We start from the raw sequence: 225,969 nt of genomic DNA, 5'->3' as shown, positions 1-225,969 counted from the left end.
GACTCCGTCAACGGCAAGAAGAACGACGGCCAGGCCAAGGAAACCGTCCAGGTCGTCGACGTCGCCCAACTCCTCCTCGACTCCGTCAAGACGCCGCCGGCCGACCCGGCGCCGTCGGAGGAACCGGAGGGCGCTCCGGAACCGGAGCCCGTGAAGTAACCGTCTTCGTACGCGACCAAAAAGAACGGCCGGACCTGCCTCGGGGGCAGGACCGGCCGTTCTTGCGTGAGTCATGTGGGTGCCACACCGGCCCCGGAAATTTATTGCTGCCCCATACAACCCTTGGGCCACGTCGCAGGTCTCCTGTTCGCCGACCGACTCGTTGCATCATGAACAACTTCCGGTGAACGGGGAGGAACGCCCCCCATTGTCTGCGGATGCCCGTCCGGCATTCCGCATGCTGCAGGAGAACCTCGCATGCAGAAGCACTTCCGCATCGCCCTGGCCACGGCCACCGCGGCGACGCTCACGACCGGCCTGCTCGCCACGACGGCCGGCCTCCGCACCATCTCGCCCGGCACCTCCGGCGTCCCGGCGGCCGGCGCCCCCCTTTTCGGCGCCAACTTCGCCAACTGACACCCGGCCCCATCCGATCGGCCGACCGGTGCCGTACGCCCCCGTCGTACGGCACCGCGGCCTGGACACCTGCGGAGTCCCATGCGTACGCGCGCGCTTCTCGTGACCACCGCCCTTGCCGCGGGCCTGCTCACCGTCACGGCCGGCACCGCCCCGGCCGCCCCCTCCGGGCTGCAGGACGACTTCAACGGCGACGGCTACCGCGATCTGGCGATCGGCGCCCCCATCGCCAACATCGACGGCCATCCGGGCGCCGGACTCGTGGCCGTCGTCCACGGCGGCCCGAACGGCCTCGACAAGTCCAAGCGGACCCTCATCAGCCAGGCCACGGCCGGCATCCCGGGCGTCCCCGAGGTCAACGACCACTTCGGCTCCGCGCTCACCACCGGCGACCTCGACGGCGACGGCTACACCGACCTCGTCGTCGGCGTGCCCGGCGAGCGGACCGGCAGCACCTCCACATACGGCGTGATCACCGTCGCCTGGGGCGGCCCGAAGGGGCTCACCTCCGCCACAGAGTTGGCGACACCGCTGCCCACCCCGCGTCCCGAGCTGGGCCGGTCCCTCGCCGTCGGCGACTTCGACGGCGACGGCGGCACCGACCTGGCCACCGTCAACGGCGGCGACATCGGAGGACTGCACATCTTCGAAGGCCCTTTCACCAGGACCGGCAAGGCCACCGCGCGCACCGACGTCAACCTCTCCGATGCAGGCATCGGCGTCGACAGGGTCGTCGCGGGGAACGTCGACGGTGACGGGGCGAGCGACCTGGTCGTCCTGGGCAGGGACGAGGCCGTCGACGGTCTCACCGGCCGCAGCGTCCTCTACCGGGGCGGGAAGACGGGCCTCACGATGTCCGGCGCGGTCGCGGGCGGCCCGGCGGCGGTCATCGCCGACGTCGACAAGGACGGCTTCGGCGACATCGTCACCGGCAACCCCGCGGAGAAGTCCGCCTACAACCCGGACGGCGGCCTCGGCGGCGCTGTCACGGTGGCCTACGGCAGCGCCTTCGGCCTCAGCGGCCGTGCCCCGGTCCGCATCACGCAGGACACCGCCGGCGTACCCGGCACCGGCGAGAGCCACGACGGGTTCGGCACGAGCCTGTCCTCCGGCGACACCGACGGCGACGGCTACGCGGACATCGCCGTCGGCGTCAGGGACGAAGCCCTCGGCAGCACGCCCGAGTCAGGACAGGTCGTCGTCCTGCGCGGCTCCGCCACAGGCCTGACCGGCACCGGCGCCAAGGCCTTCACCCAGGACACCGCGGGTGTGCCCGGCACCGCCGAGCCCTTCGACCACTTCGGCTCCTCGGTGCGGCTCCTGGACAGCAACAAGGACCGCCGCGCCGAACTCGCCGTCGGCGCCCCCACGGAGAACAGCTACGCCGGTTCCGTCTGGCTCCTCAAGGCCGGCGCGAGCGGCATCACCGCGACCGGCTCGACGTCGTTCGGCTCCACCACGCTCGGCGGCCCGTCCGGCCTCACGTACTTCGGCGACGTACTCGCCAACTGACCTGCTCATTCAGTCGATTCAGGAGAAACCAGCGTGCGCAAGCACCTCCGCATCACCCTGGCCGCAGCGGCCGCCGCCGCCCTCACCGGCTCTCTGCTCGCCGCGACCGCCACCACCGCGTCGGCCGCCCCCTCCGGGCTGCAGGGCGACTTCAACGGCGACGGCTACCGGGACCTGGCGATAGCCGCGCCCATCGCCAAGGTCGCCGGCAAGTCCGGCGCCGGGTATGTGGCCGTCGTCTACGGCACCAAGAACGGCCTCGACAAGTCGAAGCGGACGCTCATCAGCCAGGACACCGCCGGTATCCCGGGTGTCCCCGAGGCCGGCGACTACTTCGGCGACCGGCTCACCGCAGGGGACCTCGACGGCGACGGATACACGGACCTGGTCGTCGGCGTGCACGGCGAGCGGATCGGCAGCACCGACGACTTCGGCGTGCTCACCGTCGTGTGGGGCGGCGCGGACGGCCTGAAGACCGCCACCGACATCACCTCGCCGCTGCCCGAGTCCCGCTACGAGCTGGGCTGGGACGTCGCCACCGGCGACTTCGACGGCGACGGCAGCGCCGACCTGGCCGCCGTCAACATCTCCTCGCCCGAGCTGAACATCTTCAAGGGCCCCATCTCCAGGACCGGCAAGGCCGCTGCCCTGGTGGGCATCGACACCCTGGAGGAGACCGGCATCAACTCCGACAAGCTCGTCGCGGGCGACGTCAACGGCGACGCCGCTACCGATCTGCTGGTCATGGGCCAGGAGTTGAGTGGCGACAACTACCGCACCCGCAGCGTCCTCTACAAGGGCGGGGCGAGCGGGCTCACGCCTGCGGGCAAGGTCGCGGGCGGCTACGCGGGCGCCATCGGCGACGTGAACAAGGACGGCTACGGGGACATCGTCACCGGCAACTTCATGGAGAAGTCCACCACGGAGCCCCATGGCGGCCTCGGCGGTGCCGTCACCGTGACGTACGGCAGCGCCACCGGTCTCAGCACCCGTACCCCGGTCCGTATCAACCAGGACACCACCGGTGTCCCCGGTACGGCGGAGAAGGGCGACAGCTTCGGCTGGAGCCTGTCCGCCGGTGACACCAACGGCGACGGCTACGCGGACATCGCCGTCGGCTCCATGGGCGAGGCCCTCGGCAGCAAGACGGGCGCGGGCTCCTTCTACGTGCTGCGCGGCTCCGCCTCGGGCCTCACCGGGTCCGGCGCCAAGTCCTTCTCGCAGGACACCGCGGGCGTGCCCGGGAGCGCCGAGGCGCGTGACTACTTCGGCGCCTCGGTACGGCTCGTGGACAGCAACGCGGACGGCCGCGCGGAGCTCGCCGCGGGCGCCTACGCGGAGAACGCGGGCGCCGGTTCGCTCTGGCTGTTCAAGACCGGAGCGAGCGGCATCACGGCGACCGGCTCGACGTCGTTCGGCTCCACCTCGCTCGGCGGGCCCTCCGGCCTCGCGTACTTCGGCGACGAACTCGCCCACTGACACCCTCCCTCAGCTCTGTGCAGGAGAACGCAGCGTGAAGATGAACCTCCGCATCACCCTGGCGACGGCCGCCGCGGCCGCCCTCACCGGCGGCCTGCTGGCCGCGACCTCCGGCACCGCCTCGGCCGCCCCTTCGGGGCTGCAGGGCGACTTCAACGGCGACGGCTACCGCGACGTGGCCGTGTCGGCTGCGAGCGCCACCGTGAACGGCTACAAGAACGCGGGCGCCGTCAGCGTTCTGTACGGCTCGGCCGGCGGCGCGGGCGCCGAGAAGATCCAGACCCTCACCCAGAACAGCGCCGGTGTCCCCGGAACCGCCGAGACGGGCGACGCGTTCGGCGGCCATCTCGCGGCAGGCGACTACAACGGCGACGGATACGCCGATCTCGCCGTGGGCTCCCAGAGGGAGGACGTCGGCTCGGACACGGACGGCGGCGCGGTCACCATCGTGTGGGGCTCCGCGACCGGGCTCTTCGGCGGTACGGGGGTCGCCGACCCGTCCCCCTCCAGCCACGACCAGTTCGGCGCTGTCGTCGCGGCAGGCGACTACAACGGCGACGGCAAGGCCGACCTCGCCATCAGCGCCGACAACCAGAAGATCGACATCTACCGCGGCGGCTTCACCAAGTCCGGTGGAACCGGTGGCCGTTACTCGCTCACCGCCCCGGTCCTGGCGGTGCCCGGATTCGACATCTTCTACCTCGCCCCGGGCGACGTGAACAAGGACGGCCGCACCGACCTGGTCGTCGACGGCTACGAGGGCGACAGCCCGAGCGAGTACTCGTACAACGCCAACTACTACCTGCCGGGCTCGGCCTCCGGCCTGACCACCGCCGGCAAGGTGAAGCTGCCCGCGGGTGTCATCTCCGACATCGGCGACGCCAACGGCGACGGTTACGGCGACATCGTCATCGGCAACAGCTGGGACAGCGGCGCGGACAGCGCCGGTGTGGCCAAGGGCGGCGCCATCAAGGTTGTCTACGGCACCTCCAGCGGTCCGAACGGCGGCGAGATCACCGTTCACCAGGACACCCTCGGTGTCCCCGGCACGGCAGAGTCGAAGGACAACTTCGGCTATGAGGTGAGCTTCGGCGACATCAACGGCGACGGCAGGTCCGACCTGGCCATCGGCTCCCCCAACGAGGACGTGAACGGCGTCGCGAACGCCGGCATGGTCACCGTCCTGTACGCCACGGAGACAGGCTTCGCCGAGACCGGCAACCAGGGCCTGGACCAGGACGTCCCGGGCGTGCCCGGCGCCGGCGAGGCGGAGGACGCCTTCGGCGGCGAGGTCTTCCTCTCCGACACGAACAACGACGGCAAGGCCGACCTGACCGTCGGCGTCCCGTGGGAGAACGCACGGGACGGCCAGATCGTGGCCTTCCGCTCCAACGGCACGCAGATCGACCCGGCGGGCCGGAGCATCGGGCTGGGCGCCACGGGCATCTCGGCCGTCGGCACCCCGATCTTCGGCTGGCTCATCACCGGCTGACGTCAACTCCCGTCCAGCGATGGCCGGTTCCGCGCACCCGGCGCGGGACCGGCCGTCGGGCGCTCCAACCGGCCCATGGCCACGCCCCGTTGCCCATCCTGACCGACGCACCGAACCATCCCTGACCAGGAGCACGCTCATGCCCCGCCATCCCCGCTTCCGCCGCACCCTCCTGTGCGCGGCAACCGCGGCCGCACTGACCGGCGGCCTGCTCACCGCTGCCGCCGGGACCGCCTCGGCCGCCCCCTCCGGGCTCGCCGGCGACTTCAACGGCGACGGCTACCGCGACCTCGCGATCTCCGCCCCGGCCGCGACCGTCGGCGGCAAGGAGTGGGCGGGTCATGTCGCCGTCGTCCACGGCTCCGCGACCGGCCTCGCCCCCGCGAGGCGCACCGTCATCAGCCAGAACAGCCCAGGGATCCCCGGCTCGGCCGAGACCGACGACCAGTTCGGCCACAAGGTTGCCGCGGCGGACCTCAACCGCGACGGCTACTCGGACCTGATCGTCACCGCCCCCAATGAGGACACCGAGCAGGGCGACGACGCCGGCACCGTGGTCGTCGTCTGGGGCAGCGCATCCGGCCTCAGCGGCGGCACCACCATCAAGAACCCGCTGGCGCTGCACGGCAGTTACTTCGGTCTGAGTCTTGCGGCCGGCGACTTCACCGGCGACGGAAAGCCGGACCTGGCGATCGGCGCCCAGGGCGACTCCGGCAACCCGCCCTTCAAGATCCGTCTGATCCGCGGCCCGTTCGCCAAGTCCGGCACGACCGGCTCCGTGACCTCGTACGCGTCACCGCTCGAATGGCCCGGCCTCACCGCAGGAAGGATCAACGGCGACGGCAAGGCCGACCTGGTCGTCACCGGCAACAAGCCGGAGAGCGACGACCTCGGCCCGGCCGTCTACTACCAGGGCACCAGCAGCGGCCTCAGCAAGGGCGCCGCGCTGCGTCCCGGCTCGGTCGCGGCCATCGGTGACCTGGACGGCGACGGATACGGCGACATCGCGCTCGGCAACGCCGAGGAGCCGGAGCACGAGCCGTCCGGCTCCACCGGCGGCGAGGTCAGCGTCGTCCACGGCACGAGCACCGGCCCCAGCGCCACCCGCCGTACGACGCTGACACAGAACTCCGCCGGCGTGCCGGGCGTGAGCGAGCACGGCGACGCGTTCGGCGCCGCGGTTGCGATCGGCGACCTGGACAAGGACGGCCGCGCCGACCTGTCCGTCGGCGTCCCCGGCGAGACGATCGGCGGCGAGCCCGACGGGCTCTACGGCGCCGGCACGATCACCGTGCTGCGCGGCTCCACCACCGGACTCAGCACGAGCGGCGCGCTGCTGCTCAGCCAGGACAGCCCGGGTGTCCCCGGCAGCGCGGAGAGCATCGACGGCTTCGGCTCCCAGCTGTTCGCCTCCGACGTCGACCGTGACGGCCGGGCCGACCTCAGCGCCGTCGCCTCCCAGGAGAACGACGATGCGGGCGGCCTGTGGCATCTGCCGGGCGCGGCCGGGACCCTCTACTCGACGACCGGCTCGACCAGCTTCGGACCGGGGGCGCTCGGCCTCTCCACCGCGTACTCGGCCTTCGGCTCGGAGCTCGCGGGCTGAGCCCCTGTCGCAGTCAACAGCGGCCGGACCCGCCGCGGGGCGGGTCCGGCGGCGCTGCTGTCACCGCCGCCGGCCGGACCCTGCCCGGCCTGCGATCCCGGCGCACGGCACCGCCGGGCGCCGCACGGGACGACGCGCGGCACCGCATCGGATAACCATTGGCCTGCGATTGCGCGCAAACCATTGCGTGGCAGGGGCATCCGGACGAGCATCATGGGGCGACCGCGCACAGACGAGACCGACGGGCAGGGTGGGACGTGCGGATACGAACGGCTGGCGTGGGCGCTCTCTGCGTCGCTGCGGCGCTGCTGACCGCCTGCAGCACCGCGGCAGAGCCGGATCCCCGGTCCGCCCCCAAGAACGGCGACACGGCCCCGCTCGCCGGCAAGGCAGGCACAGCGGGAAAGCAGAGCATGCCCGTACCGCACGGCAAGGGCAGCCGCCTCCCCTTCGACTTCAATGGCGACGGCCACCGCGATCTCGTCCTGAACGACCTGGTCAAGGCCCCCGGCGACAGTCTCGGCGACGACGCGGGCATCGGCATCGTCTACGGCACCGCGGGCCCGCGCACCCTGGATCCGGCGGTACGGCAGCTCCTCACCCCTCGTACGCACGCCACCGAGGTCGAGGGCGTCCTGCCCGCCGCGTTCGACGCCGAGGCCTCCTGCGACCTCGATCAGGACGGCTTCGCCGACCTCGTCGTGACCACCGACCCGCCGTACGACGGCATCGGCCGCCCGCCCGTGCCCCTGCAGCTGCTCTTCGGCTCCCCCGCCGGACTCACCGGCAAGGCGGTCGTGCTGCACATGCCCGGCCAGGCCCGTTACGGCAACGACTGGCCCGACCACCCGGTCTGCGGCGACTTCGACGGCGACGGCTCCCCCGATCTCGCACTCACCGCGTCCGCCGGCCGCGTCAGCTTCCTGCGCGGCCCCTTCACCCGGGCCGGCGCCCCGCGCGCCGCCACCGCCCCGCTTCCCGGCGGCGGCCCTGCGCTGGCCGCGCCCGAGGCCGCTGCGGACACCAACGGCGACGGCGCCGACGACCTGGTCGCGCTGCCCCGTACGCATACGCCCGGAACGGCCGCCAAGGGCAAGCTTCTGCTGGGCGGACCCACGGGACCGGGCCGACCGGGCGGCGGCTACGCGTTCGACGCCGTCAAGGTCCCGCCGGCCCCGGCGCTCGGAACAGGCGGAGGCGAGAAGAAGCCCGTCACGGACGTACTCGCGTACGCGGACTTCGACGGCGACAAGCGCCCGGACATCGTGACGCGGACCCACCGGGGCGAGCGGGCGGACATCGTCGCCGTCCAGCCGGCCCGTCCCGCGTCGCCCCGTACGCCCCCGCTGATCACGTTCAGCACGTCCCTCTTCCTGCCCTGAAATCAGCCGGACCTGGCCCCTGACCTGCCCTGATGTGCAATCGGGCAGGCCCCCCAGGGTTCCCCTAGGGGATGTCACAGGTCGGCAGCAAAGGCCTCCTGTTCCCGGGACCGACCCCACCCCAAGTGCGCGGACCGGGTACGTTCGATTACGTGGCTGGATTCAGGATCGGACGCGGCCGGGCCAATCGCCCCCCGCAGCAGCAGCAACCGCAGCAGGCTCCGCCCCCCTATCAGGGCGGTGGCCATGCGGCACCTCCGCACGGGCAGCAGCCGCCGCAGTGGCCGCAGACGGCCGGAGGCAGACAGCAGTATCAGCAGCACCCCCAGGGCCCGTACGGCGAGCCGGAGTACTTCGGCGACCCGTACCAGCAGCCCGCGGGCCACGACCCGTACGCGGCCAACAACCCTGGTCACACCCAGGCGTTCAGCGTGCACGACGACCCGTACGGCGCCGGCTCCACCTACCAGGCGGGCGGGCCCCCGGCCGCACCCGCGGGCCCGCGGCTGCACTGGAAGCAGCTGCTGAGCGGCATCGTGCTGCGCCCGGGAGCGACGTTCTGGCAGATGCGGGACTACCCGGTGTGGGGCCCGGCACTGATCGTCACGTTCCTCTACGGCCTGCTCGCGCTCTTCGGCCTGGACGAGGCGCGCGAGGAGACGATCAACGCGACGCTCTCCACCGCGATCCCGTCGGTGCTCACCACGGCGGTGGCGTTCGTCATCGGCGCTCTGATCCTGGGCGCGGTCACCCACACCCTCGCCCGCCAGCTGGGCGGCGACGGCGCCTGGCAGCCGACGGTCGGACTCTCCATGCTGATCATGTCCATCACGGACGCCCCGCGCCTGCTCTTCGCCATCTTCCTGGGCGGCGAGAACTCCCTGGTCCAGGTGATCGGCTGGGCGACCTGGCTGGCGGCGGGCGCGCTGTTCACCTCGATGGTGAGCAAGTCGCACGACCTGCCGTGGCCGAAGGCTCTGGGAGCGTCGGCGATCCAGCTGATCGCGCTGCTGTCGCTGATCAAGCTCGGCACGATCTGAGCCGTACCCGTGCAAGGCCCCCGTCGCGTGACGGGGGCCTCTTTCATGGCGTCACGTCGATGACGCCACCCTCTACGACGTCACTGGGCCGGTCAGGACGTCACTGGGCCGGGTGTGCATGGCCCTGAGGGACCAAGGCCCCGGTTCCGGGAAGGCGTAGTGCCGCCAGACGTGCCGTGCCGAGCACGAGCAGGGCCGTGGCGGCGATCGTCCCGTACTCCCGGTCGCGCCACCACATCACGGGGAGGCCGACGGACGGGATTCGCAGCCGGCCGAAGCCCAGGAGCTGCGAGGACGGGACGGGGGTCGAGTCGGGCCGGCGGTTGGCGTCACCCGCGGTGATGACCCTCCCGTCGGGCAGGACCTTCCGCACGCGGTGGGACAGCAGTCGGGAGGGGTGCGCGGGGTCCCGGACCAGGACGACCTGGCCGCGCAGGGGTGCACGACCCTCCAGTGGCTGGTACAGCACGACGTCCCCGGGGGTGATGCGCGGGCGCATCGACGCGCTCACCACGAGGGTCGGCTGCCAGTCCAGGACGAGCGGGGGCACGTGCGCCCAGATGAGCAGCCCGGCCGCCGCGGCGAGCGTGACCCGTGCCGAGGTCAGCGTCAGAAGGGAGATCCAGAGCCGGGCCCCGCCGCTCTCCTGCGAGGGGGCCCGACCGAACAGTGGGGTCATCTAGGCGGTTTGGGCTTCCCAGTTGAAGCTGACATTGGGGGTGCTGCCGCCCTGGGTGCTGTCGGGTGCGGTGGCGCTGAAGGTCCAGGAGACGCGGTAGGTGACGATGTGTGGCGGAGGGCTGCCCGCCACTGCCCACGGACCCACGCCGTTGGCGTAGTTGGTGCGAGTGCTGGTGAAGTTCTCCAGGGTGCCGCTGTAGTCCACCCCACCGTTGGGCGTGAATCCGGTGCAGCTGCTGAAGGAGCCACCCGTGCCGTCCTCGACCGTGAGGGTGATGTGGGGGCTGATGTCGTTGGCCGGGGTGGCCGCATGGGAGCTGTAGAGCTTGATGCTGGACGGGAGAGAAGAGTTCGAGGTGATCGCGATGCAACGCGACCCCGAGGCGCCAGGCGTCAGGTTGGAGACCTGGAACATCGGCACGCCGCCGCTGTCATTTGTCAGATTGACCGATCCCGCGGACCAGTTGTTGCCGGAGTTGGTCGTAGCCCCGGCGAAGGCCGCATGGGACGCCCGCCAGACCAGCGCGCCGCTGAGCGCCAGGCCCAGCGGCACCGGCAGGGCGTAGGCCACCACTCGTGTCCACGGCAGTCCCGCCGCGGCCCAACGCAAGTTCCTCATGCCCTGCATCTTTTCCGTTCGATGACGAACATGCAGTTCGAAAGGGGTGCAACAGGCCCATAACCCCTCAATCGGCGCACATTCATGAGATCGAGAGCACGCTGGACGAGGTCGGGCCTGTCACCAGCGGCCGGCCGAGGAAGCCCGGGACCTGGACCGGTGACGTGCGGTTGGTGGTGTCGCCCATCCCCAGCTGGCCCTCGGTGTTGTCCCCCCAGCACCACACTGTCCGCCCGCTGCGCATGGCACAGGCGTGCGCGAGGCCTGCCGTCACCGACGCCCAGGTGGTGGCGGTGCCGACCTGGACCGGGGAGGTGCGACTGGTGGTGTCCCCCAGGCCGAGCTGACCGGAGCCGTTGTACCCCCAGCACCACAACGTGCCATTGGTCCGGGTGGCGCAGGTGTGTGCGAAACCCGCCGTCACCGACGCCCAGGTGACGCCCGTACCGACCTGCACCGGCGACGTACGGCCGGCCGTGTCCCCCAGCCCCAGCTGACCCGAGCCATTGCTCCCCCAGCACCACAACGTGCCATTGGTCCGGGTGGCGCAGGTGTGTGCGAAACCCGCCGTCACCGACGCCCAGGTGACGCCCGTACCGACCTGCACCGGCGACGTACGGCCGGCCGTGTCCCCCAGCCCCAGCTGACCCGAGCCATTGCTCCCCCAGCACCACAGCGTCCCGTTGCTCCGGGTGGCGCAGGTGTGCTCGTACCCTGCGGCCGGCATGGCCCAGACGGCGGCGGCGCCGACCTGGACCGGGACGGTGCGGTTGGTGCTGTCGGCCAGGCCGAGCTGACCGGCGTTGTTCCTGCCCCAGCAGTACAGCCCTCCCGTGGTGCGGGTCGCGCAGGTGTGGAGATCCCCGGCGCCCACCTGCGACCACGTGGTGGCAGTGCCCACCTGGGTGTGCACGCTGTGGTCAGTCGTGTTGCCCAGCCCGAGCTGCCCGTAGGTGTTGTCTCCCGAACACCACAGCGTGCCGCTCGTCTGACGTGCGCACGTGTGTTCCCTGCCGACGGCCAGGCGGGTCCAGGTCGTCGCCGTACCCACCTGCGTGGGGCTGCGGCGATCGGAGCTGTTCCCCAGACCGAGCTGCCCTTCGGTGTTGTCACCCCACCCGAAGAGCCTGCCGACACCGAAGTTGGCTGCCGCGGCCCAGCTCGCGGTCGACGAGGTGCGGCCGGAAAGGGCGGCGAAGGCCATCGGAGCCGTCAGCAGCCCCGCAGTGACCGCGACGGCCGCCAGGACCACGGCCATGCATCTGCGCCACGACTTCTGCCGGCGTTCTGCCCGGACGATCACCCTCACAGCGCCCACACTTAGCCGGGTGCCCGATCGACGGTCCGGAGCGGCGCGCCCCGAGCGGCCACCCACCACTCAAAAGAGTGAATCAGCAGGTCAGGCAGCGCCTAGAGCGCCTCGCGCGACGGAGTGACAGGGATGCCGGACTTACGCACGGGAGGCAGCACCGACCACGGGAAGTTGATCCACTCGTCGGTGCGCTTCCAGACGTACTCGCACTTCACGAGCGAGTGGGACTTCTCGTAGATGACGGCACTGCGGACCTCGGCGACATGGTCGACGCAGAAGTCGTGCACGAGCTTGAGCGTCTTGCCGGTGTCGGCGACGTCGTCGGCGATGAGGACCTTCTTGTCCGAGAGGTCGATCGCATTGGGGACCGGCGCCAGCATCACGGGCATCTCGAGCGTCGTCCCCACGCCGGTGTAGAACTCCACATTCACCAGGTGGATGTTCTTGCAGTCCAGCGCGTACGCGAGACCGCCCGCCACGAAGACGCCGCCGCGCGCGATGGAGAGCACGATGTCGGGCTCGTACCCGTCGTCGGCGATGGTCTGCGCGAGTTCCTGGACGGCGTCGCCGAACCTCTCGTACGTCAGGTTCTCCCGTACGTCACTCATTGCCGTCCCCTACACCTGCGTCCGGTGGAAGTTCACGAAGGACCGGGAGGCGGTGGGCCCGCGCTGCCCCTGATAGCGGGAGCCGTACTTCTCGGAGCCGTACGGATGCTCCGCCGGCGAGCTCAGCCGGAACATGCACAGCTGCCCGATCTTCATTCCCGGCCACAGCTTGATCGGCAGGGTGGCCAGGTTCGACAGCTCCAGCGTGACGTGCCCGGAGAATCCGGGGTCGATGAAGCCGGCCGTCGAGTGCGTGACCAGCCCGAGCCGTCCGAGGGAGCTCTTGCCCTCCAGCCGGGAGGCGAGGTCGTCCGGCAGCGAGATGACCTCGTACGTCGATGCGAGCACGAACTCGCCGGGGTGCAGGATGAATGCCTCGTCACCCTCCGGCTCGACCAGCCGGGTCAGATCGGCCTGCTCGACGGCGGGGTCGATGTGGGGATAGCGGTGGTTCTCGAACACCCGGAAGTAGCGGTCCAGCCGCACATCGATGCTCGAGGGCTGCACCATCGAATCGTCGAACGGGTCGATGCGTACACGCCCGGCGTCGATCTCGGTTCGGATGTCCTTGTCTGAGAGAAGCACCCCCCGAGGATACGCAGAGCGCGCGGGCCCGCCTCCATCGGACGGGACCGCGCGCCCGGACCGCCTCCGTTACCGCTTGTCCTGCGCCTCCACGGGCACGGCATGCCTCAGCCGCGCACAGCGTGGGCACCGGATGAGCCGCCCGGGTCCGAGCCGGTCGGCACCGAGCTGCTGCATCGGAAACGAAGCGGTACTGAACACATGCCCTTCGGCACAGCGGACGACGGTGCGCTCCATCAGGTCCATCGGGCCCCTTCCCCTGCGAATGTGGACGAAAGCACACATTAGGGGATGCCACGGACACCGCTCCACGCGGCACTCCGCACGACCACGGTACGCCCCAACTCCCGCGCCTCGCAGCCACATCGAGCCCCTCAAGAGCACGAAAGCCCCGCGGCGAATACCACCGTGGGGCGTGCAATGAGGTAGAGTATGCGGCGCTGCAGGATCGATCACGGATCCGCTGCGCGGGTGTAGTTTAATGGTAGAACATGAGCTTCCCAAGCTCAGAGCGCGGGTTCGATTCCCGTCACCCGCTCCACGAGAAAGCCCCAGGCCAGCGGCCCGGGGCTTCTTTGTTGTCTGGACCGGATCAGGCTTCGCGTGCCCGTTCCGTGCCCGATGCCTGGTCATCGGGCACGCTGTCGGCCTTCTCACGCTCGGCGCGGACACGGGCGTCGATCCCGTCAGCCACCTCACGCTGACGCTCCAGGTTCGAGTGCTGATAGATCAGCGCGGCCCGCTCGGAGGACTGCCCGGTGCGGACCATCGTGTCCTTGAGCGTGGCACCCGACTGCGTCGAGAGCGTGTGGCCGGTGTGACGAAGGTCGTAGAAGCGGAAGTTCTCCGGCAGTCCGACCGCCGCGCGAGCCCTCCGCCACTTCCGCCCGAACGTGGAGCGCCGGAACGGCTTGCCCCGCTCCCCCACGAACAGCAGTCCGTCCGGCTGCTTCTCCGCGTACCAAGCGAGATGCCGCTTGAGGTCCTTTTCCAGAAAGGCCGGCAGGACGAGGAACCGCTTGCCCGCATCGGACTTGGTGTCGCCAGGTGCCCGCCGACCGGTGGTGAGTTCAGGCTCAGCAGTCCGGACCCAGATGCCGACGTTCTCCAGGTCGACGTCCCGGCGGCGCATCGCGGACTGCTCCTCCGGCCGGGCCGGACCGTAGGCAGCGATGTAGACCATCAGCCGCCAGCGGGGCCGAGGGCGTCGGCGAGCGCGTCGACCTGGGCGACGGTGGCGGTCGGACGCTCCTCGGCGGTCTCCTTGCCCGCGCCCCTGATACGGCAGGGATTGCGCCGGATCAGCTCGTCGTCAGAGGCGGTCTCCACGATGGCTTTTAGCAGCCGGTACGCCTTGGCGACGGTGGTTTCCGCCCCGGTGGTGTCGAGGCGTTCCGAGCGCCAGGAGCGGACACGGGGCGGCGTGATCTCGTCGAGGTCCAGGTCCTCGAAGGCGGGAAGGATGTGCAGGCGGAGCAGCCGCCGATACAGCTCGTCCGTGGTGGGCGAGAGACGACGCTCTTGGACCCACTGCAGCGCGTAGTCCTTGAAGTTGACCGCTCCGACGTCGGGATCCGCCCAGTCACCGCGCCGGATCTCCGTCTGCTGCTCGGCAAGCCAGTCGTCAGCATCCCGCGCAGTCTCGAAGGTCCGCGGCGCCGGACGGTCGACGCCGTCAGGGCCGAGGTAGCGAGCCTGATACCGGCCGGAAGGCAGCTTTCGGATGCGACCGAAGCGCCGCTTATTCTTCTGCTTCTTCGCCATCAAGCAGCCCTCCCGTACCGGGCACGGCGACGCCGGATGGGCTGAACGGTGTTGCCGTCGATGTAGGCGTCCAACGCGCTTTCCGCGATCCGCACATGGCGGCCGACCTTGACGAAGGCGATCCGCCGAGCCGACAACGGAACGTGGGAGCTCCCAGGCGGCGTACTCGAACTCACCGAGGCCCCCGAAGACGGCGTAGCCCGCGAAGTCTGGGAAGAGACCGGCATCCGCGTCGAGGTCGACGAACTCACCGGGGTCTACAAGAACACGACGCGCGGCATCGTCGCCCTGGTGTTCCGCTGCAAGCCGTCAGGCGGCACTGAGCGAACCTCCGCCGAGTCGACGGCAGTTGACTGGCTCACGCCCGAAGAGGTCGCCGAGCGAATGGCCGAGGTCTACGCGGTGCGCCTGCTCGATGCACTGGACGGGCACGGGCCCCATGTCCGGAGCCATGACGGCAAGCAGCTGATCCAAGCGCGGTAAGAGTTTCTCTACTTCATCAAGGCGGCTCGCTCCGCTCGCCGCGCGCGGCCCCGGCTCGCCGCCGGGCCCGACGCTCTTGTCTCCGCCCCGCTCCGGGCCCGGCTACGCCGGCCGCGCGGCTGTAGCGAGCACACCCGAGCGGTGGACGGTAGCCCGCGGTGGCTGGGCCCGGTCGGCTCCACGGCTTTAGGCAGCCACCATGGGGCGAGCCTCGAAGATCGGGGCCCACATCGGGCTATTGCGGGCAGGTCCAGAGACTGCCCGATTCGCGACCAGCGTACGGGCCCCGATCTCTCGCCCCATGGCAGCTCCAGCCCAAAGCCGCTCCCGCCGACCTCATCGGGCCCGCGTGCGATCGTCACGCCTCCCAGGTACGTTGAGCCGTCAGCCGAGGGGGAACGCTCGCGAGGGAGCGCCCCGCAACGCGTGGCTGCGGGGCGCCGATCCACTTTCACAACGGGCCCTAGTGGGGTTTAGTCGACCGTCTGCCCGTCGTACATACCGCCCCTGCAGGTCGGGAGCACGGGCGTCGACCGATCGATCGTTCCGCCGCCGTCCGTGCACTCACCCGGGGTGACGCTGGCCGGGGTGACGCTGACGGCGGTGGCGGTGGCGGTGGCGGCGCCTGTGAGGCCGAGTCCGGCGAGGGCTGCCGTGGCGAAGACTGCAGCGAGGATTCGTCGAATGCGCATTTGGTTCGCCTTTCACAGATTGCGTCGGTTGGGGCACTAGCCAGCTTGATCTTCACCCATATGGGTGGCACGTCATGTTGGGCCATTCGGGTGACAGTGTTGTCGGGTGCGGGGTCGGTGACGCGACCCGTCAGAGCGGATGGAAGCCCGTGCCACATCCGTGCCAGAAAGAGCGGATCCCAGCGGTCAAGAGCAGTCAAGCGCGACGCCTCGCGATTAATCACCAGAGGCCGTTTGCGCTGGTCAGCGTCAACCCCCTCCGTGACGGCCCGGTGATTCCCAAGCCCAGAGCGCGGGTTCGATTCCCGTCACCCGCTCCAAAGATGAAGGCCCAGGCCAGGGACATGATCCCCGACCCGGGCCTTTGTGTTGTCCAGACCCTTCTAGGCTCTGCGCATCACCTGGCAGCGCGCGCATCTGCATGCCGCAGACAGCTGCTGCAGTCTGCCCTCCGGGCCAGCCGGGTACCCGCGGCGTCCGCGGAATCGATCGGCCGGGTACGGCCAGCGCGTTCACCTGCCCGGCCGGGACCCCTCAGAAGCCTCGGGTATCTGAGTGTCCGTCACGCGATCTTGTCTCTTCGCCCGGCGGGGCCACTCGGCCCCGCCGGCGTCATCGGATCACTGTCTTGCACGATTCTGCGGACCCGTCCAGGTGCCGTTGTTGTCATGGGGTGTTGTCGGCGCAGACGGCGTAGGGGGTGACGGTGATGTCCTGTGTGGTGGGGTTGGTGAAGGAGACCTGCCAGGTGTCGTTGACCGGTTTGCTGGTGAGGTTGCTGGGTGCGGGGCCGGTGAGTTCGAATCCGCCGCCGGTGATGACGCTGCCGGCGGGGCAGGCAGCCGTCGAAGCCGGGACTACTGCGACAGCCACCCCGAAGGGGGCGGTGCCGACGGGGACGGTGGCGGTGACCGTGTTCGTGCCCGTGTCGATCACCGACACACTGTCCGAGAAGAAGTTGGTGACGTAGGCGAAGGTGCCGGCCGGGTTCACCGCCACCCCCTGGGGGTTGGTGCCGACGGGGACGGTGGCGGTGACCGTGTTCGTGCCCGTGTCGATCACCGACACGTCGTTCGAATTGCGGTTGGTGACGTAGGCGCGGGTGCCGGCCGGGTTCACCGCCACCCCGAAGGGGAAGGCCCCGACGGGGACGGTGGCGGTGACCGTGTTCGTGCCCGTGTCGATCACCGACACACTGTTCGCGCCTTGGTTGGTGACGTAGGCGAAGGTGCCGGCCGGATTCACCGCCACACCGACGGGCACGGCGCCGACGGGGACAGTGGCGGTGACCGTGTTCGTGCCCGTGTCGATCACCGACACACTGTTCGCGGCTGGGTTGGGGACGTAGACGAAGGTGCCGGCCGGGTTCACCGCCACCCCCTGGGGGTTGATGCCGACGGGGATGGTGGCGGTGACCGAGTTCGTGCCCGTATCGATCACCGACACATTGTTCGAAGCGCTGTTGGTGACGTAGGCGAAGGTGCCGGCCGGGTTCACCGCCACCCCGAAGGGGGCGGTGCCGACGGGGACGGTGGCGGTGACCGTGTTCGTGCCCGTGTCGATCACCGACACATCGTTCGAATTGCGGTTGGCGACGTAGGCGCGGGTGCCGGCCGGGTTCACCGCCACCCCGAAGGGGACGGCGCCGACGGGGACGGTGGCGATGACCGTGTTCGTGCCCGTGTCGATCACCGACACATCGTTCGAATTGGCGTTGGCGACGTAGGCGAAGGTGCCGGGATCGGCTGCTGCGGGCGTGGCCGCTGCGACCGGGAGGGCCAGGCCGGCCAGCACCACAGCCACCGCGGCAACGCGGGCCCGTACACGTACCCACCACAGACCGTCACGCCTGCGGCGCGGGACCGCGGGCGACTTCCGCGGCACCTCGGCGACGGCAACAGCCGACATCAAGACCTCCTCAGCACACCGCACCGCAGTGCTCGACCTGACCCTGACAGGAATCTCCGACAGGAAAGGGCACAACAATCCGTAACCGAACGGCACAGCTCACCCACACCACGGCATCGGCGAACCGTGCCGACGCTAACCCCGGCGAACAGCAGCAGCCACGCTCAACCGCGCGACACCCCCCGCATTCCGCCAGATGGTGCCCCGCCAGGCGACGCAGACATCCCGAGCGGCGCGGAAACACGACCGTCGAGGCCCGACGCCGGAGCCGGAACCGCGCGCGGCGAACGGCTCCGAAGCGGAGTTCCGCGCCGCAGGTTGCGTCAGAAGTGGAAGACGCCGAGATCGCGCACCGTGTCGGCCAGAGCGCGGATGAGGTCGTTCTCGACTTCGGTCCGCCATACCAGGGCGAAGTTGAGGCTCTTCATTTCAGGGACGGGAAGGAATCGGATGTGCGGCATGCCCCAGTACCTGGTGACATGGCCAGGGAAGGTGTGGATGATCTCGTGCATGCCGACCATGCTGATCAGCTCATCGGCGTTGTCCGCGCCCCCGATGCGCTCGATCTTCCGGCCTCCTGGGGTGTAGAAGGGCAGGTAGCTGTCCTCCCAGTAGTCCGGCGGCCGCAGGTCGCGGGCCATGGCGTGCGGGAACTCGGCGAGCAGCTCGATCGGCACGGAATCCCGTTGCACGAACGGGTGGTCGGCGGCCACGGCAAGGATCCGGGTGTCGGTGCACAACGACGGACCGACGGTGAAGTCCGGTTCTTCCACCGGCAGCCAGGCGACAAGGACGTCCGTGGCGCCGGAACGGAGCTGGCCGAACACGTCGTTGAAGGTCGCAAGACGGATCTGCAGTTCCCATTGCGGGTACCGCGCGCGGAAGGCCTTCCAGTAGGGGTGCAGATCGGCCATGTTGAAGGGCATCAGGCTGACGCGGAGCTGTGCGGTGATGCCGCGGGCCGCCAGCCGGGCCCGCTCCAACGATTCGTGCAGGCCCGAGTAGACCGGCTGCAGATCGTCGCGGAACTGTCGGCCGACCTCGGTCAGGAACACCGTGCGGCTGGTGCGGGTGAACAGCTCGGCGCCGATGCGCCGCTCCTGCTTCTTGATGGCCTGGCTGACGCGCGCTTGGGAGACGTGCAGCCGCTGTGCCGTCCGGCCGAAATGCAACTCCTCCGCCAGCACCAGGAATATCTCGATGTCCCGCAGTTCCACAGGCTCCCCAGCCCCCGTCGATAACCCAGCGGTTATCGAACCGCGCGGAAGTTTACATTGATCACGATTGCGACCCGCAGGAAGGTTGAGGGCATGCAATCACGCGTGAAGGACCCGGCGCTCGTCCTGCCGGACGCGCTCACGAGCATCGGCAGCTTCTTCAAGTCGGTCAACCAGGGCGCCCTCTCCGACCAGCTGCCCGAGATCGTGGCTCTGCGCGCCAGCCAGGTCAACGGCTGCGGTGGCTGCATGCACACTCACGTGCGGAACCTGCGCGAGGCGGGCGAGAGCGACGAGCGGGTGACGGCGGTGGCCGCCTGGCGGGAGGCACCGTTCTTCACCGATGCCGAGCGGGCCGCGCTGGAGCTGGCCGAGGAGGTCACGCGGCTGGCCGACCTCGCCCCGGACGCCGTACCCGACGCGGTGCAGAACGCCGTGCCGGACGAGCTGTGGGAGCAGTTGTCCGCGCACTTCGACGAGCAGCAGCTGTCCGCGCTGATCCTGTCGATCGGCGTGACCAATATGTTCAACTGCCGCACCACCGCGGTCTGTGAACCGGGCCGCGTGTCCTGGAGCCGACGCCGGCCATGAGCGATGCCGTCGACCTGACCGCGATGCACGCGATGCACGACGCCCTGCGCCGGGAGCTGGCCCATCTGGACCGGATGACCACCGACGGGGACCGTGACCCCGGGCAGTTGCCGGCCACCGCCGGATGGACGCTGTTCAAGAAGGCTCTCTACGCCCACCACACGGCCGAGGACGACGTCCTGTGGCCGGTGCTGCGCGGACGTCTGGCCGGCCGCCCGAAGGACCTGGCTCTTCTGGAGGCGATGGAGGCCGAACACGCCGCCATCGTCCCGCTGATCAAGGCCATCGACGCGGCGCTCGCCGCTCCCGAGGTCGACCAGCTGGGGTTGGGCATCCTGACCGACGCACTGGCCACCGGCCTGGCAGGGCACCTCAAGCACGAGGAGGACGCAGCCCTGCCGCTGGTCCGGCGGGCGTTGACGGCCGAGCAGTGGGGCCGCTTCCGTCAGGTCCAGGCCCAGCTGATCTGCCCGGACGCACCGCTGATGCTGCCATGGCTGCTGGACGGCGCCGACGAGTGGACGGTGGCGAAGCTGCTCGCTCCCCTGCCCGCATCCGTTCGCGCCGCCTACACCACCGAGTGGGTCCCGGCTTACACCACCCTGGACCGCTGGAGTCCTGGCACCGCCCCGACGCACTGACACCGGCTGCCGCGCCCCGCAGAGCGTCGCGTCGGCCGATGTCGCAGGGGCCCGACGCCACCCGTGGGGTGGTTCACCGGCCCCACAATCGTGCGCATGGCATGCGTGCGCAACGTCCGGAACCCGGACTTACGTTCCCCCGGAAGAATCCCTGGAGTCATCCCCTTGTCTGAGCACATCCGCCTCACCCCGCTCCACGACATCTCGCCCGCCGACGCCACGGCCTGGCACCAGGTTGTCGCCGCCTCGATGGCCCATGACCTGCCCGGAGTACCGCCTCCCGGCCCCGAGCAGATCCACGCCCAGCTCACCAAGCCCGCGCTGAACAGTCACCGGTTGGCCTGGCTGGCCGTAGGGGCGGACGGCAGCGCGATCGGAGTCGCGGGCCTGCGGCTGTTCACCTCCCCGGGGCGGGATCACCTGGCCGAACTGGAGCTGCTCGTCGACCCCGCGCAACGGCGCCTGGGCACCGGCTCCCGCCTGCTGTCGGCGGTCGTGGCGGCCTGCCGCGCCGAGGACAGGCGTAGCCTGGTCGTCGAAGCGGCGGCCGACAGCCCGGGCGAAGCCTTCTGCGAAAAGCGGAGCTTCCGCCAGGCACTGGCCCTGGACCATCTGATTCTGCGCTTGGACCAGTTGGACGAGGCCGCCGTTCTCCAGGTCGCCGAGGCCGAGCACCCCGGCTACCGGCTGACGGGCTGGACCGGCACGGTGCCCGACGGCCTCGCCGCCGCCTTCGCCACCGCCAAGAACGCGATGAACGACATGCCTGTCGGAGACCTGGACTACGGCACGGTGGACTGGGACGCCGACCGCGTACGGGCCATGGCCCAGGTGATCGCCGACCGCGGCGACACTCTGCTGACCGTCGCCGCCGTCCACGACGACGGCGCCATGGCCGGATATACCGAGATCCTGCTCCCGCGGGGCGCGGCGGCCCGGGCGCAGCAGTACGACACCGCGGTCGTGCCCGCGCACCGCGGCCATGGCCTCGGGCTGTGGCTCAAGGCCGCAATGGTGCGCCGGCTGCGCGCCGAGCACCCCGGTGTCGTCGAGATCGAGACCGACAACGCCGAGGACAACGTCCACATGCTGGCTGTCAACCACCGGTTGGGGTTCCGCTCCTACCGGCGCACGCGAGAGTTCCAGCTCGACGTGCCCGCGGCCTGATCCCGTACCGCCCCCACTCACCACAGCGCACACCTTTCCAGGAGCTGTCATGCACGTGTCTGCCTCCACCCTTTCCCTGACCGTCGCCGACGTCGACGCCTCCCGTGACTTCCTCTGCACCCACCTCGGCTACGAAGTGGCCATGGCCCAGGACGGCTTCGCCTCTCTGACCCGCGAGGGCGCCGCCGCCGACATCGTCCTGCTCCGCAAGGGCACCGAGGTCCTGCCCGCCGAGCAGCGGGACCGGGAGGCGGGCGGCCTGATCCTCGCGCTCACGGTCACCGGCCTCGACGCCGAGGAGGCCCGGCTGCGTGCGGCAGGCGCCCCCATCACCATGCCGCTGCGCGAAGAGCCATGGGGCGAGCGCCTGTTCCAGATGACCGACCCCAACGGGGTCGTCGTCCAGCTCGTCGAATGGGCTGTCCCCGACCACCCCGCCGAACCGAACGAGAACACCGCCCTGCACGTGATCACCCCCGCGAGCGAGAGCGTCACCGTCTCTCCGAACGCCGCCATGACCGGCCTGGCGGCCCCCAGTCGCGGCAGCGCCGAACTCAGCACCTGGACGGTCGCGATGGAGGCCGGGGCGACGGGTCCCGAGCACTCCATCAGCCGTGAACAGGTCTGGACGGTCACCGCGGGCGCGCTGGAGGTGACGTGCGACGGTCGTACCGAGAAGGTGTCGGCCGGCCAGACCCTGATCCTGCCGGCGGACCGGATCCGCCGGATCCACGCACCCGAGCAGGCCGAAGCCCACATCTCGATGCGTTCCGACAGAGTCGCCTCCGTACCCGGTACCGAGGGCAGCCGTGAGCTGCCCTGGGCTCGGTGACCGCCGCAGCTCCGCACCCGAGGTCCCCCAGGGGCTTCCGGCAAGGCCCCGGTCTTGCCGCACAATCACCGGTCGAGGCCGGCATCCATGGAAATGAGAGTCGCTGAATGCGTGTGTTGTTGATGGCGTACGGGTCGCGTGGAGACGTCGAGCCGATGGTGGGACTCGCAGTGAGTTTGCGGGCGCTCGGCGCGGAGGTGCGCGTGTGCGCGCCGCCGGACTTCGCGGAGCTGCTGGAGAGCCTGGACCTCCCGCCGGCACCGATCGGCCAGCCGTTGCGGCCGGTCGTGAAGGCGGTGGTGACCGGGACTGCGCCGACGGCGGCGGAGGGCCTGGCCGAGCGCACGGCAGCGTTGCTCACCTCCACGTACGATGCGGTCGCCGCGGCCGCCGAGGGCTGTGACGTGGTGGTGGCGACCGGCCTCATCCCGGCCATGGCCGCCGCGCGGTCGGTGGCCGAGCAGCTGGGCATCCTCTACATGTCCGTGGCCTACTATCCGGCCTTCCTGCCGTCGCCGCACCACCCGCCGCTGGCGTGGCCGGGCCGGCCGGTCCCACCGGAGGTGACCGACAACCGGTTGCTGTGGGAGCTGAACGCGGAGAACCTGAACGCGCTGTTCGGCGAGGCGATCAACACGCACCGGGCATCGATCGGCCTGCCCCCGGTGGACAGCGTCCGCGACCACGTCCTCACCGACCGGCCGTTGCTGGCAGCCGACCCGGTCCTGAGTCCGTGGCTGGAGCCTGCGGACCTCGACGTGGTGCAGACCGGCGCGTGGATCCGACCGGACGAACGCCCGCTCCCGGCTGATCTGGAGGCGTTCCTGAACGCCGGCACACCACCGGTGTACGTGGGCTTCGGCAGCATTCCCGTGCGCGACGCGCAGGACGTCACCCGGGCTGCTGTCGAGGCCATCCGCGCGCAGGGCCGTCGGGTACTGCTCTCCCGTGGCTGGGCCGACCTGGAACCGGCCGACGACAAGGACGACTGCTTCGCCGTCGGCGAGGTCAACCATCAGGCCCTCTTCCGCCGGGTGGCCGCCGTCGTGCACCACGGCGGCGCGGGCACCACGACGACGGCCGCCCGGGCCGGCGCGCCCCAGGTCGTGGTACCCCAGATGGCGGACCAGCCCTATTGGGCCGGCCGTGTGGCCGAGCTGGGCATCGGCGCGGCACACGACGGTCCCACCCCGACCTTCGAGTCCCTGTCAGCCGCGCTCGAAACGACCCTGACCCCCGAGACGGCAGCACGGGCGAAGGCCGTCGCCGACATGATCCGCACCGACGGGACGGCGGTGGCCGCGAAGCTGCTCCTCGAAGGAGGAGACGCTGCGCCGGTGAGCCGCGAACAGATCTCCAGCATTGCGCACGCCGACCACCCGATTAAGTCTCCGCTCGACGACGACTCGGTCAGTCGGCTGCTCGAACGCGGCCTCCCGCGGGGCGACGAGCGGGTGCTCGATCTGGGATGCGGCACAGCGGAATGGCTTCTGCGCGCCCTGGCGATGCGCCCGCACCTGCACGCCGAGGGCGTCGACACCTCCGAAGTCGCCCTGACGCAGGCCCGCCAGGCAGCGAGCCGACAGGGCGTCCAGCAGCGCCTCGTCCTCCACCACCAGGCAGCCGCGGACTTCGTCTCCGCGCAGTCGTTCGACCTGGTGATCAGCGTCGGCGCCACGCATGCCTTCGGCGGCCTTCTCCCCGCCCTCGCGGCGGCCCGCAAGCACCTGGCCCCCGGCGGCCGCGTCCTGATCGGTGAGTCGTTCTGGGACCGCGCCCCTTCACCGGAGGCCATCGAGATGTTCGGTGACCTCGACGACCTGGCGACCACCGTGGACCGCGTCGTCGCCGACGGGTGGACCCCTGTCCACGGCCATGTCAGCACCCGCAGTGAGCTGGACGCCTACGAGTGGGCCTGCTGGGGCTCGCTGGCCTCATGGGCTCTTGACCACCCTGCCGATCCGGCCGCCGCACAGGTGCTGGAGGCGGCCACCGCTCAGCGTTCGCAGTGGCTGCACGGGTACCGGGACAGCTTCGGCTTCCTCTGCCTGGTCCTGCGTCAGACACCCGTGGCGGCCGGAAAGTGAGTACACAGATGCAACCGACGTTCGTACTGGTCCACGGAGCCTTCGCGAACTCCTTCTCCTTCGCGCCCCTCCAGGCGGAACTCGGCCTCCTCGGGCACCGTTCGGTCGCCGTCGACCTGCCCGGCCACGGGTTCCAGGCGACCTTCACCCGCGCCTACCAGTCGCCTCAGGACCCCGAGGGGCTCGCGACCGCGCCCGGCTCGATCAAGGGCGTCACGCTCGCCGACAACGCCGCGCACCTGATCGGGATCCTCGAACGGGCCAAGCGGAACGGCCCCGTGATCCTCGTCGCCCACAGCCGCGGGGGTGTCACGGTCACGGCCGCGGCCAACGTCCGCCCGGATCTGATCGACCGCATCGTCTACGTCTCGGCCTGGTGCCCGGTCGACCTCGACGTCAACGACTACTACGCCGAGCCGGAGATGGCCACGGTCGACCCCGCCGCCTTCGCTTCGGCGCTGGCCGGAAACCCTGCCGAGCTCGGCCTCCTCCGCGTCAACTTCCGCACCGCGAACCCGGACTCGCTCGCGGCGTTCAAGGCGGCCTTCTTCGCCGACGGCACCGACGAGCAGTTCCTCGCCTTCCTCAACACCTTCCAGCCCGACGAGAACCTGCACGTCGGCGGCTCCGCCGACCGGGCGCAAGCCGCGACCTGGGGCCGCATACCCAAGACCTACATCCGACTGGCCGACGACACGAGCCTGCCTCTCGCCCTACAGGACCGGCTGATCCGCGAGGGCAACGAGCTGACGCCGGACAACCCGTACGACGTCCGCACACTGGAGGGCAGCCACCTGAAGTGGCTGGTCGACCCGGCGCCGGCGGCCCGCATCCTGGGCGAACTCGCCACGCTCCCGGACCCGTCCGCTCCGGCGTGACCGGACTGGCGCGAGCGGATCGGTGGTGGAGGGACGAGGAGCGATCCCGCCCGTGCGGGGCGCACCCACGACCGCCCCGGCGCTGAGAGCGGACGCCGCTACTGGGTGACGGCCTTCGCCGAGGCCGTCACCCGCCCCCGTGCAGGTCCACGGGTGGTCGGAGCCGGCCCGGGCAGCACGTCGGCCACGCCTCGATCCCTTCCCGAGCGGCGGCGCTCACGCCCGGCTCGGCTCGCGGGAGAGTCCTACCGAGGGGCCGGGTTCCGGGTACGCCGGGGTGGGCGGGCAGGTGCCGGTGTTGTTATGGAGTGTTGTCGGCGCAGACGGCGTAGGGGGTGACGGTGATGTCCTGTGTGGTGGGGTTGGTGAAGGAGACCAGCCAGGTGTCGTTGACCGGTTTGCTGCTGAGGTTGCTGGGTGCGGGGCCGGTGAGTTCGAATCCGCCGCCGGTGATGACGCTGCCGGCGGGGCAGGCAGCCGTCGAAGCCGGGACTACTGCGACAGCCACCCCGAAGGGGGCGGTGCCGACGGGGACGGTGGCGGTGACCGTGTTCGTGCCCGTGTCGATCACCGACACAGTGTTCGAAGAGCGGTTGGTGACGTAGGCGAAGGTGCCGGCCGGGTTGGAGCGCCGGAACGGCTTGCCCTTCTCCCCCACGAACAGGAGTCCGTCCGGGCCCTTCTCCGCGTACGGGTCGAGATGCCGCCGAAGGTCGGTCCGCAGAAACTCCGGCAGGACCACAAGCCGCTTCCCAGCCTCGGACTTGGTCGGCCCCGCGGCCCGCTTGCCGGATCTCGGTCCGCTTCTGGGCGAGCCTCGCCCCATGGCAACTCCCGCTCAAAGCCGCTCCACCGACCACGTGGCCCGCCCCCTGGGCCGCCGCCGGGTCGGCCACTATCGTGAGGCTGAGCAGCCACAGCGGGGGGGTTTCTGTGATCGAGCTCGGCATCACATTCGGAGTCATGGTTGCCATCGCGGTTGTCCTGATCGTCAAGCTCCTGCGTCGCAGCAGCACGGAGAATGTCGACGGACTCCTCATCGAGCAATCACGGCGGGTACAGGCGTACAACGACCGGGTGTCCTACAACTCCAACGCGGTGCACAACTCCCCGCCAACCATGAGCGACCTTTTTTACCGCCCCTAGCCCAGCGGGCCCTCGGGGCGCCGGAAGCCGAGGGCGCCGCCCGTGCCCTCGCCGTGGCATCCGTTCGTCCTGATCAGAGTGCCGCGAGCCCAGGGAGGTTCGGTGACTCCCAAGCTCAGAGCGCGGGTTCGATTCCCGTCGCCCGCTCCAAAAATGAAGGCCCAGGCCAGGGACATGATCCCCGACCCGGGCCGTTGTGTTGTTCAGCCCCTTCCAGGTTCCGCGCACCACTTCCGCATCACCTGGGCCCTCTCCGGGCTGGTCAGCCGCCGTGCACCCGTTCAAGGCGATTCGAGCAGTCCGAGCCGGTCGGCAACGTATTGGTGGAACTGCCACAGCGGGCGTTCGAGGTGGGACAGCCGTCCGGGGGTGGCTTGCGCGGAGCGCAGACCCCGCATGACGCCCTTGTTGGCGTGGGCGTCCTCAGCCTGTACGACATTGAGTGTCCCGGTGAGGAGGTCGACCCTGTCCTGGAAGTCGGCCAGTTCGAACGCCTCGGGCGGCACCAGAATGTGCACCTCGAGTTCGTGGCTCTCCGGCCCGGTGGGGCGCCAGTCGAACCATGTGGCCATGTCGGGCGAGGCGGAGAAGAAGAACATCGGGAAGACGCCGGTGACGAGGCTGGACGAGCGCTGCAGTTCGGTCGCCCCTTCGGGAACCGGGAAGAGGGTCGGCATGATGGGCTGCCCGTCGGGGCCGACCCCCGCCGCGGCTTCCTTGCTGATCACCATCGGGTAGCTGAACCAGTCGTCCTCGTGCGCCCCGCCAGGGACGATCGTCGACGTGGGCCACAGCGGCTGGAGAGTCTCCCGGTGCGTGCCCATGTGGTGGTACGCCTCCGAGGCGTTCTCCACGGCGATCTTCCAGTTCACGGGCTGCTCCCCCCAGGGCAGGGAAGCGGCCAGCCGCCATGTGCCGAGGTCGAGCGGCGCCAGGGCGGCTTCCACCGCACCCATGCGCGGTGCCAGAGGCTCCGCCTGGGGGTCGAGGTTGACGAAGACGAAGCCGTGCCAGGTCTCGATCGGGAACCGCGGTAGCGACACGTCCTTCTTGTCGAAGCCCTGTGCCTCGTGCATCAGAGGTGCGCCCACCAGTCCCCCGTCGAGCCGGTAAGTCCACAGGTGATAGGGGCACATGAGGCGTTTGGTGGTTCCGCACCGGGATTCGGCGTCGTTCAGGAGATCCATCGAGCGGTGCCGGCACACCCTGGAGAGGGCGTTCAGCCGTCCCTCCTCGTCACGGGTGATGACCAGGGCTTCACCGGCGAGCTCGACGGCGAGCCAGTCACCGGCCTCGGGGATCTGCTCTTCGCGGGCGACGCACATCCACTCCCTGCGGAAGATGCGTTCGACTTCCAGCTCGTAGAGCTCCGGCGACCGGTACGCCTCGGGCGGCAAGGCCGTCGCCCGGGCGAGCGGCAACCGCGCCACAGCGGCAATGGCGTCGAGCAGGGCTTGAGTACCCATGCGGGCAGGGGCGGTCGGAACGTGCACGTGAGTGTCGGCCATGCCATTAAGATAACACTCGTTATGTAAAAATGGCAGCGCAAAGCGCTCGGACTCCTGTGGGGTCTGCTCTGCACCGCGATGCCGCGTCTGCGCTGCACCGCGATGCCGGAGGGCTCCGGCGACGGATCGGCGGCGAACCATCCCTGCCGACTCAGTAAAGTGACGACTCATGGGCCGTAAGCCGAATCCTGACCGTAAGCCCGAGCTACTCGCGGAGATCGTGCAGCAGCTCGTCCGCACAGGCGTCGGCGATCTGTCGCTCCGTCCGCTGGCCACCGCGCTCGGCGTCAGCACCTACACGCTCACCTACCACTTCGGCTCCCGGGAGCAGCTGATCAGCGAGGTGGTCCAGCACATCGAGGCCGAGCAGCACCGGCTGACCACAGCCAGGTTCACCGGTGATCCGGCGCAGGCGGTGCGCGAGTACTGGGCATGGCTCGAGGAGCCCGAGAACCTCGCCCAGATGCGGCTGGTACTCGAAGTCACCGCGCTGCCCGCAGAGAGCCAGCCGATCCCGGCCACGGTCCGCTCCGGCCTGGTCACCGCGTGGGTGGAAGCGCTGGCGGAAGCTCTCACGGAGCGCGGCGAGGACCCGGGCACGGCCCGCGTACGCGCCTCTGTTGCGGCTGCGGCGCTGGCCGGGCTGGCCCTGGACCTGCTCGCGACAGGCGATCACGAGCGCACCCGCGCGGCGGCCCACCTGATCGCGGATCAGGTGAGCGTACCGGCTGTGCCGCGCTGACCACGGCTGCGGTCAGTGGTGCCCTTCGGAGATGTCGAGGTGTTTCGGGGTGAGCGCCCATACGGCGAGGGCGGCAAGGAGCATCAGGCCCGCGCCGCTGAGGCCGACCACGCCGAGCGAGTCGGTGAAGGACTGCCGAGCGCGGTGGGCCAGCTCCCCTGCGGCCGGACCGGCGTGCCGGGCGAAGGCGAGCGCCCCGGCGAGTGACTCGCGCACCGTCTGCGCCGCCGCGCCGGTGACCCCGTCGGCGGCCAGGTCGGTGAGTGACAGGCCGCCCCGGTAGGTGGCGGCTGCGATGCTCCCGAGCACGGACACCCCGAGCACGCTGCCCAGCTCATAGCCGGTCTCCTCGATCGCGGCGGCACTTCCGGACTTCTCTGCCGGCGCGCCGGCCATGATGACTGCGGAGGCGATCGCCAGTGATCCCATGCCCGCTCCGATCAGCAGCAGGGACAGCGCCACCCACGGGTAGGTCGTCGGGGCGAGCGCGATCAGCAGGAATCCCCCGCCGGAGACCGCCAGGCCGCCGGCCAGCACCGGGCGGGCACCCCAACGCGCAGCCAGCTGCGGAGCAAGCGGCGAGACCACACCGGCGCCGAGCGCGGCGGGCAGCAGCCGCAAGCCGGCCTGGAGCGGCGAGAAGCCTTCGACCAGCTGCATCCACTGCGCGATCAGGAGCATCATCGCGGCCATCGCCATAGCGGTGGTGACAGCCACGACGGCGCCGGCGGTGAAGGGCCGGCTGCGGAACAGCCGAATCTCCAGCAGCGGGTCCGGCCGGTTGAGGCAGCGCTGTACGAGCCAGACCAGTGCAAGGACGGCCAGCGCGAAGGTCGCGAGCGTGTCGGTGTCGGTGAGGCCCTCCTTGGCGAAGTGCTTGATGCTGTGGACGAACGCGACCATGCCGACCATCGAGAGCAGCGCGGCGAGCAGGTCCCAGCGACCGGGACGGGGGTTGCCCGACTCCGGGAGGAGCAGCAGCCCCGCGATGATCGCGACGGCCATCACGGGCACGTTGACCAGGAACGCGGCGTGCCAACTGAAATGCGCCAGCAGGACGCCGCCGAGGATCGGCCCGAGCGCTCCACCGAGCGCGGCCATCGCGGCCCAGATACCGAGTGCGGTGGCCCGCTCCCTCGGGTCGGTGAAGAGGGCTCGGATCATCGACAGTGTGGCCGGCATGATCATCGCGCCGCCGACACCGAGCAGGGCCCGCACCGCGATCACCTCGCCGGCGCTGTCCGCCCAGAGCGCGGACGTGGAGGCGAGACCGAACACAGCGAAGCCGCTGATCAGGGTCCTTTTACGGCCCCAACGGTCACCGAGGGCGCTGACGGTGACGAGCAGTCCGGACAGGACCAAGGCGTAGACATCGACCATCCACAGCAGCTGGACCGAGTCGGGCCGCAGGTCCGCGGAGATCGCGGGCAGCGCGATATTGAGGATCGTCATGTCCATGAGCACCAGCAACAGGCTCACGGAAAGCACCGCCAGCCCCGCCCAGCGGCGGGGGTGAGGACGCACGGCGGGGGTCGGGGGTTCGACGGACGCGGCGAGCGTCATGAGCTCCTCCAAAGGGTGGCGGGGGTCTGGACCTGCCCTCCGCAATTAACATCACGTTCGTTATTATAACGTTCGTCTTGTTGAACCTTCTCTGACAGGAGCCACCCACCATGGCCGCACTCCTCTACCGGCTCGGCCGGTTCTGCTTCCGCCGGCGGTGGACGATCACCGCCCTCTGGGTCGCACTGCTGATCGCCGTCGGCGTAGGCGGCGCTGCCCTGTCCGGGCCGACCTCCAACTCGTTCACCATCCCGGGCACCCAGGCCCAGAAGGCCATGGACCTCATGGAGCAGCGCTTCCCGGACACTCACGCGGGCGGCGCCACCGCCGTGGTCGTGTTCGCCGCACCCGATGGCCGCACGCTGAACGACCCCGACGCCACCGCCGCCGTACGCCAGTCGCTCGACCGGCTCCGCCGCGACGCCGAGGTCGCCGACGTCCTCGACCCCTTCGACGCGATGGCCGTATCCCCGGACGGCCGTTACGCGCTGGCACAGGTCACCTACAAGGTGCCGATGGGCGACATCCCCAAGGGCGCCCGAGCGACCTTGGAATCCGCCGCCTCGATAGGCCGCTCGGCAGGCCTCACCGTGGAGAGCGGCGGCGATGCCCTCCAGGAGCCATCCGCGTCCAGCACCGGCGAGATCATCGGCCTCGCGGTGGCCGCCCTCGTACTCGTCATCACCTTCGGTTCGGTCCTCGCGGCCGGACTACCGCTCGTGAGCGCCCTGATAGGCGTCGGAATCGGCGTGTCCGCCATTACCGCCACCACCGGATTCGTCGACCTGAGCTCCAACACCTCGGTACTGGCCACGATGCTGGGCCTGGCCGTCGCCATCGACTACGCGCTGCTGATCGTCTCCCGCCACCGCGAGGAACTCGCGGCCGGCCGCTCGGCCCAGGAGGCGGCAGGGCTGGCGGTCGGCACCGCCGGATCGGCCGTCGTCTTCGCCGGGCTGACCGTGGTGATCGCACTCGCCGGACTCTCCGTCGCAGGCTTGCCGATCCTCACCCAGATGGGGCTCGCCGCCGCGGCCACCGTCGCTGTCGCCGTCCTGATCGCCCTCACCCTGCTGCCCGCATGTCTCGGCTTCGCCGGACAGCGGCTCCAGCCCCGGCGTCGTGCCCACAGCCTCGACACCTCTGCCGGCCGCCGCTGGGCCGGTCTGGTCACCCGTCGACCGCTCACCGTCCTGCTGACCGCCGCCGTCGCGCTGGCCGCACTCGCCATCCCCGCCCTGGATCTGCGCCTGGGCATGCCCGACGACGGCAGCGCCGCCCCCGCAACCACCCAGCGCAAGGCCTACGACCTCGTCACCAAGGGATTCGGCCCCGGCCACAACGGGCCGCTGCTCGTCGTCGTCGACACCAAGGGGACAGGGAGCGCCGAGGGCCCGGGCCGGCGGACCGCCGAACGACTCGCCCCGCTGAGCGGCGTCGCCGCAGTGACTCCCGCCGTCCTCAACCAGGCCGGGGACACGGCCCTGCTGACCGTGATCCCCAGCACCGCCCCGGACAGCACGGCAACCGGCAGGCTCGTCTCCACCATCCGCGACCTGCCCGCCCCCGCGGGGGCCACGGTCTCCGTCACCGGCCGTACGGCCATCAACCTCGACATGTCGACCAAGCTCGGCAAGGCGCTCGTCCCCTACCTCACGCTGATCGTCGTCCTCGCGTTTCTGCTGCTCGTTCTCGCCTTCCGCTCGATCCTGGTCCCCCTCAAAGCGGCCCTGGGCTTTCTGCTCACCCTCGGGGCCACCTTCGGAGCCGTCGTCGCGGTCTTCCAGTGGGGCTGGCTGAGCACTGCGCTCGGGGTTCAGACGACCGGACCCATCGTCAGCGTGATGCCGGTCTTCCTGGTCGGGGTCCTCTTCGGTCTCGCCATGGACTACCAGGTCTTCCTCGCCACCCGGGTCCGCGAGGAGTTCGTCCACGGGGCCTCGCCCACTCAGGCCGTCGTCGCCGGCGTCGGCCATGGCGCCCGGGTCGTGACCGCCGCCGCGATCATCATGATCAGCGTGTTCGCGGGGTTCGTCCCGTCGACCGACCCCATGATCAAGATGATGGGCTTCGCCCTGGCGGTCGGAGTGGCCCTGGACGCCTTCGTCGTCCGAATGGCCGTCATACCCGCCCTGCTCGCCCTGCTCGGCCGCAGCGCCTGGTGGCTGCCCCGGTGGATCGACCGGGTTCTGCCTGATGTGGACATCGAGGGTGCACGGCTCGTCACTCATGCACCGGAGGCCACCGACGCTCCACCGGCCGAACTCGTCCGCAACTGACCGCACCGGGTCCCGGCCCCATCAACCGGCCGGGACCCACCGCACGCCGTCGGCCCCGGGCACGGCAAAGCGCTGCGGGGAACAGGGATGTGAGGAGGCGGCGGTACGTGGCCAGAGACTTACCCCCTCCGTGGTGCCGTCGTCCGACACGACCATCGTGACCCGTGTCCCACCCTCCCCCCAGGTGTTCCACAGGCCCAGCCCTCCGAGCGAAGCCCCACAACTGAGAGGCCCACGGAGATGATCCGGGGCCTCTTTGCATGGGACGAGGCGTCGCCGGCCGATGGCAGGGCCGGCCGTCCGGGCCGTCGGCGACGCCCACGGCATCCGAGCCGGCGTCGACTGGTCGATCCCCCTGCTGGGCTTCGTGGCAGGTGGACTTCGCCCGCCTACGGGTCTTCCGTGGCGATCGGGTGCGCTCGGCCGGTGTCGATGAGGATCTGATCGGCCTGGCTGACGTTGTCGGCCCGCACGGCCCTGGCCATCGCCGCGCGTGCCGCGTCAGGCGTCGCATCCGGTGGAACCACCAGCAGGGAGAAGTGATCCCGGTCGCCTCGGGTGATGAGGACGGTGTCGTCACCGACCGGGAAGGAGTCGATGTGCACGACCCGGTCGTCGACAATCAGTCGCATGGGCAGTTCTTCCCAGGCGGCGGTGTCGAGGCCGACGCGGGTGACCGGTCCGAGGTGCTCGGTCAGTGCGGTGATCAGGCCCGGAAGCTCGGCGCCGATGTCGCGGGACCGCGGCCACCACGCGCCGTCGAGAATTCCCTGACGGGCATGCGTGGTCTCCAGCCGTAGGAGGGCTGTTCCAGGTTTCACGACCGTGTGGATCGCGTCCGGCAGAAGCTTCGATTCACGCGGGGTGTCGGCGTCGGACATGGTGTACTCACCCGTCTGCGGGGGTCGGCACGCGTTCACTGATCGCCTGGGAGGTCCCCGGACGGCTGCCGGTTTCACCGTACTCCGTGAGGCGATCCCCAGGCTCGCCCACGCGTCGCCGACCCAGATCCGGGTTCCTGATGAAATGGCTGGTCACGCGCGGGTTCACCGGACCGTTCCCGGAGTACAGTGAAACCACCGGGAGTACTTCGCGCACCGGCTCCCACGCCGGTGTCGTTCTCGGCGAGCAACAACACCGGGACGTCGAAGACAAGCCCCGGGGACAGGTCCGCGCCATGAACGCGACCATCGACCGTACGCTTTTCAATGAGCGCGTGACCTCACCGCCGGCTCGCCTGTCCCTGACCCCGGCGGGGTCGGTTCCAGGTCTGCTGGACGGCGCCTGGTGGCCTCGCTCCCGCGATCTTTCCCGTGAACTCCCCGCCCTGCTGGACGTGCTGGACGCACGCTGGGGCCGGATCACGCGTGTCACGGTGAACCCGGCCCACTGGCCCGTGATCCCGCACAAGGTGCCCGTGGCCGGGCGCATGGTGCACGTGGGCTGGTTCGCCGACGAGCAGGACCCGCACAAGCTGATCCTCCTCTCCTACACCGCAGGCCGCTGGGACCTGCTGGTGATCCCGCCGGAGACCGGTGCAGTTGCCGCCGCCCGGCTGATGTCCGCCGCAGCCACCCGCAGCAGCCTCCTCACCGCCAGCGCTCTGTTGGCGCGCGAGGACATCACCCGTGACGCGAGGGAGACGCTGAACCGGGAAGAGGAGTGGGAGACCGAAGGCGGGCACGCCTCAGCGACGGCCGGGAACCTGGACCCGGCCGGCTGCCTGAGTTCCGCCCGAGGGAGGTGAGGACATGGAGATCGCCATCACCGTCTCCGTGATCATCGCCATGATCATCATTGGAATGCTGTGGATCCATCTGCTCAACGGGCAGCACGACGAACGGATCGCCGCGTACCGCTACGGCGATGTCATGCCGGGAGTCAGGCGACGGAGCCGGAAGGGCCGACGGCCGGCAGAGCATGCCGGATCGCCCGTCGTCACCGCCCAGCAGCCACGCGAACACCGCGACGGGGCCGCAGATGACGCATGACCTTTTCCTGACCTGCGCGGTGGGTGGGGCGCTACGGCGCCCGCCCACCGGCACATCGCACCGATGAACGAGGTCACGATGAAGCCACCGGAACCACCTTCGGGCGGACGTACCGAGGTACGCATCGTCGCCGCGTCTCCCGAGGCCGCCCGTCGGGTCGCAACGGTGCTCCGCCGTTGCTTCGCCGCCACCGAACAGCGCAGCTACCCCGCCGGCAGCGACGGCGGAACCCGCCTCCACCTCACTGTGGACACCACGCAGACGGCAGAGCCGGCGCGGTCCTGGCTGGAAGCCAGTCAGCCCTCCGAGCAGGACCTCGCACAGACGGACGAGGTCTGAGACGCGGGCCCTCGACGGCGCCCCCCACGAGTCGGCGGTCATCATGGCGACACTCCACGAGCGGAAGCACTACCGCGAAGCAATCATGAATGCCCTGTACGAGACCACGGAAGGCAACCGCCTCCTCGGCGTCACCGGGGCGAAGCTGCACGACGACCTCCAGGTCCCCGAGCAGGATCTGGCCGCCGCTTGCGCCTATCTGGTCGGCGAGGGACTCATCACCGTCGACTGGGCACAGGGAAACACACCCGCGATGGTCACACTGACACATCAGGGAATCCGGCTCATGGAGGCCGAAGAGGAGGAACGCGGCTGATGCGGCGCTGAGCCCGTTCCGACCAAGGACCGCAACACCCGCAGAATCCCTTCTGCCGGAAATGCCGCACAGGCATAGCATGGTGAGTGGGTCGGTGCACTCTCACGTGCAACCGACCCGGAAGGGCGGCCTCGGTGTGTATACACCGGGGCCGTTGCACGCTGTCGGCGCGACGGCAGAGAGCGGATCCCGGCGCGTACAGCGGCCGAGCAAGCCACCGAAGGGGTGAAATCAGGCTGGTTGGGTGAAAGGGCACGGCTATGGCGGAGGGTGATCAGCAGTCCCGCAAGGGCCGGGTGGACCGGTCGGAGGGGTTCGGTGAGCGGCTGCTGGGGGTGCTGCTGGACCGGGCACACGAGATGCCGCCGCAGCTGATCGCCCCGCTGATCGCGGAAGAGGTGGCCAGGGTCGGCGGCCGGGACATCTCGGTTCTCCTGCAGGACTACGCACAACTCCTGCTCGTGCCGCTGCCGGGCAGGGGGCTGACCGTCAGTGACCCCGAGCCGATCGGTGACTCCCATGCCGGCGCGGCCTTCCTGTACGCGACCACTGTCGAGGTACCGCGGGCCGACGGCGTCCGGATGTATCTGCCGTTGCTGGACGGCAGCGACCAGGTGGGAGTGCTGGCCGTCACTCTGGGGACCGTCGATGATGACGACCGGCGCCTGCTGCGCAGGCTGGCCGGACTGATCGCCGACATGCTGGTCACCAAGCACAGCTACACCGACCAGTTCTTCCTCGCCCGGCGCCGCGAACCCATGAGCGTGGCCGCGGAGATCCAGTGGGCCCTGCTACCGCCGCTGGCGATGTCCGTCCCGCAGGTCGCGGTGGCCGGAATCCTGGAGCCCGCCTACAACGTCGCCGGCGACAGCTTCGACTACGCACTCAACGACGACATCCTGCACGTGGCCGTGGTTGATGCGATGGGTCACGGCCTGAACGCCGCCACGATGGCGACTGTCGCCGTCGGCGCCTACCGGCATTCCAGACGTGCCGGTATCGGCCTGTCCGAGATCTACGCGTTCATGGACCGGGCCATCGCCGGGCAGTTCGGGCCTGAACACTTCGTCACCGCGCAGATGATGCGCCTGAACATCACAACGGGCCATCTGCAGTGGGTCAACGCGGGCCACCCCGCACCGCTGCTGATCCGCAACCGCCAGGTCCTGCAGCACCTGGAGAGCCCGACCACTTTGCCGGTCGGCTTCGGCGGTGAAGAGCCCCGGGTCAGCGAGCTGACGCTCCAGCGCGGCGACCGGGTGCTGTGCTTCACCGACGGCCTGATCGAGGAGCACGAAGCCGGCGAAGAGCAGTTCGGCGAGGAACAACTCATCCACTGGGTCAACCGCATCGAGCAGAGAGAGAAGGGCGTGCGGGCGGTGGTGCGCTCGCTCTCCCACACCCTGAAGCAGGAACGGGGCGGGAGCACGAGCGACGACGCGACACTCTTCCTGATCGAGTGGCGCGGGGGCGCCGCCGACCACCTCGCCGTCCTGGAGTGAGCCGGCCTCAGGGCACCGCCGACCTGCTCCGAACGGCAGGACGAACGTCGGGAAGCGATTCCCGTCACCCGCTCCAAAGATGAAGGCCCAGGCCAGGGTCATGACCCCTGCCCCGGGCCCATGTGTTGTCCTGACCTTTGAGTGATCGGCCCCGAGTGCCTGCTGTGGGGCCCTCGTTGTCCGGTCAGACCAGGGTGCCGGAGGCCGTCGCGCACTTGCCGCGGTCGGCCTTCATCGGGCCGGCGGCGGAGGGCCGGACGTCGAAGTCGAACATGGCGGTGGGTACGTACAGCGAGCAGCAGGCGTTGGGGATGTCGACGATGCCGCTGATACGTCCCTCTATGGGGGAGGAGCCGAGCAGCAGGTAGGCCTGCTCTCCGCTGTAGCCGAACTTCTTGAAGTACTCGACGGCATTGAGGCAGGCCCGGCGGTAGGCCAGCGTGGCGTCGAGGTAGTAGTTCGTGTCGGTGTCGTGGTCGACGGAGATCCCGATGAAGGTCATGAACTCCGTGTACCTCGGCTCGACGTTGCCCGGAATGAACACCGGGTTGGTGGAGATGCCGTACGTCTCCATGCCGCCCTTGATCAGGTCGACGTGGAAGTCGATGAAGCCGCCCATCTCGATGGCGCCACAGAAGGTGATCTCTCCGTCGCCCTGGCTGAAGTGCAGGTCGCCTCCGGAGAGCTTGGCGTCCTTGACGTGTACGGGGTAGAAGACCCGCGAACCGCGCGTGAAGTTCTTGATGTCGTGGTTGCCTCCGTTCTCGCGCGCCGGCACCGTACGTGCGCCTTCCGCGGCGATGCGCTTGGCGACGTCTCCGGTGGCCGTGCCGGCGAGTGCATTGGTGCTGTCCGGCGGTACGGCGAGTGGCGGGACCCGGTTCGGGTCGGTGTCGATCAGCGCCTGCTCGCGGGTGTTCCAGCGGGCGAGCATCTCGGCGGACGGGGCTGTTCCGAACAGCCCCGGGTGGGTGATCCCGGTGAAGCGGATCCCCGGAAGGTGACGGGAGACCGCCTGCTGTCCGTGGAAGTCCCATATCGCCTTGTAGGCGTCCGGGAAATAGTCGGTCAGGAAGCCGCCGCCGTTGGCCTTGGCGAAGATGCCGGTGTAACCCCAGCCCTGGCCCGCAAAGTCGCCGGTCTGCTGCGGCACGGGGCCGAGGTCGAGTATGTCGACGACGAGCAGGTCGCCGGGTTCGGCACCCTCCACGCCTATCGGACCGCTGAGCATATGAGGGATGGTCAGGTCGATGTCGCGTACGTCGTCGGCGGTGTCGTTGTTGCCGACCTGGCAGTCGGTCCAGTCGCGGCATTCCATACGGAACTCCGCTCCCGGCTTCACCATGGCGACGGTGGGGACGTCCGGGTGCCACCTGTTGTGTCCGGGAACGTCCTGGTCACGCATCGACTTGCTGTGGTCCACATGGAAGATTTCTTCGGGCATAACAGCTCCTCATTTCGGATCAGGTCACGTTGGTGCGCCCACGCTTCCGGCCGGCGGGGCCACTGGGGCCGGCTGCCGCGAATTCCGGGTGAGCGGCCACAACGCCGCGAAGACCACCACGCCGAACACCGCCAGCGCGATGGCGGTTGCGTTGGGGTTCACCCAGTAACCGGAGAGCAGCAGCGCCGCGGGAATCACGCCGGTGACCCAGCCCTGGATCGCCGTGACCCAGCCCGTATAGATCCTGAGGCGGTCCAACTTGAGACCGAGCAGGAGGAAGAACAGGAACCACAGGAATGCCCAGTAGAGCCAGATGACCCCGAACGCGTTGTCCCGGAAGAGCCGGAAATTGACGAACGAGTATCCAAGGGCCGCAACCGCTACGAACAGCGAGTAGTAGCCGACGCCGGTGCTGTCGAGACCGGCGAGCAGGCCCACGCCTACATACAAGTAGGTGAAGCCGAACAGATAGATGCCGGATGCCGCCAGGATCGCTCCGGGATCGCCGACGGCGGCAAAGATGAGGTAAGTCGGCGTCAGCACCTGCAGTGCGCCCACGAAAAGGTTGAACACCGCCGCCGCCTTGGCGTCGACCTTCCCGAGCAGCAGCATTCCGTTGATGAAGAGCACCGCACCGACAAAGAGCAGTCCCACGTTGCCCACGGGGACGCACCTCCTCAACCCGCGTGGGGGACGGAATCGTCGTAACCGCCTGAGACGTTCAGCCTTGTCGACCACCGCCCTCAGGGTCGCGGCAAACGCGAGAGCGCGGGGTGCGGGCGCGGTGGCACCGCGCTGCGTGGCGGCACTTCGGAAACCACCGCCGGGGCATCACGGGACTGCTCCTCCTGTTCATGGAGGGCAGCGACCGTGTGCGAGGTCAGCGTGAACCCGGGCGAGGTGTACACACGTCTCGCAGTACCTGCGCAAACAGGGCAGCCGTGAAGGGTGGGCGCCGTTCCGATGGCCAACTTCACATCGAAAGGTCCACAACGGCCGCATAGATATTCATAGGTTGCCATTAGCAGCCTCCGGATGCCGGTGGACGCTGGCCAACCCGAGAATGTGCGACGCGCCCCGATCGGCGCACGCCACAGTGCATTTCCTCTCTCAAGGAGACGTCTCGGACATCCACGTGTCAAGTGCCGGACGGTCCGATCCGGCCCCTGCCGGAGCCCTTGCCGATGCGCTTGCGGGGGCCCTTATCCGAACGACCCGACGGCGAGCCCCGCCGCTGCCGCCGCCAGACCGACCACGAGGCTCGACGCGGCGTACAGCACGGCTTTCCCGGTCTGCCCTTTCTGGCCCAGGAGGGTCACCTCGTAACTGAACGTGGAAAACGTGGTATAGGCGCCGCAGAAACCGATGCCGGCAATGGTCACGACCTGTTCCGGCAGCCCGTGCTGGGCGCCGAGGCCCACGAGAAGCCCGAGCACGAACGAGCCGGTGATGTTGATCAGCCACGTGCCGCGCGGGAAGCCGCCGGGGCTTCGGTACTGCACGTACTGGGCGAGCACGTAGCGCGCAACTGCCCCGACCGCGGCCGCCGCACCGACGGCGAGCAGGGTGATCACCGGACCCACCAGCCGTACCGGCGGGCGTGGCCGCGTCGCGTGGCGAGCCGTGCCCGCCGCGCCGCCGCCCGCCTGCCGACGGCCAGGCCGAGCGTGGTGGCGGCCAGTCCGGCCAGGAGACTGCCGAAGACGTTGAACGCCGCGGTCGCACAGTGGCCGTGACCCAGAAGGCGGTCGGTGTCGAGCATCCAGGTCGAGAAGGTGGTGAAGGAGCCGAGAAACCCGACGGCGGCGAAGGGTTGCACGTACCGGGTCGGCGGCCAGATGTCGAACACGTACACGAGCAGCAGCGCGAGCAGGAACGAACCGGACACGTTGACGGCGAACGTCGTCCATGGAAACGTCGCGTCGGACGTGGGAAAGGCCAGTCCCAGTGCGTAGCGGGCCGATCCGCCCAGGAGGCCGCCGAGCGCGATCGCGGCCAGGGCATCCCGGTGCAGACGCACGTGAAACGGCTCGCTCGACGGTTCGGGGTCGGCACCGGAGTTGTACGCGGGTTCTCGGGATTCCCTGTCGGGCCCGGATTCGTCGGCCCGCATCAGAAGCCTCCGTACGCACTGATCGTCTGAACTCCTGCCGTATGGATCATCGAACTGACCGCATCCCTATCCGATACCCCACCTCCCCCATTATTGCCGGGGTTTGCAGCACCGACGCATGCTCGACTAAAATTCAAGATCATCGGCGCCTGACCGGTTTACCGGTGCAATGGCCTGACCGATGGAGGACGGCCATGGCAAAGATCCTTGCGGTGCTCTATCCGGACCCCGTGGAGGGGTATCCCCCCGACTACGCACGTGACGAGATTCCGGTCATCACCGGCTATCCGGGCGGTCAGACCGCCCCCACCCCGCAAGCCATAGATTTCACCCCCGGGCAGCTCCTCGGCAGTGTCTCGGGAGAACTGGGGCTGCGCCGGTTCCTGGAGGACCGAGGCCACACCTATGTCGTCACGAGCGACAAGGAAGGGCCTGGCTCCACCCTGGACCGCGAACTGCCCGACGCCGACGTGCTGATCTCACAGCCCTTCTGGCCCGCCTATCTGACCCCTGAGCGGATCGCCGCGGCTCCCCGTCTCAAACTCGCGATCACCGCGGGGATCGGGTCGGACCACGTCGACCTGCCGAGCGCCATCGCCCACGGCATGACGGTGGCGGAGGTGACCTACAGCAACAGCATCAGCGTGTCCGAGCACGCCGTCATGCAGATCCTCACGCTGGTGCACAACTACATGCCCGCCCACGAGTGGGTGACCGCCAAGGCGGGCTGGAACATCGCGGACAGCGTCTCGCGCGCCTACGACCTCGAAGGCATGGACGTCGGCGTCCTCGGGTCGGGCCGTATCGGCCAGGCGGTACTGCGCCGCCTCAAGCCGTTCGACGTCAAGCTGCACTACCACGACGTGCACCGGCTGCCCGGAGACGTCGAGGAGGAGCTGGGGCTGACCTGGCATCCCGACGCGCGTGCGCTCGCCTCCTCGGTCGACGTGCTGTCCATCCACACTCCGCTGCATCCGCAGACGCAGAACCTCTTCGACGACGAACTGATCGGGGTCATGAAGCGCGGTTCGTACATCGTCAACACCGCACGCGCGCTCATCGTCGACCGGGATGCGGTGGTGCGGGCCCTCAACAGCGGCCAACTGGCCGGTTACGCCGGCGACGTCTGGTACCCGCAGCCGCCGCCGCCCGACCACCCCTGGCGCACCATGCCGTACGAGGCGATGACGCCCCACGTGTCCGGTACGACTCTCTCGGCGCAGGCCCGCTACGCGGCCGGTACCCGGGAGATCCTGGAGTGCTGGTTCGACGAGCGCCCGGTCCGTCCGGAGTACCTGATCGTCGACGGTGGTGGGCTTGCCGGGACGGGAGCGCGCTCCTACACGGTCGCCTGATATCGAATAACAGCCGGTGGACAAGAAATCAGCAGAAGATCCACCACATGAATAGGCAATCGGCATTCTGGCGTTATGCCTGCTCCGAGACCTTGCGTGCTGTGAGCCGACTCACTCCGAATCCGCTGGCGGAGTGAGGCGGAGAGCCTTAGCGTGCGTAAATAGATGGATTTTTCCTTATGCGGAGGCACTGGCGCCGCGCATACTGTTTCGCAGGAAAACCAAGGTGAACACCGGGAAGGTGGATCAGTGAGCAGCATGGACGCCGTGTGGGTGCGGGGCGTGAACGGCATTCAGATGCATCACGTGACCGATCTTCAGGATGCCGGCAGGTTTTTGGGCAACGCAGTGATGGCACTGCGGGCCGCACATGTAAGGACCGGCGCGGACCGGTACTCCAGCATCTCCGCCGAGCTCAAGAGCCTGGTGGAGCGCGTGCGGGAGCTGGAGGACGAGGCGCGGTCGAGCATGCACGACCTGCACTCCACCGATCCCGACCGGTTCGTCCGCTGCCGTGACGGACACGAGCCGTGGCCCGGCGAGATCCCGGCGGGCTTCATTCCGCGCCACACCTGCAAGGACGAGTGCCTTTACCACGACCGCGAGGTCCTCGAGGCGATCATGCAGTGCACCTGCGGCCGGCCGCCGTGCCAGGCGTGCGAGATCGGCGGAAAGCTCTGACAGGCCCGGGCGAGTAGCCGAGCGAGTGCGGAGGGAGCCGCCCTGACCGGCGGCTCCCGGCACGTCCATCGGGCGAGGAGCTCAACAGTGCCGATCCGGCGGCCAAGCGCAGTGGTCAGCCCGGCTCCCTCACCGTAGCCACTCTGCGTGACGTCCGGTCGAACCTCGCGGTCGGAAGCTCCCGGCGACCCACGATGTGCCCGTTTGACGGCGCTCGATCCTTGTCAGGACGTGGGGAGTTACTCGCCACGTCCTGACCGTTGAAAGGCACGATCCGCCGCTCAGGCAGCCGGTCGGGTCCGGACGACGGTAGAGCCCCGGGCCTCTGGCCTGGAGCTTTCCCTTGGAGCGGGTGACGGGCGCCGCTGGAGCGGGTGACGGGCGCCGCCGGCCCGAGCGCCGACGAGAAGGCTCGGGCGCCCTCGTCCTACGCCGCCTGTCGGCGTTTTTCTGTACTGCGTTCGGGTGCCCAGCGGGTGCGGTCCTGACCATTGGAATGTTGGGTGAGGGGGACCCAAGCCTCCGGCATAGGGGGTCGCCACCCGAAGGGACACCTGATGTCAGGGCTGATACCGAGGCGCCGAGGCAGTCTGGCGTGGTGCGTCACAGCACTGCTGCCGTATCTCCTTCTCTCCCCCGCTGCGGCCGCACCGCAGCCTGTTCGTGGAGGGGCCGCCGGTACGTCGACCCTGAAGTGGCGGCCGTGCGAGGACCCGGCGCAGCAGGGATTCGAGTGCGCGACGCTCGACGTCCCGCTCGACTACGACCGGCCGGCGGGTGACGCCATCCATCTCGCCGTGATCCGGCGAAGAGCCACCGACCCGTCCCGCAGAATCGGTTCGCTGTTCTTCAACCCCGGTGGCCCGGGCGGCGCCGGCACGGCTGCTCTGCCGGCCTGGTACGAGCGCTACTTCCCGACCGGGCTGCGCGAGCGTTTCGACATCGTCAGTTGGGATCCTCGGGGTGTGGGCCGCAGCACGGCGGTGCGCTGCTTCAGCGACGCCGTGGAAGCGATGGCCTGGTGGGCGCGGCAGCCGGCGGGATTCCCGGTGGGCGCGAAGGAACGGCAAGCCTGGTACGCCGGGAGGGCGGAACTGGCCAACGGATGCCGGCAGCGGGCCTCGAAGCTGCTGCCGCATGTCTCCACCCCTGACAGCGCCCGCGATCTGGACCGCTTGCGCGAGGCCGTGGGAGATCGGCAACTGAACTACTGGGGCATCTCGTACGGCACATTCCTCGGTGCCGTCTACGCGAACCTCTTCCCTGACAAGGTGCGCGGCCTGCTCCTGGACGGGAACGTCCACCCTCGTGGCTACGCGGACGGTGCCATGAACGGCGAACCGCGGCTGACCACGTCCCTGCGTATGGGCTCGGACCTCGGGTCTGCCGCCACTCTGGGGCAGTTCCTCGAGCTGTGCGGTCGGGCCCCGGCATCCCGCTGCGCGTTCTCCGCGGGCAGCCCCCGGGCCACCCGCACCAAACTGGCCACCCTGATGGAACGGCTCCGACGCCGACCGGTCGGGGAGTGGACCTACGCCAGGACCGTGGACACCTTGCGGTCCTCGCTCTACTTCGTCACACCGGGTTGGACCGACGCTGCCGAGATGCTGCAGGAGCTGTGGCAAGGGCGCGGCCCGGCCATGCCCGCACCCCCTTCGAGCCGGACCTACCCCGGGTTCGAGCAAGAGGCCGCCATCGTCTGTTCCGAGAGCCCCAACCCCCGTGTCCTCAACCGCTACGCCGAGCTCGACACCTTCAGCGCCGCACGCGCGGGGGACCTCGGCCGTCGCTGGGTGTGGGACTACGAGTGGTGCGGACAGTGGCCGGCCACAGCCGCGCACCGCTACACCGGTCCGTGGAACCGGCCCACCGCCAACCCGGTCCTGGTCGTCAACCCCACCTACGACCCGGCCACTTCCTATCAGGCCGCCGAGGCCATGACCCGCGCACTGGCAGACGCACGCCTGCTGACCCTCCACGGCTACGGCCACACCGCCCTGGTCAATCCCAGCACCTGCGTGAACCAGCACGCCGTGCACTACTTCACCTCCGGCGCCCTGCCGCCTGTCGGGGCGTCCTGCCGACAGGACACCCTGCCCTTCGCCCCGGCCAAGCCGACCGGCGGCATCGCGACGGGCGGTGGTGGACTCGCCGACGCTCACCACGTTCCCTGAGAACCTTCGGCAGCCTGTCGACCTGATCGCCGTCCACGCCACGTCAGACCGGTGGCCCCACCCCGAACTCGAGGAAACGGGCCTGGTCGTTCCCGCCCGGCCCTGGTGGCCACCCGCTGACACCCTCCGCCAGAACATTGCGCAGGGACGCTCCCTCGAACCGGGCACCGGTGACGTCGGTCAGGCCGAAGGGGGGCATGCCGGTGTTCACGCTTGCGAGCCTGGCGTCGGTCAGATCGGTGTCGCGCAGGTCAGCACCCCGGAGATCGCATCCGGCCAGGCTGACCTCGCGCAGTGAAGCCCCGCGCAGGTCTGCGCCGCTGAAGTCACAGAACTTGAACGAACACCCGTCCAGGGTGGCGTGGCGCAGATCGGCCCCGGTGAACGAGCAACGGGTGAACCGCAGCGGTGACGTGCGAGCGGAAGCCAGGTTCTGGCCGGTGAAGTCCTCACCGTTCACGGCCGCACCGCTGTGGAGCGCGGCAAGTCGTTGTCTGGCGGTCCGTGGGGTGGTCATGTGCGCCAGCGTGTCAGCCGGATCGGTGGCCGTCGCCCGGATGTGCGACAGTTCGCCGAGCCGGTCCGGGAAACGGGTGCGGCCACCAGTGGTCGTCATCCTTGCCCCCCGGCCGTCTGCCGAAGGGCAAGGCCCCCAGAAGGCTCACCCCGTTCCGATGCTGTGGGCGGTGCCCTCGGCGACGGCCCGGAGTTTCTCCGGGTTTGCCACGTTGTGGATGGCGGTGATGCGGCCGTCGGCATCGAAGTCGAAGGTGACCGTGGCGATCACGCGTCCTGCTCCTGCGAACACCACGCCCGGTCCGCCGTTGATCTCGGCGAGTACGGCCGTCATCTCCGCCGGCGCGATGCCCTGGTAGGTGACGGTGCCGATGGCGGCGAACCAGGCGGCCACCGTCGCTGCGCCCACGACCGGACGCAGGGCCTGGCGTACCTTGCCACCGCCGTCGGTCCACAGGGTGACGTCCGGGGAGAGCAGCTCCATCAGGGAGTTGACGTCCCCACCGGACGCGGCGGCGAGGAAGTGCTCGGTGATCTCGCGCTGCCTTGATCGGTCCACCGTGAAGCGCGGCCGTCGGGCCCGCACATGCTCGCGGGCCCGGTGCGCTGCCTGCCGTACCGCGACCTCCGAGCGCTCCACCGCCTGCGCGATCTCGGCGTGGCTGAAGTCGAAGACCTCCTTCAGGACGAACACCGCGCGCTCCAGCGGGCTGAGCGTCTCCAGCACCACCAGCATCGCGATCGACACCGATTCGGCGTCGGTGACGGCGTCGGCCGCGGCGTCGCCACCGGTGAGAATGGGCTCCGGAAGCCACGGCCCCACATATGTCTCCCGCTTGTGGCGGGTGGAGCGCAGCCGTTCGAGGGCCAGGTTCGACACGATCCTGGCCAGGTACGCCTTGGGGTCCGCCACGTGCGAGCGGTCGGCGGACGACCATTTGATCCAGGCGTCCTGGACCGTGTCCTCGGCGTCGGCCGCGGAGCCCAGGACACGGTAGGCCACCGAGAACAGCAGGGAGCGGTGCCGATGGAACAGCTGCTGGTCCAGGTCCACCTCCGAAGACAGGTGGGTCACCGTGCCTCCCGAATGCGGGTGAAGCGGCCGCCGCGGGGCCACCACACTCCCGAGACGGGCATTCTCTTCATACGGGCCCAGGTGGGCCAAGGGGAAGCAGTCACCGTCTCCTTGTACCGCGCCGCCGCACGGCCCGTCAGGTACACCCTGCGCGGGCCGGCGTCGGGGCGGGTGAACTGCACCACCGCATCGTTACGGCCCAGGCTCACCGGCGTGTGGTAGTAGCCGAAGCGGAACGGCTTGGGCTGCTTGCCCTTCAGCACGCGGACGATCGACACCGCGGCGTGCACACCGGTCGGCATGCCGCTTTGGCAGGTACCGTGCATGACTCCGTAACCCTGGCGGATCGCCGCCGCATCGCCCAGGGCGTACACATCCGGGTGCGACACCGACCGCAGCATGGCGTCGGTGACGATACGGCCGCGGTCGTCCACGCGCAGCCCGGCGGTGGCCGCCAGCGGCGAGACGCGCGTACCACTCGTCCACACCACCACGTCGGCGGCGACGCTCTCCCCGCCTGCCAGTTCCACCGCACCGGGCAGCACCTTCACCACATCGACCCCGCCGCGCACCGTCACGCCGAGCCGCTGCAGCGCGGACCGCAGATACGCCCCGGCCTTGGGGTGCATGGCCGCACCGGGTTCCTCCCGGCCCAGCAGCACCACGCTCAGCTCCGGGTACCGCTCGGCGATCTCCGCGGCCGACTCGATGCCGGTCAGCCCGCTGCCGGCGACCGCCACCGTGCCGCTGCCCAGCCGCGCCAGCCGGCCCGCCAGCACCTCGGCGTCCTGCGCGCCGGACAGGGTGCAGGCGTGCTCCTCCGCCCCCGGCACCGTCACCGTGTCGGCCACGCTGCCCAGCCCGTACACCAGCGTGTCGTAGTGCAGGACCCTGTCGTCGTCGATCCGCACGGTCTTCGCGTCCGTGTCCACCGCCGTCACCCAGCCGCGTACGAACCGCGCGCCGGTGCCTTCCAGCAGCTCCGGGATGCTCAGCTCGGAGAGCTGTTGCCCGGTCGCCGCCTGGTGCAGCCGCAGTCGCTCGGTGAAGTGCTCCTGCCCGTTCACCAGGGTCAACTGCACGTCCTTGCCCTGCTCGACGCGTCCGGCGAGCTGGACCGCCGCGGACAGGCCCGCATATCCCGCCCCCAGGATCACCACGCGGTGTGCGGCCGTCGTACCACCTTCGTGCTGTGCGCTCATCGCCTCCGCCTTCCCTCCACCCGCTGCTGACGACCACCAGACGCAAGGTGCCCGCCCGTCCGTGACATGGAGGCGATGTGATGCGCGGCACAGGCACGGTCCTGGTCGAGGCTGAACTTCCGAACAGCGGAAGGGCACTTGTCGTTCGACCCTCTCCTTGTTCGAGATCCATGCTGCCCCGGCTCCCTGACCAGGGGGTTCACCAGCACTTGGGGATGAGTGAAGAAGGTTCTCGGCGTCGCGGGGGCGAGCTGCGCGCTCGTTCCCGGCCTGAACGGCCCGGCGCCGGCCGCGGACCACACGATGCACACCGGCGACCCGTTCCTCACACGGCAAGGACAACAGGGTCACCGTCGTCTACGGCACGTCGACCGGCCCCGGCACGCGCGTCCAGACCCCACTGACCAGATGGGTTCGTTCCATGCGGTCGACGGCCGGTCCTGCCTCGTGGCGGGACCGGCCGCTCGTGTGACGCCGACGGCTTCCCCGGCGCCCCATCGGCACCCGTTTCACTGGTCAGCGGGTGATTCCACATCTGATGACGGCGGGTTCGCCTCCCACACCCGCTCCGGCGGAACCAGGCCCCGGGTCACCGCGTCACAGCGGCGGTACGGCCGCCACCCCTCACCGCACAGCCTCCACTCGCCACCATCAGTCCCCGGGGGGACCCATGCGTACGAACACCGCACGCGCCGTCGATCTGCTCGTCGTACTCGCCTTGCTCACCGCCGTAACCGGTGCCGTCGCCGGCTGCGGCAGCGAGAAGGCCGGCGGCCACGGCGCGCGGGTCGGCGACGGCGACCCGGCGCCGGAGTCGGAGGCCCGCGCGCGCCAGGTCGCCGACGCCTGGGACGGCTCCAAGGCCGCCGAGACGTGGCGCAAGGGCTACTACCCGTTGGGGGAGACGGTCCAGCTGCCCGAGAACGCCTTCCGCAACGGAGCCGACAAACTCGCCTACGGGACCCGGAACTTCGTCCTTCGCGGCGGACTTCCCGCCACCCCGCAGAAGGACGGCAAGGTGAAATGGGAGAGCGGAGGCTCGCTCACGCTGCCGCTGATGGGGGCGCGGAAGGCGTACGAGACCGTGGCCCGCGGCAGCAACGACGGACCGCACCTCACCGTGACCGGGGCGAAGCTGGGCGAGATGACGCTGGCCACCAGCCGCGGCCCGGCGACGGTCCCGGCCTGGCTGTTCACCCTGGAGGGCTACGACACCCCGCTCAAGCGGGTCGCCCTCAGCCCGTCGAAGCTCCCCCGGCCGCCGATCAAGCCGGTCGGGGAGGTGCCCACCGACGAGCTGGCGCCGCTCGGCCGGCTGGTCGGGATGGCCGCGGACGGCCGGTCCGTCACCGTGATGGCCACCCACGGAGCCTGTGACGACGGCCCTGCCGTGGACGTGCTGGAGACGGGCGGCAGCGTGGTGCTGTCCGCATCTGTCGTCGGGACGAAGGACGGTCCCTGCACCAGCCAGCTGCTCGGCGAGGAGGTGACGGTGACGCTGGACCGGCCGGTCGGCGACCGTCTCCTGCTGGACGCGTTCACGGGCCGACCGGTGCCGAACGAGGAGAACGGGCCCTCGCCGAGCCAGTAGGGCTCTGTCAGGTGTCTGCTCCGGTCGCGATCGGGTTCGACCAGAGGGAACCGGTCTCCGGAGCCCGACCGTGCGGCCGTCACGCGGCCTGCGGAGGAAGTGGTCAGTCGTGGGGCGGGAGTTGGCCGAGCTGGTGGTCGGCGACGCTGAGGGCCTCCTCCACCAAGCGGCGCAAGTGCCCGTGGCGCAGGGCGTAGATGACGCGTCGGCCCTCCTTGCGTGTGGTGACAAGACCGGCCAGCCGGAGTCTGCTCAGGTGCTGGCTGACCGCGGGCCGCGCCGCCCCGCACGCCTGGGTCAGGGTGGTCACATCCGCCTCGCCCTCGCCGAGCCGTTGCAGCAGGGCCAGGCGGGTTCGGTCGGCCAGCAGTCCCAGCACCTCCACCGCCACCGCCAGTCGTGTGCCGTCGTCCGGCTCCTGCGCATCGTGCGCACCTGACAGGTGCAAGCGTGCGTTCATACGCACATACTGAGGGCGTGCGCGGCCGGTGTGCAACGGCCCGCCCTGCCCACCCGCGACCCGGAAGGACCGAGCTGCCGTGAGCGAGAAGAGCGCACCCCACCGGCCGCACCGCCACGACCACGGCGCGGGCCATCACGGGCACGCGCCCCACAGACAGGCGCCCGACGGCCACGACGGCCACAGCCACGCGCACAACAACCCGGCCGGCCGGTGGGCACGGATCAGGCACCGGATCGCGCACCTGGTCACCCCGCACTCGCATGAGGCCGCCGACAAGGTCGACTCCGCCATGGAGACCTCCGCCGAGGGCATGCGCACCCTGTGGATCTCGCTCGGGATCCTGGCCGTCACCGCCGCGCTGCAGGCCGTTGTCGTGGTGCTCTCCGGGTCGGTGGCGCTGCTGGGCGACACCGTCCACAACGCCGCCGACGCGCTCACCGCCCTGCCGCTGGGCATCGCCTTCGTCCTCGGCCGCAGGGCGGCCAGCCGACGGTTCACCTACGGCTTCGGCCGCGCCGAGGACCTGGCCGGCATCGCCATCGTCGCCACCATCGCCGCCTCCTGCGCCGTGGCCGCGTACACCGCCGTCGGCCGACTGCTCGACCCGCGGGAGATCACCCACCTCCCGGCCGTCGCCGCCGCCGCGGCGGTCGGCTTCGCCGGCAACGAGTGGGTGGCCCGCTACCGCATCCGTACCGGCCGCAGGATCGGCTCCGCCGCACTGGTCGCCGACGGGCTGCACGCCCGCACGGACGCCTTCACCTCCCTGGCCGTCCTGTTCGGCGCAGGCGGTGCCGCGCTCGGCTGGAGACTGGCGGACCCGATCGTCGGCCTGCTCATCACCGCGGCCATCGCCCTCGTCCTCAAGGATGCCGCCCGGGAGGTCTTCCGCCGCCTCATGGACGCCGTCGATCCCGCCCTGGTCGACTCCGCCGAGGCCGCCCTGCGGAACGTGCCGGGCGTGGAAGAGGTGGGCGAGCTGCGGATGCGATGGATCGGGCACCAGCTGCGGGCCGAGGTCGCCATCGTCGTGGACGGTCACCTGAACCTCCGCGAGGCCCACCGGGTCGCCGTCGACGCCGAGCACGCGCTGCTGCACGCCGTGCCCCGTCTCACCGCCGCCCTCGTCCACGCCGATCCGGCCGCCGGCAGCGGCGAGGCGGACCCGCACGCGGCTCTGGCCCACCATGCCGCCGTCTGACCCGGCGGACGTGGCGCAGGCGCCCCGATGCCCATGCCATCGTCCGGCGTTCGCCCCCGAGGGTTACCCTGCACTGTGGACCAGCCCCGTGCGTGCGAAGGCAGGTGAGACCGCGATGCGTGGTGAACCTCCCAGTCGCGCGCCGCTGGACGCCGGGCCGACCGGACCCTAGCCGGATCCGAAGGCGGCGTCCGCGGCGTGTCCTTGTCCTTGGCCGCCTTCTCTTCCTGCCTGCGGAAGGACTCCGTCATGTCCGAGCGTCGTCTGCGTGCCCTGCGCCCGTTCAAGAAGGCGGCCAGGCCCCCCGCCGCGCCCCGCCCCACCGATGAGCAGCCCGGCACGGCCGCACCGGCCGAGCAGCCGCCGGTCCGCCGGCCCAGCATGATCACCGCCGCGCTGTACCAGGAGGGGCACCGGATCAGCACCCATGACTCGCTCGCCGAGACCTTCGTGAAGCTCCGCGAGGCGCCCGGCAGCATGGCATGGATCGGCATGCACCGGCCGACCGAGGCCGAGCTGCTGTCCGTTGCCGACGAGTTCGACCTGCACAAGCTCTCCGTCGAGGACGCGATGGAGGCGCACCAGCGGCCCAAGCTGGAACGCTACGGCGACACCCTCTTCGTGGTGCTGCGCGCCGCCCGCTACATGGATGACGCCGAGGAAGTCGATTTCGCCGAGCTGCACATCTTCGTCGGACCCGATTTCGTCATCACTGTCCGCCACGGGGCAGCCCCGGACCTGGTCGCCGTCCGGCGCCGGATGGAGAACTCCCCGGATCTGCTCAAGCGCGGCCCCGAGGCGGTGCTGTACGCGATCCTCGACACGGTCGTCGACGGCTACGCGCCCGTGGTGGCCGGCGTGGAGAACGATGTCGACGAGATCGAGACAGAGGTCTTCGGCGGCGACCCGAAGGTGTCCCGCCGTATCTACGAGCTCTCCCGGGAAGTGGTCGAGTTCCAGCGTGCGACCCGTCCCCTGAACAGGATCCTGGACGGCCTGTCCGCCGGATTCGAGAAGTACGGGATCGACGAGGAACTGCGGCGGTACCTGCGCGACGTGGCCGACCACGCCACGCATGTCACCGAACGGGTCGACGGCTTCCGCATGGCGCTGCAGGACATCCTCACCGTCAACGCCACCCTGGTCAGTCAGCAGCAGAACGAGGAGATGAAGCAGCTGGCCCAGGGCAGCCACGCACAGAACGAGGAGATCAAGAAGATCTCGTCCTGGGCCGCCATTCTGTTCGCCCCGACACTGGTCGGCACCATCTACGGCATGAACTTCGACCACATGCCCGAGCTCCGCTGGCTCCTCGGGTACCCCTTCGCACTCGCGCTCATGGCTGTCGTGTGCCTCTCGCTGTACGTGGTCTTCAAGCGCCGGAACTGGCTCTGAGCCGGGTCGTGCACCGTCCCGCCGCGACGGGGGCCGCACTTCCGTGCAACTGTCGTAAGGGGTAGTCCGCGCGCCACGCCGTGCCCGCACCTGTGCGTCGAGGAGAGGCCCATGGCGGATCACAGCACGACTGAGCATCCGCGTTCGGTGGTGGACTGCGCCCTGTACGAGGACGGGCGGCGCCGTCCCGGCCTGCTGCCTCTCTCACAAGCCATGGAAGCCGCCCAGGCCAAGCCCGGCAGCTTCGTGTGGATCGGGCTTCACGAGCCGTCCGTCGATCAGCTCCAGGTGGTCGCCGACGCCTTCGCCCTGCACCCGCTGGCCGTCGAGGACGCGGTGAAGGCCCATCAGCGCCCCAAGCTCGAGATGTACGACGAGACGCTCTTCCTGGTCCTGAAGACGACCGTCTACGTCGAGCACGACCGGCTCACCCCGACCAGCGACGTCGTCGACACCGGCGAGATCATGGCCTTCATGGGGGCGAACTTCGTCGTCGTGGTCCGCCATGGGCCCTCCCGGCGGCTCACCGGGGTGCGCGCCCGCCTGGAAGTCCATCCGGAGCTGCTCGTCCATGGACCCGCCGCCGTCCTTCACGCCGTCACCGACGCCGTGGTCGACCAGTACCTCGAGGTCGTGCAGGCCGTCGAGACGGATGTGGAGGAGGTGGAGGCACAGGCTTTCTCACCCGAGCCGACGCACGATGTGGCCCGCATCTACCAGCTCAAGCGCGAACTGCTCGAACTGCGCCGCGCCGTGGCCCCGCTCTCCCAGCCCCTGTACCGGCTCTCCGAGGGCCGGCTGCCCGGCATCGACACCGATATCGCCGCCTACCTGCGCGATGTCCACGACCATCTGGGCCAGGCCTGCGAGCGCATCGCGACCCTGATGGAACTGGTGGACACCTCACTGACTCTCACGCTCGCCCAGACGAGCGTCCGGCAGAGCCACGACGTGCGGCGCATCAGCGCCATCGCCGCGATCATCGCCGTCCCCATCATGATCTTCGGCGTGTACGGGATGAACTTCGACCACATGCCCGAGCTGGTCCGGCCGCTCGGCTACCCCATCGCGCTTCTGGTCACCGCGGCGGTCTGCGCGGTGGTCTACTGGGCCTTCCACCGCAAGCACTGGCTGTGAGTACACCGGTGCCGCGGTCCTGGGAGCCCGCGCCGCTCCGGCCCCGAGACGGAGCAGGAGCAGCGGGTCGGTGAGGACGCCCCGGGGCGCCGGCTCGCCGGCCGGGCTGCCGTACGCGTCGCACAGGACCGGACGGGGCGCAGTGCCGCCGCACCACTCGATCGTCACCAGGTGGTCCGTCCGCACCCGGCCCCCGCGTCCCAGGCTCCGTGCCGCCGGCCGGCAGACGGCTCTCCGAGCGACTTGCGCCGGGCCTTGGCGCGTCCTTGACGACTCGCACCGCACCCGTGCGGACACACTGTCCCCGGACAGCCCCCGCACCCTGCACCGCGAGGTTCCCCATGGCGTACGGTCTGGCCCGCCGCGAACTGCGGCCGAAGGTTCCGCTCCATCACGGGGAAGGCGACAAGCGCCACCTGACCAGCCTCGAGGGGCTCGCCGCCCTGTCGCTGGACGCGCTGAGCTCGGTCGCGTACGGACCGGAGGCGATCGTGCTCGTCCTGGTCACCGCCGGCACCGCGGCGGTGGCCGCCACGCTGCCGGTGACGCTCGCCATCGCCCTGCTGCTTGCGGTGCTGGTGGTCTCGTACGGCCAGGTGATCGCCGTACACCCGGAGGGCGGTGGCGCCTACGCGGTGGCGAAGAAGGAGCTCGGCCCGCGGACGAGTCTGCTGGCGGCGGCGAGCCTCGTCGTCGACTACGTGCTGACCGTGACCGTCAGTCTGGCCGCCGGAGCCGCGAGTCTCGCCTCCGCCTTCCCCTGGCTCGGCGAGCACCTGCTCGAGGTCTGTCTCATCGGACTGGCCCTGCTCACCGCCGTGAACCTGCGAGGGGTGGCGGAGAGCGCCCGGGTGCTGATGCTGCCCACCCTGCTGTTCGTGACAAGCATGATCGGCATCATCGTTCTGGGACTGCTGCGCGCGCACCCGGTGGCCGTCGTCGGCAGCGCCCAACCCGTCCATGCCACGGAGGCATTGGGACTGCTGCTGCTCCTGAAGGCGTTCTCCTCGGGCTGCTCCGCGCTCACCGGGGTGGAGGCCATCTCCAACGGCGTACCCGCGTTCCGCCCGCCGCGCGTGAGGCGGGCACAGCGCACCGAGTTGATGCTGGGCGCGCTGCTGGGACTGATGCTGATCGGCCTCGCGGTGCTGATCCACCGTGACCATGTGATTCCGCGAGAGGGGGTGACCCTGCTCGCGCAACTGATCGCGGGCTCGTACGGGACGGGCTGGCCGTACTACGCGACCAACCTCATCGTCACCCTGGCTCTCCTGTTCGCCGCCAACACCAGCTTCGGCGGGCTGCCCGTCCTGATGAGCCTGCTCGCCAAGGACCACCGGCTGCCCCATCTCTTCGGGCTGCGCACGGAACGTCCCGTGTACCGCTGGGGTGTGGTGGCCCTTGCACTGCTCGCGGCGCTGCTGCTCATCGCGGTGAACGCCGACACCCACCGGATGATCCCGCTGTTCGCGATCGGCGTGTTCATCGGCTTCACCATCAGCCAGATCGGGCTCGTACGGCACTGGGCGGGATTGCGGCCGCCCGGATGGCTGCCGCGCGCGGTGCTCAACGGCTTCGGCGCGGTGCTGACCCTGGTGGCGGGGCTGGTCCTGCTGACGACCAAGTTCCTCGAGGGCGCCTGGGTGGTGGTCGTCGCGGTGCCGCTGCTGATGCTGCTGTTCGCCCGCATCGCGCGTTACTACACGGCGGTCGGCCGGGAACTGGGACTCGGCCGGGTCCCGCCGCCGGTGCGGCGTACCGATTCCCTGGTCATCGTGCCGGTCGGCGAGGTCAGCAAGCTCGCCCAGCACGCGCTGACGGCCGCCGGCTCCCTCGGCCGTGAGGTCGTGGCGGTCGCGGTGCACGACGACCCCGCCAAGGCCCGGAATCTCCAGGAGAGTTGGGACAGCTGGAATCCGGGGATCCGTCTCGACATCATCGACAGCCCGCACCGCTCGCTGGTGGAGCCCATCGTCGCCTATGTCCGGCGCGAGGCGGCGACGGGGCGGCAGATCGCCGTCCTCATCACCGAGGTCGAGCCGCGCCACCGCCGTTACCAGATCCTGCAGAACCAGCGCGGCCTCCTGCTGGCCGCGGCGTTGAGGGCACGTACCGACGTGATCGTCTGTATCCTCCCCTACCGCCTGAACCTGTGACGAGACGGGTGTGGCGAGGAGGTAAAGGTTCCAGGGGTCCCGGGCCGCGTGTTCCGGCCGGCGCCTATGCTGCCGCGGGATTACAAGATCACCTTGCGGAACGCTACGCACCGATGCCCGACAGGGCGGAACAACGGGGACATGAACAAGTACACAGTGATGGCCGCAGGCCTCGTTCTGTCGCTCGGACTGGTCGCAGGCTGCGACTCCTCCGGCGGCGCGGACACCAACGGACAGGACAAGGCGGGCAGTTCAGAAGGTGCCAAGGGCGGCGCCAAGCCCACCGGGCCGGTCTACGACGGCCCGGCCGTACCCGGCCTCGCCGAGAAGCAGGCATGGAGCCTGCCGTCCTCCGAAGCCATCGACCTCGGTGAGACCTTCCTGTTCATCAAGGACGCGAACGGCGATTACAGCACCGGAGGGCTGTACGAGAACGAGCCCATCGACGGCACGACGGGAACCCTCCACGCCGGCGACGAACCGGAGCCCCTCACCCTGGAGTTCCGCGATGTGAAGACCGGCGCCGTACGCAAGAGCCTGAAGGTGACGGCCGACCGTGTCGCCGCCACCACCTGGCACGACGGCGTACCGGCGCTCGAGGTGCGCACCAGCAGTACCGCGGAGTCCGACGGGCTGAGCGCGGAGAAGACCACCGTCACGGTCACCGTCTACGGAGGCGACGGCGCGCAGCTGGGGAAGGCCGAGCACGCCGAGGGCACCTTCCACGTCCACGAAGGCCACATCGTCGAGCAGGCCGACGACGCGAGCCTGCAGCTCACCCCCATCGACGGCGGGAAGCCCCGCAAGGTCACCTGCACCGGCCAACTGGCGAGCTGCTCCTTCGATCCGCGCAACAAGGACATCGACGGCGGTTCGGCGCACGCCCCGCTGATCACCGGCACGTACGCCTTCCACGTGGAGAACGCGACCACGTACGAGGACGAGCAGGAGCAGCTCGTCATGTCCGACCTCACCACCGGAAAGAAGGTGTGGAGCACCGCGGACGTCACCCCGCCCAAGGGCGTGGAGCTGAACGAGGACAAGGAGCGGACCTCTGGTGCCGTCCGCGTGCTCGACGTCCGCGACGGCCGGATCCTCACCGCGTGGGGTGCCGGTGCCTTCTCCCCTGACACCTGGGTCACGGCGACGTACGACCTCAGCAGCGGCGAGCAGATCGGCGGGTCCACCACGTACGCCTACGCCGACAACCCGAGCGACACGGTCAACACGGAGGGTTCATCCGTCCTCTCCCCCGACCACCGGCTGGCCGCGGCCGCGACCGAGACCGGCACCGCCGTGTGGCAGCTCGCCGACGGCAAGGCGGTCTGGGCTCAGCAGGACGGCGAGAACCTGATGACACCGCTGCGCTTCTCGCCGAGCGGCGTGCTGTACGGCACCGCGGAGGGGGACGGGGACGGGGAGACTGTGCTCGCAGTCGACGGCCGCACGAAGAAGGTGCTCACCAAGAGTCTGCCTGAGGAGAACGTCCCGCTGTTCTCCCAGCCGTCGGGTTACGGCTACTTCAGCACGGAGGACGGCTTCTTCGTCTTCCCGTCACAGGCCTAGTCCGGGCCCCGAGGTCGTCGGCCCACCGCCGCCCGGGCAAGGGAACCAGAGCCGCGTGGCCCTTGCCCACCGTGACCACTGGACGACCCACGGGCCCGGAGAGGTGCGCTCGCCGGCTGCGCACTGCTCCTTCCGCTCGACCGCGACGGGAGGAGCGAGCAGCCGGCCTCGGCGCGTCACGGACGAGCCGGTCCGCCCGCCGGGGAGACTCTCGCCATGACCAACGCAGCGAAGGCAGTCCTGGAGGGCGGCCCCGACGAGCTTCCTGAGCGGATCGTTCCCGTCACGACGCCCGGGGAGGACCTCAAGATCCCGTTCCGTGGCGGGTACGAGCACTTCAGGGCCACGGCGCGCCAACAGGAAACCGGCGAGGGCGCATTGCCCGTCTACGAATGGTGGGAGCGCACGGAACTCCCCGGGTAGGCGCCGACCGGGTCAGGCCGGCCGCCAAGGCAGCAGCGCGGCCTGACCGCATCCTCACCGGGTGATCCATCATGGGGACATGAGGTGGCACGGTGAACCAGCAGTAGTGGACAGGGCGTTGCTGCTGAACGAGCTCCGGTTCGACCCGGACGCGGTCTGCGAGCTCGACCGCCCCTTGCTCCTCGCCCCGGGCGACCATGTCCACCTCCAGGACCGGCAGGTGGTCATCGAGCGCGCGGCCGGGTGCACGGAGAGTCCCGCCGGCCGCTGGTCGCCGTGGTGCTGGAAGTGGCGTCCCGTCCGAGACGGCCGTGCCGGAAGAGTGCGGCGCAGCGCCCCGAACAGGTGCTCCGTGCGGGGACGCGTGCATCAGCGCGCACACGCGGCCCGCATCGGCACTACCGTGGAAGTACGCCCACAAGGAAAGAGCGGCAAGAGGTGGCACCATGGCCAGCCTGAGCGAGCGGAAGTCCCTGCGCAGACAGATCCTCCGTGAAATCTACGATCGGTCCGGCGGGACGTCGGCTCTGATCGATGCCAAGGTTCTGCAGGTGGATCTCGGCGTGAGCGATCACGAAATGGCCGCCGCTTGCGAGTACCTGGCAGGGGAAGGCCTGGCCCTCCTCGAGGCCGACACCTTCGGCACCGCCGCGACGCCGAGCCTGATCGCGCTGACGCACAAGGGAGTCGTCGAGGCCGAGGATGCGGCGGGCGACTGACCCGGCCCGGTCTGATGAAACGCCAGGTTCCGCGCCGGGCCGCCGTCCGGCTGCGGCGCGCGGCGCGGCCCGCGGTGGGATCAAAGGAATAAACCGCGATGACCGGCGTCCGCCACGCCCTCCCGGGAATTCGCCCTGGAAATCCGACATCGTGGACGAGTCCGTGCTACCTTGGCTTGCAGTTGCAGTTTTGGTACCCATGAACTTGTGTGCACCTGACGAGACGTTCAGGTGTGTTTTTGTTTTTCCGGTCTCTCCGGGTGGGTCATTGCGGCGACGGGAAATTCGCACACGGCGGATTTCCAGAACTGCCCCTATTTGAGGAGATCTCCATGGCTACTGGCACTGTGAAGTGGTTCAACGCCGAAAAGGGCTTCGGCTTCATCGCGCAGGACGGCGGCGGCGCCGACGTCTTCGCCCACTACTCGAACATCGCCACTCAGGGCTTCCGTGAGCTGCAGGAAGGCCAGAAGGTGAACTTCGACGTCACGCAGGGCCCGAAGGGCCCGCAGGCCGAGAACATCGTCCCGGCCTGACGCCGGCACGCACCGCACAGCAGGGCCCGTACCCCCTCGGAGGGGGGTACGGGCCCTCGCTTGTGCCGGCCGTGAACCCGGCCATCGATGGTCGGGCTCCCGTGCCGCGCCGGAATACTCCCTGCCGCACCGAGAGAATTCCGTACCTTCGCGGCCTCGGCTGTGCCGTTCCCGGCGCGCGACCCCCGGGACGGAATTTCCGGCCAGCGGGCTGGACGGCATGATTCCGACATTTGTCGGACCTCATTGTCGAACATACGTTGCCACATATACCGGATCTGCAAACCCGGTCCGGAAATAGCCGCTCCGGCTGACCCCACTCGCCCCGCCCGGATCCGGCCGCCGTTGTCGCCGCGGGGCTCGGCCCGCCTGCCCGGCCGACGTCGGCCCGGCACCCGGCCCGTGCGGCGTCCGCAGCCGATCCGCAGCCGATCCGCCGTCGCCGCGCAGTCGCATGCTGCTTGAACTGAAGCCGCCAGCATGCCGTACACATAACGGCGGCCCCATTCTTTCGAGTGGTCCGCCATGCCTCACCGCGCCTCGCACGGAAGGACCTTCGGGTGTCGCTTTGGACGCGCTCTCGTCAACTGCTCCATACGGACAACGCAACAACGGAGGAAGGCCCCGCACCGGCCGGGTCCGGATCCCCTGACGGCACCGCCGAAGCCGGTGCCGACGGGGCCGAACCGGATGAGGCCGTCGCCGATAGCGGGCGGGGCAAGCACCCGGTCGTGGCGCGAGTGATCACTGCACTCGCCGCCGTACTCGTGCTCTTCGCCCTCCTCGTGCCGAACGAACTCGGCCGCATCACACCCGGCACGTTCGCGCGCATCCCGGTGGAGGGGATCTTCGGCGCCGCGGTGCTGCTCGTCCTGCCGCCGAAGGCAAGGCGGATGGGAGCGCTGCTGGCCGGGGCGATCCTGGGCCTGCTCACCATCCTGAAGTTCCTCGACATGGGCTTCTACTCGGTTCTCGACCGGCCGTTCGACCTGGTCCTCGACTGGATCCTGCTCGACGACGCGCAGTCCTTCCTCACGGACACCGTCGGCCGGGCAGGCGCGATCGGTGCCGTGATCGGGGTCGTGGTCGTCGTCCTCGCCCTGCTCGTTCTCATGGCCCTGGCCGTCGTCCGGCTGAGCCATGTCGTGGCCCGGCACAGCGCCGTGGCGACCCGCAGCCTTCTGGTGGCCGGGACCGTCTGGACCCTCTGCACGGCGCTCGGCCTGCAGATAGCCGGCGTCCCGGTCGCGTCCAGGACCACGGCCGGGTTCGTCGAGAACCGTGCCGAGCAGGTGCAGGCGGGCCTGAAGGACAGGGAGACGTTCGCCAAGGAGTCCGCCGTGGACGCCTACCGCGACACCCCGCCCGACCAACTGCTGACCGGACTGCGTGGCAAGAACGTCATCTTCGCCTTCATCGAGAGCTACGGCCGCAGCGCGATCGAGGACCCGGAGATGGCTCCCCAGGTCGGTGCGGTACTCGCGGACGGGACGAGCAGGCTGCGTGCGGCCGGTTTCTCCACCCGCAGCGCGTTTCTCACCTCGCCGACGACGGGCGCGGGCAGCTGGCTGGCCCACTCCACGTTCATGTCAGGCCTGTGGATCAAGAACCAGCAGCGCTACCGCACCCTGACCTCGAGCGACCGCTTCACCCTCACCCGCGCCTTCCAGCGCGCGGGCGCCTGGCGGACGGTCGGCATCATGCCTGGCGTCACCCGGTCCTGGCCCGAGGGGAAGTTCTACGGTCTCGACCACGTCTACGACTCCCGGCAACTCGGTTACAAGGGGCCGAAGTTCAGCTGGACACCCGTACCTGACCAGTACAGCCTGTCGGCCTTCGAACGCCTGGAACACGGCAAGGCGGGCCACAAGCCGATGATGACGGAGATCATTCTCGCGTCCAGCCACAATCCCTGGGCGCCCATACCCAAGATGATCGGCTGGGACGAGGTCGGTGACGGCTCGGTCTACCACGCCATCAAGAAGGCGGGCAAAGACCCCAAGGACGTGTGGAAGGACCCCGATCAGGTGCGCACCGAGTACCGGCGTGCCATCGAGTACTCGCTGAACAGCCTCATCTCCTACGTGGAGAAGTACGGCGACGACGACACCGTGCTCGTCTTCCTCGGCGATCACCAGCCCGTCCGGACGGTCACCGAAGGCAACCTCGGCCGGGACGTACCGATCGCGATCGTCGCGCGCGACCCTGCCGTGATGGACCGGATCTCCGGCTGGGACTGGCAGGAGGGCCTGAAGCCCGGACCTGAGGCTCCGATCTGGCGGATGGACACCTTCCGCGACCGCTTCCTGAACGCCTACGGCCCGCAGCCCGGCAAGGTCCCCTCTCCGTAGCGGGGAGCACGACCAGGAGCCGGCGAACGTGCCGGACCCGTACAGCAGGAAGGTCCGGTCGGCGGTGCCGACCGGACCTTCCTGCCTCTCGGCCGGCCATGTCCCGCGCGAGGCGGGGGCCGCTCAGACCCTCTCGTGCATCGTGTCCCGGACCACCGGGGCGCACTCACGGACCCTGACGCGCCACAGCCACCTGATGTCCCGCCCGAAGGACCAGACGAGCAGCACCAGCGCCACCAGGACCGCCGTGTGGGCGGCCAGGAGCGGGAGGACGTCCGCGGCGGCAACGAGCAGGACGATCCCCTGCATCGCGGCCACCGTCTTACGGGCCATGCTCGGCGGCAGCGGGCCGTTCAGCCACGGCAGTGCCCGGGCGGCCGCGACGAAGACGTAGCGCATGACGCCGATCAACAGCACCCATGCGCCCAGCGACATGGCGACGTAGACGCTGAGCACCAGGATGAGGAAGGCGTCGACCTCCATGTCGAAGCGCGCCCCCAAGGGGGATTCCGTACCTGTGCGCCGCGCGACCTGGCCGTCGACCGCGTCCAGCGCCAGCGCCACCACGGTGAGGGCGACCAGCACCGCGACCGGCGGCGGGCTCACGAAGGAGTCCGCGACCAGCGCGGTCACCCCTCCGACGAGCATCGTCCGGGCCAGGGTGACACCGTTGGCCGGTCCGAACGGCCTGTGCCACGACCGGCGCAGGGCTCGCGTGAGCAGGGCACAGGTGCCGACCGTGAAGGCCAGGCCCGTCAGCCATCCCGCGGGACCCAGTCCGATCACCGCGCCGAGAAGGCCGAGCAGGACCGACTGCACGGCCGCACCGGCGGCCGCCGCCGGGCACAGCACCCTTGTGTCGTATGTGTGGCTCAGAGCCAACGCGCACCACCCTCCGGCTGTGTGACAGAGTCGATGAGTGCCGCGTACCGTGTGCGCCGCCTCATGATTACCAGAACGGATTCCGTTACCCGAGCGTTCAGCAGGAGGACGTCGATGGAGCGCGCCGCACGCGCCTTCTGGCTCCGCTCCCCCGGCCAGGGCGAGATACGGGATGTCTCCCTGCCCGAGCCGGGCGGCGACGACGTCGTGGTGCGCACGCTGTGTTCCGGGGTGAGCCGTGGCACGGAGAGCCTCGTCTTCCGCGGCGGTGTGCCCCGAAGCCAGCACACCGCGATGCGGGCGCCGTTCCAGGACGGCGAGTTCCCCGGGCCCGTCAAGTACGGCTACCTCAATGTCGGCCTCGTCGAGGAAGGGCCGCACCACCTCGTCGGACGCACGGTCTTCTGCCTCTATCCGCACCAGAGCCGGTACGTCGTCCCGGCGAGTGCCGTGACCCCCGTACCGGACACCGTGCCCGCCGGGCGCGCGGTGCTGGCCGGGACCGTGGAGACCGCGGTGAACGCCCTGTGGGACGCCGCACCGATGGTCGGCGACCGGATCGCTGTCGTGGGAGCCGGCATGATCGGCTGCTCCGTGGCCGCTCTTGCCGCCCGGTACCCCGGCGTCCGCGTCCAGCTGATCGATTCCGACCCTGCCCGGGCCGCCGTGGCCGAGGCGCTGGGCGTCGACTTCGCCCTCCCCGAAGACGCACTGGACGCGTGCGACCTCGCTGTCCACGCCAGCGCCACCGAGGCCGGACTGGCTCGCTCACTGGAGCTCCTCGCCCCTGAGGGAACGGTGCTGGAGCTGAGCTGGTACGGCGACCGCCGGATCAGCGTGCCGCTGGGAGAGGCCTTCCACTCCGGCCGGCTGGTCCTGCGCGGCAGCCAGGTCGGCCGGGTGTCCGAGGCGCGGCGCTCCCGCCGGACCTTCGCAGACCGGCTCGCGCTCTCGCTCGAGCTGCTCGCCGACCCCGCTTTCGACGCACTGGTCACGGGAGAGTGCGCGTTCGAGGAGTTGCCGTCGGTCATGTCCCGGATCGCCGCCGGCAACCTTCCCGGACTGTGCCACCGCGTCGTGTACGACACGGCCGCACCGCCGGCTTCGGCCTGAATCTCCGGTCCGGATCTCCGAACGACCTGGGCGTTTGAACACGCAGTACGCTCCGGCCGTACTGAAAGGCAGGGGCCGTCAGCGGCCGCATGCTTCCGACCGGGAGGTCACAGCCGTTGTTCAGTGTCACCGTCCGCGAGCACCTCATGATCGCTCACAGCTTCCGCGGAGAGGTCTTCGGACCCGCACAGCGTCTGCACGGAGCGACGTTCCTTGTGGACGCCACCTTCCGGCGTCCCGAGTTGGATGCCGACAACATCGTCGTCGACATCGGCCTGGCCACCAGTGAACTGGGGTCAGTGGTGGGTGAGTTCAACTACCGCAATCTCGACGACGAGGCCCAGTTCGAGGGCATCAACACCTCCACGGAGTTCCTGGCCAAGGTGATCGCCGACCGGCTGGCCGACCGGGTGGAGGCCGGCGCGCTGGGCGAGGGCGCCCGCGGTCTGACCGGCATCACGGTCACCCTGCACGAGTCGCACATCGCGTGGGCGAGTTACGAGCGGTCTCTGTGAACCTCGCAGCCGCCGCCCTGCCCGAGCGCTCGGTGCGGGTCGTGATGCCCGGGGGCGTCGACGATCCGGCGGCGCCGAGCGGCGGCAACACCTACGACCGCCGGGTGTGCCGGGACCTGCCCCAGGTCGGCTGGCAGGTCCACGAGCACCTCGTCGCCGGCGACTGGCCTCGGCCCGGGGCCACCGCGCGTGCGGAACTGGCCCGGATCCTGCGGGAGTCGGCGGACGGCACCGTCGTCCTCCTCGACGGACTCGTCGCCTGCGGCGTCCCCGACGTCATCGTTCCCGAGGCCGAGCGGCTGCGTCTGGCGGTGCTGGTGCATCTGCCGCTGGGCGACGAGACGGGACTCGCCCCGGACACGGCGGCGGCTCTGGACGCCGCGGAGCGCAGGACGCTGCGGGCCGTGGCAGCGGTCGTGGCGACCAGTGACTGGGCGGCCGACCGGCTCGTGGTGCACCACGAGCTCGAGGCCGGCCGGGTCCATGTCGCCGCCCCCGGAGCCGACATAGCTCCGCTGGCTGCCGGCACGGCATCCGGCACCGACAGCGCGCCACGCCTGCTGTGCGTCGCCTCGGTGACTCCGCGCAAGGGGCAGCTCGAGTTGGTGGAGGCCCTCGGAGCCGTCGCCGGCCTGCCGTGGAGCTGCACCTTCGTCGGCGGACTCACCCACGACGCCGGCTACGTCGCCCGGCTCAGGAAACTGATCGGTCGGTACGGCCTCGACGAGAGGGTGCACCTCGTCGGCCCCCGGACCGGCGCCGGGCTGAACGCGAGCTACGCCGCCGCCGACCTTCTGGTGCTCGCCTCCCGTGCCGAGACGTACGGCATGGCCGTGACCGAGGCGCTCGCGCGGGGCGTTCCCGTACTGGCGACGGCCGTCGGCGGAGTCCCGGAAGCGGTCGGGCACGCGCCCGGCGGCGGCGTGCCGGGCGCCCTCGTACCGCCGGCGGATCCGGCGGCACTCACTGCGGCGTTGCGCCACTGGCTCAGCGAGCCCGGCGAGCGCCATCGTTCGAAGGTGGCCGCGCGAGGCCGGCGCACGGCGCTGGCGGGCTGGGAGACGACCTCGCGAAGCCTTGCCAAGGCGCTTGAGCAGCTCCGGCTGGAGCCTCGGAGGAGCATATGAACGCGACCGACCGACCTCGTTACGCGCCGGAGTGGCTGGCACTGCGGGAGGGCGCCGACGCCGCCGCCCGCGCACCCGAACTCCTCGGCCCGCTGCGGCAGCACCTGGAGAACGCCGAGCGAGGGGCTGCGGGACTGGTGGTACGCGACCTCGGCTGCGGCACCGGTTCCATGGGGCGCTGGCTCGCCCCCCGGCTGAACGGTCCACAGCACTGGATCCTGCACGACCACGACCCGGAGCTGCTCGAACTGGCCGCCGCGCAGATGCCCCGTACCGCCGCCGACGGCAGCCCCGTCACGGTCACGACGGAACCCGGTGACATCGCGCGCCTGACCGCCGAACGCCTCGCCGGCACCTCGCTGGTGACGGCCTCCGCACTGCTGGACCTGCTCACCCGCGACGAACTGGACGCGCTCGCCGCGGCCTGCGCCGGGGCCCGCTGCCCGGCCCTGCTGGCGCTGTCCGTGGTGGGGCGGGTCGACCTCACCCCGGCCGACCCGCTGGACGCCGCGATCACCGACGCGTTCAACGCCCATCAGCGCCGCGTCGATGACGGCCGCCGGCTCCTCGGGCCCGACGCCGTGGCGGCGGCCTCCGTGGCCTTCGCACACCACGGTCTGACCGTACGGGCGCAGCCCAGCCAGTGGCAGCTCGGTCCTGCCTCCCGGCTCCCGGCGGCCTCCGCGCACCCGGGCGCCGGCTCCGACGGGTCCGCGCTGGCGGCGGAGTGGCTGCGGGGCTGGGTGAGCGCCGCCTGTGAGCAGCAGCCGGATCTCGCGCCGCGTGCCGACACGTATCTGCAGAGCCGCCTGGCAGCGTGCGAGGCAGGTGAGTTGCGGGTGGTGGTGCATCACAGCGATGTGCTGGCCGTGCCCAGGCCGACCGGTGGTACCTCGTGATCCCGCAGGCGCTCCGGGCCCGGCTGGGCATGCTCGTGGGAGCGGCCGTCCTGGCGGCGATGCTGTGGTGGCAGGGCACCGGCGCCTTCCTCGACGGCCTGCGGGGGATCGACGGCCCCACCCTCCTGGCCGCTCTGGGCCTGGGCCTGTTCACCACCGTGCTCAGCGCGTGGCGCTGGCGCCTGGTGGCCCGCGGTCTGCGCATCGAGCTGCCGCTGGGCCGGGCCGTCGCCGACTACTACCGCGCCCTGTTCCTGAACGCGGCGCTGCCCGGCGGCGTCCTCGGCGATGTGCACCGCGCGGTACGGCACGGGCAGAGCTCCGGTGACGTCGGCCGGGGCGTCCGCGCGGTCGTCCTCGAACGGGTCGCGGGCCAAGTGGTCCTGGTCGCCGTCGGCGTGGCGCTCCTGGTCACGCAGCCTTCCCCGGCCCTGGCGGAAGCCGGGCGCACCGCCCGCCGCTACGCCACGTCGCCGGGCGCCGTGGCGGTCCTCGCCGTCGTGTGCGCTCTTGTGACGGTCGCCGCCGTCCGGCGCCGCCGGAAGCCGGACACCTCACATCGCGGGAAGCCGGACACATCGCGCTGGCGCCGCACGGTGCGCGCCACGTTCGCCGAGGTGCGGCTCGGGCTGCTCGCCCGCGCCAGCTGGCCGGGCGTGCTGCTCTCGTCCCTCGCGGTACTGGCGGGGTATCTCGGCATGTTCCTGCTCGCGGCCCGAGCAGCCGGATCAACGGCGCCGGCCGCCGAGTTGCTGCCCTTGATGGTCCTGGCCCTGCTCGCCATGGCACTGCCGCTCAACGTCGGCGGCTGGGGGCCCAGGGAAGGAGTCACCGCCTGGGCCTTCGGAGCCGCGGGGATGGGCGCGGGCCAGGGGCTGACCGTTGCCGTGGTGTACGGACTACTCTCCTTCGCCGCGAGCCTGCCCGGTGTCGGCGTGCTCGTCCTCCACTGGTTCGCCGGGATGCGGCGTCGGCAGGTCGAGTTCGAAGAGGGTGTCCTCGCCGAGGGCCGCGCGCCGCACCGGCGGCCGGAGCGCGTCCCGCATCAGCTCAGGACCGGGGAAGCGGAGCCCCGGGACGCCGTCGCCGATCAGGACCGGCGCCACGGTGACGTAGAGCCGGTGCAGCGCGCCCTCGTGGAGAAAGCGCGACACGGTCACGCCACCGCCCTCGACGAGGACGCGGCCCAGGCCGCGTCGCGCGAGCTCCCGCACCAGGCGCCCGGGGGTGAACGCAGCGCTGTCGGGCAGGGTCAGCACATCGACGCCCTTGAGGTCCGCAGCGGCCTGTTCGCACTCACGGCCGGCGCCCACCACCCACAGGGTCGGGGCGGCTCCGTCGCTGAACACCTGGCTGTGCAGCGGTACTCGGCCGTGCGGATCGAGGACGACGCGCACCGGGTGGGCCCCCGCGCAGGCGCGGACCGTCAGCCGGGGGTCGTCCGCGACGGCGGTACCGGCCCCGACGACCACCGCGTCGGCGAGCGCGCGCAGCCGGTGCAGATGCTCGCGGTCCTCCTCGCCGGTGACGTAGTCGGCATCGCCGGTCCGGGTCGCGATGAAACCGTCCAGGCTCTGCCCCAGCTGCGCGAAGGTGAAGCGCGGTCCGGCCAGACACAGCGACAGATAGCGGTCGGCGAGGACATCCGCCTCGGGCGAAGCGTTTCGCCACCGGCGCCGGCCGTCCGCGCCCGGGAACAGCCCGGCGGCTTCGGCGTCCACCTCGGTCCGGATGCCGAGCAGCAGCTCCCAGGCCCCCGACGCGTCGAGCGTGCCGCCCCGGTGGGCGGCGGTGGGGCCGGTCACCGGGACTCCTCCGGAGTCAGGAGGGAGATGTACGCGGCGAAGCATTCGACGAGACCTGCCAGCAATTCCTTACCCTTCTCGGCCGACGCCAGTGACGGACGGCCGACCACACCGGACTCCGTGTAGGCCCGCAGCCCGAGAGTGAGCATATGTTCCCGGTCATCGGCGAGAAAATCAGAGGTCTCATAACCGGGCCGGACCAATTCAGGATGGTCGTGCAGCAGGATGGACGTCTCGACTTCGCCCGCGTGCATATCGCTGGCCGACGGCGTACGCACACCGGCCCGTTCCCGCGCTGCATTCCAGTCGGCCGGTCCGGGAAAGAGCGCCATGCGAGTGCCGGTTCCGGCGGACTCCTGAACCACGTTGCGCAGTACGTAGTTTCCGCCGTGACCGTTGATCAGTACCAGGTTGTCGATACCCGACCGGCGGAGGGATTCGGCTATGTCCTGCACCACCGAATGGAGGGTCGCGGCAGAAATACTGACGGTCCCCGGCCAGGCGGCGTGTTCGTGCGAGCAGGAGATGGTCAGCGGCGGCAGGCAGTGCACCGAGTAGGCGGAGGCGACCTCCCGGGCTATGGCGCAGGCAATGACCGTGTCGGTCATCAGCGGGAGAAACGGGCCATGTTGTTCGAAACTGCCGATGGGGAGGACGGCGACATCGGCCTGACCGGCCCTCACATCGTCGGTCGTCGTGTCCAGCGGCAGCAGACCAAGCACCGGCGGTCGCACATGCGGGCCACTCATGTTCCCGACCCTTTCTCTCTTCGTTCCACGAGATACGGCCGCCGGGCGGCCAGATCGTCGAAATTGTCGAATACCTCGTACCAGCAGGCCAGTTGACCCGCTCGTCGATTTCGAACCCAAACCGAAGGCTACCCGATAGGATCTTGCCATGATAGAACCCGATGACGCATACCGCGACAATGTTCGTGCTGCGGGCGTCCAGCGCGTGGCACATGTCCGGCTTTCCACCGAGCACGGTGTTTTTCTCGCGGTCGGCTATCTGGACCGCGTTCGCGGGGACGAGCAAATAGCGTTGGTATACGGGGACATCGAGGGAGAAGGAGCCCTTACGCGCGTTCATTCGGAGTGCCTGACCGGAGACGCCTTCGGGTCCAGGCACTGCGAATGCGGGGACCAGCTGTCCGCGTCCTTGCGTGCCATCGTCGACGAGGGGCGCGGCGTCCTGCTCTACCTCAAGGGTCACGAGGGGCGGGGAATCGGCCTGTTGGCGAAACTGCAGGCGATGCAGCTGCAGGCGGAGGGGATGGACACCGTCGAGGCCAACCTCGCGCTCGGACTCCCGGCCGACGCCCGCGACTTCCGCGTGGCGGCGGACATGCTCCACGACCTGGGTGTGCGCTCCGTACGGCTGTTGTCGAACAACCCGCGCAAGCGTGAGTCCCTCCTCCAGCACGGCATCAAGGTGAGCGAGCAGGTTCCGCTGCTGACGCAGCCGCGCGAGGAGAACATCTTCTATCTGCGGACCAAGCGGGAGCGGTTCGGCCACCTCCTTCCCCACCTGGACCGCACGGCCGACCGGTCCTGAGCCCGGGGACGGGGATGGGCGTGCGCCACGGCTCCGCCCGTCTCCCCGGTCCGGGTCCCGGGCAGGACACCGGCGCAGCCGCATGGCCGACCCGGCGGTAGCGTGCACCTGGAGGTCGTTCGGGAGCGTGTCCGGGGGACCGTGGGAACCGCCGGTGCCGAGGGCCGCGCTCGTTCAGCGGTAAGGCCGCAGCGTGTGGCCGGTGCCGGGCTGCTGCTGACCGCCGCAGCCCTCCTCGGACGCTGGGACACCGTCGGTGCCGGCCGTCCGTGCGTGCTGTGTCATGCGTCGTCTGCATCGACCGTCCGACGTACACCGCGCTTGCCCTCGTGCCGGCCGCGGGCGCGGTCCCGGTCATCGGCGGACGCCTCGTCCCGCGCGGGAAGCCGGGAAGCACGGTCCTGCCCGGCGCCTGCCTGATGGCGGTGGTCGCCCTGCCCGGGCCGGCGGACACAGTGGACGCCCGCGAGAAGCCGAAGCGGCGAAGAACGCGGCCCAGCGGCGCGCCGGCCCCGCAGCCCGCCGGGGGCAGAAGCGGATGCGGAACCGCAGCCGCCCGCCCCGGGGCGCCTGTGACCATGTGCCTCGGCTCCACGCCTCCGCACCGGGCCGGCTCTCCTGGTGAAACAGCGCCGAAGCCGCCCGCTCGGCTCGCTAGCTCGACCGCTTCGCACTACACCTGAAGAGAGGTCCCTGGAGGGACCGCCCGGGAGCTTCGCGGCGCGGGTCTGCCGACGGAGGTGGTTTTCGGTGGCACAAGGCGGTTCCGCGGTGCCGGCGGGTGATGCGGAGGCAGCACTGCTCGATGCCCTCTTCACCCAGTCGCCCGTAGGCCTGCACGTGCTCGACACCGACCTCCGGGTGGTACGGATCAACACCGCCACTCAGGGCATGCAAGGCGTGCACGCGGAGGCGCTGATCGGGCGCCACTTCGCCGATGCCTACGGTGTCGCCGAACCGGAGGAGACCGAAGCCCTCCTCCGCGGGGTGTTGGCCACCGGCATCCCTGTACGGGAGCGCATCGTGCGGGCCCGCCACCCCATCACTCAGGTGGAGCACTACTACGCGGTCTCCGTGTTCCGGCTGCAGGACTCTCGCGAGACCATTCTCGGTGTCGCGCTGGCGGTGGTCGATGTCACCGAACGGGAGAAGGCGCGTGCCCGTGTGCGTGTGCTCGGAGCGGTGCGCGAGCGGGTGGGCCGGACGCTCGATGTGGTGGTGGCGTCCGAAGAGCTCGTGAGGGCCCTCGTCCCCGAGTTCGCCGATGTCGCGATCGTGGAAGTGGTGGACGCCGTGGTACGGGGCGACGACCCGCCGCTGTCCCCCCTCCCCCGGGGCACACCGCTGCGCCGCGCCGGATTCCGCAGCGCGGACCCTCACCTGCCCCAGACACACCCGGTCGGGGACGTCCGCAGCCTCCCCGACCCCACCCCGTTCACGCAGGCCCTGTCCGACCTGCGCCCCCGTGTGCTCGCCGTGCACCCCGGCCTGCCCTGGCTGGCGGCCGACCCGGATCGCGCCAAGGTGATCCGGGCGTCCGGCGCCCAGTCGCTCCTCATCGCCCCGCTGACCCTGCGCGGCACCGTACTGGGCCTGATCAGCCTCTACCGCACCCGGCAGACCGAGCCGTACGACGACGACGATCTCGACTTCGCGCTGCAACTGGCCGAGCACACAGCGCTGTGCATCGACAACGCGCGCCGCTACACCCGGGAGCACACCGTCGCCTCGACGGTGCAACGCCAGCTGCTTCCCCGTCGCCCCGCCGCACACACCGCCCTGGAAACCGCGTACGTCTCCACGCCCTCCGACGGGGCAGGCGCGTGGTACGACACCATTTCCCTGTCCAGCGCCCGCACCGCGCTGGTCGTCGGGGAGGTCGCGGGCCAGGGGATCCATACCACCGCAGCCATGGGGCAGCTGCGCACCGTGATCCGCTCGCTCGCCGGTTTCGACCTCGAGTCCGACGAACTTCTCGCGCGCCTGAACGACACCGCGGCGCAGCTCGCGGCCGAACGCGCGTCCCTGCCGCCCGGCGACCCCCTGCACCGCGAGGCGCTGACCGCCAGTTGCGTGTACGCCGTCTACGACCCGCTGACCCGCACCTGCACGGTCGCCAGCGCCGGCCACCTGGCGCCCGTCGTCGTGCATCCCGACGGCAGCACCGTGATCCCCGATGTGCCGACCGGGCCGACGCTGGGCAATGTCGGGGGAACTCCGTTCGCCACGACCCAGTTCGAGATCCCGGACGGCAGCGTCCTGGCCTTCTCCAGCTCCCCGGTCCTCACCCAGTACCTGGCCGGCCGCTCCGGACTTCTCCACGGCGCGTCGGCAGGCGACGGCCGTCCCCTTCAGGACGTGTGCGACGACATCCTCTACTCGCTGCCGAACGGCATCGGCGTGCATGCCACCGCGCTCCTGCTCGCCCGCACCCACCCGTTCCCCGCCGACCGCGTCGCCTCATGGCCCCTCGACGCCGACCCCGCAGCCGTCGCCGTCGCCCGGCACCATGTCTGCGCCCAGCTCACTGCCTGGGACGTGGACGACGAGACGGCCTTCAACACCGAACTCATGGTCAGCGAACTGGTCACCAACGCCATCCGGTACGGGAGCCCTCCGCTGGAACTCCGCCTGATCAATGACCGGGGGCTGACCTGCGAGGTCCGTGACACCAGCCCGGCCATGCCGCGCCTGCGCCATGCCCGCACGGTCGACGAGGGTGGGCGCGGCCTGTTCATCGTCGCCCAGCTCGCCCATGCGTGGGGAACGCGATACACGGCAGAGGGCAAGACCATCTGGGCCGAACAGGTACTCCCGGCGTTGTCCGGCGCAGCTGTGCGCAGCGCCTGATCCCGTCCGCCGCGATTTCTTGTGCGCGGCGGGCCGATGCGGTCGCCGCGGGTGCACTCTGGCAGTAGAGGCCCGGCCCCTCCATGGGTCCGCGGCCCGAGCCTGCTCCGTACCGCGCTGCCCGGACGGGCGGCGGGGCAGCCCCAGGCAGGTTACGCTCCGTACGCGAACACGTACCGAAGGTGAGGGAATGTCATGAGCGAGTACGCCGAGTACACCACCCCCTCGCAGGCCGAGGGCGAAGATCCCGAGTCGACCGAGGAAGTGCACCCCGACACCATGAGGACCACTCCGTCCCAGGCCGAGGGTGAGCGCGTGGCGGACGACGAAGCCTGAGACCACGGCGCTGTCCGTCAGGCCCTGTGCGCACACCCCGGGGCAGTGGACATCCCGGGACCCCGGGGCGTCAGAAGGACGACTCGCGCACGCTCCACCGGTCCACCGGGACCGTCGTCGCCGTGATTTCCGAGCGGTGACTGTCGGCGCTGAAGGTCACCGTCAGCGTTTGCGCGTCGGTCTGCGCCGTGCTGACCGTGAAGCCGGAGTTCGGGATGGCCGACACCAGACACACCGCGTCACTTCCGTAGCGCACCGTGACCTTTCCGCCTGTCGAGGGGACGGTGTGCACGCCGGAGCCGCCCTCGTCGCAGCCCTGGCCAGGTTTCGGGCCGGATGCCGGCTGGGCGGGCGGAGTCGGCCGGGGTGCGGGAGGTGGGGCCGAGGTGCGGGGGTTCGCCGGCTTCGGCGTCGGCTTCGCAGTGGTCGTGCGCTTCGGCGAGCGGCTCGGGGAGGGCCTGGGGTTCGGGGAGCGGCCGGCAGTCACCGAGGGGGACGAGGACAGGAACACCGTCGGCGCCGACTGCCCGACCGTCGGCGTCGGTCTGGTCGAACCCACCACGAAATGGACCGAGACCATCACGGCCGTGACGCTGGTCGTCGTACACGACAGCCATATGAGCAAGTAGCGCAGGAGGCGGGGCACGACACCATAGTGGCGGACCGGCTAACGTGCCTGCCCATGGCCTCCGTCCTCGTCGTCGAAGACGACCCCGTGATCCGAGGCGCGCTGATAGAGATACTCACCGCGCACGGCTACGGGGTGCGTACCGCTTCCCAGGGTTTCGAGGCACTGCGCGAAATCACCCAGTGCCCGCCCGATGTCGTCGTGCTCGACCTCGGGCTGCCCGATCTCGACGGACTCGACGTGCTGCGGATGATCCGGGGCATCTCACGGGTGCCGGTGCTGGTCGCCACGGCACGCGACGACGACACGGAGATCATCAAGCTGCTCAACGCCGGTGCGGACGACTACATGGTCAAGCCGTTCTCGGGCGGTCAGCTCGACGCCCGGCTCCAGGCGGTGCTGCGACGGGCGGGCCCGGCGGACGAGCGGGCCCGGCAGCCGGTGGTGCACGTGGGCGACCTGCGCATCGATCCGCTGGCCCGTACCGCCCAGCTCGCCGGGCGCGAGCTGACCCTCACCCGGCGGGAGTTCGACCTGCTCGCCTATCTCGCGGCCAACGCCGATCAGGTCGTCTCACGGCGGCGCATACTCGCCGACGTGTGGCAGCAGCCGTACCTGGAGGACCAGACGGTCGACGTCCATCTGTCGGCGCTGCGCCGCAAGCTCGGCGAACGGGCGGCGCGGCCCCGCTATCTGCACACCGTGCGGGGCATCGGGATCAAACTGGTCTCCTCGGCATGAGACGTGCACTCGCGGGGATCGCCCTCGCCGTGACGACGATGGTCGCGCTGTCCTTTCTCATTCCGCTCGCCCTGCTCGTGCGCGACCAGGCCCGCGACCGGGCCACCACCGCCGCCGTGCAGCGCGCCGCGGCCCTCTCGCCGGTCCTCGCGCTCACCACCCGGCCGGCCGATGTGCAGCAGGCGGTGTCGGGCCTCGACTCGCCCGATCAGCTGGCCGTACGGCTGCCGGACGGCCGGCTGATCGGCTCGCTGCACGCGCCGTCCGACGCGCTGCAGCGCGCGGTGCGCAAGCGGGAGACGCTGGCCATGGACACGGCCGGGGGCTGGGTCTACCTCCAGCCCGTCGTCCTCGCCCAGGACCGGGTCGCGGTCGTCGAGGCGTACGTGCCCGGCTCAGACCTGACCCGCGGGGTGTGGGTCTCCTGGGGCGTCATGTCGCTGCTGGCGCTGGGGCTGGTGGGCGGTTCGGTGCTGGTCGCCGACCGGCTGGGGGCCCGGGTCGTGCGGTCCTCCCGCAGCCTGTCGCGGGCGTCTCTGGCACTGGGCACGGGGGACCTCGAGGTACGGGTGGAGCCGGCCGGCCCGCCGGAACTGAAAGAGGCGGGCGCCGCGTTCAACACGATGGCCGACCGGGTGGTGCAACTGCTCGCGATCGAACGGGAGATGGTGGCCGACCTCTCCCACCGGCTGCGGACCCCGCTGACCGCGCTGCACCTGGAGGCGGAGCTCATGGGCACCTCGCCCGGTGCACGGCGGATCAACGACGCCGTGGTGCAGCTGGAGACCGAGCTGGACTCGATCATCACCGCCGCCCGGACCCCGCTGGCCGCGGGCCCGGCCGCCGGCGCCGCCGGGACGGGGTCCTGCGAGGTGGCGGAGGTGGTGGCGCTGCGGCTGGACTTCTGGTCGGTGCTCGCCGCCCAGCAGGAGCGGCCGTACGAACGGTCCTTCACGCCGAGGCCGACGCCGGTGCGGTTCCCGGAGGACGAGCTGGCCGCCGTCATCGACGCCCTGATAGGCAACGTCTTCCGGCACACCCCGCAGGGCACGGCCTTCGCCGTACGGGTGGAGCGCACCGACCGGCATGTGCTGCTGACGGTGGACGACGCGGGCCCGGGGATCGCCGACCCCGACAGCGCGCCCACCCGCAGGTCGGGCGTGGTCGGCTCCACCGGGCTCGGCCTGGACATCGTGGCGCGGGCCGCCCGTACCGCCGACGGAGACCTGGAGATCGGCCGCGCGCCCATGGGAGGCGCACGGGTAAGGGTCGCGCTCGCGCTGACCGAGTCCCGTTGACCCGGTCCCGCCGACGCAGCCCCGCGGGCGGAGTTCTGTGGACGGCGTCGGGGCGGAAGCGGGCCGTCCGGTGTAGCTTCCTGGCATGGACACGTCTGACAGAGCCTGCGTGGGCCCCCGCATCACCCTGCCCCGCGCACGATGGCTGCTTCTGGCGCTCTGCCTCCTTCTGGCCTGCACCCCGCTGACGGCCGCCGCCGCGGACAACTCCGGCTCGCACACAGCCCGGACGGCCGCGCAGGCGCGCTGGGGCGACAAGCGGCTCGACGAGGTGACCATGCTGGCCACCCACAACTCGTTCACCAACTACGAGGACGCGCGGTGGTCGTCGGTCAGCCAGGCCGAGTCGGTGCGAGGCCAGCTCGACCGCGGCGTACGCGGCCTGCTGCTGGACACGCACTGGTACGAGCGCAGCACCTGGCTGTGCGTCATCAGCTTCGGCAGCGACTGCTATCCGAGTGACGTGTATCTGTGCCACGGCGGATGCAAGACCTTCGCCGGGATCACCTACGCCCTGCCGCGCCAGTCGTTCCACCAGGCGATGCAGACGGTCGTGGACTTCCTGAACGCCCATCCGCAAGAAGTGGTGACGATCTTCCTCGAGGACTACACGAGCGCCGGACAGCTCGGGCAGTCACTGAACAAGGTCCGCGGTCTGCAGGAACTGCTCTTCCGGCCCGACCTCACGGGCGTCCGCGAGCACGGCTGGCCGAAGGTTGCCGACATGGTGACGGCGAACAAACGACTGCTGCTCTTCTCCGGCGGCTCAGGCCGGGAGAGCTTCGGCGTGATGAACGAACGGGACTGGACGGTGTCGAACTACTGGAGCCTCGGCGACCTCGGCAACGACGTGGCCTGCACCAGCAGATGGGGCGACATCCCCCTCGACCGGAAGGAACCGGGCTTCAACAGGCTGTTCGTGATGAGCCACTTCCGCAATGTGCCGACGATCCTGACCGCGGCGGCGGACAACGGCGCCAAGCTGCGCGACCGGATCGCCCAGCAGTGCCGGCCGGCGGCGGGCGGACGGAATCCGAACGTCGTGGCCGTCGACTTCCACCAGCGGTCCGACGGCAGCGGTCACACCCCGCGCTCCATCGTCGAGGAGCTCAACTCCCGCTGAACTCTCAGCGGGACGCTCCGAAGTTCTGGGTCCACCACGGGCCGCCGTCCCCGGAGTGCAGGCCGACGCCTATCTCCTTGAAGGAGCAGTTGAGTATGTTCGCGCGGTGGCCGGGGCTGTTCATCCACGCGTCCATGACGGCGGCCGCGTCGGACTGGCCCCGGGCGATGTTCTCGCCGAGCGTGGACCAGGCGTAGCCGGCCGCCTCCACCCGGCTGGTCATGGTGGAGCCGTCCGGACCGGTGTGGGACATCACGCCACTGCGGGCCATGACGTCGCTGTAGTCCTCGGCGGCCCGGGTGAGCCTCGCGTTCGCGGTCAGCGGCGAGCATCCGGCCGCCGCGCGCTCCTTGTTGACCAGCGCGATCACCTCGGCGGTCACGCTGTCCGAGGCGCCACCGGATCCGCTGTCCGAGCCCCCGCCGGAAGCCGGCTCCGGCTTGTCGGCACCGCCGCCGGGCTTCGACCCCGTACCGGTACCGGCCTTCTGCTGCACCTTCTGGGCAGGAGTCGGGCTCGCCGTCCGCCTCGGCTCGGCGGGTTCGGAGGCGGACTTGCTCGGCTTGGCACTCGCGCTGGGGCTCGCCGAGGCGGAGGGAGAGGGGGAGTCGCTGCTCGCCCCCGCGTCGGGGAGCTCGACCGCCGGGACGTCGGCGGCATTCGTCTCCACCCGGTCCCCACGGCCGTCCGCGTCATCGCCGTCGACGGCGAGAGTGAACCCGAGACCCGCGACCACCGAGAGCGCTCCGGCTCCCAGTACGACGTTGCGCAGCCGCATCGTGCCCTTGCGGCGGGCGTGCGAGCGGGACGTTCGACGGGTGGCTCGGTGGGAACTCATGCGTGCGGCACCTCGGGAGAGACAGAAGCGGGCGATCCCGGGGGGCGCGCGAAGCGCCCACCGGGATCACGTGGGGGTAACGAAAGCCTATGCCGGGACGGGGCGGTACAGGCCTTCCCGGCCGTTTCTTCAAGAAGCCATAAGAAACGCTTCAAGCGCAGGGCAGACAGCCCGCGCGGTTCTGGGTCACGCTCCTGCCGCGAGAGAAAGTTCACTTCACGGAATCCGGTATGAAACGGTACGTAACATTGCTGAACGGGCCCGGTGGAAACCGAGTTCGGTGGCGTCCCAGCAGGCTCCGGCGCAGGCCGGACAGCTGACGGGGTGCCATATTCATGACGCAGGCGGCGACTTGAGATTTCCGGTGCCCCGCTCGACGAGGCGGCCTGCCTTGCCTTTCCCTGCGACGGCTCCGCCGGCTGCGGGGTGCGGGACGCGCGGCGGCACCGAAGGCTTCCGCCGGGTGGCACCCTCGCTTCCTTCCGGCGATCGCACGGCGGTGGAGCTCGCGGGGCCTCACAATGGGGTGTGGGGCACGCCTGTCGCCGTGGAGAGGCGGGACGAACGCATGCCGTACGCAGCCGTGACCGCCCTGAGCCATATCGGCCTGGTGCGCGAGCACAACGAGGACAGCCTTGTCGTCGGGCCGTGGACGCTGTGCGGCACCGTGACCGAGAGTCCGCAGACGCTGCTGTTCCCCCTGGGCACACCGCTCGTCGTGGCCGTCGCCGACGGGCTCGGCGGGCAGCCGGCCGGCGAGGTGGCCAGCGCGCTGGTGGTGCGCCAGCTCTCCGCCCTCGGCCCGTCCCTGGAAGACGAGCAAGCCGTCCAGGACGTGCTGAAGCTGTGCAACCACTCGGTGTACGCGGCCGCCGGTGACGATCCGCAACTGGTCACCATGGGGACCACCGTCGCCGGGACCGTCCTGCTGCCGGAGTCGGTGATGATCTTCAACGTTGGCGACAGCAAGGTGTACGAGGCGGCTCGGGACGGGCTCCGGCAGGTGAGCGTGGACGACAGTCCCCCGCCGGAGCCAGGTCACCGCACCACATCGGCCGTCACCCAGACGCTCGGCGGCACCCATGCGTTCGCCGCCGTCACACCGCATGTGTCGACCGTGGCGCTGTCCGTGGGTGACCGCTATCTGGTCTGCACCGACGGACTGACCGACCCGGTACCGGACGAGGAACTGGAAGGCCTGCTGCGGGTGCACGACGACGGCAAGGCCGCCTTCGAGCTGTGGAGGGCCGCGATCGAGGCCGGGGGCCCGGACAACATCACGCTCGCGGTGGTGCGCATCGGCGAGTGAGGGAGGGCCGGCCCGGACTCGGCAGACCGGCCCTGATTCAGCAGAGGTGAATACTGGCGCCGAGCAGCCCGAGCCCCGCCTCCGCCGCCTGCTGCCAGCAGCGCAGCGGACCGTCCAGGACCGACTCGTCCTCCGGACCTTCGTCGAGCCATATCCGCGCCTCGGCCGCGGCCCGCTCCTGCGGCGTGAAGGTGAGCGCCCGCTCGACGGCCGGCAGGCTCCGTCGCACATCCTGCGCGTCGAGTGCGAAGTCCCCGCACCAGCCGGGCAGCAGGGCGGCGCGGCGCGGGCCGATCGCGTGGAACAGCGCGCTCACGGCGTACTCCTTGCGGTGGATGCCGAACCAGGGACGGACCTCGTCCGCCGCCTGCTCCCACACGTCGTACAGATCGAAGGTGCAGTCGTCACCGCTGTGCAGCTCGTCCAGGGGCGCCGCGGACGTCAGCCGCAGGTACCCCATGAGAGCTCTGCCCTTCTCGGGGTCGCGCCACAGCGGGTCCCACTGCCGGTGGTCCGGGAGCGGATCCGTGCACCAGGCACGCCATTCGCGCTGGGTGTCCTCCAGCAGCTGCTGCCGCGCGATCAGCGGCCGGACCCGCGGCAGCAGCTCCGCCATGACCTCGTCCGTGTGCGCTGTGACCGCCCACGCCGAACTGAACCCCATCGCCGGTCCTTCCCCCCGTAGCGACTCGGATTCACGACGCTACGGGGTGGGTCCGACAACGCGGGGCGGGCGAGGCAGCAGGGGACAGGGGCGACGGGTGGGTCTCAGTCGTCGATCGCGCTCATGACGTGCCCGAGGTCCACGAACTTGAAGCCGGTAGTGTCACGGTCGGCGTCCGCAGGGGTGTCGTGGCCGTCCTGGACGACCAGGAGGCCGTTCGGATACTTCCGGCCCAGCGGGGCGTTGAGCACCGCCGCGCCGTCGCACTCCTCGGAGCCGTCCAGGGCCGCGGAGGACGCGGTGACACGGAAACCGGCCTCGTACTCGTTGTGGTCCGCGAGCTCGCGGTCGTACACGGCGAAGGTGTTGTCGCCCTGGCTGGAGGCGAGGACGTACCCGTCGCCGTCCGGCTCGGTGAGCAGCGTCAGGCCTTCGACGTCCGCGGCGAGGCGGGTGCCGCCGAAGCCGGGGTCGGCGCCGGGGACGCACTCGTCGCTCGGCTCGTCGTACGTGGCGGGGACGCCGTACTCGCGCACCGTGTCGACGAGCTTCGGGGCGCCGGTCAGGTCGGCACGCATCCGCCAGATGCCGACATCCTCCTGGCCCGCATAGAGCATGCCGCTCGCGGGGTCCACCACCATGCCCTCGACCTGGGGAAGCGCACCGGGCTCGGCGCACGGGGTCCAGGAGGTGCCGTTCGGGAGCCGGAAGGAGTCCGGCAGGTCCAGGGTGCGGATCTTTCGGTAGGTGACCTTGCCGCCGGTGGTGGGGGTCAGTTCCAGCAGCGCGACGCTCGTCCGCTCGCGACGGCTGACCAGGGCGTACGAGCGGCCCGTCGCCCGGTCGGTCCAGGTGGCCAGGCCGTACGCGGTGCGCTGGTCGTTGATCTCGTCCTGGTTCGCCGAGAACACCGCCGGAGCCGCGGGGTCGGTGATGTCGGTGAGCGGGCCACCGGATCGGGAGCGCTCGATGCGGTACACGCGAAGCCGGTCGTGGCCGCGGTCGGTGGTCACGGCGAGATCGGCCCGTCCGGACGGGAGGCGCAGGCCGTTGACCAGGTCGACGTTGTTGAACCGTCCGGGGGCGTCGTCCGGCGCCGCGGGCGGCGGTGCCGGGATCGACTGGACCGGGCGGGCGTCGAGGTCGTAGACGCGCAGCCCACCTTCCTTCGCCGTGGCGATCACCAGGGAGCGGCCGGGGTCCGCCGCGTTGCGCCAGATCGCCGGGTCGTCGGCGTCGGCGTTGCCGCCCGCCTCGTCGTCGTGGAGCGCGGGCGTCTCCGCCCGGGCGGTGACCGCGGGCAGCTCGCGCGCCCCGGAAGCGGAGACGGGCGCGGAGGTGGAGGTGGAGGCCGATGCCGGGGCGATGGCGACCATCGCCGTCAGTGCCGTGGCCAGTGCGGCTGTGCGAGCAGTCACGAGGAAGCTCCTCATGTCGGGACATGGCAATTGTCGCGCGTAGCCTCGGACCTCGGGATGACGGCCAGGCATCCACCGGGCGATGACGACATGTGCACGTCATGAACTCGGCGACGACCCGGGCCGGCCACCCGGATGCCGTAGCCGGACGGGCACGCGGACCGCCCCGCACGTTGACTGAGGCCGGAAGTCGACTACGGGAGGCGTCATCATGGCAAGCGGGTGGATACGCGGCGTACCGGGAGCCGTGCTGGCGGCGCTCGTCGCCACAGGCAGTGCGGGCTGCACGAATGACGGCAGCCCGTCCGACACCGCGTCGAAGGCGGCCTCGGCACTGGAATCGGCCGCGTCCGCGGCGGAGTCCGCGGGTTCGGCGATCGCGTCGGCCGCCTCTCAGGCACCGGAGGTGCTCGCCTCCGCAACCGCCGAGGCCAGTAAGCAGCTCGACGCGATCAAGGGCGGCATCGACGCCAAGGACGAAGTGACACTCGGCAAGCCCTCGACGGACAGTGAGGGACACGGCACCGTCCAGGTCTCCGCCCGGAACACCGACACCTCCGCCCGGTCCTTCGCCGTCCAGGTCGACTTCCAGGACAGCAACGGCAAACTCCTGGACACGGTCGTGGTCACGCTCAGCGACGTGGCCGCCGGCAAGACGGGGCAGGGCACCGCACGCAGCACACGCGAGATGTCGGGTGCGATCACGGCGAAGGTCGGCAGGGCCCTGCGGTACTGACCCGCCGGCACCGAAGAAGCGGTACGGCCCCCGGGGCATGACCGCGCTCCGGCCGGACTCGAGGTCTCGGCCGAAGCGCGGTGTCCGGTGGGAAACGGTCCGGCGGGGATCAGGGCGGCGGGACCGGCGCGGTGGGACCGGCGGCGGGGACGGGACAGTGGGCCCGGGCACCGTGCGCCGTCGCGCACCCGCGGGCCAGGGCGGCCCGCACCTCGGGCATCAGGGCGGCGGCCGTGCGCCCCGCGCGTCGTTCGCCGAGCATCTCCATGCGTCACCTGCCGCACCGTGTCGTCGCTCTTCGAGGCCTCGATCCGGTCGCCATGCCGTCCCAGCGTCCGCCGCGCCGCCGCCCGGGGCATCCGGTGACAGCCGTTCGGGTGACGTCCCCTGTGCATGGAGTGACCCGCACGGGCGGCAGACCCGAGGACGGCGGACCCTTGACATGTACCGGGCGTGACGATGGAATATGGTCGTTTTCGTTCGTCCCCGTTCATTTGTGTGCGACATTCACCCCACGGAGCCGCACGTGCCCATCGAACGAACCACGCCGGGAAAACGAACCACGCCGGGAAGGCGACTCGCTGTCGTCGCAGCCGCTCTCGCCCTCCTCACCGGCGGGGCGGCCCTCACCGCGCCCCCTTCGGCCGCCGCGCAAGCCCCGCCGCAGGCCGCCGCGCCCGCGGCCGGGGGCGGGGGCGGTCTCGCCCTCACCCCGCCCATGGGCTTCAACAACTGGAACTCCACCCACTGCCGCGCCGAGTTCAACGAGGCAATGGTCAAGGGCATCGCCGACGTCTTCGTCTCCCAGGGCCTCAAGGACGCCGGGTACGAGTACGTCAACATCGACGACTGCTGGGCCCTGCCCGACCGGGACACAGCCGGCAATCTGGTCCCCGACCCGGTCCGCTTCCCCAACGGGATCAAGGCCGTTGCCGACTATGTGCACTCCAAAGGACTCAAGTTCGGGATCTACTCCAGCGCCGGTACCAAGACCTGTGACGTCAAAGGGTTTCCCGGCGGACTCGGGCACGAGCGGCAGGACGCCGAGCTGTGGGCCTCCTGGGGAGTCGACTACCTGAAGTACGACAACTGCAACAACAGCGGTGTCGACGCCAGGCAGCGGTACAAGGCCATGGCCGACGCGCTCGAGGCCACCGGGCGGCCGATCGTCTACAGCATCTGCGAGTGGGGCGAGAACCAGCCCTGGAAGTGGGCCGGTGAGTACGGCCATGCCTGGCGCACCACCGGGGACATCAGCGACACCTGGTCCAGCATGATCAATATCGCCCGTGCGAACCAGTCGCTCGCGCCCTACGCCGGGCCCGGGGCCTGGAACGACCCCGACATGCTCGAGGTCGGCAACGGCGGAATGACGGACACCGAGTACCGGACACACTTCAGCCTCTGGGCACAGATGGCGGCGCCCCTGCTGATCGGCAGCGATCTGCGCACCGCCTCGCCCGCCACCCTCGAGATCCTGAGGAACACCGATGTCATCGCCGTCGACCAGGACAGCCTGGGCCGACAGGGCACGGTGGTCTCCCGCTCCGGCGGTCTGCTGGTGATGTCCAAGCCCCTGGCGGACGGCAGCCGTTCGGTGACGCTCACCAACGAGAACATCTCGGCGCGGACGATCACCACGACCGTCGACGCGATCGGGCTCGGCGGTGCTTCCTCCTACACGCTCAAGGACCTGTGGTCCCGGCAGACCCGCACCACCACGGGCACCATCAGCGCCTCGGTCCCCCCGCACGGCACGGTGATGTACCGGGTGACACCGGGCAGCCCGGTGCCACCCCCGGCGGGCATCCACCAGCTGGGCGATCTGCCCTGGACCTCGGCCGCAAACGGCTGGGGACCGGTCGAGCGTCACCGCAGCAACGGCGAGCAGGCCGCGGGAGACGGCCGCACGCTCACCATCGGCGGCACCACCTACGCCAAAGGGCTCGGCACCCACGCCGCGAGCGACATCACGTACCACCTGGGCGGCATCTGCCGGTCGGTGAGCGTCGAGGTCGGTGTGGACGACGAGTCCACGGCCGGCGGATCGGCCGTCTTCCGGATCTACCGGGACGCGGCGCTGGTCGCCGACAGCGGCGTACGCACAGCGAGCGATCCGCCGGTCCGCCTGACCGCCGACCTGACCGGCGGCCAGAAGCTGCGACTCGTCGTCACCGACGCCGGTGACGGCATCGACCACGACCACGCCGACTGGGCGGCTCCTGAGCTCGTCTGCACCTGACCCGTGTGTGACCTGCACGGCACCGCGGCACTCCCCGGCAGCGGCGGGTGGCACACTGTGCGCCCGTCGCTGTTGAAAGGAGCCCGCCGTGCCGATGATCCGCAGCCTGCGCCGCGTGGTCCGCCGTACCTACCGCCGCACCGTGGACTTGAGCCACCCGGCCAGGTCGCCGCTGGGCAGCGCGGTGGTGAACTGCGTGACGTACGAGGACGGGGTGCGCCGTCCCGGCCCGTACGCCGTGGACGAGGCGCTGCGTCTGGTGCGCAAGGCGGGCCGCGGCTTCGTGTGGATCGGGCTGCACGAGCCCACCGAGGCCGAATTCGCCGGTATCGCCGAGCTGTTCGAGCTGCATCCGCTCGCCGTCGAGGACGCCGTGCAGCCGCATCAGCGCCCCAAGGTGCAGCGCTACGACGACACGCACGGCGCGGGCACCCTGTTCGCCGTGTTCAAGACCTGCCGCTATGTCGAGCACGAGGAACTCACCGCCGCCAGCGAGGTGGTGGACACCGGCGAACTGATGGTCTTCACCGGATCCGACTTCGTGATCACCGTCCGGCACGGCAGACACGGTTCACTCGGCCCGCTGCGCGAGGCGCTGGAGTCCGCGCCCGAGCAGCTGGCCAAGGGACCGGCCGCCGTCCTGCATGCGATAGCCGACCATGTCGTCGACGAGCACCTGGCGGTCGCGGACGCGGTGCAGCACGACATCGACGCGGTGGAGACCGCCGTCTTCAGCGAACAGGCCGGCCGGGGCGACGCCGGGCGGATCTACCAGCTCAAGCGCGAACTGCTGGAGCTCAAGCGGGCCGTGGCCCCCCTGGAGCGCCCCCTGCGGACGCTGGCCACCACCCCCCTGCCGCCGGTCGGCCCGGACATACAGCCGTACTTCCGCGACGTCGTCGACCATCTGGCCCGGATCAACGAGCAGATCGCCGCGTTCGACGGGCTGCTGGACTCGATCCTGCAGGCCCATCTCGCCCAGGTGACCGTCACCCAGAACGAGGACATGCGCAAGATCACCGCGTGGGCGGCCATCGTCGCCGTACCGACGATGGTGTGCGGGGTCTACGGCATGAACTTCGAGCACATGCCCGAGCTGCACTGGACGTACGGCTATCCCCTCGTCCTCGGTGTGATGGCGACCGCCTGTCTGCTCATCCACCGCAGCTTCCGCCGCAACGGCTGGCTCTGAACTCCCTCCTGCCGGGTCAGGTCAGGCCGATGAACAGGCCGAGGGTCAGCAGGGCGACCATGCCGCCGTAGAGGCCGAGTTCCACGGAGCGGGCCTCGATGGACGGGTCGGTGCCGCCCGCCCTGACGAAGCCGAGGGCGGACCGGACCAGCAGGGTGAGCGCTGCGGCGCAGCAGGCCGCGATCAGGGTGTCCGTCGCGATGTCGTTCACGTCGTGACCGTCTCACGGGGCGTCAGGTGCCGCATCCCGGTGGGGCCTGTCAGGGGATACGGACAGCTCCTTCAGCGTGTCCGTCAGCCACTTCGTCCAGAACGTCTCCAGTTCGATCCCGCCCCGCAGCACCACATGCCGCAGCCGGTCCTGTCTGGTCACCCGGCGCTCGGGCGGGAAGTCGCGCTTCTCGATCGCCTCGTACTCGGCCAACTGGGCACTGTGCAGCTCCAGATGGCGTACGAGTTCCTCCTCCAGACCCACGCCGCCCGCCACCGCCGCCGCGCGCAGACGCAGCAGCAGCGGATCGCGGCCCGGCCTCGGGTCCTCCGGCCGCCCCACCCACGCGGCCAGCTCCGCGCGGCCCGCGGGCAGCACCTCGTACTCCTTCTTCTGCCCGCGGGTCGGCTGAGCGGAGGGCAGGGCACGGATGTGCCCTGCCTGCTCGAGTTTGCCCAGCTCCCGGTAGATCTGCTGATGGGTGGCCGACCAGAAGTAGCCGATCGACCTGTCGAAACGGCGGGTCAGCTCCAGGCCCGACGAGGGCTTTTCGAGCAGGGCCGTGAGGATCGCATGCGGGAGGGACATGGCCCGCATCCTATGGACGCGGGCTCGTGCCCGGACGCGGGGTCACAGCGCCGCGGCCAGCCGCGTGCCCTGGTCGATGGCCCGCTTGGCGTCCAGCTCGGCAGCCACGTCGGCGCCGCCGATCAGGTGCACCGAGCGGCCGGCCGCGGACAGCTCCTCGTACAGCGAGCGCTGCGGCTCCTGGCCGGTGCACAGGACCACCGTGTCGACGGGGAGCACGGAGGTGGTGCCGTCGACGGTCACGTGCAGGCCCTCGTCGTCGATCCGCTCGTACGTCGCTCCCGCGGTCATGGTGACGCCGCGGTGCTTGAGCTCGGTGCGGTGGATCCAGCCCGTGGTCTTGCCGAGGCCCGCGCCGACCTTGCTGGTCTTGCGCTGCAGCAGGTGCACGGACCGCGGCGGGGCGGAGCGCTCCGGCCGGGTCAGTCCGCCGGGGGCTGCGTACTCGGTGTCGACGCCCCACTGGCGGAAGTACGTCTCGGGGTCCAGGCTCGCGCCCTCGCCCGCGTCGGTGAGGAACTCGGCCACGTCGAAGCCGATGCCGCCCGCGCCGATGACGGCGACGCGCTCGCCGACCGGTGCCCCGTCGCGCAGCACATCGAGGTAGCTGAGCACGCTGCTGTGGTCGACGCCCTCGATCTCGGGGGTCCGGGGGCTGACGCCGGTGGCGACGACCACCTCGTCGTAGTCGGCCGCGGACAGGTCGCCGGCCTCGACCCGGGTGCCGAGTCGCAGCTGGACGCCGTGCAGGTCGAGCTGGGTGCGGAAGTAGCGCAGTGTCTCGTTGAACTCCTCCTTGCCCGGGATCCGCTTGGCGATGTTGAGCTGGCCGCCGATCTCGTCCGCGGCGTCGAACAGGGTCACGTCGTGGCCGCGCTCGGCTGCGGAGACGGCGCAGGCGAGCCCGGCCGGTCCGGCGCCGACGACGGCGATGCGCTTGCGGAGCCTGGTCGGGGAGAGGACGAGTTCGGTCTCGTGGCAGGCACGCGGGTTGACCAGGCAGGAGGTGAGCTTGCCGCTGAAGGTGTGGTCGAGGCAGGCCTGGTTGCAGCCGATGCAGGTGTTGATGGTGTCGGCGCGGCCGGCCCCGGCCTTGGCGACGAACTGAGGGTCGGCGAGGAAGGGCCGGGCCAGCGACACCATGTCGGCACGCCCGTCGGCGAGCAGCTGCTCGGCGACCTCGGGGGTGTTGATGCGGTTGCTGGTGATCAGCGGGACGGACACCGCGCCCATCAGCTTCTTGGTCACCCAGCTGAAGGCGCCGCGCGGAACGGAGGTGGCGATGGTGGGGATACGGGCCTCGTGCCAGCCGATGCCGGTGTTGATGATCGTCGCTCCGGCCGCCTCGATCTCCTTGGCGAGGGTGATCACCTCGTCGAGCGAGGAGCCACCGGGTACCAGGTCCAGCATGGAGAGGCGGTAGATGAGGATGAACTCCTCGCCGACCTCGGCCCGGATACGGCGGATGATCTCCAGCGGAAGCCGGATGCGGTTCTCGTACGAGCCGCCCCAGCGGTCGGTGCGCCGGTTGGTGGCGCTCGCGATGAACTCGTTGATGAAGTAGCCCTCGGAGCCCATCACCTCGACACCGTCGTATCCGGCGGACTTGGCGAGGCGCGCCGCGCGGACGAAGTCGTCGATGGTCTCCTCGACCTCGTCGTCGGTCAGGGCGTGCGGGACGAACGGGCTGATGGGGGCCTGGATCGCGCTCGGGGCGACCAGATCGGCGTGGTACGCGTACCGCCCGAAGTGCAGGATCTGCATGGCGATCCGGCCGCCCTCGGCGTGCACGGCGTCGGTGACGATCCGGTGCTTCGCGGCCTCTTCCTCGGTGGTGAGCTTGGCCCCGCCCTCGTAGGGGCGGCCGCGGTCGTTCGGGGAGATGCCGCCGGTGACGATGAGGGCCACGCCGCCGCGGGCGCGCTCGGCGTAGAACGCCGCCATACGCTCGAAGCCGCGCTCGGCCTCTTCGAGGCCGATGTGCATGGACCCCATCAGGACCCGGTTGGGCAGGGTCGTGAACCCGAGGTCGAGCGGGCTCAGCAGATGCGGGTACGGCGTACCAAGGTCGCTCATCGGGCGTCTCCTCACGCAGGTGTCGTCCCTTTCAGTTCTAGCGGCGCCCCCGCGATTATGCAACAAAGTGCAAAAGCATTTCGGTGCGGCGTACAGCACACTCCGCCCGCCCGTCGGGCGGGCGGAATACCGACCCCGGGGTCACGGTTGGAGGGTATAGTTCAATCTTCAACCACTAACCCGAGAGGTGAGCTCCATGCAGTTCGGCATCTTCACGGTCGGCGACGTCACCACCGACCCGACCACCGGCCGCACGCCGAGCGAGCACGAGCGGATCAAGGGGACGGTCGCCATCGCACGCAAGGCGGAGGAGGTCGGCCTGGACGTCTTCGCGACCGGCGAGCACCACAACCCGCCGTTCGTCCCCTCGTCACCGACCACCCTTCTCGGGCACATCGCGGCCCGGACGGACCGCATCGTCCTGTCCACCTCCACCACGCTGATCACCACCAACGACCCGGTGAAGATCGCCGAGGACTACGCATACCTCCAGCACCTGGCCGACGGCCGGGTCGATCTGATGATGGGGCGGGGCAACACCGGACCGGTCTATCCGTGGTTCGGCCAGGACATCCGCCAGGGCATCCCGCTCGCCATCGAGAACTACGCACTGCTCCACAGGCTGTGGAGGCAGGACGTGGTCGACTGGGAAGGCCGGTTCCGCACGCCGCTGCAGGGCTTCACCTCCACGCCGCGCCCGCTGGACGGCGTCCCGCCGTTCGTCTGGCACGGCTCGATCCGCTCCCCGGAGATCGCCGAGCAGGCCGCGTACTACGGCGACGGCTTCTTCGCGAACAACATCTTCTGGCCCAAGGAGCACTTCCAGAAGCTGATCAGGCTCTACCGCGAGCGCTACGCCCACCACGAGCACGGCACGCCGGAGCAGGCGATCGTCGGCCTCGGAGGTCAGGTCTTCATGCGCCGGAACTCGCAGGACGCGGTACGGGAGTTCCGCCCCTACTTCGACAACGCTCCGGTCTACGGACACGGGCCGTCGCTGGAGGACTTCACCGAGCAGACGCCGCTGACCGTCGGCTCCCCGCAGCAGGTCATCGACAAGACGCTGACCTTCCGCGAGACCTTCGGTGACTACCAGCGCCAGTTGTTCCTGATGGACCACGCGGGGCTGCCGCTCAAGACGGTGCTGGAACAGCTCGACCTGCTGGGCGAAGAGGTCGTGCCCGTCCTGCGCAAGGAGTTCGCGAACCTGCGGCCGGCCGGGGTTCCGCAGACCGCGCCGCTGCACCCCGCCGTACTGGCCGCGAGGGCCGAAGAGACGAAGGAGTCGTAACAGATGCAGCACACCACCGAACCGCTGAACCTGGTCGTGGTCTCCGCCGGGCTGGGCGTGCCCTCGTCGACCCGGCTGCTGGGCGACCGGATCACCGAGTCCGTACGGCGTGAGCTGGCCGGCACCGACCTGGCCGTTCAGGTACGCGTCGTCGAACTGCGCGATCTGGCCGTGATGATCGCCAACAACTTCGTCACCGGCTTCCCCGCGCCCGCCCTGGCCGAGGCGATCGAGGCGGTGACCGGCGCCGATGGACTCATCGCGGTCACACCCGTCTTCACCGCCTCCTACAGCGGGCTGTTCAAGTCCTTCTTCGACCTGATCGAGCCCGGCGCGCTCAGCGGCAAGCCCGTGCTCATCGCCGCGACCGGCGGGACCGCCCGGCATTCGCTGGTCCTGGACCACGCGCTGCGTCCCCTCTTCGCGTATCTGCGGGCGCAGATCGCCCCGACGGCCGTGTACGCGGCATCGGAGGACTGGGGCGGCACGGGCGACGCACTGACCGAGACGCTTCCCGACCGGATCGCGCGAGCGGGGCGCGAGCTGGCCCTGCTGATGGCGGCGCGCCCGGCCGACCGGGCGCGCGGCACGGACACCGCTGCCTTGTTTGCGTAGTTTTACGTAGGCTTGCAACAACAGGGGGTCACGGGTCGCGTGGGGCTACGGAGGTGGCGGGTATGGCAGCCGCAGGCAGGATCGTCGTCGGCGTGGACGGATCGCCGCCGTCCGTGCGGGCGCTGCACTGGGCCGTACGGCAGGCCGGACTGACCGGCGACTCCGTCGAAGCCGTCATCAGCTGGGAGTACCCGGCGGCGGGCTGGGCCTCGATGGTCCCCTCCATCCCGGCCGACTTCGACCCCGAAGCCCTGTCCGCCAAGATCCTCGACGACACCCTGACCCAGGAACTCGGCGCCGAGGCGGCCGCCGCCGTCACCCAGACGGTCATGATCGGCAATGCGGCGCAGGCCCTGATGGACCGGGCGGAAGGCGCGTCGCTGCTGGTCGTGGGCGACCGCGGCTACAGCGGCTTCAAGGCGACGCTGCTCGGGTCCGTCGGGCTCCATGTCACCCAGCACGCGCCGTGCCCGGTCGTCGTGGTGCGGGGCAGGGCCGCGGACTGACCCGCCCGTGCGGCCCGGGGGGCCGGGATCCCTGGTAATGCTGATGGCCGATGTCAGTGACGCCTCCTATGGTTTCGGCATGAGCCGTGCACTCATCGGGCGTGACCACCCCGCAGGCGTCCTCCGGGCCGAGATCGGCCGGGCGACGGACAGCCACGGGGGCCTGGTGCTGGTCACCGGCGAAGCCGGCATCGGCAAGACGACCCTCGTCACCGACGCGGCCGACGACGCACGGCAGCGGGGTGCGCTGGTGCTCGGCGGGACCTGCTGGGACTCCGAGAGCGCGCCCGGGTACTGGCCGTGGGTGCAGGTGGTGCGCGGACTGCGGCGCGGGGCGGGCGCCGAGGCATGGGCCGAGGCCGAGCGGGCGGCGGCCGGGCGGCTCGCGGTGCTGCTCGGGGAGGCCCCCGGCGAGGTGGAGAGCGGCGGCGAGGCCTTCCCGGTGTACGACGCGGTGACGACCGCGCTGGTCACCGTCTCGCAGCAGCGGCCGCTGGTGGTGGTGCTGGACGACCTGCACTGGGCGGACCCGGCCTCGCTCCGGCTCCTCGAATTCGCCGCGCAGCACGCCTGGTTCGAACGGCTGCTGCTCATCGGTACCTACCGGGACGCGGAGGTGGAGTCGGCCGACCACCCGCTGCAGGGGCTGATCCTGCCGCTCGCCGCACGGGCCACGACGACCGTGACGCTGACGGGGCTCGAGCGCGACGAGGTCGGGGCCCTGATCGAGCTGACGGCCGGGGCCGCACCGGAGCCGGACCTCGTCGACGAGGTGCACCGCCGCACCGGCGGCAATCCCTTCTTCGTCGAGCAGACCGCCCGGATCTGGCACAGCGGCAGTCCCGTCACCACGGTCGCGCCGGGCGTGCGAGAGGCGGTGCGCCGGCGGCTCGCGATGCTGCCCGAGGCGGTGAGCGAGCTGCTGGTGACAGCCGCCGTGCTGGGCCGGGAGTTCCACCGGCAGGTGCTCGCGACGGTGGCCGGCGCGCCCGTGCCCCATGTGGACCGGCTGCTGGAACGGGCGGTCGCGGCCCGCCTGGTGGCCGGGCGCTCCGGGGGCCGGTTCGCCTTCGCCCACGATCTCGTACGGGAAACGCTCTACGAAGCACTGGAGGAGCAGGAGGCGCGCAGCCGGCACGCGGGCGTCGTACAGGCCCTGGACAGCTCGCCCGCCCTGCGGGAGAAGGTCCTTCCCGCCGATCTCGCCCGGCACGCACACCTGGCGGGCGAGGAGCTGGCGCGCGACCGCCGAGTGGATCTGCTGCTCGCCGCGGCCCGCGACGCCTCGGGCAGGCTGGCCACCGAGGAGGCGGTCGGCCACTACCGGCGCGCCCTGGAGGTCGCGGCACCCGATGCGCGCCGGGCCGCACTGGTCGCCCTCGACCTGGGCGGCGAACTGCGTCACGGCGGCGAGGACGGCGAGAGCCGCCGCGCCTTCGAACAGGCGGCGGACCTGGCCGAGGAGCTGGGCGATCCCGAGCTGCTGGCCCGTGTGGCGATCACCCTGCACCAGCACCAGGACGCACAGGACCGGCGGCACCGGCCCCGGGAGCTGCTGCACACGGCGTATCTGGCGCTCATCGGCGGCGACCCGGCCGATCTGGAAGGGGTGTCGGCCGACCGGATCGCCCAGGATCTGGCGGTGCGCTGCACGGCGCTGGCGCGCGACGCGGAGGACGACGAGGCGCTGTCCTTCGCCCTGTGGGCGCGGCACGACTCCATCTGGGGCCTCGGCACCTCGGCGGAGCGGCTCGCGCTCACCGACGAGATGGCCGAAGTCGCCCGCCGCACGGGCAACCGGGACATGGAGCTGCTCGCCACATCGATGCGCTGGGTGTCCCTGCTGGAGCTCGGCGACCCGCTCTATCTGAACCAGCTGCGCACCTTCGTGGCGCTGGCCGAGCGGTCGGCCCTGCGCCGGTTCGAACTGGGCAGGAGCGTCGACCAGTCCCTGATCGCGGCCCTGGGAGGCCGCTTCGAGGAGGCCGGCCGGCTCCTGGCCGAGGTCCAGGAGTACAGCCACGCGCATCCGGCGTTCACCTTCATGATCGCGCACATGGACTGGGCACTGAAGCTGCTCAGGGGCCGGATCGGCGAGGCGGCCGCGGTGGTCGACGGACTCGAGGAGATGGGCCATCCCTATCCGCGGCTGCTGGAAGGGATCACGGCGACCGAGCAGGGCGACGCGGCACGAGCGCTGCGGCTGGTCGAGGACCTCGAGGCCGCGGCCGAGCCGTTCCCCAAGTACTTCGTCCCGCTGTGGATGCGGCTGCGGGCGCAGACCGCGGCCGCACTGCGCGACGAGGGCCGCATCGATGCGGCCCGTGCGGAGCTCTCGCCGTACGCGGGGCAGTGGGTCGTCTCGCTGTTCGGGTGCGACATCAGTGGTCCCGTCGACCTGTGGCTGGGTCTGCTGGACGCGGCCCAGGGGCGTACAGCGGACGCGGTCGCGGCGCTGACGGCGGCGTACGAATCGGCCGACCGGCTGCGGGCGCGGCCCTGGTCGGTCCGCGCCAGGGCCGCGCTGATCGGGGCACTGGGGCCGGACGCGGACGCGAAGCTGGTGGCGCGGACGGCGAAGGAGGCCCAGGAGCTCGGCCTGACACATCTGCTGCCGGACGGCGGAGCCGGCGAGCCCGCACCCGCCGCAGCCAAGGAGAGCCCCACCCGGGCGGAGTTCCGGCGCAACGGCGCCGTGTGGGCTCTCGCCTTCGGCGGCCGGGCCGTGCACATGCCGGACGCCAAGGGGCTGCGGGATCTGCACACGCTGCTCACCCACCCCGGCGACGATCTGCCCGCCGTCGTGCTGCTCGACCCCGAGGGCGGCGAGGCCGCGGTCGCCGCGCGCCGGTTCGGCGGCGACCCGGTCCTCGACGAGGAGGCCAAGAGCCGCTACCGCCGGCGGCTCGCGCAGCTGGACGACGAGATAGACCGGGCGGGCGCCCGGGGCGACGACGACCGGGCCGCCGCGCACGACCGCGAACGGAGCGCACTGCTGGAGGAGTTGCGTACGGCCGCGGGACTCGGCGGCCGTACGCGACGCCTGGGCGACGAGGCGGAGCGGGCCCGTAAGACGGTCACCGCCCGCATCCGCGACACCCTGCGCAAACTGGACGCCCTCCACCCCGAACTGGCCGCGCATCTGCGGGAGTCCGTGGCCACGGGGGCGACCTGTTCCTACCGCCCGCCGCGCCCGGTCGACTGGCGGCTGTGAACGGTCACGACCTGCGGAGGGGGCACAGCGGCCGGGTCACAGCGGCACCACGTCGGCCACGACGCAGGCGATGTTGTCGGGACCGCCCGCGCCGTGGGCGAGCGCGACCAGTTCGTCGACCGCCGCCTCCGGATCGGCAACCGTGCTCAGGATCTGCAGGATCGCCGCGTCCGGCACGATGGTGAACAGGCCGTCCGAGCACAGGAGATAGCGGTCGCCGGGCCGTGCCTCGTGCAGCCGCAGATCCGGGCGCGCGTGGTCCTCGTTCCCGTCCAGCGCCCGCAGCAGCATCGCCCGTCGGGGATGGGAGACGGCCTCCTCGGCGGTCAGCGTGCCCTCGTCGATCATCGACTGCACGACGGTGTGGTCATGCGTGATCCGGAACAGCTCGCCCCCGCGCAGCAGATGCGCGCGGGTGTCGCCGATGTGCACCAGCGCCAGCCGGGAACCCGTCCACAGCAGCGCGGTCAGTGTGGTCCCTGAGCCGTCCAGGCCCGTCACCGCGGTGTTGGCGCGGCGGACGGCGTCCTCCAGGGCGTTCAGCAGATCCCCGGCCTGCGACGACACCGCGTCCCCCGGTTCGTCCAGCGGCCTGAGGGCCTCGATCGCGGCGGTGCCGGCCCGTGCGCCATCGCCCCCGTAGCCGTCGGCGACCGCAAGCAGCCGGGATCCGGCGTACACGGCATCCTGGTTGGTCTCCCGGACGAGACCCCGGTCCGAGCGGGCGGCATAGCGGAACCCCAGGTCCATGGTGTGGTGCGACATCGTGTCGGTGTCCTTCCCTGACAGCTGGTCCACGAGGAACAACGCCAGATCGCGCCGCGCGGCCGTCTCCGCCTCCACCTGCGCCCAGTACGCCCGGATGTCCCGGGCGGCCGCGGCCGGGTCCGACTCGGAGCGGTCGCAGACCTCCCGGATGCGGGCGAGCGGCATCCGGATCCGCCGCAGCCACGCCACCAGCCGGGCACGCTCCAACTGCGTCTCGTCGTAGTACCGGTATCCCGTGAAGGGGTCGACACGGGCCGGTGGCAGCAGGCCCAGTTCGTCGTAGCGGCGCAGGGCCTTGGCGGACAGCCGGGAGGCGTGGGCGAAGGCTCCTATGGTCAGCAGCCCCATGATCCGTCCCCGCTTCCTGGCGTTTCCTCGTACCGGGCACCTCGCCCGGCCCCACCGATGCTGGGGCTTCCCCCGGGGAGAAGGTCAACAAGGTAGACGGCGAACGGGCGCCCCGGTCCCTCGGGGCGCCCGTCACGAAAAGCCGGCCGTCACGGAAAGCCGGCCGTCACGGAAAGCCGGCCGTCACGAGAAGCCGGCCGTCCTTGCTCTCACTTGCGGTTGTAGAGCCGCATCGTCACCGAGCCGAAGACCACCACCAGCACCGCCGACCAGCCCAGCGTCCAGGCGATGTCCGCCGCCGGCCAGTCGCCCGCCATCAAGTCGCGGACCGCCGTGGACAGATGGGTCACCGGGCTGTTGTTGACGAAGGCCTGCAGCCAGCCCGGCATCGTCTTCGGGTCGACGAAGACATTGCTCAGGAAGGTCAGCGGGAAGATCACCATCATGCTGACGCCCATCACCGACTTCTCGGTGCGCAGCAGCAGGCCGAACATCGTCCAGATCCAGGAGAAGGAGAACGAGAAGAGCATCAGCAGCACCACCCCGAGCGCGATGCCCACCAGGCCGCCGTCCGGGCGGTAGCCGATGACCACACCGACCGTCAGCATCACGACGGAGGCGATGAAGTAGCGCACGACGTCGCCGAGGAGATAGCCGACCATCGGCGCGGGCCGCCAGATCGGCAGCGTGCGGAAGCGGTCGAACACGCCCTTCGTGATGTCGGTGTTGACCGCGACGCCCGTGTACATCGTGATCATCACGACGCTCATCACCAGGATGCCCGGCAGCAGGAACTGGATGTACGCGTCGACCGAGCCGGCCAGCGCCCCTCCGAAGAGGTACGTGTACATCAGCACCATCATGATCGGGAACGCGGTCACGTCGAAGAGCTGCTCCGGCACATGCTTGATCTTGAGCATGGCCCGCCACCCGAACGTCAGCGACGCCGACAGCGCGCTCGGCCGCGGTGGTCGCTCCCCGCCGACCAGCAGTGCGGCCAGCTCCTCGGCCCTCGGGGCCTCGAGTTCGAGTTCGCTCAGGTCCTTGGTGGTGGTCGCGGTGCTCATGCCGCCTCCCCCTTCTTGTCGGTCAGGGCGAGGAAGACCTCGTCCAGGCTGGGCTGACCCAGTGCGAAGTTGTCCACGGTGATTCCGGTGCGGGCCAGTTCGGCCAGTGCGTGCGCGGCCTGCTCCGCCGCGCCGCGGTCGGTGCCGTGCCCGTTCACCCGGGCGGTCAGCGCGACCGGGTCGGCGTCCAGCAGCACCTCCGCGCCGAGTGCCGCCGCCAGCACCTGCTCGGCGGCCGGCCGCTGTGCGGCGTCCCGCAGCCGCAGATGCACGGCGCCGGACCCGACCGACGCCTTCAGCTCACCCTTGGTGCCCTCGGCGATCACCCTGCCGTGGTCGATCACGGCGATTCGGGAGGCGAGCTGGTCGGCCTCGTCCAGATACTGCGTCGTCAGCAGCACGGTCGTCCCCTGGGCGACGACCGCCCGCACGATGTCCCATACCTGGTTGCGGCTGCGGGGATCGAGCCCGGTGGTCGGCTCGTCCAGGAACAGCAGATCCGGGGTGTTCAGGATGGAGGCGGCGATGTCGATACGGCGCCGCATACCGCCCGAGTAGTTCTTCACCTGCTTGTCGGCCGCGTCCCGCAGCCCGAACGCCTCCAGCAGCTGCGCGGCACGCTCCCGCGCCGCCGCCTTGGCGTGCCCGAGCAGCCGCCCCAGCAGCACGAGGTTCTCCGTACCGGTGAGGTCCTCGTCGACCGAGGCGTACTGGCCGGTGAGGCTGACCCGGCTGCGGACCGCGTCGGCGTCCTTCTGCACGTCCTTGCCGAAGACCAGGGCCTCGCCGCCGTCCGGGCGCAGCAGCGTCGCCAGCATCCGCACGGTGGTCGTCTTGCCCGCGCCGTTCGGACCGAGCAGGCCGTAGACCGTGCCGGCGGGTACGCGCAGATCGACGCCGTCGACGGCCCGGTTGTCACCGAAGACCTTCACCAGGCCGGTGGTCTCGATTGCCAGATCTGTACTCATCGTCAGTTCCTTCGGAAGGTCTTCGGGCGGTCTTCAGGTCTTCAGGTCTTGGGTGGATCTGCGGTCTTCGCTCGGTGCTACGGAGTTGACCGGTGCGGCCCGCGGAAGTCATCGGCGACACGGGCATGCCCCGGTGAGCTGAGCTTCAGCAGACATAGGGCCGGGCGGCACGGGCCTCGCGCAGGGCCAGCCCCCACCAGTGCAGTTGGTCGAGCATCAGCGCCACCGCGCCGTCCCGGTCCTCGAGCCTGCCCTCGAGCAGATCCACGCTGACCCCGTTGCGCAGGGTCACGGTGTGGAGCTCGGTGAACACCGAGCGCAGCTGCTCGACCGCGTACAGACCGCCCGACCCATGGCCGTAGCTGACGAAGGCGACGGGCTTGGTGTGCCACTCGTCGTACGCACAGTCGATGGCCTGTTTGAGGGAGGCGGGGAACGAGCGGTTGTACTCCGGCGTCACGACGACGAAGGCGTCGGCGTGCGCCACCTGCGCGCTGAACTCCCGCATCTGCTCCGTCGGGCGGTGCGGGTAGCGGGCCGGGAAGTGGAAGTCGACGAGATCGAGCACCGCGGGCTCCAGGTCTGCGCGGCGCTCGGCGCACTCCAGGAACCAGTGTCCGATCTGCTCTCCGGCCCGCCCCTCTCGCGTGCTGCCGATGATCACTGCGACACGCAGCGGCGGCAGCTCCTGTTCCCGGTCCTGCTCCTGCACGGGGCGCCTCCCTCCACCGGTCTTCGGCCCTCACCCGGCAGGCGCGAGACCGCAGCGCGCGGCCGCCAGATCCGATCCGGCGGCCGCGAGTCGGAGGGAGACGTCTGCCGGAGACAGACGCCCGTCACTCCTTCATGTCCGGTGCACGTTCATGTCTGGTGCACGTAGAGGGCGTAGAAGGTCATGAGGCCGGCTCCCGCCCCGACCGCCACGCCGATGCACGCCGACCTGAGCACGCTGCCGTCGGACAGGCTGGTCAGGAAGCCGACCGCCACCGCGGTCAGCGCCCCGTAGGCCACGGCCCTGACCTCTCGCCGCAGTCCGCCCTGGATCCGGCCGAGACCGTAGGTCAGCCCGCCCATGACCACCGCGCAGACCACTCCGAGGAGGAGCTGGGCGCCGTTGAAGAACCCGCCTTCCTCGAAGCGCTTGAGAACCATGGCGTAGATGCCGAAGCTCACGCCCAGAGTGGCGGGCACCGCCCAGCTCGCGTGACCGTGGTGCCGTGCGGGCACCGCTGCGTGTGTGGCCATGTCGGAGAGCTCCTTCCGCTCGTCCTCGTCCGTCCTCCTTCAGAGCACACCCGCGCGCGGTCGCGGGCAAGTCAGGGAGCCGCCGTCCCCCGCGGGTCGCGGCTCGCCGCAACGAAGTGCCCGGAACCGGCGTCCTCACGACAGACGGACGTCGTAAGAGACGTCCGTCGCCGGAAACGTCCTGCGGCTCGGAGGGGTGTGTGGACACGGCAGCAACGAACGGCGCGCCGGCGGACGCGGGCCCGCCTCCTGCCCCGTACGGCGACGGCCCCCCGCCGCCCTCCGCCGGGCGCCGCACGGCCGTCCGGTTCGCCGCCCTGCTGCTGCTCGTCCCGACCGTGGTGATCGCCTGCCGCCTCGCGGACACCGACGCCGTCACTCCCGTACCGCAGCTGCTCGCCTTCCTGCCCTGGATGCTGGTGCCCGCCGGCGCCGCCCTGCTGCTCGGCGTGCTCGCCCGCCGGCGCACCCTCATGGCCTGGGCGGCCGCGGTACTCGCCCTCACCGGCTGGTTCGTCCGGCCGTACGACACCGGGCTGACCGACGACCCGCCCGGTCCGGTCGTCGCGCAGCTCGAAGTGCTGACGTCGAACGTCGAGTTCGGCGGGGCGACGGAGGCGCTCGTGGCGGCGATCCGCCGGGAGCGGCCCGACCTCGTGTTCGTGCAGGAATGCGAGTACCGGTGCTCCGAGGCGCTCGAGGCGGAGATCTCCCGCTCCGACTACCCGTACCGCAATGTGGTCGAGGGCGGCGGGGCAACAGGCTCAGCGATCCTCAGCAAGCATCCGCTGCGCCCCGCGCGCGGCGTCCCGTCCACGCTCGCGATGCCCGGCTCGGTGGCCGTCGTCGCCGGCCGGGACATCAATGTCCAGCTGGCCCACCCGTTGCCCCCCGTTCCCGGAGGCCTGTCGCTGTGGCGCCGCGAACTCGGCCGGCTGCGGAGCTTCGCCGCCTCGGCCGAGGGCACCCCGACCGTTCTCGCCGGTGACTTCAACGCCACCCAGGACCATGCCGCCTTCCGCCGCGTAATGGACGCGGGCGCTCTGCGCGACAGCGCGACCCTCGCGGGCGCGGCCCACACCCCCACCTGGCCGGCGTCGGTGCGCCGGCCGCTCGGCACGCAGATCGACCATGTGCTCGTCAGCGATGACTTCTCGGTGCGCGACGCGCGCTTCCTGGATCTGCCGAACACCGACCACCGCTCGGTCCTGGTCCGGCTCGCACTGCACGATGTGCGCTGAGGGCCCGGCCGGGTCACAGTGGGGACGGGGCGCGGGACCTCATTGCCCGGGCCCCGGGTCGTGTGTGGCCGGCGGTCAGTGAGGAGGCGTTTCCCGATGCGCGCTGTCGCGGTCAAGGAGTTCCGGGCCGAGCCCGAACTGATCCAGGTCCCCAAGCCCGAGCCCGGCGAGGGCGAGGTCGTGGTGAAGGTCGAGTACGCGGCGCTCAACCCGGTCGACTGGCAGATGGCCGACGGAGCTCTCGACGGCCGCGCCCCGCATGTGTTCCCGCTGGTCATGGGGGTCGACTACGCGGGGAGGGTGGATGTCGTCGGCCCCGGCGACAACCGCTTCCGGGTCGGCGACGCGGTCTTCGGTCAGGCCGCGCGCCCGCCGGTCGGCGCCGGCACCTACGCCGAGTACGTCGCGGTGCCGCAGGACGGGCCCATCACGTATGTACCCGAAGGGGTCGACATGCGTACGGCGGCGATGCTGCCCACCGCCGGGATGACCGCGGCCCAGCTGCTCGCCGTCGCGGGCGTGAGCAGCGGGCAGAGCCTGCTGGTCGTCGGTGCCGCGGGCGGCGTCGGCTGCTGCCTCACCCAGCTCGCCGCGGCCCGCGGGGTCCGGGTGGTGGCGGTGGTGCGGGGCGACGAGGAGCTGCGGATGCGCAGGCTCGGGGCGGCCGTCACTGTCGACCCCACCTCAGAGGACCTGACCGCGGCGGTACACCGCGCCTGTCCCGGCGGGGTGGACGCCGTGGCCGACATGGCCTCGGCCGATCCCGCCTCCTTCGCCGCGCACGCGAAGCTCGCACGGCCCGGGGGACTGGCCGTCGGGACCCGGTTCGCCGCCGGTTCGGTGGCGCTCGAGGGCGATGTCGAAGCGGCCGGCTTCCAGTTGCACGCCTCTGCCACGCTGCTGGAGGCGCTTGCCGCCGCGGCGGCCGACGGCGAGCTGCAGACACCGGTCGACGCCGAACTTCCGCTGGAGAAGGCCCCGGAGGCCCTCGCCCGGAACCGGGCCGGCGGAGCGCGCGGCAAGACCGTCTTCGCTCTCTGACCCCCTCCGGGCCTCCGGGCACGGTTCCGATGCCGTCGGCCGGGTTGCGCCGCACGGCCTGTCCGAGGTCTGTTGATGACCATGGGAGAACGCGAGGGCGGCACGGACCGGGGCGGCACGGCGCGCTTCGCACCGCCCGAGTGGCTGCTGCGCAGCCTGCGCCCGCAGCCCACGCCCGTCCCGAAGGCGGCCGTCGGCCGGGCGGCGGTCGCACTCGCCGCCCCGCTCGCCGTCGGACTCGCCGTCGGCCGGCCCGAGTACGGGGCGCTGGTGTCGATGGGTGCCCTGTCCGGGGTGATCAGCGACACCGCCGTCGCCTACCGGATGCGGATGCTCACCATCGCGGTCCCCCAGCTCTTCGGCATGGCCGGCGTCACCGTCGGCACGCTGGTGTACGGGGAGGGCTGGGCCGCCGTCGTCGTGCTGACCGTGGTCGCTCTGGTCTCCGGGATGATCTCGTCGATCGGCGCGGTCGCGTCCGTGTCCGGGCTGCTGCTTCTGCTGAACGCCGTGGTGGGGGCGGGTCTGGCGTTGCCGGGTCCATGGTGGCGGCCGCCGGTGCTGCTCGGTCTGGGCGGGCTGTTCGTGCTCTTCCTGAGCGTGCTGGCCTGGCCGTGGCGCGGGCGCGCGCCGGAACAGGCGGCGGTCGCCCAGACCTACCGCAGCGTCGCCGACCTGCTGGCGGCGGCGGGCACGGTGGCGTACGACGAGCGGCGTCAGGAGGTCACCCAGTCCCTCAACACCGCCTACGACCTGATCCTCGCCCGGCGGGCCCGCGAGCACGGACGGCGCGGCCCGCTCGTGGAACTGCTCTCCCAGCTCAATGTGGTCATCCCCCTGGTCGAGGCGGCTGCCGCGGCGCACCGCTACGGACGGGCCTCGCGACGGCCCGAGATCGCCGCGGCGGTGCGGGAGCTGGCGGACTCCGTCGCCCGGGGGCGGTGTACGGCTCCCCCGCTGGTGCTGCCCCCTCCCGAAGGGCCGGCCGACCGCGCGGTGGACTCGGCGGTGCGCCATGCGTCGGTGGTCGTGCACGAGACCGACCACGACCTGACGAACGTGGACGACCGGCTCGGCCGGCCGGCGTCGCTGCGCATCAGGGCCCGGCGTGCGTTCCGCGACGCCCTGCTGTCCGAGCCGTCCTGGCGCTACGGGCTGCGTCTCGCGCTGTGCATCGGCCTCGCGCAGGCGCTGGTGTCGCTGGTGGTGGTGCCCCGTTCGTACTGGGTCGCGCTCACCGTCACCTTCGTACTCAAACCGGACTTCGGCTCGGTGTTCTCCCGCGCGGTGCTGCGTGCGCTGGGGACCGCGGCCGGGCTGCTCGTCGCCGCGGCCGTGCTGGCGCTGGTGCCGCGCGGGGGCTGGGACGTACCGGTGATGATGGTGCTGGCGGCGCTGATCCCGGCGTTCTCGGCGAAGGGGTACGCCTTCCAGACCGCGGCGATCACCCCGGTGATCCTGATGCTGTCCGACATCCTCAACCAGCAGGGTTTCCATCTGGTGCTGCCGCGGCTCGCGGACAGTCTCATCGGCTGTGCGATCGCGCTGGTGGCGGGCTATCTGCTGTGGCCGGAGAGCTGGCACACCCGGATCGGCGACCGGCTGGCGGCGGCCGTGGAGGACACCGCGAGCTATGTGCTGTGCGCGTTCGGGACCCCCGGGAGCAGCGACGGCCACGCCCATGACCAGGCGGAGCGGGTACGCAGGCGCAGACGCCTGTACCGGGATCTGTCGTCCGTACGGTCGGAGTTCCAGCGCGCCCTGACCGAGCCGCCGCCGACCGGCGCACGGGCCGCCGCCTGGTGGCCGCTGGTCGTGGCCACCGAGCGGATCGTGGACGCGACGACGGCGGCCCGGGTCCGCGTCGACCACGGGGCGAAGCCGCCGGCCGCCTCGGAGGTCGCCGGGATCGAGCGGCAGGTGCGCGAGCTGGCGGAGGGCCTGCGGGAGTCCGACGTGCTGGTCGAGGTCAGGGCGGAACTTCCGGGCGACGAGGAGGGGGTGCTGGAGCCCCTGCGCCAGGAGGTACGGGCGGCCCGGGCGATCGCCTCTCCCGAGCCGCGGTCGTGACCTGCGAGGCCAGGGCGCCGGAGCCCGTGGTCAGGGTGCCCTGGCGGAACCCGGCCGCACGAGCGAGGCCGACAGGCGGGATGGAACAAGGCCACGGCCGACGGGCGCGACGTGCCCGACGCCGATGCGCGGCCGCACGAACCGGCAGCGTTCTTCGCCTCGATCGGCGCGCCCGCCCGCAGGACTACGGCTTGGGCCGGCCCAGGCCGTACAGGCGCTCCAGCTCACGCCGGTCCCGCTTGGTCGGGCGGCCCGCGCCCCGGTCCCGTACCGCAGCCGGTGCCGTGAACTCCTTCGGCGGGGGCGGCGGGCTGTTGTCCACGTAGCACTGCACGGCGACCGGCGGGCCCACGCGCTTGCGCACGATCTTCGACACGACGACCAGCCGCTCACGCCCCGCGTGGAACACCCGCACCTGGTCCCCGGCCCGCACGGACTGCGCGGGCTTGACCCGCTCGCCGTTGACACGCACATGGCCCGCGCGGCAGGCGGCTGCCGCCTGCGAGCGTGTCTTGGTGAGCCGTACGGACCAGATCCATGCGTCGACCCGTACGGACCCCTCGTCCGACAAGGGCGATCCTTCTGAAGCCATGACCCGACTCTACGACCCCCCGGCCCGCCGGGCCGCAGGGTTTTCCCCGCGTCGGGCGGTCTGACCGCCTCAGGCCGCCGGTCAGGCGCAACCCCCCTCACCACAGCGCACACATCCGACTACGATGCGCACGATCTCCCTTTACGGAGGGGCGCATTTCTCCGTACCCGGGCGTTCGCTTCTGATGTGCCGTCACACATCGCGCAGTACAAGGGCATTCGGAGATTTCCATGCACAGCAGCTCCGGCAGAGGGCTACGGCCCAATGTCCTCGGGACGCTCGACACCACCGTCATGGCGGTCGCGGGCAGCGCCCCCGCCTACTCGATCGCGGCCACCACCTCCGTACTCCTCGCCACCGTCGGTCTCGCAGGTCCGGCCGCGCTGCTGTACTGCGCGATACCCATGCTCGGCATCGTCCTCGCCTACGGCAGACTCGGCCGGCTCGATGTCAACGCCGGCGCCGGCTACTCCTGGGTGGGCCGGACCCTCCACCCCTTCCTCGGCTTTCTCTCCGGCTGGGCCCTGGTCGTGTCGACGACGATCTTCATGGTGGCGGGCTCGCTCCCGGCCGGTGCGCTCACGCTCTCCCTCTTCGACGCGTCCCTCGCCGAGAACCCCACCCTGGCCACGCTGGCCGGCGCCGGCTGGTTCCTGACGATGCTGCTGATCGTCCTGGGCGGCACACGCCTCACAGTGCGGGCCCAACTACTGCTGACCGGCTTCGAGTTGTCGATCCTGTTGCTGTTCATCGGCGCCACGCTGCTGGTGGGTGGCGGTCAACTGGCCTTCGACTGGTCCTGGTTCGGCTTCTCCCACTTCGAAGGGACGGCCGGGTTCGCCTCCGGCGCGCTGATCGCCACGTTCTACTACTGGGGCTGGGACGTGACCGGCAACCTCAGCGAGGAGACCCGCAACAGCCGCCGCACCGCCGGACTCGCCTCGCTCATCGGCGTCGGCGTCGTCTTTCTCCTCTTCGAGGCCTTCACGGTCGCCGTGAACATGACCCTGTCCACCGCGCAGATCAAGGCGGCGGGATCGAACGTCCTGGGTGCGCTGGGCGAGGCCATCTGGCCCGGAATCGGCGGAAAACTGCTGGTCATAGCGGTACTGCTGTCGACCGTCGCCACCCTGGAGACCACCTTGATCCAGGTGACGCGCTCCCTGTTCGCGATGGGCCGCGACCGGACGATGCCCGCCGTGCTCGGCCGGGTGCACCGTCGCTGGAACACCCCCTGGGCCGCCGTCGCCGTCGTCGGCGTGGTGGCGGTCGTGATGTTCGCGGCGTCCATGGCGCTCGGGTCGGTCGGCGATGTGCTGGCCGCCGCGGTCGCCGCGATCGGCCTGCAGATCGCGTTCTACTACGGGCTGGCCGGGATCGCCGCGGTCGTGGCGTACCGCAGGACGCTGCTGACGTCCGTACGCGACTTCGTGCTCGGCGGGGCCTGGCCCCTGCTCGGTGCGCTGTTCATGCTGTGGATCCTCTTCGAGTCGCTGGGCGAGCTGAGCGCGGCGTCCATCGTGATCGGGATCGGCGGACTCGCCGCCGGACTGGTGCCGCTGATCAGGTACCGGCGGCAGGGCAGTCGGTACTACCGGCCGGCCGCCCGGCTGGACGCGACCCATGCCGTCACCTGGCAGAGCCTCGGCGGGAGCCCGCCACCTCCCGGCCAGGACTACACGGACCGGGCCCTGGCCACGGACTTCTGACCGTCCGACCTCCTGACCGGACCGACCTTCCGACCGGACCGACCCTCCGGCCGGAGCACCGAGGACAACGCCGAGCACACCGAAAGAAGAGCCGCAGATGGCCGCACGCCGCCGCTTCACACCCGATTTCGACCCTGCCCACGGCGACCGGCCCCTGTCCGACACCCTGCATGACATCGTTATCGGCCGGTGGCAGGGCATCCGCGACCTGCTGGGCGACACCGGAAGCGACTGGGCGCTGCGCACCCACCGGGTGCGGCTGCTCGCCCACGCCGCTGCGGGATCTTCGACGGCGGAGAGCTGGCAGGCCGCCGAGCCCGCGAGCCCCGACGCGGCGGTGCTGCGCGCGGCCACGGAGGTCGTACGGGTCTTCCACCGGGCGATCACCGCGGGAGCCGGTCAGGCCGGCGGTGTGGAACGTGCGCGCCTCGACGCCACCGTACGGGCCTGCCTCGCCGCGGCCGCCGCCCACCCCGCTGACCCCATGCCCTGGGTGTCGCTGCTGACGGTGGCCCGGCTGTACGAGGACGGGGTGCCACGGCGCGAACTGCGGCGCTGGTGGGACGAGATGCGCCGGCGTGACCCGGACAATCTCGAGGGCCATGTGCAGTTGCTGCGCTATCACTCGGCGCGCTGGCACGGCACCCACGGCAGGATGTACGACTTCGCGCGGGACGCGGCGGGCGCATCACCGCCCGGGTCACCGCTGCCGGTGCTGGTGCAGATCGCCCGGGTGGAGGAGTACCGCCATATCGCCGCTTCCGCACAGGGCCGTCCGGTGCGCGGTTTCGACCAGCACTGGAAGCACGAACTGGCGATCGTGGAGATACGGCGCACCTGGCAGCGCTGGGTGCTCGGGCGCCCGGACGCCCCGGTCGAACCCGAGGAGGTCGGTCAGCTCAACTATCTGGTGCACGCCGCCTGTTACGCGGGGCTGACGACGGAGGCACGCGGCCTGTTCCAGCTGCTGGGACCGCGGGCGGCGCTGGTCCCCTGGTCGTACACGGGCGATCCCGCGGAACAGTTCACGAGGTGGCGCGCACAGGTGGGCGCCACCTCGTGAAACCGGATCCGCCTCAGGATCAGACGCCGATGTCGCAGCCGTCCTTGCGCCAGACGGCGACGACCGACGGGCGGACGATCTTGCCCGGGCCGTCGGGCCACACGCTCGCGGGCTTCTCGACGGACGCGCCGTCGATCTCGCCCGGGTGCTGCACGGCGACGATCACCCGGCGGTCCTGGATGATCGGACCGCAGGTCTCGGCGCCGGCCGGCACGGTCAGGAACTGCTTGAGCTCTCCGCGCCGCTCACCACGGGTCGCCACGCCGAACAGGCCGTCGTGCGAGCCGAGCTGGCTGCCGTCCGTCGAGATCCACAGGTTGCCGTGCGGGTCGAAGGCGACGTTGTCCGGGCAGGAGATCGGGCTGACCTTCTCCTTGGGATAGCCCGCGAAGTAGGTGGCGGGGTCGTCCGGGTCGCCCGCGACCAGGAACAGCCGCCAGGCGAAGCCGTCGCCCGCCGGGTCGTCCCAGTGCTCGGCGAGCTCCAGGATCTGGCCGTGCTTGTTCAGGTTGCGCGGGTTGGCCTCGTCCGCGCCCGCCTTGCCGGGCTTGCCGCGGTCGGTGTTGTTGGTGAGGGCCACGTACACCCGGCCGCTGCGCGGGGACGGCTCGACGTCCTCGGGGCGGTCCATCTTGGTGGCGCCGACCTTGTCACCGGCGAGGCGGGTGAAGACGTACACCTCCTCGGCGGTCATGCCGGGGACGTGCGAGACATCGCCGGTGGCGAGCGGGATCCACTGGCCGCTGCCGTCGAACTCGCCGTCGTTCGGGAGCTTGCCCGTGCCGTCGATGTCCTGCGGGCTGTCGCCGGTCAGCTTGGCGACGTACAGCGTGCCCTCGTCGAGCAGCGTGAGGTTGTGCTCGCGGGCGGCGCGGCTGCTGCCCTCCTTCATCCGCTTCGACGAGACGAACTTGTAGAAGTAGTCGAAGCGCTCGTCGTCGCCCATGTAGACGACCGGACGGCCGTCGTCGGTGAGGCGGGGCTGCGCGGCCTCGTGCTTGAAGCGGCCCAGCGCGGTGCGCTTGCGGGGCGTGGACTGCGGGTCGTACGGGTCGAGCTCGACGACCCAGCCGTGGCGGTGCGGCTCGTTGGGCTCCTGGGCCACGTCGAAGCGCTTGTCGAAACGCTCCCACTTGCGCTCGGTGGCGGCGCTGCCGATGCCGTAGCGCTTGTCGGTCGCGCTGGAGCCGTTGGCGAAGTACTGGTTGAAGTTCTCCTCGCCGTGCAGCGTGGTGCCCCACGGGGTGGTGCCGCCCGCGCAGTTGTTCAGCGTGCCGAGCACCCTGGTACCGGTCGGGTCGGACGACGTCTTCACCAGGTCGCTGCCCGCGGCCGGGCCGGTGAGCTTGAACTCGCTGGTCGCCGTCAGGCGGCGGTTGAGCGGATGCCGAGTGACGGGCGTGAGCTTGCCGCTGCGGTGGTGCTCCTGCACCACGACGACGGACAGACCGTGTGCGGCCCAGGCGACCTCGACCTGCTCGCGGGTCGGGTTGGCGGGGTCGTACCCCTTGAACATCAGAATCTCGTCGGTGTACTCGTGGTTCGCCACGAGCACCTGCCGGCCGTGCTCGCCGCGGAGGGGCAGCAGGCTCAGGAAGTCGTTGTTGTACCCGAACTGGCCGGCCTGCGCCCGCGCGGTCTGGTTGTCCGGGTCGAAGGCGGGCGCGCCCCGGAGGATCGGTTCACCCCAGCGGATGACGACGCTCTGCTCGTAGCCCGCGGGGACGGTGACCTTGTCGTCCTTGTTCGGCGCGACGGGCGCGAAGCGCAGGCCGCGGGCGCCGTCCGAGGTCGTCCCGTGGCCGTGGCCGGGGGTGGCCGCGGCGGGGGCCGCACCCTGGGCGACGACGGCGCCGCCGGCTGCGGCGGCGACGGTCACGACCGCGGCGGCACGCATCATCGAACGCCGGGACAGGGCGCTCGCTATGACGTCGCCGACGTACTCGTTGTCACTGGTGTTGGGCACCTCGTGGAAGCAGGCGTCACCGCACCGGTAACGGCAGGTGAGGGCGGAACGTCCGCCTCCGTGCGGATTCGTGTTCAACAGCGGCAGCAGTTTGCGCACTTCGTCCTCCTTCGGCGCACCTGCGCCGACATGGTGTCGGAATGTTTCCGGCCGAGACGCTATTTGCATACGTCTGCTCAGCGGCAGCCATGAAGTGAACGCGGGATGAATGCGGCGCGGACGAGGCGCGGTTGGGGCGTGGTCGGGGTGTGGCGACGACGCAAGGGCGTGGCGCCCGTGTGACAGCAAGCCGCCCCTCCCGGAACGCGCCCGGGGCGGCGGCTAACCTTACGTGTCCGCCCTGGCCACAGTTGCCGGCGCAGGGGCGGACAATCACCGCACCCACGTCATGCGAAAGGCCTCGCCCATGGGTATCCGGAGTTTGCTGCGCAAGGTGTTCGGTCGCGACCGTGAGAGCAACGGGTCGGCGGCAACCTCCGTTCCGCCCCAGACCGAACGCTCAGAACCGGCCACGCCTACGGTGCCGTCGCAGTCGACCGCACCGTCGACGGCGGAGGACCGGGCGGAGGACCGCGCGTCGGACCTGGTCTCCGCCGCGTTCGACAATCCGACCCCGCGCTTGCGCCCGGCATCGGTCCCGTCACAGTCGACGGCATCACCGAAGCCGGCCGAGGCGGAGACCGCTGAGGCGGAGGCTGCTGAGCCGCAGGCCGTTGACGCGGTGGCCGCCGAGCCGGAGACCGACACGGCCGTTGCCGCCGAGCCGGAAGCCGTTGCGGCGGACCCGACCGAAGCCGCTGAGGCCGAGGCCGGGTCCACCCAGGCCGTTGCCGACGAGCCGCAGGCCGTCAAGACCGCTGAGTCCGCTGAGTCCGACACCGACGAGGGCGACAAGGCCATCGAGCCGGTGGCCGCTGAGGCGGAGACCGACACGGCCGAGACCGCGTCCGTCGAGCCGGAGGCCGTTGCCGAGACCGGCGTCGCTGAGGCCGCGGCCGACAAGGCCGCCGAGGCGGAAGACTCCGCGAAGGCCGACGAGGAGAAGGCCGGGGCCGGCACGGCCGAGGTTTCTGCCGACGCCGACGAGGCAGAAGCTGCTGCCGAGCCGGTTGAGGCGACTGCTGACGAGGCCTGTGCGGCCGAGGGTGTCGTGGAGACGCCCGAGGAGCCCTCGGCGACCGAGCCGCAGGCCGAGAGCCCGGCAACCGCCGAGGTCGTCGCGAGCGAGCCGCTCGACGCGGAGGCGACCACGCAGGAGCAAGCGCCTGCCGAGGCCGTCCAGGCCGAGGAAACCGGCCCAGCGGCGCCCGCCGAGGCGGAGGCGACCGCGCCGGACGAAGCCGCTGCCACCGTGGCCGAGCCCGTCGCAGCCGTTGCCGCCGAGGCGGACACGGCCGCGCAGCCGGAGCCGGAGGTCACCGCCTCCGAGCCCGTCGCCGTCGCCGGCGAGGTCTCCCCTGTGACCGAGCCCGCGGACGCCGCGGGCGACGCGACCGAGACCCGGCCCGCCACCGTTGACGTCGTCGCCGACGAGGTCGAGCCCGAGGCGGACACGGCCTCCGAGCCGGAGGACCGGCCCGTCGCGGCGGCCGACGACGCCGAGCTCGTCCCGGCCGCGGCCGCCCCCGCCGCACAGCCGGAGTCCGGCGCCCCCGCCACGGACGACACCGCCGAGGGGAAGCCCGCGCTCCCCCTCACGAACGTCAAGGACCGGGCGCCCCAGCTCGTCGATGCCTTCACGGCCGCCGGGGCCGCCCTCGAGAAGCAGGGCCTCAGCGGGGTCCGGGCCCGTGTGTACCTCGTCCTGGACCGGTCCGGGTCCATGCGGCCGTTCTTCAAGGACGGCAGCGCCCAGCACCTCGGTGAGCAGGCTCTCGCGCTCGCCGCGCACCTCGGTGAGGACGCCCGTGTCGACGTCGTCTTCTTCTCGACCGAGATCGACGGCACCGGCGAGCTGACCCTCGACGCCTTCGAGGGCCGCATCGACGAACTGCACGCCGGTCTCGGCCGCATGGGGCGGACCAACTACCACCTCGCCGTCGAGGAGGTCCTGGCCCTGCACGCCAAGGCGGACACGGACGCCCCCGCGTTCGTGATCTTCCAGACCGACGGCGCGCCCGAGTCCAAGACCGCGGCCACCGCCGCGCTGGCCGGGGCCGCGGACAAGCCCGCCTTCTGGCAGTTCGTGGCGTTCGGCGAGCACGACGCCAAGGCCTTCGACTACCTGCGCAAGCTCCAGGCCGGCAACGCCGCGTTCTTCCACGCCGGCCCCGCGCCCCGCGAGCTCCCGGACGCCGAGCTGTTCGAGGGTCTCCTGGCGACCTGGCGCCCCTAGTAGGCCGTGTCTGACAACGCCTGGTGCGCGACGCCCGGCACGCCCTCACCGGACGCCGCGCACCCCGCCCTGCGGGCGGACGGCGCTATTTGTCGGACACGACCTGGACCACCGGCAGTACGACGGTGACGGTCAAGCCGCCCTCCGGGCCCGGCTCGGCCGTCACCGTCCCGCCGTGCGCCTGCGCGACCGACCGGACGATCGACAGGCCGAGCCCTGCCCCGCGCCCCGTCCGGTCCCGCCCCTCTCCCCGCCGGAAGGGTTCGAACAGCCCGGGGATGTCCGCCGCGTCGACGACCGGCCCCGTGTTGCGGATCGTCAGAACCCCGCTCGCCACGGCCACGTCCACCGTCCCGCCCGGCACGTTGTAGGCGAGCGCGTTCGCCAGCAGGTTCCCCGTCAGCTGGGCGAGCAGCACCCGGTCGCCGCGTACGACACCGGCCGACGACACCGAGACATCCACGTCCCGCCGGGCGCATTCCTCGGCCACGACCTCCCCCAGATCGACGTCCTCCCGCTCCGCCGGCCCCCGCTCACCGCGCGCCAGCATCAGCAGCCCGTCGATGAGCCGCTCACTGCGCCGGTTGCTGTCCAGCAGCACCTGCCTGACCGCGACGAGCTCCTCGGCCGAAGCCGCCTCGTCCAGCCCCACCTGGATCGCCGTGCGCTGCGTCGCCAGCGGCGTGCGCAGCTCGTGCGACGCGTTCGCGATGAAGCGGCGCTGGCTGTCGAAGGCCGCCTCCAGCCGCGCGAGCAGCGCGTCGAACGTGTCCCCCAGTTGCTTCAGCTCGTCGTCGGGTCCGCTCGCCGCGATCCTCCCCCAGACTCCGTCCTGAGGGAGGCCCGGCAGATCCCCCTCCGAAAGCCGCCGCGCCTGTGCCGTCATCGTGTGCACCGGCCGCAGCACGCGTCCTGCCGTCCACCACCCGACCACGACCGCGCACAGGGCCGTACCGAGCAGCGCGAACGCCGACCAGATCAGCATCTGCTGCCCCGCCACGTCCTGGACGTCGTCGGTCAGCTGCACGAGGGTGGCTCCGCGCACGTCGGCGACGGCCGGGACGGCCCGCGCCCTGATCTCCGCGACCCCGGCCTCGGTACCGGCCCTGGAGAGCAGGTTCACGATGCCGAGCAGACATGTTCCGAGGACCAGGAACACCCCGCCGTAGACAAGGGCGATCCGGGTCCGGATCGTCGAGCCCGGGCCGATCACAGCCCGTACCCCACACCCTGCACGGTCCGGATCAGCGCAGGCGCCCCGAGCTTGGCCCGCAGTTTGCTCATACAGACCCGGACCGCGCCGGTGAACGGGTCCGCGTGCGCGTCCCAGGCGCGTTCCAGCAGTTCCTCCGCCGAGACGGTGGCCCCGTCCGCCTCCAGCAGGATCTGCAGCACGGCGAACTCCTTCGGCGACAGGTCCAGCTCCCGGCCGTCCCGCTCGGCCGACCTGCGTACGGTGTCGAGCCGCACCCCGTGCCGCTCCAGCAGCGGCGGTACGGGCCGGGCGCTGCGCCGCCGCAGCGCCCGCACCCGCGAGACCAGCTCGGGGAAGTCGAACGGCTTGCCCAGGTAGTCGTCGGCGCCCAGGTCGAGCCCCGCCACCCGGTCCTCCATGGCGGATGCGGCCGTGAGCATCAGGATCCGGGTGCGGCAGCCGTGCGCGACGAGGCGCCGCGCCACCTCGTCACCGTGGACGCGCGGCAGGTCGCGGTCGAGGACGACGACGTCGTAGTCGTACAGCCCCAGATACGCGAGGGCCGCGTCCCCGCCGTAGACCGTGTCGACGGCGAATCCGGCCCGCCGCAGCCCGGTGGCGACCAGCTCGGCCAGGACCTCCTCGTCCTCGGCGACCAGTACCCGCATCCCGTCGTCCCCTCCCTCGCCCGCACCCCGTCCGGCTCCCTCCCCGGATGCGTGTTTCTACCCGAGGGGATGTTTCGCGGACGTCTCCACCGCCCGCGCGTCCGCCCTTCCGCCCGCCTGCGATTCATGCGTGTGAGTAGATCTTCCGAGGGCCGATAGGATTTCGACCATGGCGGCCACTGGATCCGAGAAGCAGGGGGCGAAGGCGTACTACGTCTCGACCCCCATTTACTACGTCAACGACGCTCCTCACCTGGGCCACGCCTACACGACCGTCGCAGGCGACGTGCTCACACGCTGGCACCGTCAGCGTGGCGAGAAGGTGTGGTACCTCACCGGCACGGACGAGCACGGTCAGAAGATCATGCGCACTGCCGAGGCGAACAACGTCACGCCCCAGGAGTGGTGCGACAAGCTCGTGGAGGAGGCTTGGAAGCCCCTCTGGGAGCACCTGAACATCGCGAACGACGACTTCATCCGTACGACGGAGAAGCGGCACACCGACCGTGTGCAGGAGTTCGTGCAGGACCTGTACGACAAGGGCGAGATCTACAAGGGCGGGTACGAAGGCCCTTACTGCGTGGGCTGTGAGGAGTACAAGCTCCCCGGCGACCTCATCGAGGCCGAGGACGGCACCAAGCTGTGCCCGATCCACAAGAAGCCGGTGGAGATCCTCAAGGAGGAGAACTACTTCTTCAAGCTCAGCGAGTACGGCCCGAAGCTGCTGGAGTTCTACCAGGCCAACCCCGGCTTCATCCAACCCGAGTCGGCCCGCAACGAGGTGCTGAACTTCGTCAAGCAGGGCCTGCAGGACCTGTCGATCTCGCGCTCGACCTTCGACTGGGGCGTCCCGGTCCCGTGGGACCCCAAGCACGTCATCTACGTGTGGATCGACGCCCTCCTCAACTACGCGACGGCGGTCGGCTACAACGAGAACCCGGAGAAGTTCCAGGAGACGTTCCCGGCGAACGTGCACCTGATCGGCAAGGACATCCTGCGCTTCCACGCGATCATCTGGCCCGCGATGCTGATGGCGAACGGCCTGCCGGTGCCCGGCAGGGTCGCGTGCAACGGCTGGCTGATGGTCGGCGGCGAGAAGATGTCGAAGTCGAACCTGACCGGGATCAAGCCGCAGGACCTGACGTCGCACTTCGGTGTGGACGCCTACCGCTGGTACTTCCTGCGCGCGATCGCGTTCGGCCAGGACGGCTCGTTCTCGTGGGAGGACTTCACCGCCCGGTACACCTCCGAGCTGGCCAACGACTACGGCAACCTCGCCTCACGTGTCGCGGCGATGGTCGGCAAGTACTTCGACGGTGCGCTGCCGGCCTCCGCGGCCGACGGCGAGGCCGAGAAGGCGGTCCACGAGGGACTGGCCAAGGCGGTCGCCGAGGCCGACCGGAAGATCGGCGAGGAGCTGGACTTCCAGGGCGGCATCCTGGCGGTCTTCGAGTTCGTGAAGCAGGTCAACGGCTACATCACGGAGCAGGAGCCGTGGAAGGTCGCCAAGGACGATTCCGCCGAGGGCCAGGCCCGTCTCGCGACGATCCTGTACACCGCCGCGGAGTCGCTGCGGGCCGTCGCGGTCCTGCTGAACGCGATCATGCCGGAGACCTCCCAGAAGCTCTGGGAATCCCTCGGAGCCGAGGCATCGCTGGGCGCGCTCGTGGACCAGAGGGTCCAGGAGGCGGGCGAGTGGGGCAGGCTCCCGGCCGGCACGACGGTGACGAAGGGCGCGGTGCTGTTCCCGCGCCTGGAGGAGCCGAAGAAGGACTAGCGGGTCCGCGCGGGAACAAGCCGAGGCGCCGGGCCCAGAAAACAGAGCCCGCGCCCGGAGGAGCCGAAGAAGCACTGGCGGCACACTCGTACACGAAGGAGCACGGCCCGGGATCTCAGGTCCCGGGCCGTCGTCGTATGATCACGCCGCTTCTGTATGGAGGGGCGCCGCGACGTCTGGCGCTACACGGGACCGGAGCGGGCACCTTCGCGGGCCGCGTGAAGGTCTTCAACGACTTTGGGGCTCCTCGTACAACGCGGTCGTCGGCGTCGGCGACATCACCGGCGACGGCAGTGCCGACCTGGTCTCCCGCGACACCGGCGGAACGCTGTGGCGCAACACCGGGAACGGGGCGGGGTCGTTCGCGAGCCGGGTGAAGGTCTCCACGGGACGGGGCGGGTACACGCACCTGTCTTGAGGAGCGCTCCAAGGCCCGGAACCGCACGGTTCCGGGCCCTTGGCATGTGTCTCAGCGGGCCAGTGCCACCGCGTCCCCCATCACCACCACGGGCTCCAGCGCCGGGTCCAGTCTGCGCAGCAGTTCCTTCATCCGGTCGCGCGGCAGCGAGATGCAGCCTTGTGTGGGGCCGCCGTGGTCCACATGGATCCAGATTCCGCCGCCCTTGCCCGCCCCGAGCGGACGGGTCCAGTCCAGCGGGGTGGTCCCCGGTCTGCGGTTGTAGTTGACGGCCACGACATGGTCGAAGGAGCCCGCGAGCGACTCGCCCTCGAAGCCCGTGCCGGAGAGCTTGAACCCGGGCCCGCGGTCGTACGGGAGCCTGGTGCCCGGGTCGGGCAGCCGGCCGCCCGCGTCGGTGAGACCGAACACCCCGACCGGCGAGCGCAGATCGCCCTGCCGGTGGTCGTCGGTCCAGCCGCGCAGCGCGTTGCGCGCGGGCCAGGGAGCGGACACGGGCTCCCAGCCGCGCCGGGGGTCGCGTTCGTAGAGCACGGCGGTGGCCCGGTTGGCGTCGGCCGCATCACCTCGGACCACCAGGGCCTGGCGCGTGCCGGCGGGGATCTCGGCGCGGGTCCCGGGGCCGACGGCGGGGATCTCCTTCGCCCGCGCGAGCTGTGGCTCGGGTACGGGCACATCGGTGCCGGTCTTGGCGTCGCCATGCGTGGTCGTGCCCGGCGCCGCCGGTGTCCGGTCCAGAGGTTCCGACCCCGCGCAGCCGGCGAGGAACGCCCCGGCACACAGCAGTGCGGCGGCCGGGACGGTCCTGCTGCGGAGAACCATGGAGAAGGCGGCCTTTCCGTCCCGGAGCCGCGGGGACTTGTCTGCTGCTTCGGTGTACGCGGGGGACGGCGTCCGCGGCGGCTCCGTTCTCTCGAGCCGCCGGGCGCCCGCGACCGGCGGGCCCGGCATCCTCGGCGGCGCCGCGGCGGGTCAGGACGGCCGCGTCCCGCTCCCCGGGGCCGCCGATCAGGCCCTGGTCCCCATCTCCCGCCTCGGATGCCCGGTGCACGGGCGGACGGTGCCCGGCCCCGTACCACGGGTGCGGGCCCGTCCCCTGCCGGCATCTCCAGCGTCTCCCAGGACGCCGGGAGCCGCAGAAGAAGGACCCCGCAACCGGCCCGCGCCTGTGACTTCCTGGGTACGCCGAGGGCCCCCGACCTTCCGGTCCGGGGGCCCTCGGCGTTCACTGCTACTTGTCCGCGACCGGCTTGCGCAGCGCGATGTTCAGCTCGCGCAGCCGCGCCTCCTCCAGCTCGGTCGGCGCGCCCATCATCAGGTCCTGCGCGTTGCCGTTGAGCGGGAAGGCGATCGTCTCGCGGATGTTCGGCTCGTCGGCCAGCAGCATCACGATACGGTCCACGCCCGGGGCGATGCCGCCGTGCGGCGGGGCGCCGAACTGGAACGCGCGCAGCATGCCCGCGAACTCGCGCTCGACGGTCTCCTTGGTGTAGCCCGCGATCTCGAACGCCTTGAACATGATCTCGGGCTCGTGGTTCCGGATGGCACCGGAGGACAGCTCGACGCCGTTGCAGACGATGTCGTACTGCCAGCCCAGGATGTCCAGCGGGTCCTGGGTCTGCAGGGCCTCCAGGCCGCCCTGCGGCATCGAGAACGGGTTGTGCGAGAAGTCGATCTTCCCGCTCTCCTCGTCCTTCTCGTACATCGGGAAGTCGACGATCCAGCAGAACCGGAAGACGTTCTCCTCGAAGTGGCCGGCGCGCTTGGCGGCCTCGACGCGGACGGCGCCCATGATCTTGGAGACCTCGTCGAAGTCGCCCGCCCCGAAGAAGACCGCGTGGCCGGGGGCGAGGGCGAGACGCTCGGTGAGGACCTTGACGTTCTCCTCGGTGAGGAACTTGGCGATCGGGCCGGTCAGCGACCCGTCCTCGCCGACGCGCACCCAGGCCAGGCCCTTGGCGCCGTGCTCGACGGCGAAGTCACCGAGACCGTCGAAGAACTTGCGCGGCTGGGAAGCGGTGTCCGGCACCGGCAGGGCGCGCACGTGCTTACCGGCGAAGGCCTTGAACTCCGAGCCCTCGAAGACGTCGGTGATGTCGACGAGCTCGAGCTGCGCGCGCAGGTCGGGCTTGTCGTTGCCGTACTTCAGCATCGACTCCCGGAACGGGATGCGCGGGAACGGCGAGGTGACATGGCGGCCGTCGCCGAACTCCTCGAAGAGCTCGGTCATCAGCTTCTCGATCGGCTGGAAGACGTCCTCCTGCTCGACGAAGCTCATCTCGACGTCGAGCTGGTAGAACTCGCCCGGCGAGCGGTCGGCGCGGGCGTCCTCGTCGCGGAAGCAGGGCGCGATCTGGAAGTAGCGGTCGAATCCCGAGATCATGAACAGCTGCTTGAACTGCTGCGGCGCCTGCGGCAGGGCGTAGAACTTGCCGGGGTTCAGCCGCGACGGCACCACGAAGTCACGCGCGCCCTCGGGGGAGGTGGCCGTCAGGATCGGGGTGGCCATCTCGTTGAAGCCGAGCGCCGTCATCTTGTGCCGGATGGCCGAGATCACGGCCGTACGCAGCATGATGTTGCGGTGCATGCGCTCGCGGCGCAGGTCGAGGAAGCGGTACTCGAGGCGGCGCTCCTCACCCACACCGTCGTCGGTGTTGATCTGGAACGGCAGCTGCTGCGACGCGCCCAGCACCTCGACCGCCGCGACCTCGACCTCGACCTCGCCGGTGGGCAGGTCGGGGTTGATGTTCTCGGCGCCGCGCGAGACGACCTGGCCGTCGATGCGGACGACCGACTCCTTGTTCAGCTTGTCGAGTGCCTCGTAGGCGGCGGTGCCGGGGCGGGCGACGAGCTGCGTGATGCCGTAGTGGTCACGCAGATCGATGAAGAGGATGCCACCCAGGTCTCGGCGATTGTGCAGCCAGCCGCTCAGCCGGACGTCGGCGGAGACGTCAGAGGCGCGGAGCTCGCCGCAGGTGTGGGACCTGTACCGATGCATCGTCGTTCATCCAGTCTTGGGGATTCGGGAGTGGCCGGGCCCGTCAAGGTTACCGCCCGGCTCCCGTCCGCTTCTTTGCCATATACACGACACCATTCCGGCAGGTCAAAACAAAGAAGATCGGAATAAAGTGAGGCAATGCGCACCGAGGACGTTCTGGCCGCGATCGCGACCGGCATGTGGCGCTGGGACAACGAGTCCGGAACGGTCACCCTCGACGCCGAGGCCGCCCGGCTGCTCGAGCTGCCCGACGAGCCCGCCACTTACCCGACGTCCGCCGTGCGCTCGCGCTTCCACCCCGTCGACTGGAGCGAGATCAACGGCGTCATCACGCTCGCACTCGCCGAAGGCACCCTCGCGGAGGCCCGGCTTCGGGTCGTGGACGAGGGCGGCCGCGTGCTGCGCACCGTCCGCAGCCGCTGCAAACCCGTCCTCGACGGTGAGACCCTCTCGCTGATCGGCACCTTCCAGGAGATCAGGGAACCGCAACCGAGCGCGAGCGCGGCCCAGGCACCCGTCACCGGCGACTGGCGGCGTTCCCGCGAGGCATTCCTGCTGGACGCCGGGCGGGCGCTCGCCGAGGCCCGCTCCACCTCCGAGGTGCTGCGCGTGGCCGCGTCCCTGTCCATGCCCGGGTTCTCCCCGGACGGCCTCGCCGTCTTCGGCGTGGCGGGTGAACGGCTGACGATCATCGGCCACCACGGGCACAACGTGGGAGACGATTCCCCCTTCTCCCAGATGACGCTGGACACCGAGTACCCGGCCGCCGACGTGGTCCGTACCGGCCAGGCGATCTATCTGCCCACGCCGGACGAGTACCGCCGCCGCTACCCCGTCGCCTGGCCGCTCGCCCAGCGCTTCGGCCGCCAGTCCTGGGCCTTTCTGCCGCTGATCGTCGCCGGGCGCACCATCGGCGCCTGGATGGCGGCCTTCCGGCACCCCGTCGCCTTCTCCGCCGACGAGCGCTCCGTACTCACCACCGTCGCCAGGATGCTCGCCCAGGCCCTGGCCCGCGCGGGTGTCGCCGAGTCCGAACGGGAGCTCTCGCTCGGCCTGCAGCGCGCCATGATGCCGACGACCGGCCCGGAGATCGCCGGCATGGCGCTGGCGGCACGGTATGTACCGACCGGCGGCGGGCTCCAGGTCGGTGGCGACTGGTACGACGTGATCCCGCTGCCGTCCGGGCACTTCGCCCTGGTCATCGGCGATGTCCAGGGCCACGACGTACGCGCCGCCGGGCTCATGGGCCAGTTGCGCGTCGCGCTGCGCGCCTACGCGTCCGAAGGCCACCGGCCCGACGCCGTTCTCTCCCGCGCCTCCCGCTTCCTGCACGGCATCACGGACGCCCACGCATCCGACGACGACCGAACCGGCTCCCGTTTCGCGACCTGTCTGTACCTGGAGGTCGACCCGGTCACCGGCCTCGTCGAGACGGCCCGCGCCGGACACCCCGAACCGGCCGTCATCACCGCCGACGGCACCGTCCTGATACGCCCCACCGAGGGTGGACTGCCGCTCGGCATCGACCGGGACACCGACTATCCGACGACCCGGCTGGTGCTCGAGCCCGGCGAGACGCTGATGGTCTGCACGGACGGCCTTCTCGAGACCGGCGGGCACGACCTCGACACCGGCTGGGCAAGGGTCCGCGGTGTCCTCCACGAGAACGCCGGGCATCCCCTGGAGGAGCTCGCCGACACTCTCGTCCAGGCCGTGCACGGGCCGACCTCGCACCACACGACCGGGCCGCTGGTGGACCGGCGCGAGGACGACATCGCGCTGCTGCTGCTCACCCGCCATGGCACACCGTCGCCGAGGGCCCCGCGGCGCACCGCGATGAGCGTCGCCCAGGCCCAGCCGGAACGGATCTCCGGCGCCCGCCGGCAGTTGCGGGAGCTGCTGCACGACTGGTCGGACGAGGAGCAGATCGACGCCGCGGTGCTGATGGTCTCCGAGATGCTCACCAATGTGCTCGTCCACACCGACGGCAATGCCCTGCTGGTCGCAGAGGTGACCTCATCGGATCACACGCGGCGGCTGCGCGTGGAGGTCGCCGACGCGAGCGACGATCTGCCGCACCGGCGCCGGCCCGGCGAGATGGCGTCGTCGGGGCGCGGGCTGCTGCTGATGGAGATGCTCGCGGACGCGTGGGGCGTGGATCCGCGGGGTGAGGGCAAGTCGATCTGGTTCGAGCTCTACGAGCCCTTCACGCCGGAGGGGACGGGGCCGGACGGGCCCGCGTCCCCGGAGCCGTAGCGGGCCCGCAGCTCACCCAGCACACCGAACGCGGCCGCCGTGACCGGCACCGCCAGCAGCATCCCGAGAATCCCGGCCACCGATGCTCCCGCGGTGATCGCCAGCATCACCACGGCGGGGTGCATCTGGACCGTACGGCTCTGGATCATCGGCTGCAGTACGTGTCCCTCCAGCACCTGCACGGCCAGCACCACCCCCAGCGCCCACAGCGCGATCACCCAGCCGCGCTCGGCGAGGGCGACCAGGATCGCGACCGCGCCGGACAGGAACGCACCGAGATACGGGATGTAGGCGCCGACGAAGACCAGAGCACCGAGCCCCACCGCACCGGGCACCCGAAGGATCAGCAGCCCGACGGTGATGCACACGGCGTCGATGAGCGCGATGAACGTCGTCCCGCGCATGAAGCCCTCGACCGCCTCGAAGGCCCGGCGCCCCATGGCCTCCAGGGCGTCCCCGGTGCTGCGCGGGGCGAGCGAGCGCAGCGCGCCGGAGGCCCGGTGCGAGTCCCGCAGGAAGAAGAAGATCAACAGCAGCGCCAGGACGGCGGAGGCGATCATCTGCCCCACCACGCTCAGCCCGGTGAGCACGCCGCTGGCGGCGGTGGCGCCGAACTTCTCCAGCAGGTTCTTCGAGTTGGCGGCGAGATCGTCCAGCGAGCTTCCGGCGGCGCCGAAGTGTTCACCGATCCCCTGGGCAGCCTGCCGCAGCGCGGTGACGATCTCGTCGCCGCTCTCGATCAGCGCGGCGACGACGATGTACGTCGCCCCGCCGACGACCGCGAGTACGGCGACACAGGTCAGCCCCGCGGCCAGGGAGCGATTGACCTTCATCCTCACCAGCCGCCGGTACAACGGCCCGAGGAGCGCGGTCCCGAGAATCGCGAGCAGCACGGGTGTCACGACCGACTCGAACCTGACGACCAGCCAGACCCCGACCGTGATCACCCCGGCGACGAGCAGCGCGAGGGCGCACCATGCGCCCACGCGCCGCGCGGGCTCGGGCAGGAGGGGCTTGGAGGACTCCACGCCCCTACGTGACCACGCCGTACCCGCCGTGTCCCGCCCAGAGCCGCACTCGGGTGACGGTCCGTCAGAAGCGGGGGGCGGTGTGCCCTCAGGCCCGGGTGACCGGGACGGTCCCGAGCCGCCCCGCCTGGAAGTCCTCGAAGGCCTGCTTCAGCTCGGCGTGGCTGTTCATCACGAACGGGCCGTAGTGGGCCATCGGCTCCCGGATCGGCAGTCCACCCAGCAGGACGACCTCCAGATCACCGGTGTGCGAACCGTTCTGGGCGCTGTCCGCCCACACCGTCAGCGCGCCGCCGCCGCCGAACACCGCGGTCTGGCCCATGTGGACGGGCCGCCGCTCGTCGCCGACCGCGCCGCGGCCGGCGAGCACGTACGCCAGACCGTTGAAGTCCTCACGCCAGGGCAGGGAGATCTGCGCCCCCGGACGGAGCGTCGCGTGGATCATCGTGATCGGGGTGTGGGTGACGCCGGGGCCCTGGTGCCCCTCGAGCTCACCGGCGATGACGCGCAGCAGCGCACCGCCGTCCGGCGAGGTCAGCAGCTGGACCTGGCCGCCGCGGATGTCCTGGTAACGGGGGTCCATCATCTTGTCGCTCGCGGGCAGGTTCACCCACAGCTGGAGTCCGTGGAAGAGCCCGCCCGAGACGACGAGCTCCTCCGGTGGCGCCTCGATGTGCAGCAGACCGCTGCCTGCGGTCATCCACTGGGTGTCGCCGTTCTGGATGGTTCCGCCGCCGCCGTTGCTGTCCTGATGAACGAACGTTCCGTCGATCAGGTACGTGACGGTCTCGAAGCCGCGGTGCGGGTGCCAGGGCGTCCCCTTCGGCTCACCCGGCGCGTAGTCCACCTCGCCCATCTGGTCCATCATGATGAACGGGTCGAGGTACTGGTAGTTGATCCCCGCGAACGCGCGCCGCACGGGGAATCCCTCCCCCTCGAATCCACTGGGCGCCGTGGTGACGGCAAGCACGGGCCGCTGGACCGCATCGGCGGGCGCGGCGACGCGCGGCAGGGTGAGCGGGTTCTCGACAGTCACTGCAGGCATGACGGGGCCTCCTTGTCCGGCCAGTTTAGTTGAAAACTGAACTTCTGGCCACCGGAACGCAGAAACGCCCGAGAGGTATTCCCCCCGGGCGCACACCCCACAGGCGGCGACGGTCAGGCCGCCTGCGGGCAGTGATGCTCGACCGTCGGTGAAGCAACGGCCTCTAGCCGTACATCCGCCGCATCGCGAAGTCGACCATCTGCTCCACGGCCTTCGCGTCGAACACCATCCGGTGCTCACCCTCCATGTCGAGGACGAAGCCATACCCTGTCGGCAGAAGGTCGATCACCTCGGCGCCGGTGATCACGAAGTACTTGGACTCCTTGCCGGCGTACCGGCGCAGCTCCTTGAGCGTCGTGAACATCGGGATGACCGGCTGTTGTGTGTTGTGCAGCGCCAGGAATCCAGGATTGTCGCCACGCGGGCAGTAGACCTTCGAGGTGGCGAAGATCTGCTGGAAGTCCTCCGCGGACAGCGATCCGGTCGTGAAGGCCCGCACCGCGTCGGCCAGGGACGGCGGCGACGGCTCGGGATACAGCGGCTGCCCCCCGTAGGAGGGCTGCTGGGGCACGTACTGCTGCTGCGCGCCCGGGGTCTGGTCGTAGCCGTACATGTCCGCAAGGGTAACGAGCCCGGCAGCGAGCCGTGTCACAGATCCCCCTACAGGGGTTGCGTCTTATTACCGACGGGTAGCATCATCAGAGCTACTTACTGGTACGTGGATGAGAAATCCGTTTCCGATCCTTACGGAGCCGTCGCCATGGGGCACTACAAGTCGAATCTCCGCGACATCGAGTTCAACCTCTTCGAGGTCCTCGGGCGCGACAAGCTGTACGGCACCGGCCCGTTCGGGGAGATGGACGTCGAGACCGCCAAGTCGATCCTCGAGGAGATAGCCCGCCTCGCCGAGAACGAGCTGGCCGAGTCCTTCGCGGACGCCGACCGCAACCCTCCGGTGTTCGACCCCGCCACCAACACGGCGCCCGTCCCGGAGAGCTTCAAGAAGAGCTACAAGGCCTTCATGGACTCCGAGTACTGGCGTCTGGGCCTGCCGGAGGAGATCGGCGGCACCACCTCGCCGCGCTCTCTCGTGTGGTCCTACGCGGAGCTGCTGCTCGGCTCGAACCCGGCCATCTGGATGTACTCCTCCGGCCCGGCGTTCGCCGGCATCCTCTTCACCGAGGGCAACGAGGCCCAGAAGAAGGTCGCCCAGATCGCGGTCGACAAGCGCTGGGGCTCCACCATGGTCCTCACCGAGCCGGACGCCGGCTCGGACGTCGGCGCCGGCCGCACCAAGGCCGTCCAGCAGGAGGACGGCTCCTGGCACATCGAGGGCGTGAAGCGCTTCATCACCTCCGGTGAGCACGACATGGAGGAGAACATCCTTCACTACGTGCTGGCCCGCCCCGAGGGTGCCGGCCCCGGCACCAAGGGCCTGTCGCTCTTCCTCGTCCCGAAGTTCCACTTCGACTGGGAGACCGGCGAGCTGGGCGAGCGCAACGGCGTGTACGCCACGAACGTCGAGCACAAGATGGGCCTCAAGGCCTCCAACACCTGCGAGATGACGTTCGGCGACCAGCACCCCGCCAAGGGCTGGCTGATCGGCGACAAGCACGACGGCATCCGCCAGATGTTCATGATCATCGAATTCGCCCGGATGATGGTCGGCACGAAGGCCATCGCCACCCTGTCCACCGGCTACCTGAACGCGCTGGAGTACGCCAAGGAGCGTGTCCAGGGCCAGGACCTGGTGAACTTCGCGGACAAGTCCGCGCCCAAGGTCACCATCACGCACCACCCGGACGTCCGCCGCTCCCTGATGACGCAGAAGGCGTACGCCGAGGGCATGCGCGCCCTGGTGCTCTACACCGCGTCCGTCCAGGACGAGATCGCCGTCAAGGAGGCCGCCGGCGAGGACGCCAAGTCCCTCGTCGCGCTGAACGACCTGCTGCTGCCGATCGTGAAGGGCTACGGCTCCGAGAAGTCGTACGAGCAGCTGGCCCAGTCGCTGCAGACCTTCGGCGGCTCCGGCTACCTGCAGGAGTACCCGGTCGAGCAGTACATCCGGGACGCCAAGATCGACACCCTCTACGAGGGCACCACCGCCATCCAGGGCCAGGACTACTTCTTCCGGAAGATCGTCCGTGACCAGGGCCAGGCGCTGAACACCCTCTCCGAGGAGATCAAGAAGTTCCTGGCGGTCGGCACCGGCGGCGAGGAGCTGGCCGGCGCCCGCGACGCGCTCGCCAAGGCGGCGGTCGACCTGGAGGCGATCGTCGGCACGATGACGAACGACCTCATCGCCACCGGCGACGACGTCAAGAACATCTACAAGGTCGGTCTCAACACCACCCGGCTGCTGATGGCCTCCGGTGACGTGGTCGTCGCCTACCTGCTGCTGCGCGGCGCGGCCGTGGCGGCGGAGAAGCTGGAGACCGCCTCCGCCAAGGACGTGTCGTTCTACCAGGGCAAGATCGCGGCCGCGAAGTTCTTCGCCGCCAACGTCCTGCCGGGCGTCTCCGTCGAGCGCGCGCTCGCCGAGACCGTCGACGCCTCCCTGATGGACCTGGACGAGGCTGCTTTCTAGCCACCCTTCCCGTCCGTGAAGCGGCCCGCTCTCCTCCGGAGGGCGGGCCGCCTCTATGATCGGCCGGGCCGAAGGGGGCTACGACATGACTCAGCGAACCGCAACGGGGCGGTCGGCAGTGGCCAGGACCGCCGTCACCACCACGCTCGCGGCAGCGGTGCTGCTCACCGGCTGCGGCGGCCCGGACGGTGACAGTGAGGGCGACGGCCCGGCCACTGCGGGAGCGGCCGCCGGATCCGCCGAGCCCCTCACCGGGAAGCAGGCCCGCTCGGTGCTCCCCGATGCCGCCGCCATGCCCGGCCTCAAGCCCCGTATCGAACCGGCAATCGTCCCCATGGACGACGACGCCGGCCAGGACATCTGCCCCAAGACGCACAAAAAAGGCTGCGACGGCGCCCGGTTCCGCGGTACGGCTGCCTTCACCGACCCCGCCACCGGGACCGAACTCGACTTCTGGCTGATCGCGTACGACGACGAGAGATCCGCCGAGAACGGTTACGACATCCTCTGGGACTGGTTCGGCCGGGGCGTCGGGGTCCAGCCGGACAAGGTGAGCATCGGCGCCGTGGGCCAGGAACGCACGGCCCGGCGCGGTTCCCCCGACGGCCGCAGCGGTCCCGTGACCGTCGCGCAGATCAGGGTCGGCGCCACCCTCCTGTGGCTCAGCACCACGGCCGGCGACACTGCGAAGAGCACCACTGCAAACAACGACACCGCAAAGACCGGCTCCGCGATGAGCAGCACCGCCGCAGGCACCCCCACGACCGTCACCGACGACCGCCTCAAGGCGCTCGCCACGCTGCTCGCCGAGCGCGCGCAGCAGGCGGAGCGAGGCCGGGCGCCCTCGGCGCACTTCGCCGGCTGACCCCGAGCGGCCGGTGGCATCCCGTGGCAGGCCCCGGGGGAGGGCCGACGCGCCGCCGACCACACCCGCCCCGGAACGACAATCAGGCTACGCACCCCCCTCGTTAAGGTGAACTCATGAGCAGCAGCGCACCGACCCGCTTCGACCGCGGCCACACCGACGACCTCATGTCCTTCCTGATGGCGGCCCCCACGCCGTACCACGCGGTGGCCGCCGCCGCCGAGCGGCTGGAGAAGGCAGGGTTCCGGCAGGTCCTGGAGACCGACGCATGGGACGGGACGACCGGCGGGAAGTACGTCACACGCGGCGGGGCGATCATCGCGTGGTTCGTACCGGAGGGCGCGGCCCCGCACACTCCTTTCCGGATCGCCGGTGCGCACACCGACTCCCCCAACCTGCGCGTGAAGCCGCTGCCGGACACCGGGTCGTACGGCTGGCGGCAGATCGCCGTCGAGATCTACGGCGGCACCCTGCTCAACACATGGCTCGACCGTGACCTGGGCCTCGCCGGACGGCTCACCCTGCGGGACGGCAGCCATCTGCTGATCGACATCGACCGCCCGCTGCTGCGCGTACCGCAGCTCGCCGTACACCTCGACCGCTCGGTCAACACCGACGGGCTGAAGCTGGACCGGCAGAAGCACATGCAGCCGATCTGGGGCCTCGGCGACGTCGAGGAGGGCGACCTCATCCGGTTCCTGGAGCAGGAATGCTCGCTCGCCGAGGGCGAGATCACCGGCTGGGACCTGATGCCGCACGCCATCGAGCCGCCGGCCTACCTCGGCCGCGACCGCGAGCTGCTGGCCGGACCCCGGATGGACAACCTGGTGTCCGTGCACGCCGCGACCGCGGCGCTGACGGCCGCCGCCGCCTCGGCCGACCTCCCGTACATCCCCGTGCTCGCCGCCTTCGACCACGAGGAGAACGGCTCCCAGTCCGACACCGGAGCGGAGGGCCCGCTGCTCGGATCGGTTCTGGAACGCTCCGTGTTCGCCCGTGGCGGCAGCCTCGAGGACCGGGCGCGCGCCCTCGCCGGCACGATCTGTCTGTCCTCCGACACCGGCCACGCCGTGCACCCCAACTACGGCGAGCGGCACGACCCCACGCACCACCCGCGCGCCAACGGCGGGCCCATCCTCAAGGTCAACGTCAACCAGCGCTACGCCACCGACGGCAGCGGCCGCGCCGTGTTCGCCGCGGCGTGCGAGCGTGCCGGGGTGCCGTGGCAGACGTTCGTCTCCAACAACGCCATGCCCTGCGGAACGACCATCGGCCCCATCACCGCGGCCCGGCACGGCATCCAGACCGTCGACATCGGTGTGGCGATCCTGTCGATGCACAGCGCACGCGAACTGTGCGGCGCGGACGACCCGTTCCTGCTGGCCAACGCGCTGGCGGCGTTCCTGACGGCCTGAGATCCGCTGTCCCGCACGCCCCTGCCGCCCCGTGGCGCCGGGACCGGACCCCCTTGTGTGCGGCGGGCGTTGCGAAACATCCGCGAAAGGCCCCACCGGGCACGGTGGGGCCCATGGCTCTGCTCGATCACCCCACGGTCACCACGCTCCACCGCGGCCCGTCACGCCGCACCCTTGCCCTGGTTCTCCTCACGGCGGGAACGCTGCTGCTCAGCGGCACGTGGTACCTCGTCCAGCAGTACAACGAGCGCCCGCCGTGGGCCGAGGACATCGCCTACGAGTCCGGCTTCGTCCAGGGCACCCGCATCCGGAAGACCGACCCGACCGGCCGGCAGGTCCAGGACCTGCTGGCCGGCGGGTGCGCGCGGATGGTGTCGGAGGGCCTGGGCGGTGTGAAGGCCACGTACGACCCCGGACTGTGGGTGACCGGCTGCCTGGACGGCGCCGCGGCCCGGCCGCCGGCACGCCAGGGCCTTTTCCACTGACCTCGGGCCGCTAGCCCTCGTCCATCCCGGCGAGAACGAGCGGCAGGCGGGAGGCGCCCTTGGCGGTCACCCGGACCGGAACACCCCAGTCCTGCTGGTGCACATGACAGGCCGGGTACTCGTTCTCGGGGTCGTCGTCGCAGGACGCCGCCATCGCCGAGACATGCAGCACGCCCTCGCCGACGGCCGGGTCGATCTCCAGTTCACGGCTCAGATCGGTGCCCGCGCCGTCGCCGCCGCGCAACAGCTCGGGCGGCGTCGAGGAGACCAGCAGCCGGGTGGAGGGGCCGTAGCGGGTGTCCAGCTTCTGCCCCGCGGGCGCCTGGAAGACCACATCGAGCCGGAACGTGCCCGGGGCGACATCCGTCGCCGCCCGCTGGGTGCGGTGGGCGACTGCCTCGACGCGCACCGCCTCCTCGGGCAGCCGCAGCCGGGTCAGCCGGTGCCGCGCCGACTCCACGACCACGATGTCGTCCCCGACCAGGACGGCCCCGCTGGGCTCCCGCAGGTCGGTGGCGAGCGTGGTCACTTCACCCGTCGACGGGTCGAAGCGGCGCAGCGCGTGGTTGTACGTGTCGCTGACGGCGACCGATCCGTCGGGCAGCGCGGTGACTCCCAACGGATGCTGGAGCAGGGCCTGGTGGGCCTCACCGTCCCGGTGCCCGAAGTCGAACAGCCCGGTCCCGACGGCCGTGTGCACCACGAGGTCACGGTCGATCCAGCGCACCGCCGAGGTCTCCGAGTCGGCGATCCACAGCCGCTCCCCGTCGGCCGCGAGCCCGGAAGGCTGCGCGAACCACGCCTCGGCGGCGGGCCCGTCGACCAGTCCCTCGTTCGTCGTCCCGGCCGCGACCTGCACGGTCCCGTCCTGCGGGTCGTACGTCCACAGCTGATGCACCCCCGCCATCGCGATCCACAGCTTGCCGCCCCACCAGGCCACGTCCCACGGCGACGACAGCGCCACCTCCAGCGCGGGCCCGGACGTCGGCGATCCCTGCCACCACTGCTTCCCGGTCCCGGCCAGCAGCTCGATCGCGCCGGATTCCGGGTCGTACGCCCGGATCGCGTGGTTGACGGTGTCGGCGACGGCGATGCGCCCGTCGGGCAGCAGCGCGAGGCCCTGGGGCTCGTTGAACTCCCCGTCCCCGATCCGCCGCACCACACTCTCCCCGTCGGCCGCGAGCTCCACGAGCTGATGCCGGGTCGAGTCGGAGACAAGGTAGTTCCCGGAGGGCAGCACGAGCGCCTTCCCGGGGAACCGAAGATCGGTGGCGACAGGCTCGGGCGCCACATACGGTCCGTCCCCGCGCCGCAGCGTCCCCTTGGCGGCGTGCTCGGCCTCGAGCTCCTCCACGAGCTTCTCGATGGCGTGTGCATGCCCTTCGCCCGCGTGCTGCGCGACGACGTACCCCTCGGGGTCGATCACGACGAGCGTGGGCCACGCCCGCACGGCGTACTGCTTCCAGGTGGCGAGCTCGGGGTCGTCGAGCACGGGGTGGTGCACCTGGTAGCGCTCGACCGCGTCGACGACGGCCTGGTGGTCGGCCTCGTGCACGAACTTGGGCGAGTGGACCCCGATGATCACGACGGTGTCGCGATGCTTCTCCTCGAGCTCACGGAGCTCGTCCAGGACATGCAGACAATTCACACAGCAGAATGTCCAGAAATCGACAACAACGCACTTGCCTCGCAGGTCGGCGAGAGTGAGCTCTTTGCCACCGGTGTTGAGCCAACCGCCCTTGCCGATCAGCTCGGGGGCACGGACACGGGCACGGCGGGGCACGGGCGCGGGGGTGGGCGCCGAGGCGGCATCGTTCATGCTTCAAGCTTGCCATCCTGGTATGACGCCGGATCACGCACGTACGGCAAGGCCTACGACAGGGGGACGACTGTTGGCTGGGGACGGGAACGAGACGGCTGCCGGTGGGACGACGCTGCCGGTACAGGGGTTCATGGCGCTGCCTGAGCGTCCGGAGGACCGCCGGGAGGCGTTCTCCAGGTGCCTGGCGGACGTCGTCCGGGTCCTCGGGCTCGATGTCGCTCCGGAGCCGGAGCCCGGCGATCGGCGAACCTGGGAGCACCTCGCCCGGGCGGCACTGCGCGACGCCTGCCGCCGAGGACTGAATCTCTCCGAGGAGTCCTTCGACGCGCTGGTCAAGGCCGCCGTCCACGATCCCGATCCGAGCTTCAACCGTCAGTTCGTCGAGCCGACTCTGAACGCGTTCGGGCACAAGCGCGTGCAATCCGCGCTGCTCGGGTACCTGCGGACGGGCACGGACCGTGAGCGGGCGGGCGCCGCGCGGGCCTGGTACTGGTCGGCTCTGCCCCTGCGGATGCCCCTCGTGCGGGCGGAGAACCCCGGTGTCGCCGACCCGGCGGAGCCTGATGACGGCTCGGCCGTGGTGATCGAGTGGCGCGAGGCCGCTCTGCGCGAGTTCGTGAACAACGAGCACCTGGACGTCCGGCGCTGCATTCTTCCCGGACTGTCGCTCCGTAAGTCGGCCTACCCGCCGGAGCTGCACGCCCTGGTGGACACGGCGGTAGCGACAGCCCGGTCCCATCCGGACGAGTACATCCGTCACCGCGTGGAACACCAGGTCGGCGACTGAACCCCGCTACGGGGGCGTTCGCCGTGGTGTTCAGGTGGCGGTGTCGCTACCCGCCGGCTTCGCCCGACGGTCCGGATGCGTTGCCCGTAGCCGGAGCGCCGTCTGTCCATGTGGACCTTGCGGACGGTCGGTCCGCAGCGTTCGGCCCCACGATGCGTCCTCGCAGGTCAGCGAGGGTGTACTGCCTGTCACCGGTGTGCAGTCGGCCGCCCCTGCCGATCGGCTCGGGGGCCGAACGCGTGCACGTGCAGCCGTACCCCCATCCGACCGCCCCGGCGGGGGCACACATTCCGCCATGAGATATCTGGTGCGCGACAAGCTCCTCGCCCTCGGCGACGACTACTGGATCGAGGACGAGCACGGCCGTCACGCCTTCCTCGTCGACGGCAAGGCGCTGCGTCTGCGCGACACCCTGGAGCTCAAGGATCCGTCCGGGTACGTGCTGATCACCCTGCGCCAGAAGCTGCTCGGCCTGCGCGGCGCGATGACGATCGAGCGGGACGGCTCGCCGCTCGCCACCGTCCGCCGCAAGCGGCTGTCACTGCTGCGCAACCACTACCGGGTGACCCTCGCCGAGGGCACCGAGCTCGATGTCAGCGGGAAGATCCTGGACCGGGAGTTCGCCGTCGAGTACGACGGGGAACTGCTCGCGCACATCTCGCGCCGGTGGCTGCGGGTGCGGGAGACGTACGGCGTGGATGTCGTACGGGAGGACGCGGACGCGGCGCTGCTGATCGCGGTCGCGGTGTGCGTGATCCGGATGGCGGAGAAGGAGCGGGCGGAGGAGTGAGCAGGCGGTACCTGCCGCGCCGGGGCGCGGTGGTGTCCAGGGACAGTGCGGACGCTGCGCCGGGACGGATACCTCCGGGTGACGGACTCAGCGCAGGATGTCCGGGGCCGGCAGGCCCAGGCGGCGGTCCTCCAGGGCCGGGAACAGCCGCCGGGCGGTGGCGGGCCTCGACACGTCGAGGTCCACCGTCAGCACCTCTTCGTCCGGACCCGCCTCGGCCAGGATCTCGCCCCATGGGTCGACGACGACGCTGTGGCCTGCCTGTTCGACGCCGGCATGGGTGCCCGCGGTGCCGCAGGCAAGGACGTATGCCTGATTCTCGACGGCGCGGGCGCGGGCCAGCAGGGTCCAGTGCTCGCGTCGGCGGGCGGGCCAGCCGGCCGGGACGACGAAGGCCGTGGCGCCCGCGCCCACCAGACCCCGGAACAGCTCGGGGAAGCGCAGGTCGTAGCAGGTGGCGAGGCCGAGGGTGAGGCCGGGCACCTGTACGGTCACCAGTTCCTCGCCGGCGCCCATCATCACGGCTTCGCCCTTGTCGAAGCCGAAGCGGTGGATCTTGCGGTAGGTGCCCGCCAGTTCGCCGGTGGGGGAGATGACGAGAGCGGTGTTGTAGAGGGTGCCGTCCGGGGCCCGTTCGACGATGGAGCCTGCGTGCAGCCAGACGGCGGCGTCGCTCGCGGCCTTCGCCATCGCTTCGTACGTCGGCCCGCCGGGCTCCTCCGCCTCCTCGGCGAACTGCTGGTAGGCGAACGCTCCGACGGGCCACAGCTCGGGCAGGATCACCAGTTCGACGTCCCGCTGCGCCCGTACCAGTGCCGCCGCGCGCTGCCTTCGTGAATCGACCGATTCGTCCGCGTCTACTGCGATCTGGATGAGTGAGGCGCGCACACTACCACCGTCCTGGCATTCGAGCGGTCAACACAGGCCTACGATCGTCACACGAAAGCACTGCCGGGGTGCCATCTGGCAGCGTACTGTGCACATCCGGGGGCCACCCCCGGACCCCCACAGCGCCCTGGGTGCCCACCCACCGTCCAGTAATGCCCGCGTACGACCGCCGAGGGGTCCCGTGACCGTCCATCCCAGCCTCCAGACCTACGCCGACGCATGGACCCACGCAGTCGAGTCGATAGCCGAGTTGGTACAGCCACTCGTCGAGGGTGAGTGGAATCGTGCCACGCCGTGCCCGGGCTGGTCGGTGCGCGACATCGTGTCGCACGTCATCGGCATGGAGTGCGAGATGCTCGGCGACCCGCGGCCGATCCACACGCTGCCCCGCGATCTTTACCACGTGCAGAGCGAGTTCGCCCGGTACATGGAGATGCAGGTCGATGTGCGCCGGCACCACACCGCGCCCGAGATGACCTCCGAGCTCGAGTACACGATGATCCGCCGGGCCCGCCAGCTGCGCAACGAGAACCGCGCCCCCGACGCCAAGGTGCGCGCTCCGCTCGGAGCCGAGCAGACCCTGGAAGTCGCCATGCGGATGCGGGCGTTCGACACCTGGGTGCACGAGCAGGATCTTCGTGCCGCGCTCGGACAGCCGGGCAACCTCGACTCCCCCGGTGCGTACATCACCCGTGACTGCCTGCTGGAGGCCCTGCCGAAGGTGGTGGCCAAGGACGCGGGCGCGCCCGCGCAGTCGGCCGTCGTCTTCGATGTGCACGGGCCGGTGGAGTTCCTGCGGACCGTACGGGTGGACGCCGACGGACGAGGCACGATCGACGGTGCGCCCTCGCTGGGCCCGCTGGTGACCCTGAGTCTGGACTGGGAGACCTACGTCCGGCTGGCGTGCGGTCGGGTACGGGTCGCCGCGGTGGCGGACCGGATCAAGGTGGACGGTGACCAGGAGGTGGCCGCGGCGATCCTGCGCGAGTTCACGGTGACGCCGTAGGACGGTCGCACGGTCCGGCGCCGGGCCGCCCGGCGCCGTCGGGTCACACCGGGACGTGTACCGCCTCGACGCGGCTCGCCACCAGGCGTTCCCTCTCCCGCCGGGCCGAGCGTGCCCGCAGCCGCAGGATCTGGGCGATCCCGAGCGCCTGGAGCACGAACACGCACGAGAACGCGATCCGGTAGCTGCCGCCGGTGACGTCCAGCAGCACGCCCACAGCGAGCAGCGTGGTCATCGAGGCGACAAAACCACCCATGTTGACGATTCCGGAGGCCGTGCCCTGACGTTCCGGCGGATTGGCCGGACGGGCGAAGTCGAAACCGATCATGGATGCCGGTCCGCAGGCCCCGAGCACCGTGCAGAGCGTGATGAGCAGCCACATCGGCGCCCGGTCGCCGGGATGGACGAGCGTGGCCGCCCACAGCACCGCCGTCGCCGCGACCGTACCGATCGCGAGCGGGGCGCGGGCGGCGTGGTGGCGGGCGATGACCTGTCCGTACACCAGGCCGACCACCATGTTGGAGGCCACCACCAGCGTCAGCAGCAGGCCCGCGGTCTCCCGCGAGAGCCGCTGCGCCTCGACGAGGAACGGCATTCCCCACAGCAGCAGGAACACCATGCCGGGGAACTGCGTGGTGAAGTGCACCCACATGCCGAGCCGGGTGCCCGGCTCCCGCCAGGACCGGGCGATCTGCCTGCGTACGAACCCGGATGCGGCGTGGTGCGCGGGCGGGGGCTCATGGCCCTCGGGGTGGTCCTTGAGGAACAGCAGGAGCAGGACGAGGACGAGCACACCGGCCGCCGCGCTGCCCGCGAAGGTGGCGGTCCAGCCCATGCCGTGCAGCATCCGCGCGATGACGAGGGTGGAGACCAGGTTTCCCGCCATGCCGAAGAGCGCGGCGACCTGGGCGATGAGCGGCCCGCGGCGGGCGGGGAACCATCGCGAGCCGAGCCGCAGCACGCTGATGAACGTCATCGCGTCGCCGCAGCCGAGCAGGGCACGCGCGGCAAGTGCCGTGCCGTACGAGGGGGAGAGCGCGAAGCCCAGCTGGCCGGCGGTGAACAGCACCACGCCGATGGTGAGGACCTTCTTGGTGCCCAGCCGGTCGACCATCAGGCCGACGGGTATCTGCATTCCCGCGTAGACGAGCAGCTGGAGGATGGAGAAGGTGGACAGGGCGGAGGCGTTGACGTCGAAGCGCTCGGCGGCGTCGAGGCCCGCGACGCCCAGGGACGTACGGAAGATGACGGCGACGAAGTAGACGGCGACGCCGATGCCCCAGACGGCGGCGGCGCGGCGGCCCCCGGGCGGATCGCCGGGCAGGGCGGTCTCCGCGGCTGCCGCGCTCACCGTGCCTCACCCCGGACCAGCACATTGACCCAGCTCAGATGGCGGTGCACACAGGCCGCCGCGCCTTCGGCGTCGCCCGCCTTGAGCCGTTGAAGGATCTCGGCGTGCTCGGTGATGTTCTTGGCGATCCGGTCGGGCTGCGACTGCATGACCGCGACGCCCATCCGCAGCTGGCGGTCGCGCAGTTGGTCGTAGAGCCTGGAGAGGATCTCGTTGCCGGCGTACCGGACGATCTCGGCATGGAAGCAGCGGTCGGTCACGGCGACGGTGGCCAGATCTCCGGCGTCGGCGTGCCGCTTCTGCTCCTCGAGCAGCTCTTCGAGCCGGGTGAGCAGCGCGGCGGGAGCGGGCACGGCCTTGCGTACGGCAAACTCCTCGACCAGCAGGCGGGTTTCGACGACATCCGCGATCTCCTGGGCGGAGACGGCGAGGACGAGGGCGCCCTTCTTGGGGTAGAGCTTGATCAGCCCTTCGACCTCGAGCTTGAGGAGGGCTTCGCGCACGGGGGTACGGGACACGCCCACTGCGTCGGCGAGTTCGCCCTCGGTGAGGAGAGTGCCGCCCTGGTAGCGCCGGTCGAGTACGGCCTGCTTGATGTGCATGTAGACGCGGTCGGCGGCTGGGGGCTGTTTCACGGGCGCGGACTCCATCGCGGCAGGCATGCGCACAGCTTAGATACAACACAGGTGCAACAGAAGTTCCGTCCGAATCGCGAAACGCGTACATCCCTCCGGCCGTCTCATGAGTCTCTTCAGGAGCGGCACCCTCATGTGTCCGCACAACAGGGGCAATTCAGGACTTTCGGCTTATCGGAGCATTCAACTTGAAAACAGGCATCAAGGGCATGCGTCGCGCTGCCGTCGTGACCTTCACCGTGGGCTCGGTCCTCGCGGGCGGCGCGTTCGCCGGCCAGGCACAGGCCGTCACGCTGCCGACCCCCACGATCGTCGCCAAGGGCGGCTACGTGATGAACAACGGCACCGGGACGACCCTGTTCACCAAGGCCGCCGACACCCGCCGCTCCACCGGGTCGACCACCAAGATCATGACCGCGAAGGTCGTGCTGGCGCAGCCGAATCTCAACCTGGACACCAAGGTCACGATCCAGATGGCCTACAGCGACTACATCGTCTCCAAGGGTGCCTCGTCTGCCCGGCTGAGGGTCGGCGACAAGGTCACCGTCCGCCAGCTGCTGTACGGCCTGATGCTGCCGTCCGGCTGCGACGCCGCGTACGCGCTCGCCGACAAGTTCGGCTCCGGCACGACGCGCGCGGCGCGCGTGAAGTCGTTCATCGGCAAGATGAACAAGGCCGCGTCGGATCTCGGTCTGCGCAACACGCACTTCGACTCGTTCGACGGAATAGGGAACGGCGCGAACTACTCGACGCCGCGCGACCTGACGAAGATCGCCAGCAGCGCGATGAAGAACTCCACGTTCCGCACCATCGTGAAGACGAAGGCGTACACGGCCAAGACCGTCACGAAGACCGGCAGCACCCGCACCATGGAGCGGTGGGACAACACGAACACGCTGCTCGGCACCTACAGCGGCGCCATCGGCGTGAAGACCGGCTCCGGCCCTGAGGCCAAGTACTGCCTCGTCTTCGCCGCGACCCGGAACAACAAGACGGTCATCGGCACCGTCCTCGCCTCCTCGTCGGCGACCCAGCGCGCCACGGACGCGAAGAAGCTGATGGACTACGGCTTCAAGAAGTAGTCCTCCAGGAGATACCGCCCGTCCCGGGTGCCACCCCGGCCCCGGACGGACAGGGCCCGTCGCGCAGTGCGCGACGGGCCCTCGCGCTGTCCGCGGCGATCGGCGGCCCCTGGGCTCAGCGCCGCAGCGCCTCCACCGGCTCGATACGGGAGGCGCGCCACGCCGGGTAGAGCCCGGCCAGCACGCCCGTGAGCAGACCGATCGCCGGGGCGGCCGCCACGGTTGCCGGATGGACGACCGGCGTCCACTCCCGTACGAAGGACACGGCGACCACCGTGATCGTGCCGAGCGAGGTGCCGACCAGGCCGCCGAGCAGACCGAGCGCACCGGACTCCGCAAGGAACTGGGCGGTGATGTGACGGCCCCGCGCCCCGAGGGAACGGCGCAGGCCGATCTCTCCGGTGCGTTCCAGGACGGCCACGAGCGTGGTGTTGGCGATACCGACCGCGCCGATGACGAGACAGATCCCGGCGAGCAGCAGGAAGAGCTGGTCGAGATCGGAGGAGACGCTGGAGCGCAGCTGCTTCGGGTCGGGCGGCGGAACGGCCTTGAACCGGTCCGCATGGGCGGGGTCCAGGGCGAGCGGTGCCTCGCGGGCGATCTGCCGGGCGGCGCCGAGCTCGGTGGAGACGATCATGCGGGCGCGCTCCTCGCCCGGCGGACCCCAGACGGCCTTGGCGGCCTTGGCCGGGATGATCACGGAGAGCAGCAGATCGGGCTTGCGGTCGACGTCGGAGACGATGCCGATGACGGTGAACGGCTGCCCGGCGATGAACACCGCAGGCTGTGTCTCCAGGCTGGTGACACCCAGTCGTGCGGCCATGGCGCTGCCGATGACGGCGACCTGCTCGCGGCGGTCGTCGTGGAAGCGGTCGAAGGTACGGCCCTGGCCGAGCGTCGGCCCGGCGGCGGCGAGAACGCCGGGCGACGCGGCGACGACCTTGACGTTCTCCCCGGCTCCGGTGTCACCGACGGGCGCGGCGCGGACGGTCTCGTTCCCGGGGAGGGGGACCGTCCAGTAGACCCCGGCGTGCCGGGCGCCCCCCAGCGCTTCGATGCGGGCGTCGGCGTCGTCGGGGAAGGAGAGGGGAACCAGGTCGGGCCGTGCGCCGCCGGTGTCCTCGACGGCCACCTCGGTCGCGGTCAGCGCGTTGAAGCGGGCGTCGATCTGGGACGAGGTGGTCGCCGTGAGCCCGAGCACGGCGACGAACGTGCCCACTCCAAGAACGGTGCCGAGCGCGGTGAGTGCCGAGCGCGCCGGGCGCTGGAGCATGCCGGCGGCGGCTTCCTGGAGCAGATCGCGAACGTTCACCCGGCTCCCGCCACGGCGGTGCGGCCGAAGTCCTCGCTGAGCACGCCGTCGCGGATGCGTACGGTGCGGGCTCCCCGGGCGGCGACGGCCGGATCGTGGGTGATGACGACGATCGTCATCCCGTCCGCATGCAGCTCGTCGAGCAACTTCAGGATCGAGGCGGCGGTGGCGGTGTCGAGGTTTCCGGTCGGCTCGTCGCACAGCAGCAGGGAGGGCCGGGAGACCAGGGCCCGGGCGATGGCGACGCGCTGGCGCTCGCCGCCGGACAGCCGGGTGGGCAGGGAGTCGACGCGGTGGCCGAGTCCTACCCGCTCCAGCACGGTGGTGGCCCGCTTCCGTCGCTCGGCGCGCGGCACGGTGTTGTTGTAGACCATCGCGAGCAGGACGTTGTCCAGCGCCGAGCGCAGCGGCAGCAGGTGGAACGACTGGAACACGAACCCGATCCGGCTGCCGCGCAGGGCGGTTCGGGGCCCCTCCTTGAGCGCGCCGGTGTCGATGCCGTCCAGGAGGTACGTACCGGCGGTGGGCTTGTCCAGCAGTCCCGCGATGTTGAGGAAGGTGGACTTCCCGGAGCCGGAGGGCCCGACGACGGTCACATACTCACCGGCTCCGATCGTCAGGTCGGCCGTCCTCAGTGCGTGAACAGGCGGCGGCCCGGGGTAGGTGAGGGCGACGCCGCGGAGCTCGATGACGGGCGCGTCCGCCGTGGGGACGGCCTGCGTCGGGACGGACCCGTCCGGCGCCCCGGCCCGTGCAGCGTCCGTGACGCCGTTCCCGGGAAGACATTCCGCCGGGGCGGAGGGGGTCCCGGCCGGGCCGGCCGCCGCCGCACCGGCACCGCCCGCGGGAGCACCGCCCGCATCGCCGGGCACCACTGCGGCCGGACGCACGCCCGCCGCACCGGCACCGCCCCCGGGGGCACCCCCCGCATCGCCGGGCACCGCTGCGGCCGGACGCACGCCCGCCGCACCGGCACCGCCCCCGGGGGCACCCTCCGCATCGCCGGGCACCACTCCGGCCGGACGCACGCCCGCCGCACCGCACACCGGGCGGGCCGACGGCCCATCAGCCTGCCCCCGCGCGACCCCGCTTCCGCCCGGCGGCGCATCGTGCGGACCGGTCACACCGCCATGCCCCGCCGGGGCGGACACGGTCCCGGTGGGACCGGTCGGACGCGCGTCCGTCGGGTCCGGCCCGGTCACGGCGCGCCGGCCTTCGTCTCGCCCACCACGACCCGGTCGCCCTCGGACAGACGTCCGCCGCGCACCGGCTGCACCTCCACGAAGCCGTCGCCCGAGATCCCCACGCGCACCTCGACCCGGCGGCGGGTGTCGCCGGTCTTTCCGGGTCCGGCGACCATCACCGTCGTACGGGAGTCCGCGCCCGCGAACACCGCGGACACCGGGACCACCAGCACCTTGCCGTCGGAAGACGCGGCCTGGACCGTCAGCCGTACGTCCTGGCCTGCGAGTTCGGGCGGCAGCGGCTCGTCCGGGGTCACATGCATGGTGAAGCCGGGCAGCCCGCCGTTCTCCGGCTGTGTCTGCCCCTCCTGCTCGGCGCCCGAGGCGCCCGGAGCGGCCGGAGCCGCGATGCCTTCGGTGACCGGGCCGACCCTGCCCACCGCCTCCGTGCCGGTGAGCTCGGAGTGAATCAGCACCTTCAGACCGGCTCGCACCAGGCCCTTCTCGTGCGGGGCGAGGTTCCCCTCGACGACGAGCCGCCCGGCGGAGACGGTCATCACCTCGGTGCCCGCCTCGCCGCCGAGCCGTACCCCCAGGCTGTCCACCCGCGCCGGGAAGCTCTCCAGATAGACGACCTCGCCGACGGGGAGCATCGGTCCGCTCCGGGCCTCGATGGCCGCCAACTCCGCCCGTGCCGCCGCATAGTCCTCGGACGCCCGGGTCCTGGCGACGCCCGGCTCGGTGTCCTGCCAGGCACGCCGGGCCGCGGTCACGGTGGCCTGCGCGGCCTTGGTGCTCTCCTCGGCGTCGGGCTGGGCGGGCTGCGGTTCGTAACCGAGTGCCCGGTAGAGCGCGTTGAGCGCCGCCTTGGTCCCCGTGCCATAGCGGCCGGGCGCGTCCGTGCCGGTGCCGTGGCCGAGTGCGGACAGCGCCCGCTGCAGCTGGGCGACATCGTCGCCTTCCGCTCCGGGTTTCAGGTCGCGGTACGCCGGGATCCTGCCCTTCAGCGCGAAGACCGGCCGTCCGGAGATCTCCACGAGCAACTGGCCTCCCTTGAACGTCTTCCCGGCCTTGAGGGGCAGCTTGGTGACGACGGGCTTCACGGCCCCACCCTCGCCCCCGCCGGCGACGACGGGCGCCACGGTCAGGGTCTGGCCGGCCACGACCGTGCCGCGTACCACCAGGGAGTCCGTGAGCACCCGGCGCTCGACGGGCGCGGTCAGCACATCGGCCGGCGGCGGGCCCGCGTCCGCAGCGGCCTGGGCCGGTGACTTGATGCCGGTGGAGGCGAGCACTGCGGCAGCAGTGAGCAGCACGGCACCGCCGGCCACGCCGAGAAGCAGCCGCCGGCGCCTTCGGTGTCCCTCGCTCCTGTTGCTGTCGCTGCTCGTGCCGCTCTCGCTCATCGGTCCCTCACCAGTTCTGCCCAGTGGGCGGCCTGGTATCCCCTGTGGTCGATCGCCCCGTCGCTGCCCGTCCGCACGGTCAGTGCGGTGTCGAGCGGCGGCTCCTTGCCGCCCTGCCCCTTCGATTCCGGGCCGCCCGTGGCGGAGCAGCCGGTGGCGAGGAGCAGGGCGCCCAGGAGCGCGATGGTGCGTCTGTTCACGCGCATACGACCTCGACCGTCAAAAGGATCAGATAAAGGCGTGCGAATTGGCCCTGTTGTCAAGGCTGTTGCCGAAGACATTCACCCTGCCGCCCTTGGGGACGGTGCAGTAACGGCCGCCCCAGCCCGAGTTGTAGTAGCTGCGCACCACCTTGCCGGTGTCCCGGTTCCAGGTGCCCGTTGCATTCATGACCGATCCGTCCGTGCCGTCGTACAGCGGGTACTTTTCGGTCGGGCTGTTCTTCCAGACGTAGAGCAGGTCCGTCCACTGCGGACGGGTGCAGAAGGTGTCGCGATGCCAACCGTTGGACGTCGACAGGTCCGTGCTGCCCGAGTGCGAGAAGAAGCAGACCTCGCCCGCATCGCGGTATCCGTCGCCCTCGCTCTCGGCCGAAGCCTGACCGGCACCCGCCGACCACCGTCGCCGTCGCCATCAGGGCCGTCGCGGTCATGGCAGTGATCTGTTTACGCGCGATTACCCCCCGTAGCGATCTTGGCGAATCTCGAGGCTATCCGCTGGCACCGAAGCGTTCAACTGCCTAAATTGACAGGGCACTTCAGGGGACGGGGGGCTGAATGACAGCAATCCAGGGTGTCGTCATGGGCGCAATCCAGCGGCTTCCACGACTGTCCGCTCGTGAGCACGACGTACTCGTCGCTCTCCGGGACGCGGTTGACGATGCGACTGCCGCAGCGGAATTGACGGTCAAAGAGCGGACCGTCAAATTCCATGTCGCCAATATGCGCGCGAAACTGGGGGACATCAGCCGCACACAGCTGTGCGCGGTCGCCGCACTGCACCACTTACTGAGGTGCGCTTCCTGCCCGGTCCCGGCGGCCTGAGAAACAGCGGCGCGAGGGCGGGACAGGCCGGTCGGCTGCTGGCAGGCAACGCGAACGCCCGGCCGGAATAACCCGGCCGGGCGTTTCACGTGAAACAGGACATCAGGCCCAGGTGATGAGCCGCTTCGGCTGCTCCAGAATCGCCGCGACATCCGCAAGGACCTTGGAGCCCAGTTCGCCGTCGACCAGACGATGGTCGAAGGAGAGCGCCAGTGTGGTGACCTGACGGGGCTTGACCTTGCCCTTGTGGACCCAGGGCTGGAGCTTGATCGCACCGACCGCGAGGATCGCGGATTCACCAGGGTTGAGGATCGGCGTACCGGTGTCGACACCGAAGACGCCGACGTTGGTGATGGTCACCGTGCCGCCCTGCATCGCCGCCGGGGTGGTCTTGCCCTCGCGGGCCGTGGCGACCAGTTCGCCCAGCGACTGCGCCAGTTCGGGCAGGGTCTTCTCGTGCGCGTCCTTGATGTTCGGCACGATGAGACCGCGCGGCGTGGCCGCCGCGATGCCCAGGTTGACGTAGTGCTTCTGCACGATCTCCTGGTTGGCCTCGTCCCAGGAGGCGTTGACCCCGGGGTTCCGCTTGATCGCGACCAGTAGTGCCTTGGCGATCAGCAGCAGCGGATTGACCCGCAGCCCCGCCATGTCCTTGTCAGCCTTGAGCTCCTCGACAAGCTTCATCGTGCGGGTCACGTCGAGCGTGATGAACTCCGTGACATGCGGCGCGGTGAAGGCGCTGCCGACCATCGCGGCGGCGGTCGCCTTCCGTACGCCCTTGATCGGGACACGGGTCTCGCGCAGACCGGCGACGGGTGCCCCAGCCGCCTCCGCCCCTGCCGCCCCTGCCGGAGCCGGCTCCGGCGCGGGCATGGCCACGGGCGCGACGGCCGGCGCCGCGGCCGGAGCGGGTGCGGCCGCCGCGTGCACGTCCTCGCGGGTGATGATGCCGTCCGGGCCGGTCGGGGTGATCTGCGCCAGATCGACACCGAGGTCCTTGGCGAGCTTGCGCACCGGCGGCTTCGCCAGCGGGCGCGGACCGGCCGGGGCAGTGGTCCCGTGGCCGTTCATCTCGGCCTGGACGGCGGCGGCAGCGGCCTGCTCCGGAACGCCGGCCGTGGCCTTGCGGGGGCGGCGCTTGGTGGAGCTCTCCGCGACGCCGTAGCCGACGAGCACGGGCTGACGGCCCTGCGGCTGGGCCTCCTCCTCCGGCTCAGCGGCCGCGAGCGAGGGCTCGGTGGCCGCCGGCGGCGGCTCCTCGACGGGACCCGACCCCGGCGCCACGTCGATCGTGATGATCGACGTGCCGACGTCGACGGTCGTGCCCTCCTCGAAGCGCAGCTCGTGCACCACACCGTCGTACGGAATCGGCAGCTCGACGGCCGCCTTCGCCGTCTCGACCTCGCACACGACCTGGCCGTCGGTGACGGCGTCGCCGGGCTGGACGTACCACTTGAGGATCTCCGCCTCGGTGAGCCCCTCGCCCACGTCGGGCATCTTGAACTCGCGGAAGCGGAGTGAAGTGTCTGCAGTCATGGTCACGGCACTCCTCAGTACGCGAGCGAGCGGTCGACGGCGTCGAGTACCCGGTCCAGACCCGGAAGGTACTCCTCCTCGACCCGGGCCGGCGGATACGGGGCATGGAAGCCGCCGACCCGCAGGACCGGGGCCTCCAGGTGGTAGAAGCACCGCTCGGTGATACGAGCGGCGATCTCCGCACCGGAGCCGTAGAAGACCGGCGCCTCGTGGACGACGACCAGCCTGCCGGTCTTTTCGACCGAGGACTGGATGGTGTCGAAGTCGATCGGGGACATCGAGCGCAGGTCGAGGACCTCCACCGACTTGCCCTCCTCGGCCGCCGCGGCGGCAGCCTCCACGCAGACCTTCACCATCGGGCCGTAGGCGGCGAGGGTGAGGTCGGCGCCCTCACGGGCGACGCGGGCCTTGTGCAGCGGGCCGGGGATCGCGTCGACATCGACCTCACCCTTGTCCCAGTAGCGGCGCTTCGGCTCGAAGAAGATCACCGGGTCGTCGCTCTGGATGGCCTGCTGGAGCATCCAGTAGGCGTCGGAGGAGTTCGAGGGCGAGACCACCTTGAGGCCCGGGACATGCGCGAAGAGCGCCTCGGGGGACTCGCTGTGGTGCTCGACCGCGCCGATTCCGCCGCCGTAGGGGATCCGGACGACGACAGGCAGCTTGATCTTGCCGAGAGCACGCGCGTGCATCTTTGCGAGCTGCGTGACGATCTGGTCGTAGGCAGGGAAGACGAACCCGTCGAACTGGATCTCCACCACCGGGCGGTAGCCGCGCAGCGCAAGTCCGATCGCGGTGCCGACGATGCCGGACTCGGCGAGCGGGGTGTCGATGACCCGGTCCTCGCCGAAGTCCTTCTGCAGTCCGTCGGTGATCCGGAAGACGCCGCCGAGCTTGCCGACGTCCTCGCCCATGATCAGAACCTTGGGGTCGGTCTCGAGGGCCTTGCGCAGCGACTCGTTGAGCGCCTTCGCGAGAGGGAGCTTCTGTACAGCCATGACTAGTTGCCCTCCTCGGCGAACGACGCCTGGTAGGCGGCGAACTGGGCGCGCTCCTCGTCCACGAGCGAGTGCCCGTCGGCGTAGACATTGTCGAAGATGGCCATGGGATCCGGGTCGGGCATGGCCCGCACCGCCTCGCGCACCCGCTTGGCGAGCGCGTCGCTCTCCTCGTCCAGCGCGGTGAAGTACGCCTCGTCGGCGTGCCCCTCGTTCTCCAGATACGTACGGAGCCGCAGGATCGGGTCCTTCGCCTCCCACGCCACCCGCTCGTCGTCGTGCCGGTACTTCGTGGGGTCGTCCGAGGTGGTGTGCGCACCCATGCGGTACGTGAACGCCTCGACCAGCGTCGGCCCCTCGCCACGGCGGGCCCGCTCCAGCGCGGACCGGGTCACGGCCAGGCAGGCGAGCACGTCATTGCCGTCGACGCGGACGCCGGGGAAGCCGAAGCCCTGCGCGCGCTGGTACAGCGGGACGCGGGTCTGCCTCTCGGTCGGCTCGGAGATCGCCCACTGGTTGTTCTGGCAGAAGAACACCACCGGGGCGTTGTAGACCGCGGAGAACGTGAACGACTCGGCGACGTCGCCCTGGCTGGACGCGCCGTCGCCGAAGTACGCGATCACGGCCGAGTCGGCGCCGTCCTTGGCCACGCCCATCGCGTAGCCCGTCGCATGCAGCGTCTGCGAGCCGATGACGATCGTGTACAGGTGGAAGTTGTTGCTGTTCGGGTCCCAGCCGCCGTGATTCACTCCGCGGAACATGCCGAGCAGATTCGTCGGGTCGACACCGCGGCACCAGGCGACGCCGTGCTCCCGGTAGGTCGGGAAGACGTAGTCGTCGTCGCGCAGGGCGCGTCCCGAGCCGATCTGGGCGGCCTCCTGACCCAGCAGTGAAGCCCACAGTCCCAGTTCGCCCTGGCGCTGCAGGGCGGTCGCCTCCGCGTCGAAGCGGCGCGTGAGGACCATGTCCCGGTACAGGCCGCGCAGCTCGTCGGGGGTCAGATCGATGTCGTACTCGGGGTGCTGGACGCGCTCACCCTCGGGCGTCAGCAGTTGTACGAGCTGGGGCTCGGAACTCTGTGTCTTGGCCGCGCTCACGCGCTTGCTGCTGCGTCGCGGCTTGCGCGCGGCAGTGCTCTCCACGGTCACGTGCGTGCTCCTCCGTCGGTCCGGCCCCCGGGTTCGCCGGTGTGGCCTGGTGTCGCCCCCGCCCAAGGCAAGGGGAGGCTCCCGCCTGGATCCAGCCCTGTGCACGGGGTGGGTGCGACTCGGCCGGAATCAGGCGTGACAGGTGCTCCGGCGAGTGCCCTGTCACAGGCACGTTACCCAGTGATTCACATTACTGCGAAACCCCATTTGACCTGCGATTTTGCTTGGATTTCCAAGTAAATCGAGAAATGTGGGAACACCTGCTGGTCAGGGCACTGGTCGGCCGCGCGGGCCGCCGGAACACGGGCACGTTATCCCGGTCACCCCGGACACGGGAAGAGTCAATGTGTGAGACTGCTTTCATACTCGAAAGTAGAAAAATCAGTGTTTTCCTCCAGGGCGATCATGAGGTTGTCCGGCCTGGCAGGTACGAACTGCTCTCCGCCGAGGGTGGCGCCGAGGTCGTCGGCGAGGGCGGGACGGCCGCAGATGCGCTGGTCAGGTCCCTGCGACCCGCCCCGACGTCGCTGTACTCGGTGTGCGGCTGCCGGGCGGCAGCGGCGTCGAGGTCTGTCGCGAGGTCCGTTCGCTCAACGGAAACATCAAATGGCCCATGCCCACCTCGTACGGGAACGACGGGGCACCCTTCGACGCGATCATGTCCGGGGCCTCGGGTCATGTGCTCAAGGCGATCCGCGGGAATGAGCTGCCGACCGGTGGGCGGGACGTTGCGGCCGGCACGTCGCTCCTCGCCCGGTGGCGACCGATCGCGTGCTGGAGCGGCGGTCGCAGGCGGCGGCGTGCCCGGCAGCCGTGCCCGGATGCAGGCGGAGCGGCAGCGCCGCTGACGTCACCGATCGACGTACGGCTGCCGGGCGCATGTCACTCGTTCGAGGGCGGGCCGTTCGGAGCAGTCTGGACGGCTCGGGTGCCGTGGTGCTGTGGAAGGTGCAGTTCACCGGCACCGCCGAGTAGGTGGAACTCGATCCGGCCTTCCTGCGCACGAGCCGCAGTCAGTGACCGTGCATGTACTGGACCACTTGGACGAAAGTCCAGCGCATCCGTTTCGACACGCTGCGTGATCTAACATCTGGCGGGTGCCGCGCTCATCTGCTCCTGCCCCACCCGTCGGCGCGCTGTTGCGCCGCTACCGCCTCCCCGGCGAGCCGCTCTCCTGCAAGCCCGTCACCCAGGGACTCCTCAACCGCGGCTACCGCCTCGCCACCACCCGCGGGGCGTACTTCCTCAAGCACCATCTTGACGGCGACCACGAGGCCATCTCGCGTCAGCACGACGCGACGAAGCGCCTTCAGGCACTCGGTGTGCCCGTGGCCCCGCCCGTCGAGGGCGCCGACGGCACCACGGTCGCGGTCATCGGCGGCCGGTGCTACGCCCTGCACCCCTGGATCGACGGCCGCCATCGCAACGGCGCCCAGCTCAGCACCGCCCAGTGCCGGCGGCTGGGTTCCCTCCTCGGCCTGGTGCACACCTGCCTGGCCCGTGTCATGGAACCGGGCCAGGGAGCGCAGGCCGCGTACGAGAGCGCCGACCCACAGGAGACCTTCGCGCTCATCGAGGAGCTGCTGGTGCACTCCCGCACCGTGCGCCCGCGGGACTCCTTCGACACTCTCGCCGAGCACCGGCTGCTCCAGCGCCGCACCCTGCTGGCGCGGTACGCCGACCGCAGACCGCCGCCGGGCGGCGGCGGTGGCTGGGTGCACGGGGACTTCCACCCGCTGAACCTGCTGTACCGGGGCGCCGAGCCGGCCGCGATCGTCGACTGGGACCGGCTGGGGGTCCAGCCGCGTGCGGAGGAGGCGGTACGGGCCGCGGCGATCTTCTTCGTACAGCCGGCCGGTGAACTGGAGCTGACGAAGGTACGCGCCTACGCGCGGGCGTACCGCCGCGCCGCGGGCGCGGACGCGCGGGAACTGGCGGCGGCGGTCCACCGGGTGTGGTGGGAGCGGCTCAACGACTTCTGGATACTGCGCTGGCGCTATCAGCTCGACGACCGAAGGGCCGACCCGCAGTTTCCGGCGGTGTCGGCCCTGGCGGTCTGGTGGACGAAGGAGTACGAGGCGGTGCGCGATGCGTTCGCCGGGTGAGGAGGCGTTCGCCGGGTGGAACGGCCCGCGGGGGCGGTCAGACCTCACCGCCGGGGGCGCCCGTGTTCCCCTCCGAGGTGCCGGGTGTCGACGGTTCGTCGGTCGGCTCCGTCGGCTCGTCCGTCGGCTCGTCCGTCGGTTCGTCGGTCGGCTCCGTCGGGTCCGTGGTCGTCGGGTCGTCCGTGGGTGTCGGCGGCGTGCTCTCGGTGTACGACGGAGTGGGCGTCGGCGTCCACGACGGCAGCTCGTCTCCGCCGGTCGAGTCGTCCGGCTCGGTCGGCTCGTCGGTCGGCTCGTCGGTCGGCGTGGGTTCCTCGTCCGTCTGCGTCGGCGTCTGGGAGATCGTCGTGTCGTCCGTGGTTCCGCCGGTGTTGTTCGCCCGGTCCAGCGCGAACGCGATGCCCGCGGCGATCGCGACCACCGCGAGCGCCGCGAACAGCCACACCTTGCTGCGGCCGCCGCCCCTGTTGCCCCCGCCCCCGTGATAGCCGCCGTCGTACCCACCGTCGTCGGGGTTCACCGGAGGCAGGAGCGGGCCCTGCGAGGTCTCGCCGTGCATGGGGTGCATCGCGGCGGTCGCCCCCGTCATGCCCATCGCGGGGGTCGGGCCACCGTCGTACATCTCGACCGGGCCGGTGTTCCAGGCGCCGGTGTGGCTGCCCTGCTGCTGCAGCATCTGCAGCGCGTACTGCACCAGTCCGCGCATCTCCTCCGCGCTCTGGAACCGGTCGTCCGCGTCCTTGGCGAGCGAGCGCATCACCAGTCCGTCGAGCTCCGGCGGCACGACGTCCGAGACCTCGGACGGCGGGACAGGGATGTCCTGGACGTGCTGGTAGACGACGGAGAGCGGGGTCTCACCGGTGAACGGGGGCCGCAGGGCGAGGAGTTCGTAGAGCAGACAGCCCGTCGCGTACAGGTCGGAGCGGTGGTCGACGGCCTTGCCCAGCGCCTGTTCGGGGGAGAGGTACTGCGGCGTTCCCATGACCATGCCGGTCTGGGTCATCGTCGACTGGGCGCCGTGCAGGGCGCGGGCGATGCCGAAGTCCATCACCTTCACCGCGCCGGAGTCGGTGATGATGACGTTGGCGGGCTTGATGTCACGGTGCACGATGCCGTGCTGGTGGGAGTAGGCGAGTGCCTCGAGCACACCGGATACGATGATCAACGCCTGCTCGGGCGGCGGGGCTTCGGCATTGACGAGCAGATCGCGGATGGTGCGGCCCTCGACGAGCTCCATCACGATGTAGGGGACGGTCTGGTTGCCGACCACGTCCTCGCCGGAGTCGTAGACCGCCACCACCGCATGGTGGTTGAGGCCCGCGACCGACTGTGCCTCGCGGGTGAAGCGGGCCTTGGAGACCGGGTCCTCGGCCAGGTCCGCGCGCAGCAGCTTGACGGCGACGGTACGACCCAGACGTACGTCCTCCGCCGCGAACACCTCGGCCATGCCACCCCGGCCGAGGCGATGCGTCAGGCGGTAACGGCCGTCGCCGACCAGTCCGCCGATGCCAAAGGCGTCCGCCGAATCCGGCACGCCGCCGCCGTTTGCCTCGGGTTCGGGTGCCATCAGTCCTCGCCGTCGTTTCTGTCCGCGTGCGTGCTGTGCCTGCGGGGTCCGCCATGTCACCGGGCCCTGTGCCACGTCACGCTACAGCCTTCACGTGGCGGGCCTGTCCCGAGAGAGACCGGCCATCAAACCCGCTGTCCAGCGACCTGCGCAAATTCCATGCGGGTCCTGTAACGCTTCCGAGACGCTTCTTGTGCGTACGGTCACGGAACGGGCACCCCGCTTGACGTGCCGGACCCCTGGGGCAGACTTGCCCCTTGTAATACGGGATCACGGTCGTGTATTGCGGATCATGCGCCGTCGATCACGAATACGTGGATCACGAGCGCGCGGTTCACGAACACGTGGATCACCGACGCACGGACACCAGAAACAACGCGAACCGTCGACGGCCGTCGGGCCTTCGCGCCGAGGGGGATGCACAGTCATGAGCCAGGACGGCGCACAGGGCCGCTACGCGGGTGGTTCGGTCGCGGGCGGCCGGTACCAGCTTCGCGACCTGCTCGGCGAGGGCGGTATGGCCTCCGTGTACCTGGCCTATGACTCCGCCCTGGACCGCCAGGTCGCCATCAAGACGCTCCACACCGAACTCGGGCGCGAGCAGTCCTTCCGCGAGCGGTTCCGGCGTGAGGCACAGGCGGTCGCCAAGCTCTCGCACACCAACATCGTGTCGGTCTTCGACACCGGTGAGGACGAGCTGGACGGCGCTCTGATGCCGTACATCGTCATGGAGTACGTGGAAGGGCAGCCCCTCGGGTCGGTGCTGGGCGCGGACATCCAGCAGTACGGCGCGATGCCGGCCGACAAGGCGCTCAAGGTGACGGCCGACGTGCTGGCCGCACTGGAGACCAGCCATGAAATGGGCCTGGTCCACCGGGACATCAAGCCCGGCAACGTGATGATGACCAAGCGCGGCATCGTCAAGGTGATGGACTTCGGCATCGCGCGTGCCATGCAGTCCGGTGTGACGTCCATGACGCAGACCGGCATGGTGGTCGGCACCCCGCAGTACCTCTCGCCGGAGCAGGCGCTGGGGCGCGGCGTGGACGCCCGCTCCGACCTTTACTCGGTCGGCATCATGCTCTTCCAGCTGCTGACCGGCCGGCTGCCGTTCGAGGCGGACTCGCCGCTGGCGATCGCGTACGCGCACGTGCAGGAGGAGCCGGTCGCCCCGTCCACGATCAACCGCTCCGTCACCCCCGCGATGGACGCCCTGGTCGCCCGGGCCCTGAAGAAGAACCCGAACGAGCGTTTCCCGAGCGCCGCTGCGATGCGCGACGAGTGCGCGCGGGTCGCGGCGGCCGGGCAGACCGGCGCACCGGTGATCATCGGTGGTACGCCGACGAGCAGTGGCGCGGGCGTGGGCTCGGCGGTCTTCCCTCCACTGGACCAGTCGACCCCGGCGCCGCAGAGCGTGCAGACGCCCTACCAGCCCGGCCCCTACGGCCCGCCGACGCCGGCCCCCACGCCGCACTACGGCTACCCGGGGCCCCCGCAGGCCCCGGCGTACCAGGCGGCGCCGGCGTACCAGACACCAGCTCCGGCGGCCTCCACCCCGCCTCCGTACACGATGGCGCCGCACGCCGCACCGGCCGGCACCGGCGGTGGTGGCGGTGGTGGCGGCAGGCGGAACATGCCGGTGATCATCGGCGCGATCGCGGTAGCCGTACTGGCGATCGGCGGCGTGATCACCGCGATCGCGCTGAACAAGGAGGATCCGGGCGGTCAGACGGGCGGCGACCCGACGAACTCGGCTTCACAGCAGGCGGGCTACAAGGGTCCTGAGCGCAACCGGAAGATCGAGTCGACGAAGTGCTCGGAGGCCCGGGAGGGGTACAACGACCCGTCCAAGGTCCAGGCCCCCGACTTCGTCTACAAGGACATCCTGTCGGTGAAGGAGTGCGCGGCCACTCGGGGATGGAAACTCGACATCAAGGAAGTCCCCCACGCCCAGTGGGGCAAGGACATCGTCGTCTCGCAATTCCCGCTGGCCGACACAGAGGTCTCCGAGGACGAAGCGACCTTCACCCTTGAGGTCTCCACGGGCTACCCGGAGTAGCCCGAGCCCGTCCGACGGCGGCGGCCCGGCACACGCGCCTTACGCGCGCGTGCCGGGCCGCCGCCGTTGCCACGCCCGAGATGCCGGAAATGTTCCCTCGTGTGACGCTGACTTCACCATCTCGGTGACGGCGACTCAGCTTGGGAGGGGGCCACCCGGTGACTCCAAAGCTCCGCGCTCGGTGCGCGATCACTGCTGTCTCGCTCTTCCTGATCACCGTCCCGGTCGCCCACTGCGACGAGCGTTCGGGCCCCGCCCCCGCCGCCGCCCCGACGGCGAAGCCGGCCCCGTCGACGTCCCTCGCCGGGCGTCAGGCCGCGGAGGGGCGACCGCGGCCCGGGCGCGAGATCCCACCCACGCCCTCGCCGCCGGAATCGCTCGCCCCCGAGGACACCCCTCCTGAGGAGGATGCGGCACGCGAGCGGGAGGACCTCGGCGAAGTGGCGGGCACATGGGTGCCGGCGCCGACTTCCAGCACGCCCGCCGCCGCCCGTCACCAGGCCCCCCAGGGCACCACCGCCCCCGTCGGACAGCAGATCTCCCCGCTCTCGCTCGGGGCCGGAATGGCACTCATGGGGCTCGGAATCGGCTTCCTGGGACTGAGGCTGCGGCGCCGCTGACCCTCCCCTCCTCCTCAGGACGGAGGCCGTGAGTCCGTCTGGCGACGGTTGAGGGCCGTCGACATACTCGGTATACATACTGAGTATGTCCATCCGTCACGGGCTACTGGCCCTCCTAGAGCACGGCCCTCGATACGGCTCACAGCTCCGTTCGGAGTTCGAGTCGCGCACCGGCGCGACGTGGCCGCTCAACGTCGGCCAGGTCTACACGACCCTCAACCGCCTGGAACGCGACGGGATGGTCGCCCTGAACGGCGAGGACGAGGCGGGCCATGCGCTGTACGTCATCACCGAGGCCGGGCGCACCGAGCTGAAGACCTGGTTCGAGACGCCCGTGGACCGCAGCAGCCCGCCGCGTGACGAGCTGGCCATCAAGCTCGCCATGGCGGTCGGCGCATGCGGGGTGGACATCCGCGCAGTCATCCAGTCGCAGCGCCACCACACGGTGAAGGCGATGCAGGACTACACGCGTCTGAAGGCCCAGGCGCTCGCGGCCATCGAGAACGGGGGATCGCAGGAGCGCGACGACGTGGCATGGCTGCTCGTGCTGGAGCAGCTGATCTTCCAGACCGAGGCCGAAGCGCGCTGGCTCGACCACTGCGAAGTGCGGCTCATCAGGCTCTCTGCGGCGGCCGGTCGGGGAGCCGGGCACCCGACGGCCGCATCCGCGCCGGCGGCTCCGCCGCAGACTCCGCCGAGCGCACCTCCCGCCCCGCCCCCTGCCACGTCGCACTCGGCATCCCCGTCGGCGCACCCATGGTCGCCGTAGCCACCGCCCGGCGACGCGCACCGACCCGTCCGGCACCTGTTCCGCGATCGCCCTGTCCGGCACCTGTACGAACCCGAACCCATACGTACGACGGACCACGCGGCCTCACCGCCGCACCGGGCCTGGGACCTCGGCGACCGACGACCTGACGGTCTCAGGTTCCTGCGACCTCAAGGCCCACGGTCTCGAGGTCACGTAACGCCACGGCCGCCGCGGCAACGGCGGCCGCACAGGCCGCTCCGCCGCACCCGGCCGACCTGTGTACTCGGCCAACCGGCCCATACGGTCCACCGGCTCATCGAGCCGAACCGGCCGAACGGCCGACCACACCTGTCCGTACAACCGCTCCGCTCGCATGTACGCATCCGCCCAAGGGGGACCCGCTCATGTCCGATCGACAGTCACAGCAGCCACAGCAGTCACGGCAACCCGTGTTGCAACTCCAGGAACTGGCCCGTGTGCACGGCAGCGGCGCCACCGAGGTCCATGCCCTGCGCGGGGTCAACCTCGATGTCTTCCCCGGTGAACTCGTCGCTGTCATGGGCCCCTCCGGCTCGGGCAAGTCGACGCTGCTCACCATCGCCGGCGGTCTGGACACCCCCACGTCGGGGCGGGTGATCGTCGAGAACACCGACATCACGACCGCCGACCGTAAGACGCTGGCCGCCCTGCGCCGCCGCAGCATCGGCTATGTCTTCCAGGACTACAACCTCATCCCGGCCCTCACGGCCGCCGAGAATGTCGCCCTTCCCCGTGAACTCGACGGCATCTCCGCCCGCAAGGCCCGAGGCGAGGCCGTTGCCGCACTCGAGGAGATGGAGCTCGGCCACCTCGCCGACCGCTTCCCCGACGAGATGTCGGGCGGTCAGCAGCAGCGGGTCGCCATCGCCCGCGCGCTCGTCGGCGACCGCCGCCTGGTCCTCGCGGACGAGCCGACCGGCGCGCTGGACTCCGAGACCGGCGAGTCCGTCCTCGCTCTGCTGCGCGCCCGTTGTGACGCCGGAGCAGCCGGCATCCTCGTCACCCACGAGCCCCGCTTCGCGGCATGGGCCGACCGCGTGGTCTTCCTGCGCGACGGAGCCGTCGTCGACCAGACCGTCCGCAGCCAGGCCGACTCGCTGCTCACCAGCCAGGCGGCCGAGCTGTGACGACCTGGTACCACTCCTGGCGCGCCGCGATCCGGATCGCGCGCCGCGACGCCTGGCGCTCCAAGGGACGCAGCTTTCTCGTCCTGGCGATGATCGCCCTGCCCATCCTCGGTGTGAGTGCTGCGGACCTGACGGTGCGCAGCGCCGAACTCTCCACCGAACAGCGCCTGGAGCGGGAGCTGGGCGCCGCAGACGCCCGGCTGTCCGACCCCGACATGGGCGGCGCTCCCGTCCATCAGACACCCGACGGCCAGAGCTACACGCCGGTCGGCGACTTCGACAACAAGCCCTATCCCGAGGGTTCCACCGACGTCACCAAGACGTTGCCGGCGGGATCCAAGTCCCTGACGGACTCCACAGGCCAGGCCAGGCTGCGTACGACACACGGACTGCTGCAGACCGAGATCCGCGAGCTGAAGGCCTCGGATCCGATCGCCCAGGGCATCCTGGCCCTCAAGAGCGGCCGCTTCCCGCAGAAGTCCGACGAGGTCGCCGCCACCACGCACTTCCTCGAGAGCAGTGGCCTGAAGGTGGGCTCCACCGTCACCGCCCGCGGCTTCGACGGCGCATACAAGATCGTCGGCTCGTACGAACTCCCCGACTCGCTGAAGACGGACCAGGTCAACGCCCTGCCCGGCGCACTGATCGCTCCGCTCGACAAGGCGCTGAAGGCCGACGGACTGCCCGGCGTGGACCCGAGCACGACGTATCTGGCGACCGTTTCCGGCGGTTTCACGTGGAACATGGTCAAGGACATCAACGCCAAGGGCGTGACGGTCAGCTCGCGTGCGGTGGCGCTGAATCCGCCCGCCGACTCGGACGTTCCCCTGTACCAGGAAGAGGGCTGGGGCTCGTTCGAGGACAGCACCGCGGCGAAGGCAGCCGCGCTTGCCGCGGTTGCGACTGTTGTCGGCCTCGCGATGCTGGAGATCTGTCTGCTGGCCGGTCCGGCGTTCGCGGTCGGCGCCCGGCGCTCGCGCCGTCAGCTCGGTCTCGTCGGCGCCAACGGCGGTGACCGCCGCCATATTCGCGCCATCGTCCTTGCCGGCGGTCTGGTGATCGGCGTCGCGGCGGCGGTGGTCGGCACGATCCTCGGCCTCATCCTCACCTTCGCGTTGCGGCCGCTGCTCGAGGACTACATGGGCCGGCGTTTCGGCAGCTTCGACGTGCGGCCCCTCGAACTGCTCGGCATCGCGCTGCTCGCAGTGCTCACCGGCCTTCTCGCGGCGATCGTGCCGGCCGTCACCTCGTCCCGGCAGACGGTGCTGGCATCGCTCACCGGGCGCCGCGGTGTCCGCAGAAGCAGCAGGGTGCTGCCCGTGATCGGTCTGATCGCCGTGCTCCTGGGGGCGGGGATCGCGCTCTACGGTTCGACGATGACCGAGCAGTTCGCCATCGTCGCAGGCGGCAGTGCCATCGCCGAGCTGGGCATCGTCGCCCTGACACCCGCGTTGGTGGGCCTGTTCGGCCGGGCCGGCCGCATCCTGCCGCTCTCCCCGCGGCTCGCCCTGCGCGACGCCGTGCGCAACCGGGGGCGTACGGCTCCTGCCGTGGCCGCGGTGCTGGCCGCCGTCGCCGGCACGGTGGCCGTGGCCACCTATGCAGCGAGCCGAGACGCCCAGGGGGCGGCCGACTACCGGGCCTCACTGCCGCACGGGGCGGTATCGGTGATGGTCGAGGAGGCCGGGGGACGGGACGCTCCCTCGGTACGCGGCACCGTGCAGAAGCTGCTGCCCGTGGATGTGCGCGCGGACGTGGACCGCATCACTGTCGGGAAGACCAGCTGCGCGATCTACGACCCGAGCGAGGGCTGTGGCCGCTACGAGGTCGTCGTACCCAAGGCGAACGAATGTCCCCTGTGGGCGGTGGACCCGGCGAACCCGGACGCGGACCCGGCGGAGAAGTTCACGAAGGCCGAGCGCCGCAAACTCGCCGAGGACTGGCGGTGCCAGGAGAGCCAGGTCGGCTCCATCACCGACGGTGGTGTGGTGATCGGCGACGCGAAGCTGCTCACCGTGCTCGGAATCGAGGACCCGGCCGCCGCGAAGGCGCTGGCCGACGGGCAGGTCCTCTCGTTCGACAAGCGCAACGTCGACGGTGCGGGCAAGATCGGCATCCGTGTGGTCACGGACATCGAGGCGGCCGACAGGGCCGCCGAAAAGGGCAAGGAGGCGCCGGGCGAGGTAAAGCGCCTGGCCGCGCACCAGGTCGCAGGGTCACCGAACTCGTACGGCGTGGAAATGATCATGCCGGCCGCCACGGCCAAGGCGTCGGGCTTCACGACGGTTCCGATCGGTGCGTACTTCTCCACCTCGAAGATGCCGACAAGTGAGCAGCGCCAGAAGCTGGACGGCGAGCTCGACAAGGTCGGCTCCTCCGTCTCTCTCCACATCGAGGAGGGCTACACCAGCGAGAACAGCATCATCCTGCTGGCGCTGACCGTCTTCGCGGGACTCGTCACCATCGGTGCGGCCGGTATCGCCACCGGGCTCGCCCAGGCCGACGCCGAGGCGGATCTGAAGACGCTCGCGGCGGTCGGAGCGCCGCCCAGGGTCCGCAGGACTCTGAGCGGGTTCCAGTGCGGCGTGGTGGCCGCCATGGGCGTGGTGCTCGGGTCGGCGGCCGGCGTGCTGCCGGCGATCGGGCTGCGGCTGACCGAACAGCGCCAGGAGATGTCCTGGTACCAGAGGGCGATGGACGAGGGCTGGGGCGGGATGGGCGAGGCGCCTTATGTGCCGATCATCGTGCCCTGGGCGACGCTGGCCGCACTGCTGGTCGCCGTGCCTTTGGGTGCCGCGCTGCTGGCGGCGCTGGTCACGCGCTCCCGAGGCGCTCTGGCCCGCCGCGAGGCGACCTGACCGGCCCCGCCGAGCATTCCGGCTGATTTGTGCCCCTGGGGGAGGGTGGATCACTCTCCTCCGGGGGCACACCGTGTGGTGATGTACATGTGCGAGAGAATGGCGGCATGGAGATGCCGAGGAATGAACGGTCGCAGGAGAGCCCCCACGTCCTCATCGTTGGACAGGACGGGATGGCGCTCAGCGGCGGTGACGGTGACGACGAGTCGCGCGAGGTCCCGGTGACGGAAATGGTCGAACAGCCTGCGAAGGTCATGCGCATCGGCAGCATGATCAAGCAGCTGCTGGAGGAAGTAAGGGCAGCACCTCTGGACGAGGCGAGCCGGGTCCGGCTCAAGGAGATCCACCACAGCTCGGTGAAGGAGCTGGAGGACGGCCTCGCCCCTGAGCTTGTCGAGGAACTCGAGCGTCTCTCCCTCCCCTTCACCGACGAGGCAATTCCGTCCGAGGCGGAACTGCGCATTGCGCAGGCACAGTTGGTGGGCTGGCTGGAGGGCTTGTTCCACGGGATCCAGACGGCGCTGTTCGCCCAGCAGATGGCCGCCCGCGCACAGTTGGAACAGATGCGCCGTGCGCTCCCGCCCGGTGCGCCGCACGACGATGAGGACGGCGGGCAGCACGGAGCGATCCGTTCCGGCCCGTATCTGTAGGCGCACTGCAGAGACGGCGAGGGCCCGGCCCATCGCGGGGTGGGCCGGTCCCTCGTACCTCTGTGGTGTGCGGCTGTTCTGTGTCGTCCGGTTGAGCTCAGGCTCCGGGCGCGATGAGCAGGATCTTGCCGACGTGTGTACCTGACTCCAGCGCCCGGTGGGCCTCTGCCGCGTCCTGCATCGGCACAGCGCGGTCCACGACCGCGCGGACCCGGCCCGCAGCGATCAGGGGCCAGACATGCTCGCGCACGGCCGCGACGATCGCCGCCTTCTCACCGAGCGGGCGCGCCCTCAGCGATGTCGCCGTGATGGCCGCTCGCTTGGTCAGCAGGTTCGCGAGATTCAACTGCCCCTTGATACCGCCCTGGAGGCCGATCACAGCGAGGCGGCCGCTGATGGCGAGCGCCTGCACGTTCCGGTCCAGATACTTCGCTCCGACGATGTCGAGGATGACGTCCGCGCCCGCCCCGTCCGTGGCCTTGCGGATCTCCTCGACGAAGTCCTGCTCGCGGTAGTCGATCAGGATGTCCGCGCCGAGCTCCGCGCAGCGATCCAGCTTGCCGGGGCCACCCGCGGTCACGGCGACCCGCGCGCCGACGGCCTTGGCCAGCTGGATCGCCATGGTGCCGATACCGCTCGCGCCGCCGTGCACCAGCACGGTCTCACCCGGTCGGAGGTGGGCGATCATGAAGACGTTCGACCACACCGTCGAGGTCACCTCGGGCAGCGCGGCGGCCGTGGTCAGATCCATACCGTCCGGTACAGGCAGCAACTGCCCGACGGGTACGGCGACTTTCTGGGCGTAGCCACCGCCCGCCAGCAGAGCGCACACCTCATCGCCGACGGACCACCCCGAAACACCCGGCCCCAGCGCCGCGATCCGGCCCGAGCACTCGAGCCCGGGATACGGAGAGGCACCGGGCGGCGGCTCGTAGAAGCCCTGCCGTTGCAGCACGTCGGCGCGGTTGACGGCGCTGGCCACGACGTCGACGAGGACTTCACCCGCGCCGGGTACGGGATCGGGCACCTCGGCCCAGACAAGGGCATCGGGGCCACCGAATTCGGGAAGCGTGATCGCATGCATGGCGGCGAGGCTACTCCGCGCCGCCGGACGAGAGATCGTTCCGTGCCCGGACAATGGTGATGAGACGGTCCGTGAGCTGTAGTGGGCTGGCCGCCGGGTCGTCGTAACCGAGCAGGCGATGGCCACGGAGCACGCTCACCACGAGATCGTCGGTCTCCCGGACGCTGCGTCCCACCTCGGCCTTTATCACCGGTCGTTCGATGAGGTCGAGGCCGCTGCCCTGCTGGATCAGGTCCTCCATCACCGTGCCGGCACTGGGGCTGAGGACGGACAGGCCCAGCAGCCGTCCGGCCGCACCAGAGCTGGTGATCACCGCATCGGCGCCGGACTGGCGCAGCAACGGCGCGTTCTCCTCCTCGCGGACCGCGGCGACGATTTTCGCGCCACGGTTGAGCTGACGCGCGGTCAAGGCGACCAGTACCGCGGTGTCATCGCGCTGGGGGGCGATGATGATCTGCCGTGCTTTCTGCAATTCGGCACGCATGAGCACATCGCTGCGGGTCGCATCACCGACGACACCCACGAGGCCCTCGGCGTTGGCGGAGTCGATCACCTTGGAGCTCGGGTCGACGACGACGATCTGATCCTTTCTCAGCCCGGTGGCACAGAGTGTCTGCATCGCCGATCGACCCTTGGTGCCGAAGCCGATGATGACGGTGTGCTCGCGCAAGTTGGACCTCCAGCGGTTCAGCCGCCATTCCTCTCGGGTGCGCTCCGTGAGGACCTCGAGAGTGGTGCCGACCAGAATGATCAGAAAGAGCACCCGCAGCGGGGTGATCAGCAGCACGTTGACGATTCGGGCCGTGTCACTGTGGGGCACGACGTCGCCGTATCCCGTCGTGGACAGCGTGACGGTCGCGTAGTAGACGGCGTCGAGGAAGTCGACGCTTCCGTCCGCGTTGTCGTGGTACCCGTCCCGGTCGATGTAGACGAGAAACACGGTGATCGCCAACACGCCGAGGGCCATCAGCAGCCGCTTGCTGACCTGCCGCAAGGGACGCTCGACCACCCGGCGGGGCAGCTTCACCGGGCTGGTGACCAGGTGTTCGTCGGCCTTTCTGGCCATGGCGTCCTGACCGGGAAGTTTCACGTGAAACACCCGCCATGAGCGTTCGAGGGCATCCAGGGGGTCCAGGTCGCCCAGGGCAGATCCAGAACCATCAGCTCGTCACCGGTCCGTGCACCGCCGGGAGGGACGACGGCGAGTCCGTCGGCGGCCGCGATCCCGCGCAGCATGGCCGGCCCGTTGTAGTGCAGCGGGACCAGCCGGTCGTCGCGGTACACGAACGGCACAAGACGGGTGTCATGCGGGTGACCGTGCACCTCGTCGCGTACGGGCGCCCGGTACGGCGCCGGGTCGTGCCCGCCCGCCAGCCCCCGAAGCAGCGGCTCGACGAGCGTGAGCAGCCCCGAGACGGCGGCAAGGGGATTACCGGGCAGTCCTACCAGGTGCTTTCCGGAGGTCAGCTGTGCCAGCAGCATCGGATGCCCGGGGCGTACGGCAACCTGGTCCACCAGCAGCTCGGCGCCCGCCTTCCGCAGCACCGGATGCACATGGTCGACCGGTCCGGCGGCCGTGCCGCCCGTGGTCACCAGCAGATCGGCATCGGACCCCGTCACGGCCGCATGCAGAGCGTCGGCATCGTCCCCGATGCGGCGGGTGGCGATGACCTCGGCCCCCAGCGCGCGCAGCCAGGGAGCGATCATGGGGCCGAGCGCGTCACGGATCAGTCCGTCGTGGGGGAGTCCGGTGGTGAGCAATTCATCGCCGAGCACCAGGACTTCCACGCGTGGCCGGGCGACGGTGAGCAGCTCGTCGTATCCGGCTGCCGCGGCCATCCCGAGAACCGCCGGCGTCACCAGGGAGGCGGTGGGGAGGAGTTGGTCACCGCGGCGGCACTCCTGACCCCTGTGACGGATGTCCTGACCCGGGATCACCTCGCGCTCGCCATACAGGTGATGCTTGGCGCTGTCCACGCGGGCGTGCTCACTGCGGATCACGGCGGTGGTCTCGGGCGGGATCCTGGCGCCGGTGGCGATCCGTACGGCCGTACCGTCGGGCAACGGCTCGTTCTCGCCATGGCCGGCGAGGATCGAGCCGGCGCCCTCGATCGTCCATGGGCCGGGGCCCGCGACCGCCCAGCCGTCCATGGCGGAGGTGTCGAAGGACGGCAGATCACAGAGGGCGGTGAGCGGTTCGGCGAGGACCTGACCGAGCGCATCGCCGAGCTCCACGCGCCGGGTACGGCGTGGTGCGGTGCGCCCGATACGCGCGGCCAGCGCCCGGGCCTCGGGCCAGGGGGTGGCGCGGTGCCGGCGGGTGGCCGGTGCTGTGTCCCCGGCCGCTCCGGGATGTGGGGGTCCACTTGAGGCCGCGGACCGCCCGGTCCGCGAGCCGACCAGCGCGAGAGCCTCCTCCACGCCGTCCAGGTCGGTCCCGTCCGCCCCGTTCGCTTCGGCGCCGGCCGTGTTGCCCGCCTTACCCTCCAGACCGGTCATCCGGCTTCGGCCTCCTCGGCCCAGCGATGGGCGAGCGCGGCGGCCTTGCGGGCGGCCTCGGCGACCGCCTCGGGTCCGCCGTCGGCCTTGGCCGCCGCATAGCCCACCAGGAAGGTGGTGAGCGGCGCGGCGGGGCGCGCGACGCCGTGCGCGGCGTCGCGGGCGAGATCGAGAAGAAGTCCGGTGTCGACGTCCAGCTCGATGCCGAGTTCGTCCTTGACTGCGGTGATCCATTCGTCCAGCACGTTCCCATGCTCTCTGATACGGGCCCGGGCTGCGGAGATGTCCTCCCAGGTGTCGCAGTCGAAGGAGGCGAGCGGGTCGGTCTCGATCCGGGCGACATCGAGTTCGTGGGTCAGCAGACGCAGCGGCAGGCCCGAGAGGCTGCCGTGCTCGGTCGCGAGAAGCGCCAGTTCACGCCGTAGCGACTCCGTGCGGTACGCGGCGACCAGAGGCTGGTCGCGACCGTCGGGATCGGTCAGCAGGACCGCGTCCCGGCCGGCGTCCGCGGCCTCCAGAGTCCCGACGAGCTCGCGCACGGTCCGCTCCCCCAGGAACGGCAGATCGGCCGAGAGCACCAGCACGATCGGGGTCCCGGCCGCGCGCACTCCCGCATCGAGCCCGGCCAGCGGCCCGCCGCCGGGCGGCTCCTCGCGCGCCCATACGACAGGGTGCGCGGTGGCCCGGCGACCGCCGACGACGACGGTGCGCCGGGCGCCACGGCACACCCCGAGCACCCGGTCGAGCAGGGCCCGTCCGCCCACGCGCAGCGCCGGTTTGTCGGCCCCGCCCAGCCGCTCGGCGGCGCCTCCGGCGAGCACGATGGCGTCGTAGGCGGTAATCGCGGTCATCCCTGAAGTATGGGCCGCGATCGTATGGGTGGGGACCCCCGTATCGATCTCTGGTCGGCCGGTCGCCTACAGGGTGCGCAGCAGCACCGAGGGATGCTCCACGCAATCGGCGACATACCGCAGGAACCCGCCCGCCGTGCCGCCGTCGCAGACCCGGTGGTCGAAGGTGAGCGAGAGCTGGACGACCTGGCGTACGGCCAGTTCGCCTTGGTGCACCCACGGCTTCGGCATGATCCGGCCGACGCCGAGCATCGCGGCCTCCGGGTGGTTGATGATCGGCGTGGAGCCGTCGACGCCGAACACTCCGTAGTTGTTCAGCGTGAACGTCCCGCCGGTCAGCTCCGCCGGGGTCAGCGAACCCTGCCGGGCCGCCTCTGTCAGCCGGGCGAATTCGGCGGTGAGCGACTCCGCCGAGCGGCTGTGCGCATCCTTCACGACCGGAACGACCAGACCGCGCTCGGTCTGTGCCGCGAACCCGAGATGCACCTCGGACAGCCGCACGATCTCGCGTGCGTCCAGGTCCACCGTGGAGTTGAGCTCCGGGTACCGGGCGAGCGCGGCGGTACAGATCCGGGCGAGCAGGGCGAGCAGCGAGATCTTCGGCCCGCCCGAGGCGTTCATCGCCGCCCGCGCCGCCATCAGCTCGGTCGCGTCCGCGTCGACCCAGCAGGTGGCGTCGGGGATCTCCCGCCGGCTGCGGGAGAGTTTGTCGGCCACCGCGCCGCGTACACCGCGCAGCGGGACGCGCTCACCCTGGGCACCGCCGGCCGCGGCGGCGGCCGGGGTGGCCTGCGGCGTCACCGGGGCCGCTGTGGCGCGCACGGCCTGCTCGACATCGGCGCGCAGGATCAGACCATCAGGTCCCGAACCGGTCAGCCGGCGCAGGTCGAGGCCGTTCTCGCGGGCGAGCTTGCGCACCAGTGGCGAGATGACGGCCACCGGTCCGCCCTCCGCGCCGTGGCCCGGTGCGAGAACCGGTGCCTGCACCGGTGCGGCCGCAGGCACAGCCAGCGGCGCGGGGGCGGGCGCCGAGACGGCAGTCGCAGGCGCGGCCGGGCGGATACGGCGCCGACGGGCCGCGGGCGCTCCCGTTCCGTAGCCGACCAGCACGTTTCCGGACGACTCCGTCGCGTCAGCCGTCGCGTCACCGGTCGTGGAGGAGCGCGTGGCCGAGGCGTCCGTGGCGGCGGGCGCTCCGGACGGCTCCATGGCCCCCACCGCCACGGTGATCAGGGGGGCGCCGACGGGCAGCTCCGTACCCTCCTCGCCGAAGCGCGCGGTGACCACACCGCCGTACGGGCACGGCACCTCCACCATGGCCTTGGCGGTCTCCACCTCGACGACCGGCTGGTCGATCGCCACGACATCGCCCACGGCCACCAGCCAGCGGACGATCTCCGCCTCGGTCAGCCCTTCGCCGAGGTCCGGCAGCTTGAACTCGAGCACCTGCGCCATCAGCTTTCCGCCTCCCACTGCAGCCGTGCCACCGCGTCGAGCACACGGTCCACGCCCGGCAGATGATGCCGCTCCAGCATCGGCGGCGGATAGGGGATGTCGAACCCGGCGACACGCAGCACCGGCGCCTCCAGGTGGTGGAAACAGCGCTCGGTGACCCGCGCGGCGATCTCTCCGCCGGGGCCGCCGAAGCCGTTCGACTCATGGACGACGACCGCCCGGCCCGTGCGCCGCACGGATGCACAGACCGTCTCGTCGTCGAAGGGAACGAGCGAGCGCAGATCGACCACCTCCAGGTCCCAGCCCTCGGCCGCGGCCGCCTCGGCGGCCTCCATGCAGACGGGGACGGACGGCCCGTAGGTGATCAGCGTGGCGCTGCGGCCGGAGCGGCGCACCACGGCCTTGCCGATGGGCTCGACCGCGGTCGGTGCCTCGGGTGACCACTGCGCCTTGGACCAGTACAGCCGCTTCGGCTCCAGGAAGACCACAGGGTCGTCCGAGGCGATCGCGGCCCGCAGCAGCCCGTACGCGTCGTCCACGGTCGCGGGCATGACGACATGGAGCCCCGGAGTCGCCATGTAGTAGGCCTCGGAGGAGTCGCTGTGGTGCTCCACGCCGCCGATCCCGCCGCCGTACGGCACACGCACGGTGATCGGCATGGGCGTGCCGCCCCGGGTGCGGTTGCGCATCCGGGCGACATGGCTGATCAGCTGCTCGAACGCCGGATAGGCGAAGGCGTCGAACTGCATCTCGACGACCGGCCGCAGCCCGTACATCGCCATGCCGACGGCCGTGCCGAGGATGCCGGCCTCGGCGAGCGGAGTGTCCGTGCACCGGTCGTCGCCGAACTCCTTGGCGAGCCCGTCCGTGACCCGGAAGACGCCGCCCAGAGTGCCGACGTCCTCGCCCATGACATGGACGGTCGGATCCTCTGCCATCGCATCGCGCATCGCACGCTGCAGGGCCTGGGCCATCGTCGCGGGCTTCACCGCGGCCGTGGTCATCGTGCTTCTCCCTCTGCGTCCAGCTCGGCCCGCAGCAGCGCCGCCTGCTCACGGAGCTGGGTCGTCTGCTCGGCGTAGACATGCGCGAACAGGTCCATCGGGTCCAGCGCCGGATCGGCGTTCATCCGCTCGCGCAGAGCGGCGGCCATGGTCTCGGCCGCGTCGGCCGCGGCCTGCTTGGCGTCGTCGTCCAGCAGTCCCCGCTCCGTCAGCTCCCGCTCCAGGAGCTGGATCGGATCGTGCTGCCGCCAGGTCTCGACCTCGCTGTCACCGCGGTAGCGGGTCGCGTCGTCGGCGTTCGTGTGGGCCTCGATGCGGTACGTGATGGCCTCGATCAGGGTCGGGCCGCCGCCCCGCCTGGCGCGGGCCATGGCGTCGCTCAGCACTTCGTGCACGGCGGCCACGTCGTTGCCGTCGACGAGCCGGCCCGGCATGCCGTACCCGACGGCCTTGTGGGCCAGGGAGGGCGCTGCGGTCTGCTTGGCGAGCGGTACGGAGATCGCGAAGCCGTTGTTCTGGACGAGGAAGACGACAGGGGCCTTCCAGACGGCGGCGAAGTTCAGCGCCTCGTGGAAGTCGCCCTCGCTGGTGCCGCCGTCGCCGACCATGGCCAGCGCCACGACGTCGTCGCCCTTGAGACGGGCGGCGTGCGCCAGACCGACGGCGTGGGGCAGCTGGGTCGCCAGCGGGGTGCACAGGGGCGCGATGCGGTGCTCGTGCGGGTCGTAGCCGGTGTGCCAGTCGCCGCGCAGCAGGGTGAGGGCCTGCACGGGGTCGAGTCCGCGTGCCACGGCCGCGAGGGTGTCGCGGTAGCTGGGGAAGAGCCAGTCCTGCTCCTGAAGCGCCAGCGCGGCGGCGACCTCGCAGGCCTCCTGCCCGGTGGTCGACGGGTAGACGGCGAGCCTGCCCTGCTTGGTCAGGGCGGTCGCCTGGGCGTTGTACCGACGGCCGCGGACCAGCTCCGCGTACAGGCGCAGGAGCAGCTCGGGGTCGGCCCCGGCAGCTGCCTCCGTGCCGAGCACGCGATACGGCTCCGGGTCGGGGAGCAGGGGGGCAGGATCGGTGCGGGGCTGCCACGCCGGAGGCGGGGTGGGCCGGTAGGCGGCAGCGGCACCGGGCAGCTCCTGGACCGTCATGCTGCTCTTTCTCAACGCGAGCACCTCCTCGTGGGAGCGACGACGAAAGCAATACGAATGCGGACAACGCATGCGAGGGCGAGGCGGCACGCGTACGGCCCGCCTCACCTACCGATTGTTCGGTCGTGGACGCATTTTGGCTACAGGCGCGGGCAGCCTGTGGACAAACGGTTCTCCACAGCTTCAGATGGAGACAGGTCGTCCATGCGAGGAAGGCGGGGGGACGTGGCAGCTGAACAAATGGCCGAGAACGGGGACCGCGCGGAGCACACGCCGCCGGCCCGCGCGCTCGATGCGATCGACCGGGACATCCTGCGCATGCTCCAGGTGGACGGCCGCGCCTCGATCCGATCCGTGGCCGAGCGGGTGCATGTCTCCCGCGCGAATGCGTATGCCCGTATCAACCGTCTGATCGACGACGGCGTGATCCGCGGCTTCAGCGCGCGCGTCGACCACGAGCGCGCCGGGCAGGGCGCATCCGCCTACATCACGCTCAAGATCGTGCAGAACTCCTGGCGGACGGTGCGCGAGCAGTTGCAGGCACTGCCGGGCGCCGCGCACATCGCACTGGTCAGCGGGGATTTCGACGTCCTGCTGCTGGTGCACACCCCGGACAACCGCACCCTGCGCGAACTGGTCCTGACCAGGCTCCAGGCAATTCCGGAAGTGCTGTCGACCCGCACACTGCTGGTCTTCGAGGAGACCGATCTCGACCCGGTGCCCGGCCCTGTGCCGGGCACGGGGACGGGGACCCGACTCGCCCCGGAGGACGAGCCACTGCCGTAGTTCGCGGGTGAGCCGCCGGTGGTCAAGGAGTGCCTGCCGGTGTGCGGACACGTAGGCCGGCCGGCACCCCCGGCAGTCCGTACCCGCTGCGGCCCAGCAGGCCGTGGCGGTCCCGGCCCAGCAATCGGTACCGGCTCCCGCTCAGGTGTCCGTACGCAGTCCGTCGAAGGCAAGCCGGACGACCGTGTCGGCCACCTGGTCCCCGTCGTGGCTGCCGCCCGGATGCGGGCGGTACCACTCGACGAGCGAGTTCACCATGCCGAACAGCAGACGCGTCGCCAGCCGGATGTCCACATCGGCCCGCAGATCACCGTCAGCCGCCGCCGCCTTCAGCAGGTCGGAGACCCGCTGGTCGAACTCGCGGCGGCGCTCCAACGCCCACCGCTCCGTCTTCGTGTTGCCCCGCACGCGCAGCAGCAGCGTCACGTACGGCAGCTCGGCCATCAGCACCTCGACCGTGCGCCGGGTGACGTACTCGACGCGCTCGATGGCCCGGCCCTGCACGGCGCCCGGCTCCTCGAGGATCGCGAACAGCGCGTCGAGGGCCCGGCTCACGGCGCGGCGCAGCAGTTCCTCCTTGCCCGCCACGTGGTGGTAGATGGAGGACTTGGAGATACCGGCCGCCTTGGAGAGATGCTCCATCGACGTGCCGTCGTACCCGCGTTCGTTGAAGACACCCACGGCGACGGTGAGCAGCGTCTCCGGCGTGTAGGTGTCCCGTCTTGCGGTGGTCATCCGCTCTCCTCCTCGATCGAGGAGAAGGCGCGGCGTGTGGAGCCGGGGCACGGCGCGTACCGCCCGGTGGGATAGCGGTCGTGAAGGGAGCCGAGCACGTCGCAGATCCAGTCGAAGCCCAGCTTCTCGGCCCACTCCAGGGGCCCTGCGGGGTAGTTCACGCCGAGCCGCATCGCGGTGTCGATGTCCTCGGCAGAGGCGACACCGCGCTCGACCGCGTCCACCGCGACATCCGCCAGCATCGCGACCGTACGGGCGACGATCATGCCCGGTACGTCGCCGATGAGGGAGACGTCCTTGCCGAGCGCCTGGAAGAGACCGACGGCCTCCTCGACGGCGCCCGGCATGGTCCTCAAGGTGTCCTGCGAGGCGGTCAGCGCGATCCTGGTCGCCTTTTCGTAGTCCAGGGCGAGATCGAAGTAGACGATGCCGTTCTCGTACTCGAAGGCGGCTTCTCCGTCCACGAGCCGCAGCTGCGCCCCCCCGGGCAGGGCTATGCAGGCCCCCTCGGGCTTGTGGCGGACCTGAATCCCCGCCTGTTCGATCATCCCGGCCAGGGGTTCGGCGGGCCCGAGGTCGCCGTGGACGATCACGCTGCGCGGGGCCGGAGCGGGCGGTTCGGTGTGCGGCCGGGGGCGCTCGGCCCCCTCCGCGTACGAGAACCAGCCGTGGCCCGACTTCCGGCCGTGACGACCCGACTCCACGAGCCGGCGCTGGGCGAGCGAGGGCGTGAACTTCGAGCTCTGGAAGAACGACTCCCACACGGAACGGGTGACCGCCTCGTTGACGTCCTGGCCGATCAGGTCGGTGAGCTCGAACGGGCCCATCCGGAAGCCGCCGCTCTCGCGCAGCACCGCGTCGATGGTGGCGGGGTCCGCGACCCGCTCCTCGTACACGGCGAAGGCCTCCGCGTAGAAGGGCCGGGCGATCCGGTTGACGATGAAGCCGGGGGTGTCGGTGCATCGCACCGGGGTCTTGCCCCATGCCTTCGCGGTCTCGTAGGCACGCGTGGCGGCGCTCTCCTCTGTGGCGAAGCCGCTGACGACCTCGACCAGGGGCAGCAGCGGTGCCGGGTTGAAGAAGTGCAGTCCGACGAAACGCCCGGGCACTCGCAGGGCGCCGCCGATGGCGGTGACGGAGAGCGAGGAGGTGTTGGTCGCGAGCAGGCAGTCGTCGGCGACGATCTTCTCCAGCGCGCCGAAGAGCTCCTGCTTGACCGGAAGCTGCTCGAGGATCGCCTCGATCACAAGGGCAGCGTCGGCGAGCTCGGTGAGTTCGGCGGCGGGAATCAGCCGAGCTCGGGCCGCGTCGCGTTCGGCGGCGGCCAGTCGGCCCTTGTCGACCAGCCGGTCCAGGCGGGCACCGACGGCGTCGGCCGCCTCCGCGGCCCGTCCGGGCGCGGCGTCGTAGAGACGTACGGGATGGCCTGCGACGAGGGCGACCTGGGCGATGCCCTGCCCCATGGTCCCCGTGCCGACCACGGCGACGGTACGACTCTTATCGATGGCGGTCATGGAGGCGATCCTCCCCGATGAGTTTTCCACAGGTTCGACAGGCCCCCTTGTACCGACCGATCGTTCGGTTACTCTAACTCTGTCATTCCTTCCCTGCCCAGCTCGACGAGGAGTTGGTCCGTCATGCAGCTGACCGAGACCCACCGGCCCACGCTCGACCAGGCCCTCGAAGCGATCCGCACGCGCGCCTACTGGTCCCCCCACCCGGAGCACCCCAAGGCGTACGGCGAGAGTGCCCCGGCCGACGGCCTAGCGGCCTTCGAAGCCCTGCGCGGCACCCGCTTCGACCTGGACCAGCCGGGCACGGACGGCTGGACCGGCGGCGAGGTCTCGCCGTACGGCCCGGAGTTGGGTATCGAGTACCCCCACCCCGATCTCGACGTCCTGCTGCCCGCGATGCGCGCGGGGATGGGCGCCTGGCGCGAGGCGGGACCGGAGACCCGGGCCCTGGTCTGCCTGGAGATCCTGGCCAGGATCAGCGCCCGCACCCATGAGTTCGCGCACGCGGTGATGCACACCAGCGGGCAGGCCTTCATGATGGCGTTCCAGGCCGGCGGCCCGCACGCCCAGGACCGCGGCCTGGAGGCCGTGGCCTATGCGTACGCGGAGCAGATCCGTACCCCCGCGGCGGCCGACTGGTCCAAGCCGCAGGGCAAGCGCGACCCTCTCGAGCTGCGCAAGACCTTCACCACGGCGGGCCGCGGCATCGCCCTGGTGATCGGCTGCAACACCTTCCCGACGTGGAACGGCTACCCCGGCCTGTTCGCCTCTCTGGCCACCGGCAACCCCGTCCTGGTCAAGCCGCATCCGCGCGCGGTGCTGCCGCTGGCCCTCACGGTGCGCGTGGCGCGCGAGGTGCTCGCCGAGGCCGGCTTCGACCCGAATCTGGTCGCTCTCGCCGTCGAGGAGCCCGGTGAGGGGATCGCGAAGACCCTCGCCGTCCGCCCCGAGATCAAGATCATCGACTACACCGGCTCGACCGAGTTCGGTGACTGGCTGGAGGCCAACGCCCGCCAGGCATTGGTCTACACGGAGAAGGCCGGCGTCAACACGGTGGTCGTGGACTCCACCGACAACTACAAGGGGATGCTCTCCAACCTGGCCTTCTCGCTGTCCCTGTACAGCGGCCAGATGTGCACCACCCCGCAGAACGTGCTGATCCCCAGGGACGGCATCACCACGGACGCCGGACCCAAGACGTACGACGAGGTGGCGGCCGACCTCGCGGCCGCGGTGGGCGGCCTGCTCGGCGACGACGCCCGGGCGAACGGGCTGCTCGGCGCGCTGGTCAACCCCGATGTGAAGGCCCGCCTCGATGCGGCGACCGACCTCGGCGAGGTGGCCCTCGCATCGCGTGAGGTCGTGAACCCGGAGTTCCCGGGCGCGACCGTGCGGACCCCGGTCATCGTCAAGCTCGACGGCGCCCGCAAGCTCTGGGAGTCGCCGGACGCCGAGGTGGCGTATCTGTCGGAGTGCTTCGGCCCGGTGTCGTTCGTGGTCGCCGTGGACTCCACGGCGGACGCCCTGGATCTGCTGCGGCGTACGGTCCGCGACAAGGGCGCGATGACCGTCGGTGCCTACACGACGTCGGCGGAGACCGAGCGCGCGGTCGAGGATGTCTGTCTGGAGGAGTCGGCGCAGCTCTCGCTGAACCTGACGGGCGGGGTGTACGTCAACCAGACGGCGGCGTTCTCCGACTTCCATGGCTCGGGTGGAAACCCGGCGGCGAACGCGGCGCTGTGCGACGGCGCCTTCGTCTCCAACCGCTTCCGTGTGGTGGAGGTCCGGCGCCAGGCCTGACGGCGTCAGCGCATCTGCCGGTCCCCGGGGGGGGGCGTCCCTGGGGACCGGAGCCGCAGCACCGGGTTTCCTAGGGCCCCCTCCACCCAGCCCTCACCGTGGCCCCGCCTGCGCCGTGGAGGCCTGCGCCGTGGTCCCTGCCACGTGCCCCAGCGCCGTGCTCCCTGCGCGCGGCTCAGCTCGGCTGCGACGGGGGCGGTACGTCCGCATGCCGCTGCACCCAGGCGTGCATCGCGATCGCCGCGGCCGCACCGGCGTTGATCGATCGTGTCGACCCGAACTGGGCGATCGAGCAGACCATCGCCGCGTGCTTACGTGCCTCCTCGGTCAGCCCAGGCCCCTCCTGGCCGAACAGCAGCACACAGCGCCGGGGAAGCTCGGTGCGCTCCAGGGGCACGGCCCCGGGCAGGTTGTCGATCCCGATGATCGGCAGATCCTCGGCGGCGGCCCACTGCGTCAGCGACTCCGTGTCGGGGTGATGGCGCACGTGCTGATAGCGGTCGGTGACCATGGCGCCGCGCCGGTTCCAGCGCCGACGACCCACGATGTGGATCTCATTGGCAAGGAACGCGTTGGCGGTGCGCACCACCGACCCGATGTTGAAGTCGTGACCCCAGTTCTCCACGGCCACGTGGAAGCCGTGCCGCCGCGTGTCCAGGTCGGCGACGATGGCCTCGCGCGTCCAGTACCGGTACTGGTCGACGACATTGCGGCGGTCGCCGTCGGCCAGCAGCTCGGGGTCGTACCGCCGGTCCTGCGGCCAGGGCAGCGGGTGCGGCCCGACGCCGATCTCGGGGCCATAGCCCTCGTCGTACTGGACGGGTTCCTCGGTCATGCTCACCCGACGAGCGTACGGTGCCGGTCGTCGCTCCCCCGCCGGAGCTGCCGTGGGATGTCCACACGCGCGAGGACCCCGGCCCGTCCGCGCGACACCCGTCCGCCGAGCCACAGCAGGAAAGCGGTGGGAAGGAAGACCGCGTCCGCAGCAATCATGGCGAGCGAGAAGAACGGCAGCCCGAGCAGGACCGCGATGGCCGCATGCTCGAGCATCATGCCGACCAGCAGGACGTTCTTGACGCGCCGGTTGAAGAGCGTGAAGGGGAACGCGACCTGCGCGAGGACCGTGCCGTAGGTGAGCAGTGTCACCAGCACGCCGCTGGCCACGAGCAGGTCGGAGAGGGCGGGCCAGGGAGTGAAGTAGTCGAGCTTGAGCGGGTAGTAGAGCGCGGTGCCGTCCTGCCAGCGCGAGCCCTGAATCTTGTACCAGCCGGCGGTCGCGTAGATCAGACAGACCTCGGCCATGATCAGGACAAGGCCCGCGTTGTGGATGAGATTGGCCAGGACGTCGAGGAAGACGCGCGGCTCACTGTCCGCCGCGTGACGCGTCACCACCCACCACACACCCTGGACGATCCACAGCGTCCAGAACAGGGCGAAGAGCCACCACTCACCGCCGACCCGGCCCACGACGGTGCCGATGAAGAGCAGCACACCGAGGACGGTCCACAGGACCGGGCCCATCCGCCCCGCCGCGCTCCGTCCGCCCGAGCGTTCGATCCGCCGGGCGTCCAGGGACCACACCTGTGCACACCGCGTGAGCACCAGATAGATCGCCATGAGGTGGACGACATTGTCACCGCCGTCACCCACGAAGATCGAGCGGTTCTGGAGCGACAGCACGCAGACCATGAAGACCGCGGAGACGGCGCGGGTGTGCCAGCCGAGCATCAGCAGCATGCTCGACAGCACGGATATGCCGTAGACGAACTCGAACCAGAGCCGGCCGTCCGACCACAGGAGCACGGTGAAGGCGTCGTTGCCCGCGATCAGCTGCTCGGCCATGGCATGGCTCCACGGCGCCTCGGGCCCGTAGAGCTGATGCCGGTGCGGCAGCTCGCGCAGCAGGAACAGCAGCCACGTCACCCCGAAGCCGATCCGCACAATGGCACTCTGGTGCGGGCCGAGGGCCGTGGAGGTGATGCGCTGGACGGCGCGGGCGATCTTGTGGGTCTCCGTCCGACCCGATCCGCGGTCCGTCGTCGTGCCCTGATCCGTCGTCGTGCCCTGATCCGTCGTCGTGCCTTGATCCGTCGTCGTGCCGTCGGCGGGAGTGCTCACCGGTCCGCCTCCGTTCGGCCGTTGTCCGCGCCCTTGGGCAGATCCGCGGCGGTGATCGTCCACCAGGGAAGCTGCCGGTAGGCGGACCGGGTGTCGATCTTCTCGTCGCTGAAGGCCGGGGCCTCGACCGGGGTCGTCGCCGATCTGAGCTGGATGCGGGCGACCGGGCCGCCAAGGTCGCCGGCGTCCAGGCGCTGCATCACGATGCGGCGCATGTAGCTCTCGGAGAGCCGGCCGCGCAGGCCGTCGGGGCGGTTCTCGCCGTCGTGCGAGGAAAGGAAGAAGTCCCAGCCGCGGCGAAGCTGATTCTGATGGACGTGGCTGGGGAGGAGACTGCCCCGGATTGCCTCGCCGTCCTCCGCCGAGAGGTCGATCCAGCCGCTGGTGCGGCGCCCGCCGTCGGAGCCCGTGTACTCGGCCCGGACCTGCACGGCGATGTTCTGCTGGAGCGGGTTGGGGGCGAAAAGCTTCCAGTTCTGCTCGAACTCGGGGTATACCCAGCCGTCCACCGCCTCTCCGTGCTGCTTGGTCACGACGTTGGAGGGGGCCACATGCAGAAAGACCATCGCGAGGTGGACGCAGCCGACCACGGCGACGAGCGCGAGGCAGACACCAGCGGCGACCTGGTACGGGAGCGACAGACCGGCCATGCCGACGGCACGGGCCGGCTCGCCTGCGACGTGCTCGTCCTCGTAGGAATCCATCCCGCCCCGATCCCGGTCAGCTCACTGCGGTTATCCACAGGGTTGACACCCTACGGGCCGTCGACTCACCATTGAAGCCAATGAACCGAACGATCGGTCGGTAGGAGCCGGGATGACGGCAGTGACAGCGGAGACCTATAAGGCGGCGTTCGACGCGGCCGTGGCCGCCGACGAACGCATCGAGCCGCGCGACTGGATGCCGGACGCGTACCGCGCCTCGCTGGTACGCCAGATGGCTCAGCACGCGCACTCCGAGATCATCGGCATGCAGCCCGAGGCGAACTGGATCACGCGCGCGCCGTCGCTGCGCCGCAAGGCGATCCTGATGGCCAAGGTGCAGGACGAGGCCGGTCACGGCCTGTATCTCTACAGCGCCGCCGAGACCCTGGGCACGAGCCGTGACGAACTGCTCGACAAGCTCCACACCGGGCGCCAGAAGTACTCGTCGATCTTCAACTACCCCACGCTGACCTGGGCCGACGTCGGCGCCATCGGCTGGCTCGTGGACGGAGCCGCGATCACCAACCAGGTGCCGCTGTGCCGCTGCTCGTACGGGCCGTACGCCCGCGCGATGGTGCGGATCTGCAAGGAGGAGTCCTTCCACCAGCGCCAGGGGTACGAGCTGCTGCTCACCCTGTCGCAGGGGACACCCGAGCAGCACGCGATGGCACAGGACGCGGTCGACCGCTGGTGGTGGCCCTCGCTGATGATGTTCGGCCCCCCGGATGACGCGTCGGCGCACTCCGCGCAGTCCATGGCCTGGAAGATCAAGCGGCATTCGAACGACGAGCTGCGCCAGCGCTTCGTGGACATCTGCGTCCCGCAGGCCGAGGCCCTCGGACTCACTCTCCCCGACCCCGACCTCCGGTGGAACGAGGAGCGCGGGCAGCACGACTTCGGCGCCATCGACTGGGCCGAGTTCCAGGAAGTCCTCAAGGGCAACGGCCCGTGCAACGAGCAGCGGATCACCCAGCGCCGCCAGGCACACGAGGAAGGCGCCTGGGTCCGCGACGCAGCCGCGGCCTACGCCGAGAAGCACCACGCAGCACAGCACACGAAGCCCGGGGAGGCGACGGCATGAGCAGCTCGACCGAATGGCCGCTGTGGGAGGTCTTCGTGCGCTCGCGCCGCGGTCTCTCCCACACCCACGCGGGCAGCCTGCACGCCCCGGACGCGGAGATGGCCCTGCGCAATGCCCGTGACCTCTACACGCGGCGGAGCGAAGGCGTCTCGATCTGGGTCGTCCCCTCATCGGCGGTGACCGCGTCCTCACCGGACGAGAAGGACCCCTTCTTCGAGCCGGCCGCCGACAAGCCCTACCGCCACCCGACCTTCTACGACATCCCGGAAGGGGTGAAGCACCTGTGACCGCGCCCGTCGACCAGACCGTGCCTCCCACGCCGGTGGACGCCGCAGCGCTCGCGCTCGGCGACGACGCCCTGGTGCTCTCGCACCGGCTGGGGGAGTGGGCCGGCCATGCCCCCGCCCTGGAGGAAGAGGTCGCGCTCGCCAACATCGCCCTGGACCTGCTGGGACAGGCCCGGGTCCTGCTCTCCCTCGTCGGCGACGAGGACGAGCTGGCGTATCTGCGCGAGGAGCGGGCCTTCCGCAACCTTCAGCTGGTCGAGCAGCCGAACGGCGACTTCGCACACACCATTGCGCGCCAGTTCTACTTCTCCGTCTACCAGCGCCTGCTGTACGGGCAGCTGGCAGCCGGGGACGGCCCGTTCGCGGGCCTTGCCGCCAAGGCGGTCAAGGAGGTGGCCTACCACCAGGACCACGCCGAGCACTGGGTCGCGCGCCTGGGGGACGGCACCGCGGAGAGCCACGAGCGGATGCAGCGCGCGTGTGACGCCCTGTGGCGGTTCACCGGCGAGATGTTCCAGCCGGTGGCGGGCCTGGATGTCGACTGGCAGGCCCTCCACGTCAGCTGGCTGGAGATCGTGACGGCCGCGCTGGAGCGCGCGACGCTGACCGTGCCGGCCGGCGCGCGCAGCGGCGCATGGTCGGCAGGTGCAGGCCGCCAGGGTCTGCACACCGAGTCGTTCGGGCGGATGCTCGCCGAGATGCAGCATCTGCACCGCAGCCACCCGGGGGCGTCATGGTGACAGGAACGACGGCCGCCGCCGGCACCGCCACCTCCGGCGTGGCCGAGACGGCGCTCGAGGCGGAGCTGCGCAGGCTGGCGGGCTCTGTCCCCGACCCGGAGCTTCCGGTGCTGACCCTGGAGGAGCTCGGTGTGCTCCGCGGGGTGCATGTGCTCGGGCCCGGCCGGGTCGAGGTCGAGCTGACCCCCACGTACACAGGCTGTCCGGCGATAGAGGCGATGACCTCGGACATCGAGCAGGTGCTGCACGAGCACGGGGTGCCCGACGTCTCAGTGGTGAAGGTGCTCTCCCCGGCCTGGTCGACGGACGACATCACGGTGGAAGGACGTCGCAAGCTCACGGAGTTCGGCATAGCCCCGCCCCGGCCGCACGCGGCCGACGGGCCGGTGCCGCTCACGCTTTCCGTGCGCTGCCCGCACTGCGGCTCGACCGACACCGAGCTGCTGAGCAGGTTCTCCTCCACGGCCTGCAAGGCGCTGCGCCGCTGTGTCTCCTGCCGTGAACCCTTCGACCACTTCAAGGAGTTGTAGATGTTCCATCCGCTCCGGGTCAGCGCGGTCGAAACGCTCACCGACGACTCCGTGGCCGTCACGTTCGACGTGCCCGCCGAGCTGCGCGAGACCTTCCGCCACACCCCCGGCCAGCACCTGGCGCTGCGCAGGACCGTGAACGGCGAGGAGATCCGCCGTACGTACTCGATCTGCTCCCCCGCCGCCCCCGCAGGAGCCACCCCCGTACTGCAGGTCGGCATCCGCCTGGTCGACGGCGGCGAGTTCTCGACGTACGCGCTCAAGGAGCTCGCTGTCGGTGACACCGTCGAGGTCATGGCTCCGATGGGCCGTTTCCTGCTGCCCCCGCGCCCCGGACGTTTCGTGGCGGTCGTCGGCGGCAGCGGGATCACCCCGGTGCTCTCGATGGCCTCCACGCTGCTGGCACAGGAGCCGGAGTCCCGATTCTGTCTGATACGGAGCGACCGCACGGCCGCCTCGACGATGTTCCTGGACGAGGTCGCCGACCTCAAGGACCGCTTCCCGGACCGTTTTCAGCTGGTCACCGTGCTGTCCCGGGAGGAGCAGCAGTCGGGCCTGCCGTCCGGGCGGCTGGACCAGGAGCGGCTGAACGGCTTGCTGCCCGCGCTGCTCCCGGTGGCGGACGTGGACGGCTGGTTCCTGTGCGGGCCGTTCGGTCTGGTCCAGGGCGCCGAGCGGGCGCTGCGCGGGCTCGGTGTCGAGCGGAACCGCATCCACCAGGAGATCTTCCATGTCGACGACGGTTCGGTGCCCGCGCGTGCCGGCGTGGCCGCGCCGGCTCACGCCTCGCTGACCGCGACGCTCGACGGCCGGTCGGGCAAGTGGCCCGTCCAGGAAGGCGAGTCGCTGCTGGAGACGGTGCTGCGCAGCCGCGCCGATGCGCCGTACGCCTGCAAGGGCGGTGTGTGCGGCACCTGCCGGGCCTTCCTGGTCAAGGGCGAGGTGCGGATGGACCGTAACTTCGCGTTGGAGCCGGAGGAGACCGAGGCGGGCTACGTACTGGCCTGTCAGTCCCATCCGGCCACATCCGAGGTGGAGTTGGACTTCGACCGCTGACGCCGCCCCGTCGGCCGCGCCCATTCCCTTCCCCTAGAACCTGTTCTATCTTGACGGTCCGTCAGATGGCGCGGGGCGTCGTGGGGAGGACTGGACTGTGGACTTCACCTTCACCGAGGAGCAGCAGGCGGCCGTCGAGGCGGCGAGAGCGGTCTTCTCGGGGGTCGCGCCCGACGGGGTGCCGAGCCCGGCGCTCAGCCCGGGAGCGGTGGCCGAGGAGTTCGACCGGCCGCTGTGGGCGAAGCTCGCCACTGCCGATCTGCTGAGTCTGGTCCTGTCGCCGCAGTACGGCGGAGCCGGTCTTGACCCCATAGCGCTCTGCCTGGTCCTGCGCGAGTCGGCCAAGGTGCTGGCCCGGGTGCCGCTGCTGGAGAGCAGCGCCGTCGCCATGACCGTCGAGCGCTACGGCAGCCCTGAGCTGGGCGCGCTGCTGCTGCCCGGCGCTGGACGCGGCGAGCTGGTGTTCACGGTCGGGGCCAACGGCCGCACCGGCCATGACCCTGCCGAACGGGCTGTCACCGCCCGCCCGGACGAAGATGGCTGGGTGCTCGACGGGGTGCAGACAGGCGTGCCGTGGGCGCAGTGCGCGGACCGTGTCGCCGTCCCCGCCCGCACCGGCGAGAGCCGCACGGTACTGGCCTTGGTGCCGAGGATCCACGAGGGCGTCACACTCGACGACCAGGTCTCCACGAACGGCGAGCGCTTCGCCGAGGTCAGCCTCGACGGCGTACGCATCGGCAGCCAGGACCTGATCGATGCCGACGGAGCCTGGGACTGGCTGCGCGGCCTGCTCGCCACCGGAACGTGCGCCCTGGCCCTCGGCCTCGGCGAGGGCGTGCTCGCGATGACGAGTGAGTACACCGGCAAGCGCGAACAGTTCGGCCACCCGATTGCCACCTTCCAGGCCGTCGCTGTCCAGGCTGCCGACCGGTACATCGATCTGCGCGCCATGGAGGCCACCCTCTGGCAGGCCGCCTGGCGGATCAGCACGGGCGCGGACGGCCCTCTGCCCCCGTCGGGCGACATCGCGGTGGCGAAGATCTGGGCGTCGGAGGGGGTGCGCCGCGTCGTACAGACGGCACAGCACCTGCACGGCGGCTTCGGCGCGGACACCGATTACCCGCTGCACCGCTATCACGCCTGGGCCAAGCAGCTCGAGCTCGCCCTCGGCCCGGCCGCGGCCCACGAGGAGGTCCTGGGCGATCTGCTGGCCGCCCACCCTCTCGGCTGAGGCCGGCCCGCGCGACCGCCCGTGCACACGAGGTGACGCCCTCGCTACGACCGGGCCGGTTCGGACGACGGTCGAGCACGTCCGGGGTCCCGGATCGGTCGCAGCAGCCGTCAGAGAACGAAAGCCGGGCTTCCGTCGTCGGTGGTCATCGGACGGCCCGCGCCGTCCCAGGCGAGCATGCCACCGTCGATGTTCACCGCGTCGAGACCCTGCTGGACCAGGTACTGCGTCACCTGCGCGGACCGGCCGCCGACCCGGCACATCACATAGGCGCGGCGCCCGTCCGCCAGCGCTTCGGTCACCTCGCCGAAGCGGGCCACGAAGTCACTCATCGGCACATGCAGCGCACCCTCGACATGCCCGGCCGCCCACTCGTCGGGCTCCCGGACGTCCAGCACCAGGCCGTCGGTGGGAACCGCCGCGGCTTCCACCGAGGGCAGCGGGGCGAAATTCATGGGTCATGCCTTCTCTCGTACGTCGTACCCGACGGATCTCCCGGACTCCCAAGAGCCCCAGGAAACCTACTGCACCAGGCCGGCCAGTTCCGACTCACGCGCGGCCACCTGAGCGAGCAGCTGCTCAGCGATCTCGTCCAGCAGCCGGTCGGGGTCATCGGGCGCCATCCGCAGCATCGCGCCGATCGCGCTCTCCTCCAGCTCCTTGGCCACCACGGTCAGCAGCTCCTTGCGCTGCGAGAGCCATTCCAGCCTCGCATAGAGCTCCTCGCTCTCGCTCAGCTGCGACTCGGCCGCCACCGGCCCCGCCGCCCACTCCTCGGCCAGCTCCTTCAGCAGCCCTTCGTCCCCGAGCGCGTACGCGGCGTTCACCCGGGCGATGAACTCGTCCCGCCGGGTCCGCTCGGCCTCGTCCGGCGCGAGATCCGGATGCGCCTTGCGGGCCAGTTCGCGGTACAGCTTGCGCGCCTCCTCGCTCGGCCGCACCCGCTTCGGCGCCCGCACGGGCTGACTGTTGAGCATGGCGGCGGCCTCGGGGGAGAGGCCGTCCGAGTCCATCCAGTCGTGGAACAGCTCGTCGACACCCGGCATCGGCAGCACCATGGCCCGCGCCTCCTGGGCCTTTCGCAGGTCCTCCGGATCTCCGGTGCGGGCAGCCCGCGCCTCGGCGATCTCGGCGTCCAGCTCGTCCAGGCGCGCGTACATCGGGCCGAGCTTCTGGTGATGCAGCCGGGAGAAGTTCTCCACCTCCACCCGGAACGTCTCCAGCGCGATCTCGAACTCGATCAGCGCCTGCTCGGCCGCGCGCACGGCCGCGGCCAGCCGTGCCTCGGGCCGCGACTGCGCATCCTGCTGCGCGGCGCTCTCGTCGTCGTTCCGGGTCGTCGGCCCCCCGGCGGCATCCTGGGTCACCCGTCCAGACTACGGGCGTGCGGCCGCGGCCCGTCACACCCCCAGCTCGGCGGCGATGCGCCCGCGCTTGACGGCCGCGAGCAGCTCAGCGTGATCCGCCTCCGTGCGATCGGCATAGGTGACGGCAAATGCGGCCACCGCCTCGTCCAGCTCCTCGCTCTTGCCGCAGTACCCGGCGATCAGCCGCGGGTCCGCACTGTGGGAATGCGCCCGGGCCAGGAGTGCGCCGGTCATCCGCCCGTAGTCGTCGAACTGATCGGGTTCGAGCGCTGCGGGATCCACACTGCCCTTGCGGTTTCTGAACTGCCGGACCTGGAACGGCCGCCCGTCCACCGTCGTCCAGCCCAACAGGATGTCGCTGACGACCTGCATCCGCTTCTGGCCGAGCACCACCCGGCGGCCTTCGTGCTCCGCCTCGGCCACAGGGAACCCGGCGGCCTCCAGATGCGGCAGCAACGCCGACGGCCGTGCCTCCTTCACCTGGAGCACCAGCGCATCCCCGCGGTGATCGAGCAGCAGCACCACGTACGACCGCGTACCCACGCTTCCGGTGCCGACCACCCGGAAGGCCACGTCGTGGATCGCGTACCGGGCGAGAAGGGGGAGCCTGTCCTCGGAGACCGTGCGGAGATAGGGCCCCAGCGCCGCAGCGACCGACGCCGCCTCCGTGTCCGGCACCCGCCTCAGCACCGGCGGCGCGTCGACGAAACGCCGTCCGCCGGCGGCTCCGGACTCGCCGTCGTCCGCGGGGGCGGTCGCCTTGGCCGCGAAGCGCGCGCTGGTGTTCTTGCGGGCCTTCGCCTCGACCTGCTCCAGAGTGCCGACCAGATCCCGAGCATCCGCGTGCGAGACGAGCTCTTCGTCGGCGATCGCGTTCCAGGCGTCCAGCGCCGGCATCTTCGACAGCAGCCGCATGGTGCGCCGGTACGCGCCGACGGCGTCGAACGCGGCCGCCCGGCAGACGTCCTCGCCCGCACCGGCCACGCGCCCCGCCAGCACCAGCGATGTCGCGAGCCGCTTGAGGTCCCACTCCCAGGGGCCGACCACGGTCTCGTCGAAGTCGTTGAGGTCCATGACGAGCCGGCCGCGGACATCCCCGTACAGCCCGAAGTTGGCCGCGTGCGCGTCGCCGCAGAGCTGCGCGCTCACGCCGGTCACCGGGGTGCCCACCAAGTCGTGTGCCATCAATCCGGCCGAGCCCCGCAGAAACGCGAAGGGCGAGGCCGCCATCCGTCCCACCCGTATCGGCGTCAGCTCCGGCACCCGGCCGCGGCTCGACTCCTCGACGGCCTGGACAGCGTCGGGCCGCTGCTCCGTGGGTCTCAGCACATCGTGCGAGGACCGCGGCACGCGGGTCCGCAGCGCCTTGCCTTCCTCCTTCGGAGACATCGCGGCGCCCGTGCCGGCCCGCGGCGCAAAGCCCCGCACTACCGGAATACGCCCGTCGCCCCCGATCTCACCGGACTCCGGCCCTCGCGGCGTCACTGCCTCGGATCCACTCATGACCCGCTGCCTCCCCCGGCGTCGTACGCCCTCAACATCAACTGCCCATGACCGTACCGGCGCGCCCGGCACGCGTCTCCCCCTGTGGATAACCCTTCTGCATCCCGAAGACGCCGGTCACACCGCCCGCGCCCTGAGCACACCCCTCACCTGACACCACGGGCCTTACTGACATCACGAGCTGACCCGAGCCGTACCGCCATCACCGGCATCACGGGCATCACGGGCATCCGCCGCCCTCGGCGTCGTTCCACGTGAAACATCTGGAACCTCCCCCTGAAGCCTGACCCATCTGACAGCACAGGGCACATCGAACGTCCGTCGCCGCTAGAACCCGGCATCCCGCGCGAGCAGCGCCGCCTGCACGCGGTTCTCGCACTCCAGCTTCGCGAGAATCCGGCTCACATACGTCTTCACCGTGGCCTCGCTCATATGCAGCCGCCGACCCGCGTCAGCATTGGAGAGCCCTTCCCCGAGCAGCGCCAGTACCTCCCGTTCACGGCCGCTCAGCCCGGCCACCCGCGCCTTCGCCGCCTCCTCGCGCGCCGCTGCCCGTCCCGACGCGAGCTGGTCCACCACATGCCGGGTCGCACCCGGGGAGAGATACGCATCCCCCGCGACCGCGGCCCGCACCGCCCGGATCAGTTCAGCGGGCGCCGTGTCCTTCAGCAGGAAACCGGCGCCGCCGTACTCGAGCGCCCGCAGCACGTTCTCCCGCTCCCCGAACGTCGTGAGCACGATCGCCCGGGCCGCCGGCACCGCCCGGCGCAACTCACCCAGCGCCGTGAGTCCGTCCATCACCGGCATCTGGATGTCGAGCAGCACCACATCGGCGCTGTGCGAGCGGGCCAGGTCGACCGCCTCACGGCCGTTCGCCGCCTCGGCCACGACCTCGATCTCCTGATCCGAGGTGAGGATCATGCGGATCCCCGCCCTGATGAGGGGTTCGTCGTCAGCAATCACAACCCTGATCGGCCCCGCCACGCCTACCCCTCACGCCTGCCCTGTCTGCCGCCCCGCCCGCCTTACCGGCGGACCTCGTACGACTTCTTCTCGATCAGCTTGCCGTCCTTGAAACAGAACCGGAACACCGGTTCTGATTCCACGCTGTCCCCCGCCTCCCAGGACATCAGCACAAGGCACCTGGAACCCTCGGGCTCCTTCGGCCCTTTGCCGTGCAGCCCGGTCGTCGTGAAGGTGTCCCCGCTCGGCAGTTGGGCCCGCACCTCGTCCTCGGAGTCCCCGACCTGCACACTCTCGTACTGGCCCGGATCGATCGCTCCCTTGCTCATGGACCCCACCAGGAAGACGACCGCGAAGATGCCCGCCGCGGCCAGCACCAGCAGCGCCGCAACCGCGATCCCACATCCTGTGGCCTTACCGCCACCGTGGCTCGGCAGCGGAGGGCCGACCACCTGCGCGCCCTGGGGCGCGCTCCAGTCCATCTCCAGGAAGCCACCGCTGCCGAGAGCCGCCTGCACCGACTGCTGGCGGAAGTCGTCCTTGGCGGCGACGAACGGAGCGGCCTCCACGACGCCGTACGGCAGGACCCCGGCCACCCGGAACCCCCCGCCGTCCGCCGGTCCGGCATGCACCATGCCGCCGACCAGCCGGGCCCGCTCACGCAGACCGGTCAGTCCCTGCCCACCGCTGACCACGTCCCCCGACGCCGCCGACGCCGCCCCATTGACGACCTCGATGACGAACGAGTCGGGCTCGTACCGCAGCTCGACCCCTATCGCGGAGCCGGGAGCGTGCTTGAAGGCGTTGGTCAGCGCCTCCTGTGCAATCCGGTACGCGGCATGGTCGGCCGCCGCGGCGAGCGGACGCACCTCGCCCACACGCCGCAGCTCCACCGTGTTCCCGGCCGTCCGGGCCGCCTCCACCAGTCCGCCGATGCCGGCCGCCCCTCGCGCGGCCGGGCCCGGCTCGTCCACGGCCGCCGGTGCCTCCACCCCGTCCCGCAGAATCCCGACGACCTCACGCAGCTCGTGCATCGCGCTCACCGAAGCTCCGCGCAGCACGCCGACCACCTCCCGCTGCCGGTCGGTCAGCGCGGGATCCACCTCCAGCGCCCCGGTGTGCACCGAGATCAGCGCCAGTTGGTGTCCGAGACTGTCGTGCATGTCCTGGGCGATGCGCTGCCGCTCCCGCAGCCGCGCCTGTCCCGCCACCATGGCGCGCTCGCGCAGCAGTTGGGCATTGCGCTCCTGCAGTGCGTGCAGCAGTGACCGGCGCTGCGTCCAGTAGCGGCTGGCCAGCCCGGGCACCACCGTCGTCGCCAGGAAGTAGAGGGTGGTGAACAGCACGAGGGTCATCGGCATCTGCCGGGACCAGGTGTCCGTGAGCGTGGTCCCGACACACAGGGCGAAAGCGAGCGAGAAGGCCACCAGTGCCCGCCCCACGCGGACGATCCTGTGCCCGGCCGACCAGCCGACGACCATCAGCAACGGCATGAACCCGACCACGACCGGTGCGAGCGCCGCTGTGACTGCCAGCACCACGGCCGGAACACGCCGCCGCAGCAGCGACAGGACGGCAGCGAGCAGTCCCAGGCCGGTCAGCTTCAGCCCTTCCCCGCCCAGCAGTTCCTCGGTTCCCGCACTCATGATGCCCAGCACCAGAGCGAGCATCGCCTCGGCGGCCGTCCGCCGCCGCGACCACAGCTCGGGGGCCGCCAGCCACTGCCAGCCGGCCCGGATCCTCATTGACGCGTCCACGACCGGCAGCCTAGACAGCCGCCCCCGTTGCCCACGGCCCCCTTTCGTAGCGGACCGGAGCGACGAACGTCGCTCCGGGGAGCGGCGGCGCTCCGTCGCATCGCCAGGTCCGGAGCGCCAAGGACTCATTCCGGCCGCGTCCCGAGCCGCTCGGCCAGGAAGGCGATGATCTCGTTCCGTGCCTGCACGGTGGGATGACCGTCCTGGTCGACGAGGTGCGCCGTCACGACGCTGTGGGCGCAGCCGACGACGTCACGGAAGAACGGCGGAGGGTTCGTGTTCGCGGTCTCCGCTTCGAGTACGCGGCCGTCGAATGCGTCCCCGAGCAGCGCTCGGTACGCCGCGAACCGCTGGCCGGTGCACCACGTGTCATTGTCGAAGCGGTAGGCGAGAACCTTCAATCCGTCTCGCGCTACGCGTTCAGCCACGGCAGCGGCATCCTCGTCGCTGATCTCCAGACCGCCGGGGTCGTCGAGCGGAAGCGACGGATGGTTGACCACCGGTGCGATGACAGCGGGTTCGAGCGCCATGGTCAAGGCGAAGTTGCCGGTGAAACACAGACCGACGGCGCCGACGCCAGGCCCGCCACGCTCGGCGTGCGCCAGGCGAGCGAGGCCGCGCAGCCATGTGACGACGGGGCTGGTGCCGCCACCGGCAAACGCTCGGAACTCGGCGCTGACGCATGCGCGTCGAACGACGCTCTCGCGTGCCTCGGCGAGCGGATAGGCGCCGTCGACGCCGAAAAGCGAGGGCAGGTACACGGAGAAGCCGGCATCACGCACCCACCGCGCGAACCGCGCGACGTCGGGGCTGATACCCGGCATCTCGGGCATGAGGATGACTGCCGGCCCTGACCCGGCCACGTACACGGTCTTGTCGACGTCATCGACGTTGACGACTCTCCGCGAGAAGTCGTCCAAGGGGTCGCTCTGTCCTCGCATGATTGTCATGACCGAGATCATGATGAGTGGCCACCCTCCAGAGAAGCGGCGGCATCGCCACGTATCCCGGTAATCTCGCCAACCGTTCAAAGGCGCTGGAGGGGCCGCATGAGTCCGCTGCGAGTCGGTGTGCTGGCCTACCCTGGCTGCTTCGCGTCGGAGGTGTTCGGAGTCCCCGACCTCCTGGCGATGGCAACTCACGTCGCCGCGGCGCAAGGGTCGGTCCAGCCGGCTTACGCGGCGTCGGTCATCTCGCCCCGGCGGCGTGTGATCGCGTCCGGCGGCTCGGTCCTCGACGTCTCGGGGGGTTGACCCGTGGTGGTCGCGGCGACGATGGAACATCGCGCGGTACTCCCTCGGCCGCTTGCCCGTGTGTCTGGCGAAGATGCCGCTGAACGCCCCAGGGTCGCGGTACCCGACGTCGGCGGCGATGCTTGCGACGGTCCTGTCGGTCGTCTCCAGCAGGTGTCTGGCTCGGCGCACCCGGACCATCTGCAGGTACGCGAGTGGGGTCTCGCCGGCTTCGTCACCGAAGCGACGGAGCAGGGTTCTCGTGCTTACGTGGAACTCCTGGGCGAGGGTGGGCAGGTCATAGCGAGCACCGAGGTTCTGGTCGAGCCACCGCTTGACGCTGAGCGAGAACTCCCTGCCCACAGTGGGTATGAGCCCCGTGTCGACGTAGGGAGCCTGCGTGGAACGCGCATCATCGACAAGCGCGATACGCGCGGTGCTACGGGCGACGCGGGGGCCGTCGTGCTCGCGGATGAACTGCAGCGCGAAGTCGTACATGGCACTGAAGGCCGCTGTGGTCGTCACCCCCCGGTCGGTCACGACCAAGCTCTCCGGGCGGAGGCGCACGTCGGCGTGCCGGCGGGCGAACTGGTCCGCGAACAACCAGGACGTGGTCGCTTCGCGCCCGCCGAGCAGTCCGGCCTCAGCGACCAGGAACGCGCCCACGCAGATCGATACGACAGCGGTTCCCGAGGCCGCCTGCGATCGAATCGACGCCACTTCCGGTCCCAGGTTTGCGAGTGTCGCGTCGAGATCGAGCGTGGGCGAAAGCTCGAAGCCCGGCACGATCAGGACGTCTACCGGGCGAACGTGAGACCCGCCCGCCGGGCGGAGACCCGCCTCGCCGGTCCCTCGTCGCGGACACGCACCCCCTGCACAAGCAGGTGGCAGGCGCGATCCGGCGTGCCATCGCCGAGGGTGAGTGCGGCCCCGGTGACCGGCTGCCTCCGGCGCGTGACCTTTCCCGAGCGCTGGGTGTCGACGTCAACACCGTGCTGTGCGGCCTTCGCGCGCGGCGTGACGAGGGAGTGCCGGAGTTCCGGCGCGGCCGAGGTGTGTCGGGACCTGGTGACCGACGCGGCGCGCCTGGCCTGCGGCAAGGCCGACCTCGCAGAGATGATCAGGGGTGGCCGGCTGCCCGAGAGGCCTGCGACGCACTGGAGCAGTGGAGGCGAGCCCGACAGCTCCACGCCCTGGCGCCCTCGGAGGTCTGACAGATCTGCACCGGGCGCCGATCGCCCCCTTCACCCTCGCCTCGACAAGCCTCGAGGGCTTCAACGGCTACGCGAACTCCCCCCTCGCAGAAACGATCGAGGCGGGCGGCTCCCGCCGCATCCGCGGCATCACCGCCGGAACCGTCCTGTTGGCCTTCCCGCTCGCCCACGCCAACCGCCGGAAGATCAAACAAAGATCAAGTCCCGCACCGTGACGCATGCCACGATGTGGGACCTTTCACATAAAAATCGCCCGAATTAACCTTTAACTCTGAGCTCTCCGCCCCGAACAACGAGAAACGGGCCCTCACCAGGACTTTCGTCTCTGGCGAGAACCCGTTTCATCGGTTTCTCATGGTGCGCGAGGGGGGAGTTGAACCCCCACGCCCTTGCGGGCACTGGAACCTGAATCCAGCGCGTCTGCCTATTCCGCCACCCGCGCATTGGGTGTTGTCGTTCGGTCCCTCACCGTTCGGTGCGACCCCGTGGCGACATGCAGAAGATTAGCACGCTGCGAAGGGTGGAATCACATCCGTTTGTTTCAGGGCCCTCGCGAGCGAACAGGGAACGGAGTGCGGCGTCACCCACTCCTCCTGGGTGCACCCGGAGTGCGGGACACTGTCATGAGGCCGCCTCTACGATCCCTGTGAGGGGGGACACTCATCGACGGGGCAGACAAGGGGAACCAGCCGATTTCCCGACGCGTGGATACGATCAGTAAGCAGTACGAGGGCGACAACGACGGAGGAGGTGCCCCATGGGAGTCCTGAAACGTTTCGAGCAGCGCCTCGAAGGTCTGGTCAACGGCACCTTCGCCAAGGTGTTCAAGTCCGAGGTCCAGCCTGTCGAGATCGCGGGCGCCCTCCAGCGGGAGTGCGACAACAACGCGACGATCTGGAACCGCGAGCGCACGGTCGTCCCCAATGACTTCATCGTCGAGCTCAGCGCCCCGGACTTCGAGCGCCTGAGCCCGTACTCGGGCCAGCTCGGCGACGAGCTCTCCGGCCTGGTGCGCGACTACGCCAAGCAGCAGCGCTACACCTTCATGGGCCCCATCAAGGTCCACCTGGAGAAGGCCGACGACCTCGACACCGGCCTGTACCGCGTACGCAGCCGCACTCTCGCGTCGAGTACGTCACAGTCGCCCGGCAGCCCCAGCGGCGCCGCCGGCGCCCGTGGCGGCTACGGCTACCCGCCCCCCGCCTACGGCGGAGGGGCCCCCGCCGGCGCACCGCCGATGCCGCCCGCCCCGCCTCCCGGCATGCCCGGAGACCGGCGCCCCGGCCCCGCCGTCGGCGGGCGCGCACCGGGCCCAGGCCCGGTGGCGGGCACTCAAGTACGACGCTGGATCGAGATCAATGGCACCCGCCATCAGATCTCCCGCCCGACGCTGGTGCTGGGACGCAGCACCGACGCCGATGTGCGGATCGACGACCCCGGCGTATCGCGCCGGCACTGTGAGATCCGGACCGGAACGCCCTCGACGATCCAGGATCTCGGGTCTACCAACGGCATCGTGGTAGACGGGCAGCACACCACCCGCGCTACGCTCCGCGACGGCTCGCGGATCGTCGTGGGCAGCACCACCATCGTTTACCGGCAAGCCGAAGGGTGAAGCGGGGGCAATGTCAGAGCTGACCCTGACGGTCATGCGGCTAGGTTTCCTGGCCGTCCTGTGGCTGTTCGTCATCGTGGCCGTACAGGTCATCCGCAGCGACCTGTTCGGTACGCGCGTCACGCAGCGCGGCTCACGCCGCAACGCCGAGCCGCGTCCGCAGCAGGCGCGCCAGCCCGCTGCGCCGCCGCAGCAGCGCCAGCAGGCCGCGGGCCGCCAGCGCCGTGGGGCGCCGACCAAACTGGTGGTGTCCGAAGGAACACTCACCGGCACGACGGTCGCCCTCCAGGGCCAGACGATCACCCTGGGCCGGGCGCACGACTCCACAATCGTGCTGGACGACGACTACGCGTCCAGCAGGCATGCCAGGATCTACCCGGACCGTGACGGCCAGTGGATCGTCGAGGATCTCGGGTCCACCAACGGCACGTATCTCGACCGGACCCGACTCACCACCCCGACACCGATTCCGCTGGGCGCGCCGATCCGCATCGGCAAGACCGTCATCGAGCTGCGGAAGTAGTACGACAATGAGCGAGCGGAGCGAGCGAGCCGCAGGGGTCCCGGCAACGGACCGGGAAGGGCTCCCGACCGGAGGGTGGGCAGTGTGGCTCGAGACCGGCTGTACCCCGAGCCGACGGGCGAGGTGCGCATGAGTCTGTCTCTGCGTTTCGCCGCCGGATCGCACAAGGGCATGATCCGGGAGGGCAACGAGGACTCCGGCTACGCCGGCCCGCGCCTTCTCGCGATCGCCGACGGCATGGGCGGCCAGGCCGCCGGCGAGGTCGCCTCCTCCGAGGTCATCTCCACGCTGGTCCAGCTCGATGACGACGTGCCGGGCTCCGACATCCTCACCTCGCTCGGTACCGCCGTGCAGCGGGCCAACGACCAGCTGCGCGTGATGGTCGAGGAGGACCCCCAGCTCGAGGGCATGGGCACCACGCTCACCGCCCTGCTGTGGACAGGGCAGCGGCTCGGCCTCGTGCACGTCGGCGACTCGCGCGCGTATCTGCTGCGCGACGGTGTGCTGACCCAGATCACCCAGGACCACACGTGGGTGCAGCGGCTGGTCGACGAGGGCCGCATCACCGAAGAGGAAGCCACCACCCACCCGCAGCGCTCCCTGCTGATGCGCGCGCTGGGCAGCGGCGACCACGTCGAGCCCGACCTCTCCATCCGCGAGGTCCGTGCCGGCGACCGCTATCTGATCTGCTCCGACGGTCTGTCCGGCGTCGTGTCGCACCAGACGATGGAGGACACCCTCGCCAGCTACCAGGGCCCGCAGGAGACCGTGCAGGATCTGATCCAGCTCGCCCTGCGCGGCGGTGGCCCCGACAACATCACCTGCATCGTCGCCGACGTCCTCGACACCGACTCCGGCGACACCCTCGCCGGGCAGCTCAGCGACACTCCGGTCGTCGTCGGCGCGGTCGCCGAGAACCAGCACCAGCTGAACGACGGCGGCGCCATGCAGACCCCCGCGGGACGCGCCGCGGGCCTCGGCCGCCAGGCCCCGCCCCACGGCGGCGCCTTCGGCCCGCCCGGCAGCGGCGACGTCGGCTACGGCGGCATGCCGCCCGAGGGCAGCTTCGACGCCTTCACCGACGAGGACTTCGTCAAGCAGCGCGGCGGCCGCAAGTGGCTGAAGCGCTCCTTCTTCCTCGTCCTCGCCCTGGGCGTGATCGGCGGCGGTCTGTACGGCGGCTACCGCTGGACCCAGACCCAGTACTACGTCGGCACCAAGGGCGAGCACGTCGCGCTCTACCGGGGCATCAGCCAGGACCTCGCCTGGGTCTCGCTCTCGGAGGTCGAGAAGGACCATCCCGAGATCGAACTCAAGTACCTCCCGCCCTACCAGCGCAAGCAGGTCGAGGCGACGATCACCGAGGACGGCCTCGGCAAGGCCCGCGCAAAGATCGAAGAGCTCGCCGACCAGGCGTCCGCCTGCAAGAAGGACGAGCAGCGCCGGGAAGCGGCCGACCGCGTGAGCACCCCGCCACCGGGCGAGGGTGAGGCAGGCGGCACCGCCGGCACACCCGAGTCCCAGAACGCCAAGACCAAGCCGACCGCAGCTACTCCCACTCCGAGTCCCACCCTCTCGGAGGAGGAGCAGAAGCTGGCCTCGAACTGCGGCAAGCAGTAACCAGGCCGTAGGGGGCCTTCTCCACCATGAGCGTTGTCACCAACACCACCACGATCGGCGCGATCGACGCACCGAGCCGACGCAACACCGAGCTGATGCTGCTGGGGTTCGCCGTAGCCATCCCGGTGTTCGCGTACATCAACGTGGGCCTCGCCCTCGACGGCGAACTGCCCGCAGGAGTACTCGGCTACGGGTTCGGCATCGGCCTGCTCGCCGGTGTCGCCCACCTCGTGGTGCGCAAGTTCGCCAAGTACGCCGACCCGCTGCTGCTGCCGCTGGCGGCACTGCTCAACGGGCTCGGTCTGGTGATGATCTGGCGGCTGGACCAGTCGCAGCGGCTGATCCAGCGCATCGAGTCCCGATACGGTGAAGGAACCTTCAGCCCCGACGCCCCCAAGCAGCTGATGTACTCCGCCATCGGTATCACGCTCTTCGTCGCGGTGCTGATGCTGCTGAAGGACCACCGCATCCTGCAGCGCTACACCTACATCTCGATGGCAGTGGCGCTGGTTCTGCTGGTCCTGCCGATGTTCTTCCCCGCCGTGAACGGCGCCAAGATCTGGATCAGCCTGGGCCCGTTCTCTATCCAGCCCGGTGAGTTCGCCAAGATCATCATTGCGATCTTCTTCTCCGGCTACCTGATGGTGAAGAGAGATGCCCTGGCCCTGGCCAGTCGGCGCTTCATGGGCCTCTACCTGCCGCGCGGCCGGGACCTCGGTCCCATCCTTGTCGTCTGGGCGATGTCCATCCTCATCCTCGTCTTCGAGACCGACCTCGGCACCTCGCTGCTGTTCTTCGGACTCTTCGTGATCATGCTCTATGTGGCCACCGAGCGCACCAGCTGGATCGTCTTCGGTCTGCTGATGTCCGCCGTCGGCGCGGTCGGTGTCGCCTCGTTCGAGCCGCACGTCCAGCAGCGCGTGGACTTCTGGCTCAACCCCTTCGCCCAAAGCACCTGGGAGCAGAGCGATCAGATCGGTCAGGCGCTGATGTCCTTCGGCGCCGGCGGAACCCTCGGCACGGGGCTCGGCCAAGGCGACTCCGACCTCATCGGCTTCGCCGCCAACTCCGACTTCATCCTCTCCTCCTTCGGCGAGGAGTTCGGGCTGGCCGGGATGATGGCGTTCCTGCTGATCTACGGACTGATCGTGGAACGCGGCGTGCGCACGGCACTCGCCGCCCGCGACCCGTTCGGCAAGCTGCTCGCCATCGGACTGTCCGGCGCCTTCGCCATCCAGGTCTTCGTCGTCGCCGGTGGTGTCATGGGTCTCATCCCGTTGACCGGCATGACGATGCCGTTCGTCGCCTACGGTGGCTCTTCCGTGCTCGCGAACTGGGCGCTCATCGCCATCCTGATCCGGATCAGCGACACCGCCCGCCGTCCCGCGCCCGCTCCCGCTCCGTCGCCCGACGCCGAGATGACCCAGGTGGTCCGACCGTGAACAAGCCCCTGCGCCGGATCGCGATCTTCTGTGGACTGCTCGTCCTTGCCCTGCTGGTGCGCACCAACTGGCTCCAGTACGTCGAGGCCGACGACCTGAACGCCAACAGCAAGAACCGCCGGATCCAGATCGAGCGGTACGCCAACGAGCGCGGCAACATCGTCGTCGAGGGCAAGGCGATCACCGGTTCGGTCAAGACCAACGACACCGACTTCGAATACAAGCGCACCTATGTCAACGGCCCGATGTGGGCGCCGGTGACCGGTTACGCCTCGCAGGCCTTCGATGCCAACCAGATCGAGAAGATCGAGGACGGCATCCTCACCGGCAACTCCGACCAGCTCTTCTTCGACCGCACCATGGCGATGTTCACGGGCGACAAGAAGAAGGGCGGCAATGTCGTCACCACGCTGGACGCCGCCGCTCAGAAGGCCGCTTTCGAGGGCCTCGGCGACAAGAAGGGTGCCGTCGCGGCCATCGACCCGCGGACCGGCAAGATCCTCGCGCTGGCGTCCACGCCCTCGTACGATCCCAGCTCCTTCGCCGGCTACCGCGACAAGGACGCGAAGGCCTGGAACGCGCTCAACAAGGACAAAGACAAGCCCATGCTCAACCGGGCCCTGCGCGAGGTCTACCCGCCCGGATCCACCTTCAAGGTGCTCACCGCTGCGGCAGCCCTGGAGTACGGCAAGGTCACCAACATCGACGAACAGACCAAAACCCCTGACCCTTACATCCTGCCGAACACGCGCACGGAGATGGTCAACCACGCCAGCGGCTGCAAGAACGCCAGCCTGAACAAGGCACTGGAGGTCTCCTGCAACTCCGTCTTCGCGAAGCTCGGTGACGACGTCACCCGCGACAAGATGGTGGAGATGGCCGAGAAGTTCGGCTTCAACAGCGAGGCCTTCGTCCCCGTGCGCACGTCGGCATCGGTCTACGACAAGAAGATGGACAGGCCGCAGAACGCCCTGTCGTCCATCGGCCAGTACAACACCGCCGCCACCCCGCTCCAGATGGCGATGGTCACCGCGGCGATCGCCAACGACGGCAAGCTGATGAAGCCGTACATGATCGACAAACTCGAGTCCCCGAACGTCGACGTCATCGAGCAGACCGACCCGGAGGAGATGAGCCGTCCGATCTCTCCGGAGAACGCCCAGCTGCTCCAGCAGATGATGGAGAACGTCGTCGAGAACGGCACCGGATCCAACGCGGCGATCGACGGCGTGAAGGTCGGCGGCAAGACCGGTACCGCGCAGCACGGCGAGAACAACAGCAAGAACCCCTACGCCTGGTTCATCTCGTACGCCAAGGGCGAGAACGGATCGCCGGTCGCCGTCGCGGTCGTGGTCGAGGACAGCAACGCCCGCCGGGACGACATCTCCGGCGGTGGCCTGGCCGCCCCGATCGCCAAGGCAGTGATGAATGCGGTGCTGGAGAGCGAGAAGTGACGAGGATCACGCCAGGCCTCCATACCTGCACTTTGCGATACCGGTCGGGTATCAGCTGACGGTTGGGGTCGGATCAAGCCGGACGTGCCCGGTAGCGTATGCGCGAACAGCACACCGGCGGGCCACACGAGGGTGCGGTCGGGACTGACGGAGAGGGCTGGAACTGTTATGGAAGAGCCGCGTCGCCTCGGCGGCCGGTATGAACTGGGCTCGGTGCTCGGCCGTGGTGGGATGGCCGAGGTCTACCTCGCCCACGACACCCGGCTCGGCCGCACCGTCGCCGTGAAGACGCTACGGGCCGACCTCGCCCGCGACCCGTCCTTCCAGGCCCGGTTCCGCCGGGAGGCCCAGTCCGCCGCCTCGCTCAACCACCCTGCGATCGTCGCTGTCTACGACACCGGCGAGGACTATGTGGACGGGGTCTCGATCCCGTACATCGTCATGGAGTACGTCGACGGCTCCACTCTGCGTGAGCTGCTGCATTCGGGCCGCAAGCTGCTGCCCGAGCGCACGCTGGAGATGACCATCGGCATCCTCCAGGCCCTCGAGTACTCCCACCGCAACGGGATCGTCCACCGTGACATCAAGCCGGCGAACGTCATGCTGACGCGCACCGGCCAGGTCAAGGTCATGGACTTCGGCATCGCCCGCGCCATGGGTGACTCCGGCATGACCATGACCCAGACCGCAGCCGTGATCGGCACCGCCCAGTACCTCTCCCCGGAGCAGGCCAAGGGCGAGCAGGTCGATGCGCGCTCGGACCTGTACTCCACCGGCTGCCTGCTCTACGAGCTCCTCACGGTGCGTCCGCCCTTCGTGGGCGACTCCCCGGTGGCGGTGGCCTACCAGCACGTACGGGAAGAGCCGCAGCCGCCGAGCAATTTCGACCCCGAGATCACGCCCGAGATGGACGCGATCGTACTCAAGGCCCTGGTCAAGGACCCGGACTACCGCTACCAGTCCGCCGACGAGATGCGCGCCGACATCGAGGCCTGCCTCGACGGACAGCCGGTCGCGGCGACTGCGGCAATGGGCTCGGTCGGCTACGGCGGCTACGGCGGCGAGGACCAGCCCACCACCGCGCTGCGCCAGGCCGACGCGGGCGGGCAGACGTCGATGCTCCCGCCCATGAACCCCGATGACGGCGGCTTCGGCGGTTATGACGACCGCCCCGACCGCCGCCGGCAGAAGAAGTCCAACACCTCGACGATCCTGCTGGTGGTCGCCGGCATCCTGGTGCTGATCGGCGCCATCCTGATCGGCAGGTCCGTGTTCGGCGGCGACGACGGCGCCAACAAGGTGAACGTGCCGCAGCTGGTGGGCAGTACCTTCGAAGAGGCGAAGGACCTGGCGAAGAATTCCCACGTCACCGTCGAGCGGTCGGGTACCCAGCGCTGCGACCAGCCCAAGGACCGTATCTGCAGCCAGAACCCCGCCAGCGGCCAGATGCAGGAAGGCGAGACCATCACGGTCGTCGTCTCCGAGGGCGCGCCCCTGGTCGAGGTCCCCGACGTCGTCGACATGGACGTGGCGCGGGCGACCGAGAACCTGGAGAAGAAGAAGTTCGACGTCGAGACCAAGGAAGTCGAGTCCTCCGAGGAGCCGGGCAGGGTCCTCGAACAGGACCCTGAGGGCGGCAGCAAGGCCGAGAAGGGCACCAAGGTGACCCTGACGGTCGCCAAGCAGTCCAAGCAGGACATTCCGGATGTCGTCGGCCAGGACTTCGCCAACGCGGAGAGCCAGCTCAAGACGCTCGAGTTCGAGGTCGTGCGGGTCGATGTCGAGTCGGACAAGCCGCTGAACCAGGTCGTCACCCAGAGCCAGACCGGCAAGGCGCCCAAGGGCACCAAGATCACGCTGGAAGTCTCGAAGGGCCCGGCGCAGCCGACGCAGGTCCCGGTCCCGCAGATCCGCGGCGTCACGGTCGCCCAGGCCAAGCAGATGCTCCAGGCGTCCGGCTTCAAGACGGTCGCCTTCGCCCCGGGCAGCGCGGCGGACGACAACGCCGTGGTCTTCAACTCCGACCCGGCGCCCGGCACGCCGGTCGACCCGGCCACCACCACGGTGACCCTCACCACCGTAGGCGGCGGGGGCAACAACGGCGGCAACAACGGCGGCGGCGGCTTCATCGGCGGCAACGACGGCGACTGAGCCACCGACCGGCCAACCAGCGACAGAAGGCCCCGGCACCCACCAAGGGTGCCGGGGCCTTCCGCTTACTGTCCGTGGAGCCGGCGTACTGTCCCGTCGAGCCGCTCAGCGCAGCTCCGCCGGCGGCGTGCGGTTCTTGTCGACCTTCTCCGTGCGCTCCAGCTCTCCCCACACGATGTAGCGGTAGTTCGACGTGTACACCGGCGTGCAGGTCGTCAGCGTGATGTAGCGGCCCGGCTTCTTCTTGCCCGACTCCTTCGGGACCGGCTGCAGCACGTCCACGTTGAACTTCGAGGTCTCGGGGAGCCTGTTGAAGACCTTGTAGACGTACCAGGTGTCCCGGGTCTCGAAGACGATCGGGTCGCCGTTCTTGAGCTTGTGGATGTTGTGGAACTTCGCACCGTGCCCGTCCCGGTGCGCGGCCAGCGTGAAGTTGCCCTTGGCATGCCAGGGGAGCGCCGACTTGATCGGGTCCGTGTAGTAGCCCGCGATACCGTTGTTGAGGGCTTCGGTGTCCGTGCCCTTCTTCACCAGGACCTCGCCGTCGTCCATGGCGGGTACGTGGAGGAAGCCGATGCCGTCCTTGGTGTCGAGCGCGCCCGGCCCGCTGTTGGCCCAGTCGTCGCGGATCCGGTCTCCCTGCTTGGCGGCCTCGCGGTCGGCGAGGACGTTGGTCCACCACAGCGAGTAGACGACAAACAGCCCCAGCACCACACCCGCGGTGATCAGGAGCTCTCCGAACACACTGATGGCGCCGGCGATCCGGCCTCGAGCACGTGCCACTGCACCTGATCCCGTCTTGAAGTCCTTGGCGATGAGCGTTCGAGCGTCGGTGTCAGCCGACCAGTGCGTCGGGTTTGCCCTTGCTGCGCGGCCGTTCCTCGACCATCTTGCCCCACACGATCATGCGATACGTACTCGTGAATTCCGGCGTACACGTCGTCAGTGTGATGTACCTGCCGGGCCCGGTGAACCCGGAGCCCGGCGGCACCGGACCGATCACGCTCACGTTCGACGGAGACGTCTGGGGAAGGATGCTCTCCATCCGATACGTGTAGTAGGCGTCCTGCGTCTCGACGACGATCGGATCGCCCTTCTCGAGCTGGTTGATGTAGCGGAACGGTTCGCCGTGGGTGTTGCGGTGGCCGGCGAGCGCGAAGTTGCCCTGCTGGTCCTCGGGCATCGCGGTCTTCAGCTTCCCCTCGCCGTAATGACCGACCATCCCGCGGTCGAGGACGTTCTTCTTGCTGATGCCCTCGGCGATCGGCACCACGACATCCAGCTTGGGGATGTACATGATGGCGAATCCCTGGCCCGGTTCGAACGCATCAGGCTTGCGGCCCTTGGCCCAGCCGTCCTGGATCTTGTTGGCCTCGGCGTTGGCCTCCTGACCGGCGAGGATGTTCGTCCACCACAACTGGTACGTGACGAACAACAGCATCAGGACACCGAAGGTGATGAACAGTTCACCGATGGCGCGGCTGGCGATGACCGCCGGGCTGTCCTTCAGCGCACGTGCCGCACGACGGGCCTCTATGCGCGACATCGGCTTCACGGGCCCGCCGGAGGCCCCCTGAGCGGCCGTGGAAGCCCCCTGAGCAGCCGCGGGGGCCCCTGCGCGTCTGTGGCCCCGCCCCTTGGCCGCTCTGCGGCGCTCGGCCCGGCCGGGACCGGGCAGGGGCTCCGTGGCGCGCCGCGTGTCCGATGTGCGCAGGGCGACTGTCTCGTCGTCCGGCACCGGGACGGGATCGAAGACCGGCAGCTGCTCGGGTTCCGGTACGGATGCCTGGGCCGGCACGGCCCCCACGGCAGGGTCGGGCTGGGCGTACCAGTCCCGCTGGTACCCCTCGGGGTCGTACCACTCCTGCGGCTGCTGCGGGGACTGCTGCGCCGGGGGCACCGGGGCAGTCAGCGGGTCGTATACACGTTCGTAGTCGTACTCGTACTCCCGCTCGTACTCGTGATCGTGCTCGTGCCCCGGGCGCACGGCACTCACGCCACGGCCTTGCCCACCACCGGTGCGAGCCCCGCCGAACGTCCGACCGCTCCCGCGTCGCCGCACTGCACCAGCCAGTTGGCGAGCATCAGATGGCCATGCTCGGTGAGGACCGACTCGGGGTGGAACTGCACGCCCTCTACAGCCAGTTCACGGTGCCTCAGCCCCATGATGATCCCGTCCGCCGTCTGTGCGGTGACCTCCAGCTCGTCGGGAAGGTCGGCCGGCTCGGCGGCCAGTGAGTGGTACCGGGTTGCCGTGAACGGCGAAGGCAGCCCCGCGAACACACCCTTGCCCCCGTGCGTGACCAGGGACGTCTTGCCGTGCAGCAGCTCCGGGGCGCGGTCCACCACGCCGCCGTACGCCACCGCCATCGACTGCATCCCCAGGCAGACACCGAAGACGGGCACGCCCGTCTTCGCGCAGTGGCGCACCATCTCGATGCACACACCGGCCTGTTCGGGCGCACCGGGTCCGGGGGAGAGCAGCACGCCGTCGAAGCCGTCCTGCGCATGCTCGAGGGCCACTTCGTCGTTGCGCACGACCTCGCACTCGGCGCCGAGTTGGTAGAGGTACTGGACGAGGTTGAAGACGAAGCTGTCGTAGTTGTCCACGACGAGAATGCGCGCGCTCACTGTCCCGTCCCTTCCCCGTCGACCGTCACGTCGTTGAACGGGAGCAGCGGCTCCGCCCACGGGAAGACGTACTGGAACAGCACATAGACGACCGCCAGGGCCAGCACGAGCGAAATGATCGCCCGCACCCACACGTTGCCCGGAAGATGCCGCCAGATCCAGCCGTACATGCTGTCCCTCTCCGTTCGGTACGGGACCAGACTAAAGGGCACCAGGGGCCCGTGGGTCAGCTGTGGAAAGCCGGCGGCTTGCCGTCCGTCACAGGCTGCGTCGCATCCAGATGGGCCCAGACGACAAGCCGGTGGCTGCTGCCCCACTCCGGCTCGCAGGTCGTCAGCGTCAGATAGCGCCCCGGCGCGTCGAAAGGGGTCACGTCGTCCCTGAGCGGCCGGGGTACGGAGCCGATCACCCCGACGTCACCCGGGACGGTCCGGTAGGGCTTGTTCACAATCCGGTAGGTGAACCAGGTCGTCCCGTCCGACAGCACCACGACGTCCCCCGGGCGCAGCCGCGGAAAGTCCTTGAACGGGTCTCCGTAGGTGCGCCGGTGGCCCGCGACCGCGAAGTTGCCCGGCTCACCGAGCCGGGCGGTGGACTCGTAGTGACCGAGCCCCTTCTTGAGGACGCCGACTCCGGTGCCCTCCAGGACCGGCCAGTCCCACCCCCGGCCGAAGCGCGGGACGTACATCACGGCGAAGGGTCTGCCGCTCTCGTACACCTCGGGGGCAGGCACGGTGCCCGCTTCGGGGCCGCCCCCCTCGGCCGGGGCCTCGACGGGTGCCTTCGCCCAGGTCCGTTCGAGCCGGTCGATCTGTCCGTCCGTGGCGCTGTCCGCCTTGATCCCGGTCCAGAACAGCACGTACACCACGAAGAGCACGATCAGGGTGCCGACGGTGATGCACAGTTCGCTGACGGTCCGCACCAGCACCCGCACCGACACCGGCTCCCCCAAGCTCTACCCGACGGGCTTCGCGTAGTGGAGATCCACTGTGCCCGAGTAGCCGGGAAGAGTCACCGCCTCGCGCTCGTCCACTTTCCAGCCCAGGCCGTACGCCTGCACATACAGCTGGTAGTTCTCGATGGCCGGCGACTGTCCGAGCGCCTTCTTGAGCGCCTTCGGGTCGCCGACCGCGGTGATCTTGTACGGCGGCGAGTAGACGCGGCCCTGGAGGATCAGTGTGTTGCCGACACACCGCACGGCGCTGGTGGAGATCAGCCGCTGGTCCATGACCCGGATGCCCCGTGCACCGCCCTCCCACAGGGCGTTGACGACCGCCTGCAGATCCTGCTGGTGGATGACCAGGTCGTTGGCCTGCGGCTCGGGGTAACCGGGCGCCGCCCGGGCGTTCGGCGGGGCGTCGTTCAGTGTCACGGTCAGCCCCCCGCCCCTGATCGCCTCGGTGCCCGCCGCCTTCTCCAGTGCCTTGAGCTTGGCGTCCTCCGCGCGGGTGGAGCCGTCGTCGCGCTGGGCCAGCGCGTCGACGTCCTCGCGCACCGCCACCATCGATTCCTCGAGCGTGCCGTTCTTCTCGCTGCGCTGCCTGATCAGATCGGACAGCTTGAGCATCGAGGCGTCCGTGCGCAGATCGGTGCCTCTGGCCGTGTTGAAACTGGTCACGAAGATGAGGCCCGCGAGGGCGAAGACAGCAGCCGTCAGCAGCCGGACCGGCCTCCACCGTGATCGGCGGACCGGCCCTCCGGGGGAGTCGGCAGAATTGCTCAACGTACCCTTATCTCCTTCGGCGCCGCGGAAGGACTACGCTAACGGACGCCCGGGGGAGGCAGTGGCCCCCCTCGCTCCCGCCCCGGCGCCAGCCACAGTTCCCTGCGCGGTCACGCAGCGCATCGACAGGAGAGTCCCTCGTGCCGAAGTCACGTATCCGCAAGAAGGCCGACTTCACGCCGCCTCCGGCAAAGCAGGCGGCGAACATAAAGCTGACGAATCGCAGCTGGGTCGCCCCAGTGATGCTCGCACTGTTCCTGATCGGGCTCGCCTGGATCGTTCTGTTCTACGTGACCGAGGGCAGCCTGCCGATCAAGAGCTTCGGCAACTGGAACATCGTGGCCGGCTTCGGCTTCATCGCGGCCGGCTTCGGCGTCTCCACCCAGTGGAAGTAGCCGCTCTGTAGCACGTCAAGCCCTGCCCTGAGTTATCCACACCGTTGTCCACAGCGGGGGAAAAGGTCTGACGATCTGTGGATAACTCTCCCGACGTTGACGCCGGTGTGACCGCATCGGCCATGCGCGTGAAGCGTCCCGCCCCTTGTCCGAACTGGGAAACCCCAGCTCAGCGACGAGGGGCACGCTTGTTCCCCACAGCTTGCACAAGATCCGGCACACACTGTGGACAACTTTGGGGAAAGGCTCACGCTCAGGCGAGCGCGACGGATCTGGCGATCACGGCCACCAGGAGAACCAGCAGGGCTCCTGCGCAGACGGCTCCCTGCACCAGATTCCGGTGCGCGCGCGGCGCATGGACCAGACCCAGGGTGACCAGAGCCCCGATGACCAGTCCGCCGATGTGGCCCTCCCAGGAGATGTTCTCCCGGGTGAAACTGAAGATCAGATTGATCGCCAGAATCAGGACGATCGGCCGCACATCCATTCTCGTCCGCCGTGCGATCACCAGAACCGCACCCATCAGGCCGAAGACGGCGCCCGAGGCGCCGAGCGACGGCTGGTTCTCGTCTGCCAGCAGATAGGCGAGGACACTGCCACCGAGACCGGACAGCAGGTAGACCGCGAGATAGCGCACACGGCCGAGCTCCGGCTCCACCAGCCTGCCCAGGAACCACAGACCGAGCAGATTGAACCCGATGTGCGGGACCTCTTCATGCAGGAACGTCGCCGTGATCAGGCGGTACCACTCGCCGTCCGCCACTCCGACGATCTCGCCGAGCTGCGGGTTGAAGGCGTATCCGATCAGCTCCGTCTCGGCCACGAACCGCTGGCCGAGCGCGAGCACCAGGATGAACACCACGGCGTTGAGAGCGAGGAGGATCTTGGTGACGAACAGCGGGTCGGCGCTCACCACGCCCCCCGCGAGCGTCCGCGGCCGGTTGGCACCCGGCGCGTGACCCGTACCCGATCCCGTCCGCACACAGTCCGGGCACTGGAAGCCGACCGACGCACTGACCATGCAGTCCGTGCAGATGGGCCGCTCGCAGCGGGTGCAGCGGATGCCGGTCTCCTTGCCGGGGTGCCGGTAGCAGCCGGGCAGACCATGGGCGTCCTGCGGCTCCTGCGGACGGTCCGACGCCTGCTCCATGAGGTCTCCCCTCGATCTTCCGGGCCGGTGCGCGCTCACAACCTCGCCCCGTCCATCCTTACGGACGGACGGGGCGAAAAGGTTCCCTTGAGGTAATCCGTTGCCGATCAGCCCTCGCGGGTCTCGACGACGACGGACTCGATCACGACGTCGTCGACCGGGCGGTCGGTGCGCGGGTTGGTCCGGGTGCCGGCGATCGCGTCCACGACCTTCTTGCCGGCGTCGGTGGAGACCTCGCCGAAGATGGTGTGCTTGCGCGTCAGCCAGGCGGTGGGCGCCACGGTGATGAAGAACTGCGAGCCGTTGGTGCCCGGGCCGGCGTTGGCCATGGCCAGCAGGTACGGCCTGTCGAACGCCAGGTCCGGATGGAACTCGTCCGCGAACTCGTAGCCCGGGCCGCCGGTGCCGTTGCCCAGCGGGTCACCGCCCTGGAGCATGAAGCCGCTGATCACGCGGTGGAAGACCGTGCCGTCGTACAGCTTGTCCGTGGACCGCTTGCCGGTTGCCGGGTGGACCCATTCCCGCTCGCCCTTGGCGAGCTCCACGAAATTCTTGACCGTCTTGGGCGCGTGGTTCGGCAGAAGCCGGATCTCGATGTCGCCTTGGTTGGTCTTCAGGGTGGCGTAAAGCTGCTCGGCCACGATCTGCCTTCCGTAAGTCTTCTGTGACGACTCACGATCCTTGCACGGAAGGACTGGTTACACAGAAAAGGCGCCGAGTCGCCGACGCACCGGCGCGCCCCGCGCCGAATCGTGGCATCGTCGTCCGCAAGGTCCCGACATGACCCGGATGCCCGCCCCACATGCCGAGGCGGCCCTCAACGGGCATGATTTTCAATCGGGCGGAAAGGCGAAAACTGTGCCCAACTGGGGATGACCCCAGGCCCCCAGAACGCCACCGAAGAGGAGGATCCCGTGACCCGCATGGACAGCGTGCGCGCCGCGACCGATACGGCGAGGGAGAGCGTGCTGCACGCCGCGGAAGTGGTGGCGCCTTACGCCGGCACGGCCAAGGACCAGGCCACGCTTTATGCGCACGAGGCACGCGTACGCCTCGCACCAAAGGTTTCCCAGGCCGCTCAGCAGGCCCGTGTTCAGTACGCCGCACGTGTTGCGCCGCATGTACCGCCGAAGGTCGACCAGACTGCACACCGGGCTGCGGTACAGGCCCGGAAGGCCGCCCGTCAGGCGAGCGACTACACCGTTCCGCGTGTCGAGCACGCGGTGGCCGTCGCCAAGCCCGTGGGCGTCGAGGCTGCGGCCCGTTCAGGGGCCGCGCTGGCCGTACTGCGCGGACAGGTGACGGCCAAGAAGGTTCAGAAGCTGGTCAAGAAGCACGAGCGGCGCTCTACCGCCGGACGTGTCGCCAAGGGCCTTGTGCTCTTCGGCGTACTGGCCGGCGCGGCATTCGCCGCCTGGAAGTGGTGGGACAAGCAGGCCAACCCCGACTGGCTGGTCGAGCCGCCCGCCGCGACCGAGGTGTCCGCGCTGTCGTCCGTCGACGGCAGTCCGAAGGCGGGACTTGACCCCGAGGTGCAGGCGAAGCAGGACGAGGCAGAGGCTGGGGACCGCGACGACCGTCGCTGACCGTGTGCTGTGCTCGTGGGCGGGGCGCCGGGAGTGGTGAAAGCCTGCTCCCGGCGCTTCACGCCGCGATGGTGTACGAGGCGCGGGCTGCGGAGGCGGTACGCCCTGCGGAGGCGGTAGACCCTGCGGCCACACGGCGGGCGGGCTGTGCGGCGGGCGCGGTCGGGGCGGCAGGCGCCGAGGCGGCGGCAGGAGCGGTGGCGGGTGCAGCGGCGGGGGCAGCTTCGGCAGGTTCGAAACTGTCCATGGCGTCGGCCTCGATCACGGGCAGCTGCCGGCTGGCGGGTGAGGCTCCGTGGGCCTCGGCACCGATGCGCTGCTTGATGGTCGGCGGCAGTGACCGTTCGCGCGGTGACGGCACCCAGCGTGTACTCGGACGCCTGCGCTGCGCCGGCACGGTTCCCCGGACGGCCTGCGGACGGGCCTTGACCGGCTCGTCGGGCGTCCGGTCCGCGGGCTGCGCCGTGGCGGTCGCGGCGGTCGCGGCAGTGGTGAGCCCCACCGAGGCAAGCAGAGCGAAGAACGCGGTGATGAACGCGGTCCACAGATTCCTGACCTTGAAGGCGGCCATAACCCCTCACTTTCGGGTTGAGCGCTTTACATACCTTCCTCATGATGTGTACGCATCTCGAGATGTGGGGGAGCGACGCCGTCGCTGAACAGTTCTTCTGATCAACACCACTCGGACGGTCCAATCCAGAGCGCGACAGAGCCCTGGAGGCTGTACAAGGAGGGCCGGGGAAGAGGCCGGGAGAGACGAAAAGGGCGCTCCGATCTGCTTCTCGCAGATCGGAGCGCCCTTGGTGCTGTGGAGCCTAGGGGAGTCGAACCCCTGACATCTGCCATGCAAAGACAGCGCTCTACCAACTGAGCTAAGGCCCCTGGACGGGTGCGTGCGACCGAGCGGAGCGTGCCTCGGTCACCACCGCGCACAAGAGTACCGGGTCACCCCCGTAATCCTGCAAAAGGATTGGGACTCCAGTTGGGACTCCCGGTCGGCGACCACGCTCCGTAAGATGCACGACAAGGTTCGCGACAGCGAAGCCGCTTGGGGAAGCGATGGGGAGACGCAATGGATGCAGCGCAGCAGGAAACGACCGCAAGAGCCAGAGAACTGCAGCGCAGCTGGTACGGGGAGCCCCTCGGAGCCCTCTTCCGACGGCTCATCGACGACCTGGGGCTGAACCAGGCCCGACTCGCCGCCGTACTCGGTCTCTCCGCCCCGATGCTCTCCCAGCTGATGAGCGGCCAGCGCGCCAAGATCGGCAATCCCGCGGTGGTCCAGCGGGTCCAGGCGCTGCAGGAACTGGCGAGCCAGGTCGCCGACGGCAGTGTCAGTGCCGTCGAGGCCACGGACCGGATGGACGAGATCAAGAAGTCGCAGGGCGGCTCCGTCCTCACCGGCACCAGCCAGTCGACCAGCAGCTCGGGTGCCCCGACGGTGCGCCGCGTGGTGCGTGAGATCCAGTCGCTGCTGCGCTCGGTCTCCGCTGCCGGGGACATCATCGATGCGGCGGACTCCCTCGCCCCGAGCCACCCGGAACTGGCAGAGTTCCTCCGGGTGTACGGTGCCGGGCGCACGTCCGACGCGGTCGCCCACTACGAGTCGCACCAGAGCTGACCGAGGCAGACGCCTCGACGAGGAACCGGGAGCTGGCGCAGCACAATGGGTGAGGTCTTCGCTGGTCGGTACGAACTGATCGACCCGATCGGGCGTGGTGGCGTGGGCGCGGTCTGGCGCGCCTGGGACCACCGCCGCCGTCGCTATGTGGCGGCGAAGGTCCTGCAGCAGAGCGACGCGCACACCTTGCTGCGCTTCGTCCGTGAGCAGGCACTGCGCATCGACCACCCCCATGTCCTGGCCCCGGCCAGCTGGGCCGCGGACGACGACAAAGTGCTGTTCACCATGGATGTGGTGAGCGGCGGGTCGCTGGCGCATGTCATCGGCGACTACGGTCCGCTGCCTCCCCGCTTCGTCTGCACCCTGCTCGACCAGCTGCTGTCCGGACTTGCCGCGGTGCACGCGGAGGGGGTCGTGCACCGCGACATCAAGCCGGCCAACATCCTGATGGAGGCCACCGGAACGGGCCGGCCGCATCTGCGGCTGTCCGACTTCGGCATCTCCATGCGTAAGGGTGAGCCGCGCCTGACCGAGACCAACTATGTGGTGGGGACGCCCGGTTACTTCGCGCCCGAGCAGATGCTGGGCGCGGAGCCGGACTTCACCGCGGACCTGTTCGCGGTCGGCCTGGTCGCGCTGTATCTGCTCGAGGGCAAGAAGCCGGACTCTCAGGCCCTGATCGAGCACTTCGCCGCCTCCGGCACACCCGGTGCTCCTCAGGGCGTACCGGAACCGCTGTGGCAGGTCCTGGCGGGCCTGCTGCAGCCCGACCCGCAGGCGCGGTTCAAGACGGCCACAGGGGCGCGCAAGGCGCTGACGGCCGCGGTCGAGATGCTCCCCGACCCCACCCTCGACGACGAGCCGGTGGAGATCTTCGACCAACTCGGCCCGCTGCCCGATGGCTTCGGCCCGGGCGGCCCCGAGGTCCCGTCGGCCGCCCCCGAGCGGTCCGCGCCCCCCGCGCCCGTACTGCCGCCGTCGGAGACCGGCAGCTTCCATCTGCCGCCACCGCAGCACGCGGCCGCACACCACCCCCACCAGGCGGTACAGCAGCCCTACGCCGCGCAGCCGTCCACTCCTCCCCCCATCCCGCTCTCCACGGAGCCCACACCGACTCCGACTCCGACCCCCGCCCCTGCTCCTGTACCCGCGCATCCGGCTTCCCCCCATCAAGCACCGGTGCCCGGACAGCCCGCCTATGTGCAGAGCGCCCAGGGACCGCACGAACCGCCTTTCACTCGTGCTTACACCGCTCAGGGCCTGCAGGTTCCACCCACCGCCGCGCAAAAGCGGCCGGGACCGCCCCCGAAGGTTGCGGTCCCGGTCCTGCTTGTCGCGCTGGTGTGCTTCGCGGTGGGCATCTGGGCGCTGACCCAGACCTGATCCGGCACCGCTGAGGTTCGGGGCGGGCCCGGCTTCGGGCCGCGCCCCCGTACGGTCCGGCCACGGACCGCGCCCCTACGGCTCGGCTACTGGCCGGGCGGCCCGTACGGTCCGGACCCGTAGCCCTGGCCGGCACCCTGTCCGTATCCCTGCCCGTGCCCCTGGCCCTGCGCCGGCGGGTATCCATAGCCCGGCTGCGCCGCGCCCTGTCCGTACCCCGGTCCCCGGTCCTGCACATGGCCAGGCCCCTGTCCCTGCCCCGGGAACGGCGCCGGTTCAACGAACTGGGGCGTGCGGCGCCTGGCGAGCAGCACCCAGGCCCCGAGCCCGAGCACCAGCACGACCCCCGCGCCGATCCCCGCCGCGGCGACCAGCTTCATCGTGTCGCTCCTGGCCGCCTCCGGCGCGCTCCTGCCGCTGTCGGCCGCCTCCTGGTCGTCATCGGTGACCTGGAAGTCCCCGGCGGGGCCCGCGTACTGGGGCCCTGGCTTCGCCTCGCCCTCGACGTTGACACGCAGCGTCAACGGGATCGGCTTCTTGCCGAAGGCCTCGGCGACCTCGGGGTTGAGCGTCACCGAGAGGTAGTACCAGCCGGCGAACCGCATGGCGTTGGTGGTGTCGGCGGAGGCGTAGCGGTTCTCGTAGGCCACCGGCGGCAGCGGATCGAGTGCGATCGACTTCTGCTTGCCGTCGTAGAAGACGCTCGCCTGGTTGTCGACGAACCCGCGCGCCGGATTGTGCAAGGACAGCGCGAGCGCGTTGCCGACGCTTCCGGTCCCGTCACCCCCTGAGCTGGTGCCCAGGTCGGCGCTGGCGAACAGTTGCTGCCCCCAGTCGACCGGCACCCGGTAGAACCGCGTCCGGCCGGGCGTGATCTCGTCCTGCCACTCGCCCTCCTTGAGGCTTGTGGCGTCATGGAAGCTCGTGCCGCCCGCCCGCTTCTGCGGGCCGCCCGCGGGTGCCGCCGGCGATGCGGACGGCCAGTTCTCGGGCGCCTGCGTGGCCTTGTCCTCCTTCACCTCCGGCTCGGAGGTGAAACGGATCTCCACGTCCCACGGCTCGGGTGTGGAGGTGGCGTCACTGGTCCGCTCCAGGAGCACGTAATAGGTCCCCGCCTCCTGGCAGTTGCTCTTCTCCTTGTCGATCCTCCGGCTCGCGTAGTCGGCGACCGGCCGCGCGTAGGTCGCGGTGCCGAACATGGCCGCACCTTCACTGCACTGGGACCCCGAGCGGTCCTCGATGCTGACGGCGAGCTTGTCCGCGTAGGCGAACTTGGTGGCCAGCTTGGGTACGGCCACCGCGGAGACGTAGGCGTTCGACTTGGCGTCGAGGTCGAGCCGGTAGTAGCGCTTCTCGCCCGGCTTGATCGTGTCCTTGTAGGTCGAGCCGACCGTCAGCTGCGGTCCGTCGCTGTTGACGGCCGTGCCCCGCACACTCTTCGCCTCGCTGTCGAAGACGTACGGGTTGGGCTCGCCCGCTGCCCACGCGTGCCCGGGCAGCGCCGCCACCGCACACACCGTCGCCAGTCCGGCCAGCGTCACCCGGCACCAGCCGCGCTGCCTCTTCACGCGCCCCTCCTCGAGTCCCATGTATCCGTATCCGTCGGATAGCCGGACGGCCCTGTGGCCGCTGCCGTCCTGCGCCTCGCCAGTACGAAGACCGCGCCGGCGATGAGGACGGCTCCGCCGCCCACGGCGGCGGCGATCATCATGCCGGACCATCCTGCCCCTTCGGCCGCATCGCTGTCTGCGCCCGTGGGCGAATCGCCCTTCTTGTCGGCCGCGTTCGCCGCGCCCTTGTCCTCGCCCTTGTCCCCGTCCGCGAGCACCGGAGCGTCATGCTGGGGACCTGCCAGGGCGTCACCCAGCACGGCCACCCGCAGCACCACGCCGATCTCCGGATTCTCGGCGATCTCCGCGGCCTTCGCGCCCAGCGTGACGGCGATGTAGAAGCCACCCTTGGTGTGTACCGGGACGACGTTCGGGTGGGACTCGTGGCGGTTGGTCCAGGCGACGGGCACGGTGCCCATCTCCAGCGCCATGGGGCGCCCGTTGTAGATGGTCTGCGGGTTGAACTCCCCGGTGCCGCCGCCGACCGGCCCACGCGCGGGCGTGAAGACCTGGGTGGCTCCGTACGACCACACCGAGGAGGCGCCGTCCACGGTCGGCTCGTTGGAGAACTCGACGTCGTACCGCAGCTGCTGTCCCCAGCCGACCGGAACCTTGTACCAGAGTGTCTGCGACGGCAGAAGCCTGTCCCGCCACACCCCCTGCCCGATCTCCTTGGCATCGTTGAAGCCCGTGCCGCCCGTCACGTCACGCGGATCGCCGGTCGGCAGTACGGCGCCCTTGTCGCCCTGGCCGTACTCGGGCTGTGACTGTGCCGGCGTGACCCCCTCGGCCAGCGGCTTCTCCACGCCGTATGTCAGCTCCAGCGGCCAGCGCGCGGCGTCCGAGCCCGGCTTGGACTCACGCTCGACGACCAGCCAGTACCGGCCCGCCTCGTCACACCTGCGGCCGCCCTCGGGGCTGGGAATCCGGGCGACCGCAGAGGTCAGGGGCGTTGCCCCTTCCTTCTGGAAGAAGCGCTCGGTGCTCGTCCCGCAGGAACCGCCGGACCCGTACTGGATCACCGTGCGCAGGCCGTCGAGAGTGTCCACCGCCGCACCCGGCTGCGGCACGGCCGTCGCCGAGAAGTCGGCCGTCGACGCGGCGTCCAGATCGGCGGCGTAGTACCGCTTCTCGCCGGGGCCGATGGTGTCCAGGTACTGCCCCGGGGTGAGCACGGGGGCCGCGTCCTGCGTCTGCCCGCCCTCGACCGGCCTGCCACGGAAGCGGTAACCGTCCGCGGACAGCTGCGCCGAGCGCTGCAGCTGCCGGGCGAGCGCTTCGGCGTCCGGAGCGTCGTAGTAACGGCCGTTGCCGGCCCTCGCGATGCACTCCAGCTGCTGCCGCGCCGAGCCGCGCACCTGGAAGCCGACCGTGTCGATGCGCAGCCCGACGCCGTCCTTGCCGAGCTGCTCGGCGACCTCGCAGGGCTGCGGGGTGCCGCAGGTGTCCTCGCCGTCGGAGATCAGCAGGATCGTGCGCGTGCCGATCGCCCCGTCGGCGGCCTTCGGCAGGTCCTGAGCGGCCTTCTGCAACGACAGGCCGATGGGAGTGTCCCCCTTGGGCTGTACGGCTCCGACCGCCCGCTTCATGGCCTCCCGGTCCAGCGGCTGCACCGGCAGCGCCGGCCGGGTGTCGGTGCAGCCCTTCGGCTGGTCGGCGCCGTAGACGCGCAGGCCCGTCGGATAACCGTCGGGAAGCGCGTCGACGACCGTTCCCACCGCCTTGCGGGCGGACTCCATCCGGGTGCTTCCCGTGCCGTCGTCATCGGCCATGGAGCCCGACGAGTCGAGCACCATCACCAGGCCGCTGCGGCCGTCCCCCCGCGGTGCCCATGCTCCCTTGCCGGCCTGCTCCGCCGCGCCCGCGGCGGGCACCGGCCCGGCCGCGAGGGCGAGCAGTGCCGCGCCGATCGTTGCCACCGTCGCACGGCGGCGCAGTCGTGCTTTCACCGTGTCCCCTCCCCGTCACCCCAAAGTTTGCTCTTGCAAGCTATCGATTTGCTGGAGTGAATACAAGGAGATCACTGTCACGGTCCCGCTACAGCGGCGGCCGTGCCGCACCGGGCAGGACAACCGCACCCGGACAGCACGAAGCCCCGGCCGCTCACGCGGCCGGGGCTCCATGATCCAAAGTCTGCGTCTCACACACCCGAACCTGCGGGCACGGAGTCGGTCGCCTCCGTCCACAGATCCTGCTCGGCGCGATCCGCCTGGATCTGGCGGTACACGAGGAGCCCGCCGATGGCGGCCAGTGCGACCAGGAGAAGCTTCTTCACCGCGCGACCTCGTCTTTCCTTGACGTATGAGGACTTCTGGCGCCCGACTATACACACCGATCGATACCGTTCGGTGACCTACCTCCGGTCCGCGCTCCCCCAACTCGGGCCCGGCACAATGAGATCGGCCCGGACGGAAACATTCCGTCCGGGCCGATCGACACTGTGGGGCTAACAGGATTTGAACCTGTGGCCTCATCCTTATCAGGGATGCGCTCTAACCAACTGAGCTATAGCCCCGCCGCGCTGCGCGCTGACCTCTGAAGATTAGCGCACACGGCGGGCATGGCCAAAATCGGTATCCGCAGACCTCCGACCAGGGCTACTCGTCCTCGGCGAGCGTGAGCTCCACACCGCCCACGAAACCGGCGGAGAGGTTGTAGATGAAGGCCCCGAGCGTGGCGAGGGCCGTCGCCAGCACCACATCGATCACCGCGATGACCGACGTGAACATGAGCACCCGCGGCAGCGACAGGAACGACTGAAGGTCGAAGCCGTTGCTCTCATTGGAGCCGGTGGCCTCGCTGATCGTGCCGCCGACGGTCGAGAAGACACCCATCGCGTCCATGACCATCCACAGCACCGCGGACGCGACCACCGTGCAGATGCCCAGCGCGATCGACAGCAGGAAGCTGACCTTCATCACCGACCACGGGTCGGCCTTGGCCACCCGCAGCCGGGCCTTGCGCGTACGCGGAGTGGTACGGGCCCCGGTGCGCGGCCGGCGCACGGCGGCGCCCGCCTGCTGACCGGTGCGCTGCTGCCCGCCCTGCGTGCCGCCCCCGCCTTGCGGCGTGGGGTAGGCCTGCGGCGGATGGTAGGGCTGCGCCGCCTGCTGCGCAGCGGGCTGCTGGCCGCCGGCGTACATCTCGTGCGGGGGCTGATGCCCCCGGGTGTCCGTCACCGTAATCCCCCTACCTTCGGTGGAGGTGCCCCCACCCTGGGACTCCGCGGCAGGGCCACGGGCACCGTCAGCTCCCGAAGCGGCCGATCCGGCGCCCGTGGCTCCACTCACGCTTTACTCCTCGTGCTCCCCGGCCGAGGACTCGGTGCCCTCGACTGCCGCCTCGGCCGCCTCACCGCCGGCCTCATCGGTCCCTTCGACCTCTTCGGCCTCGCGGCCTGCCTCGGCGTTACGAGCGATGCCGACAACGGCATCCCGCTTGCCCAGGTTGATCAGTTGGACGCCCATGGTGTCACGGCCCGTCTCCCTGACTTCATTGACTCGCGTACGAATCACGCCGCCACCGAGCGTGATGGCGAGGATCTCGTCGGTCCCCTCGACCACCAGCGCACCCACGAGCGATCCGCGGTCCTCCACGATCTTGGCGGCCTTGATACCGAGGCCGCCGCGGCCCTGGACGCGGTACTCGTCGACGGGGGTCCGCTTCGCGTACCCACCATCGGTGGCAGTGAACACGAACGTACCTGGCCGGACGACATTCATCGAGAGGAGTTCGTCCCCCTCACGGAAACTCATCCCCTTCACACCGGACGTCGCACGGCCCATCGGGCGCAGCGCATCGTCCGTTGCAGTGAACCGGATCGACTGCGCCTTCCTGCTGATCAACAGCAGATCGTCCTCGGCGGAGACCAGCTCCGCACCGATCAGCTCGTCGGGCGCACCGCCGTCGCCCTCCGTCTCACGGAGGTTGATCGCGATGACACCGCCCGAGCGAGGCGAGTCATAGTCCTTCAGCGGGGTCTTCTTGACCAGGCCCGCCTTGGTCGCCAGCACCAGATACGGCGCCGCCTCGTAGTCACGGATCGCGAGGATCTCGGCGATCTGCTCGTCCGGCTGGAAGGCGAGCAGGTTGGCGACGTGCTGGCCGCGCGCATCGCGTCCGGCGTCCGGCAGCTCGTAGGCCTTGGCCCGGTAGACCCTGCCCTTGTTGGTGAAGAACAGCAGCCAGTGGTGCGTGGTGGAGACGAAGAAGTGGTCGACGATGTCGTCCTCCTTCAGCTTCGTGCCCCGCACGCCCTTGCCGCCACGCTTCTGTGAGCGGTAGTCGTCGGTCTTGGTGCGCTTCACATAGCCGCCACGCGTGATCGTGACGACGATGTCCTCCTCGGCGATGAGGTCCTCGATGGACATGTCACCGTCGAAGGGCACCAGCTTGGAGCGCCGGTCGTCGCCGAACTTCTCAACGATGACGGCCAGTTCCTCGCTGACGATGCCGCGCTGCTTCTCGGGCGAGGCAAGGATCGCGTTGTACTCGTTGATCTTCGCCTGCAGCTCGTCGTGCTCCTGCACGATCTTCTGGCGCTCCAGGGCGGCCAGTCGGCGCAGCTGCATCTCGAGAATGGCGTTGGCCTGGATCTCGTCGATCTGCAGCAGGTCCATCAGGCCCGCACGCGCGACCTCGACCGTGTCACTGCGCCGGATCAGCGCGATGACCTCGTCGATCGCGTCCAGTGCCTTGAGCAGACCGCGCAGGATGTGCGCCCGCTCCTCGGCCTTGCGCAGCCGGAACTTCGTCCGCCTGACGATGACCTCGATCTGGTGCGTCACCCAGTGGCGGATGAACGCGTCCAGCGAGAGCGTGCGCGGCACACCGTCGACCAGGGCCAGCATGTTGGCGCCGAAGTTCGTCTGCAGGTCGGTGTGCTTGTAGAGGTTGTTGAGGACGACCTTGGCGACGGCATCGCGCTTGAGCACGATGACGAGCCGCTGACCGGTGCGCGAGGACGTCTCGTCGCGGACGTCGGCGATGCCGCCGATCTTGCCGTCCTTGACGAGGTCGGCGATCTTCTGCGCGAGGTTGTCCGGGTTCACCTGGTACGGAAGCTCCGTGACCACCAGGCACTGACGGTTCTGGATCTCCTCGACCTCGACGACCGCACGCATCGTGATGGAGCCGCGACCGGTGCGGTACGCCTCCTCGATGCCCTTGCGGCCCACGACCAGAGCGCCGGACGGGAAGTCCGGGCCCTTGATCCGCTCGATGAGCGCGTCGAGCAGCTCCTCGTGCGAAGCGTCCGGGTGCTCCAGCGCCCACTGCGCGCCGGCGGCGACCTCGCGCAGATTGTGCGGCGGGATGTTGGTCGCCATACCGACCGCGATACCGGCCGAGCCGTTGACCAGGAGGTTCGGGAAGCGCGCCGGCAGGACCGTCGGCTCTTGATTACGGCCGTCGTAGTTGTCCTGGAAGTCGACGGTCTCCTCGTCGATGTCCCGGAGCATCTCCATCGACTGCGGCATCAGCTTGCACTCGGTGTACCGCATGGCGGCGGCCGGGTCGTTGCCCGGGGAGCCGAAGTTGCCGTTGGAGTCCACCAGCGGCATGCGCATCGACCACGGCTGGGCCAGCCGGACCAGGGCGTCGTAGATCGAGGAGTCGCCGTGCGGGTGGTACGTACCCATGACGTCGCCGACGACGCGGGCGCACTTGTAGAAGCCCTTCTCGGGCCGGTAGCCGCCGTCGTACATCGCGTACAGCACGCGGCGGTGCACGGGCTTGAGGCCGTCCCGCACATCCGGCAGCGCGCGCGAGACGATGACGGACATCGCGTAGTCGAGGTACGAGCGCTGCATCTCGGTCTCGAGCCCGACCGGCTCGATCCGCAGCTGCGGCCCTTCGTCTTCGGTTTCTGTGGTCACAGGAGTGTTCTCGTCGGCCATTGCTGGTCTTCAGTCCTTTCGTGCGGTCAGCTGAGACCGACTCAGATGTCGAGGAAGCGGACGTCCTTGGCATTGCGCTGGATGAATGAGCGCCGTGCCTCTACGTCCTCGCCCATCAGCACCGAGAACAGGTCGTCGGCCTGCGCGGCGTCGTCCAGGGTGACCTGGCCGAGAACGCGGTGCTCGATGTCCATGGTGGTGATGCGCAGTTCCTCGGCGTTCATCTCGCCGAGACCCTTGAAGCGCTGGATCGAGTCCTCCTTGATCCGCTTGCCCTGCTGCTTGCCGAGCGCCACGAGCGCGTCGCGCTCACGGTCCGAGTACGCGTACTCGAAGTCGTCACGGCCCCACTTGATCTTGTAGAGAGGCGGGCGGGACAGGAACACGTGCCCGGCCTCGACCAGCGGCCGCATGAAGCGGAACAGGAAGGTCAGCAGCAGGGTGTTGATGTGCTGGCCGTCGACGTCGGCGTCCGCCATCAAGATGATCTTGTGATACCGGAGCTTCTCGATGTCGAAGTCCTCGTGGACTCCCGTGCCGAAGGCCGAGATCAGCGCCTGGACCTCGGTGTTCTGCAGGATCTTGTCGATCCGCGCCTTCTCGACGTTCAGGATCTTGCCTCGGATGGGCAGGATCGCCTGGTACATCGGGTTGCGACCGGACTTGGCCGAGCCGCCGGCGGAGTCACCCTCGACGATGAAGATCTCGCACTTGATGGGGTCGTTCGACTGGCAGTCGGACAGCTTGCCGGGCAGCGAGGCGCTCTCCAGCAGACCCTTGCGGCGCGTCAGGTCGCGGGCCTTGCGCGCGGCGACGCGGGCCGTGGCGGCCTGGATGGCCTTGCGGATGATGTCCACGGCTTCGTTGGGGTTGCGGTCGAACCAGTCGGTGAGGTGTTCGTTGACGACCTTCTGGACGAAGGTCTTCGCCTCCGTGTTGCCCAGCTTCGTCTTGGTCTGGCCCTCGAACTGGGGCTCGCCGAGCTTGATCGAGATGATCGCGGTCAGACCCTCGCGGATGTCCTCACCCGTGAGGTTGTCGTCCTTCTCGCGCAGCAGCTTCTTGTCGCGCGCGTACCGGTTGACGAGACCCGTCAGTGCGGAGCGGAAGCCCTCTTCGTGCGTTCCGCCCTCGTGCGTGTGGATCGTGTTGGCGAACGAGTAGACACCCTCGCTGTACTGCGAGTTCCACTGCATCGCGACCTCGAGGGAGAGGAGCCTCTCCTTGTCCTCGGCGTTGATGTCGATGACGGTGGGGTGGATCAGCTCGCCCTTGCGGGAGTTCAGGTACGTCACGAAGTCGACGATGCCGCCTTCGTAGTGGTATGTGACCGTCCTCGCCGGCGGCTCCTCGGCCGCCTCGGCGTCAGGGTCGTCGGCACCGACCGTCGCCTTCGCCGACTCGCGCTCGTCCGTCAGCGTCAGGGTGAGGCCCTTGTTGAGGAAGGCCATCTCCTGGAAGCGGCGCGAGAGTGTCTCGAAGGAGTACTCGGTGGTCTCGAAGATGTCCGGGTCGGCCCAGAAGGTGACCGACGTGCCGGAGTCCTCGACCGCCTCGTGCTTCTCCAGCGGCCCGGTGGGCACACCCTGCTTGTACTCCTGCGTCCAGCGGAAGCCGTCCCGCTTGATGTCGACCGCGATCTTGGTCGACAGGGCGTTCACGACGGACACACCGACACCGTGCAGACCGCCGGAGACGGCGTAGCCGCCGCCGCCGAACTTGCCGCCTGCGTGCAGCACGGTGAGGACGACCTCGACGGCCGGCTTCTTCTCCACCGGGTGCATGTCGACCGGGATACCGCGTCCGTTGTCGATCACCCGTACGCCGCCGTCGGCGAGGATCGTGACGTCGATTCTGTCCGCGTGACCGGCCATCGCCTCGTCGACGGAGTTGTCGACGACCTCTTGCACGAGGTGGTGCAGGCCGCGCTCACCGGTCGAGCCGATGTACATGCCAGGCCGCTTGCGGACCGCGTCCAGACCCTCGAGGACGGTGATCGCGCTGGCGTCGTACGACGAGCTCGCCTCGCCGGTCCCGTCGGCAGCAGTGGAAGGAATGTTCTCGTTGGGGTTGCCGGAATCGGCCACGAAGCGCCCTTTCTGGCACAGCACAAGCCGTTCTCCGCGTGAGCGGGAGCGGCTGCGTCGTTCGGCATTAATCGACGTCCCGCTACAGAAGCGGGATTGTCCACCAGTCTACCGGTACCACCGACACTCATGGGGGTTTGCCGGTGGCTGAGTCCGCATGTGCCGCCCTGAACCCTGTCCGTCCGACTCCCCATATTCGGGCAGGGGCTCCAAGAGGCTCACACGGGCGCCAGGCGCTTCGGGCTGTCAACCATCCACTACCGTGAGGGACGCCTCACGCGCCTCGTCCGGTTTCTCCTGTCGCACGGGCCCGAGCACGGGTGGGAACAGGAGGCTGAGCAGGGGTCTGACCAGGGGTCGAAGCCCCGCTCAGAGCAGGGCTTCGAGCAGGCAACGGGTGCGTCCGGCGCGCTCGGCTCCGGACTCAGCCGTAGGTGTCCCCGGGACCGGTGCTCCCCGGCGCCCGCAGGGGTCCGAACCTGCGGGCGGGCCCGCCCGGGCCCAGCACCTTGATCAGCCGGACCGTGCCCTGACCCAGGTCCTCGTTGAGCCGCGCCACCAGCCGTGGCGCCAGCAGGCGCAGCTGTGTGGCCCAGGCCGTCGAATCGCACTGCACGGTCAGCACACGCTCGTCAGGATCGTCGTCGTACCGCAGCGGCACACAGTGGTTCGCCAGGTCCTCGCCGACGATCTGGGGCCACCTGCCCATGACCCCGCCCACCGCGGCCGGGGTCTCCCAGCCCCGCTCGGTGATCAGCCGGTTGATGGCCGCACCCAGCGGCAGCGGATCCCGTCCGTCCGCCCGCGCCCCGGACCTCAGCCCGCCACCGCGGCGGGCCTGCTTCTTCTGCTGCGCCGCGGCACCGCGCGCCTTCGCCTGCTCCTTGGCCGCACGCAGGGCCACGCGGGCCAGGTCCACCCCCGACGACTCGGGGGCCTTCGCGGGCTCCGGCACCACGGGCGTCTCGTCCTCGCTCATACGCGCTCCACCGCCCCGTCGGCCACGGCATACCGCGCGCCGGCCAGCACACCCGGCACGTCGTCGTCGACCGCCGCCGTCACCAGGACCTGCTCTCCCGGCGCCACCAGTTCCGCCAGCCGCTCGCGCCGGCGCGCATCCAGTTCCGCGAAGACGTCGTCGAGCACGAGCACCGGCTCGTTGCCCTCGGCCCGCAGCAGGTCGTACGACGCGAGCCGCAGTGCCAGCGCGTACGACCAGGCCTCGCCGTGGCTCGCATATCCCTTGGCCGGCAGCTGGCCCAGCTTGAGCACCAGCTCGTCGCGGTGCGGTCCGACGAGTGTCACGCCCCGCTCGATCTCCTGCTTGCGCACCTCGGCGAGCGCCGCCATCAGCTGCTGGAACAGTTCCTCGCGCGTCCCGTCGGCCATCTGTTCCGGCGCCTGCCCGGCGGAGGAGGAACGGTACTCCAGGGCGACCGGGCCGCCTCCGGGGGCAAGCGCCTCGTACGCCTTGTCGGCGAGCGGCTGCAGCGCCGCGATCAGGTCCGACCGCTGTGCCAGGACTTCCGCACCCGCCCGCGCCAGATGCTGGTCCCACACGTCGAGCGTCGACAGATCGGCCCCGCGCCCGCCGTGCCGACGAGCCATCGCCGCCGACTTCAGCAGTGTGTTGCGCTGCTTGAGCACCCGTTCGTAGTCGGAGCGCACTCCCGCCATCCGGGGCGAGCGCGCGGTGACCAGCTCGTCGAGGAACCGCCGTCGCTCCCCGGGGTCGCCCTTGACGAGCGCCAGATCCTCCGGGGCGAACAGCACAGTACGGACGATCCCCAGCACATCACGCGGCCTGACCTGCGACGACCTGTTGATACGTGCCCGGTTCGCCTTGCCGGGATTGAGCTCCAGCTCGACCAGCTGCGAGCGCTCCCCCTGCCGGACGGCGGCACGGATCACGGCCCGGTCCGCTCCCATCCGAACCAGCGGGGCATCGGAGGACACCCGGTGGCTCGCCAGCGTGGCCAGATAGCCGACCGCTTCGACCAAGTTGGTCTTGCCCTGGCCGTTGGCCCCCACGAAAGCGGTGACGCCCGGATCGAGAGGGACCTCGACCCGGGCGTACGAGCGGAAGTCGGCCAGCGACAGATGCGTGACGTGCATGATGTGCGCCGACCTTCCCCCGGCTGCTGTGCACCGGGGTGCACAGCCTGTGGATTACTTCGTGGACTCGACCGCGTGGCCGCCGAACTGGTTGCGCAGCGCGGCGACCATCTTCATCTGCGGGGAGTCGTCCTGGCGGGACGCGAAGCGCGCGAACAGCGACGCGGTGATCGCCGGCAGCGGCACGGCGTGGTGGATGGCGGCTTCCACAGTCCACCGGCCCTCACCGGAGTCCTGTGCATAACCGCGCAGCTTCTCCAGGTGCTCGTCCTCGTCCAGCGCGTTGACCGCCAGGTCGAGCAGCCAGGAGCGGATGACGGTGCCTTCCTGCCAGGAACGGAAGACCTCGCGTACGTCGGTGACGGAGGAGACCTTCTCCAGGAGCTCCCAGCCCTCGGCGTAGGCCTGCATCATCGCGTACTCGATGCCGTTGTGGACCATCTTCGCGAAGTGGCCGGCGCCGACCTTGCCCGCGTGGACCGAGCCGAACTCGCCCTCGGGCTTGAGAGCGTCGAAGATCGGCTGGACCTTCGCGACGTTCTCGGCATCGCCGCCGTACATCAGCGCGTAGCCGTTCTCCAGTCCCCAGACACCACCCGATACGCCGCAGTCGACGAAGCCGATGCCCTTGATGCCGAGCTCGACCGCGTGCTTCTCGTCGTCGGTCCAGCGGGAGTTGCCGCCGTCCACCACGACGTCGCCGGGCTCGAGGAGGTCTGCGAGCTCATCGATGGTCGACTGGGTCGCGGCACCGGCGGGAACCATGACCCACACAACCCGCGGGCCCTTGAGCCGGCCGACAAGCTCCTGAAGGCTCTCGACGTCAGCGAGGTCGGGGTTGCGGTCGTATCCGACAACCGTGTGACCGGCGCGGCGGATGCGCTCACGCATGTTGCCGCCCATCTTGCCGAGACCGACGAGACCGAGCTCCATCAGATGATTCCTCAATCGTTGTGTGCAGTTGCTACCCGCGTCCGAGCCTACGCCCGGACACGGATGCACACCTGTGGGGTCAGCCGCTCAGACGAACCGGCATGATCAGGTACTTGTAGGCCTCGTCCGCCTCGGCGTCCACGGCCGGCTTGCCGCTCAGCAGCGCGGGCTTGGTGGACGTGGTGAACGAGAGCTGGGCGACCGGGGAGTCGATGGCGCTCAGACCGTCCAGCAGGAAGGTCGGGTTGAAGGCGATCGAGATGTCGTCGCCGTCCAGCTGGGCGTCGACACGCTCCACAGCCTGTGCATCGTCGCTGGAGCCGGCCTCCAGGATCAGCACGCCCTGCTCGAAGCTGAGTCGCACCGGGGTGTTCCGCTCGGCGACCAGGGCCACACGCTTGACGGCCTCGACGAAGGGCGCGGTCTCGATCACGGCGACCGAGTTGAACTCGGTGGGGAACAGGGTCCGGTACTTCGGCAGGTCGCCCTCGAGCAGCCGGGTGGTGGTCCTCCGTCCCGCGCCCTCGAAACCGATCAGGCCCTCACCCGCACCCGAGCCTGACAGCGCCAGGGTGACCGTGTCACCGCTGGTCAGCGACTTGGCGGTGTCCAGCAGCGTCTTGGCGGGCACCAGGGCGACGGCCGAGACGTCCGGGCTCTCGGGCTTCCACAGGAACTCACGGACGGCGAAGCGGTAGCGGTCGGTCGAGGCCAGGGTGACGGTGTCGCCCTCGATCTCGATCCGGACACCGGTGAGCACCGGGAGGGTGTCGTCGCGGCCGGCGGCGATGGCGACCTGTGCGGCGGCCGAGGCGAAGACCTCGCCGGGCACGGTACCGGTCGCGGTCGGCATCTGCGGCAGCGCCGGGTACTCCTCCACAGGCAGGGTGTGGAGTGTGAATCGCGAGGAGCCGCAGACCACGGTCGCCCGTACACCGTCTGTGGAGATCTCCACCGGGCGGTTGGGCAGAGCGCGGCAGATGTCGGCGAGCAGACGGCCCGACACCAGCACGGTGCCGTCCTCGTCCACCTCCGCCTCGACCGAGACACGCGCCGAGACCTCGTAGTCGAAGCTCGAGAAGCTGAGGGCACCGTCCTCCGCCTTCAGAAGAAGGCCTGCGAGTACGGGTGCCGGCGGACGGGCCGGAAGGCTGCGGGCCACCCAGGCCACCGCCTCCGCGAGTACATCGCGCTCCACCCGGATCTTCACCGGAACCGCCTCCTGCTGTTGCTGGCTCGCCCTTGCTGGCCTTCTTCGTCGGCTGTGTCGCCGGGGACCAGTCTGACGCACCGCACCGACACTCGGTGCGGGTCGGGGTCAAGTCGTGGCAAGAGGCGGGTGAGGCTCCGGGCTCGAGTTGTGCACAGGACCCTCTTCGAAGCGAATTCCCCGGTAACTCTAAGTGGGAGTAGTAGTAGGGCCTGTGGAAACCGTGGATAACGTCGTTTGCGCAGGTCAGGTCCACTTTTTTGTCCACTGCGCCTGTGGGTGGCACCGGTGGACAACCCAGTGCATCTGTGGACACGCGAAAGTTCTGCACATCCGGTGCACAGCCCTGTGGGACTTCTCCCCAGTGCTGTCCCCAGCTTTACCCACGTTCCCCACAGGGCAATCAGGCACCTTGGTGTGACGCCTTTCACTCGACCCGGTGAGTGGGGGTGTTCCGTTGCCGAACAGTGGACAGCGGTGTGGAGAAGCTGTGGGCAACACGGCTTCGCCTGTGGGCCACCGGTGGACAACGTGGATCAAGGCCTGTGGAAGGTTTCTGTGTCCACAGTCTGTGGAGTCCGGTTGGCCACAAATCCACAAGCGGCTGACCTGGCGTGACGGGAACCGTGACGGCCTGCCTGTGGATGCCGTATGGACAACTCCACGGTCCCCAGGCTGTGGAAGGAAGGTCGCCCCCAGATCTGTGGAGAACAGCGGCCGACCACTCCGTATTCGAACAGGGATGGTCGGCACCCGTCGGCCCACGGGACGACGAAGGGCGCCCCGGGGTGGTCCCGGGGCGCCCTCGAAGAACCTTCGGCTCTGCGCCGACGGCTCGGTCAGCCGTTCTTGATCCGGTTGGTGAGCTCGGTGACCTGGTTGTAGATGGACCGGCGCTCTGCCATCAGCGCACGGATCTTGCGGTCCGCGTGCATCACGGTCGTGTGGTCACGGCCGCCGAACTGTGCGCCGATCTTCGGCAGCGACAGATCCGTGAGCTCCCGGCACAGGTACATCGCGATCTGGCGTGCTGTCACCAGGACCCGGCTGCGTGAGGATCCGCACAGATCCTCGACCGTGAGCCCGAAGTAGTCGGCGGTGGCGGCCATGATGGCGCCGGCCGTGATCTCCGGGGCGGAGTCCTCGCCTCCGGGGATCAGATCCTTCAGAACGATCTCGGTGAGACCGAGATCCACGGGCTGCCGGTTGAGCGACGCGAACGCCGTCACCCGGATCAGCGCGCCCTCCAGTTCGCGGATGTTGCGCGAGATCCGGGAGGCGATGAACTCCAGCACCTCCGGCGGGGCGTTGAGCTGCTCCTGGACGGCCTTCTTGCGCAGGATCGCGATACGCGTCTCCAGCTCCGGCGGCTGCACATCGGTGGTCAGACCCCACTCGAAGCGGTTGCGCAGCCGGTCCTCGAGGGTCATCAGCTGCTTGGGCGGCCGGTCCGAGGACAGCACGATCTGCTTGTTGGCGTTGTGGAGGGTGTTGAAGGTGTGGAAGAACTCCTCCTGCGTCGACTCCTTGCTCGCCAGGAACTGGATGTCGTCGACGAGAAGGATGTCCACATCCCGGTAGCGCTTGCGGAACGCGTCGCCCTTGCCGTCGCGGATGGAGTTGATGAACTCGTTGGTGAACTCCTCGGAGCTCACGTACCGCACCCGGGTGCCGGGGTAGAGGCTGCGCGCGTAGTGCCCGATGGCATGCAGCAGGTGGGTCTTGCCGAGTCCCGACTCCCCATAGATGAACAGGGGGTTGTACGCCTTGGCAGGGGCCTCGGCGACGGCGACGGCGGCCGCGTGCGCGAACCGGTTCGACGCACCGATGACGAATGTGTCGAAGAGGTACTTCGGGTTGAGGCGTGCGTGCGGTTCGCCCGGGCCGGGCGCCGGCGCGGGCTGGGCGCCCAGCGGGCCGGGTGCGCCGGAGGGCCCGCCGCGGTGCGGCGGCTGGGGCTCGGGCATGTCGCGTCGCTCCGGACGCGACTGGTACGGCTGGCGCTCGGGCGGCTGCGGCGACCGGTAGTCGTGCTGGGGCCGGCGCGGCGAGGCGTACGGGTCGCGCTCCTGGAAGCCGCCGAGCCGCGGCTGCTGCCAGGACAGATCCTCCTGGGTGCGCGGCCAGGCGCCCGGTTCCGGGCGCTGCTGGTACTCGGGGTAGGCGGGACGGACGGCCGGCAGACCGTCGTCGTCCAGGGGCCGGTGCCCATAGGTGTCGTACGGGTCGCTCTGGCGCGGCTCGTCGTGCAGCGGGCCCTGATAGCGCGGCGCCTGCTGCCCGGCAGGAGGCGCCTGGGGTGCGGGCGGTTCGCCCGCGGAGTCGTCGACCGTGATCGCGATCCGGATGGGACGGCCGCACTCGCGGCTCAGAGTGTCGCTGATGAGCGGAGCCAGTCTGCCTTCGAGGACCCGCTTGCCCCATTCGTTGGGGACGGCGAGCAGCGCGGTGTCGGCCACGAGGGCGAGCGGCTGGCACCGCTCGATCCACTGTTTGTCCTTGGGCTCGATGCCCTGCTGGCCCTCGGCGAGGAGGTGTTCCAGCACGCGTGGCCACACTGCGGCAAGATCGGCAGGTACGTCAGCCACAGGGCACGCTCTCTCGCAGGTCCCACGAATGTGTGCTTCTCGGGACGGGATAGGAAGACAGGAAAAAAGATTCGGAGTCCAGCCACGGTAGTCAGGCCGACCCGCGCGGTTCAAGTTGTTGTCCACAGCCTGTGCACAGCGGGGGTCCCCGTGGGCCTGGTTTGACCGGATGGCGTAGCCGCGCGTACCGTAACCAGGTCGAGTTGTCGATGGCTGCTGCCGCCTGCCTCCGATGGGCAAAGATCACGGTCTGTGATCGTGAAGCGGTGCACTCGGGCGTAAACGCGAGCTACTCGTGGGCGCACGGTGACAGCCAGGCGATGTCCCGCCATCTACGAATCATTTCTGGAGCCCCCGAGTGAGCAAGCGCACCTTCCAGCCGAACAACCGTCGTCGCGCGAAGACCCACGGTTTCCGCCTGCGCATGCGTACCCGTGCCGGTCGCGCCATCCTGGCGAACCGTCGCAGCAAGGGTCGCGCCAACCTGTCCGCCTGATCGCGTACAGGTCATGACGTGCTGCCTACCGAACATCGGCTGAGGCGGCGCGAGGACTTCGCGACTGCGGTACGCAGAGGACGCCGGGCCGGACGCCCGTTTCTCGTCGTCCATCTACGCAGCGGTGCAACGGACCCGCACGCGCCTGGGGAGAGCGCTTCCCGGACGTGTGCGGGTTTCGTCGTGAGCAAAGCTGTGGGGGGTGCTGTCGTACGCAACAAGGTCAAGCGGAGACTGCGCCATCTCATACGCGAACGACTGTCCGAGCTGCCCCCCGGTAGCCTGGTGGTCGTACGGGCGCTGCCCGGTGCGGGCGACGCCGATTATGCACAGCTGGCCCGAGACCTGGACGCCGCTTTTCAGCGGTTGCTGGGAGGGGGCGCGCGATGAAGTACCCGTTGCTGGCTCTGATCAAGCTGTACCAGTGGACGATCAGCCCGCTGCTGGGACCTGTCTGCAGGTACTACCCGTCGTGTTCCCACTACGGGTACACGGCCATCGACCGGCACGGCGCGGTGAAGGGCACGGCTCTCACCGCTTGGCGCATCCTGCGGTGCAATCCGTGGTCGCCGGGCGGAGTCGATCATGTGCCGCCGCGCACACGTCCGCGGTGGCACGAGATGCTGCGCGATGCGTTGCGTGGCAGCAAGGGCGGGGACTCCGCCGCTGATGTGCTTACGACCGGCTCGGTGCCTGAAGCCCCGAACCCGGCCGCAGAGACCTCGCCCAATGCTCAAGGAGCTTGATTAGTGGACACGATTGCCAGTCTCTTCAGTTTTATCACCACACCTGTCTCGTGGATCATCGTGCAGTTCCACAAGATCTACGGGGCGATGTTCGGCCCGGACACGGGCTGGGCCTGGGGACTGTCCATCGTGTCGCTGGTGGTCCTCATCCGGATCTGTCTGATCCCGCTCTTCGTGAAGCAGATCAAGGCGACCCGGAACATGCAGGCGCTCCAGCCGAAGATGAAGGCGATCCAGGAGCGCTACAAGAGCGACAAGCAGCGTCAGTCCGAAGAGATGATGAAGCTGTACAAGGAGACGGGGACCAACCCGCTCTCCTCGTGCCTTCCGATCCTTGCGCAGTCGCCGTTCTTCTTCGCGCTCTACCACGTGCTCAGCAAGATCGCCTCGGGTGACCCGGTCGGTGTGCTGAACCAGACCCTGGTCAACAGCGCCCGGCAGGCCGAGATCTTCGGGGCCCCGATCGCCGCGAAGTTCACGGACAGCCCCGAGAAGGTCGAGGCCCTTCACGCGACTCTTCTCGATGTCCGCATCGTCACCGCGGTCATGATCATCATGATGTCGGCGTCGCAGTTCTACACGCAGCGTCAGCTGATGCAGAAGAACGTCGACCTCACGGTCAAGACGCCGTACATGCAGCAGCAGAAGATGCTGATGTACATCTTCCCGGTGATCTTCGCCGTCATGGGCATCAACTTCCCCGTCGGTGTTCTCGTCTACTGGCTGACCACCAACGTGTGGACCATGGGCCAGCAGATGTACGTGATCAACCAGAACCCGACGCCGGGCAGCAAGGCTCAGGACCACTACCTGCAGCGTCTTCTGAAGGGCGTTACCGCGAGCGGTGAGGTCAAGTCGCGTCGCAAGCGCACTGTCGTCCAGGCCATCGTCGCCAAGGGCGCGGACCGTAACGACAACGAGCGCCGCTTCATGAGCGGGCTGGCCAAGGCCGGCCTGGCCGCTCAGGCGGACGGCACGGTCGCCAAGAGCGAGACTGCCGTACTCGACGCCGAGGGCGGTGCCGGGCAGAAGCGTCAGCAGCCCAAGCGCCAGACCAAGTCGAAGCGTCAGGCCACCACTGCCCAGCCGGGAACAGCCAAGAGCTCCGAGGGCGACTCCGCGTCGAAGACCTCGCTGCAGAAGGACGAGTCGAAGCCGGGTGGTGCCAAGCCCGCCGGTTCTGGCCGTCAGCCCAAGTCCGCACAGCGCAAGGGCCAGCAGCGCCCCAAGCACCCGTCGTCGAAGAAGTAAGAAGGAGTCGTTCCGTGACGGAAGGCACCATCTCCGCCGCCACCGAGGGTGGCGACACCCTGACCCGCCTGGAGCAGGAAGGGGAGATCGCGGCCGACTACCTCGAGGGTCTGCTCGACATCGCCGACCTCGACGGTGACATCGACATGGACGTCGAGGCGGACCGGGCTGCGGTCTCGATCATCAGCGACACGGCCAGCCGGGACCTGCAGAAGCTCGTCGGCCGCGACGGAGAGGTCCTGGAAGCCCTCCAGGAGCTGACGCGGCTCGCCGTCCACCGGGAGACCGGGGACCGCAGCCGGCTGATGCTGGACATCGCAGGCTTCCGGGCCAATAAGCGCACGGAGCTGGCAGAGCTCGGTGCCAAAGCCGCCGACGAGGTGAAGAGCACCGGTCAGCCGGTGAAGCTGAAGCCGATGACGCCCTTCGAGCGCAAGGTCGTCCATGACGCGGTCGCGGCCGCGGGTCTGCGCAGCGAGTCCGAGGGCGAGGAGCCGCAGCGCTTCGTCGTCGTGCTTCCGGCCTGACCCTCATCGATCTCTCGGCCCCGTCTGTTTCGCAGGCGGGGCCGAACTTTGTCAGCCTGATAGTCAGCCATCCCACTCCACATGTGCGGCAGTGCGGTACGGAAGGACGGTTCCCGTGACGGAGTCAGTGGAGCTTCCCCAGGCGCCCGATGTGGCGCGGACGGTATTCGGAGACTTCTTTCCGGAGGCTGTGCGGTACGCCGAGCTGCTCGCGGACGCGGGGGTCAAGCGTGGTCTGATCGGGCCGCGTGAGGTGCCTCGGCTGTGGGAGCGGCACCTGCTGAACTGTGCCGTGCTGTCCGAGGTCGTCCCCGAGAGTGTCACCGTCTGCGATGTCGGCTCCGGTGCCGGCCTCCCTGGTATTCCTTTGGCGCTCGTTCGTCCTGACCTGAAGATCACGTTGCTGGAGCCCCTGCTGCGTCGGACGAACTTCCTTCAGGAAGTCGTCGAACTGCTGGGCCTCGATCATGTGACCGTGGTGCGGGGCCGTGCCGAGGAGGTGCTCGGGAAGCTGCCCCCGGTGCATGTGGTCACGGCCCGCGCGGTGGCTCCTCTGGACCGGCTGGCCGGCTGGGGTGTTCCTCTGCTGCGTCCCTACGGTGAGATGCTGGCGCTCAAGGGCGACACCGCCGAGGAAGAGATCCACGGGGCACGAGCCGCTCTGGGCAAGCTGGGTGTGGTGGAGACCTCAGTTCTCCATGTCGGCGAGGGAATCGTGGATCCTCTGTCCACCGTCGTGCGGGTGGAGGTGGGGGAGAGCCCGGGTGGCGTGCGGTTCGCGGCGAAGCGGGCCAAGGCTGCTCGGACGAGCCGTACGCGACGGCGCCGCTGAGCCAGAAAAGCTTCCATACGTACGCATTTCGGAGTGTCGTCCTGGCGTAGTCATGCGGCGCGTGCATCGTGTTTCACGTGAAACGTCGCTCACTGCTGCAGGGAATCATCAGTCGTGGCCGTGCGGCCGCTCAGATGAAGGGGCGCAGGCCCCTCGTGAGGGTTACGGATTTGTCCACAGAGGTGGTTTCCTCCACAGAACCACCTGCCTCGCTGGTTCACGACCCCGAAAGCATGGCAGGCTCTGCTCATTGCGAGCCTGAAGTCGAGGAGAGTGAATCCTTGCGGTCCGACGCCAACATCGCGGGACCGATGACCGATCCGGTCCCCGGTCCCCGTACCGAGTCGACGGGGGACGATGTTTCACGTGAAACACCGCCTCCCCCGCTGGACGACACCCCCATTGGCCGTGCTGCACAGCTGGCCGTGGAGGCGCTGGGGCGTGCCGGTGAAGGTCTGCCCCGACCTGAGCAGACACGCGTCATGGTCGTCGCCAACCAGAAGGGCGGCGTAGGTAAGACCACCACCACGGTCAACCTTGCGGCCTCACTCGCGCTGCATGGTGCGCGCGTGCTGGTGGTGGACCTGGATCCTCAGGGCAACGCCTCCACGGCTCTGGGGATCGATCACCATGCAGAGGTTCCTTCGATCTATGACGTCCTGGTGGAGAGCAGGCCGCTCGCCGAGGTGGTCCAACCGGTACCGGACGTCGAAGGCCTCTTCTGCGCCCCGGCCACCATCGATCTCGCCGGTGCGGAGATCGAGCTGGTGTCGCTGGTGGCGCGGGAGAGCCGACTGCAGCGCGCGATCCAGGCATACGAGCAGCCCCTGGACTACATCCTCATCGACTGCCCACCGTCGCTGGGCCTGCTGACCGTGAACGCTCTGGTCGCCGGTGCCGAGGTGCTCATCCCCATCCAGTGCGAGTACTACGCGCTCGAGGGGCTTGGCCAGCTGCTGCGCAACGTCGATCTGGTGCGCGGACACCTCAATCCCGCCCTGCACGTGTCGACGATTCTGCTCACCATGTATGACGGCAGGACCAGGCTCGCATCGCAGGTGGCCGACGAGGTGCGCAGCCACTTCGGTGAGGAGGTTCTGCGCACGAGCATCCCGCGGTCTGTGCGCATTTCTGAGGCGCCGAGCTATGGGCAGACGGTGCTGACCTACGATCCGGGTTCCAGTGGCTCCCTCTCGTACCTCGAGGCAGCACGTGAGATCGCGCTGCGCGGCGTCGGAGTCCAGTACGACCCGCAGCATGCCCACCTGGGCAGCCAGAACACTCAGCAGAACATGTCGGAGGGGATCCAGTGAGCGAGCGACGTAGAGGTTTGGGGCGTGGGCTCGGTGCGCTGATCCCGGCTGCTCCGCAGGAGCAGGTGCCGTCGGCCGGCACAGCGAGCGCGCCAGGAGCGGCCTCGGTGCTGACCGCTGAGCGGGGTGTGGCGGCCGCGAAGGTCACCACGCTGCCCGCGGCGACGGTGGCGCCCGAAGCGAGCTCGCAGGCGGAGCCGGAGTCAGCAGTGCTGGCCGAGTCGGCCAGTGCGCACTTCGCCGAGGTGTCGCTGGATGCGATCACGCCCAACCCACGTCAGCCGCGTGAGGTGTTCGACGAGGATGCCTTGGCAGAGCTGATCACTTCCATCAAGGAAGTAGGGCTCCTCCAGCCGGTCGTCGTGCGTCCATTGGGCCCGGACCGCTATGAGCTCATCATGGGTGAGCGTCGCTGGCGAGCCTGCCGCGAAGCCGGCCTTGACCGGATCCCCGCGATTGTCCGGCACACCGACGACGAGAAGCTCCTTCTCGATGCGCTGCTGGAGAACCTGCACCGCGCGCAGCTGAACCCGCTGGAGGAGGCTGCCGCCTACGATCAGCTGCTGAAGGACTTCAACTGCACCCACGACCAGCTGGCCGACCGCATCGGGCGCTCGCGCCCGCAGGTGTCCAACACACTGCGGCTGCTGCGGCTTTCGCCGCCCGTCCAGCGCCGGGTCGCGGCCGGAGTGCTCTCGGCGGGGCATGCACGTGCGCTGCTTGCCGTGGACGACTCCGAGGAGCAGGATCGGCTCGCACATCGGATCGTGGCCGAAGGGCTGTCGGTTCGAGCGGTCGAGGAGATCGTCACGCTGATCAACTCGAACCCCAAGAGCGCCCCCAAGCCGAAGGGCCCCCGCGCAGGTGCCCGGCTCTCGCCTGCCCTGAGCGATCTGGCTTCGCGGCTCTCGGACCGCTTCGAGACACGAGTGAAGGTCGACCTCGGCCAGAAGAAGGGCAAGATCGTCGTCGAGTTCGCCTCCATAGACGATCTCGAGCGGATCCTGGGCACGCTGGCCCCTGGCGAGGGGCGGGTCCTGGAGAAGGGGCTCGGCGAGGAGCCTGCAGAGGGCGACGAGGACTGAGCCTCCAGAAGATCCATACCGCCGGGGCGGGTTGTGTTCCACATTCAGCGGAACACAACCCGCCCTTTGCCGTCGTGCGGTACCCCTGCCGGGCTCGTGTGGATACGATGCGTTCTGGTATGGCGCATCCACCTTGAGCCACCTCAGAGGGAGAGCGAGGGCCATGCGATCGGTGAGCCGCGGCCGACTGGTGACTGTTGGTCTGGGACTTGGGGCGGTAGGCGGATTCGTCAGCAGCCTGCTTCGGGAGCGAAGCGCGCTGGCGGCTGCTCGCAGCGCGGCAGACGAAGGAAGTGAGGTAGAGCCGTCATGGGGCGTCGGTTCGCACCGCTCACGCTGGACAACCTTTCGGACCTTCCCAAGCGCTGTCGGGCGTGTGTCTTCTGGGAGCTTGATCCAGTCAGCGGAGAAGCCGCGGTAAAGGCCGGCACCGCAGACCTCGAGAAAGAGGCCTGGATCTCCGCCGTGCTTCTGGAATGGGGCTCCTGCGGGCGGGTCGTCTACGTCGACGAGGTGCCGGTCGGGTTCGTGCTCTACGCCCCACCGGCGTATGTGCCGCGTTCCACCGCGTTTCCCACGAGCCCCGTTTCGGCGGATGCGGTACAGCTGATGACGGCCTGGATCATGCCGGGCTATCAGGGCCAAGGGCTGGGTCGCGTGATCGTGCAGACCGTTGCCAAGGATCTGATACGGCGCGGGTTCAGAGCGATCGAGGCATTCGGTGACGCTCGCTGGAAAGAGCCGGCGTGCGTGCTTCCTGCCGACCATCTGCTCGCCGTGGGCTTCAAGACCGTCCGTCCTCACCCCACGTATCCCCGACTGAGGCTGGAGCTGAGAACCACGCTCTCATGGAAGGAAGATGTGGAGCTTGCGCTCGACCGGCTGCTGGGTGCCGTACAGAAGGAGCCGGTGCTGCGGCCGTTGTCAAAGAGACCGGGCGCCCTCACCCGGCCACCGCACTTCGGGCAACTGGGTTCGCCCCTCATAGGGGTCAACGGTCCTCCCCGGCCGACGCCGCGT

201 protein-coding genes, 4 tRNA genes and 8 pseudogenes are annotated in these 225,969 nt (G+C 70.1%); 111 read left to right on the top strand and 102 right to left on the bottom strand.

The annotated features are described in order from the left end of the window. The first annotated feature begins 417 nt into the window (after window positions 1-417). The 7 genes from ABZ208_RS07980 to ABZ208_RS07950 all read left to right on the top strand — a co-directional run bounded on the left by ABZ208_RS07980 (window position 418) and on the right by ABZ208_RS07950 (window position 9,087). Window positions 418-576: a hypothetical protein gene (locus ABZ208_RS07980; protein ID WP_356908673.1), complete on the top strand. Its 159-nt coding sequence runs from the start codon at window positions 418-420 to the stop codon at window positions 574-576. Window positions 577-657: 81 nt separating this feature from the next. Continuing rightward, window positions 658-2,088 (top strand): FG-GAP-like repeat-containing protein, encoded by a 1,431-nt coding sequence (locus ABZ208_RS07975; protein WP_356908672.1) that lies wholly within the window; start codon window positions 658-660, stop codon window positions 2,086-2,088. Window positions 2,089-2,121: 33 nt separating this feature from the next. After that, window positions 2,122-3,567, top strand: coding sequence for an FG-GAP and VCBS repeat-containing protein (locus tag ABZ208_RS07970; RefSeq protein WP_356908671.1), 1,446 nt, complete (start codon window positions 2,122-2,124; stop codon window positions 3,565-3,567). A gap of 40 nt (window positions 3,568-3,607) precedes the next feature. After that, window positions 3,608-5,059 carry an FG-GAP and VCBS repeat-containing protein gene (locus tag ABZ208_RS07965; RefSeq protein ID WP_356908695.1) on the top strand — a complete coding sequence of 484 codons (1,452 nt, stop codon included), beginning with the start codon at window positions 3,608-3,610 and terminating at the stop codon, window positions 5,057-5,059. 139 nt (window positions 5,060-5,198) lie between these two features. Beyond that, the gene (locus tag ABZ208_RS07960) at window positions 5,199-6,665 is read left to right on the top strand and encodes an FG-GAP-like repeat-containing protein (RefSeq protein ID WP_356908670.1); all 1,467 of its coding nucleotides are present in this window, start codon (window positions 5,199-5,201) and stop codon (window positions 6,663-6,665) included. A gap of 278 nt (window positions 6,666-6,943) precedes the next feature. Next, window positions 6,944-8,047, top strand: a complete 1,104-nt coding sequence (locus ABZ208_RS07955; protein ID WP_356908669.1) for a VCBS repeat-containing protein — start codon at window positions 6,944-6,946, stop codon at window positions 8,045-8,047. Between the two features lie 152 nt (window positions 8,048-8,199). Beyond that, window positions 8,200-9,087: a Yip1 family protein gene (locus tag ABZ208_RS07950; protein ID WP_356908668.1), complete on the top strand. Its 888-nt coding sequence runs from the start codon at window positions 8,200-8,202 to the stop codon at window positions 9,085-9,087. Window positions 9,088-9,187: 100 nt separating this feature from the next. On the opposite strand, the gene ABZ208_RS07945 is transcribed toward ABZ208_RS07950, so the two are convergent. The 5 genes from ABZ208_RS07945 to dcd all read right to left on the bottom strand — a co-directional run bounded on the left by ABZ208_RS07945 (window position 9,188) and on the right by dcd (window position 12,892). Then, complete coding sequence (locus ABZ208_RS07945; RefSeq protein WP_356908667.1) at window positions 9,188-9,766, bottom strand: hypothetical protein; 579 nt, start codon at window positions 9,764-9,766, stop codon at window positions 9,188-9,190. Beyond that, window positions 9,767-10,387: a hypothetical protein gene (locus ABZ208_RS07940; protein ID WP_356908666.1), complete on the bottom strand. Its 621-nt coding sequence runs from the start codon at window positions 10,385-10,387 to the stop codon at window positions 9,767-9,769. Window positions 10,388-10,469: 82 nt separating this feature from the next. Beyond that, a complete protein-coding gene (locus ABZ208_RS07935) occupies window positions 10,470-11,645 on the bottom strand; it encodes a hypothetical protein (RefSeq protein WP_356908665.1) in 1,176 nt (391 codons plus the stop codon). A gap of 152 nt (window positions 11,646-11,797) precedes the next feature. Further along, on the bottom strand, window positions 11,798-12,307 hold the full coding sequence (locus ABZ208_RS07930) for a phosphoribosyltransferase (RefSeq protein ID WP_356908664.1): 510 nt from the start codon (window positions 12,305-12,307) through the stop codon (window positions 11,798-11,800). 9 nt (window positions 12,308-12,316) lie between these two features. Further along, the gene (gene dcd / locus ABZ208_RS07925; RefSeq protein WP_356908663.1) at window positions 12,317-12,892 is read right to left on the bottom strand and encodes a dCTP deaminase; all 576 of its coding nucleotides are present in this window, start codon (window positions 12,890-12,892) and stop codon (window positions 12,317-12,319) included. 467 nt (window positions 12,893-13,359) lie between these two features. Between dcd and ABZ208_RS07920 the strand changes: the two genes are divergently transcribed. After that, window positions 13,360-13,433: transfer RNA gene (locus tag ABZ208_RS07920), tRNA-Gly, on the top strand. Between the two features lie 51 nt (window positions 13,434-13,484). On the opposite strand, the pseudogene ABZ208_RS07915 reads toward ABZ208_RS07920, so the two are convergent. Both ABZ208_RS07915 and ABZ208_RS07910 read right to left on the bottom strand, forming a co-directional pair. Next, a pseudogene (locus ABZ208_RS07915) lies at window positions 13,485-14,656 on the bottom strand (site-specific integrase). Continuing rightward, a pseudogene (locus tag ABZ208_RS07910) lies at window positions 14,656-14,793 on the bottom strand (DNA-binding protein); the annotation flags it as partial. The pseudogenes ABZ208_RS07910 and ABZ208_RS07915, both read right to left, overlap by 1 nt. Here ABZ208_RS07910 and ABZ208_RS07905 point away from each other — a divergent pair. Beyond that, entirely contained in the window at window positions 14,765-15,139 is a 375-nt protein-coding gene (locus ABZ208_RS07905) for an NUDIX domain-containing protein (RefSeq protein ID WP_356908662.1), read from the top strand. The pseudogene ABZ208_RS07910 and the gene ABZ208_RS07905 sit on opposite strands and share 29 nt — an antisense overlap. A 473-nt stretch (window positions 15,140-15,612) precedes the next feature. Here the strand turns inward: ABZ208_RS07905 and ABZ208_RS07900 are convergent, their stop codons facing one another. From ABZ208_RS07900 to ABZ208_RS07890, 3 genes are all read right to left on the bottom strand, one after another. After that, a complete protein-coding gene (locus tag ABZ208_RS07900) occupies window positions 15,613-15,831 on the bottom strand; it encodes a hypothetical protein (protein WP_351268550.1) in 219 nt (72 codons plus the stop codon). Window positions 15,832-16,497: 666 nt separating this feature from the next. Further along, window positions 16,498-17,739 carry a beta-propeller fold lactonase family protein gene (locus ABZ208_RS07895; protein WP_356908661.1) on the bottom strand — a complete coding sequence of 414 codons (1,242 nt, stop codon included), beginning with the start codon at window positions 17,737-17,739 and terminating at the stop codon, window positions 16,498-16,500. A 323-nt stretch (window positions 17,740-18,062) separates the two neighbouring features. Continuing rightward, the gene (locus ABZ208_RS07890) at window positions 18,063-18,956 is read right to left on the bottom strand and encodes a LysR family transcriptional regulator (RefSeq protein WP_356908660.1); all 894 of its coding nucleotides are present in this window, start codon (window positions 18,954-18,956) and stop codon (window positions 18,063-18,065) included. A gap of 93 nt (window positions 18,957-19,049) precedes the next feature. Between ABZ208_RS07890 and ABZ208_RS07885 the strand changes: the two genes are divergently transcribed. From ABZ208_RS07885 to ABZ208_RS07855, 7 genes and pseudogenes are all read left to right on the top strand, one after another. Then, window positions 19,050-19,547 (top strand): carboxymuconolactone decarboxylase family protein, encoded by a 498-nt coding sequence (locus ABZ208_RS07885; RefSeq protein ID WP_356908659.1) that lies wholly within the window; start codon window positions 19,050-19,052, stop codon window positions 19,545-19,547. Next, window positions 19,544-20,188 (top strand): hemerythrin domain-containing protein, encoded by a 645-nt coding sequence (locus ABZ208_RS07880; protein WP_356908658.1) that lies wholly within the window; start codon window positions 19,544-19,546, stop codon window positions 20,186-20,188. The genes ABZ208_RS07885 and ABZ208_RS07880 overlap by 4 nt, the downstream gene beginning before the upstream one ends. Window positions 20,189-20,353: 165 nt before the next feature. Beyond that, window positions 20,354-21,355: a GNAT family N-acetyltransferase gene (locus ABZ208_RS07875; protein ID WP_356908657.1), complete on the top strand. Its 1,002-nt coding sequence runs from the start codon at window positions 20,354-20,356 to the stop codon at window positions 21,353-21,355. A gap of 49 nt (window positions 21,356-21,404) precedes the next feature. Next, on the top strand, window positions 21,405-22,187 hold the full coding sequence (locus tag ABZ208_RS07870; RefSeq protein ID WP_356908656.1) for a VOC family protein: 783 nt from the start codon (window positions 21,405-21,407) through the stop codon (window positions 22,185-22,187). A 107-nt stretch (window positions 22,188-22,294) separates the two neighbouring features. After that, window positions 22,295-23,506: pseudogene (locus tag ABZ208_RS07865) on the top strand (glycosyltransferase); the annotation flags it as partial. Between the two features lie 18 nt (window positions 23,507-23,524). Beyond that, window positions 23,525-24,274, top strand: coding sequence for a class I SAM-dependent methyltransferase (locus tag ABZ208_RS07860; RefSeq protein ID WP_356908694.1), 750 nt, complete (start codon window positions 23,525-23,527; stop codon window positions 24,272-24,274). Between the two features lie 8 nt (window positions 24,275-24,282). Beyond that, window positions 24,283-25,152 (top strand): alpha/beta fold hydrolase, encoded by an 870-nt coding sequence (locus ABZ208_RS07855; RefSeq protein WP_356908655.1) that lies wholly within the window; start codon window positions 24,283-24,285, stop codon window positions 25,150-25,152. A 487-nt stretch (window positions 25,153-25,639) separates the two neighbouring features. On the opposite strand, the pseudogene ABZ208_RS07850 reads toward ABZ208_RS07855, so the two are convergent. Beyond that, window positions 25,640-25,945: pseudogene (locus ABZ208_RS07850) on the bottom strand (hypothetical protein); the annotation flags it as partial. A gap of 170 nt (window positions 25,946-26,115) precedes the next feature. Here ABZ208_RS07850 and ABZ208_RS07845 point away from each other — a divergent pair. After that, window positions 26,116-26,298, top strand: a complete 183-nt coding sequence (locus ABZ208_RS07845) for a hypothetical protein (RefSeq protein ID WP_356908654.1) — start codon at window positions 26,116-26,118, stop codon at window positions 26,296-26,298. A 281-nt stretch (window positions 26,299-26,579) separates the two neighbouring features. Here ABZ208_RS07845 and ABZ208_RS07840 read toward each other — a convergent pair whose 3' ends face one another. Then, window positions 26,580-27,806: an aromatic ring-hydroxylating dioxygenase subunit alpha gene (locus ABZ208_RS07840; RefSeq protein ID WP_356908653.1), complete on the bottom strand. Its 1,227-nt coding sequence runs from the start codon at window positions 27,804-27,806 to the stop codon at window positions 26,580-26,582. Window positions 27,807-27,975: 169 nt separating this feature from the next. On the opposite strand from ABZ208_RS07840, the gene ABZ208_RS07835 reads away from it, so the two are divergent. After that, complete coding sequence (locus ABZ208_RS07835) at window positions 27,976-28,548, top strand: TetR/AcrR family transcriptional regulator (protein WP_356908652.1); 573 nt, start codon at window positions 27,976-27,978, stop codon at window positions 28,546-28,548. A 12-nt stretch (window positions 28,549-28,560) separates the two neighbouring features. Here ABZ208_RS07835 and ABZ208_RS07830 read toward each other — a convergent pair whose 3' ends face one another. Further along, on the bottom strand, window positions 28,561-30,111 hold the full coding sequence (locus tag ABZ208_RS07830; protein WP_356908651.1) for an MFS transporter: 1,551 nt from the start codon (window positions 30,109-30,111) through the stop codon (window positions 28,561-28,563). A 110-nt stretch (window positions 30,112-30,221) separates the two neighbouring features. On the opposite strand from ABZ208_RS07830, the gene ABZ208_RS07825 reads away from it, so the two are divergent. Continuing rightward, window positions 30,222-32,390, top strand: a complete 2,169-nt coding sequence (locus ABZ208_RS07825; protein WP_356908650.1) for an MMPL family transporter — start codon at window positions 30,222-30,224, stop codon at window positions 32,388-32,390. A gap of 389 nt (window positions 32,391-32,779) precedes the next feature. On the opposite strand, the gene ABZ208_RS07820 is transcribed toward ABZ208_RS07825, so the two are convergent. After that, complete coding sequence (locus ABZ208_RS07820; RefSeq protein ID WP_356908649.1) at window positions 32,780-33,271, bottom strand: DUF5994 family protein; 492 nt, start codon at window positions 33,269-33,271, stop codon at window positions 32,780-32,782. Window positions 33,272-33,567: 296 nt separating this feature from the next. Here ABZ208_RS07820 and ABZ208_RS07815 point away from each other — a divergent pair, with 296 nt between their 5' ends. From ABZ208_RS07815 to ABZ208_RS07795, 5 genes are all read left to right on the top strand, one after another. After that, a complete protein-coding gene (locus ABZ208_RS07815) occupies window positions 33,568-34,137 on the top strand; it encodes a DUF5994 family protein (protein WP_356908648.1) in 570 nt (189 codons plus the stop codon). A 4-nt stretch (window positions 34,138-34,141) separates the two neighbouring features. Beyond that, complete coding sequence (locus tag ABZ208_RS07810) at window positions 34,142-34,381, top strand: hypothetical protein (RefSeq protein ID WP_356908647.1); 240 nt, start codon at window positions 34,142-34,144, stop codon at window positions 34,379-34,381. A gap of 78 nt (window positions 34,382-34,459) precedes the next feature. Beyond that, window positions 34,460-34,720 (top strand): hypothetical protein, encoded by a 261-nt coding sequence (locus ABZ208_RS07805; protein ID WP_356908693.1) that lies wholly within the window; start codon window positions 34,460-34,462, stop codon window positions 34,718-34,720. A 43-nt stretch (window positions 34,721-34,763) separates the two neighbouring features. Then, on the top strand, window positions 34,764-35,036 hold the full coding sequence (locus ABZ208_RS07800; protein ID WP_356908646.1) for a hypothetical protein: 273 nt from the start codon (window positions 34,764-34,766) through the stop codon (window positions 35,034-35,036). 260 nt (window positions 35,037-35,296) lie between these two features. Next, window positions 35,297-36,538 (top strand): PP2C family protein-serine/threonine phosphatase, encoded by a 1,242-nt coding sequence (locus ABZ208_RS07795; RefSeq protein ID WP_356908645.1) that lies wholly within the window; start codon window positions 35,297-35,299, stop codon window positions 36,536-36,538. 184 nt (window positions 36,539-36,722) lie between these two features. Here ABZ208_RS07795 and fmdA read toward each other — a convergent pair whose 3' ends face one another. The 5 genes from fmdA to ABZ208_RS07770 form a co-directional block, all read right to left on the bottom strand. Then, window positions 36,723-37,982 carry a formamidase gene (gene fmdA, locus ABZ208_RS07790; protein ID WP_356908644.1) on the bottom strand — a complete coding sequence of 420 codons (1,260 nt, stop codon included), beginning with the start codon at window positions 37,980-37,982 and terminating at the stop codon, window positions 36,723-36,725. A 24-nt stretch (window positions 37,983-38,006) separates the two neighbouring features. Continuing rightward, complete coding sequence (locus tag ABZ208_RS07785; protein ID WP_356908643.1) at window positions 38,007-38,645, bottom strand: AmiS/UreI family transporter; 639 nt, start codon at window positions 38,643-38,645, stop codon at window positions 38,007-38,009. Window positions 38,646-38,725: 80 nt separating this feature from the next. Further along, window positions 38,726-39,004 (bottom strand): FmdB family zinc ribbon protein, encoded by a 279-nt coding sequence (locus tag ABZ208_RS07780; protein WP_356908642.1) that lies wholly within the window; start codon window positions 39,002-39,004, stop codon window positions 38,726-38,728. Window positions 39,005-39,184: 180 nt separating this feature from the next. After that, the gene (gene crcB, locus ABZ208_RS07775) at window positions 39,185-39,556 is read right to left on the bottom strand and encodes a fluoride efflux transporter CrcB (RefSeq protein ID WP_356908641.1); all 372 of its coding nucleotides are present in this window, start codon (window positions 39,554-39,556) and stop codon (window positions 39,185-39,187) included. Then, entirely contained in the window at window positions 39,553-40,095 is a 543-nt protein-coding gene (locus ABZ208_RS07770) for a CrcB family protein (protein WP_356908640.1), read from the bottom strand. Before ABZ208_RS07770 ends, crcB begins: the two co-directional genes overlap by 4 nt. A gap of 194 nt (window positions 40,096-40,289) precedes the next feature. Here ABZ208_RS07770 and ABZ208_RS07765 point away from each other — a divergent pair, with 194 nt between their 5' ends. The 3 genes from ABZ208_RS07765 (at window position 40,290) to ABZ208_RS07755 (ending at window position 44,305) form a co-directional block, all read left to right on the top strand. Then, entirely contained in the window at window positions 40,290-41,450 is a 1,161-nt protein-coding gene (locus tag ABZ208_RS07765; RefSeq protein ID WP_356908639.1) for an NAD-dependent formate dehydrogenase, read from the top strand. A gap of 258 nt (window positions 41,451-41,708) precedes the next feature. Then, the gene (locus ABZ208_RS07760) at window positions 41,709-42,131 is read left to right on the top strand and encodes a hypothetical protein (RefSeq protein ID WP_356908692.1); all 423 of its coding nucleotides are present in this window, start codon (window positions 41,709-41,711) and stop codon (window positions 42,129-42,131) included. Window positions 42,132-42,688: 557 nt separating this feature from the next. Beyond that, window positions 42,689-44,305 (top strand): alpha/beta hydrolase, encoded by a 1,617-nt coding sequence (locus tag ABZ208_RS07755; protein ID WP_356908638.1) that lies wholly within the window; start codon window positions 42,689-42,691, stop codon window positions 44,303-44,305. A gap of 43 nt (window positions 44,306-44,348) precedes the next feature. Here ABZ208_RS07755 and ABZ208_RS07750 read toward each other — a convergent pair whose 3' ends face one another. From ABZ208_RS07750 to ABZ208_RS07740, 3 genes are read right to left on the bottom strand one after another with little or no spacing between them, the layout of a single operon-like run. Beyond that, window positions 44,349-44,921: a pentapeptide repeat-containing protein gene (locus tag ABZ208_RS07750; RefSeq protein ID WP_356908637.1), complete on the bottom strand. Its 573-nt coding sequence runs from the start codon at window positions 44,919-44,921 to the stop codon at window positions 44,349-44,351. A 45-nt stretch (window positions 44,922-44,966) separates the two neighbouring features. Next, entirely contained in the window at window positions 44,967-45,896 is a 930-nt protein-coding gene (locus ABZ208_RS07745; protein WP_356908636.1) for an RNA polymerase sigma-70 factor, read from the bottom strand. After that, the gene (locus ABZ208_RS07740) at window positions 45,893-47,098 is read right to left on the bottom strand and encodes an FAD-dependent oxidoreductase (RefSeq protein WP_356908635.1); all 1,206 of its coding nucleotides are present in this window, start codon (window positions 47,096-47,098) and stop codon (window positions 45,893-45,895) included. Before ABZ208_RS07740 ends, ABZ208_RS07745 begins: the two co-directional genes overlap by 4 nt. A 670-nt stretch (window positions 47,099-47,768) precedes the next feature. Between ABZ208_RS07740 and ABZ208_RS07735 the strand changes: the two genes are divergently transcribed. After that, the gene (locus ABZ208_RS07735) at window positions 47,769-48,689 is read left to right on the top strand and encodes a hypothetical protein (RefSeq protein ID WP_356908634.1); all 921 of its coding nucleotides are present in this window, start codon (window positions 47,769-47,771) and stop codon (window positions 48,687-48,689) included. 103 nt (window positions 48,690-48,792) lie between these two features. Here ABZ208_RS07735 and ABZ208_RS07730 read toward each other — a convergent pair whose 3' ends face one another. Further along, on the bottom strand, window positions 48,793-49,149 hold the full coding sequence (locus tag ABZ208_RS07730; RefSeq protein ID WP_356908633.1) for a metalloregulator ArsR/SmtB family transcription factor: 357 nt from the start codon (window positions 49,147-49,149) through the stop codon (window positions 48,793-48,795). A 223-nt stretch (window positions 49,150-49,372) separates the two neighbouring features. Between ABZ208_RS07730 and ABZ208_RS07725 the strand changes: the two genes are divergently transcribed. From ABZ208_RS07725 to ABZ208_RS07685, 9 genes are all read left to right on the top strand, one after another. Continuing rightward, window positions 49,373-50,353, top strand: coding sequence for a cation diffusion facilitator family transporter (locus ABZ208_RS07725; protein WP_356908691.1), 981 nt, complete (start codon window positions 49,373-49,375; stop codon window positions 50,351-50,353). 249 nt (window positions 50,354-50,602) lie between these two features. Next, entirely contained in the window at window positions 50,603-51,748 is a 1,146-nt protein-coding gene (locus ABZ208_RS07720) for a magnesium and cobalt transport protein CorA (RefSeq protein WP_356908632.1), read from the top strand. Window positions 51,749-51,859: 111 nt separating this feature from the next. After that, the gene (locus ABZ208_RS07715; protein ID WP_356908631.1) at window positions 51,860-52,885 is read left to right on the top strand and encodes a magnesium and cobalt transport protein CorA; all 1,026 of its coding nucleotides are present in this window, start codon (window positions 51,860-51,862) and stop codon (window positions 52,883-52,885) included. Between the two features lie 341 nt (window positions 52,886-53,226). Continuing rightward, window positions 53,227-55,041, top strand: a complete 1,815-nt coding sequence (locus tag ABZ208_RS07710) for an APC family permease (RefSeq protein ID WP_356908630.1) — start codon at window positions 53,227-53,229, stop codon at window positions 55,039-55,041. Window positions 55,042-55,182: 141 nt separating this feature from the next. Beyond that, window positions 55,183-56,607, top strand: a complete 1,425-nt coding sequence (locus ABZ208_RS07705) for a hypothetical protein (RefSeq protein WP_356908629.1) — start codon at window positions 55,183-55,185, stop codon at window positions 56,605-56,607. 216 nt (window positions 56,608-56,823) lie between these two features. After that, entirely contained in the window at window positions 56,824-57,030 is a 207-nt protein-coding gene (locus tag ABZ208_RS07700) for a DUF5988 family protein (protein WP_328398548.1), read from the top strand. 446 nt (window positions 57,031-57,476) lie between these two features. Continuing rightward, window positions 57,477-57,749, top strand: coding sequence for a hypothetical protein (locus ABZ208_RS07695; RefSeq protein ID WP_356908628.1), 273 nt, complete (start codon window positions 57,477-57,479; stop codon window positions 57,747-57,749). Between the two features lie 332 nt (window positions 57,750-58,081). After that, window positions 58,082-58,285 (top strand): cold-shock protein, encoded by a 204-nt coding sequence (locus ABZ208_RS07690; protein WP_328398552.1) that lies wholly within the window; start codon window positions 58,082-58,084, stop codon window positions 58,283-58,285. Between the two features lie 731 nt (window positions 58,286-59,016). Continuing rightward, entirely contained in the window at window positions 59,017-60,636 is a 1,620-nt protein-coding gene (locus tag ABZ208_RS07685; protein ID WP_356908627.1) for a sulfatase, read from the top strand. Window positions 60,637-60,759: 123 nt separating this feature from the next. Here ABZ208_RS07685 and ABZ208_RS07680 read toward each other — a convergent pair whose 3' ends face one another. Next, entirely contained in the window at window positions 60,760-61,518 is a 759-nt protein-coding gene (locus tag ABZ208_RS07680) for a CDP-alcohol phosphatidyltransferase family protein (protein ID WP_356908626.1), read from the bottom strand. A gap of 114 nt (window positions 61,519-61,632) precedes the next feature. On the opposite strand from ABZ208_RS07680, the gene ABZ208_RS07675 reads away from it, so the two are divergent. From ABZ208_RS07675 to ABZ208_RS07655, 5 genes and pseudogenes are all read left to right on the top strand, one after another. Beyond that, window positions 61,633-62,631, top strand: coding sequence for a zinc-binding alcohol dehydrogenase (locus ABZ208_RS07675; RefSeq protein ID WP_356908625.1), 999 nt, complete (start codon window positions 61,633-61,635; stop codon window positions 62,629-62,631). Window positions 62,632-62,747: 116 nt separating this feature from the next. Further along, on the top strand, window positions 62,748-63,146 hold the full coding sequence (locus ABZ208_RS07670) for a 6-carboxytetrahydropterin synthase (RefSeq protein WP_356908624.1): 399 nt from the start codon (window positions 62,748-62,750) through the stop codon (window positions 63,144-63,146). Window positions 63,147-63,190: 44 nt separating this feature from the next. Then, window positions 63,191-64,273, top strand: a complete 1,083-nt coding sequence (locus ABZ208_RS07665) for a glycosyltransferase family 4 protein (RefSeq protein ID WP_356908690.1) — start codon at window positions 63,191-63,193, stop codon at window positions 64,271-64,273. Further along, window positions 64,270-65,172, top strand: coding sequence for a class I SAM-dependent methyltransferase (locus tag ABZ208_RS07660; RefSeq protein ID WP_356908623.1), 903 nt, complete (start codon window positions 64,270-64,272; stop codon window positions 65,170-65,172). The genes ABZ208_RS07665 and ABZ208_RS07660 overlap by 4 nt, the downstream gene beginning before the upstream one ends. 29 nt (window positions 65,173-65,201) lie before the next feature. Further along, a pseudogene (locus ABZ208_RS07655) lies at window positions 65,202-66,140 on the top strand (lysylphosphatidylglycerol synthase transmembrane domain-containing protein); the annotation flags it as partial. Here ABZ208_RS07655 and ABZ208_RS07650 read toward each other — a convergent pair. Then, a complete protein-coding gene (locus ABZ208_RS07650) occupies window positions 66,072-67,022 on the bottom strand; it encodes a RibD family protein (RefSeq protein ID WP_356908689.1) in 951 nt (316 codons plus the stop codon). The pseudogene ABZ208_RS07655 and the gene ABZ208_RS07650 overlap by 69 nt on opposite strands. Further along, window positions 66,974-67,726, bottom strand: a complete 753-nt coding sequence (locus ABZ208_RS07645; RefSeq protein ID WP_356908622.1) for a creatininase family protein — start codon at window positions 67,724-67,726, stop codon at window positions 66,974-66,976. The genes ABZ208_RS07650 and ABZ208_RS07645 overlap by 49 nt, the downstream gene beginning before the upstream one ends. Before the next feature lie 148 nt (window positions 67,727-67,874). Between ABZ208_RS07645 and ribA the strand changes: the two genes are divergently transcribed. From ribA to ABZ208_RS07630, 3 genes are all read left to right on the top strand, one after another. Then, window positions 67,875-68,531, top strand: a complete 657-nt coding sequence (ribA, locus tag ABZ208_RS07640) for a GTP cyclohydrolase II (protein WP_356908621.1) — start codon at window positions 67,875-67,877, stop codon at window positions 68,529-68,531. Window positions 68,532-69,281: 750 nt separating this feature from the next. Beyond that, window positions 69,282-71,381 carry a SpoIIE family protein phosphatase gene (locus ABZ208_RS07635; protein WP_356908620.1) on the top strand — a complete coding sequence of 700 codons (2,100 nt, stop codon included), beginning with the start codon at window positions 69,282-69,284 and terminating at the stop codon, window positions 71,379-71,381. A 195-nt stretch (window positions 71,382-71,576) separates the two neighbouring features. Beyond that, window positions 71,577-71,717, top strand: coding sequence for a hypothetical protein (locus ABZ208_RS07630; RefSeq protein ID WP_328398568.1), 141 nt, complete (start codon window positions 71,577-71,579; stop codon window positions 71,715-71,717). 70 nt (window positions 71,718-71,787) lie between these two features. On the opposite strand, the gene ABZ208_RS07625 is transcribed toward ABZ208_RS07630, so the two are convergent. Beyond that, the gene (locus ABZ208_RS07625; RefSeq protein ID WP_356908619.1) at window positions 71,788-72,009 is read right to left on the bottom strand and encodes a hypothetical protein; all 222 of its coding nucleotides are present in this window, start codon (window positions 72,007-72,009) and stop codon (window positions 71,788-71,790) included. Between the two features lie 94 nt (window positions 72,010-72,103). On the opposite strand from ABZ208_RS07625, the gene ABZ208_RS07620 reads away from it, so the two are divergent. From ABZ208_RS07620 to ABZ208_RS07605, 4 genes are all read left to right on the top strand, one after another. Further along, entirely contained in the window at window positions 72,104-72,346 is a 243-nt protein-coding gene (locus ABZ208_RS07620) for a hypothetical protein (protein WP_356908618.1), read from the top strand. Window positions 72,347-72,399: 53 nt separating this feature from the next. After that, window positions 72,400-73,086: a response regulator transcription factor gene (locus tag ABZ208_RS07615; protein WP_356908617.1), complete on the top strand. Its 687-nt coding sequence runs from the start codon at window positions 72,400-72,402 to the stop codon at window positions 73,084-73,086. Further along, window positions 73,083-74,384, top strand: coding sequence for a HAMP domain-containing sensor histidine kinase (locus tag ABZ208_RS07610; RefSeq protein WP_356908616.1), 1,302 nt, complete (start codon window positions 73,083-73,085; stop codon window positions 74,382-74,384). The genes ABZ208_RS07615 and ABZ208_RS07610 overlap by 4 nt, the downstream gene beginning before the upstream one ends. A gap of 85 nt (window positions 74,385-74,469) precedes the next feature. After that, the gene (locus tag ABZ208_RS07605) at window positions 74,470-75,507 is read left to right on the top strand and encodes a PI-PLC domain-containing protein (protein WP_356908615.1); all 1,038 of its coding nucleotides are present in this window, start codon (window positions 74,470-74,472) and stop codon (window positions 75,505-75,507) included. 4 nt (window positions 75,508-75,511) lie between these two features. On the opposite strand, the gene ABZ208_RS07600 is transcribed toward ABZ208_RS07605, so the two are convergent. Beyond that, the gene (locus tag ABZ208_RS07600) at window positions 75,512-76,345 is read right to left on the bottom strand and encodes a CAP domain-containing protein (RefSeq protein WP_356908614.1); all 834 of its coding nucleotides are present in this window, start codon (window positions 76,343-76,345) and stop codon (window positions 75,512-75,514) included. 568 nt (window positions 76,346-76,913) lie between these two features. Here ABZ208_RS07600 and ABZ208_RS07595 point away from each other — a divergent pair. Next, a complete protein-coding gene (locus ABZ208_RS07595; RefSeq protein ID WP_356908613.1) occupies window positions 76,914-77,654 on the top strand; it encodes a protein phosphatase 2C domain-containing protein in 741 nt (246 codons plus the stop codon). 37 nt (window positions 77,655-77,691) lie between these two features. Here ABZ208_RS07595 and ABZ208_RS07590 read toward each other — a convergent pair whose 3' ends face one another. Together ABZ208_RS07590 and ABZ208_RS07585 are read right to left on the bottom strand one after the other, a co-directional pair. After that, complete coding sequence (locus ABZ208_RS07590) at window positions 77,692-78,318, bottom strand: hypothetical protein (RefSeq protein ID WP_356908612.1); 627 nt, start codon at window positions 78,316-78,318, stop codon at window positions 77,692-77,694. 104 nt (window positions 78,319-78,422) lie between these two features. Further along, window positions 78,423-79,751, bottom strand: coding sequence for a phytase (locus ABZ208_RS07585; protein ID WP_356908611.1), 1,329 nt, complete (start codon window positions 79,749-79,751; stop codon window positions 78,423-78,425). Window positions 79,752-79,947: 196 nt separating this feature from the next. Between ABZ208_RS07585 and ABZ208_RS07580 the strand changes: the two genes are divergently transcribed. Beyond that, a complete protein-coding gene (locus ABZ208_RS07580; RefSeq protein WP_356908610.1) occupies window positions 79,948-80,472 on the top strand; it encodes a hypothetical protein in 525 nt (174 codons plus the stop codon). A gap of 109 nt (window positions 80,473-80,581) precedes the next feature. Here the strand turns inward: ABZ208_RS07580 and ABZ208_RS07575 are convergent, their stop codons facing one another. Then, window positions 80,582-80,740, bottom strand: coding sequence for a hypothetical protein (locus ABZ208_RS07575; RefSeq protein ID WP_356908609.1), 159 nt, complete (start codon window positions 80,738-80,740; stop codon window positions 80,582-80,584). Window positions 80,741-81,190: 450 nt separating this feature from the next. Here ABZ208_RS07575 and ABZ208_RS07570 point away from each other — a divergent pair, with 450 nt between their 5' ends. Next, window positions 81,191-82,714: an NPCBM/NEW2 domain-containing protein gene (locus ABZ208_RS07570; protein WP_356908688.1), complete on the top strand. Its 1,524-nt coding sequence runs from the start codon at window positions 81,191-81,193 to the stop codon at window positions 82,712-82,714. Window positions 82,715-82,808: 94 nt separating this feature from the next. Next, a complete protein-coding gene (locus ABZ208_RS07565; RefSeq protein ID WP_356908687.1) occupies window positions 82,809-83,906 on the top strand; it encodes a magnesium and cobalt transport protein CorA in 1,098 nt (365 codons plus the stop codon). A gap of 16 nt (window positions 83,907-83,922) precedes the next feature. Here ABZ208_RS07565 and ABZ208_RS07560 read toward each other — a convergent pair whose 3' ends face one another. The 3 genes from ABZ208_RS07560 to ABZ208_RS07550 are packed head-to-tail and all read right to left on the bottom strand — an operon-like array spanning window position 83,923 to window position 86,781. Next, window positions 83,923-84,117, bottom strand: coding sequence for a hypothetical protein (locus ABZ208_RS07560; RefSeq protein ID WP_328398590.1), 195 nt, complete (start codon window positions 84,115-84,117; stop codon window positions 83,923-83,925). Window positions 84,118-84,129: 12 nt separating this feature from the next. Continuing rightward, window positions 84,130-84,705 carry a PadR family transcriptional regulator gene (locus ABZ208_RS07555; protein WP_356908608.1) on the bottom strand — a complete coding sequence of 192 codons (576 nt, stop codon included), beginning with the start codon at window positions 84,703-84,705 and terminating at the stop codon, window positions 84,130-84,132. 42 nt (window positions 84,706-84,747) lie between these two features. Continuing rightward, window positions 84,748-86,781, bottom strand: coding sequence for an NADPH-dependent 2,4-dienoyl-CoA reductase (locus ABZ208_RS07550; protein ID WP_356908607.1), 2,034 nt, complete (start codon window positions 86,779-86,781; stop codon window positions 84,748-84,750). Between the two features lie 196 nt (window positions 86,782-86,977). On the opposite strand from ABZ208_RS07550, the gene ABZ208_RS07545 reads away from it, so the two are divergent. From ABZ208_RS07545 to ABZ208_RS07530, 4 genes are all read left to right on the top strand, one after another. Next, window positions 86,978-88,072 carry an LLM class flavin-dependent oxidoreductase gene (locus ABZ208_RS07545; RefSeq protein WP_356908606.1) on the top strand — a complete coding sequence of 365 codons (1,095 nt, stop codon included), beginning with the start codon at window positions 86,978-86,980 and terminating at the stop codon, window positions 88,070-88,072. 3 nt (window positions 88,073-88,075) lie between these two features. Further along, window positions 88,076-88,687 (top strand): FMN reductase, encoded by a 612-nt coding sequence (locus ABZ208_RS07540; RefSeq protein WP_356908605.1) that lies wholly within the window; start codon window positions 88,076-88,078, stop codon window positions 88,685-88,687. Between the two features lie 62 nt (window positions 88,688-88,749). Beyond that, window positions 88,750-89,193 (top strand): universal stress protein, encoded by a 444-nt coding sequence (locus ABZ208_RS07535; RefSeq protein ID WP_328398600.1) that lies wholly within the window; start codon window positions 88,750-88,752, stop codon window positions 89,191-89,193. A 79-nt stretch (window positions 89,194-89,272) separates the two neighbouring features. Beyond that, window positions 89,273-92,407 carry an AAA family ATPase gene (locus ABZ208_RS07530; protein ID WP_356908604.1) on the top strand — a complete coding sequence of 1,045 codons (3,135 nt, stop codon included), beginning with the start codon at window positions 89,273-89,275 and terminating at the stop codon, window positions 92,405-92,407. 36 nt (window positions 92,408-92,443) lie between these two features. Here ABZ208_RS07530 and ABZ208_RS07525 read toward each other — a convergent pair whose 3' ends face one another. The 5 genes from ABZ208_RS07525 to ABZ208_RS07505 form a co-directional block, all read right to left on the bottom strand. After that, window positions 92,444-93,523, bottom strand: a complete 1,080-nt coding sequence (locus ABZ208_RS07525) for a MerR family transcriptional regulator (RefSeq protein ID WP_356908603.1) — start codon at window positions 93,521-93,523, stop codon at window positions 92,444-92,446. Window positions 93,524-93,732: 209 nt separating this feature from the next. Next, window positions 93,733-94,590, bottom strand: a complete 858-nt coding sequence (locus ABZ208_RS07520; RefSeq protein ID WP_328398604.1) for an ABC transporter permease — start codon at window positions 94,588-94,590, stop codon at window positions 93,733-93,735. Continuing rightward, complete coding sequence (locus ABZ208_RS07515; RefSeq protein WP_356908602.1) at window positions 94,587-95,558, bottom strand: ATP-binding cassette domain-containing protein; 972 nt, start codon at window positions 95,556-95,558, stop codon at window positions 94,587-94,589. Before ABZ208_RS07515 ends, ABZ208_RS07520 begins: the two co-directional genes overlap by 4 nt. Before the next feature lie 145 nt (window positions 95,559-95,703). Further along, complete coding sequence (locus tag ABZ208_RS07510; RefSeq protein ID WP_356908601.1) at window positions 95,704-96,270, bottom strand: NAD(P)H-dependent oxidoreductase; 567 nt, start codon at window positions 96,268-96,270, stop codon at window positions 95,704-95,706. Window positions 96,271-96,419: 149 nt separating this feature from the next. Beyond that, window positions 96,420-96,803: a hypothetical protein gene (locus ABZ208_RS07505; RefSeq protein ID WP_356908600.1), complete on the bottom strand. Its 384-nt coding sequence runs from the start codon at window positions 96,801-96,803 to the stop codon at window positions 96,420-96,422. A gap of 317 nt (window positions 96,804-97,120) precedes the next feature. Here ABZ208_RS07505 and ABZ208_RS07500 point away from each other — a divergent pair, with 317 nt between their 5' ends. From ABZ208_RS07500 to ABZ208_RS07490, 3 genes are all read left to right on the top strand, one after another. After that, window positions 97,121-98,044, top strand: a complete 924-nt coding sequence (locus ABZ208_RS07500; RefSeq protein ID WP_356908686.1) for an endonuclease/exonuclease/phosphatase family protein — start codon at window positions 97,121-97,123, stop codon at window positions 98,042-98,044. 96 nt (window positions 98,045-98,140) lie between these two features. Next, the gene (locus tag ABZ208_RS07495; protein ID WP_356908599.1) at window positions 98,141-99,085 is read left to right on the top strand and encodes an NADP-dependent oxidoreductase; all 945 of its coding nucleotides are present in this window, start codon (window positions 98,141-98,143) and stop codon (window positions 99,083-99,085) included. 75 nt (window positions 99,086-99,160) lie between these two features. Beyond that, on the top strand, window positions 99,161-101,155 hold the full coding sequence (locus ABZ208_RS07490; protein ID WP_356908598.1) for an FUSC family protein: 1,995 nt from the start codon (window positions 99,161-99,163) through the stop codon (window positions 101,153-101,155). A 184-nt stretch (window positions 101,156-101,339) separates the two neighbouring features. On the opposite strand, the gene ABZ208_RS07485 is transcribed toward ABZ208_RS07490, so the two are convergent. Further along, window positions 101,340-101,747: an RNA-binding S4 domain-containing protein gene (locus ABZ208_RS07485; RefSeq protein WP_356908597.1), complete on the bottom strand. Its 408-nt coding sequence runs from the start codon at window positions 101,745-101,747 to the stop codon at window positions 101,340-101,342. A gap of 230 nt (window positions 101,748-101,977) precedes the next feature. On the opposite strand from ABZ208_RS07485, the gene ABZ208_RS07480 reads away from it, so the two are divergent. Both ABZ208_RS07480 and ABZ208_RS07475 read left to right on the top strand, forming a co-directional pair. Continuing rightward, entirely contained in the window at window positions 101,978-103,456 is a 1,479-nt protein-coding gene (locus ABZ208_RS07480) for an APC family permease (protein ID WP_356908596.1), read from the top strand. Window positions 103,457-103,553: 97 nt separating this feature from the next. Beyond that, window positions 103,554-104,519: a hypothetical protein gene (locus ABZ208_RS07475; protein ID WP_356908595.1), complete on the top strand. Its 966-nt coding sequence runs from the start codon at window positions 103,554-103,556 to the stop codon at window positions 104,517-104,519. 19 nt (window positions 104,520-104,538) lie between these two features. On the opposite strand, the gene ABZ208_RS07470 is transcribed toward ABZ208_RS07475, so the two are convergent. Beyond that, window positions 104,539-106,584, bottom strand: coding sequence for a PhoX family protein (locus ABZ208_RS07470; RefSeq protein WP_356908594.1), 2,046 nt, complete (start codon window positions 106,582-106,584; stop codon window positions 104,539-104,541). Between the two features lie 307 nt (window positions 106,585-106,891). Here ABZ208_RS07470 and ABZ208_RS07465 point away from each other — a divergent pair, with 307 nt between their 5' ends. After that, window positions 106,892-108,820, top strand: a complete 1,929-nt coding sequence (locus ABZ208_RS07465; protein WP_356908593.1) for a VWA domain-containing protein — start codon at window positions 106,892-106,894, stop codon at window positions 108,818-108,820. A gap of 85 nt (window positions 108,821-108,905) precedes the next feature. Here the strand turns inward: ABZ208_RS07465 and ABZ208_RS07460 are convergent, their stop codons facing one another. Together ABZ208_RS07460 and ABZ208_RS07455 are read right to left on the bottom strand one after the other, a co-directional pair. Then, window positions 108,906-110,033: an ATP-binding protein gene (locus ABZ208_RS07460; protein WP_356908592.1), complete on the bottom strand. Its 1,128-nt coding sequence runs from the start codon at window positions 110,031-110,033 to the stop codon at window positions 108,906-108,908. Continuing rightward, the gene (locus ABZ208_RS07455) at window positions 110,030-110,683 is read right to left on the bottom strand and encodes a response regulator transcription factor (RefSeq protein ID WP_356908591.1); all 654 of its coding nucleotides are present in this window, start codon (window positions 110,681-110,683) and stop codon (window positions 110,030-110,032) included. Before ABZ208_RS07455 ends, ABZ208_RS07460 begins: the two co-directional genes overlap by 4 nt. 169 nt (window positions 110,684-110,852) lie before the next feature. On the opposite strand from ABZ208_RS07455, the gene metG reads away from it, so the two are divergent. Then, window positions 110,853-112,460, top strand: a complete 1,608-nt coding sequence (metG, locus tag ABZ208_RS07450; protein ID WP_356908590.1) for a methionine--tRNA ligase — start codon at window positions 110,853-110,855, stop codon at window positions 112,458-112,460. A 469-nt stretch (window positions 112,461-112,929) separates the two neighbouring features. Here the strand turns inward: metG and ABZ208_RS07445 are convergent, their stop codons facing one another. Continuing rightward, the gene (locus ABZ208_RS07445; RefSeq protein WP_356908589.1) at window positions 112,930-113,700 is read right to left on the bottom strand and encodes a L,D-transpeptidase family protein; all 771 of its coding nucleotides are present in this window, start codon (window positions 113,698-113,700) and stop codon (window positions 112,930-112,932) included. A 409-nt stretch (window positions 113,701-114,109) separates the two neighbouring features. Continuing rightward, window positions 114,110-115,876, bottom strand: coding sequence for an aspartate--tRNA ligase (aspS, locus tag ABZ208_RS07440; RefSeq protein WP_356908588.1), 1,767 nt, complete (start codon window positions 115,874-115,876; stop codon window positions 114,110-114,112). Between the two features lie 138 nt (window positions 115,877-116,014). On the opposite strand from aspS, the gene ABZ208_RS07435 reads away from it, so the two are divergent. Beyond that, window positions 116,015-118,132, top strand: coding sequence for a SpoIIE family protein phosphatase (locus ABZ208_RS07435; RefSeq protein WP_356908587.1), 2,118 nt, complete (start codon window positions 116,015-116,017; stop codon window positions 118,130-118,132). On the opposite strand, the gene ABZ208_RS07430 is transcribed toward ABZ208_RS07435, so the two are convergent. The 3 genes from ABZ208_RS07430 to ABZ208_RS07420 form a co-directional block, all read right to left on the bottom strand. After that, entirely contained in the window at window positions 118,072-119,160 is a 1,089-nt protein-coding gene (locus ABZ208_RS07430; protein WP_356908586.1) for an AI-2E family transporter, read from the bottom strand. The two genes, ABZ208_RS07435 and ABZ208_RS07430, sit on opposite strands and share 61 nt — an antisense overlap. 88 nt (window positions 119,161-119,248) lie before the next feature. Then, a complete protein-coding gene (locus tag ABZ208_RS07425; RefSeq protein ID WP_356908585.1) occupies window positions 119,249-120,205 on the bottom strand; it encodes a pirin family protein in 957 nt (318 codons plus the stop codon). Between the two features lie 163 nt (window positions 120,206-120,368). Next, window positions 120,369-120,818: an SseB family protein gene (locus ABZ208_RS07420; RefSeq protein WP_356908584.1), complete on the bottom strand. Its 450-nt coding sequence runs from the start codon at window positions 120,816-120,818 to the stop codon at window positions 120,369-120,371. A gap of 147 nt (window positions 120,819-120,965) precedes the next feature. Here ABZ208_RS07420 and ABZ208_RS07415 point away from each other — a divergent pair, with 147 nt between their 5' ends. The 4 genes from ABZ208_RS07415 (at window position 120,966) to ABZ208_RS07400 (ending at window position 125,557) form a co-directional block, all read left to right on the top strand. Beyond that, window positions 120,966-122,792 carry an acyl-CoA dehydrogenase gene (locus ABZ208_RS07415; protein ID WP_356908685.1) on the top strand — a complete coding sequence of 609 codons (1,827 nt, stop codon included), beginning with the start codon at window positions 120,966-120,968 and terminating at the stop codon, window positions 122,790-122,792. 85 nt (window positions 122,793-122,877) lie between these two features. Further along, entirely contained in the window at window positions 122,878-123,657 is a 780-nt protein-coding gene (locus ABZ208_RS07410) for a hypothetical protein (protein WP_356908583.1), read from the top strand. Window positions 123,658-123,773: 116 nt separating this feature from the next. Next, window positions 123,774-125,072: a M18 family aminopeptidase gene (locus ABZ208_RS07405; protein WP_356908582.1), complete on the top strand. Its 1,299-nt coding sequence runs from the start codon at window positions 123,774-123,776 to the stop codon at window positions 125,070-125,072. Window positions 125,073-125,185: 113 nt separating this feature from the next. Next, complete coding sequence (locus tag ABZ208_RS07400) at window positions 125,186-125,557, top strand: hypothetical protein (protein WP_356908581.1); 372 nt, start codon at window positions 125,186-125,188, stop codon at window positions 125,555-125,557. Window positions 125,558-125,567: 10 nt separating this feature from the next. Here ABZ208_RS07400 and ABZ208_RS07395 read toward each other — a convergent pair whose 3' ends face one another. Then, window positions 125,568-127,376 (bottom strand): NHL domain-containing thioredoxin family protein, encoded by a 1,809-nt coding sequence (locus ABZ208_RS07395; protein WP_356908580.1) that lies wholly within the window; start codon window positions 127,374-127,376, stop codon window positions 125,568-125,570. Between the two features lie 73 nt (window positions 127,377-127,449). Between ABZ208_RS07395 and ABZ208_RS07390 the strand changes: the two genes are divergently transcribed. Beyond that, window positions 127,450-128,166, top strand: coding sequence for a hypothetical protein (locus ABZ208_RS07390; RefSeq protein ID WP_356908579.1), 717 nt, complete (start codon window positions 127,450-127,452; stop codon window positions 128,164-128,166). A gap of 295 nt (window positions 128,167-128,461) precedes the next feature. Beyond that, a complete protein-coding gene (locus tag ABZ208_RS07385) occupies window positions 128,462-128,956 on the top strand; it encodes an LURP-one-related family protein (protein ID WP_356908578.1) in 495 nt (164 codons plus the stop codon). An 87-nt stretch (window positions 128,957-129,043) separates the two neighbouring features. Here the strand turns inward: ABZ208_RS07385 and ABZ208_RS07380 are convergent, their stop codons facing one another. Then, window positions 129,044-129,844: a carbon-nitrogen family hydrolase gene (locus ABZ208_RS07380; protein WP_356908577.1), complete on the bottom strand. Its 801-nt coding sequence runs from the start codon at window positions 129,842-129,844 to the stop codon at window positions 129,044-129,046. 181 nt (window positions 129,845-130,025) lie between these two features. Between ABZ208_RS07380 and ABZ208_RS07375 the strand changes: the two genes are divergently transcribed. Further along, window positions 130,026-130,850, top strand: coding sequence for a maleylpyruvate isomerase family mycothiol-dependent enzyme (locus ABZ208_RS07375; protein ID WP_356908576.1), 825 nt, complete (start codon window positions 130,026-130,028; stop codon window positions 130,848-130,850). 43 nt (window positions 130,851-130,893) lie between these two features. Here the strand turns inward: ABZ208_RS07375 and ABZ208_RS07370 are convergent, their stop codons facing one another. After that, entirely contained in the window at window positions 130,894-132,201 is a 1,308-nt protein-coding gene (locus ABZ208_RS07370) for an MFS transporter (protein WP_356908575.1), read from the bottom strand. Next, entirely contained in the window at window positions 132,198-132,851 is a 654-nt protein-coding gene (locus tag ABZ208_RS07365) for a GntR family transcriptional regulator (protein ID WP_356908684.1), read from the bottom strand. The genes ABZ208_RS07370 and ABZ208_RS07365 overlap by 4 nt, the downstream gene beginning before the upstream one ends. A 173-nt stretch (window positions 132,852-133,024) precedes the next feature. On the opposite strand from ABZ208_RS07365, the gene ABZ208_RS07360 reads away from it, so the two are divergent. Further along, window positions 133,025-133,918 (top strand): D-alanyl-D-alanine carboxypeptidase, encoded by an 894-nt coding sequence (locus ABZ208_RS07360; RefSeq protein ID WP_356908574.1) that lies wholly within the window; start codon window positions 133,025-133,027, stop codon window positions 133,916-133,918. Between the two features lie 115 nt (window positions 133,919-134,033). Here ABZ208_RS07360 and ABZ208_RS07355 read toward each other — a convergent pair whose 3' ends face one another. The 5 genes from ABZ208_RS07355 to ABZ208_RS07335 form a co-directional block, all read right to left on the bottom strand. Next, entirely contained in the window at window positions 134,034-135,230 is a 1,197-nt protein-coding gene (locus ABZ208_RS07355; protein ID WP_356908573.1) for an ABC transporter permease, read from the bottom strand. Further along, window positions 135,227-135,919, bottom strand: coding sequence for an ABC transporter ATP-binding protein (locus tag ABZ208_RS07350; RefSeq protein ID WP_356908683.1), 693 nt, complete (start codon window positions 135,917-135,919; stop codon window positions 135,227-135,229). The genes ABZ208_RS07355 and ABZ208_RS07350 overlap by 4 nt, the downstream gene beginning before the upstream one ends. 509 nt (window positions 135,920-136,428) lie before the next feature. Continuing rightward, window positions 136,429-137,820 carry a peptidoglycan-binding protein gene (locus ABZ208_RS07345; RefSeq protein ID WP_356908572.1) on the bottom strand — a complete coding sequence of 464 codons (1,392 nt, stop codon included), beginning with the start codon at window positions 137,818-137,820 and terminating at the stop codon, window positions 136,429-136,431. After that, a complete protein-coding gene (locus ABZ208_RS07340; protein ID WP_356908571.1) occupies window positions 137,817-138,020 on the bottom strand; it encodes a hypothetical protein in 204 nt (67 codons plus the stop codon). The genes ABZ208_RS07345 and ABZ208_RS07340 overlap by 4 nt, the downstream gene beginning before the upstream one ends. A gap of 28 nt (window positions 138,021-138,048) precedes the next feature. Then, window positions 138,049-138,210 carry a hypothetical protein gene (locus tag ABZ208_RS07335; protein ID WP_356908570.1) on the bottom strand — a complete coding sequence of 54 codons (162 nt, stop codon included), beginning with the start codon at window positions 138,208-138,210 and terminating at the stop codon, window positions 138,049-138,051. Between the two features lie 386 nt (window positions 138,211-138,596). On the opposite strand from ABZ208_RS07335, the gene ABZ208_RS07330 reads away from it, so the two are divergent. Then, window positions 138,597-138,863: a LuxR C-terminal-related transcriptional regulator gene (locus tag ABZ208_RS07330; protein ID WP_356908569.1), complete on the top strand. Its 267-nt coding sequence runs from the start codon at window positions 138,597-138,599 to the stop codon at window positions 138,861-138,863. A gap of 102 nt (window positions 138,864-138,965) precedes the next feature. Here the strand turns inward: ABZ208_RS07330 and ABZ208_RS07325 are convergent, their stop codons facing one another. From ABZ208_RS07325 to pdhA (ABZ208_RS07315), 3 genes are read right to left on the bottom strand one after another with little or no spacing between them, the layout of a single operon-like run. Continuing rightward, window positions 138,966-140,399 carry a dihydrolipoamide acetyltransferase family protein gene (locus ABZ208_RS07325; RefSeq protein ID WP_356908568.1) on the bottom strand — a complete coding sequence of 478 codons (1,434 nt, stop codon included), beginning with the start codon at window positions 140,397-140,399 and terminating at the stop codon, window positions 138,966-138,968. A 14-nt stretch (window positions 140,400-140,413) separates the two neighbouring features. Further along, window positions 140,414-141,394: an alpha-ketoacid dehydrogenase subunit beta gene (locus ABZ208_RS07320; RefSeq protein WP_356908567.1), complete on the bottom strand. Its 981-nt coding sequence runs from the start codon at window positions 141,392-141,394 to the stop codon at window positions 140,414-140,416. 2 nt (window positions 141,395-141,396) lie between these two features. Further along, window positions 141,397-142,542, bottom strand: coding sequence for a pyruvate dehydrogenase (acetyl-transferring) E1 component subunit alpha (pdhA, locus tag ABZ208_RS07315; RefSeq protein WP_356908566.1), 1,146 nt, complete (start codon window positions 142,540-142,542; stop codon window positions 141,397-141,399). Window positions 142,543-142,904: 362 nt separating this feature from the next. On the opposite strand from pdhA (ABZ208_RS07315), the pseudogene ABZ208_RS07310 reads away from it, so the two are divergent. Both ABZ208_RS07310 and ABZ208_RS07305 read left to right on the top strand, forming a co-directional pair. Next, window positions 142,905-143,325 (top strand): annotated as a pseudogene (locus tag ABZ208_RS07310) (response regulator transcription factor); the annotation flags it as partial. A 314-nt stretch (window positions 143,326-143,639) separates the two neighbouring features. Beyond that, the gene (locus ABZ208_RS07305; protein ID WP_356908565.1) at window positions 143,640-144,647 is read left to right on the top strand and encodes a phosphotransferase; all 1,008 of its coding nucleotides are present in this window, start codon (window positions 143,640-143,642) and stop codon (window positions 144,645-144,647) included. 37 nt (window positions 144,648-144,684) lie between these two features. On the opposite strand, the gene ABZ208_RS07300 is transcribed toward ABZ208_RS07305, so the two are convergent. Next, on the bottom strand, window positions 144,685-146,214 hold the full coding sequence (locus ABZ208_RS07300; protein ID WP_356908564.1) for a protein kinase: 1,530 nt from the start codon (window positions 146,212-146,214) through the stop codon (window positions 144,685-144,687). 427 nt (window positions 146,215-146,641) lie between these two features. Here ABZ208_RS07300 and ABZ208_RS07295 point away from each other — a divergent pair, with 427 nt between their 5' ends. The 6 genes from ABZ208_RS07295 (at window position 146,642) to ABZ208_RS07270 (ending at window position 154,318) form a co-directional block, all read left to right on the top strand. Next, on the top strand, window positions 146,642-148,273 hold the full coding sequence (locus ABZ208_RS07295; protein WP_356908563.1) for a protein kinase: 1,632 nt from the start codon (window positions 146,642-146,644) through the stop codon (window positions 148,271-148,273). A 158-nt stretch (window positions 148,274-148,431) separates the two neighbouring features. After that, entirely contained in the window at window positions 148,432-148,893 is a 462-nt protein-coding gene (locus ABZ208_RS07290) for a hypothetical protein (RefSeq protein ID WP_356908562.1), read from the top strand. Between the two features lie 85 nt (window positions 148,894-148,978). After that, on the top strand, window positions 148,979-149,662 hold the full coding sequence (locus ABZ208_RS07285) for a PadR family transcriptional regulator (protein ID WP_356908561.1): 684 nt from the start codon (window positions 148,979-148,981) through the stop codon (window positions 149,660-149,662). A 386-nt stretch (window positions 149,663-150,048) separates the two neighbouring features. Further along, window positions 150,049-150,810: an ABC transporter ATP-binding protein gene (locus tag ABZ208_RS07280; protein WP_356908560.1), complete on the top strand. Its 762-nt coding sequence runs from the start codon at window positions 150,049-150,051 to the stop codon at window positions 150,808-150,810. Further along, window positions 150,807-153,668 carry an ABC transporter permease gene (locus ABZ208_RS07275; RefSeq protein ID WP_356908559.1) on the top strand — a complete coding sequence of 954 codons (2,862 nt, stop codon included), beginning with the start codon at window positions 150,807-150,809 and terminating at the stop codon, window positions 153,666-153,668. Before ABZ208_RS07280 ends, ABZ208_RS07275 begins: the two co-directional genes overlap by 4 nt. A 107-nt stretch (window positions 153,669-153,775) precedes the next feature. Beyond that, the gene (locus tag ABZ208_RS07270; protein WP_328398691.1) at window positions 153,776-154,318 is read left to right on the top strand and encodes a bacterial proteasome activator family protein; all 543 of its coding nucleotides are present in this window, start codon (window positions 153,776-153,778) and stop codon (window positions 154,316-154,318) included. A gap of 97 nt (window positions 154,319-154,415) precedes the next feature. Here the strand turns inward: ABZ208_RS07270 and ABZ208_RS07265 are convergent, their stop codons facing one another. The 7 genes from ABZ208_RS07265 to pdhA (ABZ208_RS07235) all read right to left on the bottom strand — a co-directional run bounded on the left by ABZ208_RS07265 (window position 154,416) and on the right by pdhA (ABZ208_RS07235) (window position 162,347). Then, a complete protein-coding gene (locus ABZ208_RS07265) occupies window positions 154,416-155,402 on the bottom strand; it encodes an NAD(P)H-quinone oxidoreductase (protein ID WP_356908558.1) in 987 nt (328 codons plus the stop codon). 10 nt (window positions 155,403-155,412) lie between these two features. After that, window positions 155,413-156,537 (bottom strand): potassium channel family protein, encoded by a 1,125-nt coding sequence (locus ABZ208_RS07260; RefSeq protein WP_356908682.1) that lies wholly within the window; start codon window positions 156,535-156,537, stop codon window positions 155,413-155,415. Next, window positions 156,489-157,901: a molybdopterin molybdotransferase MoeA gene (locus ABZ208_RS07255; RefSeq protein ID WP_356908557.1), complete on the bottom strand. Its 1,413-nt coding sequence runs from the start codon at window positions 157,899-157,901 to the stop codon at window positions 156,489-156,491. Before ABZ208_RS07255 ends, ABZ208_RS07260 begins: the two co-directional genes overlap by 49 nt. Then, window positions 157,898-158,752, bottom strand: coding sequence for an NTP transferase domain-containing protein (locus ABZ208_RS07250; protein WP_356908556.1), 855 nt, complete (start codon window positions 158,750-158,752; stop codon window positions 157,898-157,900). The genes ABZ208_RS07255 and ABZ208_RS07250 overlap by 4 nt, the downstream gene beginning before the upstream one ends. Before the next feature lie 66 nt (window positions 158,753-158,818). Further along, complete coding sequence (locus ABZ208_RS07245) at window positions 158,819-160,207, bottom strand: dihydrolipoamide acetyltransferase family protein (protein ID WP_356908555.1); 1,389 nt, start codon at window positions 160,205-160,207, stop codon at window positions 158,819-158,821. Beyond that, entirely contained in the window at window positions 160,207-161,211 is a 1,005-nt protein-coding gene (locus tag ABZ208_RS07240) for an alpha-ketoacid dehydrogenase subunit beta (protein ID WP_356908554.1), read from the bottom strand. The genes ABZ208_RS07245 and ABZ208_RS07240 overlap by 1 nt, the downstream gene beginning before the upstream one ends. Beyond that, a complete protein-coding gene (pdhA, locus tag ABZ208_RS07235; protein WP_356908681.1) occupies window positions 161,208-162,347 on the bottom strand; it encodes a pyruvate dehydrogenase (acetyl-transferring) E1 component subunit alpha in 1,140 nt (379 codons plus the stop codon). The genes ABZ208_RS07240 and pdhA (ABZ208_RS07235) overlap by 4 nt, the downstream gene beginning before the upstream one ends. A gap of 240 nt (window positions 162,348-162,587) precedes the next feature. Here pdhA (ABZ208_RS07235) and ABZ208_RS07230 point away from each other — a divergent pair, with 240 nt between their 5' ends. Further along, on the top strand, window positions 162,588-163,133 hold the full coding sequence (locus ABZ208_RS07230; protein ID WP_356908680.1) for an Lrp/AsnC family transcriptional regulator: 546 nt from the start codon (window positions 162,588-162,590) through the stop codon (window positions 163,131-163,133). A gap of 141 nt (window positions 163,134-163,274) precedes the next feature. On the opposite strand, the gene ABZ208_RS07225 is transcribed toward ABZ208_RS07230, so the two are convergent. Then, window positions 163,275-163,868, bottom strand: coding sequence for a TetR/AcrR family transcriptional regulator (locus tag ABZ208_RS07225; protein WP_328398703.1), 594 nt, complete (start codon window positions 163,866-163,868; stop codon window positions 163,275-163,277). Beyond that, window positions 163,865-165,382 (bottom strand): 3-hydroxyacyl-CoA dehydrogenase, encoded by a 1,518-nt coding sequence (locus ABZ208_RS07220; protein WP_356908553.1) that lies wholly within the window; start codon window positions 165,380-165,382, stop codon window positions 163,865-163,867. The genes ABZ208_RS07225 and ABZ208_RS07220 overlap by 4 nt, the downstream gene beginning before the upstream one ends. A 123-nt stretch (window positions 165,383-165,505) precedes the next feature. Here ABZ208_RS07220 and paaN point away from each other — a divergent pair, with 123 nt between their 5' ends. Beyond that, window positions 165,506-167,182 carry a phenylacetic acid degradation protein PaaN gene (gene paaN / locus ABZ208_RS07215; protein ID WP_356908552.1) on the top strand — a complete coding sequence of 559 codons (1,677 nt, stop codon included), beginning with the start codon at window positions 165,506-165,508 and terminating at the stop codon, window positions 167,180-167,182. Window positions 167,183-167,357: 175 nt separating this feature from the next. Here paaN and ABZ208_RS07210 read toward each other — a convergent pair whose 3' ends face one another. From ABZ208_RS07210 to ABZ208_RS07200, 3 genes are all read right to left on the bottom strand, one after another. After that, window positions 167,358-168,017, bottom strand: a complete 660-nt coding sequence (locus tag ABZ208_RS07210) for a TrmH family RNA methyltransferase (RefSeq protein ID WP_356908679.1) — start codon at window positions 168,015-168,017, stop codon at window positions 167,358-167,360. A gap of 2 nt (window positions 168,018-168,019) precedes the next feature. Continuing rightward, window positions 168,020-169,183 (bottom strand): HTTM domain-containing protein, encoded by a 1,164-nt coding sequence (locus ABZ208_RS07205; protein WP_356908678.1) that lies wholly within the window; start codon window positions 169,181-169,183, stop codon window positions 168,020-168,022. Between the two features lie 113 nt (window positions 169,184-169,296). After that, complete coding sequence (locus tag ABZ208_RS07200; RefSeq protein ID WP_356908551.1) at window positions 169,297-170,004, bottom strand: DUF5819 family protein; 708 nt, start codon at window positions 170,002-170,004, stop codon at window positions 169,297-169,299. A gap of 112 nt (window positions 170,005-170,116) precedes the next feature. Here ABZ208_RS07200 and paaA point away from each other — a divergent pair, with 112 nt between their 5' ends. From paaA to ABZ208_RS07170, 6 genes are all read left to right on the top strand, one after another. Next, window positions 170,117-171,085 carry a 1,2-phenylacetyl-CoA epoxidase subunit PaaA gene (paaA, locus tag ABZ208_RS07195; protein ID WP_356908550.1) on the top strand — a complete coding sequence of 323 codons (969 nt, stop codon included), beginning with the start codon at window positions 170,117-170,119 and terminating at the stop codon, window positions 171,083-171,085. Continuing rightward, window positions 171,082-171,372: a 1,2-phenylacetyl-CoA epoxidase subunit PaaB gene (gene paaB / locus ABZ208_RS07190; RefSeq protein ID WP_328398713.1), complete on the top strand. Its 291-nt coding sequence runs from the start codon at window positions 171,082-171,084 to the stop codon at window positions 171,370-171,372. The genes paaA and paaB overlap by 4 nt, the downstream gene beginning before the upstream one ends. Beyond that, entirely contained in the window at window positions 171,369-172,112 is a 744-nt protein-coding gene (paaC, locus tag ABZ208_RS07185; protein WP_356908549.1) for a 1,2-phenylacetyl-CoA epoxidase subunit PaaC, read from the top strand. Before paaB ends, paaC begins: the two co-directional genes overlap by 4 nt. Continuing rightward, entirely contained in the window at window positions 172,106-172,642 is a 537-nt protein-coding gene (paaD, locus tag ABZ208_RS07180; RefSeq protein ID WP_356908548.1) for a 1,2-phenylacetyl-CoA epoxidase subunit PaaD, read from the top strand. The genes paaC and paaD overlap by 7 nt, the downstream gene beginning before the upstream one ends. Next, the gene (gene paaE, locus ABZ208_RS07175) at window positions 172,643-173,698 is read left to right on the top strand and encodes a 1,2-phenylacetyl-CoA epoxidase subunit PaaE (protein WP_356908547.1); all 1,056 of its coding nucleotides are present in this window, start codon (window positions 172,643-172,645) and stop codon (window positions 173,696-173,698) included. Window positions 173,699-173,795: 97 nt separating this feature from the next. Further along, a complete protein-coding gene (locus tag ABZ208_RS07170) occupies window positions 173,796-174,929 on the top strand; it encodes an acyl-CoA dehydrogenase family protein (protein WP_356908546.1) in 1,134 nt (377 codons plus the stop codon). Window positions 174,930-175,039: 110 nt separating this feature from the next. Here the strand turns inward: ABZ208_RS07170 and ABZ208_RS07165 are convergent, their stop codons facing one another. The 6 genes from ABZ208_RS07165 to ABZ208_RS07140 form a co-directional block, all read right to left on the bottom strand. After that, window positions 175,040-175,384, bottom strand: coding sequence for a rhodanese-like domain-containing protein (locus ABZ208_RS07165; RefSeq protein WP_328398724.1), 345 nt, complete (start codon window positions 175,382-175,384; stop codon window positions 175,040-175,042). Between the two features lie 66 nt (window positions 175,385-175,450). Next, window positions 175,451-176,296, bottom strand: coding sequence for a J domain-containing protein (locus tag ABZ208_RS07160; RefSeq protein WP_356908545.1), 846 nt, complete (start codon window positions 176,294-176,296; stop codon window positions 175,451-175,453). Window positions 176,297-176,329: 33 nt separating this feature from the next. Then, window positions 176,330-177,799, bottom strand: coding sequence for a DUF2252 domain-containing protein (locus ABZ208_RS07155; RefSeq protein ID WP_356908544.1), 1,470 nt, complete (start codon window positions 177,797-177,799; stop codon window positions 176,330-176,332). A 327-nt stretch (window positions 177,800-178,126) separates the two neighbouring features. Then, window positions 178,127-178,783 (bottom strand): response regulator transcription factor, encoded by a 657-nt coding sequence (locus ABZ208_RS07150; protein ID WP_356908543.1) that lies wholly within the window; start codon window positions 178,781-178,783, stop codon window positions 178,127-178,129. A 41-nt stretch (window positions 178,784-178,824) separates the two neighbouring features. Continuing rightward, window positions 178,825-180,507, bottom strand: coding sequence for a histidine kinase (locus tag ABZ208_RS07145; RefSeq protein WP_356908677.1), 1,683 nt, complete (start codon window positions 180,505-180,507; stop codon window positions 178,825-178,827). A 137-nt stretch (window positions 180,508-180,644) separates the two neighbouring features. Beyond that, window positions 180,645-182,537, bottom strand: a complete 1,893-nt coding sequence (locus ABZ208_RS07140) for a helix-turn-helix domain-containing protein (RefSeq protein WP_356908542.1) — start codon at window positions 182,535-182,537, stop codon at window positions 180,645-180,647. Between the two features lie 86 nt (window positions 182,538-182,623). On the opposite strand from ABZ208_RS07140, the pseudogene ABZ208_RS07135 reads away from it, so the two are divergent. Together ABZ208_RS07135 and ABZ208_RS07130 are read left to right on the top strand one after the other, a co-directional pair. Next, window positions 182,624-182,879: pseudogene (locus ABZ208_RS07135) on the top strand (GntR family transcriptional regulator); the annotation flags it as partial. A gap of 37 nt (window positions 182,880-182,916) precedes the next feature. Further along, window positions 182,917-183,180, top strand: a complete 264-nt coding sequence (locus tag ABZ208_RS07130) for a hypothetical protein (protein WP_356908696.1) — start codon at window positions 182,917-182,919, stop codon at window positions 183,178-183,180. Between the two features lie 140 nt (window positions 183,181-183,320). Here the strand turns inward: ABZ208_RS07130 and ABZ208_RS07125 are convergent. Beyond that, window positions 183,321-183,407, bottom strand: a tRNA-Leu gene (locus tag ABZ208_RS07125). Between the two features lie 315 nt (window positions 183,408-183,722). Here ABZ208_RS07125 and ABZ208_RS07120 point away from each other — a divergent pair. From ABZ208_RS07120 to pknB, 6 genes are all read left to right on the top strand, one after another. Next, the gene (locus ABZ208_RS07120; protein ID WP_356908541.1) at window positions 183,723-184,580 is read left to right on the top strand and encodes a DUF3662 and FHA domain-containing protein; all 858 of its coding nucleotides are present in this window, start codon (window positions 183,723-183,725) and stop codon (window positions 184,578-184,580) included. A 10-nt stretch (window positions 184,581-184,590) separates the two neighbouring features. Further along, on the top strand, window positions 184,591-185,103 hold the full coding sequence (locus ABZ208_RS07115) for an FHA domain-containing protein (RefSeq protein ID WP_328398740.1): 513 nt from the start codon (window positions 184,591-184,593) through the stop codon (window positions 185,101-185,103). A 129-nt stretch (window positions 185,104-185,232) separates the two neighbouring features. Next, entirely contained in the window at window positions 185,233-186,723 is a 1,491-nt protein-coding gene (locus ABZ208_RS07110) for a Stp1/IreP family PP2C-type Ser/Thr phosphatase (RefSeq protein WP_356908540.1), read from the top strand. A 26-nt stretch (window positions 186,724-186,749) separates the two neighbouring features. Then, entirely contained in the window at window positions 186,750-188,165 is a 1,416-nt protein-coding gene (locus tag ABZ208_RS07105; RefSeq protein ID WP_356908539.1) for an FtsW/RodA/SpoVE family cell cycle protein, read from the top strand. Next, window positions 188,162-189,619: a penicillin-binding transpeptidase domain-containing protein gene (locus ABZ208_RS07100; protein ID WP_356908538.1), complete on the top strand. Its 1,458-nt coding sequence runs from the start codon at window positions 188,162-188,164 to the stop codon at window positions 189,617-189,619. Before ABZ208_RS07105 ends, ABZ208_RS07100 begins: the two co-directional genes overlap by 4 nt. A 168-nt stretch (window positions 189,620-189,787) precedes the next feature. Continuing rightward, complete coding sequence (gene pknB / locus ABZ208_RS07095) at window positions 189,788-191,770, top strand: Stk1 family PASTA domain-containing Ser/Thr kinase (protein ID WP_356908537.1); 1,983 nt, start codon at window positions 189,788-189,790, stop codon at window positions 191,768-191,770. Between the two features lie 105 nt (window positions 191,771-191,875). Here the strand turns inward: pknB and ABZ208_RS07090 are convergent, their stop codons facing one another. The 6 genes from ABZ208_RS07090 to ABZ208_RS07065 all read right to left on the bottom strand — a co-directional run bounded on the left by ABZ208_RS07090 (window position 191,876) and on the right by ABZ208_RS07065 (window position 196,124). Next, a complete protein-coding gene (locus tag ABZ208_RS07090) occupies window positions 191,876-192,553 on the bottom strand; it encodes a class E sortase (protein ID WP_356908536.1) in 678 nt (225 codons plus the stop codon). Between the two features lie 52 nt (window positions 192,554-192,605). Further along, entirely contained in the window at window positions 192,606-193,682 is a 1,077-nt protein-coding gene (locus tag ABZ208_RS07085) for a class E sortase (RefSeq protein WP_356908676.1), read from the bottom strand. 80 nt (window positions 193,683-193,762) lie between these two features. Next, window positions 193,763-194,401: an aminodeoxychorismate/anthranilate synthase component II gene (locus tag ABZ208_RS07080; RefSeq protein ID WP_328398754.1), complete on the bottom strand. Its 639-nt coding sequence runs from the start codon at window positions 194,399-194,401 to the stop codon at window positions 193,763-193,765. After that, complete coding sequence (locus ABZ208_RS07075) at window positions 194,398-194,571, bottom strand: hypothetical protein (RefSeq protein WP_356908535.1); 174 nt, start codon at window positions 194,569-194,571, stop codon at window positions 194,398-194,400. Before ABZ208_RS07075 ends, ABZ208_RS07080 begins: the two co-directional genes overlap by 4 nt. Before the next feature lie 56 nt (window positions 194,572-194,627). Then, complete coding sequence (locus ABZ208_RS07070) at window positions 194,628-195,341, bottom strand: class E sortase (RefSeq protein WP_356908675.1); 714 nt, start codon at window positions 195,339-195,341, stop codon at window positions 194,628-194,630. 15 nt (window positions 195,342-195,356) lie between these two features. Continuing rightward, window positions 195,357-196,124 (bottom strand): DUF881 domain-containing protein, encoded by a 768-nt coding sequence (locus ABZ208_RS07065; RefSeq protein ID WP_356908534.1) that lies wholly within the window; start codon window positions 196,122-196,124, stop codon window positions 195,357-195,359. A gap of 140 nt (window positions 196,125-196,264) precedes the next feature. Between ABZ208_RS07065 and crgA the strand changes: the two genes are divergently transcribed. Next, window positions 196,265-196,519, top strand: coding sequence for a cell division protein CrgA (gene crgA, locus ABZ208_RS07060; protein WP_328398760.1), 255 nt, complete (start codon window positions 196,265-196,267; stop codon window positions 196,517-196,519). 253 nt (window positions 196,520-196,772) lie between these two features. Here crgA and ABZ208_RS07055 read toward each other — a convergent pair whose 3' ends face one another. Both ABZ208_RS07055 and ABZ208_RS07050 read right to left on the bottom strand, forming a co-directional pair. Then, on the bottom strand, window positions 196,773-197,669 hold the full coding sequence (locus tag ABZ208_RS07055; protein ID WP_356908533.1) for a rhomboid family intramembrane serine protease: 897 nt from the start codon (window positions 197,667-197,669) through the stop codon (window positions 196,773-196,775). Between the two features lie 107 nt (window positions 197,670-197,776). Then, on the bottom strand, window positions 197,777-198,310 hold the full coding sequence (locus tag ABZ208_RS07050; RefSeq protein ID WP_356908532.1) for a peptidylprolyl isomerase: 534 nt from the start codon (window positions 198,308-198,310) through the stop codon (window positions 197,777-197,779). Window positions 198,311-198,583: 273 nt separating this feature from the next. Between ABZ208_RS07050 and ABZ208_RS07045 the strand changes: the two genes are divergently transcribed. After that, window positions 198,584-199,255 (top strand): DUF5324 family protein, encoded by a 672-nt coding sequence (locus ABZ208_RS07045; protein ID WP_356908531.1) that lies wholly within the window; start codon window positions 198,584-198,586, stop codon window positions 199,253-199,255. Window positions 199,256-199,313: 58 nt separating this feature from the next. On the opposite strand, the gene ABZ208_RS07040 is transcribed toward ABZ208_RS07045, so the two are convergent. Further along, the gene (locus tag ABZ208_RS07040; RefSeq protein ID WP_356908530.1) at window positions 199,314-199,826 is read right to left on the bottom strand and encodes a DUF6344 domain-containing protein; all 513 of its coding nucleotides are present in this window, start codon (window positions 199,824-199,826) and stop codon (window positions 199,314-199,316) included. 238 nt (window positions 199,827-200,064) lie between these two features. After that, window positions 200,065-200,137 (bottom strand) — tRNA-Ala (locus ABZ208_RS07035). A gap of 190 nt (window positions 200,138-200,327) precedes the next feature. Between ABZ208_RS07035 and ABZ208_RS07030 the strand changes: the two genes are divergently transcribed. Together ABZ208_RS07030 and ABZ208_RS07025 are read left to right on the top strand one after the other, a co-directional pair. Continuing rightward, window positions 200,328-200,876, top strand: a complete 549-nt coding sequence (locus tag ABZ208_RS07030; RefSeq protein WP_328398768.1) for a DNA-binding protein — start codon at window positions 200,328-200,330, stop codon at window positions 200,874-200,876. A gap of 45 nt (window positions 200,877-200,921) precedes the next feature. Further along, window positions 200,922-202,259: a protein kinase gene (locus ABZ208_RS07025; RefSeq protein ID WP_356908529.1), complete on the top strand. Its 1,338-nt coding sequence runs from the start codon at window positions 200,922-200,924 to the stop codon at window positions 202,257-202,259. An 86-nt stretch (window positions 202,260-202,345) separates the two neighbouring features. Here ABZ208_RS07025 and ABZ208_RS07020 read toward each other — a convergent pair whose 3' ends face one another. The 12 genes from ABZ208_RS07020 to dnaA all read right to left on the bottom strand — a co-directional run bounded on the left by ABZ208_RS07020 (window position 202,346) and on the right by dnaA (window position 218,699). After that, window positions 202,346-203,827: a hypothetical protein gene (locus ABZ208_RS07020; RefSeq protein ID WP_356908528.1), complete on the bottom strand. Its 1,482-nt coding sequence runs from the start codon at window positions 203,825-203,827 to the stop codon at window positions 202,346-202,348. After that, on the bottom strand, window positions 203,824-205,818 hold the full coding sequence (locus tag ABZ208_RS07015; protein WP_356908527.1) for a VWA domain-containing protein: 1,995 nt from the start codon (window positions 205,816-205,818) through the stop codon (window positions 203,824-203,826). The genes ABZ208_RS07020 and ABZ208_RS07015 overlap by 4 nt, the downstream gene beginning before the upstream one ends. Before the next feature lie 191 nt (window positions 205,819-206,009). Next, window positions 206,010-206,144, bottom strand: coding sequence for a DLW-39 family protein (locus tag ABZ208_RS07010; RefSeq protein ID WP_003958712.1), 135 nt, complete (start codon window positions 206,142-206,144; stop codon window positions 206,010-206,012). A gap of 166 nt (window positions 206,145-206,310) precedes the next feature. Beyond that, a tRNA-Ile gene (locus tag ABZ208_RS07005) sits at window positions 206,311-206,384 on the bottom strand. 82 nt (window positions 206,385-206,466) lie between these two features. Continuing rightward, complete coding sequence (locus ABZ208_RS07000) at window positions 206,467-207,048, bottom strand: DUF3566 domain-containing protein (protein WP_356908526.1); 582 nt, start codon at window positions 207,046-207,048, stop codon at window positions 206,467-206,469. 114 nt (window positions 207,049-207,162) lie between these two features. After that, window positions 207,163-209,766 carry a DNA gyrase subunit A gene (gyrA, locus tag ABZ208_RS06995; RefSeq protein ID WP_356908525.1) on the bottom strand — a complete coding sequence of 868 codons (2,604 nt, stop codon included), beginning with the start codon at window positions 209,764-209,766 and terminating at the stop codon, window positions 207,163-207,165. Between the two features lie 41 nt (window positions 209,767-209,807). Continuing rightward, window positions 209,808-211,877: a DNA topoisomerase (ATP-hydrolyzing) subunit B gene (gyrB, locus tag ABZ208_RS06990; RefSeq protein WP_356908524.1), complete on the bottom strand. Its 2,070-nt coding sequence runs from the start codon at window positions 211,875-211,877 to the stop codon at window positions 209,808-209,810. 400 nt (window positions 211,878-212,277) lie between these two features. Continuing rightward, window positions 212,278-212,832 (bottom strand): DciA family protein, encoded by a 555-nt coding sequence (locus ABZ208_RS06985; protein WP_356908523.1) that lies wholly within the window; start codon window positions 212,830-212,832, stop codon window positions 212,278-212,280. Next, window positions 212,829-213,968, bottom strand: coding sequence for a DNA replication/repair protein RecF (gene recF / locus ABZ208_RS06980; RefSeq protein ID WP_356908522.1), 1,140 nt, complete (start codon window positions 213,966-213,968; stop codon window positions 212,829-212,831). Before recF ends, ABZ208_RS06985 begins: the two co-directional genes overlap by 4 nt. Before the next feature lie 54 nt (window positions 213,969-214,022). Continuing rightward, window positions 214,023-214,901: a phosphogluconate dehydrogenase (NAD(+)-dependent, decarboxylating) gene (gene gnd, locus ABZ208_RS06975; RefSeq protein ID WP_356908521.1), complete on the bottom strand. Its 879-nt coding sequence runs from the start codon at window positions 214,899-214,901 to the stop codon at window positions 214,023-214,025. Window positions 214,902-214,980: 79 nt separating this feature from the next. Beyond that, window positions 214,981-216,111 carry a DNA polymerase III subunit beta gene (gene dnaN / locus ABZ208_RS06970; RefSeq protein ID WP_328398788.1) on the bottom strand — a complete coding sequence of 377 codons (1,131 nt, stop codon included), beginning with the start codon at window positions 216,109-216,111 and terminating at the stop codon, window positions 214,981-214,983. Window positions 216,112-216,950: 839 nt separating this feature from the next. Next, entirely contained in the window at window positions 216,951-218,699 is a 1,749-nt protein-coding gene (gene dnaA, locus ABZ208_RS06965) for a chromosomal replication initiator protein DnaA (RefSeq protein WP_356908520.1), read from the bottom strand. Between the two features lie 358 nt (window positions 218,700-219,057). Between dnaA and rpmH the strand changes: the two genes are divergently transcribed. The 9 genes and pseudogenes from rpmH to ABZ208_RS06920 form a co-directional block, all read left to right on the top strand. After that, entirely contained in the window at window positions 219,058-219,195 is a 138-nt protein-coding gene (rpmH, locus tag ABZ208_RS06960) for a 50S ribosomal protein L34 (RefSeq protein WP_018846094.1), read from the top strand. Window positions 219,196-219,213: 18 nt separating this feature from the next. Continuing rightward, on the top strand, window positions 219,214-219,585 hold the full coding sequence (gene rnpA / locus ABZ208_RS06955) for a ribonuclease P protein component (RefSeq protein ID WP_356908519.1): 372 nt from the start codon (window positions 219,214-219,216) through the stop codon (window positions 219,583-219,585). Continuing rightward, a complete protein-coding gene (gene yidD / locus ABZ208_RS06950) occupies window positions 219,582-219,941 on the top strand; it encodes a membrane protein insertion efficiency factor YidD (RefSeq protein ID WP_356908518.1) in 360 nt (119 codons plus the stop codon). Before rnpA ends, yidD begins: the two co-directional genes overlap by 4 nt. A gap of 3 nt (window positions 219,942-219,944) precedes the next feature. After that, window positions 219,945-221,192, top strand: coding sequence for a membrane protein insertase YidC (yidC, locus tag ABZ208_RS06945; RefSeq protein WP_356908517.1), 1,248 nt, complete (start codon window positions 219,945-219,947; stop codon window positions 221,190-221,192). A 14-nt stretch (window positions 221,193-221,206) separates the two neighbouring features. Next, window positions 221,207-221,719: a R3H domain-containing nucleic acid-binding protein gene (locus tag ABZ208_RS06940; protein ID WP_356908516.1), complete on the top strand. Its 513-nt coding sequence runs from the start codon at window positions 221,207-221,209 to the stop codon at window positions 221,717-221,719. 115 nt (window positions 221,720-221,834) lie between these two features. Further along, on the top strand, window positions 221,835-222,551 hold the full coding sequence (gene rsmG / locus ABZ208_RS06935; RefSeq protein WP_356908515.1) for a 16S rRNA (guanine(527)-N(7))-methyltransferase RsmG: 717 nt from the start codon (window positions 221,835-221,837) through the stop codon (window positions 222,549-222,551). A 233-nt stretch (window positions 222,552-222,784) separates the two neighbouring features. Continuing rightward, window positions 222,785-223,864 carry a ParA family protein gene (locus ABZ208_RS06930; RefSeq protein ID WP_356908674.1) on the top strand — a complete coding sequence of 360 codons (1,080 nt, stop codon included), beginning with the start codon at window positions 222,785-222,787 and terminating at the stop codon, window positions 223,862-223,864. Next, window positions 223,861-224,949: a ParB/RepB/Spo0J family partition protein gene (locus ABZ208_RS06925; RefSeq protein ID WP_356908514.1), complete on the top strand. Its 1,089-nt coding sequence runs from the start codon at window positions 223,861-223,863 to the stop codon at window positions 224,947-224,949. The genes ABZ208_RS06930 and ABZ208_RS06925 overlap by 4 nt, the downstream gene beginning before the upstream one ends. Window positions 224,950-225,258: 309 nt before the next feature. Then, a pseudogene (locus ABZ208_RS06920) lies at window positions 225,259-225,873 on the top strand (GNAT family N-acetyltransferase); the annotation flags it as partial. Window positions 225,874-225,969 lie beyond the last annotated feature (96 nt).

This window comes from Streptomyces sp. NPDC006208 (assembly GCF_040613775.1).
Classification (GTDB): Bacteria; Actinomycetota; Actinomycetes; order Streptomycetales; family Streptomycetaceae; genus Streptomyces.
The sequence above is the reverse complement of the archived record's forward strand: the minus strand, read 5'-3'. Positions and strand labels throughout refer to the sequence as shown.

Coding starts and splice junctions, on each gene's coding strand:
- ABZ208_RS07980 (WP_356908673.1), top strand. CDS start 418: ATGCAGAAGCACTTCCGCATCGCCCTGGCCACGGCCACCGCGGCGACG.
- ABZ208_RS07975 (WP_356908672.1), top strand. CDS start 658: ATGCGTACGCGCGCGCTTCTCGTGACCACCGCCCTTGCCGCGGGCCTG.
- ABZ208_RS07965 (WP_356908695.1), top strand. CDS start 3,608: ATGAACCTCCGCATCACCCTGGCGACGGCCGCCGCGGCCGCCCTCACC.
- ABZ208_RS07960 (WP_356908670.1), top strand. CDS start 5,199: ATGCCCCGCCATCCCCGCTTCCGCCGCACCCTCCTGTGCGCGGCAACC.
- ABZ208_RS07945 (WP_356908667.1), bottom strand. CDS start 9,766: ATGACCCCACTGTTCGGTCGGGCCCCCTCGCAGGAGAGCGGCGGGGCC.
- ABZ208_RS07940 (WP_356908666.1), bottom strand. CDS start 10,387: ATGAGGAACTTGCGTTGGGCCGCGGCGGGACTGCCGTGGACACGAGTG.
- ABZ208_RS07935 (WP_356908665.1), bottom strand. CDS start 11,645: ATGGCCGTGGTCCTGGCGGCCGTCGCGGTCACTGCGGGGCTGCTGACG.
- ABZ208_RS07930 (WP_356908664.1), bottom strand. CDS start 12,307: ATGAGTGACGTACGGGAGAACCTGACGTACGAGAGGTTCGGCGACGCC.
- ABZ208_RS07900 (WP_351268550.1), bottom strand. CDS start 15,831: ATGCGCATTCGACGAATCCTCGCTGCAGTCTTCGCCACGGCAGCCCTC.
- ABZ208_RS07895 (WP_356908661.1), bottom strand. CDS start 17,739: ATGTCGGCTGTTGCCGTCGCCGAGGTGCCGCGGAAGTCGCCCGCGGTC.
- ABZ208_RS07885 (WP_356908659.1), top strand. CDS start 19,050: ATGCAATCACGCGTGAAGGACCCGGCGCTCGTCCTGCCGGACGCGCTC.
- ABZ208_RS07880 (WP_356908658.1), top strand. CDS start 19,544: ATGAGCGATGCCGTCGACCTGACCGCGATGCACGCGATGCACGACGCC.
- ABZ208_RS07870 (WP_356908656.1), top strand. CDS start 21,405: ATGCACGTGTCTGCCTCCACCCTTTCCCTGACCGTCGCCGACGTCGAC.
- ABZ208_RS07855 (WP_356908655.1), top strand. CDS start 24,283: ATGCAACCGACGTTCGTACTGGTCCACGGAGCCTTCGCGAACTCCTTC.
- ABZ208_RS07845 (WP_356908654.1), top strand. CDS start 26,116: ATGGTTGCCATCGCGGTTGTCCTGATCGTCAAGCTCCTGCGTCGCAGC.
- ABZ208_RS07840 (WP_356908653.1), bottom strand. CDS start 27,806: ATGGCCGACACTCACGTGCACGTTCCGACCGCCCCTGCCCGCATGGGT.
- ABZ208_RS07835 (WP_356908652.1), top strand. CDS start 27,976: ATGGGCCGTAAGCCGAATCCTGACCGTAAGCCCGAGCTACTCGCGGAG.
- ABZ208_RS07830 (WP_356908651.1), bottom strand. CDS start 30,111: ATGACGCTCGCCGCGTCCGTCGAACCCCCGACCCCCGCCGTGCGTCCT.
- ABZ208_RS07825 (WP_356908650.1), top strand. CDS start 30,222: ATGGCCGCACTCCTCTACCGGCTCGGCCGGTTCTGCTTCCGCCGGCGG.
- ABZ208_RS07820 (WP_356908649.1), bottom strand. CDS start 33,271: ATGTCCGACGCCGACACCCCGCGTGAATCGAAGCTTCTGCCGGACGCG.
- ABZ208_RS07815 (WP_356908648.1), top strand. CDS start 33,568: ATGAACGCGACCATCGACCGTACGCTTTTCAATGAGCGCGTGACCTCA.
- ABZ208_RS07810 (WP_356908647.1), top strand. CDS start 34,142: ATGGAGATCGCCATCACCGTCTCCGTGATCATCGCCATGATCATCATT.
- ABZ208_RS07805 (WP_356908693.1), top strand. CDS start 34,460: ATGAAGCCACCGGAACCACCTTCGGGCGGACGTACCGAGGTACGCATC.
- ABZ208_RS07800 (WP_356908646.1), top strand. CDS start 34,764: ATGGCGACACTCCACGAGCGGAAGCACTACCGCGAAGCAATCATGAAT.
- ABZ208_RS07795 (WP_356908645.1), top strand. CDS start 35,297: ATGGCGGAGGGTGATCAGCAGTCCCGCAAGGGCCGGGTGGACCGGTCG.
- fmdA (WP_356908644.1), bottom strand. CDS start 37,982: ATGCCCGAAGAAATCTTCCATGTGGACCACAGCAAGTCGATGCGTGAC.
- ABZ208_RS07780 (WP_356908642.1), bottom strand. CDS start 39,004: ATGGCAACCTATGAATATCTATGCGGCCGTTGTGGACCTTTCGATGTG.
- ABZ208_RS07770 (WP_356908640.1), bottom strand. CDS start 40,095: ATGCGGGCCGACGAATCCGGGCCCGACAGGGAATCCCGAGAACCCGCG.
- ABZ208_RS07765 (WP_356908639.1), top strand. CDS start 40,290: ATGGCAAAGATCCTTGCGGTGCTCTATCCGGACCCCGTGGAGGGGTAT.
- ABZ208_RS07760 (WP_356908692.1), top strand. CDS start 41,709: ATGGACGCCGTGTGGGTGCGGGGCGTGAACGGCATTCAGATGCATCAC.
- ABZ208_RS07755 (WP_356908638.1), top strand. CDS start 42,689: ATGTCAGGGCTGATACCGAGGCGCCGAGGCAGTCTGGCGTGGTGCGTC.
- ABZ208_RS07750 (WP_356908637.1), bottom strand. CDS start 44,921: ATGACGACCACTGGTGGCCGCACCCGTTTCCCGGACCGGCTCGGCGAA.
- ABZ208_RS07740 (WP_356908635.1), bottom strand. CDS start 47,098: ATGAGCGCACAGCACGAAGGTGGTACGACGGCCGCACACCGCGTGGTG.
- ABZ208_RS07735 (WP_356908634.1), top strand. CDS start 47,769: ATGCGTACGAACACCGCACGCGCCGTCGATCTGCTCGTCGTACTCGCC.
- ABZ208_RS07730 (WP_356908633.1), bottom strand. CDS start 49,149: ATGAACGCACGCTTGCACCTGTCAGGTGCGCACGATGCGCAGGAGCCG.
- ABZ208_RS07720 (WP_356908632.1), top strand. CDS start 50,603: ATGTCCGAGCGTCGTCTGCGTGCCCTGCGCCCGTTCAAGAAGGCGGCC.
- ABZ208_RS07715 (WP_356908631.1), top strand. CDS start 51,860: ATGGCGGATCACAGCACGACTGAGCATCCGCGTTCGGTGGTGGACTGC.
- ABZ208_RS07710 (WP_356908630.1), top strand. CDS start 53,227: ATGGCGTACGGTCTGGCCCGCCGCGAACTGCGGCCGAAGGTTCCGCTC.
- ABZ208_RS07705 (WP_356908629.1), top strand. CDS start 55,183: ATGAACAAGTACACAGTGATGGCCGCAGGCCTCGTTCTGTCGCTCGGA.
- ABZ208_RS07700 (WP_328398548.1), top strand. CDS start 56,824: ATGACCAACGCAGCGAAGGCAGTCCTGGAGGGCGGCCCCGACGAGCTT.
- ABZ208_RS07695 (WP_356908628.1), top strand. CDS start 57,477: ATGGCCAGCCTGAGCGAGCGGAAGTCCCTGCGCAGACAGATCCTCCGT.
- ABZ208_RS07690 (WP_328398552.1), top strand. CDS start 58,082: ATGGCTACTGGCACTGTGAAGTGGTTCAACGCCGAAAAGGGCTTCGGC.
- ABZ208_RS07675 (WP_356908625.1), top strand. CDS start 61,633: ATGGAGCGCGCCGCACGCGCCTTCTGGCTCCGCTCCCCCGGCCAGGGC.
- ABZ208_RS07665 (WP_356908690.1), top strand. CDS start 63,191: ATGCCCGGGGGCGTCGACGATCCGGCGGCGCCGAGCGGCGGCAACACC.
- ABZ208_RS07660 (WP_356908623.1), top strand. CDS start 64,270: ATGAACGCGACCGACCGACCTCGTTACGCGCCGGAGTGGCTGGCACTG.
- ABZ208_RS07650 (WP_356908689.1), bottom strand. CDS start 67,022: ATGCTTCGCCGCGTACATCTCCCTCCTGACTCCGGAGGAGTCCCGGTG.
- ABZ208_RS07645 (WP_356908622.1), bottom strand. CDS start 67,726: ATGAGTGGCCCGCATGTGCGACCGCCGGTGCTTGGTCTGCTGCCGCTG.
- ribA (WP_356908621.1), top strand. CDS start 67,875: ATGATAGAACCCGATGACGCATACCGCGACAATGTTCGTGCTGCGGGC.
- ABZ208_RS07630 (WP_328398568.1), top strand. CDS start 71,577: ATGAGCGAGTACGCCGAGTACACCACCCCCTCGCAGGCCGAGGGCGAA.
- ABZ208_RS07615 (WP_356908617.1), top strand. CDS start 72,400: ATGGCCTCCGTCCTCGTCGTCGAAGACGACCCCGTGATCCGAGGCGCG.
- ABZ208_RS07610 (WP_356908616.1), top strand. CDS start 73,083: ATGAGACGTGCACTCGCGGGGATCGCCCTCGCCGTGACGACGATGGTC.
- ABZ208_RS07605 (WP_356908615.1), top strand. CDS start 74,470: ATGGACACGTCTGACAGAGCCTGCGTGGGCCCCCGCATCACCCTGCCC.
- ABZ208_RS07600 (WP_356908614.1), bottom strand. CDS start 76,345: ATGAGTTCCCACCGAGCCACCCGTCGAACGTCCCGCTCGCACGCCCGC.
- ABZ208_RS07595 (WP_356908613.1), top strand. CDS start 76,914: ATGCCGTACGCAGCCGTGACCGCCCTGAGCCATATCGGCCTGGTGCGC.
- ABZ208_RS07590 (WP_356908612.1), bottom strand. CDS start 78,318: ATGGGGTTCAGTTCGGCGTGGGCGGTCACAGCGCACACGGACGAGGTC.
- ABZ208_RS07585 (WP_356908611.1), bottom strand. CDS start 79,751: ATGAGGAGCTTCCTCGTGACTGCTCGCACAGCCGCACTGGCCACGGCA.
- ABZ208_RS07580 (WP_356908610.1), top strand. CDS start 79,948: ATGGCAAGCGGGTGGATACGCGGCGTACCGGGAGCCGTGCTGGCGGCG.
- ABZ208_RS07575 (WP_356908609.1), bottom strand. CDS start 80,740: ATGGAGATGCTCGGCGAACGACGCGCGGGGCGCACGGCCGCCGCCCTG.
- ABZ208_RS07570 (WP_356908688.1), top strand. CDS start 81,191: ATGGGCTTCAACAACTGGAACTCCACCCACTGCCGCGCCGAGTTCAAC.
- ABZ208_RS07565 (WP_356908687.1), top strand. CDS start 82,809: ATGATCCGCAGCCTGCGCCGCGTGGTCCGCCGTACCTACCGCCGCACC.
- ABZ208_RS07555 (WP_356908608.1), bottom strand. CDS start 84,705: ATGTCCCTCCCGCATGCGATCCTCACGGCCCTGCTCGAAAAGCCCTCG.
- ABZ208_RS07550 (WP_356908607.1), bottom strand. CDS start 86,781: ATGAGCGACCTTGGTACGCCGTACCCGCATCTGCTGAGCCCGCTCGAC.
- ABZ208_RS07545 (WP_356908606.1), top strand. CDS start 86,978: ATGCAGTTCGGCATCTTCACGGTCGGCGACGTCACCACCGACCCGACC.
- ABZ208_RS07540 (WP_356908605.1), top strand. CDS start 88,076: ATGCAGCACACCACCGAACCGCTGAACCTGGTCGTGGTCTCCGCCGGG.
- ABZ208_RS07535 (WP_328398600.1), top strand. CDS start 88,750: ATGGCAGCCGCAGGCAGGATCGTCGTCGGCGTGGACGGATCGCCGCCG.
- ABZ208_RS07530 (WP_356908604.1), top strand. CDS start 89,273: ATGAGCCGTGCACTCATCGGGCGTGACCACCCCGCAGGCGTCCTCCGG.
- ABZ208_RS07525 (WP_356908603.1), bottom strand. CDS start 93,523: ATGGGGCTGCTGACCATAGGAGCCTTCGCCCACGCCTCCCGGCTGTCC.
- ABZ208_RS07520 (WP_328398604.1), bottom strand. CDS start 94,590: ATGAGCACCGCGACCACCACCAAGGACCTGAGCGAACTCGAACTCGAG.
- ABZ208_RS07515 (WP_356908602.1), bottom strand. CDS start 95,558: ATGAGTACAGATCTGGCAATCGAGACCACCGGCCTGGTGAAGGTCTTC.
- ABZ208_RS07505 (WP_356908600.1), bottom strand. CDS start 96,803: ATGGCCACACACGCAGCGGTGCCCGCACGGCACCACGGTCACGCGAGC.
- ABZ208_RS07495 (WP_356908599.1), top strand. CDS start 98,141: ATGCGCGCTGTCGCGGTCAAGGAGTTCCGGGCCGAGCCCGAACTGATC.
- ABZ208_RS07490 (WP_356908598.1), top strand. CDS start 99,161: ATGACCATGGGAGAACGCGAGGGCGGCACGGACCGGGGCGGCACGGCG.
- ABZ208_RS07485 (WP_356908597.1), bottom strand. CDS start 101,747: ATGGCTTCAGAAGGATCGCCCTTGTCGGACGAGGGGTCCGTACGGGTC.
- ABZ208_RS07480 (WP_356908596.1), top strand. CDS start 101,978: ATGCACAGCAGCTCCGGCAGAGGGCTACGGCCCAATGTCCTCGGGACG.
- ABZ208_RS07475 (WP_356908595.1), top strand. CDS start 103,554: ATGGCCGCACGCCGCCGCTTCACACCCGATTTCGACCCTGCCCACGGC.
- ABZ208_RS07465 (WP_356908593.1), top strand. CDS start 106,892: ATGGGTATCCGGAGTTTGCTGCGCAAGGTGTTCGGTCGCGACCGTGAG.
- ABZ208_RS07455 (WP_356908591.1), bottom strand. CDS start 110,683: ATGCGGGTACTGGTCGCCGAGGACGAGGAGGTCCTGGCCGAGCTGGTC.
- metG (WP_356908590.1), top strand. CDS start 110,853: ATGGCGGCCACTGGATCCGAGAAGCAGGGGGCGAAGGCGTACTACGTC.
- ABZ208_RS07445 (WP_356908589.1), bottom strand. CDS start 113,700: ATGGTTCTCCGCAGCAGGACCGTCCCGGCCGCCGCACTGCTGTGTGCC.
- aspS (WP_356908588.1), bottom strand. CDS start 115,876: ATGCATCGGTACAGGTCCCACACCTGCGGCGAGCTCCGCGCCTCTGAC.
- ABZ208_RS07435 (WP_356908587.1), top strand. CDS start 116,015: ATGCGCACCGAGGACGTTCTGGCCGCGATCGCGACCGGCATGTGGCGC.
- ABZ208_RS07425 (WP_356908585.1), bottom strand. CDS start 120,205: ATGCCTGCAGTGACTGTCGAGAACCCGCTCACCCTGCCGCGCGTCGCC.
- ABZ208_RS07420 (WP_356908584.1), bottom strand. CDS start 120,818: ATGTACGGCTACGACCAGACCCCGGGCGCGCAGCAGCAGTACGTGCCC.
- ABZ208_RS07415 (WP_356908685.1), top strand. CDS start 120,966: ATGGGGCACTACAAGTCGAATCTCCGCGACATCGAGTTCAACCTCTTC.
- ABZ208_RS07410 (WP_356908583.1), top strand. CDS start 122,878: ATGACTCAGCGAACCGCAACGGGGCGGTCGGCAGTGGCCAGGACCGCC.
- ABZ208_RS07405 (WP_356908582.1), top strand. CDS start 123,774: ATGAGCAGCAGCGCACCGACCCGCTTCGACCGCGGCCACACCGACGAC.
- ABZ208_RS07400 (WP_356908581.1), top strand. CDS start 125,186: ATGGCTCTGCTCGATCACCCCACGGTCACCACGCTCCACCGCGGCCCG.
- ABZ208_RS07395 (WP_356908580.1), bottom strand. CDS start 127,376: ATGAACGATGCCGCCTCGGCGCCCACCCCCGCGCCCGTGCCCCGCCGT.
- ABZ208_RS07385 (WP_356908578.1), top strand. CDS start 128,462: ATGAGATATCTGGTGCGCGACAAGCTCCTCGCCCTCGGCGACGACTAC.
- ABZ208_RS07365 (WP_356908684.1), bottom strand. CDS start 132,851: ATGGAGTCCGCGCCCGTGAAACAGCCCCCAGCCGCCGACCGCGTCTAC.
- ABZ208_RS07345 (WP_356908572.1), bottom strand. CDS start 137,820: ATGAGCGAGAGCGGCACGAGCAGCGACAGCAACAGGAGCGAGGGACAC.
- ABZ208_RS07335 (WP_356908570.1), bottom strand. CDS start 138,210: ATGAATGCAACGGGCACCTGGAACCGGGACACCGGCAAGGTGGTGCGC.
- ABZ208_RS07330 (WP_356908569.1), top strand. CDS start 138,597: ATGACAGCAATCCAGGGTGTCGTCATGGGCGCAATCCAGCGGCTTCCA.
- ABZ208_RS07325 (WP_356908568.1), bottom strand. CDS start 140,399: ATGACTGCAGACACTTCACTCCGCTTCCGCGAGTTCAAGATGCCCGAC.
- ABZ208_RS07320 (WP_356908567.1), bottom strand. CDS start 141,394: ATGGCTGTACAGAAGCTCCCTCTCGCGAAGGCGCTCAACGAGTCGCTG.
- ABZ208_RS07300 (WP_356908564.1), bottom strand. CDS start 146,214: ATGGCACCCGAACCCGAGGCAAACGGCGGCGGCGTGCCGGATTCGGCG.
- ABZ208_RS07295 (WP_356908563.1), top strand. CDS start 146,642: ATGAGCCAGGACGGCGCACAGGGCCGCTACGCGGGTGGTTCGGTCGCG.
- ABZ208_RS07285 (WP_356908561.1), top strand. CDS start 148,979: ATGTCCATCCGTCACGGGCTACTGGCCCTCCTAGAGCACGGCCCTCGA.
- ABZ208_RS07280 (WP_356908560.1), top strand. CDS start 150,049: ATGTCCGATCGACAGTCACAGCAGCCACAGCAGTCACGGCAACCCGTG.
- ABZ208_RS07270 (WP_328398691.1), top strand. CDS start 153,776: ATGGAGATGCCGAGGAATGAACGGTCGCAGGAGAGCCCCCACGTCCTC.
- ABZ208_RS07265 (WP_356908558.1), bottom strand. CDS start 155,402: ATGCATGCGATCACGCTTCCCGAATTCGGTGGCCCCGATGCCCTTGTC.
- ABZ208_RS07255 (WP_356908557.1), bottom strand. CDS start 157,901: ATGACCGGTCTGGAGGGTAAGGCGGGCAACACGGCCGGCGCCGAAGCG.
- ABZ208_RS07250 (WP_356908556.1), bottom strand. CDS start 158,752: ATGACCGCGATTACCGCCTACGACGCCATCGTGCTCGCCGGAGGCGCC.
- ABZ208_RS07245 (WP_356908555.1), bottom strand. CDS start 160,207: ATGGCGCAGGTGCTCGAGTTCAAGCTGCCGGACCTCGGCGAAGGGCTG.
- ABZ208_RS07240 (WP_356908554.1), bottom strand. CDS start 161,211: ATGACCACGGCCGCGGTGAAGCCCGCGACGATGGCCCAGGCCCTGCAG.
- pdhA (WP_356908681.1), bottom strand. CDS start 162,347: ATGACGGTCCAGGAGCTGCCCGGTGCCGCTGCCGCCTACCGGCCCACC.
- ABZ208_RS07230 (WP_356908680.1), top strand. CDS start 162,588: ATGGCCGAGAACGGGGACCGCGCGGAGCACACGCCGCCGGCCCGCGCG.
- ABZ208_RS07225 (WP_328398703.1), bottom strand. CDS start 163,868: ATGACCACCGCAAGACGGGACACCTACACGCCGGAGACGCTGCTCACC.
- ABZ208_RS07220 (WP_356908553.1), bottom strand. CDS start 165,382: ATGACCGCCATCGATAAGAGTCGTACCGTCGCCGTGGTCGGCACGGGG.
- paaN (WP_356908552.1), top strand. CDS start 165,506: ATGCAGCTGACCGAGACCCACCGGCCCACGCTCGACCAGGCCCTCGAA.
- ABZ208_RS07210 (WP_356908679.1), bottom strand. CDS start 168,017: ATGACCGAGGAACCCGTCCAGTACGACGAGGGCTATGGCCCCGAGATC.
- ABZ208_RS07200 (WP_356908551.1), bottom strand. CDS start 170,004: ATGGATTCCTACGAGGACGAGCACGTCGCAGGCGAGCCGGCCCGTGCC.
- paaA (WP_356908550.1), top strand. CDS start 170,117: ATGACGGCAGTGACAGCGGAGACCTATAAGGCGGCGTTCGACGCGGCC.
- paaB (WP_328398713.1), top strand. CDS start 171,082: ATGAGCAGCTCGACCGAATGGCCGCTGTGGGAGGTCTTCGTGCGCTCG.
- paaD (WP_356908548.1), top strand. CDS start 172,106: ATGGTGACAGGAACGACGGCCGCCGCCGGCACCGCCACCTCCGGCGTG.
- paaE (WP_356908547.1), top strand. CDS start 172,643: ATGTTCCATCCGCTCCGGGTCAGCGCGGTCGAAACGCTCACCGACGAC.
- ABZ208_RS07165 (WP_328398724.1), bottom strand. CDS start 175,384: ATGAATTTCGCCCCGCTGCCCTCGGTGGAAGCCGCGGCGGTTCCCACC.
- ABZ208_RS07155 (WP_356908544.1), bottom strand. CDS start 177,799: ATGAGTGGATCCGAGGCAGTGACGCCGCGAGGGCCGGAGTCCGGTGAG.
- ABZ208_RS07145 (WP_356908677.1), bottom strand. CDS start 180,507: ATGAGGATCCGGGCCGGCTGGCAGTGGCTGGCGGCCCCCGAGCTGTGG.
- ABZ208_RS07120 (WP_356908541.1), top strand. CDS start 183,723: ATGGGAGTCCTGAAACGTTTCGAGCAGCGCCTCGAAGGTCTGGTCAAC.
- ABZ208_RS07115 (WP_328398740.1), top strand. CDS start 184,591: ATGTCAGAGCTGACCCTGACGGTCATGCGGCTAGGTTTCCTGGCCGTC.
- ABZ208_RS07110 (WP_356908540.1), top strand. CDS start 185,233: ATGAGTCTGTCTCTGCGTTTCGCCGCCGGATCGCACAAGGGCATGATC.
- ABZ208_RS07105 (WP_356908539.1), top strand. CDS start 186,750: ATGAGCGTTGTCACCAACACCACCACGATCGGCGCGATCGACGCACCG.
- pknB (WP_356908537.1), top strand. CDS start 189,788: ATGGAAGAGCCGCGTCGCCTCGGCGGCCGGTATGAACTGGGCTCGGTG.
- ABZ208_RS07075 (WP_356908535.1), bottom strand. CDS start 194,571: ATGTACGGCTGGATCTGGCGGCATCTTCCGGGCAACGTGTGGGTGCGG.
- ABZ208_RS07055 (WP_356908533.1), bottom strand. CDS start 197,669: ATGGAGCAGGCGTCGGACCGTCCGCAGGAGCCGCAGGACGCCCATGGT.
- ABZ208_RS07040 (WP_356908530.1), bottom strand. CDS start 199,826: ATGGCCGCCTTCAAGGTCAGGAATCTGTGGACCGCGTTCATCACCGCG.
- ABZ208_RS07030 (WP_328398768.1), top strand. CDS start 200,328: ATGGATGCAGCGCAGCAGGAAACGACCGCAAGAGCCAGAGAACTGCAG.
- ABZ208_RS07025 (WP_356908529.1), top strand. CDS start 200,922: ATGGGTGAGGTCTTCGCTGGTCGGTACGAACTGATCGACCCGATCGGG.
- gyrA (WP_356908525.1), bottom strand. CDS start 209,766: ATGGCCGACGAGAACACTCCTGTGACCACAGAAACCGAAGACGAAGGG.
- ABZ208_RS06985 (WP_356908523.1), bottom strand. CDS start 212,832: ATGAGCGAGGACGAGACGCCCGTGGTGCCGGAGCCCGCGAAGGCCCCC.
- recF (WP_356908522.1), bottom strand. CDS start 213,968: ATGCACGTCACGCATCTGTCGCTGGCCGACTTCCGCTCGTACGCCCGG.
- gnd (WP_356908521.1), bottom strand. CDS start 214,901: ATGGAGCTCGGTCTCGTCGGTCTCGGCAAGATGGGCGGCAACATGCGT.
- yidD (WP_356908518.1), top strand. CDS start 219,582: ATGAAGTACCCGTTGCTGGCTCTGATCAAGCTGTACCAGTGGACGATC.
- ABZ208_RS06930 (WP_356908674.1), top strand. CDS start 222,785: ATGGCAGGCTCTGCTCATTGCGAGCCTGAAGTCGAGGAGAGTGAATCC.